The organism is Paenibacillus castaneae (assembly GCF_002884445.1).
GTDB classification, from domain to species: Bacteria; Bacillota; Bacilli; order Paenibacillales; family Paenibacillaceae; genus Pristimantibacillus; species Pristimantibacillus castaneae.
In genome coordinates this window covers 4882893-5113578 of record NZ_KZ614144.1, presented here as the reverse complement: position 1 = coordinate 5113578, position 230686 = coordinate 4882893, and the positions used below count along the sequence as shown (strand labels likewise).

The following is a 230686-nucleotide window of genomic DNA, read 5'->3' as shown; positions in this document are numbered from 1 at the left end:
AGCTGGTTCTTGGGGGCCGGAAGCAGCAGATCAGCTGCTTGCAGAGGATGGCTTCCATTGGTGGCCGGTTAACGGTCAAGAGGAAGACAAAGTTATTTGGGTAACGAACAACGGTAAATAACCGCTGCCGTTTATCCTGCTTAATGAAGGGAAGGCAAGCATGAGCCAATCGTTAAAGGAAGAAATTAAACAGGAAGTAGATAAGCGGCGTACTTTCGCCATTATCTCACATCCCGATGCTGGTAAAACGACCCTAACTGAGAAGCTCCTCCTATTCGGAGGAGCCATTCGTCTTGCAGGGTCAGTCAAGGCGCGCAAAGCGAGCCGTCACGCAACATCCGACTGGATGGAAATTGAGAAGCAGCGGGGAATCTCGGTCACGTCAAGCGTGATGCAATTCGATTATTTGGGACACCGCGTCAATATTCTGGATACGCCTGGTCACCAAGATTTCAGTGAGGATACTTATCGTACACTGACAGCAGCCGATAGCGCCGTCATGCTTATTGACGTTGCCAAAGGCGTGGAGGCACAGACGATTAAACTGTTCCAGGTTTGCCGCAAGCGCGGCATTCCGATCTTTACGTTTATTAACAAGCTTGACCGCGAGGGGCAAAGCCCGTTCGATTTGATGGAAGAACTGGAGCGGGTGCTGGGCATTCGCGCAGTGCCAATGAACTGGCCAATCGGTATGGGACGCGAGCTATGCGGCGTATACGATCGGTCGAAATCGCAGGTTGAGCTGTTTCAAGGAAATGACCATTCAACCATTGAGGTTCGTCCAGTTAGTGACTATAATGATCCGCTCATTCGTGAGATGGCAGGCGACTATTTGACAGATCAACTGATCGGAGATCTGGAGCTGCTTGATGTCGCAGGCGATCAGTTTGATTTCGAGAAGGTACGAGCTGGCGAGCTGACTCCTGTATTTTTCGGAAGCGCAGTGAACAACTTCGGCGTTCAAACCTTTCTGGAGAACTTCCTCCAGCTAGCTCCGAAGCCGACCTCACGCGTTAGCACGACTGGGATGGTAGAGCCTACGAGCGAGAAGTTCACAGGATACGTTTTTAAAATTCAAGCCAATATGAATCCGGCGCACCGTGATAGGATCGCATTCCTCCGTATTTGCTCAGGCAAATTCGAGCGGGGAATGAGCGTCCGTCATGTTCGCAACGGGAAAGATATTAAGCTGGCCCAGCCGCAGCAATTTCTAGCGCAGGATCGTGATATTGTCGATACTGCTTATCCAGGAGATATTATTGGACTGTTTGACCCAGGTATATTCCGGATTGGCGATTCGTTATCGCAAGGCGGAGAAGTTGTTTTCGATGAGCTGCCGACATTCTCGCCTGAAATATTCGCTAAGGTAACCGTCAAAAACGCATTGAAGCATAAGCAGTATCAGAAGGGGATTGACCAGTTGACGGAAGAAGGAACCATTCAAGTATTCCAATCAACCGGCAACTTCGATGAAACGATTCTTGGCGTAGTTGGACAACTGCAATTCGAGGTGTTCGAGCATCGAATGAAGGCGGAATACGGCGTAGATATTCAATTGTACCGTTTGACGTACCAATTCGCTCGCTGGATCGTCGATGACAACATAGATCCAAGCAAGTTCCGAATCAATACGACGCTCGTGAAGGACAAAAAAGACAATTTTGTTGTCTTATTCGAGAATGAATATGCGATGCGGACTGCGATGGACAAAAACCCTACTTCTAAGTTTTTGGAAACTGCGCCTTAAGAGCAACAATATAATGGCAATAAGCAAACATCCCCAGCCAAAAGCGAAGCTATTCTTGCGGCAGGGGATGTTTTTTTTGGAGTGCTAAATCATATTTTTAGCCGTATAATAAATGGATAAATGACGATAGGTGGCTAGGCAACCATGAAAAAAATAATGTTCACCGGGGGCGGCTCGGCCGGACACGTTACTGTTAATCTGGCCTTAATCCCACATTTTCTAAAAGAGGGCTGGTCGGTTCAATATATCGGGTCGGAGAACGGGATTGAAAGGCAGCTCATCTCCACGATCCCAGAGGTTAACTATTTTGCGATATCGACAGGAAAGCTAAGAAGGTATTTGGACATTCAGAATGTGAAAGACCCCTTCAAGGTAGTCAAAGGTCTTTATCAGGCTTATCGACTCATTAAGAAGCAAAAGCCTAATGTAATATTCTCAAAAGGTGGATTTGTTTCGGTGCCTGTTGTTATAGGCGCATGGTTGAATAGGGTTCCGCTTCTCATTCATGAGTCAGATTTAACACCGGGGCTTGCGAATCGGATTTCAATTCCTTTTGCGACAGGAGTATGCACGACATTTCCGGAAACAGGCAGTATGTTGAAGGAGAGCAAAGCTCGCCATGTAGGGGCAGTTATTCGTGAAGAAGTGAAGCAGGGAAATGCTGATCGCGGCAGAGCCTATTGCGGATTTACGAGAAGCAAGCCAGTTATTCTGATCATGGGAGGCAGCCTTGGGGCTCGCAGAATCAATCAGACGGTCAGAGAGGCATTGTCTAGATTGACTAAGCAGTTTCAAATTGTACATCTCTGCGGTAAAAATGGAGTGAATACATCCATTGTTGAACCGGGCTACAAACAATTTGAATATGTGAATGAGCAGCTGCCGGACCTATTGGCCATGACAGATATTGTCGTATCGCGAGCGGGATCAAATTCAATCTTCGAGTTTTTGGCGCTCAAAAAGCCGATGCTGCTTATTCCATTAACGAAGGAGCAGAGCAGGGGAGACCAAATATTGAATGCGCAATCGTTCGAGAAATCAGGCTATTGCGAGGTTCTCTACGAGGAGAAGCTGACTGCGGGTACTCTTATTAAAGGAATTGAGCAATTGTACGAAAACAAACAAGAATATGAGCAGCGAATGAGCCTTAGTGAAGATGCGAATGCTTTAGAGGCTGTAGTGGACTGGATAAATGAAATTGCCAAAAAGTAAGTCAGCGATTCATGCTTTTTAGACGATAAGGGCGAGCCCTTTCCATAGAGAAGTGAACAGTCGAACAGGATGAAGAAGCCTGCTCGACTGTTTTTTATGTACAGCTGTTTTGCTCCTGAGGATTAGCAGCAAGCGAATATTTGAGAAGCTGATAAATTTGTGGAATTATATATCGAGAAGTTTATTGACGATAAAACGTTTTCATGCCATAATGTACGCGTGTACATTATTATTTTCAACATAGAATATCGTTTTCAGGAGGCAAAAGATCATTAGCAGGAAAGAAGTAGCGAAGCTGGCCGGTGTTTCGGAGGCTACTGTATCGAGAGTATTGAACAACGTAGGCCCAATCAAGCAAGAGACTAGGGAACGCGTTCTGCGGGCATCTGCTGAGCTTGGGTATGTGCCGAGTGCGCTTGCGCAGCAATTCGCTCGACAGAAAAGCGGGAATATCGGTGTAATACTGCCATTTGTACCGAATGTTCATTTATTTTCAACGTATTATTTTTCGGAAATATTGAGCGGAATCGGAGAAACGGCGAAGCGCTGCGGCTATGACCTGCTGCTCATCTTCAGAGAACCGGATGGCGCAAGAAACTATGCCAAGCTTTTCCGGACACATAAGATTGACGCATGTATCGTGCTCGGCTCACAAGACGTGCCAGAGGAGCGTGCTGCGCTTGCGGAGCTGAAGGAAGAGGGCTATCCCTTTTGTCTGGTGAACCAACGTTTTGACGATGAGCGCTATACGGCTGTTGATGCTGATCATGTAGCGGGAAGCAGAGCCGCGGTTCAGCATTTGATTAGGCAGGGGAAGCGAAAGGTAGCATTCATTAACGGACCTGCACAATATTCCAATAGCGCAGATCGGCTGGAAGGCTACAAGAATGCGCTAAATGAAGCAGCCATCATCTACAAGGAGGATCTCATTTACATAGGCAACTATAGCCGTAAGAGCGGTAGTGAGCTTGCTGAGGTGATCGCAAACAAAATTACGGAAGGCAGCATCGACGCTGTTTTCACTGCCAACGATCGAATGGCTATCGGGCTTATGCATGGTTTGCGCCAGTTCTCTTTAGAGGCAGGCGTGCATTACGCACTGGTCGGCTATGATGATTCAGATGGCTCTCGCATTATGAGTCCGCAGCTTTCAACGGTAGCCGTACCTTTCTACGAGATGGGCAGACTGGCAGCGGCAAGGCTGCTTGACGCGGAGTATAAGGAACAAATAAACCAAACGGTGCAGGTTATGCTGCCTGTAAGCTTCGTTCAGAGGGAAACATCCTAATATAACGAGAGGTGGTTTTACAATGGATAAAGTAAGTGTGGGCATGGTTGGTTACAAATTTATGGGCAAGGCGCACAGCAACGCTTATCGGGCATTGCCGATGTTTTTCCCGGATTCAATCAAGCCAGAGATGAAGGCAATATGCGGACGTGACCCGGAAGGTCTAGAGAAGGCTCGGACACAATTTGGCTGGGAAAGCTCAGAAACGGATTGGAAGCAGCTTGTTGCTCGCGATGATATAGATCTTATCGATATTAATGCACCGAGTGATGCTCATAAGGCGATTGCGCTTGCAGCAGCTGCAGCAGGCAAGCATATATTCTGTGAGAAGCCGCTGGCGCTTACGCTGGAGGATTCAAGAGAAATGCTTGAAGCAGCCGAGAAGGCTGGCGTTAAGCATATGGTCGGCTTTAACTATCGTTTTGCCCCTGCCATTCAACTGGCGAAGAAGCTTGTCTCGGATGGCCGCATCGGTGAAATTTTTCATTTCCGCGCGGTATTTCTACAGGATTGGATCATTGATCCAAACTTCCCGCTTGTATGGCGCCTTCAGAAGGAAATTGCGGGATCTGGCTCCCACGGAGATTTAGGAGCGCATCTTATCGATATGGCGCGATTCCTAGTTGGCGAGTTTGAAGAGGTAATCGGCATGAGTGAGACATTCGTGAAGGAACGTCCGATCGCTTCCGCGATGACAGGCTTGAGTGCAAAAGGCAGCTCGGATGGCCCGCGGGGCAAGGTAACGGTTGATGATGCGACCTTATTCATGACCCGCTTTGCGGGCGGTGCGCTTGGAAGCTTCGAGGCTACGCGCTTCGCAGCAGGCCATCGCTGTACGAACGGCTTCGAAATTAACGGCAGCAAAGGCAGCATCAAGTTTGATTTCGAACGCATGAATGAGCTTGAGGTTTATTTCACGGATGATGCTGAGGATGTACAGGGCTTCCGCCGCGTGCTGGCAACTGATCCTGCTCATGCTTATATGGATGCTTGGTGGCCTGCTGGACACACGATTGGTTATGAGCATACGTTCACGCATGAGATGCACGAGCTTATGCAGGCATTTGCTGAGGATCGCCAGCCTGTACCTAACTTTGTTGACGGTGTGAAGTGCCAAGAGGTGCTTGAGGCCGTAGATCGTTCAATTGCCGAACGCCGCTGGGTTTCAATTAGCGAGTTGTCCTAATAGATAAATATAATAACGGTGTTGAGAGGCAGGGAAAGACAATGAAGAAGGCTTTGATTGTATGGGGTGGCTGGGATGGTCATCAGCCGAAGGAAGTGGCCGAGATTTTCCGCGAGCTGCTTGTCGGAGAAAACTTTGAAGTAGAGGTTTCGGATACGCTGGAAGCGTTCGCAGACGCGGAGAAGCTGATGGGACTCGATCTCATCGTTCCAGTATGGACGATGGCGCGCATTGACCAGCAGCTTGTTAACAATGTGTCAGCAGCGGTGCAAAGCGGCGTAGGATTGGCAGGTTGCCATGGCGGCATGTGTGATGCGTTCCGCGAAAACGTAGATTGGCAGTTTATGACTGGCGGGCAATGGGTTGCTCATCCAGGCAATGACGGTGTTGAATATACGGTGAATATTAATAATTCGTCAAGTCCGCTCACCGATGGCATCGAAGATTTCGTCGTAAGCTCAGAGCAGTACTATCTGCATGTTGATCCGGCCGTTGAAGTGCTCGCAACAACACGTTTTCCTGTAGTATCGGGCCCTCATTCACTTAATAAAGCTGTGGATATGCCTGTTGTATGGACAAAGCGCTGGGGAGTTGGAAGAGTATATTACAACTCGCTAGGCCATCAAGCCAATATTATCGAAATTGCAACGGTAAAGGAGCTTATGCGACGCGGCTTCCTATGGTGTGCCGAAGGCAAAGCACAAGCAGCTGGCACAGGAGCGGCTGTTTACAGCGGTATGGCAGATAATCAGCTTTAAATATAATCATTATATTTCAATAGCAGATGGGACGAGGGACGGACGAATATGGAGAAAATAAAAGCAGGCATTATCGGAACAGGTAATATTAGTGGAATTTATTTGGAGAATGGCAATCGGTTTGATGCGCTTCAGGTTGTGGCCTGTGCGGATTTAGATGTAGAGCGAGCTAAGGCAAGAGGCGAGGAATTTGGCATTCGCGGCTGTTCTGTAGAGGAACTGCTTGCTGATCCGGATATTCAAATGATTATTAATTTAACCATCCCTCAGGCGCATGCATCGGTATGCTTGCGGGCTCTGGAGGCTGGGAAGCATGTATATGTAGAGAAGCCTTTCGCAGTGACAAGAGAGGAAGCGCAGGAAGTATTAGCGCTAGCTGAGAAGAAGGGACTTCTTGTAGGCAGCGCGCCTGACACCTTCCTTGGAGGCGGTATCCAAACGAGCATTAAGCTGCTAGAGGACGGCTGGATCGGTACTCCAATCGGGGCAACCGCTTTCGTAGTAGGCGGCGGTCATGAATCATGGCATCCGGCGCCTGAATTTTATTATCAGACCGGCGGCGGACCAATGTTCGATATGGGCCCCTATTATTTGACTGCACTAGTTGCGCTTCTAGGTCCGATTGCACGCGTAACAGGCTCGGCACGAATAAGCTATCCGGAGAGAACGATTACGAGCAAGCCGAAATACGGTCAGAAGGTAAAAGTAGAAGTGCCAACGCATATTGCCGGTGTAATCGATTTCGCATCCGGACCAATTGGTACGCTGCTGGCGAGCTTCGACGTGAAGGGCGGATCGACGCTGCCGCGCATTGAAATATACGGCAGCGGGGGTACAATGATCGTCCCAGATCCTAACAATTTCGGCGGCAATGTTCGGATTTGCCGTGCAGGATCACATGAGTGGTCGGAGATACCGCTAGCTTATGGCTATACGGAGAATGCCCGCGGCGTAGGCGCTGCTGATATGGCTAAGGCGATTCAAACCGGCCGTAAGCATCGCGCTAACGGTGAGCTCGCCTATCATGTGCTGGAAGCTATGCACGGCTTCCATGACGCATCTGAGCAGGGCGTGCATTATGTAATGAAGAGCACTTGTGAGCGTCCGGCTTTGCTTCCGCTTGGATTGCAGCCGTATTGCTTGGACTAATGATATAATTTCTGTTAACAAAAGCTGTCCCATTGGTTTCTAGAAACCATGGGACAGCTTTTGTTTGGAGGAAGAGTCGAATTCCCCTGGCTCCTCAAACGAGATCACTCCCTCCCAGATTAAGTAACTGTATAAGCTACATCTATTCCTTCTGAAGTTTTCAGTTTTTTGCTTCTAACTGCAATTTCTCCATCTAATTCGGGTCATTCTTTGTAATTTGTAGATTTTGGTCTGGATTAACGTGAGGTTATACAGCTAAATGTTCTTTAATGACTCTGACGATAAATATTAGCTGCAGCTTTTCCAGTTAGCCATTTCTATTTCAGCGGACTTCCCATCACATTCTGCTTATCCAGGACTAGTGGAAGCAAAAAATAGCCCTCTACACTGAATATTTCCAGCATAGAGGGCTATTTGATGTTGTCATTGAAATCTCACTGAAGAGATCTCAATTCATATTCTTATTTCAACCATGCATCAACTTTATCTGCATTTTGCTCGACCCAAGCTTTGGCAGCATCTTCAGGCGACTTGCCTTCTTGAATTTCGATCATGACAGATGCCATATCATCTGACGACCAGTTGAACTTATCTAAGAAAGCGTAAGCTTTAGGATCATCAGTCTTAAGATCTTTTCGAGCTATTGTATGAATTTGCTCGTCACCGCCATATACGTTTTTTGGATCCTCCAAATATTTAAGATCCATCTTCGCGAACATCCAGTGCGGCGTCCAGCCTGTGACGATAATCGGTTCTTTGTTGGCATAAGCTTTCTCAAGCTGCTGCGTCATTGCTGCTGAGGAGCTCTCTAGCAATTTCCACTTATCACGCAAGCCGTATTCATCCAGAACCTTCTCTGTAGACATCATTAGCCCAGCGCCGGGCTCAATTCCAATAATCGTGTAGTCCACATCAGAGCCAATTGTTTTGTTGAGGTCATCAATACTGTTAATGTCCATATATTTCGGAACGACTAGACCAATTTTAGTACCTTCGAGGTTAGGTCCCAGGTCTTCGAATTTACCGTTGTATTTCGATATATAAGAGGCATGGGTTGTCGGCAGCCAAGCTGCTACCATAGCATCAGCGCTCCCATCAGAAATACCAGCCCACATTGGGCCTGCGTCAACCTGAAGCATTTCAACTTTGTATCCAAGCTTCTGCTCAAATACTTCTTTAACAACATTAGTGCTTGCAATTTCTGAGTCCCATGCTACATATGCGAGAGTTATCTTATTCTTGCTGTCGTTCTTCTTGCCGTCACCATTCGTAGAAGAACAGCCTGCTAATAATACGAAAACCAACATTGCTGTTACGAGTACATTCATTTTATTAAATTTCAAAAGATCACTCCTTAAAGTTTTTATGAAAACTTACATCGAAACCATGCGCTTAAGTTTTTAGAAAAAACTAGCTTCGGAAGCATAGTCTTAAAGTCTTTTTGAAAAACTTACATCGAAACCACGCGCTTAAGTTTCTAAAGGGTATCGAATTAATTTGCTTTTGTTCTGCGAATGACTTGTTGAGTTAAACGATCCAAAATAATAGCTAAAATAACGATGGCAAGCCCGGCTTCAAAGCCGACGCCTGTGTTGCCCTGTGTAACGGCCCTGTATACATACGCACCAACACCTTGCGCACCGATCATCGATGCAATGACAACCATCGATAGCGATAGCATGATCGTCTGATTGATGCCAGCCATCATAGTTGGCAATGCAATCGGAAGCTGCAGCTTGAACAGCTTCTGTGTAGGAGTAGAGCCGAATGCATCGGCTGCTTCAACCAGTTCTTCTGGAACCTGACGAATTCCTAGATTCGTTAATCGGATAGTTGGCGGAATCGCGAAAATGATTGAAGATATAACGCCGGGAACAACTCCGAGGGAGAAGAAGGTAACGGCAGGCAGCAAATATACAAATGCCGGCATCGTCTGCATAAAGTCTAGCAGAGGAGTTACTATTTTCTGAGTTTTGTTGCTGCGTGCGCATAATATTCCGACGGGAACACCAATTAATACAGATATAAAGGCTGAGGTTAGAACGAGTGCGAGCGTCTGCATCGTTTGGCTCCAGTAGCCGAGATTTTCAATAATCAGCAGACCTATTAGCGTGAAAACGCCCATTTTCCACTTGCCTATATACCAAGCTAAAGCACCAAAAATAACAATAAGTACAAGAGCAGGGAACCAGTTGAGCATGACATCTAATCCATTAACTGTTTTACCGACAACTAGTCGGATAAATTGAAATAGCGGATCTAGATGATTTTCCAGCCATGTTTCCAGCCATTCAATCCAATTGGCTAAAGGGATTTTAGGTAGATTCATCGTTCACCATCCTCCATTACCGAGTTTCCAGATAAAGCGGCAAGAACGGCGCCTTTAATGACGATGCCCTTCAATCTTCCGCTATCATCAATAATGGATACGGGAAATTTTGAATTACTCATTAATTCGAAAAGTTCATGGAGCAGTGTCTCTGAGACAGCAGTAGGTGCCTCGCGTTCCATCGCTTCTTCGAGACTTCGTCCGTTCTTAATTGCATTTACTGCTTCCTCGGCCGTAATTACACCGAGAAGATGCATTCTTTTGTCTACGACATATAATGAGGAAATACCACGGTCACGCATGAACTGCAGCGCTACACGAGGCCCTCTCTCCAGCGTAATAGTTTCAGCCTTTATCATGACATGTGATGCAGTCAATACTTTGGACAAATCGACGTCCTCGACGAACCGTTCCACATATTTGTTAGCCGGCTGCATTAAAATTTCTTCAGGCGAACCGATTTGGACGATGCTGCCATCTTTCATTAAGGCTATTTGATCGCCAATCCGCAGCGCTTCATTCAAATCGTGAGTAATGAATACAATTGTTTTTTTCATTTTGGCTTGAAGCTCAAGCAGTTCGTCCTGCATATCCTTTCGAATAAGCGGGTCGAGCGCGCTGAACGCTTCATCCATTAACAGCACATCAGGCTCATTGGCAAGCCCTCTTGCGAGTCCGACACGCTGCTGCATGCCGCCGCTAAGCTGATTGGGATAACTATGCTCCCAGCCTTTCAGCCCTACGAGTTCTAATGACTGCATGGCCATCTCTCTCCGTTTGTTCTTCTCAATCCCTTGTACCTCAAGGCCATATTCAATGTTTTGAATGACTGTGCGATGAGGAAATAGGGCAAACTTTTGAAAGACCATACCTACATTTTTCCGTCTAAATTGCCGCAGCTTCTCAGGCGTCATACGCAGGATGTCCGTGCCATTAAACAGCACTTCTCCTGAAGTAGGCTCAATCAATCGATTAAGCAGACGTACAAGCGTTGATTTTCCGCTCCCGGATAAGCCCATGATAACGAATATTTGTCCTTCTTCGATTGCGAAGCTTGCTTGATTTACACCAACCGTCAGCTTCGTTTCCGCTAAGATTTTTTCTTTTGACCATCCTTTATCCAGCAGCGGAATCGCTTTTTTCGGATCTGTTCCGAAGATTTTGGTCAGCCTCTTGGCTTCTATAATCGCCATATAATGCCCCCTTGATGATTGTTTCGCTCTTCCAAGTTTGATGGTTATCTTTGTAAAGGTCAAAAGGCGTGAGGCGTCGTATACTTTGTACAGTTATAACTTTACGTACTTTACATACTGTATTCTCTTGATAACTCCCTTTTTCGTATGAAAAGCTTTCTTTACATATGGACAGGCATTTGATTACAATAATTAATGAAGAACAGATAGGGGGAACGACACTCCTCAGGAGGAACGACATGGATGAACTTGCCACATTAACAGACGAACAGCTCACCAAATTGAATAACACACGCCGACGGGTCATTGAATCGATCGGAAAAAACATGGATTTGTACGGTATTACGTTATCTATTGGTCATTTGTATGGAAATATGTTTTTCAACCAGGAACCTGTGACCTTAGATGAGATGAGCGCAACGATGGGAATGAGCAAGACATCGATGAGTACAGGAATGCGTACGCTGCATGATTTGAAAATGATTAATAAAGTATGGGGCAAAGGCTCCCGCAAAGACCTGTATGAGGTTGTGACGGACTGGCACCAAAATTTTTCGGATTTCTTCTCGATTAAATGGAGAAAGGCCGTCGAGCAAAATATGAGCACGCTGACTCGTACGCTGAAAGAAATTGATTTGCTTAAAGAGCAGTATGAGCATGATCCTATATTCACACAAATTTTGAACAATGACGCTCAGAAAATTGAAGATGCATTAAAATACTATAATTGGCTCCATCGTCTAATTGATTCCTTCGAGACAGGAGATATCTATCGCTTCATACCGAAGGAGATTGAGGATTAAGGAATTGATTTAGAATAAATGGTTTGGAAGCGAAGCTGCGGGAATTATTCCTAGCGGCTTCTTTCTGCATCGTAGATGAATTATAGGAAGGAGATATGTTAAGCTAATATTAATAACTTTAAGGGGAGATCGGAGCGATGAATGAGCAAATGCATCCATTTAAATCGCCTATGCTTGTGACGAATGGAAAGGTTGTCTTGCCTAATGAGGTTGCGGGTATTACTGTTGCTGTAAAGAATGGTCGGATTGATGCCTTGCTGAGCGACGAGACAGCCATTCAGAAATGGCTTCAGCAGCATACCGATGCTGTGGTGCTCGATGCTGAGCAGCGGTATGTTTTGCCCGGTCTTATTGACATTCATTGTGATGCGATTGAGAAGGAAGTGCAGCCGAGACCTAATACTTTCTTTCCATTACAAATGGCTCTGCTCGAATTCGAAAGGAAGCTTCCGGTTCACGGTATTACAACGATGTATCACTCCTTGTCGCTTGGTGTTGGCTTGAGCCTTAGAGGCGATCATTACCTGACAGGAATGGTTGACCAAATTCATGAATATAGGAGCAAGCGATCGATGATTCGCAATCGCATTCATTTGCGGTTTGAAGTTTCCTATCTGGCAGGCATGCCTATCGTAGAACATTACTTACATAATAATAAAATTGATTACCTCTCTTTCATGGATCATTCGCCGGGGCAAGGACAATATCGCGAGCCAGGCTCTTTTGAACGATATGTTATGAAAAATCAAGGCGTTAACGTAGAGGAAGTTAAAGTGATCGTTAATGATTTGATTGAGCGCAGGCAGCAGGTAAGTACGGAACAGCTGTTGAAATTAAGTAAGCTTGCGTCAGAGCATGGGATAGCTATTGCCTCTCATGATGATGATTCAAGGGAGAAGGTAGATGAAGCAATCCTTTTTGGCGTATCTGTCTGCGAATTTCCGATTAACCTAGATACAGCCAAATATGCGAATGAACGGGGACTTCGTATATGCGTGGGCGCACCCAACGTCGTAAGAGGTGTGTCCCATGACAAAAACCTGCGAGCAGTCGATGCTATTAAAGTAGGGGGAGCAAATATATTATGCTCGGACTATCATCCGTCCTCTATGTTGGCTGCGGTATTTAAGCTGGCTGATGAAGGAACGGCAGCTTTGCCTGCGGCAGTGCGGATGGCGTCGCTGCATCCCGCGCAGGCATTAGGCGCAGACAGTGAGCTTGGTTCCATTGAGCAGGGCAAAGCTGCCGATCTTATTGTAGTGGATCATTACGATGGCCTGCCTTGGGTAACCAATACCATAGTCGGTGGCGATATCGTATATTCGGCGAACGTTCGTTACTGAGACGGATTAGCATGTTCGGTATGATGAAGATGCTTGTACAACGAATCGACCATCCGGCTTTGCTCCGGCTCAGACGATTGCTGCCAAATCATTTCGAACAAAACGCCAAGTCCAGGAAGAGCGCGCTCGTCAGCACCTACGGAATCCTCAATGACTTCCGACAGCTCGGATGCTGAATTATCTTGGACACGCATAACGATAGCTTGACGCAAATCAATCGTTTGCAACCTAAACAACCTCCTTGCACATTCTTAATTTACTTATTTACTATGTCCAGCAGGTGAGCCTTTCATCCGTAGGCATGGGTTATGTATGGTATAATAATGAGATGACGTACAGGAAGATGTTATAAATGGTTTACACTTAAATTGTTACATAAGGCAATCATCCTGCAAGGAGGATTTTTTCATTATGGCTAAGAAACAATATGCAATAATCGGCATGGGACGTTTTGGTTCCAGCGTTGCAAAAGCATTGACCGACATGGGCTTCGAGGTGCTTGCTATAGATTCGAACGAACACCGCATCCAGGAGGTAGTGAATACCGTTACTCATGCCGTATCTGCGGATTCTACCGATGAAGAAGCGCTGCGGGCGCTTGGTATACGAAACTTTGACGTTGTTGTCGTCGCAATTGGACAAGACATTCAATCCAGTATTCTGACAACGCTCATATTGAAGGATCTAGGCGTTAAGATGCTGATCGTCAAAGCGCAGAATGAGCTGCACGGCAAAGTTGTGCACAAAATCGGCGCTGATAAAGTGGTATTTCCGGAGCGGGATATGGGACTTCGTGTCGCGCATCATCTAGTGTCTCCGAATATTCTCGATTATATTGAAATATCAGATGATTATAGCATCATTGAAATTAAAGCCCCTGTGCAAATGATCGGCAAAAGCTTAAAGGATCTCGATATTAGAGCTAAATATAAGTGCAATGTCATGGCAATCAAAAAAGGAACAACCATGAATATCGCACCTTATGCCGATGATCTCATTAATCCTGACGAAGTTCTGGTTGTTGTAGGCAAAAATTCAGATTTAAAAAATTTAGAAATTGCATATTCGGAAGGTTAAACCAAATTATGAATGAAAACTTTGATCCATTAATTTCATCTGTCCAGAATGAAAAAGTGAAGCTGTGGGCATCTCTTCAAGACAAAAAAAATCGTGACCGCACCGGTCAGTTTCTAATAGAAGGCGTCCATCTGGTGCTGGAAGCGCTGCAGGGAAATGTTGAAATCGTAACGATCGTCTACGATACCGAGCGGGGTATTCCTGCTGAGCTTAAGCATGAGAGGGAAACAAATGATTCAGCGGCCACTTTCGGTTTGGAGTGGGTGCAGGCATCCCGCCCAGTAATGGCAAAATGCTCAGGAACGGATACACCTCCCCCTGTTTTTGCTATTTTGTCCAAGCTGTCTGGGGATGTGAATTCGCTCTATCGGAAAAATAGTCTAGTCGTTGTTCTAGATGGCGTACGTGATCCTGGCAACGCTGGAACTATTATTCGCAGCGCTGATGCGGTTGGAGCGGATGCTGTCATACTCGGCAAGGGATGCGTTGATCTGTACAATCCGAAGACGGTCCGTTCGACGATGGGCTCATTATTCCATTTGCCTATTATTGAAGGAAATCTACAAGAACTGCTCCCCAACGCGAAAGCGATGGGCGTAAAGCTGGTTGGAACAAGTCTGCAGGCGAAGCATACCTGCTACACCTATGATTGGAAGCAATCCACATGGCTGCTTATGGGCAACGAGTCTGAGGGCTTATCCCCTGAGGTTCGCGGACTTGTAGACGAATCCGTTATTATTCCCATGGTCGGACAAGCGGAGTCACTAAATGTTGCGATGGCAGCGACGGTTTTGCTGTATGAGAGTTTACGACAGAGGAAGTATTGATTGGAAATAAACCCATATCGTAGGTTATAACAACAATTGAGACTAGTTATATGATTTGCAAGAATCCCAAGCTTCCAGTAGATAATGGCTTTTAAGGGGAAGTATTTTAGAAATATTATTATAGATGTTAATTTTTCATCATCTTCAATAAGCTTATTTTGTTATATCAAATGTTAAGACATATCTCATCTGATGAATTGCAGTTCAGATTGGCTCAATTAGTTGAAATTAATTTTGGACAACGTTGTCAGTCCTGATATTCAAGAAACCCTTGATATATCGGGACTTTTTTTATTATATGGGTCATGGAGGCGATGAAATTCTTAAGTTAAACGGGCGGTTTATCGTAGTACACATGCACTTAAGTTGTGGCAAAATACTACCAAATACTGAGCGAACTATTTGCAGCCTGCAACAAGCACCATTCGAGCATGAACGTTAGTAAAGTGATAGAATATATTCAAAAATAGAGAATGTATGAACCATACTCTAGCTCAAGTTAAGTGTGATTGATCTTGTTAAATAGCTGAGAACGGAGAGTGAGCAGAATTGAAAATAAAGGTCATTATTGCCGATGACAATTCCTTTATCCGAGAAGGCATGAGGATCATACTGAGCACCTTTGATGAGTTCGAGGTATTGGCGACGGTTCAGGATGGTCAAGAAGCCGTAGATTTCTGCCGGCAGAATGAAGTAGATGTGGCTCTGCTCGATGTGCAGATGCCCAATATGAATGGCGTGGAAGCGACCAAGCTGATCTCCAAGCAGACAGGAACCAAAGCGCTGATCCTGACCACCTTCGATGACGAAGCGTTTATTCTCGATGCGATCCGCAACGGGGCAAAGGGATATTTGCTCAAGAATAACGATCCGGAGCGGATCCGGGATGCCATCATAACCGTATACAACGGACATAATGTGCTGCAGGATGCTGTACTGGATAAGCTGAAATCTAGTTTGCTAGCGGACAAGGATAAAGATAAGAAAGAAGATAGAGTCAGTAAGATCGACAGAAGCTTGTTCACCGATAGAGAGCATGACATTATGTCCCTCATTGCGAAGGGGCTTTCCAATCGTGAAATCTCGAAGAAACTGTTTATCTCAGAAGGCACTATTGCCAACCACATTACTTCTATCCTAAGCAAGACGGGTCTTACACACCGCACGCAAATCGCGATTTATTTTCTGACCGGGGAAGTGAATTAATGACGGAGAGGGAAACCCCTATAGAACTCTGGACAATGGGCATCAAAGCGATTCTCTTGAGCTATGTGGTCATTCAATCCTATTTGTCTGGTGCTGCGATTTCACCCTGGTATATGCTGTCCATCCTCCTCTACCTGTGTTTGAATATAACTATCCATATCGTTAAGAAGGTTAGTATCACGTCGATCGTGCTTCTGTTGTCCATGCTGGTTATCGCTGCGTCCTCATCCTACACACAACCTTTGTTTATACTTCTGCTCCCTCTGAACATATATGAACTCTTCACTATATACCTGCGTAAACGCGGTATTATTCTATTTCTCATGCTGGCTCCACTCTTGTTGCTGGCTCAAGGATCTCAAGTCATCTTGGTTACATACGGTCTCGTTGCAATGCTTAGCTTCCTCTACTGCCTCTTGTTTAACACTTACATAAGTAGAATTGCAGACCTCAAAGAGGACATAGAAAATAGGCATGAGCATATCCAGCAACTGACTAAGAGTTTGAATGAGAATAAAGAATATATAAGACAGTCCGAATACACGTTTAAGCTGGAGGAGCGTAATCGGCTGTCCCAAGAAATTCATGATAAGATCGGACATTCGATGACGGGGGCATTAATTCAGATGGAAGCCTCGAAGCGCTTGCTCACCTCCGATCCGAACAAGTCGGCGGAGCTGCTGCAGAATGCAATCCATATCTCCAAGGACGGGATTGAGAGTATCCGTCTTGTGCTCAAGAATATGAAGCCGCCGACCGAACAGCTTGGGATTAATCGAATGAAATTATTCGTTGATGAATTTTCCGCTAAGCATTCGGTTAGAACCTTTCTCACCCATAAAGGGAATGTAGATATTATTACTCCGATTCAGTGGAAGGTCATTCAGGAAAATACCCAGGAAGCGCTGACCAATGCCATGAAATATTCAAATGCGACCTACGTCTCCATCCACATCGAGGTGCTGAGAACCTTGATCAAGGTCGAAGTATCGGACAATGGCAAAGGAGTGCAGAAGGTGATTAAAGGCTTGGGGATCATCGGCATGGAAGAACGGGCAGCAAGTGTGAATGGAACGATTATTGTCGATGGCTCAAAAGGCTTCACAGTCACAACATTAATTCCTCATGGTCTATGATGAGAAATACAAAGCTTAAACAGGAAGATTCTCAGGGGTTAAGGATGAACTTGTGCACTGTCACAGGGGCATCCTTTTTTATTACAATTACCTTATCCTAAAGACGAAATGGGAGTGTGACGAATGAACGTCCTAGAAGTTAAGCAGCTAACGAAGAAATTCGGGGATTTTATAGCGGTCGACAATATCACGATGTCCGTGAAGGAAGGCGAGATCTTCGGATTTCTAGGTGCGAATGGAGCAGGTAAGAGCACGGCCATCAACATGATTGCCTCGCTGCTCCGGGTTACCAAGGGGGAGATCGAGGTTCTGGGCAAGAACATTGCTAAGCACGGTAAATTTGCTAAGATGAACATCGGGATTGTTCCGCAGGAAATGGCCATCTATGAAGACATGACCACCTACGAAAATGTTTATTTTTTCGCGGGATTGTACGGACTTCGGGGAGCGGAGCTAAAGGAGCGGGTAATTGAGGCATTAGCGTTCGTGGGACTTGGTGACAAGCACAAGAGCTATCCGAAAAATTTCTCGGGCGGTATGAAACGAAGATTGAACATTGCCTGTGCGATCGCCCATCGGCCTAAGCTGCTCATCATGGATGAGCCAACGGTAGGGATTGATCCGCAATCTCGCAATTATATTCTGGGCTCCGTGAAGAAGCTGAATGAGATGGGCTGTACGATCATTTACACCAGTCATTATATGGAGGAGGTCGAGGAGATTTGTACGAGAATCGCCATTATCGATCACGGTAAGATCATCGCAGAAGGGACCAAAGGTCAATTAAAAGCCATCATTACGAATCAGAAAAATATAGGTATCGAGGTCCGTTCGGCGGAAAATCTGGATAGAAGCAAGCTTGCGGGAATCGCTGGTGTAAACCAGGTTAAAGTGGAGGATCGCATCATTAAAATCACCTCCGATTCCGAAATTAATAACCTGAACAGGATCATCCAGCAGCTGATGGCGGACGATATTGAGATTCGTTCCGTGGAAGAGCATGAGCCTAGTCTGGAAACGGTGTTCCTGACACTGACCGGCAGAAGCCTGCGAGACTGATAGGAGGCAGAGGGAAAAAAGAAACAGGAGGCCAATGAATCATGAATATATTCAGAATAGCGCTCAAAGAAATAAGGGTCATTCGTGACCCAAAGATGCTCTTATTCTTGCTGGTATCGCCGCTGCTAATCATGCTCATTCTGGGGACGGCGACTACGAATGCTTTTAACGGCAGTTTAACGGTTGGAGAGATCAATGTTCTCTATAAGAATACCAGCACATCAAGTGAGCTCTCTAAGTACTGGGACGACTTCACAGGGCAGATGCGTCAGGCTGGCATTCATCTCGAGGGGGCGATTGATAACACGGATGGGAAGCTCAAGGTGAAGAACAACCTGTATACGGGTTACGTCGAGATTACGGATAGCGGACTAATGTATTATGCCAATAGTCAGAGTCTCATTGAAAGTGATATTGCTCAAAGTGTGTTTACAGCTTTCACGGATCGTTATCGGTTGGCGGCTGAAGTGAGTGAGACAGACTCGAAGCAAGCGGATGCAATCATGGCGGGCTACGGAGGAGCAGGTTATGTAGTGGAGGAGTCGCTGAATGCGGCAAGAAAACCTGGTGCTATGGACTATTTCGCTATAGCAATGACGACAATGTTTATTCTGTATAGCGCCATGACGGCAGCTGATTTAATAGACGGTGAACGCAAGAGGAAAACGGCTGTCCGACTGCTTGCAGCGCCGGTGACGAAGATGGAGATTTTCATAGGAAAAATAGCAGGGCTTGTCATGGTGAACGCTATACTCATCTTTGTTGTAGTGCTCACCAGTAAATACATGTTTAACGCCTATTGGGGAGAAAACTTGGGTTTAGTGTTTCTGGTGCTGATTACTGAAATTCTGTTCGCTGTAAGCTTGGGACTCGGTTTCAGCTATGTGTTAAAGGGAAATGCGGCGGGCACTGTTGTGATGATTATTATCCAATTGGCAGCATTTCTCGGCGGCTCTTACTACCCGGTCGAGGATGCTACAGGAATCTTGGCAACAATCGCTTCTCTCTCTCCGCTGCAATGGTCCAATGCTGCACTTCTTGAAATGATCTATGCAGACAGTTTTACTGCGGCGGCTAACGCTATGCTGTTAAATATCGGCTTCTCGGTTGTATTGCTTGGTATCGCAATAACGATGATGCGCAGAAGGGAGGGGTTGTAAGGATGAAAGACACGTTATGGCTGATCCGAAAGACATTCCTATCTACCTTTAAGAAGCCGATGAATCTCTTGTTATACTTCGTCTTTCCTGTACTGGGAATTCTGCTCGCGACCTTGATCCATAGTGGCTCCGGCGATACTGAATTGAGAATGGGCATCGTTAATCAGGATGGAGGCCGGCAGATTACCCAGGGCGTTATCGATGCAGTAGGCAGAATGGATTCCATGCTTGTAAGTGAGATTGAGGAGAATGAGGTAAAGGATCTAATCGCCTCAGGAGAGCTGGATGCAGCGATTATCCTTCCTGCCGGGTTCGCACAGAGCCTGATTGACGGTAATCCTTCTGATCTTAAGATCATATCCATTAAAGGGGCTCAGGTCACCGGACAATTGAAGGCTTACTTGGAGCAGCATATTAACAATCTGGCCTCGGTTGGCCGGGTAGCTCAAGGGAATGAAGTTAAGTTTAAAACCCTTTATGAGAATTATCAAAAGAACGGCTTCGAATTAGCAACAGAGAAAATAGACGACCAATCTATAAATCACAACAAGACAAATCAGACGATAGGCTATCTGCTCATCCTCATGCTGGTGTCCGCCTCGAGTTTATCGGGAATCCTTATTAAGGAAAGAGAGAACAGGACCTATTATCGCCTATTATCCTCGCCGGTAAATGCAAGAACCTATGTCCTATCTAATGTCATTGTTAATTTGACTATGATGATGTTGCAGATTGCAGTAACTCTGTGGATAATGATAACTATTTTCCATGTCGATCCGGGTATTCCATATTGGAGTATGTTCTTCATACTCGTGTTATTTGCTCTGGTGGCGATAAGTCTATCCCTGGCAATCGTGGCATTCTCCAGCAGCTCTTCCGCGGCCAGCGGAATGCAGAATTTGCTCCTTATTCCTACCAGCCTGCTCGCGGGGTGTATGTTCCCGCTTGCTTTAATGCCGGCAGCGATGCAGCAGATCGCGCACTTTCTTCCGCAGTATTGGCTGCTGGATACCTTTAGTCATCTGCAGCAAGGGGTATCAATGGGGGAATTATCCTTGAACCTGATCATTCTGATTGTTTTTGCCGTGGCCCTATCTTTAATCGCCATCTATAAGTTTGGCAGGAACAATGATACGAGAAGCTATATTTAAGAAAATAAGCTAATCCCATATTCTAATCATCCACTCCCCTATAGCTTGCTCACATAAAGCTAGAGAGGAGTGGAGAAATAATGACAATAAAGGGTATAAAGCTGTCAGCTATAAGCAGCCTGCAAGGGTGCTATACTGATAAAAGGTATGACAAATAACCGTCTCACAGATTTGGGGGAGGTTTTCCTCCATATCTAAATTGTATATTCAGACTAAGATGAATGTGTCTTTCTTGGTCAAAATCGCAAAAATTGAGGTTGGGAACTCACTTAAAAAACGTAGCGAAATACCCGAATACATAGCTCCAAAAGACACCTTTGTAAGCAGGAAAAACCTGATCTAGAACAGCTTGGAATTGCAGTTTAGTCGGTACACACATCTTTGAAAGAGACTCATATTGCCTTGTTAGATAGCGTAGATTGAGTAGCTGCACCCCCTTTTCTAAAAGGGTTCAAACTCTTCCTTGTAGTACAGCTCTCCCAAAAGATAAGCGTCAGCAGCATACGTCTTTACTTTGCGAAGTTGAGACTTCCTAAGCCGATTTGAGATGAGTGGATTAATGACAATGTAAAGATAGTGATATTCCTATAGCAACTGAGCAACAGGGCTTTGGTAATGTCCGGTTGCTTGAATGGTTTTCCGCGCTCTAAAAAGGCTTGTCCATGACTTTCTTCTTTAGAAATATCTAGCCCAATAACTGAATTCATTTCATCTCTCCCTGTAAATGTAGATTTACTGGCAGCCCCTGATCTCATAATACGATTACCAGTTAATTACTCGAACTGCATAGATCATGTTTTAACTTTACAAATGTTTAAGGATACATGCGATTAGATTTAACAAACCTCCGTTAAAGTGAACATACTTACATACTTTGTCGAGAGGGGATTTGTTTTGAATGAGTAGATTACGAAAAAAAATGTCAAGGTGGATGACGGCAATGTTGGTTTTGCTGGTAGCTGCCACCGGAACTGTAAAGCCTATGCCGGCTCAAGCAGCTCCGCCCGCGGCCATTCCGTCACAAATCACGTTGGCTATAGGCGGAGGCGCAGCCGATGGTAAAACGGCTATGGCTTTCAACTGGGTTGCGGATGCGACGGTTAACACATCAGAAATCGTTTACAGCACTTCTCCCGACCTGGCCGGCGGTACAACAAAAAGCGCCGCAGTTGCCACAGTCAATGCTTCAACTGTGACTGGCAGCGTTCCGGACAACAAGCTGGTTAACGTTAAAGAGGTACGTACATATCGTGTAGTTGTTCAGGATCTGACTCCAGAAGCCAAATACTATTACAAAGTAGGAAACACCATCAACGGCTATTCTACGATCTCCAGCTTTACCGCGCCAGCAGATCCTGCGGCCAGGAAGCCGTTTTCTTTTTTGATCACTCCTGATACGCAGGGAACATCTCCAAGTACTTATCAAAACACCGCCGACTTGTATGATTATGTCAAGGCGAACCATCCGGATGCCGCATTTCTGGTCCATAATGGTGACGTAGTAGAGGATGCAAGTTTTTCAGACCACTGGCAGTATTTCTTCGATGCCGCTCAAAACCTTTCAAGTACGATGCCGATCATGGCTACCCCAGGTAATCATGATAATTCGATCTATGACAAGGATTCCATTCAGTATACGAATAGGTTTAATTATACAACGCTGAAGAGACCAAGCGGTCTGTCTGAGGCTGCGGTTGGAACGGTGTATTCATTTGAATATGGAGACGCTTTGTTCATCTCTCTTAATTCGTTTGGTCTGAATTCCAGTGATGATGACGTACAATGGAAATTCTTGGCTGATGAAACGGCAGCATCGACCAAGAAGTGGAAGGTCGTAAATCTTCATGCTTCGCCTTATGACCCGGGTTCAAGTCATTATGATGTCAACAATGTGATTGGTAAAAAGTTTACCGATGCCGGCATCGATCTGGTTCTCGCCGGACACGAGCATGCCTATGCCAGAACCACATTAAAGACAATCTCATCTGCGGCAGGAACAGGAAGCATTCAAAAAGCGAAGTTTGGTGAAGCACCGACCTATGTCATAGGAGGATCGGTGTACAACTATGCGTACAGCTTGAACGCCACCAAAGACACTTCGTGGAACGACTTCTTCTATGACCTTCGTATCAATAAAACTAATTCAGGCGGCGGATCTATCTATTCGCCAGGCGTATACAGCAGAGCAGAGGTTACAAGCAATGCAATCATTTATAAAACGTATTATAAAGCGACAGGCTCTGACAAACCTTTCCGAGTCATCGATGAATTCACCATTACCAAATCGGGGAACGAGATCACCCAGCCAACAGGCGGGGGCAAAGTGCCTGCCTCGGTAACATTTATGTTCGACAGCTTCAATGAAGATACACGCAAGACGGAAAAAGACAAGTACATTGCCCGCTTTAACTGGGTAACTCCAGTAACAACGAAGTCGACGCAGCTCTTTTATGCGAAAAAATCCGATTTTGACAGCAACGGTGGCAAGTTCACGGATTTTGTGTTGGGAACCAATTTTACAGTAGATTTGAGGAGCAATATTGAGAATTTGAAGTATACGGGCGCAGGGACGCAATACTCAGTCGACCCGGTCCAAAGCCATAAGGCACAAACGGCTGTCCTCGAGCCGGGGACGGAATATGTGTATAGCGTAGGCGACGGCGTCCAAAATGTGACGAGCGTTACAGCGCCTGCCAGCTTCAAGACACCTGCCAGCAACATCAATACGTTTAACTTCAACTGGATATCCGATGCCCAAGCAAACGATACCAGAGGCTATGCAGCAACGCTTGATAGTTATAATCAAATGAGCAAAAAAGCGCTGACGCAAGCATTTACAGACTTTCCGGATGCTGCGTTTGTCCTGAGCTCGGGCGACCAGGTCAACTTTGGTTTCGACACATGGGAATGGGATGCATTTTTTGAGGCCAACCAGGATTTGTTCTCGAAAGTGCCGCTTTACATGGCGACGGGCAATCATGAGTTCGATGGAGCGGGCAACAGCTGGGCAAACAACAGTTGGGCTCCTGTGGACCCCACGCTGCAGAACTTTTTGGGCCGCCACAATCCGCCTAAAAATGGCGCATCCTTCTACGGCGGCGGCGAAGGCACGGAACGCATGGTTTCGGGTATGACGAAATTGCAGCTCGAATCCAGCAACTACTATTTTGTACATGGCGACACGCTGTTCTTGGTGATGGATTATCAGGATCAGAGCACCGCCGCGCAGATCAAAGCACAGCAAGACTGGATGAAAGCCGTCGTGAAACAAAATCCGACCAAATGGCGCGTTGGAATGTTCCACAAAACGCTGTTCGGATACCGGATGGCCACCCCTGTAGCCTCCTGGACGGACGCTTTTGATGAAGCGGGAATTGATGTGGTGCTGATGGGACATGACCATATTTATGCCCGCACCAAGCTTCTCGCGAGCGGCAAAGTCGTTGCAGAATACGGCGATGGAACAACCTATCTGACGAATTACTCTGCAAATAAGGACAACCGCGGACCGTTATACAAAGAAAATCCTGCCATTGCGTACATCGATATAAGAGAAGTCGGACGGGGATTTGCCAATATTTCGATTTCGCCTGATCAAATTAGAGTGACAAGCAAAGGTTTCGATAAAAACGATGTACTGCAAACCGGGGATATCGACGTGCTGGTTACCAATAAGCCGCGCACTTATGATTTGAATGCCTGGAATTATCCTGCGGTTCCGCAGGAAGTCGATGAATTTACGATCACGAATATTGCCGTCAACGGGCTTGCCAAAGAAGGGCAAACATTGAATGCCTCGATTACGCCAGCGAGCGCTACTGCATCCTTCAAATGGGAAAGCTCGAAGGACGGTACGTCGTGGACGACTATTGCAGGAGCAACAGCTGCTAATTATGCGATCAAAGCGGCGGACATAGGTACATATTTGCGAGCCGTTGCAACGGGAACAGGTTTTTATAACGGAGTCGTAACCAGCACTGCCATAGGCAAGGTCACTCCGCTTGCCGGCAGCGGCGGCTCAGCAAAAATAAAAATCAAAACAGCAAGCGATCTGGTTGCACTGTCGCAAAGTTTCGGCACGCCTGAATTCCCGTTTGACGGGAATTACGAGCTGTCGGCGGATATTGATATGACAGATGTTGCGTTTACATCGATCGGCAGAGACACGGTTCCAAAACAATTTATTGGAACATTTAACGGAAAAGGTTATATAATTCGCAATCTCAAAATTTCTTCCACCGATACCAGCACGGGCTTCTTCGCTTATATCGGAACTGGTGGCAGAGTAGTAAATCTGAATTTGGCAAATGTGGACATAACCGGTATGAATAGAACTGGAATCATTGCAGGGGTATCCAGCGGTACGATTGAAAACAGCTATGTGGACGGCAAAGTAACCGGCACCGGTTATACAGGCGGTATAGCAGGGCTGCTCTATGCGGGTACATTGCAAAACACGGTCATGAACGCAAATGTTAGCGGGACCACAGTAGGCGGCTTAATTGGAGGCACCAATTACAACGGTTCTGGTTGGTCGCTTATTCAACAAACAGTTGGAAATGTAATTTTGAATAACGATGTGAGAGGTACGGTTACAAGGATCGGTGAAACTCAATATTCCGGTGGTATCGTTGGTGATATGGGCGGCGGTTCGGGCAGCGTACTTCAGACCTTTAATGGCAATGCAATCTCATCTGAGATTATTGGAACTCCTACGAAGCTGCTCGCAGGCTATTGGTCAGGCAGCAGGCCGATCGTCGACTCCAATCAAGTGAACTACTATGACAGCGCCAAGTTAAACACAAGCGGCATACCTTCGGGAACCGTCCCTGTTTTTGTAGTGAAGTCGGCAGCTGATTTTGCACAGCAAGCAACTTACGTGGCTTTGGGATGGGACTTTACGGACATTTGGAAATGGGATGCAATGAATAACGTACCAGTGCCTCGAGTGCTTGATCTTGGCGGGGGCTCAGATAAAATAAAAATCAAAACACCAAGCGATTTGGTTGCATTGTCACAGAATTTCGGCACGCCTGAATATCCGTATGATGGAAATTACGAGCTGTCGGCGGATATCGATATGAAGGATGTGGAATTTGCCGCGATCGGCGGAAACGACACTTCAAAGCCATTTATAGGCACGTTCAACGGAAAAAGATATACGATAAGTAATCTCAAAATTTCGACCAACAACAGCAGTACAGGTTTCTTTGCCTACATTGGCAATGGAGGCAAAGTCGTAAATCTGAAATTGTCGAATGTCGATATTACCGGCGGCAATAGCACAGGTGCCATTGCAGGGACTTCCATGGGCACGATTGAAAACAGCTATGTGAATGGTAAAGTAACCGGTGGAAGCAATACTGGCGGTATTGTAGGTACGCTCCATGCAGCCACTTTGCTAAATTCCTTCGTATTTGCAGATGTGAGTGGAACAACAGTTGGAGGCTTGATTGGCGGTACAGGTTGGAACGGTGCAGGTTCGCCTATTCCCGTTCGATATGAGACTTCGCCAACCGTAATTCTGAATAACTATGTGGGTGGAACGTTTAATAAGCTTGGCACATATTCCGGTGCAATGGTTGGGGATATGGGCGGTTCTGCGGGCAATCTGCTCCAAACCTTAAATGGCAATGTGGTAGCCAATGCAGTTAATGGACCTGCTCCTGGTTCAATCGCAGGGTATTGGTCCAGCAGTAGGCCAATCGTCGACTCCAATAAAGTCAATTACTATGACGGCGCGCGTTTAAGCACTAGTGGATTGCCTTCAGTGATTATCCCAGCATTTGCATTAAAGTCGGCTGCTGATTTTGCGCAGCAAGCAACCTTCGAAGCCTTGGGATGGGACTTCACGAACGTATGGGATTGGGATGCAACGAACAACATTCCCGTGCCTCGAGTGCTTGATCTTGGTGAAGAAGAAGAAGAAGAAGAAGACAACTTCGTAACCATTATTGCATCTGCAGGAGCGGGCGGGACAATTTCTCCTACTGGCAATGTTTTGGTCGAGCGCGGACAGAGCCAGAAGTTTACGTTTACTCCAAATAACTATTATGAAGTCAACACGGTTACAATTGACGGAGTGGAGAACGCAGAGGCTGCGGCGGCAAGAGAGTATACCTTTAATAATGTTATCGCCGTACACACGATTGAAATCACCTTCAAGCTTTCAGAAGGCGTCTCTGGTAAAGCTCCAAGCGTAATTTCAACAAGCGCGTATTATAACAAAGCTGCGAAAAAGCATATTCATGTAGAGGTAGATTTCGGAAACGGAGCATTGGGAATTCCAATGCAAGACCAGCAAAATGCGGTAGAAAGCGTCAAATTCAAGAAGCTGGATGGCAAATTGGTTCTTGATGCCGCTGCAAGCTTCTGGTTCCCAGGTTCAGGCTATGGCTTAGCCGAAAATGTGCTTGAAATTTGTTATGACGACCTTGAGAATAAGACAGACGAATATGCTAATTTAGTTCCAGGGAATTATCTTCTGGAAATCATCTTTGCAGACATAAGCAACACTGTTGCCACTATACCTGTGTTAGTGGAAGACGGGGAAGGCGGTGGAGGAGAAGGAACAATCTCTGCTCTAACTGTTGCCGGCGGTACGGTTGAAGTAGACGGAGCTGCCGCAGGAAGTTCTGCACAGGTTGAGGAAGGCTCGACGGTTAAAGTAGCTGCGGCTGTTCCAAACGGACAACGCTTTGTAAAATGGACTGCGACAGGGCTTGCATATGAAAGCAATACCACAAATCCATTGACATTTACGATGCCGGCAAACCCGGTTTCATTGACGGCTGAATTCGAAAATGAACCGATGACGAACGCGGATTTGAGCGATCTTACGGTGGACGGTACGACAATAAGTGGATTTAACGCGAATACGCTGAGCTACACGCTGAATGTACCGAACGTAAAAACTTCAGTGACGGTAGCGGCAACCGGGTCCGACTCGAAGGCAACTGTCGCTGTCGCAGGCGGCAGCAACCTGGTTGTTGGAGACAACACCATAACGGTTACCGTTACGGCGGAAGACGGAGAAACAATGAAGGTCTATACGGTTATCGTAAAGCGCGGGGCAGCAGGGCTGTCTACCAATGCCGAACTGAGCGATCTTACGGTGGACGGTACGACAATAAGTGGATTTAACGCGAATACGCTGAGCTACACGCTGAATGTACCGAACGTAAAAACTTCAGTGACGGTAGCGGCAACCGGGTCCGACTCGAAGGCAACTGTCGCTGTCGCAGGCGGCAACAGTCTGGTTGTTGGAGACAACGCTGTAACGGTGACCGTAACGGCGGAAGACGGAACGACGACAAAAGTATACACGATTACCGTACAACGTGCCGCCGCCTCGACAGGCGGAGGAGGAACGACCGCACCTGCAACTGACAGCAAACAAACGCTGCCTGCCGGAACCGGGGGGACGGCCCAGTTCGAAAAAAATGCCGTCACCATTGCGGTTCCTGCCGGAGCATCGGAGAAGCAATTGACGATTACGGTGGAGAAGGTGCTCCAAACCTCGCAGCTCGTAACGAACAATGACATTCTTCTTAGCCCGGTATATGAGATTCTGAAAAACTTTACAGAAAACTTCTCGAAACCGATCACGATCACGTTAACGTTCGATCCGGCAACAGTCGGAGCGAATCAAATCGCTTCTCTCTTCTATTACGATGAGGTGAAGAAGGTTTGGGTGGAAATCGGAGGGACGGCGAGCGGCAACCGGATTACGGCGGAAGTCGATCACTTCACGAAGTTTGCGGTATTCGCCGTAGCGAAGAAAGAGCCTGAAGAAAACACAGGTGCAGGCGCAACGTTCAGCGACGTAACAGGCCACTGGGCGGAAGCAAGCATCAAGAAAGCGGCTGCGAAGGGCATCGTCGACGGTTATGCTGACGGCACATTCAAGCCGAACGGCGAGATAACCCGCGCCCAATTCGCGGTGATGTTGGCCCGTGCTCTGAAGCTGGAAGGCAACGGAGCAGAACTGGCGTTTACCGATAAGGAAAGCATCGGCGACTGGGCGAAGCAAGGCATCGCACAGGCCGTGAAAGCCGGTATCGTGAACGGGTACAGCAATGGCAGCTTCAGGCCGAACGCGAAGATCAGCCGCGCCGAGATGGTGACGATGATCGCGAATGCGCAGGGTCTGACCGCAAAAACCAATGTAGCAACCGCGTTTGCGGATCATGCCGACATCCCGGCGTGGGCGGAAGCGGCAGTATCGGCAACGGTCGAGAAAGGAATCGTTCAGGGCATCGGAGCCAACAAATTCGCGCCGAACCAAACGGCAACGAGAGCGGAGGCAGCAGTCATTCTGCTTAGAGCGCTCGAGCTTGCCGGCAAATAAAGCTTCATCCCTTCTTTAAATCCAAGCCCCCGGTACTTGAGCCGGGGGCTTGGATTTTATAACAGCACCGGACGGTTTCCGAGAGAGACAGTGACAAACTGAGAAAGCAGTTGTCGCAGCGTTTCCACTGGGATGGCTGCTTTTGATATTGTGGGCGGAGAGTAATCTTCGCAATAACGGGATTAATATAATGGCAGTTCACAATCACTGGCTGTTTGAGAACCAAACCTAAGGAATAGCTCCGGAAAGGGCTATAACATGACGGGGGTAGTGATGACTATCGTTACGGAAAACACTGATTTCTGCCACATCTTGTTACAACTTATGCCAAACTAACCTTACAAAATACTATTAAAAGGATTACTTTTTATGCCAAAATGAATTACAACACACATCTAAGACTGGAATATGATCGGATAACCGATCAAGTGCTAGTCTTTTTTCTATTCTTTATTTTAATCCTGTACGTAGAATGCAGGAATAAGTTGAATTATGCCGAATTATCAGTACCAATCAATAATACATTCAACTATGAAGGAGCAAGATGAGTATGGCTTTCTGGAAAACTCTAGGCAAGGTGACGTCAGCAATAGTTGAAATAGGAGCAAATTCTGTTGCGGAGTCACAAAGAAAGGTAGGCAATCGTATTCAGGAATACGAACGGAAATTGTCTAATGCTGAAAGCTCAGATAAGATGAATAACCCGGAATATGCGCGGAAAGTAAATGAAAACAGACAAAAGTTCGAAACTGCAAAACAAAAAGTATACACAAACCAATCATCAACAAATAAAAGTGTGAATAAAAACCATAATGGTGAAACAACAATCGGTAACAAGACAATAGCTGAATGGGATTCGAAGTGGCGTGGTCTTGGACTATTAGGGTCTCTTTCATTAAGCGATTTGAGTGCGTACAACCAAAGCATAGGTCTCTATAAAGCGGAAATGGGGGGCAAGATATACTATATTGGCAGAGCAATTGAATATAACAATGGCGGATTTAGAAAAAGATTGCGGGATTACGTTAGAGAGAGTGATAGTGCCCGTACGCACAAGTCTGGTGGTAAAATGAATGAAAATGCAGATAGGATTTACATATCTATTTTAGTTATGGGTCATTCACAAGAAGAAGTAGACGCTGTAAAAGCTTTAGAATCTGCATTAGTTGTGAAATATCTCCCAGAGTGGAATGTTCAATTTAAAAAGCTGTAATAAAAGATAATGTAAGGGCTCGCATCAATAATTGTTGCCCAATTCCAAATAAAGAACTCTGAGCAATCAGAGTTCTTTATTTGGATAAGTTAATTTTTGGGCAAATAATCATTCGCCGCAAGCAGAGATTGTTTAAAAACATCGACAGCCATTGCGGCTGATCTCTCCTTCTGAAGAATGATCGTAAATTCCCTTTCTAATTTGCTTTGCTTAATGCGAAGCTCTACAATCTCACCGCTTTCCAGTTCCTTTCGCACGATCCACCTTGAGAGCAATGCAATACCCAAGCCGGAAGCTACAGCTTCTTTGACGCCTTGGCTGCTGTTGAAAATATAAGAGCGTTTGACAGGAAGGTGATTCTCTTTAATAAAATGATCGCTAAAGGCCCGGGTTCCCGATCCATTTTCCCTCAGCACCCAAACCTGATTTTGTAGATTATCCGGCTCTATAACCCGGTATGAGGAGAGAGGATGATCAGCAGGAGCGATGATGATCATGTTATCCTTCATATAAGGGAAGACGTCTAGGTCGGCAGCATGTGTTTCTCCCTCGATGATGCCGATATCCAGTTTGCCTGATCTAACCCCTTCAATTATTTCCTCTGTATTGCCAATCGTAACCTGCATATCGACATGCGGATACTGGTGGGCAAATTCAGCTAATCTCTTCGGCAAAATATACTCTCCGATTGTAAAGCTGGCTCCAATCTGCAAGGCGCCTGTTACTTCATTCCGAAGCAAATGGATGGCTTGTTTGGCTTCTTCATAAAGCAGCAGCATCTGCTTGGCGCGTTTGTATAAAATTTCACCCGCTTCTGTTAACCTGACCTGCTTAGGTGAACGATGCAGGAGCTTGGCACCCATTTCATTCTCCAGATTTCGAATATGCAGACTAACGCCTGGCTGAGAGAGATTAAGCAGCTCAGCAGCTTTGGAGAAATGACTTTGTTCCGTAACGGTGATGAAGACGAGAAGCGCATCCTTAATCATAATTATCCCTCATGATAAGTCGTATTTTAACCTTTATTATGTCATTTTATCTTCAATAAATGCAATCATCAAGTTTAATCATAAGTAATTGTAATGATAGTAATAGCAGATCGGTATTTCACTTCCCACTACTCATGCACTATATTAAATGCTATAGAGCATCAAGATGATAGTTGACGGTATAAGGAGTGGTTGCAATGAGTCAGATTAAAATGGTGAAATTGACGCACAATAAGAACTTCGGATTTATGGCAGGGCTAGCCATTACTCTATTGCTTGCTATTGCAGCGAAATATTTGGCCATGCTGCCGTTTATGGCAATTATGGGTCAGCTTGTTATCGCCATACTGCTTGGCATAGGCTTCAAGGCTGCTATTGGGGTACCGGAGGCAGCGGCTGCTGGAATTTCCTTTTCAAGCAAGAAGCTTCTTCGATACGGTATTATATTGCTTGGCATGAGGCTTAATTTAATAGATATTGTTCACGCAGGTCCTAAAGTATTAGCAATAGCGGTCATAAATATAGTATTCACCATTTTTGTTGTATACGGTTTAACGAAATGGTTTAAGGTTGATGAAAAGCTGGGCCTATTGACAGCATGCGGTACCGCCATTTGTGGGGCGGCCGCAGTCGTGGCGATCTCGCCTCAAATCAAAGCAAGCGACGATGAAACGGCAGTCGCTGCGGCTACGGTTGCGATTCTCGGTACACTATTTACTTTGGTTTATACCGTTATGTATCCTGTTTTGGGTTTAAGTGCGGCAGGCTATGGCATTTTCTCAGGTGCTACGCTTCATGAGGTAGCACATGTAATTGCTGCCGCTGCGCCAGGCGGTCAAGAGGCAGTTGATCTTGCTGTAATCGTAAAGCTGACTCGTGTTGCCATGCTCGTTCCGATTGCTATTCTGATCCGTTTTTGGGCAGGGCGTAATCAGCATGGGAAGGCAAAAGGCAATTTAGGCAAGAAAAAATGGAGGGAGATTCCTATTCCGTGGTTTATTGTTGGATTCATCCTCATGAGCGGCGTGAATACGATAGGAATTATTCCGGCGGACATATCTGCACAGCTGGTCACAGCTGCTTATCTGCTTCTTGCAATGGCGATGGCAGGACTCGGTCTTGGCATCCAAATCAATACCTTCCGGCGTATGGGAATGAAATCATTTGCTGCAGGAGGAATAGGCTCGGTACTGCTTTCGATTGTTGGCTACTTGCTTGTACATGCTTTCGGGTTGGCATAAAACTGGGGGGGGTGAAAAAACTCTGAAATATCAATTACAGACACAATGTTGATAATCAGAGCCATTGTTGATGAGGGATGATCGCAGTAAGATTCTAGTATATCGACGCATCATTAAGCGTCGTCGATCACACTCACATAATGGGGAGGAGATTAATACTATGATTTCATTGCAAAGCGAGCTTTTGAAGCCATTATCTAGTAGTCAGCTTGAGCAGTACAAAAGGGATGGCTTTGTCATAATAAAAAACGGATGCAGCTCCGATTTAATCGATGCTTTTAACAGGCACATCTTCGAGCTCCGCTCGGCACCGCTTGAGGAAACGCCGGATTGGGCAAGAACGTCCGAAAAGTCACGTTATTCCATACGGCTGTTCAATCCCCATCAGCATGACAGTTTCTCTCGGCAAATGATGAAGCTGCCAATCGTGCGTGGGACGCTTGCGCAGCTTATGGGGAAGGAAGCGGTATGCGTGCAGAGCATGTATTTCTATAAAGAGCCGGGCTCACATGGTCAGGCTGCGCATCAGGATTATTATTATATTAAGAATGATCCTATGACAATGGTAGCGGCGTGGATAGCGATGGAAGAGAAGGTTGATGAAGAAAACGGCTGTCTCTGGGTTATTCCGGGCACACATAAGCTAGGTCTCCTTCCGCATGGTAAAGTCAAAAACCTGGATGAGCATGAAGAGTGGACAGACGAGACGGAAGGTATTGATTTAAATCAGCAGATTCCAGTCATTATGGAAAAGGGCGATATTCTGTTTTTCCATGAGCTGCTCATTCATTCCTCCAACCGAAACCGCAGCACGGATCGCTGGCGCCGCTCGTATGTGTGCCACTATATTCGCGAGGATTCCGCAGTTACGCTTCGAGAAGATTTGCGAGAGAAATATACGTTGATTTAATGGCTCTCGGCCCGAACGATCTCGTTCGGGCTTTTTTGTATATCTAATGAGCACGAGCCAATATTTCTGTTGCGATATATAATAGAGGAAACAAGCGGATAAAGGTGGTTGAAGTAATGGATAACTCGTCAAGCATGGTTTCATTTAGTCTTATCCAATCAGCTTGGGCGGGAACGATCATTTATCCAACAGGAGGACGTTATGGTCCACGCATTCAGGATGATATGCAGCTCGTGCTTCTTCATTCTGGAGAAATGGAGATCGAGATTGACGGTAAGGCGCATGTCATAACGCCTGGCTCTGTCGTTCTCTTAAAACCGGAGCATCACGAGCAATTTGCATTTTCTAAACGCGGCGAAACTTGGCATCGGTGGATTTCGATTCATATGAATCCGTTGTCCGAGATGGAAAGAGCTTACTATGAAGAATTACCACTCGTTCTGCCCATATCGGAGGAGTTGAATCGCTTAACGGATGTGATGCTTTCGCTGCAAAATGATCATTCTTCGGATAGTGAAGTGCTTCGCAGCTTAGGCATGTCTGCCATTTTGCTCTACATATCAGAGATAACACGCAAGCGTGAGCTTGAAGAGGTTCATTCATCCATTCTAATGGCGAAGAGTCTGATTCACAGCACTTATCATGAACAATTAACTTTAACGAAGCTAGCCGATTATGGAGGAGTATCGCCGGAGCATCTTGTTCGTTTGTTTCGCCTGCATGAGAATATAACCCCAATCAAATATTTGTGGCAGTATAGAGTCCTTAGGTCACTAGAACTGCTGACACATACCGGGCTAACCATAACAGAAATTTCGCTGCGCTGCGGCTTTAAATCAACGTTTCACTTTGCCAGAATGGTTAAGCAGCAGACAGGTAAGACACCTTCAGAGATTAGGGCCTTTTCTTGGAAAGGGCATTAAAGAGAAAGAAAATGGCATGAGAAAAGCTCCATCCATCGCTTCAGCAGTTGGATGGAGCTTTTTTCGTATAGCTAACCTTGCAAAACTTATTTCCTATTAAATATTTTACCAATCAATAGAAATGGTTTAAAAGGAAGCATAATAAATTTATCGACATATTCAGTCTTCAATCCTGAATATGTCGTTCTTTTAGTAGGGAATACCCGTAATTGTTTAGACTATAAGATAAAGTTATGATGCTATCTTTGCTAGCTAACCTTATATGTTAGGACAGCAAATGACCTATCACCAGAACCCAAACCTCGACAAATAAAAGAAGCAAACAGCCTAGAATGGAAGCAATTGACCGTGTTATGGTTCTCCAAGTCTTCACGCCACCAAGCCCCATTATACTGAAAACAAATACAAGGGCAGCCGCAGCCATGATGATATAATGCGGATTAACCATCTTAATGGATGTAATCGATACAATTAAGAAGGCTACCCAGCAGAGCAGCATGCACAAAAACGACCAAAGATTAATTAATTTTTTCATTAAGGCCTCCGAGTAAGAACTACTTAATCGTAACACCCCTCTTCGAATAATCAGATGGGCATACTTCTACTACTTTTGCTTTTATTATTACATATACAGATCGATTTTATCCTTTATTAAGCTAACTTTTTTATATATGTTAGAGATCACAATTTCGTATATTTATGGTAAACTAAGCCAATGGACCACTGAGAGTGAGGAGTGTAGCATTGGAACACTTAATCGGGAAGCAAATTAAGCATGATGTATTAAATGTATATGGTGTTACGATTGTACCTGCTAACTCTATTATTACTCGTGAAACGCTGCAACTTATGTCGAATCATCGAGTGGACTTTAATGCTTTAGTCCTATTAACTGAACAGAAAGATACGACTCGAACACGTTTGCAAACACATGAGCTTGTCGGACAAACAGTCGCCTTGTCCAAGGAACTATTTGAATCCATAGCCGTTTCTCGTAAAGTGCCTTTAATGGAGATTCGGAATGAAGTTTTGCCTGCTATTCTGGAGTTGTCCAAAAATCCAGATATTTTTGAATTGTTTGAAGCCGTGCGTGCTAAGGATGATTACGTCTACCAGCACAATGTAGGAGTCGGAGTTATCTCAACACTCATCGGAAGATGGATACAATTAGACGAAGCTGAGTTGCTAATCTTGTCTCTTGCCGCTACGCTGCATGATGTCGGGAAAGTAAAGCTTCCGCTTGAAGTACTGAATAAGCCGGGGAAACTAACCGAGGTCGAATTTCAGCTAATTAAGAAGCATACGATTTATGGCTACGAGCTGCTGAAAGGAACGACAGGATTAAGCCAAAGAATAGCCAGAGTTGCTTTGCAGCATCACGAGCGCGAGGACGGCAACGGCTACCCATTGGGATTGAAGAAGGATAATATAGATCTATTTAGCTCCATTGTGGCAGTTGCTGATATTTTCCATGCGATGTCATCGAATAGGCCGTATCATGAGCCGCTTACCTTTCATGAAATTATTAGTCAGATGAGCGAAGGGAAATTTGGTGCTTTAAACCCGCGGATTATCTCATTATTTATTGAAAATATGATGAAGCGACTGGTCGGAAAGCAAGTCCTCTTAACCGACGGACGCGAAGGCGAGGTTGTTTATATTAACCCGCATAATATCGAAACGCCCCTTATTAAGCTGGCTGATTACTTCCTGGATCTCAGCCTAGAGCGTAATATACAGATCAAAGCTATAATCGCATAACCTTACATATTCCGCAAAATGCTGCTGATCAACATCTGTTGATTAGCAGCATTTTTTATTCACTATGCATGAGGGATGTGCATTTCTGCTTGCTCTAACCTTCAAATTCCTCAGCGGCAGTTATATGCATGCTGTCTTCCTCATTGTCCCGAATCGTCTTCTGCAGGACAAGGCATGCCACGATAAGAAAAGCACCGGCGATAGCATAGTAGCCTTTTACATAGAGCGGCTCTTCCAGCGTGTAAATTCCAATATACTGAGCTAGGATAGCGATAACAAAACCAGCCCAAGCCATGAATGAAAAGGCGGATGTGTTGCGGCTTCTATAGCTTGGATTGTAATCCTTAAGATATTTATCTTCATCGTTGTCACGCGCTACCTTCTGGAGCAGGAATGAGGTGATGATTAAGAGAACGCCTGTTACAGCATAGTAGCCCTGTACGGACATAGGCTGTTTGAGTGTGTATATGCCAATAAATTCGAAGCCGCCTGCGATCAGAAATGCTGCCCACGCCATGAACGTATAAGTTGGAGTATTGCGCCGGCGATAAAAGTTGGCTGATTTGCGAACATGCAAATTTTCTGTTTTTTCCATTTTGGAAAGCCTCCCGAATTGTATTGTTGTTGATGACTTTAGTTTACAGGATATCCCTATAACCGAAAGTACCAACTTATTATGGTACCAGGTACTAGAACTTGCTAAACATAAAAAAGCCCAAAAAGCCCTCAAACGGAATCATTCCTGCTTGAAGAATGATTGATCAGGGAAGATGAGGAATATGCAGTCAGTAAAATCGCTTACAAATTTATGCAGCTTGAATACGGTATCATCCTGTCGCGCGAAAGCGACTAGGATGGTACCGGTTGCCACGGGCTTAACGTTTTCTTAGCTCGAAAAATTCGCATTTTTTTCTTTGGTGATAGGCGATATCACTTACACCTGCTTGGGTGACAACAATGCTATCATCGAATCGCACGACCAGCGAGCTTGAATCGACGATTTGATTGTCTTGAAAAACACGGATGCGAATTTGTTTTTCTAAGACCTCTTCGAAATCATGGTCCGTTTGCAGACGACGGTTTATGGCCATGCGCAGGCTCCTTCCATTATGAGAAATGATATATTTGTAGTCTATCGCAAGTATGCTGGATTGCAAAGTCCCCGATGTCTGCACGGCAGCTTGCAATTGCTGAATAACAATCACAGTCAAATGGGCGCATCATATAGGCAAAGCTGAGCGAAGAGAAGAGGAACTTGTTATGCTACGATTAGGTAAGCGTTATCAACTAATCCTAGATGAGGTGGAGTATGAAATTATCAGTATTCACTGTAATGCTGCCAGATTGTTCGGTTAATCAAACTTTGGAGCTGCTGCGCAATAATGGTTATGACGGCGTTGAGTGGCGGTTTACTCATAATGATCCTGCCAAACAGAGTGAAGCACCTTCGTTTTGGGGAAATAATTACTCGACGATTGAAGCTTCCTCTTCTGAAGATGAGCTGCTTGCTTTGAAGCGTCTTACTGATGATGCAGGCCTCGTCGTACCGAATTTGGCAGCATATATTGGATCAGGGGATCTGGCAGCGACTGAAACGGCTATGCGTGCGGCGAAGCTGCTTGGCGCACCTTCGGTACGTATAGGTGTACCTGGATATGATCGCAGCCGCCATTATGCGGATTTGCTCAAGGAAGCACGCAATTATTTGCATCAGACACAGGAATTGAGCCAAACCTATGGCGTTAAAGGTGCAATTGAGGTCCACCACGGCAATATCGCATCGAGTGCGACACTGGCGCGCCAGCTTGTTGACGGGCTGGATGCGGATCGAATCGGTGTTATTTATGATCCGGGCAATATGGTTCACGAAGGCTTCGAGCAGTACAAGCTGGGGCTTGAGGCGCTTGGTGAGTATTTGGCACATGTCCATGTCAAAAATGCGATATGGAAGCGTACTGCTGCATCGCTGCCCGATAAGGAAACGGCAAGCTCCGATGGCCAAAGTAAGCCCCATGCTCCATTGTGGCAAGCCGCATGGTCGCCGATTTCAGAGGGTATTGTGCATTGGCCGCAAGTTATTGCCGATCTTAAGGCTGTGGGCTATGATGGCTGGCTCAGCTTCGAGGATTTTAGTGCATCGGCACCTTCGGACACACTTCTACGCGAAAACATTGCATACATTCGCTCTTTACTGTAGAACCATTTTAGAGAGGGCTTATTATATCTAGGTTAAATAAGAAAGGCAGGAGAGTGCGGGCTGTATTCAGCCCGCACTCTTTTTATGAGTTTAAGCTTTGTTAAATCTAACCTCTGTCTTCCCTGGAGGGGCCGTCTTCTTTTTTGGCCGAGTTTGGCATAAGAATAGGAGTAGAGGAAGCGGGCAGGAGGGGATTGGTTTGGCAAAATGGGGCAGAAAGGGCTTGCGATTTCGTCCATTTGGCAGCGGGCGGATGAGACTTTTCTCGGGACGTTCATTCTCTAGAGTGAAGACGGTCAGCTGGGGCAGCCGCTCAGGCTCATCGACGACTCGCTCTACTCCGCCGAAGAAGTGGGGGACGGGAACAAGTGCCTCATCCATCAAATGGGGTGCTAGGCCTAGCTCCAGCTCCAGCGGCAAATGGGGAACGAGACGTTCTCTGCTCAGATTCGGCAGCCGCGCTGGAATCGGGAATAGCTCAAGTATGGGCAGCGCTTGGGGAGCGCGTCCTGTAAAGCCAAGATTTCGGCGCCGTACGGTCATTCTCATAACACTTATCATCATGATGCTGTTCTCGATTCAGTCTTTTGTTTATGTTGAAAAGAATTTACGCCCGCCGTTAATGAATGTCGCTAAAATTCGTGTTAAGCAGATGGCAACCCAAGCGATTAATAAAGCCATTACCGAGCAGGTAGCCAATCGAACCAATTCGTCTGATCTCATTGACTGGAAAATGAACAGTGAGGGCAAAATTTCCGGTTTCATGCTGAATTATGCCGAGCATATGAGTATCACCTCGCAAACGATCAATACGGTTCAATCAACTTTAAATGCAATGAAGAATATTCCTGAGCATATACCGATCGGTCATGCATTCAATAGTGCTATTATTTCCTCTTACGGCCCGCGTATACCGGTGAAATTCGAGCCAGTGGGAGTCGCGAAGGTGGATCTTAATACCAGACAAAGCGATGCGGGAATTAATATGATTTTAGTTGAGGTATATATACGCATTATTGCTGAGGTTACGATTATTATTCCATTTGATACCGAGCCTGAAGTCGTTGAAACCGATATACCTATTTCCTACCTTCTCGTCGTAGGCGATGTGCCTATGTACTATTATGATAATACTGGCAAGCCGGTTGGTGAATCGGCGGCGCAAGCGCCGAACATTTCTGTACCGCTTGGACAAGGAAAGGGGGGCGGCGGGGTTTCCTCCAGCACAGAAAACAGCAACGATGCTTCATCTCATGCGGGAACTCAGAATGGCCCAACGGCAGGGGCAACAACCGAGGAAGGGGCAAAATCGAATAATCACAACGGAGCAGAGAATAACACAGGCCATTCAGCGAATAATTGACACACCAAAAACGACTTTATCTCTCCTTGCAGCTGCATGCGGAGGATAAAGTCGTTTTATTCCATCAGTTTCGTGCTCCCAATCGTTTAAGCTCGGCCTGCTCCCATCGTTTGAGCATGGGATACGGATCAAATGACCACTCGAATAAACCGCGGTCGCTATATACGCCATAATGGAGATGAGGCGGAAATTTTCCTTGTGTTCCTGGTTTGCCATAACCTGAGCTGCCCACCCAACCAACGATCTGACCAGGCTTCACGATATCCCCTACATTTACGGTCTTGTCATAGCCGGACAGATGAGCGTAATAGTGGTAAAAGTTATTGAGATCGCGTATACCGATTCTCCATCCGCCGAAGGGATTCCACCCCTTTACCTCAACGACGCCGTAGCAGGTGCTTCGAACCGGCAAGCCATGATTGGCAAAAATGTCTGTCCCCTCATGGGTACGCCTGCCGCCCCAGCTCCGGCCGGTTCCCCATGTGCTTTTATAAGCGTAATTATTGCCGACCGGAACCGGAAAAGCATGCTCGAACAGATCAAGCTTTCCGAACTTGGCATAAATACGTGCAAACTGCTGAACACGCTGCACGGAGCGATTGTTTTGATAATACTGCCACAGCCCGATTGCGATATCATCGTCTGTCGCTCCGTATGCAGAAATTCGATTGACAAGCGAATAAAGCAGGTCTACATCACTTGTTCGCTCTGCTTGCCCATCCCCATCGGCATCACGGCCAATGCCGTCAAAGAAACGAATCGACAAAGGGGAGCTGTCCTGGGCATCGGGATTTAATATCCCTGCCCAACGTTCTTGGTCGATGAATACGCCTACGGTACTCCCAAGAGGGGGCCTGCTCTTTGGTTTTACTTTAGATATCGTTCGTTCATATTGATCAATTGCTGCTATCCAGTACCAAGGAATGTCGGTAAGTACATTTAATTTATTGTATAGTTCAATCCTTAATGCGTATGGGTTCGCTTCTGCTTCCGCTTGCGTTTCTACAGCTGCCGGCAGCTGCTCCGAGCGAATGGAGGCATGTGCCAAGCTGGCGGGCAGAGAAATGAACATGGAAGCAGCGGTTATAGCCGTAACAAGAGGAATTGTCAGTTTCATCGTCTCACCCTTCCGGAAAGCATGACGGTTATAACGTTATGTTTTGCAAACAATTGGTTTTTATACGCCTAGAAAAAGACGATAAAAAACGTTTGAGAATCTCAAAAAAGATCATTTTCGAAAACCGGTCATAAAAAATTACATTTAAATATGCGTAAAGGGGGAAAGTGATAGATAACGATTGTGGACGAATACGTAAGAAAGTGCTATTTTTATTTGAAATCTGTTATAATAATCATAAGTTTAGGACTTATAAATGAACGTGAAAGCAGGTAATGCCGCATGAAACAACAAGAAACACTTAAAAAGCCTGATTGGCTCCGCATAAAACTAGCGACGGACGGTAATTTTGCCGAAATTAAAAATATGATGCGTTCGAAGACACTGCATACGGTTTGTGAAGAAGCGCGTTGTCCCAATATTTATGAATGCTGGTCGAATCGCACCGCTACATTTATGATTTTGGGCGATATTTGCACGCGTGCTTGCCGTTTCTGCGCGGTTAAGACAGGCATGCCCACTGAGCTTGATTTGGATGAGCCGGAACGGGTGGCAGAGGCTGCTGAGCAAATGAACCTGCAGCACTGTGTTGTTACTTCTGTTGCGCGTGATGATCTCAATGATGGTGGCGCTTCGATATTTGCAGCAACTGTTCGAGCGGTTCGGAAACGGATGCCGTTTTGCCGCGTCGAGGTTCTTATTCCGGATTTTCTTGGCAACAAAGATGCCCTTCAAATCGTTATGGATGCTAATCCAGACATATTGAATCATAACGTTGAGACTGTAGAGCGGCTATCAGATCGCGTTCGTGCCAAAGCGAAATACAGCCGTACGATGGAACTGCTAAGACGTGCTAAGGAAATGAAACCAAAAATTCCAACCAAATCGAGTATTATGCTAGGTGTTGGTGAAGAATGGGATGAAATTTTACAAACGATGGATGATTTGCGCGCTAACGATGTTAACATATTGACATTGGGTCAATATTTGCAGCCTTCGCCAAAGCATTTGCCGATCGTACGTTATGTCCACCCGGACGAATTTGCGAAATTGAAAGAAGAAGGGCTGAAACGCGGATTCCGTCACGTAGAATCTGCACCGTTAGTACGCAGCTCTTATCATGCGCATGAGCAAACCGATTCGGCACACGCAGCAATTGCTGCAGATACCGTAGAAGCGGAATATGGCCGTGAGATTTCTTCCGGTGCATGCTCGAGCAGTATCTAGCTGACGCTCAAGATGAGGTGGGGACAATGGCTTTGATTCATATCGGAGGAAAATCATACGAGATTGTTCATGAAAACAGAAACGGCTGGAATCCGGAAGCATTTCGCGATCGATATAGCGAGGTTCTGGAACGTTATGATTATATAATCGGTGATTGGGGCTATAGTCAGCTGCGGCTGAAAGGTTTCTTTCGAGATAATCATCAGAAGGCGACAAAGGAAAGTACTTTTTCTGGTATGTCTGATTATATTAATGAATATTGTAATTTTGGCTGTGCTTATTTCATTCTTGAGAGGACTCAAAGCACGAAGAAGGAACCAGGAGATTATGACTTGGATGCCTATGAGCCTCCAAAACTAGAATCTAATGAGCTTCTTGACGAGGCAGAGGCTGAGAATGCTGAGGGAACTGAGCATGATGAAGAGGATGAGATAGCAAGCGCAGCAGAAGCTGCAGTTGCCCCGGCACAAGAGAGACATGTCCGCAATTACCGGGATAATCGCCATAGAAGCTCAAATCGCAGCAACAATGAGAGCCGTAAAAACGATGAGAGCAGCGACGGTTCAGAGGGTCGTAAGAATGGCGATAATCAGGCCGAGACTAGAACCAATGGTGAGCAGCGAGGCGGGAAGCGCGAGCAGCAGCAGCGGAAGAACTTCCGCGGCAATGATAATCGTGGCAAGAAGCCTTTCAAGCTTGCAGCAAGTGAAACAGCAGCGGCATCTGCCGATTCGGTTCGACCAACCAAAAAAGACACCGAGCGCCCTTAAGGGGACGTTCGGTGTTTTTTTTGCTAATGGACATCGTAGCCGAGAAACGCTTCACGCACTCGAGTCCAGAATGGAAACGGGCGATAACGAGCAAAGCTTACCTTACGGCTGGATACACAGCATTTGATAGAACGAATATCGCTGCGCATAATGCTGACGTGATCGATTGTGAGCTGAATCCGTTGTTCCTTCTTTGAAATAATATCGCAGTGATGATGCTGCGGCAGCAGGACGGATGAGCCTAACGTCCGATACACGCGATTATTGATAGATGCGATTTCGGCAATTTGCAAAGATTCAATGGACGGATGAACGATTGCGCCGCCTAAGCTTTTGTTATATGCGGTGCTACCCGACGGAGTGGAGATCACGATTCCGTCTCCGCGGAACATTTCAAATAGTTCGTCATTAATGTTAATTTGAGCGACCAGCGTACCATCTACACCTTTCAGCGTAAATTCATTCAACGACAAATAATGACGGGATTCGGTCGGCATTTCAAGCTCAATTTGTGCTAATGGGTATCTGACAATTCTAGGCGTTTCTGTTGCCATCATGGCTACGAGCTGCTCCAGCTCATCGGCCTGCCAATCAGCATAAAAGCCTAGATGACCTGTATGAATGCCGACAAATGCGACATTCGTAATTTGGTCGACATACGTATGGAAAGCCTGCAGGAGCGTACCGTCTCCTCCGATGGAAATGACAATTTCCGGAGTCTGGTCATTCCGATTGAAGCCGTGCTCTGCTGCTAAGGCATGGAATTTTTCCGCTAACGACTTGGATAACGAATCTCCTCGATCAATTACCGCATACTTCAAAGATAAATCTCCTTCCGATCTGCATAGTACTCTAAATGATAAAGGAAATTGTTAATTATATCAATGAGTTGAGCGTGCATTCGACAAGGAGAGGATGGATTAAGGCCCAAGCCAGCCCCAAAGAAGGTATACAAGCGCCATGGCAAAAAAGCTGTGCGTCAACCTGGCTAGTACAAATGGACGATATCGCAAATCTGTTCGGCTAAGCAAGCTGGCAATTTGAGCATGCACTGAAAGTCCTCCCCATGAAAGCACCCAGGCCGCTATCGCAGTTTGGTGCATAAGTCCCGTGCCTGCCGTACCTGCCGCTCTCGCTCCAAGCGTCACTTCGAATACCCCGAAAATACTCGCATCAGCAAGCTGCTTTGGCAATCCTATGATTTGAAATAAAAACCGCAGCACCTCAGCCAATGCTTCAACAATGCCCGCATGGCTCAGCATTTCCATAACGACAGAGAAAAAAACGACAAGCCCTCCCACGACGATCATAAGCTTGAGAGCAGATCTGACGGAGTCTTGAAGCAAGGCTCCTAGACCACGCCCGTCAAGCAGCCTTGCTTGGTGCATCGCTCTGAGGGCTTCGGCCATACGGGAGGGGCGATACTTATGTCTTCCTTCACTCTTCGTGATTCGGTTCTCACCAGCAGATGAAGGGGCATGGCGATCGTGGAAGCGCATCAGGAAACCGATCAGTAGACCGCCGCCGTAATGAGCAGCAGCAAGAATTGGAGCAAGCGCGACATTATGGAAAAACCCGACGGAAACAGCCCCAATTAGAAAAATGGGATCAGACGTCGTCGTAAACGCGACAAGCCGTTCGCCTTCTGCCCGATTGATGAGGCGCTGCTCCCATAGTTGCGCTGTAAGCTTCGCACCAACTGGATATCCTGAAATATAGCCCATTGCCACGACAAAGCCGCCGGTACCCGGAAGCCGAAACAAGGGCCGCATAAAGGGATCAAGAAGCCTCCCGAAAAAATGAACAATACCAAATCCAAGCAGCAATTCAGATATGACGAAAAAGGGGAATAATGCCGGGAATAAAACTTGCCACCAAATGGAGAGTCCGCGTAGTGACGAATGTAAGGCTTCCGTAGGATAGACGGTCATTAACAGCACAATGAATATTGCACCAAGCGCGGTTATCGATAATGGATGGACGAATGAGCGCAGCAGGACGGCCGCCTCCTTATTCTTTTATAGGAAATGCATATGGCAAACAGAACGGTCGTACAACCCCTCCTACACATATATGTCAGAAATGGGACATCCATCACTTGTATAAGGTAAAAAAACATTTTTTCACGAAAGAAAACGTTTACAAAACGCTGGATTCCTAGATTATTTATGGTACAATAGATTTACCTTTTAAATGGTTGGAGTGATGAACATGAGTATAATCGCTGGCATTCTTGTCTGCGCATTCGTCTATGTCATTCGAGAATCTCTTACGGCACCGGGTGAAGAGGATTATGAAGGTTAGTGGGAATTACGTTCTAATTGATGAGCCCGCAATGCAGATGCGGGCTTTTTTTTATCTATTTGCATTTTAATTTTATGATATAATACAAATGACCTACACATGGAGATGAATTTGATGACAAGTAGTAAAATTAGCCTTTATGAAGCTATCGGCGGACCTGAGACTTTAAGACTAATTGTGGAAGCTTTTTATCCAAAGGTACAAGCCCATCCGTTACTAGGGCCTTTATTTCCTGAAGATATTGACCCTGTTATAGACAAGCAATATATGTTTTTAACCCAGTTTTTTGGAGGACCGTCTCTTTACTCAGATGCATTTGGGCATCCGATGATGCGTGCACGGCATCTCCCTTTCCCTATAACGCCCGAGCGAGCGGAAGCATGGCTCGGATGTATGCGCAGAGCACTGCAAGACGTTGGTATCGAAGAGGATCTGCAAACCATCATAATTGATAGATTATCCGCACCCGCACATCACTTTGTGAACACATCTGAAGAGGAGACGTGATCATTATGGAACCACTTTACCAATCCAAAATGGAATGCATCTGCTGCGAAAATATTTTTATGACCTCGCGTGTTAGACCAAGCTTCAAAAGAGCTTCGAAGACGGATTCGGATTTTTGCGGCTATTATAAAGCAGAGGTCAATCCAGATTACTATGTTGTCCGTGTTTGTCCGGAATGCGGCTTTGCCTCAACGGAGAACGGATTATCGAAGCTAAGCGATCAACAAAAAAAGAATTACATGGATAGTATCGGGTCTCATTGGAAGAACCAGGACTATTGCGGTGAACGGAATGCTCAGCAAGCGATGGCTTGCTATAAGCTAGCCCTGCTGTCTGCTCAGGCGGTTGGGGATAAAGATCGGGTGATTGCAGGTATTCTCCATCATATTGCGTGGCTGAATCGCTATGAATCGAATGGAAATGAGGAAATACGTTTTCTGCGGTTCGCGCTGCAGGCCTACATACGCGTGTATGAAGCGGAGGGTGTTGCGCTTAACAATGCAAAGCTCATGTATCTGATCGGGGAGCTTTATCGCCGAATTGGAGAACCAAATGAAGCTGTACGTTGGTTCTCGCGCGTCGTCAATGATAAGAAAATTGTCGATGCATCCATGATCCGCGCCAGCCGAGAGCAGTGGCAGCTAATCCGGGAAGAGCAGAACGCCAGACCTTCAGACATGTCCAGCGACACTTCTCTAACCGGTGAAGCAGCGGAAACGAAACCGGCTGTTTCTACTATCGCTTAACGGATTTTTTTGCGAAGGATACGGTCAGTCAATAAATAGTCCCGGTCTGCATCGACGATTGTTACTTTATTATGGCAGCAAGGGAACACGCATAATCTCTTTGTGCCCTCTTGAATATCCTTCAGCTCAGATGGTCGAACGGGCAGCAATACATTGTCCGCCTCGCAGAAGGGACAGCTGGTTACATAGAGATCACCCATCAAAATGTCATAAGGCCATGCTTTTTCGAAAGGAATCATGATTTTTCTTCACTATCGGATGAGGCTGGACTGCTGGTTTTGGCAAGCTCTGCAAGCTTCTGAAGCAGGATGTGACGAGGCATATGCATCAAATGCTCGATTGGCACGCCAAGCTGCTCGGATAATTTAATAGCCGTGTCTGCAGATATTTGCAATGGTTGGGACATGGTGAAATTCCTCCAATCTGTTTATAATTAAGTTATACACCGCCGAGAAGGTTTGCGCAAATAAAAACGCGGCCTCATCTCGGCTTTTTTATATTGCAAAGAAGAAAGGATGGAAGCTGATGGAGAAGGGATATCCGCAAAGTTGGGACTTAGACGCTATTTATGAGGGAGGTTCAGGCTCAGCTGCCTTCGCAGAAGAGCTGAGAGGAATCGGAGAGGATATTGCGAAGCTGGACACTAATATAGCCTCTGGTACAGCTTTAGGGGCATCGGAGCTTGGAGAGCTAACGGAGCTGCTGCAAAGCCTGCTTCTGCGTCTGCGCCAATCTGAGTCATTTGTTTCCTGTTTACTAGCCGAGAATGTGAAGGATTCAACTGCCAGTGTGCTCAATGATCGAGTGAAAACGCTTGGAGCTAAGTTTATTGGCGTACTTACTCGTTATGACAATATGCTCCGCGGACTAGATGATGTTTCGTGGACAGAGCTGCTTAAGCATGAGAAGCTTGCTGAGGTTGCATTCAGCCTAAATGAACGCCGCGAGCTGGCTAAGAGAAAGATGGCTCCAGAGCTGGAGGCGCTTGCCGGCGATCTCGCAGTAGACGGGTACCATGGCTGGGGTGATTACTATAACATCATTGTGTCCCGCGCTAAATTTACCGATATCGATAAAGATGGCAAAGAAAAGAAGTTATCAGCTGGCCAGATGCATAATCGTCTATCTGACGGCGACCGCACTATTAGACAGGCTGCATTCAAGGAATGGGAGCGCGAATGGTCCGAGCAGGCCGAGTTATGCGCAGAGACGCTTAATCGGATTTCAGGCTTCCGCTTGAAGCTGTATGAGAAGCGTGGCTGGGCATCCGTACTACAGGAGCCGCTCCAAATGAACCGCATGAGTGAAGCTACGCTGCAAGCGATGTGGACAGCGATAGAAGAAAGCAAAGAGGTGCTCGTTCGCTACTTGGAGCGCAAAGCAAAGCTGCTCGGCGTTGCGAAGCTTGATTGGCATGACGTAGAAGCGCCTATAGGTTCCGCTACGAAGATTATTCCTTATGACGAAGCGGCTGCCTTTATCGTGGAGCAGTTCCGGTCGTTCAGCCCTGAGCTTGCTGAATTTTCTGAAATGGCCTTCCGTGATGGCTGGATCGAGGCGGAGGACCGTGCTGGCAAGCGACCTGGCGGCTTCTGTACCTCGTTTCCCAAGAGCGAGCAAACTCGAATCTTCATGACCTATTCCGGTACGGCTTCGAATATCTCGACGCTGGCTCATGAGCTGGGACATGCTTACCATCAGCACGTCATGAATGATTTGCCTGCTTTATCGCAAGAATATGCGATGAATGTGGCAGAAACAGCATCAACATTTGCAGAGCTCATCGTGTCGGATTGCGCCATGAAGGCTGCGGTTGACCCGGAAGAGAAGCTCGGGCTGCTTGAGGATAAAATTCAGCGTTCGGTTGCTTTTTTTATGAATATCCATGCGCGGTTTTTGTTTGAAACACGTTTCTATGCACGTCGCAAAGAAGGGCTTGTCTCAGTAGCTGAGCTGAATGAGCTTATGGAAGCGGCTCAGCGTGAAGCTTATTGCGATATGCTGGGCGAAGCGCATCCGCATTTCTGGGCTTCTAAGCTGCATTTCTATTTAACGGATGTACCGTTCTACAACTTCCCGTATACATTTGGTTATTTGTTCAGCGCGGGCATCTATGCAAAAGCATCAAAAGCAGGTGCCGACTTTAAACACCAATATGTCGCGCTGCTGCGTGACACAGGACGAATGAGCGTCGAGCAGCTGGCGAAGGAGCATCTAGGTGTAAATTTGGAGGAGACCGATTTCTGGCGAGAAGCGGTAGCTCTGACAGCAGTCGATGTAGAGCAGTTTATTGCGATGACCAATGAATAAGTGTTAGCTATGCCATCGTTTTGTACCGAAACATTTCGGATACGAAACGATGGTTTTTTTAACTCTAGAATGCATTCATCACTCGCATCAATTGTAGGATAAAAATAATTATGATATATTATTTATTGAATAGTGGTAATATATCGATTAATTATGACTCATATAAAAGGGGAGGGGAATAAGATTCAATTATCATCACGGCAATTGGAGCTTCTTGAGCTAGTTGAGAGGCATGCACCGATTACCGGTGAACAATTAGCAGAATTTCTGGGCGTCAGCAGGCCGACACTGCGCTCGGATTTATCGCTTCTCGTTATGCTTGGTTTGCTTGATGCGAAGCCTAAGGTCGGTTATTTTCTCGGTAATACGTATCGTTCCAGCAATGAACCCCTGCAGCAGTTCAACACTTTGAAGGTAAAAGAGGTACAAGGTGTTCCTGTTAATATTCCAGACTCGCTGTCGGTGCATGATGCTGTAATCACATTATTTACGGAAAATGCGGATACGCTGCTTATCGTCAATGATCAGAAGCGCTTTGTTGGTATTGTGACTCCGAAGGATTTGCTCAAAATAACGCTTGGAAACGCAGGGGCTGCGGCTATTCCTGTCAGCATGGTGATGACCCGTTATCCGAATATAGTGACACTTATGCCTGATGATTCTATCATGGATGCGATTCGTAAAATGTCGCTCCATCAGGTTGACTGTCTTCCTGTGATCGTCCCCCGCGAGGAGCATGGGGCAGACCCGGAAGTAGCAGGCTGGGTATCCAAGTCGAACATTATACGTCTGATGGCGGACATTGCAACAGTTGGGGAATTGGGGGAGCCACAGTTATGACACAGCAAACTATTTATGTATGCTCCGATGCCGTAGGTGAAACAGCGGAAGCGGTTGCAAAGGCAACCCTGCGGCAATTTCCATCTGAGCATGTGAAAATTAAACGGTATGGTCATTTGAAGTCCGAAGACGAAATATTGCGCATTGTAGCTGAAGCGGTAAGCACGGGCGGATTTATCAGCTACACGCTTGTCCAGCCAGAGCTTCGTGAGCTGATGAAGGAAGAGGCGCTTAGAGCGGGCGTGCGGGCAGTGGATGTAATGGGTCCTATGATGCAAGCCTATGTGGATACTTTTGGAAGCTTCCCGAAGCGAGAGCCTGGACTATTGCATCTGATGGATGATGCCTACCATCGAAGGATGGATGCGATCGAATTTGCGGTAAAATACGATGATGGCAAGGATGCGCGAGGCCTCATTCAAGCGCAAGTGGTGCTGATTGGTGTATCGCGAACTTCAAAAACGCCGCTTAGCATATTTTTGTCACACAAAGGAATTAAGACAGCTAATCTGCCGCTTATGCCGGAAGTAAAACCGCCTGAAGAATTAAAGTCTGCCCCTGGCAGACTGATTGTTGGTCTGACGATGCAGGCGGAGCATCTGCTTGAAATTCGTACAGAAAGACTAAAAACGCTTGGTCTGCCCGCATCAGCACAATATGCTTCATCAGAGCGTATTCAAGAGGAGCTTGATTACGCTGAAGCGTTCATGAAATCATTGGATTGTCCCGTTATCGATGTAACAAATCGTGCTATTGAAGAAACTGCTGGCATTATTACTGAATGGCTTAACAAATAAATGGCTATACCGATAGAGACAAAGGGGGATTTTACATGGAAAGAACGTTTGTAATGGTCAAGCCTGATGGTTATGCTCGAGGTTTAGTTGGACGTATTGTGACCCGTTTTGAAGAAAAGGGCTTCATACTCTCGGATGCAAGAGTAATTCAATTAACGAGAGAGCATGCGGAGCATCACTATGAGCATTTGCGTGCTAAAGCCTTCTTTGATGAATTGGTTGATTTTATTGTGTCAGGCCCCGTTTTCGCTATGATTTGGGAAGGCAAGGATGCGATCAAAAACGCAAGAGCGCTTATTGGCGCTACTAACCCATCAGAAGCGGCTGCAGGAACGATCCGAGGTGATTTTGCAATCGATGTAGCCAGCAATATCATACATGGAGCGGATTCAGAAGAGAGCGCCGAGCGAGAAATTAAATTATTTTTTAAATAGTTGACGGATCGAACAACCATATGGTAAATTTTATTAAAAGTTAATAATCAAACACGGAAGCACCGTATAAGGCCGCAGCTATCTGCGCCTTCTATGGTGCTTTTTTTGTGTTTTCATTGCGGAGAGGAGGGGATTGCAGTTGATGAAATATCAGCTGGCGCTCGTTGTGAAGGAACAGGAGTATTTAAAGAGGCTGGCTGATTATGTTCGCGATAGTCCGCTCGGGGAGCAGTGGCAGGTAACAGCCTTCACGCATTCAGAGGCGTATAAGCAATATGTCAAACAAGGCTACAAAATCGATTTGCTGGTCGCACAGCCGGAACTGTTAAGCGAGCTTAAGGATATGAATTTAAATATACCAATCGTCGCACTCGTCATGAAGCTGGGTGAAAGCAAGGAGGCATATGAGCTGCACCAATATCAGCCGCTTCCCCTGCTGCTGCAGCGTTTAGCAGAGATTCATGCAAGAGCTGCGGCTCTTCCAGCTCAAATGGCTGCATTATCGGCAACAGCTTCAGCAGTAAAAGTAATCTCCGTCTACTCCGCATCAGGCGGCACAGGAAAAACAGCCTTGGCTTTGCATTTGGTTCACGCAGCAAGCTCTCATCAATATCGAACCTTTTATCTGAACTTGGAGAGATGGAATACGGCTAATGCGTGGCTGGGAAGGCTCCAAAGCAGTGATGGTATAAACTCTACTGAAAGCACCTTAGGAACTGATGGTGAAGGGCTCTCTGAGCTGCTATATGGAATGAAAGCACAGCCTGAGCAATCCGTAAGATGGCTTATGGACAATCGCAAGCGGCATCCGCTGCTGAAGGGGGATTACATTGAGGCCTGCTCGAACTTGGAGGATCGGCTGACGCTAAGTGCGGAGGATGCGCTTGAATTAATAGACATTGTTGCACGTTCTGGTCAATACGATCTCATTGTCGTTGATTTGGATGATGGATTGGATGTGCTGCATACGGCTGTATTTGAGCAATCCGATCAAGTGCTCTGGGTAATAAATGACGATGCATCCGTACGAAACAAGCAAATGCTGGCAATACGATATGGCGAGCAGAAATGGAGTGAAAGGTTCAGCAGACTGAAGCGCAAATTTCTGTTTGTCCGAAATAGATCAGCTATTTCCTCAACAACTGGCGCAGCAGAATGGGATGGATTAGCGCATTCGCCGGTTGTTTTGCCGGAAGTTCCAGAGTGGCGAGGTATTTCCTCTGCGATGCTCCTATCCTCGCCTATATTCCGGGCAGCGGTGGACAAGCTCTTCAAATATATGATGAAGGAAGGAGGAGATAGAGCTGCTGAACGATGAGACGGTGCTTGAGCTCCGCAACAAGGTTCGTTCGAAGATCGATTTTAGCAGCTCCTTATCGGATGACAGCCTTATGCGAATAGCGGAGGGTATTGTATTCGAGTGGTGCGAGCGAAATCCGCTGACGGCGACAGAGAAGGTTAAGCTGGTGCGAAGGCTGTTTCATTCCTTTAGAGGATTGGATATTTTGCAGCCATTAATGGAGGATTCATCAATTAGCGAGATTATGATCAATCACCACGCTGAAATATTTGTCGAACGTAATGGACGAATGTCACTGCTGCCTGTTTCGTTTGAAAGCAGGGAGCGCTTGGAGGATTTGATTCAGACCGTCGTCGCCAGCGTAAATCGCGTCGTGAATGAATCTTCGCCCATTGTGGATGCGCGTCTGAAGGACGGCTCTCGGGTACATGTCGTTTTGCCGCCCGTTGCATTGAAGGGCCCGTGCATGACGATACGGAAATTTCCTGAGCAGCCGCTGGCAATGGAGCAGCTTGTATCGATCGGATCACTCACCTCGGAAGCGGCTGATTTCCTGAAAGAGCTGATTGGCGCTCAGTATAACATCTTTATAAGCGGAGGAACGGGAACGGGCAAAACAACATTTCTGAATGCACTATCTCAGTTTATACCGATAGATGAGCGAATCGTTACGATTGAGGATTCGGCAGAGCTTCAGATTCGCACGCTGCCTAATTTGGTCTCAATGGAAACTCGTAATGCGAATACGGAAGGCAAAGGCGAGATTACAATTCGCGATCTTATTCGAGCGTCGCTTCGGATGAGGCCTAATCGTATTATCGTCGGCGAGGTGCGCGGCGGGGAGGCGCTGGATATGCTTCAAGCACTCAATACAGGCCATTCTGGTTCTATGTCAACCGGCCATAGCAATGGAGCTAAGGACATGGTTGCCCGGCTTGAGACGATGGTGCTCAGCGCTGCCGACCTGCCTGTGCAGGTGATTCGCCAGCAAATTGCTTCGGCTATTGATATTATTATTCATTTATCGAGGTTCCGAGATCGTTCGCGTAAGGTTACAGATATCTCCGAAATCAAAGGAATGGAAGGCGGCGAGGTGCTGCTGAACCCGCTTTTTGTATTTGAGGAGGAGGGCGAAGCAGATGGGAATATAATTGGAGGCCTTAGAGCGACTGGCAACTCTCTAACCCGAACGGACAAGCTGGTTATGGCAGGTAAAGCAGCATGGTCTGGGGTGACGATCGGATGACAGGATCAAGCAAATTGAAGCTAAGGAAGCAATCGGAAATAGGCAAAGTACAGAGATTTCTGGAATGGTGCTGCTGGGAAAATAATGTGGTATTAGCCGATATTCGCGCAGGACGTCTCTTAATGGATTATGGGAAATACCATTTAAGCCGGAATCAGTTTCTTATAACGGCTATCATAGCTGCCACAATCATGTTTGCCGCTGTTTACTTGTTCTATCACTCTTTGATCATTTCATGCGCGGCAGCAATCAGCGGTGTTCTTGCTCCTAGGTTAAGGAGGGATGCACTGCTTCTGAAGCGCAAGGAGAGATTGAAGCTTCAATTTAAAGAAGCGTTATTTTCATTAACCTCATCATTAGCAGCAGGACGATCACTGGAAAATGCTTTTTTAGCTACGCTTGACGATTTGAAACTGCTTTATCCCGACTCCCGAACGGAACTGCTGTGGGAGTTCCAAATTGTGCGCTTTCGTCTTGAAAACGCCGAGCCGCTGGAATATGCGCTTCGCAACTTTGCTGATCGAGCGCATGTCGACGAGATTACACAGTTTGTTGATGCGCTGGCAGCGTGCAAGCGTACTGGCGGAGATTTGCTGGAGGTCATGAAGCGGACGTCGGTCATTATAGGTGAAAAACTAGAAATAGAACAGGAAATTGCCGTTATGATCGCTCAGAAAAGGTTCGAGGGACGAATCATGATGGCAGTACCATTCGTCTTTCTTGCTTTTCTAAGCCTCGCTGCCCCAGATTATATGGCTCCACTATACAAAGGTGCAGGTTATTTATTATTAACAGCAGCGCTGTTTCTGCTGCTTCTATGCTTCTGGATTATGACAAAAATGATGAGCATTCGAATGTAGCAGGGAAGGAGGAGGACAATGGCTGCAGCAATTGCTGCTATGATTTTAACGGCAATTTGGTTATACATTGCAGGAACGAAGGCTCTGCAAATAGCATGGGTTCAGATTTTGGGCAGAAATCGTCAAATGCATAAATCGGATCAGGGGCTGAAGCAGCTCTTCATGATTCAACCATTCAGACAAATGCTTGAAAAGCTGCATGTATTCGATTCACTGCAGCTTACCTTGAACAGCTATCATATGAAGCTTCTCGTATTGAAAGAGAGTGATTGGTCCATCGAGCGAACGAAAGCAGAGGCCGCGGCTTCTATTGGCAGCGGATATGCAGCGCTGACAGGCTGCGCTTGGCTCAGCTTGGTGGGGAAAGAGCCCTTGCTCCTTATAATGGGACTGCTGTTTGGCATATTGCTCGCTCTGCGGCCCATCATGGAAGCGGGACGCAAGGTCGAGGAGCGGAAGCAGCAAATGATTACGGAGCTGCCGAATATGCTAAGCAAGCTTATGCTGCTTGTTGGTGCGGGTGAGACCGTGCAGCTTGCATTGGCACGCTGCTTAGAAGGCAAGGAGCTGGAGCAGCATCCGCTTTATAAAGAATGGGGCGATGCAGTAGCTTCCATTCGCAACGGACATTCCTTCAGCTCCGCATTGGAGAGATTCAACCGACGCTGTGCCGTGCAGGAAGTGTCGATTTTCACGACTGTATTGCTGCTTAATTATCGCCGTGGAGGCGAGCATTTCGTGCTCGCATTGCGAGAGCTGTCTTATACGCTATGGGAGAAACGCAAAGCAATTGCAAGATCAAAGGGCGAGCAAGCATCATCTAAGCTTGTATTCCCTCTAGTAGGTATTTTGCTTGTGCTCATGATTTTAGTAGCATCGCCAGCTGTTTTGCTTATGTCTTAACTATTAATGGAGAGGAAGTTGGACAATGAAAAAACTAGGAAATGCGATACGGTCTTTTTGGAAGCAGGAGGAAGGGCTAGGAACACTGGAAATTATTCTAATTATTGCGGTTGTCATTATTATTGCCCTTTTGTTCAAGGATTGGATCATTGACTTAATTGAGAGATTGATGGGTAAAGCGGATGATGAGGCGGACAAAATTTTTGGCTAGCGGGTGAGAAAAGTGAGCAGGAATACATATAGACAACAGCTCTTGCGATGGCTAAAAAAGGAGCAGGGCAGCTTTACATTGGAGTCCACGCTTGTTTTTCCGCTATTGTTGGCTCTCATTCTGCTCTTTATCATTTTCGGGATGTATATGTATCAGAAGGTCATTCTTTATTATGCAGCATCAACAACGGCTGAGCGTGCTGCCTTTAGTTGGGATAACAGCTTTCGCGCACCGAAGAGCGGCATGCTCAGCGAATCGCAGCATGATGGCTTGTATTGGAGAATGACAGAAGACGAAATGCTAAGCAGCTTGTTTGGCTTGGGGGGCGAAAGTCAGGAACTAACAGTCTCTCTGCCCCTTGAGTCCAATAATGAAAATAATCAATTATCTCTTCGCAAAATGAAGCAGGCTGCCCAGTGGCTGACGCATGCCGGTCTTGTACATGAGGGTCAGATCAGCTATTCACGAGGTTTACTGAAAAGATCGATCGAAGTGAAGCTCAAGCAGCCCCTATCATTAGGAACACTGGAGCAAAGCTGGCTGAAGCGAGAACCTAAAACCGCAGCTGCTGCTTCTATTGTAGATCCTACAGAATTTATCCGCAGCATTGATCTTGTAAGGTATTATTCCTCTAAATTTGCCAAAAAAGAAGGCGGGGCAGCACAAGCCAAGTCTCAAGCAGGAAAGGCTCTTGCGCCTTATCAAGGCGATAATTCAGCTCATAAGCAATAAGCTAAGCTGCGAAACGGGCAGACTTGCAGATACTAGGAGGCGAAGCGATTATGGCCGCGGGAAATCATGACAAAGGAATAAGCATTCAGAGCCTTCGGAGATTATTGCTGCGTGATGATGGGGCAGTAACTGTATTTGCCGTTATTGTATTGTCGTCACTGCTGCTGTTCTTTTCTTTGCTCATTGATTATGCCCGAATTGCAGCTATGCATAAGCTTGCTGATGATGCTGTCCGCTCCAGCGTGCGTTCCGTCCTTTCTGCTTATGACACAGCATTATATGAGAAATATGGGTTGTTTGGCCGCGGGGGGACAGACGGTCAGACGATCTTCGCGGAAGCGATGAAAAGAAACACGGAATTGGAACAAGGTTTAAGGAAACAGACACAGAGAATGGTGCAATTGAAGGTAGAAGCACCTAAGCTTCAATCATCTGCATTTCTTGGCAATCATGATGTATTTGCCAGACAAGTGCTCGAAGAAATGAAGTACAAGGCTCCGATTGATTTTACGCTGGAGCTTGCTGCTAGGTTTGCACCGATGGCTGGAGCAATGAAGGAAGCGACGCTAACTGTCAACTTGCTTGAGAGCATGCGGAAACTGTACGAAAAGCGTGAAGCGCATCTTGCACGGGTGTTACAGCATCAGCAGAAGGCGGCTGCAATAGTAAGCGGAAGCGGTATAGAGGCCATGATTCCGATGAATCCAAATATGGTTCCTATAGGCGTACATTCGATTCTGCTAGTCGCTAATGAATACAAACTTTATGTAGAGCAGGTTACCTATGATCAATCGCTTCCTGGGGGAGGAAAACCGAAGTACACCCATGAGATTGCTACGTATGAGGATAAATCCAGATTGTTAGCTGCGGAGCTGAAGTGGATTAGCGATGAGACGCTGAAAGAGCAGATAAGGCTGCAAGCAGAGGCATTAAAGGAGCTGGAAGCAGCAAGGGTGCTCAATGAGGAAATGAGGCAGCTTGTTGACCAAGCAAGTCAATTAGAAGCGAATGCAGGCTACGATAAAGTGAGCAATAATCCATTGGAAGACTATGACCAGCATGATGTTCCGACAAACGCGGCGTCTGAGCTTGAACAAATCAAAGGGGCAGTTGATGAGCTTATATTGCCTGACAGCTGGTTTACCGTCTATGAAGAAGAACTGGTAGAGCAAGGAAATGTATTTGCGGCTCTCGATGGGGAGGCAGCCGTTTTTCATTCGAGAAGTTCATCTTCGTTGGACAGGCCGCTTAATGCAGCATATGCGGATTCATTGCTTCAAAGCGTTCAGGCTCTAAGAGCTGCTTATAGCCGTTATGAGGTGAATTATATACAACCAGCATCTGTGATCATGAAGCGAGTAGAAGAGCTGGAGAATACAGATGTGAAAAAAAAGCTCAAGCAGCAGGAGAATCAGGCTGGTTCTCTCTGGAAGCAAGCACGCAGCATGCTGCGTGGATTTTCTTCCGTTCCTCAATCGGAGGAGCATACTAAGCCATTCGACGAAGTTAAGAAGCATTTTGAAGCTAATCTGCTTTTTAATCAGCAGTCGAATGAGGCGAAGAAGATAACCGCTTCCGACCAAGCTAAAGATGCCCATGAGGAAGCTGAGCAGTCAACCGAGCTCATGAGCGGCTTGTTTGCAGGAATGGGGGATATGCTGGAGCGAACAAGAGATTCACTCTATTATGGCGAATATGTGGTTCACCATTATACAGCGTTTGCACCGCAAAATCTGCGATCTATGATGAAGGATGGAGAGCTGGAAGAACTATCGAACGCGATATCCTTTCATAATCAAGAAGTAGAATATATCATTTACGGATTTCATAATCCTATCGGAAATATAGCCGCAGCGTATGGCGAATTATTTGCTGTACGCCTTGCCGTTAGGACGATGGAAGGACTTATTGAAAGCAGATCGCTTGGTCATCCACTGCTTATTTTGTCCGCAGCACTTATTTATGGTTTAGAGAAAACAATGGAGGATATGTTGGCATTCACAAACAAAGGGACGGCACCTCTGTCCAAATATGTGAAGGTTGAGCTTTCCTACAATGATTACTTAAGGCTATTTATGCTGATGCATAGCGCGGATGAGAAAGAAAGGCTGGCTCGTATGATTGCGGTCATTGAACAGAACAGCGAAGCGACATTGTCTGCGGTACCGAGCGGGGTAACAGGAGAAGTGCAGGTGTCTGCTGAGCTTTGGTTTGTGCCCGGGCTAATGAAGGTATTAGGCCGATTTGGACTATTGGAAGGAAAGGTTGTCGGCAACCGTTATGAGACGACACAAACCATTGGCTTGTCCTATTGAACATAGACGACAAGCGAATGAACAAGGATCGATTGTAGTAGAGGCTGCTTTAGTTATGCCGTTGATTATTATGGTGCTCCTTGTATTTGTGATGCTGATTCGTCTATGCGCCGTGCAGATGGCCCTTCATTCAGCCGCCTCCCAAACGGTCAGACAAATAGCTGCTCATATTCATCCCGCAGATTTGGCATGGCAGCAGATGAAGTCGAGCAATACGCCGGAAGCGAAGCCGGAAGCTCCGTTATCTCCCTGGAGTGAGGTTGCAGCGGAAGCAGCCGAATGGCTGCCTTTCCCAGCGGGTACGTTAGTGTCTTCCGCGCTGCGGGGGGATTTTCGGCCTCTGCAAAATTTAGCTGCGACAGAATTAGGCAGGTCGGTTGTCGAGCCTTTGATTAGAGAATTTTCCGATGAAGCTATTCTTGATTCAGAACGGATAAGGCTGAAGTGGTTAACGCTCCCGGATTTATATAAGACAAACGAGCCTTATTTGAGCATTTCGGTCGAATATGAGTTTCCGCTAAAGCTTCCCTTTTACGGAAAACCAATTGTACTTATAGAACAGGCGGCAGAGCGAGTATGGATAAGCGATGCACTTCCTGCAAGATATGGGGATAACCATATTTCTGATGCCATTCCATTACAGGTAGTATCCATAGAGCCAACGCCGATTCGGCCAGGCAGGAAAGCTACCGTCATTGTTAAGACGGCGCCAGGCGCTGCAATTTCGCTTGCGGTTACATATAAAAGCGGTTCAAGTAAAGCAAAGCATCTTGGAGAAGCGGTTGCAGATGCAAATGGATATGTACAGTGGACATGGCATGTATCAGGTAATACAACACCTGGCATATGGGAATTTACGGCTTCGGAGTCTGCAAGACAGGATCATTATGTTTCGATGCATTTCGCAGTTGAGAAGATCGGGAGCAGTCCATAAAGAGCATTAGATGCAGTCAGGAAAGGAGATTAGGAATCGGGATGGATGTTATTCAAATAGGAGCAGCGGCCTTATTGCTAGTACTAGCCTTTATTACGGACGTGAAATCGCAAATTATTCCCAATCGTCTAACAGTGAACTTCTTCGCAGCCGCAATCATCTACCATATCATTATTGACGGAATGAGCGGCGCAGCTGCAGCAGCGGCTGGTACAGCCGCCGGGTTCATACCTCTGCTTCTGCTTCATCTTGCGAAGGGAATAGGAGCAGGTGACGTCAAGCTGTTTGGAGCGCTAGGGGCGTGGGTAGGCATGGGGGTCGTACTGGAGCTGATGCTCTATGCTATTTTGTACGCTGGATTAATCGGTGTCTGTCTCGTCATTGCTAATCGATCCTTTGGCAAAAGAGCAGCAGCTGGTTTTATAGCCATGCTTATTCCCGCAGCAAGCTGGAGAAGAAAGCAATGGCTGCAGTGGGCTGAGGCAGGAAAGAAGTTCCCCTTTATGCTGGCTGTTGCTCCTGCTGCTGTTACGGTATGGTCTATGATCAGCTAAAAAGCTAATTGGAAAGGAGAATAGTAAAATGCAAAATTATCGAATTGATTTTTCAATGAATCGGGAGCATGAAATGACAATAGGCAGAGAGCAAGGGATTTATAGAAACGAACTCGATGAAATAGAGCTTAATATGCTGCACAGCCAAACCATCCCTTATTTATTGCCTCTAGACTGGTTTGAACTGGATGGAGAAGTCACATTTCGTTATACGCTCACGGGAAAGAAAATGCTCTTGCATCGCCTGCAGCAGCAGCCTCTTGCGATGAAGCAATATTATATGCTCTTATTGGGGGTAACGGATGCCCTGAACGAGTGCAAGCATTATATGCTTCGCCCCGAAGGCTGCTTGCTTGATGAGAAATTCATATTTATTGGTGAACAGCTTCATGATATTCGGCTTGCGTACATTCCTATGAAAAAGGTTAGCGGAGAGTCCGCGCTGGGTGCTGAAGACCTTTTATCGCTTATCGTACGCTTTACTTCCTATATCGATCAAATTGACGGGGATGGCTTAAAGCGAGTTTTGCAGCATCTTACAGGAAAGAAATGGCCGTTGGTAGAGCTGCGGGAGACGCTTCTGGATTTGATAGGCGGGGATGAGCCGCTGCAATCACCACGATTGGAGGAGTCATTATTAGACCTCACACAAAAGCAGAATTTGGAACCCATGCCAAGAAGTACGTCGCGCATTCAGCCTTCGATTCAGAACTTCTCTCCTCCAGCCCCATCAGATGAAGTGATTGCCGTACACAGAACATTGGCAGACATTCCATTTGTAGACGAGCTGGATGAAGAAGAACGGGACGTTAAGCGCAATTGGATATTTACGGCGGTTCTTTTCGTTATGATTGCTTGTGTATGGCGTTTTATTTATTTGGCAGAGGCAGCTCGTCATACGCTTCTTATTAGTGCAGGCATAACGCTGCTGCTATTAGCGGCGCTTCTGTTTATATGGAGAAAAGGAACAGGGAAGCATACTGCTTCAGAAGAGGATTCAATAGAAAACGAACAAAAGCCGTTTCATTCCGAAACGTTCCCTAAGCAGCACTACAACATGTACGAAGAGATTGAATCTAATGAGGCAAATCAAATAAGTGATGGAAAGCTGAATGAGGATGAGTTTAGGCTGTCTTCCTTGTCTACCCTGCCTTCCATGCATGTCGCAGCAGCTAATTTTGTCATGCCAGCTGCGGAGCCAACCGTGCTGCTTGGGAGAAAACAGGAGCTGGAGGGAACGAGTAAGGGAACAGCTTGGCTGCAAAGATGCTGGGAGGGCCAAGAGACGAGAATCGAGCTTTTGGAACAGGATTGCTTCAAAATAGGCAGAACAGGTGAGCAGGTAAGCTATGCCGATCAGGCTAATGGTGTTTCGCGAATTCATTTGGAGATCGAACATTCCAATGGTGAGCATAAAGCGAAGGATTTGGGGTCAAGAAATGGGAGCCTGCTGAATGGAAAAACAATGATTCCATACAAGTCCTATAACCTTGCGATGGGTGACATTATCCATTTAGCAGGCGTAGATGGACCTAAATACGAGCTGAGGTCAAGCTGAGGCTAATCATTATTTGGGGCCTAAAAGCTCTTGCATGGCGCTGTCCACGGTTGGGTAAAGGAAAGTAAATCCGTTATCGAGCGCTTTGCGCGGAATCGCTCGCTGCCCATCAAGCAGCAGCGTTGACATCTCTCCGAATAATGTCCGCATAAGAAATGCCGGCACAGGAAACCAATGCGGCCTTCCCATAGCTTTGCCAATGGCTTTGCCAAACGTTTGATTCGTAACTGGCTCTGGAGAAGATGCGTTGACTGGACCGCTTATATGCTCATTGTCGATAATGAACAGGATTAACCGGACCATGTCTTGGAGATGAATCCAAGACAGCCATTGCTTTCCGCTGCCGATTCTGCCGCCGCCGAATAGGCGGTAGGGCATGGCCATTAACGGGAAAGCGCCGCCCTTATTGTCCAGTACGACACCGACTCTCAGCTTAACAAGCCGCTCAGCTTGAATCGCATCAGCAGCTTGCTCCCATTTTTGCACAACATCCGATAGAAAGTCAGTAACGGCAGTCGGGCTCGTTTCATCAAATAGGCCATTCTCCGAAATGCCATAAGCGGAAATGCCCGAAGCATTAATAACGAGCCTCGGTTTATTCTGAAGAGATTGAAGAAGCTCGGCGATATGGGCTGCTGCTGTCAGTCTTGAATTTAGCACACGCTGCTTCGCAGCGTTCGTCCATCGCTGGTTAATAGATTCTCCAGCGAGATTGACAATCACATCAATCCCATCCAGTAAAGATGGATTAACGGACAGCTCCACCCATGTAACTCGATGCAGACCGGCTTGCTCGGAACGCTCCTTGGGGCTGTGGCGAGAAATAATCCATACCTCATCATTTCTCGCAAGCAATGCCTTTGTCAGCGCACTCCCGATAAAGCCTGTTCCCCCAGTAATCGCAACCCGCATACGCCTCGCTCCTTCCTCTTACACATGTATTACAATTTTTCGATTTTCGTAAGCCAATTTTGCTTCAGATTAGTTTCGCCTTCTATAGCTTTTTCTGTATATTCGAATTTAACTTTCGCACCAGATTCGAAACTGTCCAATGTCGCTGCTTGTTCTTCTGTTATTTGAAGAGGAATAGTATCGGTCGCCGTTTCGATTTCGATAGAATGTGAGTCAGATAAGCCTATATAAGTGCCTTCTGCGACAATGGCTTTATCCGTCTCTGGTTTCTCAGAGCCAACATTATTGCTGGAATCAGGTGTAGGCTCAGGAGACGAGATATCAGGCTCTATCACGCCGCTTTCGTTAGGTAATTCATCAACAACGGGCCCTTCAGTAATTGTTCCTGGATTTTCAACGACGCCGTTTGTCGTGTTCGAGCTGCCGCAAGCTGATGCGGCTAGCATTACAGCTAGAAGAATTGCTCCTGCTGTCGCTGTTTTTTTGCTTCTTCTTTGCTTCGATGAGTTCATCAATAGAACCACCTCCTATAGGATATAACGAAATGGGAACGAGAATGGTTACAATTATATTTAACCGAAATGTGAAGCGCTGACGCAGCAGTGGCGCCAAGCGACAACAAAGTATAAATGAGTTTAAGCAGCGCTAGGCGGCTTAAACTCATTTATTAAGTAGATGCTTATAGGGACCGTAGTCTATTCCTTGACGATCAAGGAAGGTGACAAGGCTTCGGTAATCACGTTTTGGTGTAGCTCTTATGTAGCCTTCAATGCAGTGCTCACGCGTGACAGTCGAAGAGCCGTGTTCAATCGCCACTTGGCCGATCTTGGCTGCAATAGAATGTTTAGCTATATCGCGAAAAGCGCTTGGCACCGGCGAGACAAGCTTGTCTAGCAGCTCTTTGGATTCATCGCTCCACATGCTGCGGCTCCGATCTACCCAGTAGTTTTGCCAATCAAGCTTGGACTTGCCGTCCCGCATTGGAAGCACCTTGAGAAATTTTCGAAACATGAAAAAACCGCCAATTGACATCGCAATCACCATGACAATTGCCCAGAAAACGATAAAATACATGAACCAATCAGGCGTTGCCTTCATAAGTGTCTTTCACCTCAATAATGAATTATACCGTATTCCTAGATTTATTTCGACATTCCTTGTAAAATAAGGTTTGATCAACCGAAAGGGGCGAAATCTTTATGTTAAAAATAGGTTCCCACGTATCATTTTCGGACAAGGGGCTGCTTTCTGCCGCTACCGAAGCAGCTGCATACGGCTCAGGTACATTTATGATCTACACAGGCGCACCACAGAACACTAGAAGGAAACCGATAGATACGCTATATATTGAAGAAGGAAAAGCACTAATGGAGCAAATGGGCATGAATGAGATTGTCGTGCATGCTCCCTATATTGTGAATTTAGGCTCATACAAGGATTCTACATTCGAGCTGGCAGTATCTTTTCTTCAAGAAGAGATTCGCAGAACCGATTATATCGGTGTTCGTAATATTGTCTTACATCCTGGCGCCTATACGGACAAAGATGCAGAATATGGCATTGCACGTATCGCAGAGGGCTTAAATGAAGTTCTTGAAGGCACTAAGGAAACGAATGTCAACATTGCGCTGGAGACAATGGCTGGTAAAGGGACGGAAATCGGCCGCAGCTTCGAGGAGATCGCAGCCATTATTGACAAGGTACAAGCAAATGACCGGCTGACGGTATGTATGGACACCTGCCATATGCATGATGCAGGATATGATTTGATTAATGACTTGGACGGTGTGCTGGAGCAGTTCGATCGGATAGTTGGATTAGACCGTGTAGCCGTCGTTCACGTGAATGACAGTAAAAACGTACGCGGAGCGGGCAAGGACAGACACGCTCCAATAGGTGCTGGCTGTCTCGGACATGAGGCTATATCTTCTATCGTACACCATGATGCACTCAAAGGGCGTCCGTTCATTCTTGAGACGCCTTGGATTGGCAAGGATGCGAAGACAGAGCGTCCTATGTATGAAGCGGAGATCGCTTTGCTTAGCGGCAATGCGCGTAATCGCTTTGGTGAATCGTTCTTCGATGATGTGGAGCGCTTGCATCACTTTTTTGGAAAGCAAGAAATTGATCCAACCGTATTCGTGCTTTCCACATGGGAATTGCTTAAAAATGACGCGAAAGCGAAAAAAGCAGACCCTCGCGAGCCGATGGAACGTCTGTACGACCTCATTGTCGCAGGTGAACCTTTGCCAAGCACTCTGACAGAGGAGCAAATTAATCAACGTATTATTGCTTGGTTTGCGGGTAAACAACTGCTCTCGAACGTCTAGTATATAGTCAAAAGGAAGGAAGTTTGAAATTCATGTCATCACAATTTAACTCGCTAGCCAATACGCGAGCAAGCATAAACAGCGGCCGTGCGCGCATGCTGATTTCCTGCCCGGACCGTCCAGGCATTGTAGCGGCTGTATCCCATTTCTTGTACGAGCATGGAGCAAACATTGTCCAATCGGATCAATATACAATGGATCCGGAAGGAGGCATGTTTTTTATCCGTTTCGAGTTCGATTTGCAAGATATGGAAAAGGAGCTTCCCGTGCTGGTGGAGGATTTCGCCAGAGTGGCCGATCGCTTCGATATGAAGTGGCATACATTTCGTGCAAGCCGCAAGAAGCGCCTAGCTATTTTTGTATCCAAGGAAGACCATTGCCTGCTTGAGCTTCTATGGCAGTGGAAAGCTGGCGATCTGGATGCGGATATTTCGATGGTTATTAGCAATCATCCGGACATGCGCGAGCTTGTGGAGTCATTTGGCCTTGAATACCACCATATTCCGGTTACAGCAAGCACGAAGGAAGAAGCAGAACAGAAGCAGATGGAGGTTGTTGCAGATAAAGCGGACATTATTGTTTTAGCCCGCTACATGCAGATCATTTCGCCGAAGTTTATTGAGCATTTCCCGAATCGGATCATTAACATCCACCATTCCTTCCTTCCCGCATTCGTGGGAGGCAAGCCGTATGCGCAAGCTTATAACCGCGGTGTGAAGATCATCGGGGCTACCGCGCATTATGTGACAGAGGAGCTTGATGGCGGACCTATTATCGAGCAGGACGTTCAGCGCGTAAGCCATCGCGACAATGTGGATGATTTGAAGCGGATTGGACGTACAATAGAACGAGTTGTTTTGGCGCGCGCAGTAAAATGGCATATCGAGGATCGAGTGCTTGTGCACCAGAATAAGACAGTCGTATTCAACTAACTGCATCTTTATGCAAATACTTGCTTATTTAAGATGGCAAACAAGCATTCAGAATGATACAATATTCAAAGTTATTGCGTACTGGTAAGACGATATCGTTATAAATAAATCACATAACGAGACGAATGTGAAAGAGATTAGACTACAGGAGGAATTGGAATGACTGTTACACAGAAATCAATTGACCAGCTTTCGATTGATACCATCCGTACACTTGCAATTGATGCTATTGAGAAAGCCAAATCAGGTCACCCTGGTATGCCTATGGGCGCTGCTCCAATGGGCTATCAGCTGTTTGCGAAAAACATGACCCACAACCCATCCAATCCAACATGGATTAACCGTGACCGCTTCGTGCTATCTGCTGGCCACGGCTCGATGCTGCTTTACAGCTTGCTTCACCTATCTGGTTATGACCTGCCGCTTGAAGAGCTGAAAAGCTTCCGTCAATGGGGCTCCCTGACTCCTGGTCACCCGGAGTTCGGTCATACAGCTGGTGTTGACGCTACAACTGGTCCGCTTGGACAAGGTATTGCAATGGCAGTTGGTATGGCTATCGCAGAAGCACAACTTGCTGCGACTTATAATAAAGAAGGACATGACATCATTAACCACTTCACATACTCCATTTGCGGCGATGGCGACTTGATGGAAGGTATCTCTCACGAGGCTGCTTCCTTCGCAGGCCACTTGAAGCTTGGCAAGCTTGTCGTTCTTTATGATTCCAACGACATCTCGCTAGACGGAGCTTTGGATCTTTCTTATTCGGAAAGTGTTCAAAAACGTTTTGAAGGCTACGGCTGGCAAGTGCTTCGCGTTGAAGACGGAAACGATCTTGATGCACTAGCTAAAGCAGTTGCTGAAGCACAAGCAGATCTATCCAAACCGACATTGATCGAAGTGAAAACAGTTATCGGCTATGGCAGCCCGAACAAAGGCGGCAAGGGCGGTCACGCTGGACCTCACGGATCACCGCTTGGCGCTGAAGAAACAAAATTGACGAAGCAAGCTTACGGCTGGTCCGAGGATCTTCAGTTCCACGTGCCGGACGAGGTTCGTTCGCATTTCGCAGAAGTGAAAAGCAACGGCGAGAAAGCAAATGCGGCTTGGGATGCTTCCTTCGCAGCTTACAAAGCAGCTTTCCCTGAGCTTGCAGCTCAATTTGAGCGTGCCATTTCCGGGGCATTGCCTGAAGGCTGGGATGCAGACCTTCCTGTTTACACAACAGAAGACAAGCCTGTATCGACTCGCGTAGCTTCAGGCAACGCGCTTAACGGTCTAGCGAAAAACGTACCAACTATTTTCGGTGGCTCCGCTGACTTGGAAAGCTCAACAATGACGCATCTGAAAGGCTTGGAGCAATTTAAACCGGGCAGCTACGATGGTCGTAACCTGTACTATGGCGTTCGTGAATTCGGTATGGCAGCAGCAATGAACGGTATTGCCCTGCACAGCGGCTTGAAAGTATTCGGCGGCACATTCTTTGTATTCACAGACTACCTGCGACCTGCTGTTCGTCTTGCAGCACTGATGAAGCTTCCAGTTGTTTATGTGTTGACGCATGACAGTATTGCTGTCGGCGAAGACGGTCCTACCCATGAGCCGATCGAGCAGCTTGCTTCGATCCGCATCATTCCTGGTTTGACTGTTATCCGTCCTGCTGATGCCAACGAAACATCCGCTGCATGGGCATATGCTGTTAAGAACCAAAGCAATCCAGTAGCGCTTGTGTTGACTCGTCAGAACCTGCCGATTCTAGAAGGCGCATTGGAAGATACTCATGCTAAAGTTTCTCGCGGAGCATACGTTGTATCCGATGCGGCAAACGGTAAACCGCAAGCACAAATTCTAGCTACCGGCTCAGAAGTACAACTTGCAGTGGCAGCTCAGAAAGCATTGGCAGAAGAGGGCATTGCAGTTCGTGTCGTCAGCATGCCAAGCTTCGATCTATTCGAGAAGCAATCGAAGGAATACAAAAATTCCGTTATTCTTCCAGAAGTTAAAGCTCGCCTAGCTATTGAAATGGCTCATCCATTCGGTTGGGAACGTTACACAGGAGATCAAGGCGATATTCTTGCTATCGACGGCTTCGGCGCATCTGCACCTGGCGACCGCGTAATCCAAGAGTATGGCTTTACGGTTGAGAACGTTGTGAGCAAAGTGAAAGCATTGCTGTAATAACGGCTGTATTGGCCTCAGCATTCGATATATAAAGGGGATTCTTCAACCATGTCTCAATTCGAAAATGTAACGGTCATCAAGAAGGCTAACGTTTACTTTGAAGGTAAAGTAACGAGCCACGCTGTCGTATTCGCAGACGGCACGAAGAAAACACTTGGCATTATGCTGCCAGGCGATTATGAGTTTGGAACGGACTGCATCGAAATTATGGAGATTTTGGCTGGTGATTTGAAGGTGCTGCTGCCAGGCGAGACGGAGTGGCTGCACATTCAAGGCGAAGGCGAATTCAAAGTGGCGGCGAATACGAAGTTCAAGCTTCAGGTTTCTGAAGTAACAGACTACTGCTGCTCCTATATTTACGAGTAGGCTCCAAACGCTTATAAGGAAGACCGCACCTGCTTTAAGGGTGCGGTCTTCTTTTTTTTCATGCAAGTCTGATCGTCTTGAAATATTCGATATTTCGTGACAAAGTATAGCCATATCGAATTGTTTTGCCAGGTGGAATGAGATAAAGTTAAGGCAGATGATTGGCAAAGTGTTAAAGGGGGAACCAGCACGATGAAAGAAAAAAATTATACACCGCTTATATCAATTTTAACGGTTGTGCTTGTCGGCGTTATCGCGGTATTGTTTTTCTTGCCGGCCTATGACGGAGAAATCGGCTTTGATGTTACGATACTGCCGTTATTGAATGCGATATTCAATAGCTTCACATTTATTTCGCTATGTGTCGCGTTTGTGGCGATTTTGAAAAAAAATGTACGCATGCACCGTACCTTCATAGGGGCAGCGTTCGTATCGACGGCGTTATTTCTTGTATCATATGTTGCTTATCATTATTTAACAGAATCAACGCCCTACGGCGGTGAAGGCGCGCTTCGCTCCATTTATTTCTTCGTACTGCTTACGCACATATTGCTTGCAATCGTCATCGTGCCGCTGGCCTTAATATCAGCCGTGCGCGGATTGCAAATGAAAGTAGACAAGCATCGCAAAATCGCAAGATGGACGATGCCGATCTGGCTTTATGTCAGCTTTACCGGTGTTGTTGTTTACTTGATGATCTCGCCTTACTATTGAGTATTAACCGAAGCCGAAGCCGACTAGACATAAAAAAGGGGCTGTCCCAAAAGGTGATAAAACCCCAGGCTACCGCTCAAGGTTTATGACTTTTTGGACAGCCCTTTCTATACGACCTTCTTCGTACGAGCACATATCTGCCAGTTCTCTTGGAAATAGAGCTAATTTTTAGCTCTATATCTTCAAAAGTAAGCTAAGTTAGTGGAATAGAGCTAGTTTCTAGCTCTATTCCAAAATAGAAGTTTTACAAAGGGGGTATCTCTCAGGTCTTTGACTTTTTTTGGATGCCCCTTTCATATATAAGAAAGTAAGGTTTTCAAACGACGGCATTCGCCGTTGAAGACGGCGACGGCGGCGCATCCCATTGCGCTTTTATGAATTAGTGAGATTTTCCGTCACGACCGCTAAGCTTTCGACCAATCCACTGCTCGTAGGCTTGGCCAACGCTGCACATATCAAGCTCGCCAAGACCCATGGAATCACCCACTTGGAATAAGCTCTTAGCCGCTTCGAGAAGCGGTGTAGGAACTTTCAGGCTGTCTGATAATACGGAGGAGAGTTTCAGGTCCTTCAGCATCAGCTCAAGCGAAAATTGTACATCGTAATTGCCCTCTAGAAGCTTTGCTCCCTTCAGATCGGCTGCTTTACTTGCAGCACCGCCGGATTGAACAAGCTCGACGAACTTGCTGCCGTCAATTCCGCCGCTTGCGGCAATGGCCATTCCTTCAGTGAGCGCTGCAACATTGATGCCAACAATTGTATTATGTGCCAGCTTGGCAGTCGAGCCGCTACCGTTCGGACCCATCGGAATAACCTTGCGTCCCATAGCACGCAGCAGCGGCTCCACGCTTGCAAGCGCTGCTTCCGGACCGCCAACCATGAACACAAGCGTTCCGTCTTCTGCTGCAGGCTTGCTGCCTGTTACGGGCGCGTCTAGGAATGAAGCGCCTAGAGCTTCTGCTGCGGCTGCAAGCTCTTTGGCAAGCATAGGAGAAATGGTGCTGCTATCTATCAAAGTAACGCCTTCGCGCACTCCTTCGAATATACCGTTCTCGCCCCAATACACTTCACGAATTGCAGCATCGTTGCTAATCATAGTGATAACAATATCAACTGCCCTTGCAACGGCAACCGGCGATTCAAGCTCGGAGGCGCCGAGCTCCACCAAGGAAGCTGCTTTGCCTGGCGTGCGGTTATAAACGGCTACCTCGTAACCTTTCTTCAGCAGATTAGCTGCCATACCTAAGCCCATTACGCCTAAACCAATAAATCCAATCTTTTTCACAATCAATTCCTCCACTCTTAATAGTCTATTTCATTGATTATACAGATTCTTCACTAACTTTTCATTGTTTCAATGCTTGTTTTTGTTAGGTAAATCCGATATTGTAGATGCTAAGTTGAAAAGCCTTATCACTACTCTTATTTTAGCACATGCTTGAATAAGAAGGTTTTCACCAAATCCAAGCATATCCCTTCGAAGCTGCTTCTGCTTCGCAAAATCTTGAGGAGGTTCAAGTTTCTATGAGTAAAACCGTTCAATTTGACTACAGCAAAGCGCTGACTTTCGTCGGCAAGCATGAAATTGATTATTTGGCGGAGCCTGTTCGCCTCGCGCATGAGCAATTACATAACGGTACGGGAACGGGTTCGGATTATTTAGGCTGGATCGACCTTCCGACAAACTATGACAAAGAAGAGTTTGCCCGCATACAGAAGGCTGCTGACAAGATTAAATCGGATTCCGAAGTGCTTATCGTTATCGGCATCGGCGGCTCCTATCTTGGCGCTCGCGCAGCGATCGAAATGCTTTCACACTCTTTTTATAATATTTTACCTAAGGAACAACGCAAAACGCCTCAAGTGCTATTCGCTGGAAACAATATCAGCTCCACTTATGTAACACATTTATTGCAGCTGATTGAAGGCCGCGACTGGTCAATCAACGTTATTTCCAAATCCGGTACAACAACTGAGCCAGCTATCGCGTTCCGCGTATTCCGCGCAGCGCTTGAGAAGCAATATGGCAAAGAAGAAGCGCGCAAGCGTATTTACGCAACAACAGACAGCGAGAAAGGCGCGCTGAAGAAGCTTTCCTCAGAAGAAGGCTACGAATCATTTATTATTCCTGATGATGTAGGCGGACGCTACTCTGTACTTACCGCTGTAGGCTTACTGCCAATCGCAGCTGCTGGTATCAGCATTGATTCCATTATGCAGGGCGCGGCAGACGCATCCAAAGAATACAGCAATCCTAACCTTGCGGAGAATGAAGCATACCAATATGCGGCTGCCCGCAACGCGCTTTACCGCAAAGGCAAAGCGACTGAAATTCTAGTCAACTATGAGCCTTCCCTGCACTTTGTGTCAGAGTGGTGGAAGCAGCTGTTCGGCGAGAGCGAAGGCAAGGATTACAAAGGTATTTTCCCTGCTGCCGTAGATTTCTCGACAGATCTGCATTCCATGGGCCAGTTTATCCAAGAGGGCAATCGGAACATTTTCGAAACCGTAATTCAGGTGAAAGAAGTGGCTGAGCATATTACCATTGAGTCAGATGCGGCTGATTTGGACGGTCTTAACTTCCTTACAGGCAAAACAATGGACTTCGTCAACAAGAAAGCATTCGAAGGTACGCTTCTTGCTCATACCGATGGCCAAGTGCCTAACCTGATCGTGAATATTGCGGACATGACGCCATACACATTTGGATATCTAGTTTATTTCTTCGAGAAAGCATGCGGAATTAGCGGTTACCTGCTAGGCGTTAATCCGTTTGACCAGCCAGGCGTTGAAGCATATAAGAAAAATATGTTCGCGCTGCTCGGGAAGCCCGGCTTCGAGAAAGAGAAAGCCGAGCTGGAAGCAAGGCTGTAATTAACCGACACAATCGGTATACAGGAGTCATTGCTTATGCTTGAGAGGTACAAAACGGTCAGGCAGCAGGCAAGCGCTGAGATCGTCATTAAAAAGTCGCGTTTTATCGGCTATGCGAAGCCTGTGGAATCAGAAGAGGAAGCGATCGCTTTCATTAATGAGATCAAGCAATTGCATAAGCAGGCAACGCATAATTGCTCGGCTTATCTCATCGGCGAACGGGATCAGTTTCAGAAGGCGTCCGATGATGGAGAACCAAGCGGTACGGCGGGTAAGCCAATTCTTGAGGTCATTAAGCATAAGGATCTCAAAAATGTCGCCGTAGTTGTGACACGATATTTCGGAGGCATTATGCTTGGTGCGGGCGGACTTGTCCGGGCATACACGGACGGAGCGGTTGCCGGCATCGAAGCGGCTGATGAAATCGTTAAGGTGCTGCACCGTGAAGTGCTCGTTGACGTGGACTATACGTGGTACGGCAAGCTGGAGAATGAGCTGCATGGCAAGGGTACCCGAGTTGGCGGCACTGATTTCACGGATCGCGTCATCGTGCATTGCTTGCCGGAAGCAGCGGAGGCGGAAGCGTTTATAGCTTGGATAACCGATCTAACGCAAGGGCAAGCAGTCATTTCTGAAGGTGATATTAAATACTATATTGAAGGCGAATAGCATAAAAGAGGAGTATCAGTATTTTTCTGATACTCCTTTTTTTTTGCCTGGATAAGCCCTTTTCGGAGCGATATAAGAATAGGCTATAAAAGCGATAAATTTTTCTAAAATTTAGATTGACTTAATCCCACTTTGGGTGCTACATTATGAATACCAAGTATTGTAATGGGAATTATAATTTTCGCATATTTGCTACACCTGCGGCACGAGCCGATGGTCTGGGGGTCACGTTAAATTGAATACAATGTTTCGAGGAAAAGCGTGGAGCTTTGGGTTCAGAAGCACCATCATGCTTTACTTTATCCTCCTTATTGTTTTGCCGATTGTCGGCATTTACACGCAGTCCTTTTCGCTTGGATGGGGCCCTTTCTGGGAGAGCATCTCGGACCCCTTGGCTTGGAAGGCTGTCCTGCTGACGGTGAAATTAGCGGTCATCGCGACGTTCCTTAATATTTGTCTAGGAACGATGATTGGCTGGGTACTCATACGCTACCGGTTCCCCGGACGTAGACTGCTTAACAGCTTAGTCGATCTGCCATTTGCATTGCCTACGGCGGTCGGAGGCCTGATGATCTTGCTATTGCTTGGCCCTAATAGTTTAGTAGGGAGCTTGGCTGAGAAGATAGGAATAGAAATTGTGTTTCATGAACCAGCCATTGTCGTAGCGATGCTCTTCGTAACCTTTCCATTCGTCATTAGGGCCATTCAACCCCTGCTTGAGGAAATGGACAAATCAGAGGAGGAAGCAGCCTATACACTAGGTGCTAGTCGTGCGAAGACGTTCTTCAGCGTCATATTTCCTACGATGCTGCCAGGCATATTAAGCGGCGCAATGCTTGCTTTTTCACGCGGATTAGCTGAGTTTGGCGCAGTCGTGCTCGTAGCAGGCAATATTCCCGGCAAGACATTAATTGCTTCCGTCTACATTTTCGGAGAAATTGAGAGCAGTAATCCGCAAGGAGCAGCCGCGGTTTCTGTGCTGCTGTTGACATTGTCCTTCCTCATCCTTTGGACCGTTAACCTCATTCAAGGCAGGAGGAGCGGCCAATGATAAGAAGAATGTGGATTACATTAACTTATATGGTATTTGCGTTATTGCTAATAGCGCCTTTAATCAAAATTTTTACTGGCTCATGGGCGGATGGCTGGAGCGGCTTTATCGAAGGCATCTCACGTCCCCAATCCATTCATGCGCTTATGATGACAGGCATTATCGTTGTTGTTGTAACGGTTTTAAACACACTATTTGGTATTATGCTGGCGATGTATTTAGTTCGTGCAGAATGGATTGGACGGCGAGTAAAGCGTCTATTGAATAGTATGGTTGATTTGCCATTTGCCGTTTCGCCGGTTATCGGCGGTTTGATGATTGTACTTATATTGGGACCGAATACGGTAATTGGTGCATTTTTTGAGGATGCAGGGTTCAAAATCGTGTATGCAATGCCGGGGATGATTCTAGCAACGCTGTTCGTGACTTTCCCGCTTATGGTGCGCGAGGTAATGCCTGTTCTTCAGGAAATTGGAGCGCAGCAGGAGGAAGCTGCCTCCACGCTTGGCGCATATTCCTGGTACACCTTCTGGAAAGTGACCTGGCCTTCCATCAGATGGGGCGTTATTTATGGTGTTGTGCTGACCGTGGCGCGGTCGCTTGGCGAGTTCGGCGCAGTGCTAGTTGTTTCTGGAAATATTATGAATAAGACGCAAACCGCAACGACGCTTGTTTATCAGGATGTGGAAAATTTCAATGTAGTTGCCGCTAACGGCGTCGCTTTAGTGCTTGCGGCATTTTCTGTAGGATTGCTGCTGCTGATGGAATGGGCGAAAAAAAGAAAGGAAGTGCATTAAGCCATGCATATAGAAGTGAGGAATTTAAACAAAGCCTTTGGAGATTTCCATGCAGTGCAAAATGTTAGCTTTGAAATCGAGAAAGGTCATCTGATTGGCTTGCTCGGTCCGAGCGGCGGCGGCAAAACATCCATACTTCGTATGCTGGCAGGGCTTGAATCCCCCACTTCCGGCGATATCATTTTTCATGGGAAACGCGTCAATGACCTTCCTCCGCAGGAACGGGGAATTGGCTTTGTATTCCAAAATTATGCTTTATTCAAGCATATGACGGTTTATGACAATATTGCTTTTGGTCTCAAAGTGAAGAAGCAATCAAAGGAGCAAATTCGCGAGCGCGTCATGTATTTAGTGGAATTGACCGGTCTTAAAGGCTTCGAGCATCGCTATGCGCATCAGCTGTCTGGCGGACAACGTCAGCGCGTGGCTTTCGCAAGAGCGCTCGCGCCTGAGCCGCAATTGCTGCTGCTCGACGAGCCGTTTGCCGCTATCGATGCGAAGATCCGCACCGAGCTTAGAACTTGGCTTAAGGAAATGATTGAGCGCGTCGGCATTACCTCGATCTTCGTTACGCATGACCAAGAAGAGGCTATAGAAGTCGCCGACGAGATTATGATTATTAGCAAGGGCAAGCTGGAGCAGAAGGGCAGCCCGTGGGATATTTATAAAAATCCGGAAACGCCGTTTGTGGCAAGCTTTATCGGTGAATCAACCATTGTGGAAGATATTACGCAGCTTATCGGATTCGAGGATGGGGCTAATACTCCAGGAACAAAAGCACTTATTCGTCCGGAATATATCGAAATCGGCAGACCAGGTGAGATCAAGCTTGCTTCTGCTGCATTGTCTGGAAAGATAAAGCAGCTGCATTTCCGCGGCAGTGAATGGATGGTTGAGCTGCTCGTAGGCAATACGAAGCTGATCACTTACCGTTCGCTTGAGAAGGAAATTTTGCATCCGGGCGATCAGGTGAGTGTTCTTGTGCATCGCGCTTATCTATTCAATGATCATGAAAGCTGGATAGCAGAAAATACGCTAAAAGTAGATCCCATGCCTATTCATATTTAAAATCTAAGCTGCGGGGAAAGAGTTGTGTGCAAATATGAGAATAAATCGAGCAGCAAGCCAGCGCATGCTAGCGCTGCTTGCCGCGGTTATGCTGCTCATTGCAGCAGGCTGCAGCAAAGCATCGCAAACAAATGAGAATGCGGCTGAATCTACCGTACCAGACGGCGATGCTATGCTTGTCATCGGTGCCTATTCAGTAGTGAAGGATGCATTTACCGATATTTTGCCGGCATTCCAGTCGTATTGGCTGAAGGAGACGGGGCAGAAGGTAATATTCCAAGAATCGTATGAGGCATCAGGTACGCAGGCTCGTGCCATTGCAGGCGGTTTCGAAGCGGATGTGGCTGTTCTTGCGATGGAAGGCGATCTGAATAAAGTAGCCGATGCTGGTTTCATTACACATGATTGGAAGTCGCAGAGCAGTGGCGGGATGATAACCAACTCCATCGTCGTGCTAGGTACTCGTGCAGGCAATCCGCTTGGAATCAAGGATTGGGAAGATTTGACGCAGAAGGGTGTCAAAGTGCTTTATCCAAACCCGAAAACATCAGGCGGAGCGCAGTGGGATATTAATGCGATATACGGCGCGGGGTTGAAGCAATCGGAGGAGAAGAATGGCATAAAGGACCCTGAGTTTGCCAAAAGCTTCTTAAAGTCGATTCACACGAACGTGGAGTCGCTTGATAAAAGCGGCCGTGCTTCGATGGCTGCTTTCGAATATGGCGTCGGCGATGTTATTGTCACCTATGAGAACGAGCTGCTCGCCCGAATAAAAAAGGGCATCGCATACGATATCGTCGTACCGAAGAGCACCATATTGATCGAGAATCCCGCAGCAGTCGTTGATAAAAACACCGATAAGCATGGAACTCGCAAAATAGCGGAAGCTTTTGTCGCATACTTGCATACGGAAGAAGCGCAGCGCTTATTTGTCGAGCATGGCTTCCGGGCGGTCAATGAGAAGGTTGCAGCAGATACGAAGGATCGTTATATTGTGCCTGCAGAGCTGTTCGATATATCCTATCTTGGAGGCTGGTCAGAGGTCAAAGCGAGCCTTTATTCGAAGAAGGGGATTTGGTATCAGGTGCTTGCGGATTTATAAATATGGTGAATGACCACATAAAAGCTCTCTGGACATTGGTCCAGAGAGCTTTTGTGGTTATCCCTAGTTTAAAACATCGGAAATACATAACGGACGAGGAAATACAGAGCTCCAAAGAAGATGACGATATATGCGGCATACTTAATGAATGTCGCCGCCACCATGCTGGAATCCGATTTTTTCTCCACATGCCGTTCTTCAATCTCCACATTACGCTGTTGAGTTGTCATTTCAATCACTCCTTCTAGGCCTTTTTTGTTAAGGCTTAATACCCTAAAGGAAGCGGGATGAATCAAATGAAGCTTTAGCAGGCTTTTCTTATACGACTTGATTAATCTACTTCAGAATGGGTATTAGGTAAAGATGGCAAGCTTGGCTGGTTAGGTCGGCTGCTCTACTGTAAGCAGCTTTTAAAAAGGATTTTTGAAATAGCCGTTCTTAAATTGCTGCTCCTGAATATATTAATTAACGAAGCCCTATTATTGCAGTTCTGTCTTACGGTTCGCAAAACAATAGAATAGGCGCAGCAGGAGGATATTCGCTTGAACAATGCTAGGAAATCATTACGTACGAAGGATGACATTCGTTACACGGCCCATGTTCTACAAGAGATTGAAGAAACGATTGCAGAGCTGGAGGTTTATTTGGAAGCCAATCCAGAGGATGAAATTGCTGTAGCGCAGTATCGACAATTTAGGAACAAACGAAAAAATATTGTCTTTATGATGGAGGATTATAGCTATAAGCTTTCTAATTCCGAAATTCAAGCCTAGTCAAATAAAAGCTTTTGCAGTCAGAGATAGGATCTAAAATTGGGTTTATTAATAGTGAATATGGTCCAAGTAATGCTAGGGAGCACGCAGCTGCTCCCTGGCATTTTTTTTGCAAATTTGTCCAAGCATACATCACGTACTGAAAAAGGCTGTCTTTTACGAATAAATATAGAAAATAGAGATACATGATTATGGGGGACCCGCTATGCCAACTAAAAAAGGAATTAAAAATAAAAAAAAGAAACTGAAAATAGTGATGCTCGTTGCTGGTGTTCTTGTGATTGCTGTTGTCTTAGGGGGCTTTGGAACGTTCCGCATGCTGGTGAATGCGCAGGATGTTGATCAGCTCAATGATCCGTTGCCAGCTGCAACGATTCTGTATGACGGGAGCGGGCAAGAAGCAACTCGAATATCTTTCAATAAAATCGAAGGCATTGGATATGACGCTATTCCTAAGCATATGGTCGATGCTGTTGTTGCAGTAGAAGACAAACGCTATTTCGAGCATACCGGAATGGATATGCGGGCAATTGGACGCGCTTTTTTGACCAATTTCACAGAAGGTGGCACGGTGCAGGGCGGAAGCACGATTACGCAGCAGCTAGCGAAAAATGTATTTTTATCGCAAGAACGCACATGGTCGCGGAAATGGAATGAAGTGCTTCTGGCCAAAAAAATAGAAGAGTCCTACAGCAAGCAGGAGATTATGGAAATGTACCTTAATCAAATCTACTATGGTGAAGGGGCATGGGGAATCAAGAGAGCGGCGTACACCTATTTCGGTAAAGAGGTTGATCAGCTTACTATTGCGGAATCAGCCTTGCTGGCAGGCCTTGTTAAAGCCCCATCAGCGCTAACGCCCTATAAGCATCTGGATAAGGCAAAGGAAAGACGGGATATCGTACTGGGCTTAATGAGAGATCAAGGATTGATTAGCGAAGAGGCGTACAAGGAAAGCTTAAGTGAAGCCATTAAGTTGTTGGATGCAAAGCCTAATCGAGTAGATGATATCCGTTATCCCTATTATGTAGATCAGATTATCCGAGAGGCCATGACGCTTTATGGGTTATCTGAGAATGAAGTGCTGCAAGGAGGCCTGCGTATTTACACCGAATTAGATACGGGAATGCAGCAAGCAGCAGAGGAGGTATATACAAAGGAATCCTTGTTTCCAAGCAGCGCAAATGATCAGCAGATACAAAGCGGAGCGGTATTGGTTGATCCCCGAAATGGCGGCATTCGAGCGCTTGTCGGCGGCAGAGGCGAGCAGCCGTTTCGCGGCTTTAATCGAGCGACGCAGCTAAAACGTCAGCCGGGCTCAACGATGAAGCCGCTTGCGGTTTATACACCTGCGCTTGAGCAAGGCTACAAACCAGATGATAAATTAGTGGATGAGCCCATCAATATAAACGGTTATGAGCCGCATAATGCAGACGGAGCATTTCACGGCCAAGTAACCTTGTACGAGGCACTTATTCAATCGTATAACATACCAGCGGTGAAGCTGCTAAATGAAATCGGGATTGAGAAAGGAATGGATGCTTCCGCTCGTTTCGGCATTCCGTTAACCGATGCGGACCGAACGCTGGGATTAGCGCTTGGCGGACTTCATGAGGGGACGTCTCCGCTGCAGATGGCAGAAGCATATGGGGTGTTCGCTAATGACGGCATCCGAATGAAAGCTCATGCGATTACGCGGATCGAAACAATGGATGGTATCGTATTAGCGGAATTTCAGGGTAAAACGGGAGAGAAGGTAACAGAGCCCGAGACGGCACGCGTCATGACGGCGATGCTGGAAGGCGTTATTAAAGAGGGAACGGGCAAAGCCGCGGCACTTAATGGGCGCCCGCTGGCAGGTAAATCAGGCACCACGGAGATGCCGGGAACGACCGGCTACGGCGCCAAGGATAATTGGTTCGTCGGCTATACGCCACAGTTGGTCGGAGCGGTGTGGCTTGGGTATGACCAGAGCGATAGCAGTCATTATTTAAAAACGAGCTCTAAGGCTGCAGCTGTCGTATTTCAGGCTTTGCTGGAAGGCGCTATGATTAATGAGCCATTTATGCCATTCCCAGCGCCTCCCGTTAAGCTGCCGAAAGAGAACAAAATCGATAAGAAGGAAGAAACGAAGAAGAAGGATCAAGATCGTGAGCAGGATAAAGAAAATGGGAAAGAAAAGATGAAGCAAGAACGAAAGGATAGAAAGGAAAAGGAAAAGGAAGCACGTGAGACGAAGAAGAAGGCGGCGAAGGAAGCGAAGGAAAAGGAAAAGAAAGCACGAGATAAGAAAAAGAATCATGATGAGAAGTGATCTATAAAAGCTGCTGTACGCAGCTTCTTATTAATCAAGAAATAAAGATACTCCTATTGGCCACATGCCTATGGGAGTATCTTTTTTTATTGCTTTCTTCTCTGTGCGCTTCTGGATGAAAAAAAGGAAATTAACAACATTTCACCGAATAGGATAAAATGCCGATAAAGGAGATGAGCGGGATGCAGTCATTCGAAACATTCATAATCATATCTAAGCATCGAATGTGTGATCACTATTTGCCTAAGCTCCGCATTTGTTTAATGAGCTTAACGGAAGATCAGCTATGGCATGGCCATGATGCCCGTCAAAATAGTATTGGCGGAATCATTCTTCATATTATGGAGCATACGGATCGAAATTCGGAGCGAATTATGAATCCCGGCAAAATCTTTGGACAAGGGATAGAACGGTATTTTCCCACTCGGGATATGAAAATAGCAGAGCTCATTACGGAGCTCGAAGCTTCATTTCATCGTTTTGCAGCTGCTCTTGATGATAGCGGGGAAGCGGCAGATATGTACAATGTATATCATTTGGTGGAGCATACCGGCTATCATCTCGGGCAAATTGTGGATCGTTCGCAGGCTATGTCCAGCAAGAGGTTTGAGTTTGTTCAGAACGGAATTAACGAAAAAGCATTGCGTATTATTGTCGAGCGGAGTATTAAGCCGATTTGAGGATAGCAAAGCTGGATTCCTGACGAACGATGGAATTTTTCAGTTCGTTCCTATATGCTTTAGTAAAGGGGCTTTTTTGATGATTCTTGAGGTAGCAATTTTGCAGGTTAGATCGGGACAGACTGATAATTTCGAAGAGAGCTTCAAAGAGGCTTCCACTATTATTTCCAAGATGAAAGGCTATCTTAATCATGAATTGCAAAAATGCATGGAGGTAGCGGGAAAATATATTTTGCTCGTGCGGTGGGAGAAGCTGGAGGATCATACGATAGGTTTCAGAAAATCAGCTGAATATTTACAGTGGAAAAGTCTTCTGCATCATTATTATGATCCGTTTCCAACGGTTGAGCATTATACGAATATAGATCTCAGCTAGCCGGGCTTTATTATCTTCATTAGAAATTAGACTTAGAGGGTGAGCAACATTCAAGACTTTATAAAGCTGCATCTTTACTTTGACGGCACCGGCCAAGAGGTCGAGGTGTTAGATGTTTTATTTGTGGATGAAGATGTGTACGAAATCGCAGAAACTCCTGTTTTTACAGAGAAAGTGACCTTCGGTGACGTTATCAAGGTTAAGAAGGAACGAGATGTTTTCAAATATATCGATACGATAGAAAAATCTAAATTCAAAAGACATAACTGGCTGCTGAGCAAACAGGTTATTTATTCCTTAGAGCTGAAGATACTTAAAAATAAGATTAAGGAATGGAATGGCAAGGCTGAACAAGTATTTGGCGGCATTTTTATCGTTAATTTGCCTACTGATACCGAGATCGATATTAATAGCGAAGTACAGAAGGTTATTAGAATGGTGGAGAAATAGACATATTAAGTTGAAGGAGGAGAGAAGAATGGAGCTTGGGCTGAATGGAAAGGTTGCGATTATAACAGGGGGAAGCAAGGGAATAGGACTAGCTACTGCAGTATTGCTGGCCGCGGAAGGGGCTGAGGTAGCCATCGTTGCTCGCGAACAAGAATCGTTGAATCGTGCCGCGGAGCACATAAAAGAACAAACGGGCAAGGAGCCTTTGGTCATTAGCGCAGACGTATCTATACCGGAGGATGCCCAAAGGGCGGTAGCGGAAACGGTGGAACGCTTCGGCGGGGTGAACATTCTCGTTAATAATGCAGGCACGTCGGCGGCTAGGCCGTTCGAGGAGGTCGATGCGGATGCTTGGACAGCTGATCTGGATTTGAAGCTGCTGGGTGCAGTGCAGTTCTCGCGAGCTGTACTGCCGTATATGCGTCGAGCAGGGAGCGGAGCCATTGTCAATGTAACTGCGATCGGGGGCAAGACACCGTCTGCTTCATCGCTTCCAACGTCAGTCAGCCGTGCGGCAGGGCTTGCGTTAACGAAGGCGATGAGCAAGGATTTGGCACCTGAACGAATACGGGTGAATGCGGTATGCATCGGCCTCATTCGCAGCGCTCAAATCGAACGAATGTGGCAGGCTAAAGCTCCGGAGCTGTCGTGGGATGATTTCGCTGCTGATCCTAGACACGGCATTCCACTTGGGCGGATCGGACGCGCGCAGGAAGCAGCTAATGTCATTGGGTTTCTTGTATCTGAAGCGGCCTCATTCGTAACAGGAACTGCTGTTAATATTGACGGAGGCATTTCGGCGGTATTATAGCCTATAGCCAGCTATAAGCATAAGAAAAAGGAGCTCGTCGCCGTTGTCCTTGAAGCAGGGCAACGGCTCGAAACTCCTCAGGCTCTATGAAGCCTATTTCTTCTGTTGAACGCGTTGATTAAAGCGATCCACACGGCCGCCTCTTTCTGAAATACGTTGTTTGCCTGTATAGAAAGGATGCGAAGCAGAGCTTGTGTCTACACGTATAACAGGGTAACTGTTGCCGTCTTCCCATTCCATCTTTTCATTAGATGATTTTGTCGAACCGCTCAAAAATTTATATCCGCTAGTTACATCAAAAAACAGTACTTGATGGTAAACCGGGTGTATGCCTTCTCTCATTGAAATCACCTGACCCTTATGCGTAATATTTACGAACAATTCTATTTTAACATATATAAAAATCATTATCAATGTCAAGCAGCTGCTCGTCTTTTTTTACATGAAAATATGACATTTGCTTAATCGTCAAAAATATACTACCATTATATTATAATCATTCTAAAAGTAAGCCTTTACATATTTAGGATTTATATGCAGAAGGCTTTTTAATAAGAGGAGGTATCCAGCATGATGAACATCAAGGCTGAAATGGACAGAATTAATCGACACCTGATGGCGAATGGATACAAACTAACGACTCAGCGTGAAATCATCCTTAGGGTGCTGCTAGAAAATGAAGTGGACCATTTAAGCGCTGAGGGCGTATACATGCTAGTCAAACAACAGTTTTCTGAAATCGGACTGGCAACGGTATATCGTACGCTGGAGCTGCTAGCCGAGCTGCATATTGTTGAGAAAATGAATTTTGGAGATGGCGTAGCCCGCTACGATCTCCGTGATGAAGATCACGCGCATATGCATCATCATTTGATCTGCAGTGAATGCGGATCGCTTAAAGAAATTAAGGAAGATTGGTTATTTGAGCTTGAGCAGCGTCTAGAACGTGAATATGGCTTTAAGGTTACAGATCATCGACTGGATTTCACTGGAACATACAAGGACTGCTGCAGCGTCGATTGCAAGAAGGATCGTAAAGCCGTATCCTAACAAAGCTGCAGACATTATAGATAATGAGAGCCTTTCCGCTTAAGCGGAGGGCTCTTTTTTATTTTTAGTATAATTCAACAGATTATCAATGAAATATCAGCACATTATTGTATAATGAAACTGTGCTCTGGCAGATAGTCATTATATATAGAATAGAGGGGATAAACATGGAGCATATTCACGGATCATATGATAGCTTATTCGTTTTTTTCTCATATATTATAGCAGTAATGGCTTCATACACGGCACTTGATCTGGCAGGAAGGGTTAGCACCTCCACAGGGAGCACGCGGCTTGGATGGTTATTTTTTGGAGCAGCTTCTATGGGAATGGGCATATGGTCGATGCACTTTGTCGGCATGCTCGCACTCAAGCTGCCTATTACGATTAAATATGATTTAGTCATTGTGCTGTTGTCGGTAGTTGCGGCGATCGGAGCAGCCTTTATAGCGCTATACGTTGTCGGACGCGGCGAGTTAGGGAAAATACAGCTGCTTATCGGCGGATTATTGCTTGCTACCGGTATCTCAGTTATGCATTACATCGGAATGGCTGCAATGCTTATTCCTATTACCTATAATCCGTTTATTTTTCTGTTATCCATTTTAATCGCAGTAGTTGCGTCCATAGCTGCTTTATGGCTTTCGTTTTATTTCCGCAAGGGAGGACAGCGCGGAGAAATTTGGAAGAAGCTTGGAAGCGGAGCTATTATGGGTGCTGCAATCGTAGGCATGCATTATACGGGAATGATGGCGGCCAATTTCCACAACGGCAGCAAATCTGCGCTTTTTTATGGCGTGATTTTGGATCAGGAATGGCTTGCCTATTATATTGCTGGTGGAATATTTTTTACACTCAGTCTCTCTCTATTCGGCATTTATATCTCAAAGAGGCTTGCCCATAAGGATTCAGAAATCGAGCAAAGCGAGAAATGGTACAAGTCCTTGTATGAAAATAGCCAGGATGGCATTGTATCGGTTGATTTGCAAAATCTTAATATCAGCAGCCATAATTCAAATGCTCTGCAAATAACAGGCTACAGCAGCAAGCAGATTTTAAATCAACCGATTTCCAAACTAATAGGCATTATTGTGAGTGAAGATCAGGAACGCGTTAAGCAGATGTTTCAAAGAACGTTCAATGGTGAGACGACGAATGACGAAGCATCCATTATACATATAGACGGAAAGCGACTTGATTTGAGTGTTGCATACGTGCCCGTTATTGTTGAGGGAACGGTTGTCGGGAGCTATATTATATTTAAAGATATTACGGAAGAGAAGCAGGCGAAGCAGAAAATTAATCATTTGGCGTTCCATGATGAGCTTACGGGCTTGCCGAATCGGCGATTGTTCAACCAAAGCATTGCTCAATTAATCGAAGAAAATAGTGCTAGAAAAGCAGCCTTCGCCGTTATGGTACTGGATATTGACCGTTTTAAAATGATAAACGACTCGCTCGGGCATACGGTCGGCGATCAATTTCTACAGGAGGTCAGTAAGCGAATTAAACAAAACGTAGCAGGGCATGATGTCATGCTCGCGCGGATGGGCGGAGATGAGTTTACGCTTCTATGCCGTGATTATAAGTCGCAGAATGCCATTGAGCTGTTGGCAAAAGGGATTATTGACTGCATTCAAGCTCCTTATCGACTGAAAGAGAGTGACTTCTATGTATCGGCCAGCATTGGCATTGCCCAGTATCCTGAACATGGCAATGATGAGATCCAGCTATTGAAAAATGCGGATACGGCTATGTACGAGGTAAAGAAAAAAGGGAAAAATGGCTATCAGTTTTTCACTTCTGAGCTCGATCAGATTTTGCAGGAGAAAATTGAATTAGAAGGCGATTTGAGAAAGGCAATCGAGCACGGTGAGCTATTGCTGCATTACCAGCCGCAAATTCGAACAGAGGATCGTGCTATGATCGGCATAGAGGCGTTGGTACGGTGGCAGCATCCAACTAAAGGTCTCTTATCGCCAGGTCTCTTCATACCGATTGCGGAGGAGACAGGCCTCATTTATGAATTGGGGACATGGGTGCTGCGAGAGGCTTGTCAGCAAATGCGCAGATGGCATGACGAGGGCGGACCGCTCATACCCATTTCCGTAAACCTATCCTCACAGCAATTTCATCAGCCTAAGCTTGCGGAATATATTAAAGCTATTCTAGATGAAACAGGTCTTGAACCGCATTATTTAGAGTTAGAAATAACGGAGAGCATGATGATGGATGCCGTCGTATCCAGCAGCATTTTGAACCAATTGAATGAATACGGAATTCTGATCAGTCTGGATGACTTTGGTACTGGCTATAGCTCGCTTAGCTATTTGAAGATGTTCCCTATTCATAAGGTTAAAATTGATCGTTCCTTTATCCGGGAAATAACCGAGAACAACAATGATCGAGCGATAGTATCAACGATTATTGCAATGGCGCAGCATTTGAACATGGAGGTTATTGCAGAAGGCATCGAAACGAAGGAGCAGCTTGATATTTTAACGGATAATTCATGCAAAAAGATTCAAGGCTATTATTTCAGCAAGCCGCTGTCCGTTGTTGATGTGGAGAAGGCCTACTTTATTCCCGAGCGTGTATTGATCGGCTAATAGATTGATCGCAAACAGCCCCTTCGCTTCAATCAAAGGGGCTGTTTATTTGTGAATGCCTTAATGTTACTTAGAAGGTACTTGAAGCACGAACTTCTCGATAACATGTCTAACGCCATCCTCATTATTTGACAGAGTAACGTAGTCTGCAATGTCCTTCAGCGATTGGACGGCATTGCCCATCGCAACGCCAAGACCGGCCGCCATAATCATTTCGTTGTCATTCCAAGCATCGCCAATGGCGATTGTTTGGTCCATCGAGCAGCCGATATGCTCCGCCATAAAGCGCAGGGCATGTCCCTTGGTTCCTTCCTTATGCATAAACTCCAAATAATGAGCTTTCGATTTGGTAATATGAACGCGATCACCAATTAACAGCTTAAGCTCCTCTGCAACAACATCGAGGCGAGCAGGATCGTCGATAATGAGCATTTTGTTCATAGGATTATCAAGCAGTTTATTGAAATCAGGTTCAATTTTGTAAGGTATATTAGAGAGCTTGGAATAAGCTTTTATTTTGTCATTGTCTTCCGTGCCATAGAGCTCATCATCGACATAAAGCTGCAAGTGAAGGCTGTTCGCTTCAGCATAAGCATGAAGCTCCTTGGCTGCATCTATGGGCACATTTCGCTCATACAACACCTGTCCGTCCAGCAGTGTTTTGACGAGCGCTCCTTGATAAGTAATAATAGGAACATTAAGTTCAATTTGTTTGGCAATTTTTTGGGCAGAGGCAAACATGCGGCCTGTAGCGAGCGTAACCATGACGCCCTGAGCAATCGCAGCTTCCAGCGCACGCTTGGTGCCATCGGATACGGTTATGTCATCCGTTAACAAGGTGTCATCAACATCAATAGCGATTAGTTTATACATACTAACGGTAAAGCTCCTCTCCAGATCAATAAATTTATGTTTAGGTTGATTGTAGCTAAAATGTATGACACATACAAGACTAAGCGTTTGCTTATGAAGCAAGTACTGCTTCACAGAACAAGGATTATGCTTACGAAGTAAGTTTTACTTCGTAAAACTTTTAAGGATTATGCTTACGAAGCTAAGTTTTACTTCGTAAAACAAGGATTATGCTTACGAAGTAAGTTTTACTTCGTAAAACTTTTGAGGAGATGAAGGAATGAACTATTTTACATCAACGGCTGCTAAACAACGATTTCTGACTCTCTGCGCGCTGGGTGCGGTAGTAATTGCTGCTCTTGCATTCACATTGGGAATCGTATGGATGGGAATTCGCTATCCGATGCTGAAGGAGCCGACGTTTCAGCAATTCACTGTATCTTATAACAAAATTATGAATGATTATTTAAACGGGGCAGAGCCCAAAAAATTAATAAACGGCGCTGCAGCGGGTATGGTTGCGTCGCTAGAGGATCCTTATTCTCGTTATTTAGTAGAGGAGAAGGGCAATGCGTATACGCAATCATACGAAGGACAAATATACGGTATTGGCGCTGAGATAAGGGAAGAAGAAGGGCAATTTGTTATATCAGCTCTTACGAAGGGAGCACCTGCCGAACGAGGCGGCCTTCTCCCTGGCGATATTATTATGTCGGTAGATAATAAGAAACTGACCGGAAAGACGTTTGAGGAGCTGCTGGGCATTATTAGAGGCGAAGAGGGAACATCCCTGTCGCTCCAAATCCAGCGGCCGGGTCAAGCCGAGCTGATTACACTCGCATTAAAGCGTGAAGCTATTCCGATCCATACCGTTTCGTCCGAGCTGCTCGAGGGTGGAATTGGGCATGTGACAATAAGCCGCTTTGCAGAGAAAACAGCAGATGAATTCGCCGCTGCGCTTACAGAGCTGCAAGCGAAGGAGCCGCTAAAGGGCTTGCTTCTTGATATGCGCTCCAATCCTGGGGGGCTGCTGCAGCCTACCATTAAAATTGCAGATATCCTTATTCCGAAAAATAAAGTCATTCTAAATGTCGTATATAAAAATGAACGGCAAACGATCACATATAAATCCAAGCAAGAAAAGGAATGGACGATTCCAATTGCTGTTCTGGTGAACGGACAGTCTGCCAGCGCCAGTGAAGTGCTGACTGCCGCATTGAAGGAATCAGCCGGCGCTGTCGTTATTGGCGAGAAGACTTATGGCAAAGGTGTCGTACAAGCGTTTAATCAATATAAAGACGGCTCCGTATTAAGCTTAACGGAAGCTCAGTGGAAGACCCCGGGAGGCACTTGGATTAACAAAGAGGGTGTATCACCAGATTATGCCGTGGAGCTGCCCGCTTACACGCAGTTAAGTCCGCTAGCGATTGGATCTGGAATGAAGCTTGGCAGTTATGGAGAGAATGTGAAGACGCTTCAGCAAATGCTCAAGGAGCTGGGCTATGGACCAACTGGGCAAGAAGGCGTATTCGATAATCAAACAGTTGAAGCTTTAAGTAAATTCCAGTCGGCAGAGAAGCTGGAGGCAACCGGTATATTTAATGATAAGACAGGATACAAGCTGCTTGAAAGGCTTCGAGAGAAGCTTGGCAGAGAGGATAGCCAGCTGTTTAAAGGAATTGATGTGCTTAAAAATCGCAGTTGACAACGATTCTGATAATCATTATCATCTAGATGAAAGCAAATACTTCGTTGCGCTGCGGGGTGAGTCGGATGAAGAAGATTAAATATTGCAAGCATAATTTCAAAAATGGATTGAAGCCTATTTATAAGGCAATGAAGGATCGCTATCCCGATATTAAACAGAAGAAAAGCGATTGCCTAGGAAACTGCAAGACATGCAGACTGGAATGCTTCGTTGTCATTAAGTCTGAGGCGGTAAGCGCGCCGTCGGCAGAGAAGCTGTATGAGCGATTGAAAAAAATGATTGGCTGAGAAGAAGCATAAGCGAAGATTTATAAATTGTTATATTTAACAAGGACGGCATATGCCGTTCTTTATTTTTATGTTAGAATAACTATAAACTAGGAAAGCTGAGGTGCACTAGCCATGAATGATGTTTTAACAGAAGCTTTAAACGAACAGATGAATTTCGAGTTTTATTCTGCGCATGTGTATCTTGCCATGGCAGCATATTGTTCCGGTGAAAGTCTTGATGGATTTGCAAACTTCTTCATCGTGCAAGCAGAGGAAGAACGATTCCATGCTATGAAAATGTATAAATTTTTAAACGATCGTGGACGTCGTGCTACGCTTACTGCACTCGGAGAACCAAAAAACGAATACGAATCCATCCTGGATGCTTTCCAGCATGGCTACGCGCATGAGCAGCAAAACACGAAGCGCTTCTATCATTTGTCCGATTTAGCGATGAATGACCGTGAGCATGCAACAATTAATTTCTTGAAGTGGTTTATTGACGAGCAGGTTGAAGAAGAAGCACTGTTCGATAACATTATCCATAAGCTTAAGCGGATTGATAAGGACAGCAATGCTTTCTATATGCTTGATGCTGAGTTCGCAACGCGTTCGTTCACAGCACCAGCGCTTTAAGATCACATACCAAGCTGAAATGCCTAAATAAATAGACCTTTGTTGCAGGAGTCTCTCCATCAACAAAGGTCTATTTCGTTTTCATTGCTTGTCCGTTAATAAATGAGAATCATCGCTTATTAAGCCGATGAAGGAATCAACGAGCTCAGGATCAAAGTGCTGTCCGCTTTGTTCTCTTATATAGGCTGCAGCTCGCTCTGTTGTCCATTTCTCTTTGTAGGGGCGTGCACTGGTTAAGGCATCGAACACATCGACAACACTAACGATTCTGGCCTCAATAGGAATGGCTTCCTCTGCAAGCTGATGCGGATAACCAGTGCCGTTCCATTTCTCATGATGGTACAATATAATGTTTTTGCTCGTTTCCAGTTCACTCGTAATTAACTCATCATTAAATTCGCTATATATCTTATCGATGATATCAACGCCAATTTGGGTATGCATCTCAACGATTTGTCTTTCATAATAAGTAAGCGGGCCGGGCTTATACAGAATCCCTTCTGGAATTCCTGATTTCCCAATATCATGAAGAATGCTGGAGTGGGCTATTTGTTTTACTCTTTCTACTGACCAGCCTAATTGCATCCGTTCGTTGTGATAATGAGTCAATCTCTCGGTTAAGTCACGAACGCGTACCAGATGCTCTTCGATGCTGGGGTCACGAATTTCACAAGATATAGCAAGTACTTTCAGCATAGAGCTTTGAATATAGCTTATTCGTTCTTCCGGCAAGTAGAAGCCGCTCTTCAGCTTCTCCAGCTCGCGAAATATGCCGACATAATACAGTTCACCTTCTATTGTAAAGGGTGTTATCGTAATGGAGGAATGCCATAGACTGCTGTCTTTACGGCGGTTAATGAATACGCCCAGCCATGGAAATCCTTCACGCAATGCTTTTTTCATTTGCACATAGGTTTCCAAAGGCGTGTAGGATGTTCGCAAAATGCCAGCTTTTTTTCCTGCTATTTCATCTGATGAAAACCCGGTAATTTTCTCATAGGCTTGATTAACGGCTAAGATATGATGTTGTTCATCCGTTACAATAACTGCATCTGCAAGCTTAAGGAAGATTGTAAGCTGATGGTTGATGTGGTTCATGCTGAGCTGTCCCCTAGTTGCTTTTGACTTTTGGCAATATTTTTGTACCTTGCTCCATTGGTGATTTGCACAATGGGCATGAACGCTCAGCCGTTTGAGCATCCTCATACGTAATAATTCGCTGCCATACCTGACAGGAATCACTCGTACAGAGCCAAGCGAGCGCCATTTCGGTATTCGGATCCATTTGTTGCTCGATCAAAAAGGCTGATCGAATAAAGCGTGACAATTCAGCGGGCTTTCCTCTATATATGGCCGGCGAGCTTATATACAGCTCCTCTTGAGCCCTCGTTACAGCAACATAAGCAAGCCGTCTTTCCTCCTCAAGCGCCTCAGCTAATGCATCAGAGCCGGTTTGTATGGAGCTGCGGTCGCTATGCTTATCCGCAGCAAGAGCGGAGCTGTGCGGAAGAATTCCCTCGGAAGCTCCGATGACGAATACAACAGGAAATTCAAGACCCTTTGATTTGTGAATCGACATTAGCGAAATAGAGCTCCGATTATGCTCATGCTTCTGCTGCTGCTTCACGACAGCATGCTTGTCGGTTATATCATCAATATAGGACAGAAATGCCTCTATAGTATCAAATTCTCCTGCAGCGGCTTCGAACTCATCGAGCATTTCCTTTAAGCCCTCTTTATGCTCAGTCATCTCATGCCGCTTGCTTGTTTCAAGGTATTTATCATAAAAGTCCTGTCGAAGCTGAACAATAGCATTAGCGGGCTTGCATTCTGCTAGTGATTTAATAAGCTTGATTCGTTCCTTAATCTTATCCCTTTGGAAATCCTTCAGCTGAGGGTAATCAAGCAAATGGATTAGCGGATATTTCTTTGCGCGCTGCTTGTCCTGATTCCATATAAATGCCATAGCTTGTTCCCGATTGACATAAAGTGATGGGAGCAGGATTTCAATTGCATCAAAATTCCGTCGATCAAGCACTAGCTGCAAATGTGCAAGCAGCGGCTTAATGGCCCATTGATCATAAAAGAGCTGACCATCGCCATAATCAATGAAAGGAAGCTGTTTGGTCAGCAGCAGCTCGACGAGAGCTCTGCTGCTGCTCGCCGTTCGGAATAGAATGGCGAAATCGCCAAATGATCGTTTACCTTGCTCGGATTGTGCGATTATCGTATCTGTGATCAGCGTTGCTTCTTCCTGGGTAGATTTGAGCCGAGCATAGGAAGGGTTAAGCCCCTGCGGCTTAACCGCCAAAAGCGTTTTTTCCTTGCGCAGCTTGTTGTACTGAATGATGGAATTGCCGAGACCTACGATCGTGCTGGTCGAGCGGTAATTAACATCTAATATGATCGTGGCTGCGCCGGGATATTGATGCTCAAAGTTCAGAATATAATCATTTGTCGCGCCGTTAAAGGAATAAATGGTCTGATCATCATCACCAACGACCATAAGATTGCGATGCTTATCTGCCAGCATTTGTACGAGTACATATTGCACCTGATTCGTATCTTGAAATTCATCGATCATAATGTACTGGAAACGTCTTTGCAGGGTAGCGAGCAGCGCTTTGTCATTCCGAAGCAATCGATAAGCCTCCAGCAGAAGGTCATCGTAATCGAGCTTGTCCATTTCCTTCTTCCACTGCTCGTAACGAGTGAAGAGCAGCTTCAACTCTCTTTCCTCCGTCGTCTTTTCCGGCAAATCGTGGATATCGAGCATTTGGAGCTTTATGGCTGAGAGTCTGGCTAGCACGGTTTCGGGTTCATACTCGTTTTGCAGCATCAGCTCCCGCATTAGTCTTTTTAAAAAGACATGCTTCTGACCAGTTTCGCCTAGAATCGTTTGGCGATAGCCGCTGCCGCGAAGCAGCTGAAGACAAAAGGAATGAAAGGTGCGCGCTTCTACGCCGTTTGCCGTTCCTGCATTCAGAACAGGCAGCGAACGGATGCGGCTGCGCATTTCATCTGCTGCTTTTTTGGAGAAGGTCATTAACAATATATGTTGAGGCAGAACATGTCGAATAGCCAGCAAATAGGCGGTACGGCATATGAGCACGGATGTCTTGCCCGAGCCTGCGCCAGCAAGCGTAAGTGCAGCGCCGGTATGATGACGGACCGCAGCAATTTGGGGCCTGTTAAGAGAAATGCCGTATTGCTCCAATCCACGGAAAAATGCGGCATCCTCCTCATTTGATCCAACAAGCTGACGGCTTGTTTCCGTCTCGGCTTTGGATGCAACGGGAACCTTGCTGTTACAAATGCCTATAGGAAAGGTATAATACTTAGTAGTCAATTTATCACCTTCAAAAATAATATCCATTTATTATAACAGATGAAGCATAGAAAGAGGGATTCATAATGATTGGGCCAGCTGAGAAAGAAGATGTTCAACAGGTATTGCCGCTCCTGCTTTCAGCGATCGGTTCTATTGCTTATTCATTGGCAGGAACCGATGACCAAGAGGAAGCAGAACAAATATTGGCTGATTTCTATACAAGTGAGGATAACCGTATTAGCTATAAGCATGTTCTCGTTGACAGACGAGAGGGTGAAATCGCTGGTATGCTGGTCAGCTATTCCGGGGATCAAGCAGAGCTGCTTGATCTTCCATTTGTTATGAGGCCAGGTCGGGAATTGGGTACAAGGGCGAACGAGAAAATCGCGGTAGAAGCGTTGGCAGGCGAATTTTATTTGGATTCCTTAGCTGTAGACGAGCGTTATCAGGGTCAAGGAATCGCGAAGGCGCTTATTGCGGCATTCGAGCAAAGAGGTATAGAGGCAGGCAGCAGCAAGCTGTCATTGATTGTGGAGCCTAATAATGCGGGTGCTTATGCGCTATACAAAAAGATGAATTATATCGAGGAAGGGTCCATTGAGGTTAGTGGAAATCGATATTTACGTATGGTGAAGTATGTATAAGATGTAAGCAGGCTTCTGAATAATAAGTTAATTATGGAATAATAAGGTTTTGTGCGGTAAGATGAAAGTGCGGTATGCAATTAACTTTCATTTTGCCGGGAGCGTGTTAGGTATGAGTACTGCCAGCTTAAAAACCAAATTGGCTTACAGCTCAGGAAATCTATCGGTTAATTTAATTGCTCAAGCTTTTGCTTCATACATTATTTTTTACTATGTGGATGTTCTTGGCGTGAGACCGGGGTTAATAAGCGCTGCCATGGTCATTCACGGCATCGTGAATGCTGTTCTTAATCCGTTGTTTGGGCATTTATCCGATCGAACGAAATCTAGGTGGGGCAGACGTATTCCGTATATGATGTTCGGCATGGTACCGCTTGCGGCCTTATTCACGGCCATTTGGTTTCCGATTGGGACAGGCTCCGCCCTTTTTTGGTATTTTCTAACGATCGTGCTGCTTTATGATGTTTTGTTCGTGATGGTTGTATTAAATTATTCGGCGCTGTTTCCGGAAATGTTCACGACTATGAAGGAGCGGGCTTCCGTATCCTCATGGCGTCAAATGTTCGGGATAGTAGGGATGATTATTGGCGTCGCTCTTCCCCCGCTTGTATACGGAAAGCTTGGCTGGGGGCCGATGGGGGCTATTTTCGCTGGCATTGCTTTGATTTTTTTTATTATCATGATTACCTCCAGCAAAGAAAAAACGGTAGTTGCTAGAGAGCAGATCGGTTTCTTGCAATCTTTAAAATTCACCTTTTCTAATAAAGCGTTTGTAATGTTCGTGATCGGCAGCTTTTTTGTGCAGTTTACGTTTGCTGTATTGCCTGCAGCCATTCCTTTCTTTTCCAAATATGTGCTCTTAGCTGAGGAAGACAGTAATTCAATTCTGCTTGGTGCCATATTTATCGCTGCCATACCTTGCGTTTATTTGTGGGGCAGGCTTCTTCAGAAATGGGGTCCACGAAAAACAGTCATGGCAGCGGTTGCCGTGTATGCAGCCGCAATGCTTCCCTTTCTGTTTGTATCGAGCGTTGCGGCAGCAGCTATCGCGGCGGCAGCGATAGGTATTGGCTTGGCTGGCTTGCTCGTGCTGCTGGACGTGCTGCTCTCTGAAATAATAGATGAGGATGAGAAGCGGACGAATGTGCGCAGAGAAGGCATGTATTTCGGAATGAACGGATTTATTGTCAGATGGGGCGTTTCCCTTCAAGCGGTTGTGCTAGGTATTATTCTGGAGACGGTCGGCTATGTGAAGGATGCCGTTCAGTCAGAGGCTGCGGTTTGGGGTATTCGATCGATGCTGAGTATAATTCCTTTTACAGCGCTGCTTATTGCTCTACTATTCTTTTATCTCTATCCTATCCGGAAATTTAATCGATCACAAAATCAGGTGACAAAGCATAATGACAAAAGTATTTGAATGGTTGAAGCAGCATCGACTTATTTTCATACTATTGATAATCGGAGCTGCCGTTCGAACTCTTTATGCGGGTTCGATACCAGGCGGTCTTAATCAAGACGAAGCATCTATTGGCTATGATGCTTATTCTATACTTCATTATGGCATGGATCGCAACGGCATATCGCTGCCTGTTCATCACATCGCTTGGGGAAGCGGCCAGAATGCGCTTTATGCTTACTTATCCATGCCGTTTATTTATTTGTTCGGACTGAACGTATGGTCTGTTCGCGCTGTTAGCATTTCAATAGGACTAGTAAGCATGATTCTATTCTATTTAATAGCAGGACAACTATTTAAGAGAAACAATATGGCGGCTGCAGCAGCCTTCTTAATCGTGATCTGTCCGTGGCATATCATGGCGTCGCGATGGGCGCTGGAATCCAATCTTTTTCCTCCTCTTATGCTTCTAGCTGTATTTTTTTTATTTAAAGCGCTGCATCAACCAAAGTGGCTAATAGGATTTACGATAACGCTTGCTGCTTCTTTATATGCTTATGGAACGGCGTATTTTTTTGTGCCGGTATTTGGTTTTGGCGTTCTTATTCTACTTGGTGTTCAGAAGACGTTTACGCCTCTGAGGCTGCTTTGGAATGGCGCGCTCATGCTCATACTTTCTTTGCCTATTATTTTGTTCGTCCTTATCAATCGCTTTGATGGGTCGACAATTCACACGCCGTTCTTCTCTATACCCAAGCTGACAGTACCAAGGGTCGAGCAGGTATCAACTGCGTTTGAAGGCGATGCTATTTCCATGCTGGTACAGCACTTCAAGTCGTTTTTACATTTATTTATTACACAAAATGATGGACTGATTTGGAATGCCATCCCGCCCTATGGATATATGTATCCCATCGCAATGCCGCTTATTGCAATCGGCTTCTGCTATACAGGCTATCAAATAGTGAAGCAGCGTAGTATTGAAATGACGGTTATCGCAGGATGGTTTTTAACAGCCTTTCTTATGTCGCTAATTACTGATGTGAATATTAATCGGATCAACATCATATTTTACCCGACTCTATTTCTGACCTTGTCTGGATTACTATGGCTGCGTGACCGAATAAAATATTCGTTTATAGTTGTGATTACGGCATTTTCGATCTTTTTCGGTTCATTTTGCTTTCATTATTTCACGGAATATCCGCGGCAAATAAGCCCGGCTTTCTTCGAATCATTCGGGGAGGCTGTGCAGTATGCCTCAAGCAAAACGGAAGGCAGCATTTATGTCACGAACAAGGTAATGATGCCTTATATCTATGTGCTTTTTTATGAAAAAACGGACCCGCGGCTGTTTCAATCAACAGTCCGTTATATGAATCCGGGAGCTCCTTTTCAATTTGTAGCCTCCTTTGATCGGTATGTGTTCGAGAAGCCGCATCTTAGAGTGGGCGAGGCAGCTGCATACATATTTGCTAATAGTGAAGAAATCCCTTCAGTGGAATTAGGCTACACGATTAAACGATTTAAGCATTACACGGTAGTGAGCGGTGCTGGGAGTGCAGGAGTGCCAGCTGCGCAGGAAGGCTTTCGAAACGGCGGTTTTGAGGTGGGGGAGCAATCTTGGTCACTTTCTCCAGGGACAGGAATTGGAACAAATCGGCCATACAGTGGCGCCAATCTATTATATTTGGACCCAGGGGAGGCACGAATAGCTTCCCAAACGTTCATTAACAATGATGAGGGAATATTCAGCCTTTCTGCAATGGTAAGCACTAATGCTGCCGGAGGGAGAATAGGTGTCAGGATCAATGATGTGGTGGCTGCGGAGGCGTATATTGAGCCGCAAGAAGCCTATACACAACTTGAGCTTCCGGCTGTTCACGCTGGTGAGAAGGATATTATTACCGTATATATAATTGGAGGCGCTAATTGGATAAACGTTGATGATATGGAATGGAAAGCAAAAAAATAGAAGCATCCATTACCGAATGCCGGCTGTGAATGCTTCTTTGGTTTAGGATTGCTCAGGAGCCTGGAAGGGCTTCAGAAAAAGCTTCGGTATATCGGTTTCAAAGCGTACGAGCTTGCCTGTAATGGGATGAGTGAAAGCAAGCACACGAGCATGCAGTCCAAGTCGGCCAATGATGCGGGTGCGGGCTCCGTACTTTTTATCTCCCACTACCGGATGGCCGATGTCCTCCATATGGACGCGAATTTGGTTTTTTCGTCCTGTTTCAAGCTGAACCTCCAGCAGGGAAAAGCTTTTGCTAGTGCGCAGTACCTTATAATGCGTAACCGCGTGCAATCCGTCATTCGCATGGAAGCTGGAGTACATTTTGAGCGTTTTGCTTTCTTTCAGCCAGGAAGTGATTGTACCCTTTTCTTTCTTGACGGCACCTTCGACGAGAGCTACATAGATACGTTCTTGTACGGTATCCTGCCAACTGTTCTGAAGCTGTTGCTGAACCGCCTCACTCTTCGCAAACATCATAACCCCTGAGGTATCACGATCCAGCCGGTGTACGATAAATATTCTGTTTTTAGCATTTTCGAGGCGTACATGCGCCATCAGCTGGCGATAGGCTGTTACCTCATTCTCTTGTCCCGAATCGGAGGAAACGGATAATAATCCGGCTTCCTTCTTGACTACAATAATGTGCTCATCCTCAAACATAATCGAGAGCCCTTCCATAGGAGGCTTTTCCTGTGGACGTTCTTTGCTGACGGTAATGGTATCGCCAGGCTGCAATTGCATATTGTAAGCCGTTGTTGACTTTCCGTTGACACTTACTTGACCATGCGCCAATATCGATTTGATGACATTCCGACCAGCGCCTGAAATGCTTTTTATGAGAAAAGGCAGCAATTCTATCGATTCTGTAACCGGATAGGATTTGCTCTTGTCTGCTTGAGTTGCTTTAGCTGGTTGAGCTGATTGTACCTTTGAAACCGGGCGCTTTCTCCCCCTATTCATGCAAAAACCTCCTAGATTTATTGCTCCTACTATAACACGACATACGTCTGTAGTTCTAATCTTGTATTTTCATGCCATAAGCTTGGGGGCAGTAGGAAGCTTCTAGTGGCTTAAGCGAATGGGTGGACGGAGTGAATGGAAATCCTCCAGTTCATTTACTTGTTACGCTTAGTGTGAAGGGTATATCTGAAATATAGGCACCTAATTCAGCTCGTTTCTGTGTAAACAGGGGTAACCGAGAGATTAACAAAAGTATATCTATTAACGCTCCATAATGAGCGCTTGGGAGGGGTTAAGGAGCGTGGAGCAGCGGTCGAACGGCGAAAGTGATGCAGAAGTGCAGCACATGGAGCGCGGAGCGGCAGTCGAGCGGCGAATGTGATGCAGAAGTGCATCACATGGAGCGCGGAGCGGCGGCCGAGTGGCGAAAGTGATGCAGAAATGCATCACATGGAGCGCCGAGCGGCGGTCGTTCAATTCTATGAAAATCGTTTTCATAGACAAATATCAAGTAGGGATGTTACGATGACATAGAAGTGTTCTTATGGGTGAAAATGGAAGAGGTTAGGGGAGAATTGACGTGAGATTAAAACTAATTCAGTCTTTGTTATGCCCTGTGCTTGTTATGGGCCTGCTGCTTGCCCCGCTGCCTGGACACAGCAGCCAAGTTGCATCAGCTGCTAGTGTAACAGCCAAGGCAATCGCTGTTCAGCAAGTCCAAGTATTCGTAGACGGCAAGAAACTATCACTTAGTGCTCCGGCATATGCAGAGAATGGCATTACTTTTGTTCCAATGCGCGATATATTTACAGCGCTAGGTGCCGCAGTTACATGGGAGAATAATTCAGAGACCATTATCGGACGCAAGGGTAGCTTAAGCATTTCCTTAAAGGTCGGCAAGAAGGAAGCGGTCATTAATGGCAAGACGACGAAACTGGATGCTCCAGCCGTCGTGCGCAATGGCGTTACTTTTGTGCCGGTTCGCTTCATCTCAGAAGCTCTGCTTGCGACTGTGAAATGGGATAACGCGGCTAATGCGGTTCGTATTACTTCCCAAGCAGTTGCCGAACTGGAGGCTTACGATAAATATCTTGAAGCACAGAAGAATATACCAAAGCTTACACCAGCACAATTAGTAGACAAATATGATGAGAGTATCGTGCTTATTATGACGAATTATGCGCAGGGCAGCGGTATTGTCATTGGTGAAAATTTGGTTCTTACGAACTATCACGTTATGACAGGCGCATCCTCGGCTACCGCATTAACTCTTTATGGAGATGAACTGAAAATAGAAGGTGTCGTCAGCTATAATGCTAAAGCGGATTTGGCTATTATCAAAACAGCTAAAGCTATTGATGCTCCTGCTGTTGCACTCGGCTATGGTCTGAATTTGCATAAAGGCGACAAGGTAGTCGCGATTGGAAGCCCTCTTGGTTTGCAGAATACAGTTTCAGACGGACTCATTAGCAATATAACCTTGGAAGGCGGCGTACGTTATTTGCAGACAAACGTCCCTATTGATCATGGCAGCTCCGGCGGTGCCCTTTTCAGCGAATATGGAGATTTAGTCGGAATAACGACATTAGGTTATCCGGACACGAGTGCTCATTTAAACTTTGCAGTATCCGTTATGCATGCGGCGGCTCTGTTTAGTGAAGTCACAGGTGAAAAGGTGAAGGCTGCGAAGTTCTTGCCGCCATTATTGCCGAAAACACTCGTTGGTGCGCCTCTGGATGAAATACAGAAGCTGCTGAAGGATCAATATTCTTCCGTTTCGATAACGAAAGGGGAAGCTAAGTTTACCAAATGGGAAGCAAAGCGCGACTCAGCGGGCTGGCTAGTCTTGACAGCTGATATAGATCCTGCATTTTATCTGAATTACGGAACGTCAGCAGAAAGCGAGCTTCGTATTTGGACTTTGAATTTGGGCTACGATCTGCATAGCCTGCTGCCGGATGAAAAGATTCAGGTGCTCATTTCCTTCGAGCGTGACTATGGATTCGAGCCTCGCGGCCTTGCTGCCGGAGAGGTAACGCCTATTGGCGGCGACAAGTGGCGCGTTCGTTATCCGGTCATCAACATGCAGCTCAAGGACCAAACTTATATTACTACACGCTTCTAGAAATTAGAGAGGCAACCCTGCTGCGGTCTGCGGCAGCGGTTGCCTCTTCTTTTTTTCTGTTTTTTTCTGTACAATAGAAGGCATCTTGCTGCTAGCGCTAATTACCATGTAAGCAATACGCGCTTGAAAGCAAATGCTTAAGTTAGAGAGGTTATGCTATGAAAGTGGTACTGTCCACATTAAATGCTAAGTTTATACACACTTCACTCGCCCTGCGCTGCCTGAAGGCATTCAGCGGCGATCGTTTCGATATGGAAATCGCGGAGTATACTATCAAAGATCCGGTCATGAATATTGTATCGGATATTTTCTCGCGCAAGCCTGACGTAGTGGGCTTCTCCTGCTACATCTGGAATATCGAGGAAACGATTACCGTAATTAATATGCTTCGCAAAATAATGCCTGAAATCAAAATTATTCTCGGAGGCCCAGAAGTCAGCTATGATATGGACTACTGGATGGACCGCGTGCAAGAGGTTGATTTCATCGTTGTTGGCGAGGGAGAAGAAACTTTCGACCATTTGCTGACTGAAATAGAAGGTGACGGAAAATATCATATGGTGTTTGGGGTTACGTACCGGAAGCAGCGCGAGGACCGCGTCGAGGTCATTATCAATCCGCCCCGTCCGAAGCTGAATTTGAATGAGCTGCCATCGCCTCATCGTTTCAAGGAGGATATTCCTCACTTGGGAAGCCGGGTCGTTTATTTTGAGACAAGCAGAGGTTGTCCGTTCAGCTGTCAATTCTGTTTATCAAGCATTGAGGTCGGAGTCCGTTACTATGATATAGAACGTACAAAGGCTGATATTCTTTATTTAATTGAGTCAGGTGCGAAGCTGATCAAATTCGTAGATCGTACCTTTAATATTAAACGGGACTATGCTCTTGAGATTTTTGAATTTTTGATTGAAAATCATGGCGGCTGTGTGTTCCAGTTCGAAATTACAGCGGATATCATGCGGCCAGAGGTGCTTGATTATTTGGCTGAGCATGCGCCGCCGGGCATATTCCGCTTTGAAATTGGCGTTCAGTCAACGAATGATCCAACGAATGAAGCGGTTCAACGTCGACAAAACTGGATGAAGCTCGTGCGCACAGTGATGAAGGTTAAAAATTCACAAAAAATCGATCAGCATTTGGATTTGATTGCAGGCTTGCCTCTAGAAAACTATGACACCTTCCGCGGCACGTTCAATGATGTATTCGAGCTTCGGCCGGAAGAGCTGCAGCTCGGATTTCTCAAAATGCTGAGAGGAACGGGACTGCGCAGAGAGGCAGACAAATGGGGCTATATTTATATGGACAGGTCGCCCTATGAGATGCTGGGTAACGATTTGATGCCGTTTGGCGATATTGTACGGATCAAACGAGTGGAGGATGTGCTTGAGAAATATTGGAATGCGCACCGAATGGATCATACGCTGATTTATTTGGTAGATCGCGTGTTTCCATCTCCATTCGATTTCTTTCAATCATTCGGGGATTATTGGGAGCGCAGAGGCTGGCAGAAGATAGGGCATCAATTAGAGGATCTGTTCTCTAGACTATGGGCATTTCTGAATGCTTTGCCTCTTGCTGGCGAGCAGGCTGCCGACTTCCTGCCATCGTCAGAGGAAGATGCGTCATCATCATCAGCTGCTGTTACACATGACGAGGTGATCGCAATTGCTGGCACCCGGCTAGATAAGGATGTTGTTCTAGCGCTTATGAAATATGATTATTTCCTTAATCATAATTATAAGCCTCGAAAAAATTGGTGGGAGCATACGATGGACAAGGCGGTTTGGAGCGGTTGGATGAAACGTTTAGCTGACCGGCCCGAAGAGGTGTCCCCTGAATTCGCAGAGCTTCGCTTGAACGAGAAAGCTCTTCATAAGCACGCGGTCATTGAGAGGCTGCCATTTGATTTGGCGACTTTCCTATCAACGGGTGAAGTTATTCGAGAAAACCACACGCTGCTCGTAGTATTGTATGCACTAGAGGCAGGCAACAGCAAGCCGAAGCCTCGTCCGTTCATGCTGTCGTTCCAAGCGGAGAATAAAGCTTTATCTATGCAGGAATAAAGCTATATACAATTGGGTGCGCAGAAACCCAAATCAGAAAAGGAGCTGTTCCAAAAGGCCGCACGCGGCCCGGAGGAACAGCTCCTTTTTGATAGAATGAGGGAAGTTATTACTGCGCTGGAACGATACTGCGAAGAACAGTCATGCCGCCAGAAAGCTCATAATGGCCTAAATTGGCAGGCAGAAGGAAGCATTCTCCCGCTTTCACCTGCTGATTGCCGTCAGCCCATTTAATGGAGCCTTCACCCTCAGCTATTACAAGAATGACGAAGCTCTCTAGTGAAGTAGATAGCTTCCAATCAGCGGCTACTATACCTTTTTCGACTATGAAATAAGGAGAGGTAGCGATGGTAAGCCATTGACCAGCTTCAGCTTGGTCCGTTTTCATGCGCTGTGCGCCTGCGCCTTCATATGCGATAACGTTAAGTGAATCTTCAATATGAAGCTCACGAAGCTGACCATCTAGGCCCGGGCGGTCATAATCAAATAGACGGTATGTGGTATCTGAGTTTTGTTGAATTTCGGCTACAACAACGCCGGAACAAAGCGCATGAACCGTACCCGCCGGAATATAGAACGCATCGCCGGCTTCAACAGATACTTCCTGCAGCGTGTCCATAATGCGGCCTTCAGCAATAGCGGCTTCCATTGCCGCACGATCCACACCGTCTTTTAACCCGTAAATAATTTTTGCGCCGGGCTTTGCATCCAATATGTACCACATTTCTGTTTTTCCAAGCTCGCCTTGCGGCAGACCCTCGTAAGCATCGGTTGGATGCACTTGAATCGACAAGTCATCATTGCAATCCAGTAATTTAATAAGAAGCGGGAAGCGGCCGTTTTTCTCGGAGAATCCTTGCGTTCCGAACCATTCACGTCCATACGATTCACGAATTTGATCAAGGCCAACGCCGATTAGCTCGCCGTTCATGACTTTCGTTGTACCATTAGGATGATCGCCGATCATCCAGCCTTCACCAATAGAGCCCTCTGGAAGGTCAAGGCCGAAGCTTTCTAGCGCGCGTCCACCCCAAATTCGTTCTTTCATTTCCGGTTTAAATTGTAATGGATAAGGTTTTACCGTCATATTCATAACTCTCCTCTAATATTTAGTATGTAGGCTGAAACGATCATACGAGATATGTTGCGTTTTTTCAATTCGGCGGGCTCGGATTTTTGGGACTCGGCCTCTTCTCTAACGCGACAAGGTAAGGCGCAGCTGGACGCTGCGACTGTCGGTATAAGACAGCCTGTGCAGCCGTCTGAGGCAGCTGAGCAGCCCAAGCTTCAACCGCTGACGCTTCTTCTGCTCCCCCGGGATGCCCCGGATAGAGGACGCAAGTAATGATGCCTCCAGGACGAAGCAGGGTGAGAGCTGCATTAAGCGCAGCAATGGTTGATGCAGGCTCTGTAATGACAGTTAAATCATCGCTGCCCGGCAAATAGCCAAGATTAAACATAATGGCTGAAGCGTGGCCAATCAACGCAGGCTCAACGGCTTCAGCCATCCTGGCGTGGTTTTCGAGTAAAAGCGTCATCTTAGGCAGCTTGTTTGCAGCTGCGAGAGGCTCTAGTCGTTCACTCGTTCGATCAAGCGCTTCCTGTTGAATATCGAAGGCATAAACATAGCCATTTGGTCCGACAAGCTCTGCCAGCGCCAGCGTATCAACGCCGCCCCCAGCGGTAGCGTCGATCACGAGGTCCCCCGGTGCAGTCCGTTCGGCAATCCATTTATGCGCCATGCTCAGCACAGAAAGAAAGCCCATGCTACACCACCGCCTGCCAAAGCTTGCCCTGCCAAGTGTTGCGGCGGCGCAGCTCATCATCGAAGGCATTAAGCACTTCCCATTTCCTGAGGCTCCACATCGGCCCTATGAGCAGGTCGCGCGGCGCATCGCCGGTAAGGCGATGAACGATCATCTCCGGCGGCAAAAACTCCAATGTATCAACGATCAATTTCACATACTCGTCCAGCTCCAGAAATTGGAGTAAGCCAGCCTCGTATTGGCGAACCATCGGTGTTTTGCGCATAAGGTGGAGCAAATGAATTTTGATTCCTTGCACATCCATTTTGGCAACCGCTCGGCCGGTATCCAGCATCATTTCATGCGTCTCCTGCGGAAGCCCATAAATAATATGCGCACAAACACGAATGCCGCGTTTCCGAAGCTTGCTCACAGCATCGACATAGCAGGCGGTATCATGTGCCCGATTGATGAGCTCGGACGTTGATTCATGGACCGTTTGAAGTCCCATTTCCACCCAAAGGTACGTTCGTTCATTCAGCTCTGCTAAATAGTCCACAACATCATCAGGCAAGCAGTCCGGTCGAGTAGCAATGGATAAGCCGACGACGCCCGGCTGCTGAAGAATGACCTCATAGTACTCACGAAGTTCTTCAACTGGCGCGTACGTATTTGTATAAGCTTGGAAATAACCGATATATCGCGCATCTGGCCATTTCTGATGCTGGCGGTCACGAATGTTGTTGAATTGTGTCACGAGGTCATCCCGCCGGCTTCCTGCGAAATCGCCAGATCCACGGGCGCTGCAAAACGTACAGCCGCCCTTTGCAATAGAGCCATCACGATTCGGACAGGTAAAGCCTGCATCAAGCATAACCTTGAATACTTTGCCGCCGAACTGCTCACGCATCTCATAATTCCATGTATGAAATCGTTTATCGTTCCAAAGCAGCGGCTGCTGGCTGGGTGATGGAATTAATTCGATCATCGTTTTCCCCTTCTTTCAAGACTTTCACCCTTTATTTTAACGAAAAACATACGGAAAAGCCATGATTGACTAACCTCAGCATTAAGAACGTTCGGAAAACGCTTAAACTGGAAAAATATTTTGCGGAGGATTCGATTTAGGCTTGCATAACCTTACATGAGGTGTTATATTAAAAGTGCGACAAAACAACAAAAAAACCTGACATAGCCTAATCGAACTCGTATTGATGAAACGTCGAATAAATGGAAATACAGTTACAATAAATCGATGAGGTGATTAGAGATGGATAAATTAACAAAAATTCCGTATGGCGATGAGAAAATTACGGTTGAACTGACTGTTAAAGAATTGATGGCGCTTACAGGCGCTCGTTTTCACAATAATCATGATGTAGAAGTTTCTGCCAGGAAAAAAATTAATGAAGTACTTTTTGAAGCTTATGAGCGCGACCAGCAAGAGAATGGACCTATTCCATATCAGCTGCTTCTTTAAACATAAAACATACTAAAAAGCCGCAGTGCCAACAGGCCTCGGCTTTTTTTACATATTGAAGGCTGTTTTTAGTTAAATGTACTTATTTATGACCGTAGATTGGAAATTTTGCCGCTGGAAGGATTAGCCTAGATTTTATTACTGCCGGATTCCCCTTTACAACGCTTGCTTTCTTGGGCACAATAAGGACTAGTTAACGGTAGAAACGATACATTGGAGGAATTACTCAATATGCGTCTAAGAGGAAGAAAAGGTATTCTTGAAAGTCTAGAGGCACAACCTGAACTTGTTGTTCTCGACGGAGCTTCACACAAAGGGAAATGGAATGAGTTTTTTGGAAATGACCAGCCGATTTATGTTGAGCTTGGCATGGGAAAAGGACGTTTCATTAGCCAAATGAGCGCGCGCTACCCACATATTAACTTTATTGGCGTTGATATGTATGACGAGCTGCTTCGCCGCGCAAGCGACAAGGCTAGAATCGTATGGGAACAAAAGGGTGAATCTCATCCGCCAAATCTCGCGCTTCTGCGCGCGAACATTGAGGGAATTGAAACGATGTTTGCTCCAGGGGAAATCGAGCGCGTTCACTTGAATTTCAGTGACCCTTGGCCAAAGAGCAAGCATGCCCGCAGACGTCTGACACATCCAAGGCTAGTAGCGAAATATATCGAGCTGCTCAATGAGCGCGGTGAAATTCATTTTAAAACGGATTCGCAGTCCTTATTTGAGTTTTCACTCAACAGCTTTGCAGAGATGGAGCTTGTCATGCGCAATATTTCGCTCCATTTACACAAAGAAGGTCCCCGAGAGGACCTTGTGTTTACCGAATATGAAATGAAATTTATGGAAAAAGGGCAAAACATTTATCGTTGTGAAGTTGTAATAGGCTCAGAAGCGCTGCAAAAGCATCGTGATGCCAAACGCGAGAAGTCGCTTAAAGAAGAAGTGGAAGCAAACGAGTCTGCTTCCGATTCAAGCGAGTCGGATCTTGAAGATTAATGCAAGCCTGCTGCTGAACTAACCCAGGAATAGTTGACCGCTAGAGCGGTCACTGTTCCGAGTAGCGCACCGGCGGCAACATCCGAAGGATAATGCAATCCCAGATACATCCTCGACCATCCGACTGATACTCCGATAATCAAAGCAAACGGCACCAATAAGGTCAGCCATAGCCCACTCGTCAACAATATAGGTACGAGCCAAGCAAAGATTGCCGTTGTATGACCAGAAGGGAAAGAGGAGTCTACAAGCGGCTTTTGTCCAGTATTAACGTCAGGCAGCGCCTGGTATGGACGCAACCGCTTGAATTTCCTCTTTATAATAGCTACCGGTAAGTGGCTAATGATGACCGCGGTCAAGCATTGCCAGCCTGTTAAGCTCCATGGAGCGGGTGCAAGTAAAGCATATATGAGGGCGGTAGCAAGCGTAAAAGTGGCGCCGCCCATATGTGTGACTGTGCTCAACCATCTGTCAAGAAGTTTGTGTCTCTTCCCTCCTGATGATCTTCGATTTGCCCAAATCAGCATTCGTCGCTCGTTTATTTTCAGCCAGCCTAACATTCGTCCCATCGCTGTCATCCTCCTAACGGTGGCTTACTGATACTAATATTCTCAATTTTAACATGTTTTTGTTCGGCGAGCGTTAACTATTTCTTGTCCCATTCTTAAAATAACATGAATTTCAGATCCAATTTTGTCCTTTTCATAGCTGGAGCTTCACCAAATATTGCAAATTACGCTGCTCTATAAAAGAAAATGAGCTTATCCATATCCATTAAATAATATTGATTTAATTTTTTTGTTTAACAATGTGCTTCTGATGGTAAAACTGTAATGGACATATCTAAAAGCTACTGCAGGTGAGCGTTGTTCAGCTTTTATAATCATGTCGAAACCGCAAAATATGTCGACGAAAGCTAGCTCGTTCACTTTTTGGACATATAGTGGTACTTTGATTACAGAAACATTTCAGTACATTTTATCGTAAATAAGGACGTAAGTGCTAAAAACTTAGCAAATGGTTGAAAATAAGGTTAAGTCGCCGTAAAAGGAGGGATTGTTCACACTAAAGGGCTATGCAAGCGTTTTTCTGACGGGATTAAGCCCAATGAAGTCTAATTCAACTTTTGACAAAGAAGTTGTTTCTGTGGAGAATCAGTATTGGTCACGAAGCGTTAAAAAAAGACGCTCGTATAGAGAGAAAATATATAATAAAAAGCTTGTCGGGCATCCGCTGCGGATGTGTTGAAGCAAGCAAAAAATGGGGTCTCAAGGGGGCAATACCGAATGTTCAATACGATTATGCTTGTGATTCAAATTTTGTTTGCAACACTTGGCGTATACCAATTGTTTTTAACTTTTTTTGGATGGCGCCGGAAAAAGGAAGATCTCTCCCACTCACCTAAAAAATCTTTTGCCTTATTAGTGGCAGCTCACAACGAGGAGCAGGTCGTTGGAGCCTTAATTGAAAATTTACAAAAGATGAAATATCCTCGGGAGCTATACGATATTTTTGTTATTTGCGACAATTGCACCGACGGCACGGTAGATGTTGTGAACAGCTACGAAGGAGTATATGCCTGCGTTCGCGAGAATCCAAACCAGCGCGGTAAAGGGTTTGCGGTGGAGTGGATGCTTAAAGAGCTTTGGAAAATGCCTAAGAGCTACGACGGAGTTGCTATTTTTGACGCTGACAATCTTGTGGCTACCGATTTTCTGCAGTATATGAATAATGATTTGTGCAACGGCTCACGCGTTATTCAAGGTTATTTGGATACGAAAAATCCGAATGATTCATGGGTCAGCTCTGCGAATGCTATTAATTACTGGTTCTGTAATCGTCTATGGCAGCTGCCGCGCACCAATCTTGGTCTGGCCAACTTCCTTGGCGGAACCGGCATGTGCTTTGATTCCAGCTTGCTTAAGGAAATGGGCTGGGGCGCGACTAGCCTTGTAGAGGATTTGGAATTTACGATGCGCTGCATTAAGAAGGGGATTTATCCGAAGTTTAATTTCGAAGCGAAGGTGTTTGACGAGAAGCCGATCACATTCCAGGCTTCTGCACGTCAGCGGCTGCGCTGGATGCAGGGTCATTTCGATGTGACCCGCAAATATATGCTGCCGCTCCTATGGCAGGGCATCAAGGAACGCAGCATGACTAAGATTGACGCAGCTCTTTATGTTTTTAATGCTTATAATTATTTGGCTGGTTTCTTTATTGCAACGGTCGTCTGGGGCGATATTATATTGTCGGGCGGCGATAATGTAACCTCTGTGTACAATATGCTGCCGCTATGGTTCACCATTCCGTACATGGCCTATGTGTTCATTCAGATTCCTTTGTCTATGTATATGGCGAAGGTATCGTGGAAGCTGTATTTGCGAATTCCTACCTTTTTGCTGTTCACCTTATCTTGGTGGCCAATTACGGTGCATGCTTTCTTTACGCAAAACAACAAGAAGTGGAGCCATACACAGCATACGCGTGTCATTAGACTCGAAGAAGTGCAAAGCAAACAGCTTTAACCTGCAAAATAATTTAAGAGTTATGTTGACATGACTTCGAAGGCTATGGTATATTAACTCGGTAACATTTACAAATAACTTAATGACGCTCAAGCAGAAGCACCCGCTTCTCACCTTTCGGCTTAGGCTGGCTGGTTTGCGATAATCGATTAGTCATACCATTGTTTCAGATGAAACGGTGCACTGGCATATAGATACGATTATGAGATGCGGGTTCGAGAGAGCCCGCATCTTTTTATTGTGTAAAAAAAAGAAAACAACATTTTGGAGGTGGCACGTTATTAGCAGAGAACATCAAATCAATGATGAAATCCGGGCTAGAGAAGTACGCTTAGTAGGTGCTGACGGTGAGCAAATCGGAATCAAATCGATCCGCGATGCATTGCAGCTTGCAATTGAGCTTAACCTGGATTTAGTAAATGTCGCTCCGACCGCTAAACCGCCGGTATGTCGCATTATGGACTACGGTAAATTCCGCTACGAGCAACAGAAGAAAGAAAAAGAAGCACGCAAAAACCAAAAGGTCGTTGATCTTAAGGAAGTATGGTTCCGTGCTAACATTGATGAAAATGACTACCAAACGAAATATCGTAATGTAATCAAGTTTCTTAACGAAGGCGATAAAGTGAAAGCATCCGTACGATTCCGCGGTCGCGAAATTGCACATGCATCACTAGGACAAAAGATTTTGGACCGCCTCTCGAAAGAGGTTGCCGAATTATGCAGCGTTGAGCGCGCTCCTAAGCTGGAAGGCCGGAGCATGATTATGATTTTGGCACCCAAAACCACTAGTTAACAACTGGATGATAACCCTTAAGGAGGAAAACTGAAATGCCGAAGATGAAAACACACAGCAGTTTGAAAGACCGTTTCAAAATTACCGGTACAGGTAAAGTAAAACGTTATAAAGCTTACCGGAACCACTTGCTTTCCGGAAAATCCAACCGCCAAAAGCGTGTTCTTGCAACACAACCACTTATGGCAGCTGGCGATGTAAGACGCTTGAAGCAAGGCCTTTCCAACATTAAATAATTATTTATACAAAATAAGCAAAATCAATCTACTGGAGGTTTACACTCATGGCAAGAGTCAAAGGCGGCTTCGTCCGCACTCGTCGTCGCAAAAAAATTCTAAAGCTAGCTAAAGGTTATTTTGGTTCCAAGCACCGCCTGTTTAAAACAGCGAAGGAGCAAGTTGGTAAGTCCCTTATGTACGCTTACCGTGACCGTCGCAACAAAAAACGTGACATCCGCAGACTGTGGATCGTTCGTATTAACGCGGCTGCTCGCATTAACGGCCTTTCATACAACAAATTCATGCACGGCTTGAAGCTTGCGGGCGTAGAAGTAAACCGCAAAATGCTTGCTGACCTTGCAGTTAACGATATTACTTCGTTCAACTCGCTTGCAGGAATTGCTAAACAAAAAATTAACGCCTAGGCGTTTCTTAAATAAAAGCTGTCTATGTAGTCATTCTGATGATTGCATGGCAGCTTTTTTTTGTGCACACATTTCTAAGGCAAGTGGACAAACAAACAGGCGAAACCTTCTTTTCTTGAATATGTTGTAGAACAACGGGAAAGGAGGGAGTTTGCATGAATAATGTTTCCAAGGAAGAAGCAAGGAAACTGGTCGGCAAATCCATTTATGCACTGCGTCCAGACGGATCAGTTGTAACGGGAAAGCTTGTTCGGATCAGCCGTAATAAACTAACTATAGCCCCTCTCAAAAAAGATAAACAAAAGCTTGTTCAAACAAAAGCGATTATACCTCTCGTTTTATTTGATCTTCTGGCAATTGGCACGATAGGTGCGTTTGGCGGTGGATTTGGCGGAGGGTATGGTGGAGGATATGGCGGCGGCAACTACTGCAACAACAATTACAATCCATCCGGTTATGGCGGGTATGGCAACCAAGGATACAATGGATACGGAAACCAAGGATACAATGGGTATGGCAACCAAGGCTATAATGGATTTTAAAAGATTGCAGAGTTGCTAATAGTTACTCATTAATAGTTTCGGAGATTATAAGATCATTGCGGGGTCAACGGCTTAAGCAGCTCATAGCAGCGAAGTTCTGGATAATAGTTAACAGTAATGTAACCAAGCTTATGATAGAGATTATGGGCTTTGGTGTTCACTTGATCAACGAACATCCTGGCTATCCTGCATTGCTGCGATATGCCGTAGGCTTCGCTTTGTGCGATTAGCTTTCTGCCCCATTGACGATTGCGATGCTCTGGATGGGTGACCATCATATCTAAGTAAAGGACTTCACCCATTACTTCGAAATGCAAGAAGGAAACGGGAGGGCTTTTTTTCGATAAGGCTGCTACATAGGTGACTCCGCGCCTAAAGCGCTTAGGCAATTCGCGAATAGTTTGCGCATCATGCTGATGTACAGTTTGGGATAGCGGAATAAGCTCAGTACGAATAAGGCGAACAATCTCTGCTTCGTCAGTTCGCGGATTGAATATACGAATCATAATCACCATTCCAATCTGCGGCGCTAATGATGAGGTGCGCTGCATGAGTTAATCGTATAACGGATAAAATAGTATATGTACCATTGGAATGGAATGCGCCGAGCAAAAATTGGAAAAGAGTTATTTATGGTTCTTGACGAACCTTGTTCCACAGCATATAATAAGGAAAGTCTTATCTACCACGTACCGGTGAGAGCACCATGTGGTAAATACACAATCAGCAATGATGAGGACGAAGTGCTAAGGGCTCTTTTGAACAGAGAGCGGATGGATCAGCTGCAACCATCGCCAAAACCCCTTTTCTACGAGCTCACCTCGGAGCTGTTTCCTTGAAAAGCAACAACAGATGCTGTTGCCTAATAGGGGAAATCGCAGGGCAAGCGTTACAGTGCCAATGGTTTGAACGATATTTGTATGCGTTCTTACCTGTGGAGGTTATACATCGGGAGACGTATAACGAATTTGGGTGGTACCACGGAAGATATACCTTTCGTCCCTCGTTGCTTCTATTTGAAGCATGAGGAGCGAAAGGTTTTTTTGTTTTTTCTGAGAGGAGGATGACTGATGGCAATGCAAGATGCAACTTTGAAGTCAAAAGAGGAATTGAAGGAAAGGCTGACGAAGCCCGAAATCATATCTGGTTCGGAAATCCTGCTTCGTAGTTTATTGCTGGAAGGCGTAGATTGTGTATTTGGTTATCCGGGCGGAGCCGTACTTTACATTTATGATGCCATGCACGGAAATCCAGATTTCAATCATTTACTGACTCGCCACGAGCAAGGAGCCATCCACGCAGCAGACGGCTATGCGCGTGCCAGCGGTAAAGTTGGCGTATGTATCGCAACGTCGGGTCCTGGAGCAACAAATCTAGTAACGGGTATCGCAACAGCTTATATGGATTCCGTACCGCTGGTAGTCATCACAGGCAATGTCATCTCAAGCCTTATCGGGAGCGACGCTTTCCAGGAAGCCGATATTACAGGGATTACAATGCCAATCACGAAGCATAGCTATCTAGTACGTGATGTTGAAGATTTGCCACGTATTATTCATGAAGCTTTCCATATTGCCAATACCGGCCGTAAAGGACCTGTATTGATTGATATACCGAAAGATATCTCCGCAGCAAAAACATTATTCAAGCCGGTTACGAGCGTGAATATTCGCGGATATAATCCTACGGTATCTCCTAATAAGCAGCAGGTTGATAAACTCATTAAAGCAATTACGGAAGCAGAGCGTCCGCTCATTCTTGCGGGCGGCGGAGTTGTCTACTCCGGCGGACATGAGGAATTGTTCGAGTTTGTAACGAAGTCGCAAATTCCGATCACGACGACTTTGCTAGGTTTGGGTGCATTCCCGAGCGGCAATGATTTGTTCCTCGGAATGCCGGGCATGCACGGCACCTATACGGCAAATAAATCGATTCAATCCGCTGATTTGCTCATTAACATCGGCGCTCGCTTCGATGACCGTGTAACGGGCAAGCTTGACGGCTTTGCGCCGCATGCGAAAATCGTTCACATCGATATTGACCCGGCAGAAATCGGCAAAAACGTTCCGACTGATATTCCAATTGTTGGCGATGTCAAAACGGTTCTGCAGATTGTTAACCAAGGGGTTAAGCGTGCAGATAAAGCAGACGAATGGCGTGCCAAGCTCAAAGCTTCATGTGAGCAGTATCCGTTCAGCTATACCGACTCTGAGGTTGAGCTTAAGCCGCAGTGGGTTGTAGAGTTAATTCACGAAACAACAAATGGCGATGCGATCGTTACAACTGATGTAGGCCAGCACCAAATGTGGGCAGCTCAGTACTATAAATTCAATAAACCGCGTTCATGGGTAACATCAGGCGGACTTGGCACGATGGGCTTTGGTTTTCCATCTGCTATAGGTGCGCAAATGGCCAATCCGGATCGTGTAGTTGTATCCATTAACGGTGACGGAGGTATGCAAATGTGCGCACAGGAGCTTGCGATTTGTGCGATAAACAACATTCCAGTTAAAGTTGCCATTATTAACAATCAAGTGCTGGGCATGGTGCGTCAATGGCAGGAGCTTATTTACGATAACCGTTACAGCCATATTGACCTTGCTGGCAGTCCAGACTTTGTTAAGCTGTCCGAAGCATATGGCGTAAAGGCCTTCCGTGCAACTAACAAAGAGGAAGCGCGCGTTGCTTGGGCAGAAGCGCTTAGCCATCCAGGTCCTGCGGTCGTTGAATTCGTTGTACGCAAAGGGGAGAACGTGTACCCGATGGTAGCACAAGGAAGCACGATCGACGAAATGATCATGGGGGATGCAGAATGAAAAAGCACACGATCGCAGTAATTGTTAATGATCAGCCCGGCGTTCTGCAGCGCGTATCCGGCTTGTTCGGACGCCGCGGCTTTAATATTGAAAGCATTACAGTCGGCTCAAGCGAGGAAATCGGCTTGTCGCGTATGGTCATTGTCACTACGGGTGATGACCATACCCTTGAGCAGGTTACGAAGCAATTGTACAAATTGATCGATGTCATCAAAGTCATCGATCTCAGCTCCAATCCAATGGTTGGACGCGAGCTAGCGCTTATTAAAGTAAATGCTGAGCCGGGAACTCGTCCAGAGATTCTTGGTGTAGTAGAGACATTCCGCGCAGCGGTTGTTGATATTGGCACTCATTCGCTTATCGTACAAGTAGTAGGCGATACAGAGAAAATTGATGCGATGGTGGAGCTGCTTAAACCTTATGGTATACGTGAGCTTTCACGCACAGGAGTAACGGCATTAAATAGAGGCAATACGAAGTAGTTTTACTAATGCTTATTTCATTCATATCGCCCTTTGAGCGGGAGTTTAAGGGGAGAACCGCTGATCTTGCGTCATTCTCTGCTTAAACACCCGCTCAAAAGGGTTAAATTTAAAGGAGGCAATTATTAATATGGCAGTTACTATGTATTATGAAAAAGATGCTGATCAAGGTGTACTACAAGGTAAAACAATCGCAGTTATCGGATACGGAAGCCAAGGACATGCGCAAGCGCAAAACCTTCGCGACAGCGGCTTGAAAGTAGTTATCGGACTTCGTCCTGGTAAATCCGCAGACGTAGCTAAAAAAGACGGCTTTGAAGTACTTACTGTTGCAGAAGCAACTAAAGTGGCTGATGTTGTTCAAATTTTGCTTCCTGATGAAACACAAGCTCAAGTATACAATGAAGAAATCGCTCCAAACCTGAAAAAAGGCGCGGCGTTGATGTTCTCTCACGGTTTCAACATCCACTACGGCCAAATTAAGCCTAATGCAGATACAGACGTATTCCTAGTTGCTCCGAAATCCCCTGGTCACATGGTTCGCCGTACGTACCAAGAGGGCTTTGGCGTTCCAGGACTAATCGCAATCGAGCAAGATGCTTCAGGCAATGCTAAAGCAATTGGTCTTGCATATGCTAAAGGTATCGGCTGTACACGTGCAGGCGTTATCGAAACTTCTTTCAAAGAAGAAACAGAAACAGATTTGTTCGGTGAGCAAGCTGTTCTATGTGGTGGTGCTTCTGCACTAGTTAAAGCAGGCTTCGAAACACTTGTTGAAGCTGGCTATGCTCCAGAAATGGCTTACTTCGAGTGCTTGCACGAGCTTAAGCTGATCGTTGACATGATGTATGAAGGCGGAATCTCGTCGATGCGCGATTCAATTTCCAACACTGCAGAATACGGCGATTATGTAACAGGTCCTCGTATCGTTACGGAAGAAACGAAAAAAGAAATGAAACGTGTATTGGAAGATATTCAATCCGGTCGTTTCGCTCGCGACTTCATATTGGAGAACCAATCGAACCGTGCAATGCTTACAGCGACTCGCCGTAACGAAGCTGCTCACCCAATTGAGCAAACTGGCGCACAGCTTCGTGAATTGATGCACTGGATCAAGAAATAATAAGAGCTAGCTAGAACTAGTTTTCAGAAGAACAATCATATCCCGGTTCGCCGGATCGCGTGACGATAAGGTTAACGAATCGTCACGCGCCTCCAAGCGCGTACCGGGATCATTCTGTTCACGGAGGTGCATCGTACAAATGCGGAAAATTTATGTTTTCGATACAACGCTGCGTGACGGAGAGCAATCTCCGGGGGTAAACCTGAATACAAAGGAAAAGGTAGAGATCGCACTTCAGCTTGAGAAGCTGGGAGTGGACCGGATCGAAGCGGGCTTCCCTGCTGCTTCGCCTGGTGACCTTGCCTCTGTTAATGCGGTTGCTCGCGCTATAAAGAATGCTTCTATCATCGGTTTATCCCGCTCGCGTGAACAGGACATTGACGCGGTTCGCGAAGCGCTGCAAGGTGCTCAAGATCCATGTATTCATTTGTTCCTAGCTACAAGCCCAATCCACCGTAAGCATAAGCTGCGGATGGAGAAAGAACAGGTGCTGGAGACAGCGGAGCGCGCGATTCGTTATGCGAAGAAATATTTTGACAAAATCGAGTTTTCGCCTGAGGATGCTGGCCGTACGGAGCTAGATTTCCTTTGCGAGGTTACGGAAATGGCGATCAAAGCAGGTGCAACGGTCGTTAATATTCCAGACACAGTAGGATACTTAAATCCTTCTGAATTCGGCAATATCTTCAAAACATTGAAAGAAAACGTGCCTAATATCGAAACCATTCAGCTTAGCGCACACTGCCATGATGATTTGGGAATGGCGACGGCCAACGCGCTTTCGGCAATTCTGAACGGTGCTGACCAAGTAGAAGGTACGATAAATGGAATCGGAGAGCGTGCTGGCAACACCGCGATTGAAGAAATCGCAATGGCGCTTGCGACGCGTCCGGATTACTTCGGTGCCCAAACGACGCTGAACCTGAAAGAAATTGCAAAAACTAGCCGTTTGGTCAGCAAGCTGACAGGTATGGTTGTTCCGGGCAATAAAGCGATTGTTGGAGCCAATGCATTCGCACATGAGTCGGGCATTCATCAAGATGGCATGCTGAAGGAAAAGACGACTTACGAAATCATTTCACCGGATACGATCGGTTTGAAAGAATCGAAGCTCGTGCTTGGCAAGCATTCTGGCCGCCATGCGTTCCGTGAGAAGCTGGTGGATCTTGGCTTTGAGCTTGAAGAAGAAGCGGTTAATGCTGCTTTTGCTAAATTCAAGGATTTGGCTGACCGCAAAAAGACCGTTAGCGATGAAGATCTTCTAGCTATTCTAGAGGAGAAGCTTGTTGATACGCCTGAAGTGTTCACGCTAGAGACGATCCAAGTGAACTATGGCAATCAATCGACTCCAAATGCGACGGTTCGCATTCACAAAGCTGAGGCAGGAACTGCAGAAGAAACGGCAATCGGCAACGGTTCCGTTGATGCTATCTACAATGCGATTGACCAAGTCACGCAGGAAGTTGTGGAGCTTGAAGACTACTCAATCAAATCTGTGTCGCAAGGCAAGGATGCACTTGGCGAAGTACATGTTGTACTGAAACAAGATGAAGTATCCGCACAGGGCCGCGGATTAAGTACAGATATACTTGAAGCAAGCGCCCGCGCCTATATCGATGCGCTCAACCGACTGATTGAGAAGCGCAAGACTCCTGGCCGTCGTGACAAAATGAGCTTAATCTAATCCGATATGATGGGAAGCCCATTGCTCTTTTCAAAAGAGCGGTGGGTTTTTCTTTTTTTGATGGGCATTTGAAGATGTAAACTAGAAATGATAGCACCTTCATGCTGCTTTATAGTCATAGTCTATAGAGTAAATAGATTTTATATCTTTGTAATCATCCGATATTTGTGGTACAAATGATAATAGAGTGAGAATGAGTTCATGGGTTTGTTCAAACTAGCATGAGTACATTGCTGAAGTGCGGACAAGTTTAATTGAAAAAGAGGAGTGTTACATTCATTATGACAGAAGTGAAAAAAATTGCAGTTATTGCCGGCGACGGTATTGGTCCAGAGGTTGTAGGAGAAGCGCTAAAAGTTCTGAAAAAAACGGAAGAGCTTTACGGCTACAAATTTGAAACGGAGCACGGCTTATTCGGCGGTATTGCAATCGATGAAAAAGGCACACCGCTGCCGCAAGAAACGCTTGACCTATGCAAAGGCGCAGACGCTGTATTGCTTGGCGCAGTCGGCGGTCCTAAATGGGATAATAATTCAAAAGAGCTTCGTCCGGAAACAGGATTGCTTGGCATTCGCAAAGCGCTAGGCTTGTTCTCCAATATTCGCCCAGCTACCGTATTCGACTGCTTGAAGGAAGCTTCGACGCTTAAGCCTGAAGTGCTTGAAGGCACGGATCTTATCGTAGTTCGTGAGCTAACAGGCGGTATCTACTTCGGCGAGAAATTCCGTCGTGAAGGTGCAGGTGGCGAAGAAGCTGTTGATACTTGCGTATACAATGTGCAAGAAATTGAACGCATTGTTCGTCAAGCATTCGATATTGCAATGACTCGCGGCAAGCGTCTTGCTTCGGTTGATAAAGCGAATGTGCTGGAAACTTCCCGTCTATGGCGTGAAGTAGTTAACCGGATTGCTCCTGAATATCCTGAAGTTGAGCTTGAGCACGTGTTGGTTGATAACTGTGCGATGCAGTTGCTGCGCCGTCCTTCCAGCTTTGATGTTATCGTGACTGAAAACATGTTCGGCGATATTCTAAGCGATGAAGCTGCTATGCTGACAGGTTCAATTGGAATGCTCTCATCTGCGTCTCTTGGAGAAGGAAGCTTTGGATTGTACGAACCGGTACATGGCTCGGCTCCTGATATTGCAGGACAAGGCATTTCCAATCCAATTGCTACAATTCTGTCGGTTGCCCTTATGTTCCGCCTTACTTTCGGATACCATGAAGCAGCGGCAGCTATTGAGGCTGCAGTGAAAGAAGTACTCGATGCAGGTCACCGTACAGGCGACATCGCAGTGGATAAGAGCAAAGCTATCGGCACAACTGAAATGGGCGATTTGATCGTTGCAGCACTAAAAAAATAACTTTCAGATTATAATTATTATAAAAAAGTAATTGTTATAATATTGACTTCATTCTAGACTAGTGATATTATTTACTAGGTAAGTCACAGAGATGAAGTGACAGGAACAAATAATATATGAATACGTCAAGGAGGTTTTCTATTATGGCAGAACGTTTGGTAGGCCGCCAGGCTCCAGATTTTACAATGGAAACAGCTACAGGTAATGGTCAAGATTTCGGAACAGCATCACTAGCAGATTACAAAGGCAAATGGCTGGTATTGTTCTTCTATCCACTTGATTTCACATTTGTATGCCCAACTGAAATTACAGCTTTGAGTGTTGCAGCTGCTGAATTCAAAAAGCTTAATACGGATATTCTTGGTGTTAGTATCGACAGCAAGCATAGCCACAAAGCTTGGATCAACACACCAGTAAATGAGAACGGTCTTGGTCAGCTTGAGTTCCCACTGGCTTCTGACATTACGAAGAACGTTGCTCGCGACTACGGCGTATTGATCGAAGAAGAAGGCATTGCACTTCGCGGCCTATTCATTATCAACCCTGAAGGCGAAATTCAATATCAAGTTGTTAACCATAACAATGTTGGTCGCAGTGTTGATGAGACGCTTCGCGTATTGCAAGCTTTGCAATCCGGTGGTCTTTGCCCAATCAACTGGAAACCAGGCCAACAAACATTGGTAACGAAATAATATAAACTTCTCTGAATGACGAAACCCGCGCCAATTATTGGCGCGGGTTTTCTTTTGTTAATAATTGGGCAAGTAGTTTTTGCGGGAAAAAGCAGGAATTTCAAGCTCTTAGAGCGAATAAAGTATACTTAGCTGCAGCTCTTTGCCATAATGCCTTCAGAATAGGTTGGCTGTCGTTTACCTTAGTTGATGCTTAAGAAGGAGGTTTACTTCGTAAACCTTAGTTGATGCTTACGAAGGAGGTTTACTTCGTAAACCTTTTAGGAGGGGTCGTCAATGAGTCACTGCTGTGGAGCGAGTATGATTGGTACGAAAGGTACTTTAAAGCATTTCCGAACACATATACATAACGTGCCGATACTTTTTTGTCCGGTATGTCATGATGTTCATATTCATTATCTCGTGGAGAATGAGTATGAAATATTAGCCGAATATGCGCATGGCGATGGCGCTGCCGAAGTCGATTTTGGAGAATATGTAGAACATGAGGACAAGGCTCTGCTCGAAAATTGCGTTAATCATGAGAATGAAAATCCAATGGATGTTGTTCATAGTCAGATCGATATGGGACTCGATTTGCTCAGCTTCGCGAAGCGAATTGGGGATACAGAATGGCAAGTGGTGCTTAAGAAGCGTCTAGGCATGCTTAATAGCAGAAGAAATAAACTGCAGTTGCGCCGAACGTCCGTTTAATTCTATTATAACGAATGATGAGCCTCCTCTTCGGAGGCTTATTTTTATAAACTTAAATAAAAGTTGAAGTAATGTACCCCCTGAAACCGTACATACAGAAACGAATCATACTAGTAGTGAGGTGGAGCGGTTGTTACTTGTATTGTTCAAACGCTTTCTGAGGAAGAATGCTTCCAAAGATGCCGATGAGAGTGAGCAGAAGCTTGCTCCCGAACAATGTGTTGCTCAAATTCGTCAAGGTGACGAGCAGTTGCGCGAGCAGTTCATAGTAGACTATAAACCTTATATTTTAAAAGTGACAAGTCGATTTTGCAAACGGTACATAGATCCGAATAGAGATGATGAATTCAGCGTAGCACTGTTGGCCTTTAATGAGGCTATTAATCAGTTCTCCAGCAGCGCGGGAAAATCATTCATCGGATTTGCTGAAACCGTCATTCGCCGTCGGCTTATTGATCATGTCCGAAAAGAACAAAGGCATTCTCATGTTGTTCCCTATAGCATGTTCGAATCCGAGGATGAAGAGCAGCCTCATTATAATGCAGTTGAGTCCAAGCAAGCGATACATGCATATGAAGCGAAGCGGACCGAAGATGAGCGAAGACTAGAAATCGGTGAACTGAATCAGGAGCTTAATCGCTATGACATCACTTTCGCTGAGCTGGTCGAGAATTCGCCCAAGCATCGGGATTCCAGAGTACTGCTTATTGGAATTGCAAAAAAACTCGTTAAAGAATCTGAGCTGTTTGATTCATTAAAGCAATCCAAAAAGCTGCCGGTAAAGGAGCTAACGTTGAATTGCGGGGTTTCGCGCAAAACGATTGAGCGCAATCGGAAATATATTATCGCAATATCTCTTATTATTTCTGGTATTTATCCATTCATGCATGATTACTTAAATATAGCAGATGACCAAATTGAGATGAACGAGGAGGCTAGCAAATGAAACGTGGAGTCGTCATGAGTATTCATAAACAACACGCTGTTGTTATGACAGCAGACGGCCAATTTTTGCGAGCTCCTATTCTAAACGTGCCTCAAATTGGAGAAGAAATCGTTTTTGAAGAAGAGTTCAAGTCTGTTCGTACCTTTAAGCCAGCCTATTGGTACACAGGTGCTGCTGCTGTCGTACTGCTGCTGTTCCTACCGCTCCTTCTTTTTGTTCAACAGGCGGATTCGCCGGTTATTGCCTATCTGAGCATGGACATTAACCCTAGCATTGAAATCGGTGTTGATCATAATGAAAAGGTGCGCGAGCTGCACCCTTTAAATGATGACGGCAAGTTAATTTTAGAAAATTTAAATTTCCGGGGTATTAAGGTTGAGAAGGTAATCGCTTCTATTTTGGAGAGGGCTAACGGATCCCACTATTTGGATACGCCGAATAAAGATATTTTTGTAACGAGTGTAATGCTGGGGGACAATGCCGGGTTGCAACAGGATTTCGAATCTATTCTGGCAGGGAAAGTGGATCAAACGCTTCGAAGCTTGTTAGCCAGCTTCTCAGCAGATTCAGCTACCGCCCATGTAACGACCTTAGCCGTTCCCAATGAGCTGAGAGAGGAAGCGGCGGCAAACGGAATATCCGCTGGCAAGATGGCACTGTATTTAATGGCCAAGGATGAAGGCTATCAGCTTGAGCTGGAGAAGTTGAAGGAACAATCCATTAATAAGGTAACAGACCCAATAGGCGGCGTTAAGACAATTGTTGGAAATGCATCGGATACTAGCAAGGAAAAGCTGAAGCAATTAGTTATTAAGGAGCAGACTGAGAAGGCAAAGCAGCAGCAAAACGCTGGAAAGTCGAATCCTGTCAAGCCGAATGCGACCCCAACAACGAATAAGCCTGTAAAGCCGGGGAAGCCCGCAAGCAGCAGCCCGGCCAAAGCGGAGAAGCCAAATGGAAATAAACCTAAGCCGACGACAACTCCCAAAACAAATAATAAGCCTACTGTTCCTAATAAATCTAAGGATAATATAAAGAACGATAAGGGCAATAATCAAAAATGGGACGATGACGACAGTGACGATGACGAAGACAAAGATAATAAGTATTATCACATAAATCCTTATTATGGAGGCAAGTATGATCGTTTTAAGGACTGGAAAAACGATCATTCCAGCGGCAGTCACGGAAAGGGTAGATGGTCCGATAAGAAAAAGGAAGACAAAAGCAGCGACCCAAAGTATGAGAACGGAAAAGATAAGGAAAAACGAAAAAACAAGGAATAGTGGAAGAAATTGTATGGAGGCCATATTGGTCATCCATATTTAATCATTTATTGAACAGAGGCTAAAGCTCCTCCTGAGAACAGTCACTCTTTCTACCTAGGGAGAGGCAAAATTCGACAGTATTTCCCGTTGACAGAGATTGTAAACTCCCCCTATGATTAGTAGTAATGTTACCGTGTCCATACACGTTGCCGGGGGGAGGGTACAGGATGAAGGCCATTCGAAAGCGTTATTTCCCGGCGCTTGCCGAGTATATCCGCAGTGGTAAGGAAGTATCGTTATTTCATGCAAATGAGCTTGGCAAAGAGTTATATGGCATTAACCCCGAAGAAATAATTGCCGTACATGAGGAATGCATACAGACTTTAGCCGCGAATGTGGATTCGGAGGAAGCAGTTAGACTGTACAATCGTTCATTTGTTTTCTTGATGGAAATCATGGTCGCCTGCCGGTTCAGGCTTCAGCCCGAGCAATCGGCAGAGCAGAAATTTACCGAGATGCGTGAGATGCTTTTTCGCTCCAATCGTTCTTTTGAAATGGTCAAAAATAAATATGAAAATGTATTGCAGCATATGGATAGCGGAATAGCTTTGTTTGACAGCGATGGTATTTTATCTTTTATTAACGTCCAAATGGCTAAGCTTCTCGATATTCCCCGGAAAACGCTAATTGGATGCAATATAAAAGAAGTAATAAGACATCCTCAGCTTACTAGCAGCACTAAGAGAACTGTTCTTAGGCTTTATAAAGAAATGTTTCTCATGCACAGCCGATACTATGAATTTCAGCATAAGGACGGCAAGCATCTGCTTGTGACGGTTACATACGGTGATCAATTAGACGGTGATTTCTTAATTAGCGTGAAGGACGTTTCGGAGTACAAACAAATTGAGCAGACTGCCTTGCAGAATGACAAGCTTGCCATGCTCGGCAAAATCGCTGCCGCAATTGCTCATGAAATTCGCAATCCTTTGACGAGCATTCGCGGATTTATACAGCTTCTCCGTCCCTATTTGCTAGAGGTAGGCAAGGAAGAGTACGCACGAATTATTTTAACGGAAATCGACAGGGCAAACGACATCATTTATGAATTTCTCAATTCGTCCAAGCCGTCGGCACCGATGAAGCAATTAGTATCCATCGATCATTTGTTGAAGGAAGTTGTACTGCTGACCGAAAGCGAAGCTTTGATGCGTAATTGTGAAATTAGAGCAGAAAGCTATTGCTCGGATTATGTCGTTTCTATTGACGTCAAGCAAGTGAAGCAGGTTATATTAAACATGGTCAAAAATGCGTTGGACGCGATCGAAGAGGTACAAGGCGAACGCAGAGGTCTTATCGATATTATTACTCGGAGCGAAGGACCATTTGCTCAAATCACAATTAGAGACAATGGCAAAGGGATGGACAAAGCTACGATGAGTCGATTGTTTGATCCTTTTTTTACGACCAAGCAGGCAGGAACGGGACTTGGACTATCGGTAAGCTATCGAATTATTCGCAATCATAATGGGACGATCCGTGTAGAGAGCCAAGCGGATATCGGAACAGAATTCATTATTTGTTTGCCACTAGCTTAATAATAAAAAACAGCAGCAGAGACTCTTTAGCCGAACGGCTTGAGAGGTCTCTTTTTTTTATACAATCGAATATTTAAACAGAAGAGCATGATGAATATTTATATGATAAACATGGAAAAGAACAGGTGCGTTAGGTATAATGAGTGTGAAAACTTGATGATATTGATTCACCGCGATGAGTAGATATATAAGAGTTACTTCATGATGAAAGCGAGGGCTTACAAATGACTGTTCGATTTACATACGGAGTACGAAGTGAAGCTAATCAATCGTTGGATGCGATTATTCGATTCGTAAGCAGGGAAGAGCTTGAGCAAGGCGAGGCTGACCAGCCGATTGTACAGCCGCAAATAGATGAGGCCTTGAGATCCTTATTTGCCAAAGGATTATTTAAAGCAGACGCTGAGCAAGTGAAAGTTATTGCTACTTTAGGGCTTTATCCGGCAGCTCATATTATATTTGTGGGCTATGAGCAAGGCGTGACTGCTACTGGCTTACGCTTAGCAGCAGCAGCTGCTGCCAAATCATTGAAACAACTTCAAGCACAATCCGTACATTTGCTTTTGCCGGAATTGTTGATTAAGGATGCAGCTGCTGGTTTAGGCATTGAACATGCGGCGCAAGCACTTACTGAGGGCTTGCTGCTTGCCCTTCATGTTCGTCAGCCGCTTAAACGCGAGCAGAGTGAACGGTTTGAATTAAAGGATGTTGCTTTAGTTCCTCAAGGAGATGCGGCCGCAGCATCTGACGCTTCCGCGTGGGAACACGGTATCGCCAAAGGATTGCTATATGCCGAAGGTGTGAAATTGGCAAGGGATTTAACCAACTTACCGGGTAATGATCTCACGCCTGAACGTCTTGCCTATCATGCAGAGGAACTGGCGCGCGAGCATGATCTTGAGATTGAAGTTATTGACGAATGGAGTGCAGCGGATCAGCGAATGGGCGGCTTGTTAGCCGTAGGCCAGGGAAGCGTCAACCCTCCGCGTATGATTGTCATTCATTATAAAGGCGATCCTAATTCTAACGAAACATGGGGCTTAATCGGGAAAGGGATTACGTTCGATACGGGCGGAATTTCGCTCAAAAGAGCTGAAGGCATGCAGGAAATGATATCAGACATGGGCGGAGCGGCAGCAGTGCTTGGGGCGATTCGGGTCATCGCCGAATTAAAGCCTGCCGTAAACGTTATTGCGGTTATTCCAACTGCCGAAAACATGCCGTCAGATCGTGCGTTTAAGCCAGGTGATGTGCTGACCATGATGAGCGGACACACTGTTGAAGTCGTGAATACCGATGCAGAGGGCAGACTTGTTCTTGCTGATGGCTTGACGACAGCGATAACTCGCGGAGCAACTAAGCTGGTTGATGTTGCGACACTGACTGGAGCTGTTTTGGTTGCGCTTGGAAGCGAGGCCACCGGTGCAGTGACGAATAATGATGCGCTTTTCAAGCAGGTGCACGATGCATCGGAACGTGCTGGCGAGCGCATTTGGCAGCTGCCGGCGTACTCGGAATTTAAGAAGAAAATCAAAAGCGATGCGGCAGATTTAAAAAATAGCGGCGGCAGATATGGTGGCACTATAACCGGAGGTTTGTTCATCGGTCATTTTGCAGAGGGCTTGCCGTGGGTTCATCTTGATATTGCTGGAACCTCCTGGCTTGAATCGAGCAGAGGCTGGGAACCGAAAGGCGCAACTGGGGTAATGGTAAGGACATTAGTTGAATTGATTGTACACCAAGAGTAGTTGGGGCGGAGAGGGTCTATATGTTGAAGGGCATCTTGTTGCCTAGGCGGCGAATGTCCGAACAGCGGCGAGGTTTGCAAACCGCTGTCGTGGAAGGTATACCGGCAACAATTATCGGGAATTTACTAGGAGGGCCGCTGCTTACGGCGTACCTCCTATACATGGGCGCCAAATCCGATGCAATCGGCATTGCGCTGGCGATTCCAGCGTTTGCGAACTTGGTTCAGCTAGTTATCGCATTTTATATCCACCGATTTGAGAATAGGCGTTTGTTCGTCTTACTTTTCAGTCTTGGGCATCGTATACTATGGACGGCAACCGGATTAATTCCTTTCTGGGTGCCGCAGGCTTACTGGGTTCAAACGTATATTGTCATGTTCACGATTTCATTTATTTGCGCACAATCAGGAGGTGTACTCTGGACCTCCTTAGTTGCCGATATGGTGCCTGCGAAGGTACGCGGACGTTATTTTGGAATACGAAATACGATTCATTGGGCCGTTGCAAGCGTGTGCTTACTTATTGGCGGCCAAATACTGAATAGATTGCCGGAAGGCCAAGGTTTTATAGTCTTATATATCATATGTGCTGCAGCAACGGTATGGAATGGGATTGAGCTGTACCGCTATCCCAATCTTCCGCTTGAGCGTTCTAATGAATCGTCAAAGTTGAAAATGCTTCAAAAACCGCTGCGTGATCGGAATTATTTATTAGCAACGCTTTTTCTCGCTATGTTCATCCTTGTTCAGAATGTAGCTGTTCCATTGTTCTCTTATGTTATGCTTGATATAGTGAAGCTTAATTACTCATGGGTTACTGTTATTACAACCGTACAAATGATTGTTATGATGTTCAGCTATTATTACTGGGGAAGCTTGAACAGCAGATTTGCAACACGAACCTTGCTGAAATGGGCGCTTCCTATTATTGCGCTAGCCTGCTTGCTTTGGGCAGGAATGGAAGTGCTGCCGGTAATTTTGGTACTCATTGTCGTCCACATCGTGCTTGGTATAGGAGTTGGCGGTTACAATCTGCTCGCTTTTAATTTTATTATCGGGGATACGCCAAAGTCGGAACGACCCATGTATATTGCTGTATTCTCGGCGATAACAGGTATAACTGGGTTTATGGGACCGCTAATTGGCGGACGGATTTACAAGTACATGGCGGATAGTCCATACTGGGTGCAAAGCTACGGCATTTCATTATTTACTGGAGCACTGCTGCTTATTATGGCGCTAGTGATCGGTCCAATCGTCCTTAAGGAAAAGAAATAGATAGATTGCTAGAACGAAGGCTATTCCCATGTAGGACTGTTGCAGTCGTACAAGAATAGCCTTTTTTGACGGATTGTACAAAGAAAATGCAGCATAACAGCAGAAAATGATGAAAAGAAATAGAAAGCGTATACAAGAAATGGTGAACACTGTCGATGTAATGAATATATACATGAAAGGGGTATAATATAATGCATGCAATAGACCGACGAAAAAATGAATTAGAAGTATGCAATCCACCCGCAACGATAAGTGCGGATAGACTGGATCAATACTGGACGAGAATTTTGGAAAGCTATGACAATAAACCTCTTGATATAAGCAGTGAGAGAGAGGAATCCCCATTTCCAGCCGTTCGAGCAGAAAGAATAACATACAAGGGAAGTGACGAGACGCCGATTCATGGCTTATATCTCGTACCGGAGCTGCAAGAAGGCGGGAAACGGCTTCCTTGTATCGTTATTTATCAAGGTTATACGGGTGACAAAGGGTATGCGGAGCGGTATGCAGCGTGGCTGCTGCTTGGTTATGCCGTCCTGGCAGTTGATGTAAGGGGCCAAGGCGGAGAAACAGGCAGTATGTTAACAACGGCGTCTGGTTCAGCTAAGGGCTGGGTATCCCAAGGCATTATGGATAAAGAAAACAGTTATTATCATGCTGTTATTATGGATGCAATCAGAGCAGTAGATGTTGCGGTTATGCAGCGAGAAATTGATTCCTCACGAATCGCTGTCATGGGTGGAAGCCAAGGCGGAGGACTTGCTTTGCTATGTGCGGCTCTTAATCCTAAGGTTTGTGCTGTAGTTGCCGATATACCTAATATGTGTCATCTGGATTATGGCATTATGAATTCTACGGGCTCGTTGACAGAAATAGCCCAATATTTGAAACGGTATCCCGAGAAGCTGAGTGAGGTCCTCGATTCACTTGCTCATTTCGATCTTATTAATTTGGCAGAACGCATTAAGGCGCCTGTCCTGATGTCTGTGGGATGGAAGGACACAGTCTGTCTACCGGAGACGGTCTACGCCGTTTATAACCGAATTCGTTCGGATAAGCAAATCAATGATTATCCGTTCTCGGGACATGAGGTAAGCGAGTATCAAACGAGAGCAGCTATTGAATTTTTGAAAAAAATATTTAATCGTGATTAAAAAGCATCATTAGCAAGCAATCGATGCTTGAAATGGATGATATCGATGCTAATAAGGTTATGGAAGGCAAGCGTAGTATGTACTAAAATATAACTATGTAACACGGCTGCGTTTAATATGGCGTAGGCGTGCTGCTTCCCATGAGTTTGAAGCTTCACGGTATTAGCGCTTTTGAATGAATCGATAAGGTTGAATGACAAATTGAAAGTGCAAGACGACGGGCATGTATGGTGAGCTTCGTCTTAGAAAATAATAGGATGGCTATGAATAGAGAGGGTGGAATTTTCTGCAATGAGCATCCATGATGAGCGTAATCATTCGCCTTGGCAAAGCTACTACGGTCCCAATCTAGGATATGTGCAGGAGCAATATGAACGGTTTCTGACTGATCAAGCTTCTGTTGAAGTATCGCTTCGCGAGCTTTTTGTTCGCTTTGGAGCGCCGCCTTCCGTATCGCTGGGAGCAACTTCCGGCCCTGTGGCTAAACCGAGCGCGCAACAAGCTGCTGCCGCTGCGCCAGCAGTTGCAGTATCTGGAGAAATTGATGCAAATATGTTGAAGAAGGTTGTGGCTGCGCATCAGCTTATGCTGAACATACGCAGATACGGCCATTTAGCTGCGGATATTGATCCGCTTGGATTAAGCCCTGCGGCTGATACGAAGCTGCTGGAACCAGAAACCTTTGGCCTTACACAGGCGGATTTGACAGCCATTCCGGCATCGCTTATTTGGGATAATGCGCCGGCATCGATTGTAAACGGCTGGGACGCTATTACGCGTCTGAGAGAAATTTATTCCCGCTCAGCGGCTTATGAATTCACACATATTCATGACGAGAACGAACGCAATTGGCTTCACAAGCAAGCAGAATCAGGCTCATTCCCTGCTCCATTATCGCCAAGAGAGCGCTCCGCTCTGCTTGAACGTCTAATGGAGGTTGAATATTTCGAGAACTTCCTGCACCGTACATTCGTAGGCCAGAAGCGCTTCTCCATTGAGGGCGTTGACATGCTTGTACCGGTACTGGATGAAATCGTACGCGCTGTTGCACATGACGGAGCGCACAATATCCTTATGGGTATGGCGCATCGCGGACGTTTGAACGTATTGACGCATGTTCTTGGAAAGCCTTATGAGAAGATATTCTCTGAGTTCCACCATGCGCCTAACAAAGAACATATACCATCTGAAGGCTCAATGGGTATTAACCATGGCTGGACTGGTGACGTGAAATATCACCTTGGAGCGGATCGTGCATTTAAGGACGGCGAGACTGTTCGCGCTAGAATTACTTTGGCGAACAATCCGAGCCACCTTGAGTTTGTCAATCCGGTTGTTGAAGGCTTTACGCGTGCTGCTCAAGAGGATCGGAGCAAGCGCGGCATGCCGGAACAAGACGTGACGAAGGCAGTTACCATCTGTATTCACGGCGACGCAGCTTTCATTGGTGAAGGCATTGTGGCGGAAACGCTCAATTTCAATAAGCTGCAAGGTTATCGCAACGGTGGTACGCTTCATATTATTGCGAACAATCGCTTAGGCTTTACGACGAACAGCGTAGATTCTCGTTCGACGCATTATGCCAGTGATCTTGCCAAAGGCTTCGACATTCCGATCGTGCACGTTAATGCGGATGAGCCGGAAGCATGCTTGGCAGCAGTTCGCCTAGCTTGCGAATACCGACTCCGCTATAATAAAGGATTTGTTATTGATTTGATTGGCTACCGCCGTTTCGGTCATAATGAAATGGATGATCCGGAAGTAACGCAGCCGCTTATGTATGCTAAGGTTCGCAATCATCCAACTGTCAGCGTGCTTTACGGCCAGCAATTGCAGGATGCGAAAGCCATTTCCGAAGCTCAGGTAGAGGAGCTGCGCCAGCGTACGCTTGGCAAGCTTCAAGCCGCTTATGATGCAGTGAAAGCTAATGAAAATCAAGCGAAGTCGCATAATGAGCAGCATGAATCAATTCTTCCTGTAAATGAAGAGATTCGTACGGCTGTGCCAAGCGATATGCTTCGCGAGATTAACTTAGAGCTGCTTAATCGTCCTGAGGGCTTTACGGAATATACGAAGCTGCAGCGCATTCTGCAGCGCAGAGCTACGGCGCTGAATGATGGCGAGAAGGTCGATTGGGCACATGCCGAGGCTCTTGCATTCGCAACGATTCTTGCAGATGGCACGCCTATTCGCCTTAGCGGACAAGATTCGGAGCGCGGAACCTTCGCGCATCGTAATATTGTGCTTAATGATAATGTCAATGCGGCTAAGTTTTCACCGCTTCACATTTTGCCGCAAGCGAAAGCATCCTTTGCCGTTCATAACAGCCCATTGTCTGAAACGGCCGTGCTTGGCTTTGAATATGGCTATAACGTATTTGCACCAGATACATTCGTTATTTGGGAAGCGCAGTACGGGGATTTTGCTAACGTAGCTCAAGTTATTTTTGACCAATTTATTTCGGCTGGACGTGCGAAATGGTCGCAGAAGTCCGGTATAGTCGTGATGCTGCCGCATGGTTATGAAGGCCAAGGACCGGAGCATTCGAGCGCTAGACTTGAACGTTTCCTGCAGCTATCGGCAGACAACAACTGGACGGTTGCGAATCTTACAACGTCCGCACAATATTTCCACTTGCTTCGTAAACAAGCTGCGACGCTTGGCACAGAACAAGTGCGGCCGCTCGTCCTTATGGCGCCGAAGAGCTTGATTCGTAATCCGCGTGTTGCTTCACACGGCGTTGATTTCAGCGAAGGCACCTTCAAGCCTGTTATGCCGCAATTCAGCTTAACAGAATCGAAGGATAAGAAAGATAAAGTGAAACGCTTGCTCCTATGCACAGGCAAGGTTGCCATCGATATTGAAGAGGCGCTTGCTTCCTTGAATGCAGAAGATTTCGAATGGCTTCGCGTTGCAAGAGTTGAGCAGCTTTATCCATTCCCGCATGCGGAGATTGAGCGTATCGTGAAGCAATTCGACAAGCTGGAAGAAATCGTTTGGGTACAAGAAGAGCCGCAAAACATGGGCTCATGGAGCTTCATGGAGCCTCGTATTCGTGCATTGGCGCCTAAGAAGGCGGCTGTGCGCTATGTAGGCCGTCCGGACCGCTCCAGTACAGCAAGCGGACATCAAGAAGTACATGCAGCAGAGCAAAAGTGGATTATTTCAACAGCTTTAAACGGAAAGCCTGTTGAAACAAGTTTGATAAGGGGGTAGTGACTAATGGCTGAAATTATAGTACCAGAGTTAGGCGAGTCCATATCAGAAGGAACGATTACGAAATGGTTTGTGAAGGAAGGCGACTCCGTCAATCAAGGAGATGTCCTGCTGGAGCTAGAAACGGATAAAGTTAACATTGAAATTAGTGCGGACAATAGCGGAGTTGTTTCCCGTATTGCGAAACAAGATGGAGATGTTGTGCTTGTAGGCGAAGCAATTGGCTCGATCGGAGAAGCAGCAGGCGGCGCGTCCGCACCTGCTGCTCCAGCTGCTAAAGCAACTGCTGCTCCAGCAGCTCCAGCAGCAGCAGCACCATCTGCGCCAGTTAGTGAAGGGGTAATCAACGCCTCGCCAGCCGCTCGCAAACGTGCTCGCGAGCAAGGCATTGATTTAACACAGCCACAAGCCGGACAAGCGCCAGCAGTAGCTACGCCTGTATCTTCTGCGCCGCTTTCACAAGCTGCTCCAGCTGCCGTAAGCAAGGATGTAAAACCAACTGAGCGGAAACGGATGTCTCGCCGCCGGGTTACGATTGCAAATCGTCTTGTTGAAGCACAACGTACTGCAGCAATGCTGACTACGTTCAATGAAGTCGACATGACTGCGATTCTTGATTTGCGCAAACGCCGCAAGCAAGCTTTCTTCGAGAAAAACGATGTGAATCTAGGATTCATGTCCTTCTTCACGAAAGCAGTTGTTGGCGCGCTTAAAGCATTCCCGCTGCTTAATGCGGAAATTGATGGTGAAGAAATCGTCACCAAGAAATTCTATGATATCGGTATTGCCGTATCTGCGAAGGAAGGTCTTGTCGTTCCTGTCGTACGCGACGCGGATCGTATGAGCTTTGCTGAAATCGAGAAGAGCATTGTAGATCTAGCTGGCAAAGCAAGATCGAACACGTTGTCAATCGCTGATCTTCAAGGCGGCAGCTTCACGATTACAAACGGCGGTGTATTTGGCTCCTTGCTATCGACTCCTATCCTTAATGCACCTCAGGTCGGTATTCTCGGTATGCACAAAATTCAAATTCGCCCGGTAGCCATTGATGATGTTCGTATGGAGAACCGTCCGATGATGTACCTTGCCCTTTCCTACGATCACCGTATCGTAGACGGAAGCGAAGCGGTTCGTTTCCTTGTAACCGTCAAAACGTTATTGGAAGATCCGGAATCACTTCTTCTTGAAGGCTAATTCATAAATATAACCATTGGGACTGTTATTAAAGTAGACTATTCTACTTTAATGGCAGTCCTTTTTTTTATGCCCTTCTCAAGTAATTGAAAATTAATATCGAAAAATATTCAGTAAATCGATTACAATAAACGTAATATTGCACACGGCAGAATTCTCGTTTTCGGCTACAATTAACGCGTACGAACCAGACGCGAGCGAAAGGACATGTGGAATGAAAGCATTATTCACTAATTTGACCATTCTCCAGCGTTTCGTGGCGCTGTTTATTTTGCTAGTCGTTATTCCTGTTATTTTCATGGACTGGATTGTTTCGCGTAATGTCGCTGAAATTACCGAGCGGCAGGTTGGATCAGCTCTTGTGAAATGGGTGGAATCCAGCCATGTGACGATTGACCGGACGATTATGCATATGGAAGATACGATGAATCAAATTATGTTGACGACGGAAATTCAGCAAATGCTCGATATACCGACCAGCTCCTCGTATGAGAGGGTACGTCGTTTTACCAAATTAGATGACATGCTGCTTAAACAAGCATCGTCTAGAGTTGCATATTCATTCTTTATGCCAGATACCGAAAGTCTCTACTCGTTTGTGCCAACTCTAGACATACAGACAAAAGGCATTTATTATTCAACACATTTAGATGCTCTTCCCTGGTATAAGAACGCTTACAAAGCGCAGGGGCGAGGGGTGCTCAGCGTTATCCATCAATTCGGAGATAATCCCACAGATATTGAGACACTTGTTATGGTGAAGCAAATGAACAGTATATCCAACGGAAGGACACCGGCAGCCGGCTATTTAATTGCTTCTGGTCTGGAAAAGGTGCTGGCAAGCGATTTAGATCCAGTCAATGTGGCGAAGGACGGTGAGCTGCTCATATTAGATAGTAATAATATGGTTATTTCAACAACAAGCAGCTTTCGAATAGGGCATATTTTTGAGCTGCCAGACTATATCTCAAGCTCTGCCAAAGGCTTTTATTCGATAACTGCGGGTGGAGAAAGATGGCTGTATGCCATTCATCAAAGCAAGGAAAGTGGCACCAAGTTGTTATATAAGACACCAATGGAATCCATTCTTGGTGATCACGCTGTCATTCAACAGCTTGTATATTATTCCATGATGGGCTACTTTTTATTATTGCTTCTATTAGGAACCTACTTTATGCGCTCGATTATTCGTCCGATCTCTCGCCTTGCAAGACATACGCGTTCTTATGAGCCGGGCAAGCCGCTCGGGCTGGCGCATTATCCTCAGCGTACAAAGGATGAGCTTGAGATTTTAAACAATAATTTTATGGATATGACAGCAAGGCTGAACGATACTATTCGCGACAAATATGTACTTGAAATTAAACAAAAGGAAGCAGAGCTAGCCATTCTTCATTCACAAATCAATCCGCATTTGCTCTATAACACATTGGAATCTATCAATTGGCGAATGACTCAGGAGGGGAATGAGGAGTCGGCAGAGATGGTCAGAGATCTGTCGCTCATTATGCGGATCGGGCTTAGCCGTGGTAAAACACTCATAACTATTGATGAGGAGCTGATGCATGCGGAAGCGTATATCAGGCTGCAGCTTAAACGATATGAATATGATTTTAAGGTGAACTGGTTGATTCAAGAGGAAGCAAGAAAATGCTTTATACCGAAGGTTGTCCTGCAGCCGCTCATTGAGAATGCAATCGTTCACGGTGTTAAACGAATGGACAGCGACGGGGAACTGACCATTTCCGTGAAAATCGTTATAGACACGATCATCATAGCGGTTGAAGACAACGGTTATCGGATTAAAGATGTCAGACCCATTATGGACATCATGGAAGGTAAAAATAAAAATGCTGGATACGGCATACGTAACGTACATAAGCGATTACAGCTTCATTTCGGCGAGCAATACGGTCTTGCCTATAGCTTGCGAGAGGAAGGTGGCGTTCGCGCACAGCTAACAATACCGTTCACGCAATCGCTAGAAGACAACGGCGGGGGGAACGAGCATGTATAACATATTGATTGTTGACGATGAACCGATGATTTGCAAAGGGATTAGTTTGATCTTGAGACAATCGGGCATTGAGATTGGCGAGCTTTACACCGCGGAAAACGGCTTTGAGGCGCTTGATTATTTTCGGCTGGAGAAGGTTGATTTGGTTATTACTGATATTCAGATGGACAATATGAACGGAATTGAGCTGATGGAAACGATTTTTGTTGAGAATAGCACGATACCCGTCATCGTGCTTTCAGCACACGGCGAGTTTGAATATGCACAAAAGGCGATGAAATTTGGCGCAAAGGAATATATCGTAAAGCCAGTCGTTCCGCATCATCTCATCCAAATCGTAGGAGGCTTGCTGAAGCATAAGGAAAGCGAAATTCGGCTGGCATCAGAAGCAGCGTTTAACCGCAGGTTTTATTTGGAAGAAACAAATCCGAAGCAGCATATGCTGCTGAACGAGCTGGTTACCGAAGGGCTTGATGCCCTGGAGATAGAAGCGTTATTCCAATCCTTGGGCTTTCGGATGGAGGGGCCGTATTTCAGCTTGTTTACGATTCAACTGCATCTGAAGAAAGCGGGAAAAACAGATGGAGACATACAATCGCTGCGCGATCGCAATCTGCTTAAATATGCTTGTTACAATGTCGTCGAAGAGACGATCAGCAGCTGGGATAAGCTGTTGTTTTATTCGCCGAACGGTTCTCTTACCGTTGTGCTTCAGCTATCGGCGAAGGAGTTGGACAGCTCCATCAAGAGCAGCTCGCTCACGACCATAGGCCATCAGCTTCACACGCATTTGCTGGAATACTTGAATGTCCAAAGTACGATTGGCATTAGCACAATCAGAGAAGGGCTGTTCAGCTGGACCGATCTATATAAGGAAGCAGCTGCGGCTTTGAGGATGACAGAAATTCACCATGACCATCATGTATTTCTGGCAGAGGATGTTTCCGACAAGCAGACGACCGAAGATCATAACGCGGATATTCAAGAGGCGAGACATTATATAGACATGCATTTTAGCACAAAAGGGTTGAAGCTGCAGGATATCGCCGATGCTGTTCATCTCAGTCCTAATTATTTGAGTTATTTATTCAAGAAGGTGCTCCATATTACGATTTGGGATTACTTAACCAAGCAGCGGATGGAAGAGGGCAAACGTCTGCTGCTGACAACGGATAAGCGAAGATATGAAATTGCCGATGAGATCGGCTATGAGTCGCCGGAGCATTTCAGCAAAATGTTCAAAAAGTATTTCGGTTATAACTTATCAGAAATCAAAAAATAATCGTTCTGCTCGTGTCCCTACGCGAGCAGATTTTTCATTCCGACAATCATAACAGGACACATCGTAACCGTAATAAAGACCATCGTATACATAGGCACTGCTATCCTATAATGAGGGTGCAAGGGATAAATAACCAATTTGAGAGGGGAACCATCACGATGAGAATCAGGGGAATCGTAATCAGCATGCTCGTACTGATGATCGTACTGGCAGGCTGCAGCGGCAGTAAAAACGTAAACACAAATGCTGGAAAAGCAACGAATGCTCCCACAAACAAAGCAATAGATCAACCAGCAACAGAAAAACCAGCAGAGCCGGTAGAAATTACAGTTCAAGGACAACCGCCGGATAGAACGGAAGCGATTGAGCAGTTGAATTTGAAAATTGAGCGTTTCAAAAAGGCACATCCTAACGTTACAATTAAAACAGACGATTGGCAATACAATCCAAATGAAATTGGCATTAAAATGGCAGCAAATAACGCACCAACTGAGTTTAATGCTTATTTAACAGAAGGACGCGTACTAGCTGAGAAGGGCTGGGCGGCTGATGTTACGAGTTTAATTGAAAATTGGAAAAACAAAGATGACCTAAACCCAATTATGACAAGTCCGTTTTCTGTTGACGGCAAAATTTATGGCATACCAGTAGATGCATATGTCATGACGATCACACTGAATAAGAAAATTTTTGAAGAAAAGGGCGTTCCGCTCCCATCGCTTGACTGGACTTGGGATGAGCTGATTGAAACGGCGAAGCAAGTGAATGATCCAGCTAAAGGTATAGCTGGCTTTATCCCAATGGGCAAGGGCACAGAAGCAGGCTGGAACTGGACGAACTTCTTGTTTGCAGCTGGCGGTGATATCCAAACCGTTGAGAACGGCAAACTTAAAGCACAATTCAACAATGAAGCTGGCTTGAAAGCTTTGGAATTTTACAAACAGTTGAAAGATGCTGATGTACTTCCGAAAAACTGGGCTCTAGGTTATGGGGATGCTCTTAACCTGTTCAACCAAGGCCGGGGTGCGATGGTAATGTGCGGAAGCGGCAACGCAGCGGATGCAGCAATCAACACTGGCGGAATTAGCAAAGACGATGTTGTTATTTATCCTATTCCTTCGGTCACTAAAGGCGCCAAGCATACGGGCGTATTAGGCGGCAGCTTTAAAGTTATTAACCCTAAAGCAAATGAAGCTCAGCAACAAACAGCATTTGAATGGTTGACTTCAGAATATTTCACTGATGATTTCTTGAATGCAATCGATGGTGAAATCACAAGCCGCAAAGCAGAAAATAAAGTATACATTCCGCAAACCATCTTCTACTGGACACCTGAATCTGAATTCGGTCAGAAGTGGACTTCGATGCTTGCTAAGCATGATAATGTGTTCACATATGATCCTGAATTGATGGCTTTGCTTGATGGCAAGCCGGAGCCTCAATATGAAACACAAGCATTTTATGCGGAAATGGCTAATGTTATTCAGAAGGTGTTTACGACAAAAGATGTTGATTTGAAAAAAATACTGGATGAAGCGGCAGCTAAAGTCCAAACCGAGATTTACGACAAAATTACGGTTCAATAATAAGCCGCGATATGACGGGCCCATACCTGTATCCTCGGTATGGGCTTGTTTTTCATCCTATACCATGAGAACGCTTTGTAAACCTTGGAGGGGGAGAGACCATGGCATCACAGATGATGACATCATCGGCAGCTGTTAAGAAAAAACGCAATTGGAACCTCTATATGTGGGGTACTTTGTTTGTACTTCCTGAAATTATCGTTTCCATCCTTTTTCTTTGGATTCCTATCATTAAGGGAGTCCTGTTCAGCTTTCAAGAGGTGGATTTCGTTAAAGGGAATGTTTATGTTGGACTACGAAATTACATTGATATTACAAGTTCGAGTGATTTCTATATCGCGATAAAAAATACGTTGTATTATATGGGTTTGTGCGTTGTAATCGGCTTCTGGGTACCGGCGGCGGTTGCCATTGCTGTATCGGAGCTAAGGAGATTTCAAGGCTTGGCGCGAGTAGCGGGCTATATGCCGAGCATAATTCCTGCTATCGTATTATACGGGATGTGGGTTTGGTTTTATGATCCAATCGGACCAATTAATGCATTCCTTACAGGAATCGGGTTACCTGCAGCTGATTTTTTCACCAAAGGCATGTCCATGATCTCGATCGTGATTATGGAAACGTGGCAGAACTTTGGAGGTGCGGTGCTCATTTATTTGGCTTCCGTAGTTGGTATACCAAAGGATCTTTACGAAGCAGCAGAAATTGACGGCGCGAGCGTATGGCAGAGAATAAAGTTTATTACGCTGCCTCATATTCGTTCCTTGTTATTGCTAATGTTTCTTCTGCAAATTATTAATACCTCGCAAAGCTTTCAAGCGCAGCTGGCGATGACAGGCGGCGGCCCTGATAACGCAACTCTAACCTACATGCTGCTTATGAACAGGCATGCATTTACGTATTTGAATTTTGGCAGAGCGACTGCAATGGGTACGATGATGTTCGTCGTTATGATGGTGCTCTCCTTCTTCTATCTTAAGATGCAGAAAAGGAGTGAACTTTGATGAAAAATACAGAGCGTTCTATTCTGTCCTCATTCGATTTCAAACGCTGGCAAGTTAAACTTGGCTACAGTGTAATGGTGCTTATCATCACACTTATTATCGTATCCATGCTGTATCCGTTTCTGAATACATTTCTGAGCTCGCTTAAAACGACGGGAGAGTTTTTCGCATTCCCTGCTCCGTTTTTCCCAAAAGATTGGCTATGGCATAACTACATCGAAGCTTGGCATGTTATACCGATGCTGATGTTTCTCAAAAATACATTGATGATCTTTATTGGCACTGTTACTTTCGCGCTAGTTTTTATTGGAATGGCAGCATTCGCCTTATCGCATATGCGTGTTCCTTTCAAAAAGATGGTCGTGCTGTTCTTCTTGTCGACTCTTATGATTCCTTCTGCTACGTATCTGATTCCGAACTTTCTTAATTTGCAAAGCTTGGGACTGCTAAATAGCTATTGGGCATTTTGGCTTCCTGCTGGAGCGAATGCTTTTTATCTTTTGCTGATGAAAAACTTTTTTGACGGCCTTCATAAGGAGCTGTTTGAAGCAGCACGGATAGATGGGGCCGGCGAATTTCTTTGCTTCTTTCGAATTGCCATTCCATTATCGGTTCCGATTCTAATGACGCTCGTCATCTTCTATTTCTCCAGCACATGGAATGAGTTTTATTGGTCGTCACTTGTCATGCTGGAGAAAGACATGTATCCTCTGGCAACGGGAATATTCCGTTATGTCGTTTATTCTGGTTCGACTATTCAATGGAATGTGAAGTTTGCGGTTCTTTCGATGACGATGGTTCCGCCGCTTGTATTCTTTCTTATTTTCCAGCGGTACATTATCGGAGGACTAAATGTTGCCGGGGTTAAGGGTTAGGCATTTCTTAAAGTCAATATCTATGGATAACCTTCATTATCAGCGCTCAAGCATTTGTCGGTAGAAGATTACCGGCAAAAGCTTGAGCGTTGTTAGTTTAAGCATGTCCTTTCAGGGTAGATGACGAAATAGAATAACAAAAACGATACATATTATCTAAAGAATACAACCTATTTACTAACTCTGATTGCCGTTATAATTACTTTCATCACGTAATCCGGATATTCACTCATCGCAAGCTCATCCGGCTCGGCCCTCCTCTATCTATGAAATCTACAGATTAAGACCATAGCAATTACACATTTCCGTAATATCTCTTCGTGCAAATCACCTACAGCATGTTCCATACTCTCGATGTAATAGTGAAATTTTTAGCATCCTGTTTAACCACATAGAGATTTGGGAGGATTGAATAAAGGGAAAGGCGGTTCTTTCACGTTCAATTAATTTAAAAACAGCACCAGGGAATGAAAGTCATGACAATACCATTTATTGGAGGTCGTGTAATGAAAAAAAGAGGTTTGCCTGCAATTCTCGCTGTATCATTATTTGTAAGCCTTTTCATGGTTCCGCCTAACGTGACCAAAGCGTATGTAGCCAAAGATTATTCTTATATCACAGCATCGGCTAATTCGAAAATTGTAAAAGCCAGCGGTACTAGTGGGATTACAGCGGATAGTACAACCAACAGCACTACAGCAGCCGATGCTGAATCTTTTTTAATCGTTGATGGTAAAGATGCAAATGGGAATCTTGATGGCTCAATCAATATTAAGTCTAAGGCGAACAATATGTTTCTTACCACGGAAAATTACGTAGTAAACAGCGTTATTATTGAAACCGAAGCATTGAAACCAACAAAAGCTGCACCTGGAACGACAACGACTAGCTGGGAAAAATTTTATATTGAAAAATTAAAGGATGGGAGCGGGGTTGAGACTGGATATGTAGCGATAAAGGCGAACAAAAGTATTGGTGGTAAAAAGTTATATATTTCGGTCAATACAGCGAATTCTAATGGTCCCTATTTAACCGCTTCCAGCACTACGATAGGCGTCAATGAAACATTCAAGATCCGTACCTCACTTGGCGCGCCTGATGCACCAGCAGCACCATCAGTCGATGCGACGACAACGAATTCCGCTTCTCTGAGCTGGGCAATCGTAGCTCGTGCGGACAGCTATAACGTATACCGCTCGAAAACGAGTAACGGTACATTCGTTAAGGTAAATACGACTGCGGTTACCTCTACAAGCTTTGAAGATACGGGATTAACAGCTAACTCTGGATTTTATTACAAAATTACAGCAGTAAGCATAGACGGAGAATCGGCTATGTCAGTCGCAGTCATAGCAACTACGCTGGCTGATCAATTCGGAATAAGTACAACAACGACCAAAACGATAAGTATGGCTTGGACAACCGTGACAGGCGCATCAAGCTATAACGTCTACCGTTCCGCGAGCATCGATGGAACATTCAACAAAGTTAACACCGCAGCGGTAACGATACCCAACTACATAGATACGGGGTTGACACCTAATACAAGATATTACTACAAAGTTTCTTCCGTGAGTGGAGGGATAGAGTCAACATTATCAGCAGCAGTTGCAGCATTAACGCAGCCTGACTTTGGTAAGAATGTTTTTGTATTCGATCCAGCAATGCCTGCATCAGACATTCAGACGATAGCTACTAACGTGTTTACTAAACAAGAAACCAATCAATTTGGTTCGGAGAGATATGCACTGCTCTTTAAACCAGGCACATACAGCACAGCAGTTAGAGTAGGCTTCTACACACATGTAGCTGGTTTGGGGAAAATGCCCGACGATGTCTCCATCAATGGCGGGGTAACGGTTGATGCAAACTGGGCGGCGAATCACAATGCAACTCAAAACTTCTGGCGCTCCATTGAGAACCTCGCCGTAACACCCCAAGGCGGAGATATGAAATATGCGGTATCGCAAGCCGCGTCCATGCGACGTCTGCACGTTAAAGGAAATCTGTCGCTCCATGATGTAGGAGGATGGGCGAGCGGCGGTTTCCTATCCGATTCCAAGATCGATGGAAGAGTGGTTCCTGGATCGCAGCAGCAGTGGTTTTCCAGAAATAACAGTTGGGGTGAATGGGCTGGTTCGCTCTGGAATATGACGCTAGTTGGGAACACGAATAATCCTGTGGAGAACTATCCAACAAACGCATATACAATCGTCGATCAAACGCCGATTATTCGGGAGAAGCCTTTCCTCACCATAGACGCGTCCGATAGATACAGCGTTTTCGTTCCGAATGTTTCCCGTGCTTCGCAAGGAACCAGTTGGGCGAATGGTCCTGCGGATGGAACATCCATACCGATCGATCAGTTCTATATCGCAGACATTGATACTTTCAACGTAGATAATGTCAATGCTGCGCTTAGCCAAGGTAAGCACTTGCTGCTTACTCCAGGCGTATATCATGTAAGCAAACCAATCGTAGTAACGAATCCAAACACTGTAGTTCTGGGCTTAGGACTTGCTACTTTGCACTCGGACAACGGATCCGTAGCTCTGCAGGTTGCCGATGTTGATGGGGTTAAAATTGCCGGACTTCTGTTCGAAGCAGGATCAAAGAGCTCGCCTGTACTGTTGGAGGTTGGACCAAAAGGCAGTTCCGCAGATCATTCGGCTAATCCGATCTCACTTCATGACCTCTACTTTAGAGTAGGCGGGGACGCTCTTGCCTTAGCCAAAGTATGTATCGAAATCAACAGCAACCATGTTATAGGCGACCATTTCTGGGTATGGCGTGCCGACCACGGAACGGGTGCTGCATGGAATTCAAACTTAACGACCAATGGGATGATCGTAAATGGAAATGACGTAACGATATACGGCCTCTTTGTAGAGCATTTCCATGAGTATCAGACGCTCTGGAACGGCGAACGCGGTAAGATGTATTTCTATCAATGTGAAATTCCTTATGACGTTCCGGATCAAGATAGCTGGATGAGCAATTATGGGACTGTTAAGGGTTATGCAGGTTATAAAGTCGCTGACTCGGTGAATCAACATGAAGCTTACGGACTAGGGGTATATTCCTTCTTTAGGGATGCACCCGTGAAGCTTGAAAGCGCAATAGAGATTCCGGATAAGCCAGGCGTTAAAGTCCACCATGCAACGACTGTTTTCTTAAGCGGCATGGCCGGAAGCGAGATCACTCATATTGTTAACAACATGGGTGGTGCCGTAGTCGTAGGCGGACAAAATCAGAGACTGACAGATTATATTCCAAGAACGATTCTAAGCATTAAGGATGTAGAAATAGACATTATCGCTAAGAAAGCTCCCGTATTACCTGCGTTAGTCGCACAAGTGTACAACGATCTAAGTACGAGAATGATACCTGTTACGTGGGATAGCATAGACCCTTCCCAATATGCTGAGGCTGGAATCTTTACTGTAAGTGGCACGATTGCCGGCAGTACATTTAAGGCTAAAGCCGTTATTACAGTAGCAGCAGGTCCAAACGTACCTGTGACGGGAATTGTTGTAACCGGAGCGAACAATTCAGCGGCGATCACTACTAAAGGCGGCACGCTGCAAATGTCTGCTGCGGTAACGCCTATGAATGCGGAGAATACGAAAGTCACTTGGTCAGTCGTGGGCACGGACGGCAAGGCAACGAACAAGGCTACGATTGATTCTTTAGGATTGTTAACCGCTCACGATGACGGCACGGTGAAAGTCATCGCGACTGCCAAAGACGGTACCGAAGTGAAAGGCGAAGCAATCATCACCATTAGCAATCAATTCATGAAAGTCTCCGCCATCACCGTATCCGCTGCAGGCGGCGTATCAACGATAACAACGAAAAGCGGCATGCTGCAAATGTCTGCTTCAGTAGCGCCTGCGAATGCGGACGTTACAACGGTTACTTGGTCCGTCGTGAATACGGACGGTACATCCACGGATAAGGCGAGGATCAGTGCGGGAGGCATGTTAACTGCTCTTAAAGACGGAGCAGTCAAGGTTATCGCATTAGCTAACGACGATTCCGGCGTAAAAGGCGAGAAAACCATCACCATAAATGGTCAGACAGTCCTACTAGCAAGTGGTTGGTCATGGGTGAGGGAAAGCCAAGCAGATTGGGCGACCGTACCCAATAATGCTAACGGCATGAGATTAATGACGATCGAAGGAAGCTGGGGCGGATCTAAACCGAGTAATATCCTTCTTAGAGGTCCCGTCGCAGGCGATATCACGATCTCCACTAAGCTGAAGTTTGATGCGAAAAACGGTTTTGAATGGGCCGGATTGATTATCTATCAGGATGATGGAAACGCCATCACATTGGGGCGGCAAGCAAACGGCAGCCCTGGCGTCAATCAGCTCAGGTTCTCTCAGATCAAAGCAGGTGCGCAAACGGATAAAAACTACGATGACCTCGTGTATCCTGCTGATATTTATTTGAAAATTGAAAAAGTAGGTACAGTTTACAAAGGATATTATAGCAGCGACGGAACCACATGGACTCAAGTGACCGATACTTTCGACATTACATTAGGAAATCCCAAAGTCGGCATTTTCGTCAGGAAGTTGAATACGGCTATTGCTGCCAAAACTGCCGAATTTACGAATTTCGATTTGAACGGCACCATTATCCCGTATTGGAATCCCATTAGCAGCATTGCTGTTACGGGAGCAGGTGGAGCAACGGCTATCACTGATTTGAATGGCACATTGCAAATGTCCGAGGCGGTATTGCCTGCGAATGCGGATAACAAATCAGTTTCCTGGTCGGTCATTAATGCGGACGGAACACAAACGGATAAGGCGACGATCAGTGCTGGAGGATTGTTAACCGCGGTTAAGGAGGGAACGGTGAAAGTCATTGCGACAGCTAATGACGGCTCCGGTGTTACAGGAGAAACGATGATCACTATCAACGGACAACAGTCAAATGTAACCGCAGCAACCTTAATCGGTCCCGAGGCTGTCTATCAACAACAGCAGTTCGATTTGACCGTTGGCGTGAGCAGCGTGCTCTCAAGCTTCACTACGCTCAATGTCATCCTAAATTATGATCCGAATCTGCTGGAATTCGACACCGTAACGAGCAGCAACGGTTCTCTCTCCTTGGCGGACAGTGCGCTAAGCTCACTGAGAAATCATTTCAACGTGTTGGGAACGGCGATTAAAGCCGATAAAGGCCAGATTCTAATCATTATGGCCAGCGAAGGAAATGACAACGCGATTAGTACGATCGGAGATTTATTAACCGTACGCGCCAAAACCAAAGCGGGAGCTGCAGCGGGGGAAACAACGGTGTCGCTATCCGACTTCAACGTTTCTTACGCGGGTACGGGAACGCCAGTGGCCGGAGTATCTCTCAGCATTCAAATTAAAGATGTAGATAAAGCAGAATTGAATGCTGCGATTATTGCTGCTCAGAGCAAGCATGATGCAGCGACGGAAGGAAACAATATCGGCCAATATCCGAACGGTTCCAAAGCGATATTGCAGACCGCCATTAACAGCGCCAAAGCCGTTCACGATAACGCAGCATCAACGGAGTCGGAAGTCGCGGATGCGTTGAATGCTCTGAACGCAGCGGTGACTACGTTCAATAATTCAGTACTCACCGATCCTGGCATTGTAGACAAAGCGGCGCTGAGCAAAGCGATCGCAGCTGCGCAAAGCAAGCATGACGCAGTGACGGAAGGCAGCAAAATCGGTCAATACCCGGCGGCAGCGAGAGCAGCATTGCAGGCAGCAATTACGAGCGCTAAAGCAGTGTTAAGCAGCTCGGCAGCAACGCAGGGGCAAGTGAACACAGCGACAACAAACGTAAATACGGCATTGCAAACATTCCTGACGAAGATCGTTACTCTAGTTCCGGGTCAAACGAGTGTGACCATCAATGATCTATCCGTCATCTCTAAATACTATGGAACGAAGTCTACAGATGCCAACTGGAAGGAAATCGAAGCGGCCGATATGTTCAATAACGGAAAAATCGATATTCAAGTCCTTGCAGCAGTAGCAAGAATGATACTCGACAGCTGGCTTCTAGACAATTAATTTGATGATTGGGGAGGATGGCGCAGCTGCCGTCCTCCTTGATTCATCTGGAGAGGGTAAAGAAGCAATGGTCATTTATTATTTTTTCAACTAGGAGCTAGAAAGCCAATCAAGCTAATGCCACGACGCATGGAGACAAGTGAGGTAAATGGGTAATTTAATCGAACGGTGTCACATTTTGTGATAGCGCTTACATTACCATAAAAATGACGCATATTATCGCAAAAATGTAACGTATTATTGTATTTTGGTCCACCTTATACTAGTCCTGTGTTCTGCTGGATCGAAGTGAAATCATTTGTCTAGGAGGTATAGAAAGTGCTGAAACGAAGTGTAATGACTAAAAGGCTATTGTCGCTCTTTTCTGTGTTTGTTATTGCGATAGGTTCGATCTCAATTCAACCTGCCCATTCCCATGCAGCTGCGCCGCCGAGTATCAGCGAGGCCACGAACAGCATTTTTGGTCCCAATGTGTACGTCTTTGATCCTTCCATGCCGACTACCGATATTCAGGCAGCTGCCGATTTAGTATTCAATACGCAGGAAAGGGCAGAATTCGGAAATAATCGGTACGCGCTTTTGTTTAAACCAGGAACCTACGATAAGCTTAATGTCAACGTAGGCTTCTACACTCAAGTATCCGGATTGGGACAGAATCCAGATGATGTCACGATTAACGGCGGGGTCAACGCAGACGCCAAATGGGATAACGGCAATGCTACCAGAAATTTCTGGCGCTCGATTGAAAACTTGAGAATCAATCCTCTAGACCTTACCAAAAGCCCTCCTGTTAAGGGAGACGCGAAATTCGCAGTTTCGCAAGCGGCACCCATGCGCCGTGTGCACATAAACGGGAATCTCCTCCTATTTGATTTTGACCCATCGTGGAATGCAGGTTGGGCTAGTGGAGGCTATATTGCCGATTCGATAATTGACGGTCAAATTATTCCTGCGTCACAGCAGCAATTTTTCTCTCGAAATGATAAATATGCTTCGTGGTCAAATGGCGTGTGGAACATGATGTTCGTTGGCGATACGAATCCTCCTTCGGGGAAATTTCCGACTGAACCCTATACTGTTATTGATAAAACACCGGTAATGAAGGAGAAACCTTACCTTTATGTTGACAGCACCGGCGAATATAAAGTTTTTGTTCCGTCATTACAGAGGGATACGAAAGGGGTAAGCTGGGCGAACGGCTCAACACCGGGACAATCCATTTCAATTGATCAATTCTACATTGCGAAGCCAAATACCTCATCGGCATCAGATATTAACAATGCATTGAATCAAGGCAAGAATCTGATCTTTACCCCAGGCATTTACCATATGAGCGAAACGATTCAAATCACAAGACCGGACACTGTTATCATGGGTCTTGGATATGCATCCATTGTGCCGGATAACGGGCAAATTGCAATTAAGGTGGCCGATGTAGATGGTGTAAGCATTTCAGGGCTGCTATTCATAGCTGGACAGATGAAATCTTCAACTCTATTGGAGGTTGGAACTGCCGGAAGTATAAAGGATCACTCCACAAATCCGATTGTTCTATCCGATCTATTCTTCGGAATTGGCGGGATGTCAGCTGGAGCGGCGGATGTCGGCCTGCAAATCAACAGTAATGACGTCATCGGCGACCATTTCTGGATTTGGCGAGCGGACCATGGCGCTGGAGCAGGTTGGGATACCAATGTCAGTAAAAATGGTCTGGTTGTAAATGGAAACCGCGTCACGATCTACGGCTTGTTTAACGAGCACCACGAGGAGTATCAAACGCTATGGAATGGTGAGGACGGACGGTTGTATTTCTATCAGTCCGAAATACCTTACGATCCACAGAAACAGGAAGACTGGATGAGTCATAATGGAACAGTTAACGGATACGCTTCCTATAAGGTAGCAGACAGCGTACTGACCCACGAAGCTTGGGGTCTTGGTATTTATTCTTTCTTTAGAGATGCAGCGGTCAAGCTGGAGAACGCAATGGAAGTTCCTAAAGTGGAAGGTGTGAAGATTCACCATATCACAACGATCTGGCTGAACGGGGTGGCTGGAAGTGAAATCACGCATATGATCAACGGTACGGGCGGCAGGGTCTATGCCAACTCGCCAGCTAGCGCTATGCGGCAAACCCTTACACATTATGTCTCAGGGGATAATGAGCCGCCTAGCGTACCTTCAAACCTAAAGGCAACGGCAGTAACGAGCAAGCAAATCAATCTCACCTGGACCGAGTCAACAGACAACGTTGGCGTTGATGGCTACGATATTTACCGTAACGGAACGCTGGTCGGATCTTCGACTTCAGCCACGTACAGCGATTCTGGGCTGATGGCTAAGACGACTTACACCTACACGATTGTTGCGTGGGATTCTTCCGGTAATCGGTCAGCTCATAGCGATGGCTCTAGTGCAACTACGCAAAGAGAGTTGATTTCGTATAACCAGATCGGCTGGACAGCGGAAGCTCCATTGCGCAGCACGGATGCCTTTAAGTTGATTGACGGGAATACGAGCACAGTTTGGCAGACGGGTACCCCGATGAAACCTGACCCGAACCAGTATTTCATCATAGATATGAAGGAAGCCAAGACCATCTCCAGAGTCGTTATCAATTCGCCAAGCAACGATTATGCCCGAGGATATGAACTGTATGCTTCGAATGACGGAACGAACTGGGGAGATCCGATCGTATCAAGCGATACGAACAGTGCAGCAGTTCTCACCTTGGATTTCGATGAAGCCATAAAGACCCGGTACATTAAAGTCGTACAGACGGGAACTTCATCAAGCTGGTGGTCCGTCAACGAATTCAGTGTCTACACGGATACTGAAATATCGCTGGATCGGAACGGGTGGACAGCAATTACAAACCCGGTTAACGACAACCCTGCCAACTTGTTTGATGGCAATATGTCCACACGCTGGTCTTCAGGTGCAGCGATGGCCCCGGGTCAATCGATCATCATCGACATGAAGCATGGTCAAAACTTCAACAAGCTCGTGATGGATTCGGGTACCAGCTCCGACTATGCCCGAAGCTATGAAATCTACGTATCGAATGATGGGAATGATTGGGGGAACGCTATCGTCAGCCAAACGGCTACAGGACCCTTAGTCATCTCGGATTTCGTAGATCAAACCGCTCGATTTATAAAGATCGTCCAGAAGGGCACGAATTCAAGCTGGTGGTCAATCTTTGAAATTTATGTTTACAGAGACGGTACACATGCGGTACCGGTAACAAAAATCACCGTTTCCGGTACGAACGGCGTGAGTGCAATTACAGCCAAGGGCGGCGCATTGCAAATGACTGCAGATGTAATCCCTGCGAATGCTGTTGATAAAACAATCAGCTGGTCCGTTGTTAACGAGAACGGAACGGCAACGGATAAAGCGACGATCAGTGCTGGAGGATTGTTAACCGCGATTAAGGATGGAGTGGTGAAAGTCATTGCGACAGCTAATGACAGCTCCGGTGTCACAGGGGAAGCATTAATTACCATCAGCGGACAACATGCAAATGTAACCGCAGCAACATTAATCGGTCCTGAGGCTGTCTATCAACAACAGCAGTTCGACTTAACCGTTGGCGTAAGCAGCGTTCTCTCGAGCTTCACAACGCTCAACGTCATCCTGAATTATGATCCGAGCCTGCTGGAATTCGACACCGTAACGGGTAGCAACGGTTCTCTCTCCTTGGCGGACAGTGCGCTAAGCTCACTGAGAAACCATTTCAACGTGTTAGGGACGGCAATCAAGGCAGATAAAGGCCAGATTCTAATCATTATGGCCAGCGAAGGAAATGACAACGCAATTAGTACAATCGGAGATTTGTTAACCGTACGCGCCAAAACCAAAGCGGGAGCTGCAGCAGGGGAAACAACGGTGTCGCTATCCGACTTCAACGTTTCTTACGCGGGTACGGGAACGCCAGTGGCCGGAGTATCTCTCAGCATTCAAATTAAAGATGTAGATAAAGCAGAATTGAATGCTGCGATTATTGCTGCTCAGAGCAAGCATGATGCAGCGACGGAAGGAAACAATATCGGCCAATATCCGAACGGTTCCAAAGCGATATTGCAGACCGCCATTAACAGCGCCAAAGCCGTTCACGATAACGCAGCATCAACGGAGTCGGAAGTCGCGGATGCGTTGAATGCTCTGAATGCAGCGGTGACTACGTTCAAAAATTCAGTACTCACCGATCCTGGCATTGTAGACAAAGCGGCGCTGAGCAAAGCGATCGCAGCTGCGCAAAGCAAGCATGACGCAGTGACGGAAGGCAGCAAAATCGGTCAATACCCAGCGGCTGCGAGAGCAGCATTGCAGGCAGCAATTACAAGCGCTAAAGCAGTGTTAAGCAGCTCGGCAGCAACGCAGGGGCAAGTGAACACAGCGACAACAAACGTAAATACGGCATTGCAAACATTCCTGACGAAGATCGTTACTCTAGTTCCGGGTCAAACGAGTGTGACCATCAATGATCTATCCGTCATCTCCAAATACTATGGAACGAAGTCTACAGATGCCAACTGGAAGGAAATCGAAGCGGCCGATATGTTCAATAACGGAAAAATTGATATTCAAGTTCTTGCAGCAGTAGCAAGAATGATACTCGACAACTGGCTTCTAGACAATTAATTTGATGATTGAGGAGGATGGCTTGATGCCATCCTCCTTGATTCAATGGAAAGGGCGAAAATGGGAATGAAAAGAATAATGATAAGCAAATTGTTGCTGCTTGGATTGGCACTATTGTTATGCTTTGCTTGGTTGCTGCCGCAAACGATGCTGGCCGCAGGTGCTCCATCGTTTGCCCTAATTACGGGCAATAAAACGGATTTGGGTAAAGAGATTCAGGTTACTGTCAAGGGAACAAATCTCACCGATGTGTTCGCCTACGAATTCAATATCGTATTCGATTCCAAGCGATTGAAGTTTAAGGAAGCGAAAAGTGCCGGTACTGGATTTACAGTCAGTCCGATCGTCAACGGAGACCATCTTACATTTGCGCATACGAAAATAGGTGAAATACCCGGAGATAACGGTGATTTGACGTTTTTTTCGTTGGTTTTTCAATCGATCGGCACGGGGAATGCCGCAATCGAGATCAAAGATGTGAATCTTGTCAATTCCAAATTGGAGAAGACATCGCAGAACGTAGGAGTGCGAGTGTCCATAACGATCGGCAAACCGCAGTTGAATGATATTGCAGGGCACTGGGCAGAAGCATCCATTCTGCGAGCCGTTGAGCTTGGGATTGTCACAGGCTACAACGACGGCAAATTCCGTCCACAAGGACAGGTTACTCGTACCGAGTTTGTGACTATGCTGATGCGCTCGCTGCAATTGCCTTTAAGCGAGTTGAACGAGCTAACGTTCACTGATCTCGACAAAATACCAGCATGGGCGAGAGCATCTGTATCGACAGCCGTTAAAGCGAAAATCATTTACGGGTTTGAGGATAATACGTTTCGTGGTGATAAACCGATTACCCGTGCCGAAATGGTGACCATTCTCGTTCGTGCATTTGGTTTGAATGCGAATTCAGAAGCGAAGTTGACATTCAACGATGCCGGGAAGATTCCTGCTTATGCTCAGAAATCTGTTGCAGCGGCAGCAAATGCGGGGCTAGTGGGTGGTAAAGGCAACAATCTATTTGCTCCAAAAGATAACACTACCCGGGCGGAAGCCGTCGTTCTCATTCTTAGATTTTTAGATATGAAATAGTTGGGAGTGTTGAACGATGGTATTCAAAAAAACAATCATAGCTTTTCTAGTTTTTGTACTGTTTGCGTCGGTAGCGTCGTTATCACCGATTTATGCCGCAGATAGCAGCGTAGGTGCAACTAGTCTCGGAAATACGGATAACTCTCAATGGACGCTAGTGTGGAATGATGAGTTTAACAGTTCTATGTTAGATGAATCCAAATGGAACTACACTACAGGGGGCGGTGGTTATGGTAATCACGAGCTGCAGAATTATACGAATCGCCCCGAGAATGTCCGTATCGAGAATGGGAATTTAATTATCGAAGCACGCAAGGAAATTTATCAAGGAAACCAATATACTTCTGGCAAGCTGGAGACGAAAGCGAAAGGCGATTGGAAATACGGTCGATACGAAGTCCGGGCTAAATTACCTGAAGGCAAAGGAATGTGGCCTGCGATCTGGATGATGCCATCCAGCCAAAATGTTTACGGTGGATGGCCGGTTAGCGGTGAAATCGACATAATGGAGTTTCTCGGACATGATCCGAGCACGGTATACGGAACAATCCATTTTGGCAATCCGTGGACACATACGGGCGGCAATTATACCTTGCCCAATAACCAGAAATTCTCGGATGACTTCCATACGTTCAGCATGGAATGGTCCCCAGGAGAATTCAAATGGTATGTTGACGGCATTCTTTATTTAACAAAAAATGATTGGTTCAGCAAAGACAACAATAAACCATCGGATTACCCTTTCCCAGCTCCATTCGACCAGTTATTCTATCTTCAGTTAAATTTGGCAGTTGGCGGTGATTGGCCGGGAAATCCTGATGCGACGACGGATTGGACGAAGCCAAAACAAATGCTTGTTGATTATGTCAGAGTGTATAGCTTTGACGGGCAATATCCGGAACCAGGTCCGCGCCCAGGGAAAAACTTGAACGGCGGCTGGTCGTGGGTAAGAGAAGTCAGCAGTAATTGGTACGCAGAGAGCAGTCCAGACGCAATGAGATTAATGACGATCGAAGGAAGCTGGGGTGGATCAAAACCAAGTAATATTCTTCTGAGAAATCCTGATACGAGCGACTTCACGATCACCTCTAAGGTGAAGTTCGATGCAACTAACGGTTTTGAATGGGCCGGATTGATCATCTATCAGGATGACGGCAATGCAATAACATTAGGGAGGCAAGCAAACGGCGCCAACCCGGGTGCTGCCAAGCAGCTCAGGTTCTCCCAAATAAAAAATGGCGCGCAAACGGATAAAAACTACGATGACCAAGTGGCACCCGCAGATATTTATTTGAAAATCGAAAAAACCGGAACGACTTACAAGGGTTATTATAGCAGCGACGGTACAAAGTGGACTCAGGTTGCAGATACGTTCGATATTACTTTAACAAATCCCAAGGTCGGCATTTTTACAAGGAAATTCAATTCGGCTATTGCTGTCAAAACTGCTGAATTTACGAATTTCACTTTGAACGGCAGACTAATACCCTTTGCTTCTACCATTTTAGTTGCCACCATTAATGTAACCGGAGCGGATGGAAGTTTAGCGATCACGACAAAAGGCGGTACGCTGCAAATGTCTGCAAACGTATTGCCTGCGAATGCCGTTGATAAATCAATCAGCTGGTCCGTTGTTAACGAGAACGGAACGGCAACGGATAAAGCGACGATCAGTGCTGGAGGATTGTTAACCGCGATTAAGGATGGAGTGGTGAAAGTCATTGCGACAGCTAATGACAGCTCCGGTGTCACAGGAGAAGCATTGATTGCCATCAGCGGTCAACAAGCAAATGTAACCGCAGCAACATTAATCGGTCCTGAGGCCGTCTATCAACAACAGCAGTTCGACTTAACCATTGGCGTAAGCAGCCTTCTCTCAAGCTTCACTACGCTCAACGTCATCCTGAATTATGATCCGAGCCTGCTGGAACTCGACACCGTAACGGGCAGCAACGGTTCTCTCTCCTTGGCGGAAAGCGCCTTAAGCTCACTGAGAAATCATTTCAACGTGTTAGGGACGGCGATTAAAGCCGATAAAGGCCAGATTCTAATCATTATGGCCAGCGAAGGAAATGACAACGCAATTAGTACAATCGGAGATTTGTTAACCGTACGCGCCAAAACCAAAGCGGGAGCTGCAGCAGGGGAAACAACGGTGTCGCTATCGGACTTCAACGTTTCTTACGCGGGTACGGGAACGCCAGTGGCCGGAGTATCTCTCAGCATTCAAATTAAAGATGTAGATAAAGCAGAATTGAATGCTGCAATTATTGCTGCCCAGAGCAAGCATGATGCAGCGACGGAAGGAAACAATATCGGCCAATATCCGAACGGTTCCAAAGCGATATTGCAGACCGCCATTAACAGCGCCAAAGTCGTGCTCGATAACGCAGCATCAACGGAGTCGGAAGTCGCGGATGCGTTGAATGCTCTGAATGCAGCGGTGACTACGTTCAATAATTCAGTACTCACCGATCCTGGCATTGTAGACAAAGCGGCGCTGAGCAAAGCGATCGCAGCTGCGCAAAGCAAGCATGACGCAGTGACGGAAGGCAGCAAAATCGGTCAATACCCGGCGGCAGCGAGAGCAGCATTGCAGGCAGCAATTACGAGCGCTAAAGCAGTGTTAAGCAGCTCGGCAGCAACGCAAGGGCAAGTGAACACAGCGACAACAAACGTAAATACGGCATTGCAAACATTCCTGACGAAGATCGTTACTCTAGTTCCGGGTCAAACGAGTGTGACCATCAATGATCTATCCGTCATCTCCAAATACTATGGAACGAAGTCTACAGATGCCAACTGGAAGGAAATCGAAGCGGCCGATATGTTCAATAACGGAAAAATCGATATTCAAGTCCTTGCAGCAGTAGCAAGAATGATACTCGACAGCTGGCTTTCAGAAAACTAATTCTTAATTCAATTATTGTTCTGAAATTATTGGCGCACACGCCATTGACGATGGGAAGATTTCAGTCAATGGCGTGTGCTTTTTGTGCTATCAGCATAAAAAAAGATGAAGTGATAAAGCCTATTAGTCATTAGGAAGCTATATATGCGTTGTCCTCGGAGGCTGCCTTCGTTTTTTGGCGCTTATGGTGAAGGACAAAGTAAATGATGGAGGAAAAAGCGATGACGGCAGCGCAAAGTGTGTACATTGCACTATAGCCATAGCCAGAAGCTAATGCTCCAAGTGAATAGGAGCCAGTGCCGTAGCCAAGATCGAATAATAGATAAAAGGTTGCTGTTGCAAGTCCGCGGCGATGAGGCGGAGCGGCAAGCGCGGCCACCGTCTGGAAGCAGGGAAGCACGGCACCGTAGCCAAGACCGATAACAGCACCCGCTAGGAGCAGCATGGTTGGGGAGTTGGCTTGACTGAGCATAATAAACCCAATCGCAAATATGACTATGCTTGGATAGACGATTACATGCTCGCCTACGCGATCAAGTAATTTCCCTATAATTGGACGAGGCAGCACGATCATAATCCCAAAGCAAACGAAGAAATAGCTGGCATATTGATCAATAGCTTTATCATGTGCATATAAAGCCATAAAGGTGACCAAGCCGCTGTAAGCGAAGGCGACTACGAATCCGCTGAGTGCAATTGGAATAGCTTTCACTTCGATCAAATCGCGCCAATGCATCTTACGTTTGACGGGCAGCACAGCCTCTTCGGGCGCATCTACTGATTTAGGCTGGCGCTTAGTTGAAATGCCTAGTGCAAAGGCGATCAAGGAGCATACGGCACACATCGCGAACATAGCGGTAAATCCGCCATATGTCGTAATCGTTAACCCAACGAACGGTCCCATAACCATTGCAAGACTCATGAATAAGCTGAAATAGCTTATTCCCTCACCTTTACGCTTCTCAGGTATTATACGTAATGCAGTTGTGTTTGTAGATGTTGTTGCTATGGCAAATGTGCCGCCATGGAAAAAACGAACGAGCAAAAGCATTCCATAGCCGAAAACGCCTAAATAAGCGATAGACAGCAATAGAAATAGAAGTAAGGATATCATTACGATCTTCCGTTCGCCATATCGGCTAATGAAATGACCGGCGAATGGTCGCAGCAATACAGCAGCAATAATAAATACTGTCATAGACAAGCCAGTTTGTGTATTGGTACCGCCTAATCCATTTGTTACAAAATCAGAAAGTGCTGTTGCCATCGTATAGAAAGCAAAGAAAAGAAAAAAGCTGCTTAAACAGATTTTAATAAAGTCTGCACTCCATAATTTATTGGAATTCATTACATGTTCCCCTCTCGGATGACGGCCTTGCTAATTAGGAATGGTGACGTTCCGAATTTTGGTTTATTTTCAACAAAGTCCGTTTAAATGCTGTAATTTCTTCTTCGGTTAGATTACTAATAAGCTGCTCCACAAATGAAGCTTCAATAGGCGCGAGCGCTATCACGCTTGCTCTTCCACTTTCGGTTATATAAAGGAGTTGAGAGCGTCGGTCACTAGGATTAGCAACTCGGCTAACGAGCGATTTACGTTCCAATTGATCAACAAGGCGGGTAATATTAGCGGGGTCCTTCTCAATTCGAATGGCTAAGTCCTTGTGTGTAATACCGTCATGCTCATGCAAACAGGCGAGCAGCGACCATTGTTCCGGCGTAACATCGTAGTCTTGGAATAGCTGCTGAAGCTTATGGTTTAATTTACGGCCTGTATTGCTTATGAGATAGCCTACGGATTCTTTTATTTCCACTCATCGCACCTGCTTTTCATATTTAGTTGATATAACAATAATACGCTTATCAACTAAATGGGTCAACTATTTTCCATCATTAAGTTTAAACCTATCCGCGACGAGGAGATTGCAGCTGGTGCTGCTTTCGATATTGCTCGGGAGTGAATTTTACTTGAAGCTTAAAGGCGCGGCTAAAGTGAGAGGGGTGCTTGAAGCCAACCTCATAGCCTACGTCCGTTATAGGTCTAGAACCATTGATCAGTTCGACTTTGGCTTGATAAATTCTGCGCTGCATAAGAAATTGGAAAATGGTAATGCCCGTTACTTCCTTGAATGTTTTGGCCAAATAATATTTGCTAAGATGAAGCTCTTGCCCAATGCCCTCTAGTGTAATATCTTCATTAAAATGGCTCTCCAAATAGGAGATCACGGTCTGCACATGATGCTCCTTAGAGGAAGGAAATGTTTGCTTATCCTTAAGCGGCTGCTCGCATAATTGATTGATTAGAATGAGAAGATCAAGCAATAAAGCTTGAACACGCTGCTTTGAAAAGGAATCCTGCTGCAAATAGAGCTTCTCGAGCTTCAATAAGGAAGCTTCAATTTCTAATTTTTCAGACCCGCGCAGCTGTAGTCTAATATTTTGCAGCTTCTGGAAAGGCGCGAGCAGATCAGAAGCAAAAGGAGTCTGGATGAATTGTTGAAAATAAAAAGGATCGAAATGAAGGGTAGTGCGGTGATACGCGACGCTGGGATCGACATAAGCCCTATGCAGTGTCATGCCATGCATTAGGAGCAAATCGCCGGGCTGGAGTACATATATGCGATCATTAATAAGATAATTAACTTTGCCGCTGTGAAAATAATAGATTTCATAATGAAAATGGGTGTGGTAAGGGATTTGAGCATTAAAATCAGAGCATGAAAGAATGGTGAACGGTGCGATGATACTGTGCTGCGTGCTCATAACATAACCCCCCTAGTAAATATTCTCATTATACACCAACCAGAGTTAAATAAAAGACTAAACTCATTAACTCGAATGAAGTGTTATAACCGATGAAGTGCTACCATAATAGCAGGAATTTCAGGATTGCAGCCTATTTATCATATAAAGTGAAAACAAAGGGGAGAATGACGATGAAGAATGTTCGTTTAGGCGTTATCGGACTCGGCAATATGGGGAAAGGCCATCTTTCATACCTATTAAAGGGGGAAGTTAGCGGGGTAGTCGTATCGGCAGTTAGCGATACGGTGCCGGAAAGCTTGCAATGGGCTAAAGAGCGGCTTGGAGAAGAAGCGGGCTTGTTCACAGATCCTTATGAGCTTATGGACTCTGGTCTCGTTGATGCAATTCTCATTGCCACACCTCACTTTTCTCATCCTGAGCTCGCTATTGCTTGCTTCGAGCGCGGCTTGCATGTGCTGTGTGAAAAACCGGCCGGCGTTTATACTAAGCAGGTTCGTGAGATGAATGAGGCAGGAAGCAAGTCTAATGTCGTTTTCAGTATGATGTATAACCAACGGACAAATCCTATATATGTGAAGCTGAAGCAGCTAATCGACGATGGAGAGCTTGGCGAAGTAAAACGCACCAATTGGATTATAACCAATTGGTACCGTTCTCAAAGCTATTATGATTCAGGCACTTGGCGAGCTACTTGGGCTGGTGAAGGCGGCGGCGTGCTGCTTAATCAGGATCCGCATCAACTGGACTTGTGGCAATGGACGATTAGTATGATGCCAAAACGCGTACGTGCATTTTGTTATTTCGGCAAGCACCGCAATATCGAGGTTGAAGATGATGTAACAGCATTTGTCGAATATGAAAATGGCGCAACTGGTGTATTCGTAACGACAACAGGTGAAGCGCCAGGGACGAACAGGTTTGAAATCAGCGGTGAACGCGGTAAAATTGTAATCGAAAATAATACATTAACTTTCTGGCGGCTTCCTGTATCGGAGCCGGAGTTCAACAAAAATTTCAAAGGCGGCTTTGGTGAGCCTGAATGCTGGAAATGTGAAATTCCGATCAAAGGCAATAATCCGGATCATAAGGGAATTATGCAAAACTTCGTTAATGCAATCTTGTTCAATGAACCTCTTATTGCGCCGGGCGCAGAAGGCATAAAGGGACTCATGCTGTCCAATGCTATGCTGTTGTCTACTTGGACGGATGGCTGGGTTGATCTGCCGATTGATGAGGAGCTCTTCTATCAGCATTTGCAGGAGCGAATTGAGCGCTCGTCCTATCGCAAGGAGGAAGGGTCCAAATGAATAAAGCGGATGGCATGAAGTATGCGCCAAAGGGAAAACCAAATAAAGTGGTTGAAGCCGGACAGTTTGTGTTTGCGGCGGTAGGCCTTGATCATGGCCATGTGTATGGGATGTGCAATGGACTCATGGAAGCGGGAGCTACTTTGAAATGGGTTTACGATCCGGATCCAGAGAAAGTTGAAGCATTTGTAAGTGCATATCCAGAGGTGAAGGCGGCACAATCGGAAGCACAAGTTTTATCTGATCCAGAGGTTCAGTTTGTAGCAGCAGCGGCGGTTACGTCTGAACGCGGTCCGCTTGGCGTTCGAGTCATGCGCAGCGGCAAGCATTATTTCACTGATAAAGCACCTTTCACTTCGCTTGAACAGCTTGAAGATGCCCGTGCTGCTCATACGGAAACAGGTAAAAAATATGCTGTTTATTATAGTGAAAGATTACATGTGGAAAGTGCTGTATTCGCAGGCCAATTAATTGAGCAGGGAGCGATTGGCCGCGTTGTGCAGGTGATTGGACTTGGTCCGCATCGGCTTAACGCCCCTTCTCGTCCGGCATGGTTTTTCGAGAAAGAAAAGTACGGCGGCATATTATGCGATATCGGCTCGCATCAAGTAGAGCAATTTTTATATTTTACAGGCAATCATAATGCTAATGTCGTGAACAGCAAGGTTGCTAATTATGCGAACAAAGAATATCCGGAGCTTGAGGATTTTGGTGATATGACTGTCGTTGGAGATAATGGAGCAACGGGCTACTTTCGCGTTGATTGGCTGACACCGAGCGGACTTGGCACTTGGGGTGACGGTCGTACCCTTATATTAGGAACGGATGGTTATATCGAGCTGCGCAAATATATTGATATTGCAAAGGAAAAAGAAGGCGATCAGCTTTATTTAGTCAATAAAGACGGTGAGCAGCATATGCAGCTAGGAGGCAAAGTTGGTTTTCCATATTTCGGACAGCTTATACTGGACTGTTTGAACGGTACGGAAAATGCGATGACGCAGGAGCATACCTTTAAAGCGGCTGAGCTGTCTCTCTTGGCTCAGAAGCATGCGATCAGGGTGGAATAATTGTAGAAGAGGCTGTCCCATGTCGATCTGGGGCAGTCTTTTTTTGTAATGATTACGATCTTGACGGGAGAGAGTGGGGTTGTTATACTTATTTAAACGTAATAATTACGATTAACAACATTTGATACATAACCGTAATGATTACGTTCTAAATGTGGAGAAAATAGAGGTGATAGGCATGACAGCTAATAAAATTCCCGTAACGGTATTAAGCGGTTATTTAGGTGCCGGTAAAACAACGATTATGAACCATGTATTAAATAATCGTGATGGGCTAAAGGTAGCCGTTATCGTTAATGATTTGAGCGAGTTAAATATAGATGCCGGTTTGATTCAAGACGGAGGCGGATTGTCTCGTACAGATGAGAAGCTGGTTGAAATGTCAAACGGCTGCATCTGCTGCACACTGCGGGAGGATCTGCTTATGGAAGTCGAGAAGCTGGCGAAGGAAAACCGTTTTGATTATATTCTAATCGAATCGACTGGGGTTGGCGAGCCGGTTCCTGTTGCTCAGACATTTACCTATGTGGATACAGAGCAAGGTATTGACTTGACTCAATTTTGCAGACTGGATTGTATGGTAACCGTCGTCGATGCCTATCATTTCTGGCAGGATTATTCATCAGGCGAATCGCTATTGGAGCGCAGCCAAGCGGTAGATATAGGGGATACGCGTGAGGTGGTCGATTTGCTTATCGATCAAATTGAATTTTGTGATGTGCTTATTTTGAATAAATGCGACCTCGTTGGCGAAGAAGAGCTGACTGAGCTGGAGGGCGTACTTCGAACGCTGCAGCCGCGCGCTAAATTTATCCGCACCTCTAAGGGGAAAGTTGATCCAAAAGAGATTTTAAACACCTCTTTATTCGATTTCGACGAAGCAAGCCAATCGGCAGGCTGGATGAAAGAATTAAATGGAGCTGCACATACTCCGGAGACAGAAGAATACGGCATATCCTCATTCGTCTATGAACGAGTAAAGCCATTCCACCCCGAGCGACTTATGAAGTGGATGGGCGAATGGCCGGAAGAGGTCGTTCGGGCCAAAGGCATTATGTGGCTTGCTACGCGCAATGATTTCGCTCAGAGCATTAGTCAGGCGGGGCCTTCCATTCAATTCGGTCCAGCAGGCCAATGGGCAGCGGCTCTTCCGCCTGAAGAGTGTGAAATGATTTTGCAGGAAGAACCAGAAGTTGCAGCCGCATGGCATGCGGAGTATGGTGACCGTATCAATAAAGTTGTGTTTATCGGTATTGAACTGAACCGTGCCGGGCTGACGGACTCCCTCGATAAATGTCTGCTTAGCGACGAAGAGATGAAGCAGGACTGGGGAAGTCTTCAGGATCAATTCCCGAATGCAACAGATGAGCAGATGGAGTCGACGATTAGTTAAAAATCAATACTCATTCGATGGGCGTTTGGAAAAAGGACGCTGCTGTATTTGATAATAGGGAGATGAGTTCAGTGAGAGTAACCGTTACGCTTGCTTGTACAGAAACGGGCGACCGCAACTATACAACAACTAAGAATAAGAGAACGACGCCAGAGCGGCTGGAGCTGAAGAAGTACAGTCCACGGCTTAAAAGAGTTACAGTTCATAGAGAAACGAGATAGTTGCTCTTTTGTCTCAGGATAACCTACTTCTAATAAGGTATGCTAGTCCTGGTTCCAAAAATAAAATCCCGATAACAGCCTGGAACTTTCTAAGTTTCAGGCTGTTTGAATGTGATCGGCAAGGCCTGATTTTCTCATGTTTGTAAACAGTAAATACGAGTATCATTCGTATTCAGATGAAGGCTATATAATTGCTCATTTCCCCCTCCTGTAAATTTGAATTGACAGTTGTTCAGATCATTGGTACCATATGCCATAAACACGTGTTCACTATGTCTTCAAGAAGAAGATGTATTTAGTGGCAGCATCTCTGCCTTGTGTTGCCTTATTTATTGAAAGCGCTTCTTTGGACTGCTATTTTTAGCTGCGCTTATCGAGAGAGACAAGGAATAGATAGGGCTAGTAAGCTGATGGCCGAGGCAGGGGTATAAAACTGGGCCTCAACATAGTCAACAGCTATTTTTTTATGTGTAAACAGGTGTTTACGCAAGCCTTGGTATTTGTGCATATCAAGTACCGTTGCTTTCTATTAAGGGGGGATGCGGATGGTGGAAGCTGTATGACTTGCATGTAAACCATATATTAAAGGGCATTTTTGCTTTTGAAGCATATACGATGTTTAACCGCGATAAAAATAATGATTAGGGAGTGGATATACATGGAAAAAAATATTCTAGGAACAAAAACGATCACACAAATTGGACTTTTAGTCCATGATATTGATGAAACATCAGCTGCTTATGCTGAGTTTTTTGGCGTGGAGAAGCCGAACTGGTTCTGGACGGATACGGTAGAGAAAGCTCAAACCGAGTATAACGGCGAATCATCTGTGGCGCGCGCTAAGCTTGCTTTTTTTGATATGGGCTCCCTGCAGCTTGAGCTTATTGAACCGGATGAGCATCCCAGCACTTGGCGCGAGCATCTCGACAAGCATGGTGAGGGACCGCATCATATCGCTTTTGTCGTTGACGGAATGAAGGAAAAGGTTGCCTTGATGGAGAAAAACGGAATGGCGCTAGTGCAAAAGGGTGAGTACACCGGTGGACGCTATGCTTATATGGATACATTCAAACAATTGAAAATCATGCTGGAGCTGCTGGAAAACGATAAGAACTAGCCATTTATTAAATCAAGAGTGCAGCACATTACAGAAGAGACTTACAGGAGGAATTAACTACTATGAATATACTGATTACAGGAGCTAATCGTGGTTTAGGCTTGGCGCTTGCTGGTGAAGCATGTGAACGAGGACATCATGTGCTTGCCGGCGTTCGCGGCCCCGGCTCTTCTGCAGAAGGTTTGCAGGAGCTGGTTGAGAAATTTCCCGGACAGGTAACTATACTGCCGCTTGATGTTGCAGATGAGAACTCCGTTCGCTACGCTTATGAGCAAGCGGTGAGCCGATTCCAAAGTTTGGATGCAGTCATTAACAGTGCTGCGATCTTGCTGGGGCGGGATCAAAAGCTTGAAGGGCTGGACATGGAGCAGGTAGAGCAATCCTTCCAAACGAATTTGTTTGGGCCGATTATTGTGCTCAAGCATTTCTTGCCGTTGCTTCGTCAAGGAAAGCAGCAAAGCATTATTAATATTAGCTCGGAAGCGGGCAGCTTTGCCGGCGCTTATGGCGGCGATTATTCGTATGCGCTTTCCAAGTCGGCTTTGAATATGTTCTCCGCACAGCTTCGCCAAGAGCTGTCAACTCAAGGCATTATCGTTCATGCGGTTCATCCGGGCTGGATTAAAACGGATATGGGCGGTGATCAGGCGCCGGGCGATGCGAAAGCTTCTGCTGCCGGCATATTGAATATTATAGAGCGGAAAACGGCAGCAGACGCCCTGTTCATTGATCATCAGGGTGCTCAGATGCGCATATAAAGAGCGTTTGGAATGAGAGGTGGTAAGAAAATGAAGACGATAATTGCCTATGTTGGCGACTTCTATCACAAGGAGGAGCTCGCGCGCGAATCATTGCTTAAAGCGCTTGCTGATACAATAGCTTCTGGTGAGCTGCAGCTGCGATTTATTGCAGATGCGGCCAGCCTGGCAGCTGAACTGGAGAATGCGCCCGATGTCGTCATTCTGTTTGCGGAGAATCGGCTCTCTCCTGTGGAACAGCCCGAATTAACATGGATGACCGATGAGATATCGGATCAGATTGTGAGTTATGTCGAAAACGGTGGAAGCTGGTTGGCTTGGCATTCTGGGCTGGCATCGTATCCGCCAAGCGGCAGTTATACGGGAATGCTGCGAGGGTATTTCTTGTCCCATCCTGAGCAAAAAAGGGTCGTTTATACATCGGTTGGCGATGCGCAGCCAGACACATTCGAGTTTCTGGATGAGCATTATTTCGTTCATTGCGACGAGGATCATACGGAAGTTTTTCTTCGATCCGCGTCCGAGGATGGAGAGTCCGTGGCAGGCTGGCGGCATCCTTATGGAGCAGGTAGAATAAGCTGCCTGGCACCGGCACATCGTGCGGAGGGATTGCTAGATTCCCAGTTTCTTAGTTGGTTGAAGCATGAAATCGAATGGCTTGCCGATATGAACAAGAAATCAGAGGTTACAGCCAACTAGTCAGAGCAGCTAGTCAAAAGAATAAACTAGCGGCAAAAAAATAAAAATGTTGGAGGCTACTATGAACTATCGGAGACTTGGAAGAACAGGATTAAAGGTGAGTGAGATCAGTCTTGGAAGCTGGCTGACTTACGGTAATTCAGTAGATGACGGAACAGCAGCCAAAACCATTGCACAAGCTTATGATTTAGGCATCAATTTCTTCGATACGGCGAATGTGTATATGCGGGGCAAAGCCGAGGAGGTTGTAGGTGAAGCATTGCGCGGATATGCGCGTGAGTCCTATGTTATTGCGACGAAGGTATACGGTGATATGGGAGATGGCCCCAATGACAGAGGATTGTCGCGGAAGCATATTTTGGAGCAGGCGAATGCCAGCTTAAAGCGGCTCGGCTTGGATTACGTCGATATTTATTATTGCCATCGCTTTGATCCAAATACACCTGTCGATGAGACGCTGAGAACGATTGAGGATCTTGTTCGTTCAGGCAAGGTATTGTATGTAGGCGTAAGCGAGTGGACAGCTGCCCAAATTCAAGAAGCACTACAAGTAGCAGATAAATATTTGCTTGATCGAATCGTGGTCAATCAACCGCAATATCATATGTTCCACAGGGCGATAGAAAAAGAAATTATTCCACTAAGTGAACGGAATGGCATTAGCCAGGTTGTATTCTCCCCATTGGCTCAGGGCGTGCTTACCGGAAAATACAGCATCGGAGAAGCCGGTAAACCGCAGGGCAGCCGAGCGCTGGATGCAAGCTCCAATATGTACATAGGCGGTTACTTGAGCGAATGGCATTTATCCCGAGTAGAGCAGCTTAAAGGCTTGGCAGCAGAGCTTGGTTTCTCTGTTGCACAGCTTGCCATTGCATGGGTGCTCAGACAACCTAATGTTGCAAGTGCTTTAGTCGGCGCTAGCCGCCCAGAGCAAATTGTGGAGAATAGCAAAGCAAGCGAGCTGAAATTAACAGCTGACATCATCGAGCGTATAGACATTATTTTGGCTGACTAATGCTTCGACGACGCAAAGCTCTGCTAGTCGTCATTGCGGGATGTATGGTTTTGTTAGCAGCAGGATTGCTTGTTCTGTTCGTATCTGAATCAAAAGGCGGGAAAGATGTGATTATGAACGAGGGAAGCCCGACAACTCCGACTGATTCGATTGTACAACCAAGCGCAGCTCCAGCAGCACAGCCGGAGGTAGGCACAAAGGTGAAGGTTGATCAGGTTGGATATGGAACGAAGCACACAAAGCTTGCCATTGTGGAAGGGGAGTATCCAGCGGAGGCATCCTTTGCATTAATAGATGCCGTAAGTGGTGAGCAGGTATTTACAGGAATTCTAACAGATCCGATTCAGGATGAAGCTTCGCAGCAGGTAGTTAGGCATGCAGATTTCTCTGAGTTTCAGACGAGCGGCGTCTATCAGATTGCGGTAGAAGGTGCTGGAAACTCTTATCCGTTCGAGATAGGAGATAACCCTTATCAAGCTGCTCTCGCTACCATTATGCGATCCTATACCCTGCAGCGAGCAGGTGTAGATATTGATGACCCCATAACGGGCTTGAAGCAGAAGGCCGGACATACGCAGGATGCGAAGGCGGAGATTTTCTTCGACGATGGCGTCTCTCATAAGGGAGCTGTCATTGATGTGTCTGGCGGTTGGTATGACGCAGGGGACTATGGCAAGTATATCCCTCCTGCGGCTGTGACGGTCGCACAGATTATGCTGGCTTATGACCTTAATCCGGGCGCATTTCCTATGGGTCAGCTGAAGCTGCCTGAAGGGCTCCAGTCTTTAGAGAAGCAGCAATCGATGCCTGACGTCCTGGCAGAGGTGAAGGTTGAGCTTGAATGGATGCTCCGTATGCAGCGGGCTGACGGAGCTGTTTATCACAAAGTGAGCGGAGCGGAGTGGACCGGGTTTGTAACGCCGGATACCGATACGCAAACGCGATACGTATTTGGTCTTACTTCTTACGGGACAGCCCAGTTTGTTGGGGCTGCGGCACTTGGCGCACGTATTTATAAACCGTTCGATCATGAATTCTCGGAAATGTTGCTTGCTGCTGCTGAGAAAGCTCAAAGCTTCCTTACAGCTAATCCATCCGCCTTGTTCCGCCAAGATCCAGGACAGGACAACGGCTCTGGCGGCTATGGGAAAACAACGGATACAGAGGAGCGCCTCTGGGCATTAGCTGAGCTGTTCCGAACGACAGGCGATATCAAGTATAGCGATACACTAACGAAGCAATTTGATTTTCTGCTCAAACGCTCACCGCAAGCAGTCAACTGGGGAAATACGCAGCTGCTTGGCCAATGGGCCTATTATAACGCAGAAAAGACGGAAGATCAGTGGAAGGTTATGATTCGTAAGGCCATAACGAGCCGGGCAGATGAGCTTATTGTGCAAACGGAAGCTGACGGCTACTTGAACACGCTCAAATTGACCGAGTATACGTGGGCATCGGTCAAGACAGGAGCAGCTAACGGGTGTTTGCTGATGATTGCGAATGTGATGCAGCCTAATGAAACCTACGAAGCTGCAGCGCTTGAACAGCTTCATCATGTGTTTGGACGCAGCGCTACCGGTTACAGCTACGTAACGGGTATCGGCAGCCGCTTCCCGGTGGTGCCTCATCATCGTATTAATTCTTCAACAGGCGTATTGATTCCTGGTCTGGTTGTAGGAGGACCAAATCGCTATGGGGGGGATCCGGATCTAGATCGAGTCAAGGATAAGCTTGCCCCAGCCAAAGCCTATTTAGACGTCAGAGGCTCTTATTCGAGTAATGAGTACGCAATCGATTATAATGCGCCCGTCGTTTTGCTGGCATCGTTCTTCATAGAATAGTCATTCATAAAGAAAGAGCAGCCTTGCAGAGTCTTCTCAGACACACAAGGCTGCTCTTCTATTTGACTTATAGATATACGGCTTTGCCGGTTTTGGATGATTCGTAGATTGCTTCAAGAATTTGTGAAACGACGAATGCTTGCTCTGGCGTCACGACTGGATCGGTATCCTCATCAATCGCTTTCAGCCACATTCTCATTTCAAGATCGGAATCGCTTTCGGATTTGCCATCATAGAAAGCTACACCGCCAGCGTTCAAATCAACTTTGGTCGTATACAAACGGCTATGCTGCTCGCCATTGATACGAAGGCCATCCTTCATGTCTGCGCCGCCCTCAGTACCTGACAACGTGCATTTCGCTTCATCAACTTCAAGTGTATTAAGTGCCCAGCTGGATTCAAGAACGATTGTAGCGCCATTCTCCATTACGATCATTCCAAATGCGGAATCCTCAACGGTAAACTTGGCAGGATCCCATGGTCCCCAAGCATTTGCAGCATTCTCACGCTGTGAAAGCTTATGGTACGAAGAGCCGAGTACGACTTTTGGCTTATAGTTGTCGAGCATCCATAGCGTTAAATCAAGCGCGTGAGTACCGATATCGATAAGCGGTCCGCCGCCTTGCTTCTCTTCATCAAGGAACACGCCCCAAGTTGGAACAGCGCGGCGACGAATGGCATGCGCCTTCGCATAATAAATATCGCCAAGCTCTCCGGCTGCACACAGCTTCTTCAAATGCTGGCTATCCGCACGGAAGCGGTTGTTGTAGCCAACAGTAAGTTTTTTGCCTGTGCGGCGAGCAGCATCAACCATACGCTGAGCGTCATGTGCCGTTTTGGCCATAGGCTTCTCACTCATAACATGCTTGCCAGCTTCGAGTGCATCGATGGAGATGTCCGCATGTGAATCATTCGGTGTACATACATGAACGATATCAATGGAGGAGTCTTGCAGCAGCTCTTTGTAATCGGTGTAGACACTAGCGCCTTCAGCGCCGTATAATCCAGCTGCTTCTATAGCGCGGTGCTCGACAATATCACAAAAAGCAACAATTTCAACGTTTTTTAGTTTTTTGAGGCTTGGCAAATGTTTGCCGTTTGCGATCCCGCCACAGCCAATAATAGCTAGTTTGTATACCTTTGACATGATAAAATTCCTCCTAAGATTGAAATGAAATGTTATTGCAATATTTTTTTGCGCGAGCTCTTCCGGTATTGAGAAGGGGTAACGCCGAATTTCTTGCGAAAGACGGCGTGAAGATAGTTGCCGCCCGCGAAGCCAGCAAGCTTGGCGATCTTCTCTATGGATTGTTCGCTGTCCTGCAGCTCGCGGCAAACCACATTCAACCGTATGTCTTCTAGAATGCGACTGAAGCTATGTCCATGATGGAGTTCCTTGAAGAGCCGTTGAATATGTCTTGAGCTCAAGTTGAGCTTGTCTGCAACATCCTCAAGCGTAATGAACCCGTCATAGTTGGCGTGAATATACTCCATTGCCAATCGATAACGGTAAGCCTTCATATCGCGAGTAGGAAATTGCTTCTGCTCCTTCACTGTATCATAAGCTCTTACGGCGCGCAGCAAAATTTGTATCACGGTTTGTTTAATCGTCGTATAGCTCCCGACAAAATTTCCACTGCATGCCTCATAAGCTTCGAGGAAGCGAGGCATCGCTTGGTGAAGATCAGCTGTCGGAAATAGTGGAAGCGTTTTTAATTTCTCGATGCAGTCGCGAGCCTCCGAGGCTTCCCAATCATCATAAGTAGATGGATCATCGCAGTCGCCTTGAATGGAGTGCTCGATAATGTCAACATGAAGACAAAGCTCATCCATCGCTTCATGCTGATCGGCTTCCTGATAGTGCATGACGTCTGGTCCTGTTAAGTAGAACATGCCAGATCTGAGCGCATACTCCTGGTCGACAATGATGACCTTGCCTTTGCCTTGCGGAATGAAATGAAATTCATATTCCGCATGCTTATGAAATCCGATGATTCTGCCGGGCGGAAATTGCGTCAGATGGAAGCGCAGCACATGGATGTCGTACGCTCCCCATCTAATGCGAAGCTCCAAGCGCTCGAGCGAGTCCTGCCGCTCAAGCATCACCTCATAAGGAAAATTAGGCATGTCAATTCCTCCTGGGAGCATTCAATTACATACTGCTTAGTTTTCGCTTAGCTCGTCTAATGAAACAGCGCGATGCTCGCTGGCAGAGCGATTGGATGCTTCCATCAGCTTCGTTAAATCAACCGCTAGGCTAATATTTTCGTCAGCGGTCGTGTTATTTTGGATATGTCCGACCCACTGATTGAAGGCATTCTCTCTTGGCGCTGGAATCGGCTGTTCAGTCCATTTCTCCGAAAGCTCTGCGCCGGCAGCAGAGGTGCGAAGAAGCAGCTTCTCTTCAGGTGTGCCATAAAGCAGCGTTCCTTCTGTTCCATGTACTTCCAGTGTAAACGGAGAGTGACTGTTTACGAAGCCAGCTTCAACGATTCCTACTGCGCCTGATGAAGTGGATAAGATGGACACCGCATTATCTTCGACTTCCTTGCCAGTCACATAACCGAATTGAGCGGATACCTCCGTAGGCAGCTCATTCAGAAATAGTCGGGTCAAATACATCGGATGACAGCCCAAGTCGATTAAGGCACCGCCGCCGCATTGCTCAAGGATGTAGAAATGCTCAGGGAGCCAGCCGGCTATTGCGCCTCCATGCGATAGGCGAGCCCGTACGAGTGTAATCTTACCAAGCAGCCCTTGTGACAAAATGTCACGGATAGCGAGCGTATACCCATCATTTAGACGAGGCAGCGATACGGTTAATTTTACATTATTTTTCGTTACTTCATCTAGTATAACATTAACTTCTTTAAGTGTTGGTGCAACGACCTTCTCTGTGAAAATATGCTTGCCTGCTCTTGCGGCTGCAACCATGACCTCTTGGTGCATCGTGGTCGGCGCATCTACGATAACGGCATCAATATCGTCTCTCTTAAGCATTTCGTCTAGGCTTGCATGAAAAGGAACGCCTAGCTTATCAGCGGCTGCTTGGCCGCGCTCTTCGTTCTCATCCCAAACGGCAGCAATCTCTGTATCTGGATGCTCTAGAGCATAATTTGTATACTCCCATGCATGTACATGCCAATAGCTGATTTTACCAATTCGAATCATCGGTTCATCTCTCCCAGCCCAATTGTTATTGTATTCAATAAGCATATATAATTTTATGACAACAAATATAATCTATCACATTTATAATCTTAATTTTAGTGCAATTTTGTGACTATATTTATACGTTATTACGACAACAATTGATTTTACTATATATACTGCTTGCGATAATCACGAGGGGAGAGACGGGTTGTCTTTTTGAACATTTTGCCAAAGTGAGAAAAGTTATCGAAGCCGACTGAAGCGGCTATATCTGTAATGCTCAGCTTGGATTCGCGAAGCAGTCTCTGTGCCTCTTTAATTCGCGTTAAGACAACATAATCAGAGAAGGTGAAGCCCGTCATTTCCTTAAACATCCGGCTTAAGTAATAGGGGCTGATAAAAAATTGCTCGGCAAGCGTCCCAAGCCGCAGCTGCTCTTCGATATGAGCGTTTATATAGCGGATAACCTCGGATATCTTAGCATGTATGGGAGTATCGTGATGGAGGGGGGCAGGCTCATGCTGCTGCAGATATCTGGCCGCAGTTAATAGAAGCTCGGTTACGGCATGGCTGGGGAATAGCTCATAACCGGTCGACTTCTGCCCAATTTCCGTAAGCATTCTTCTTATGACCTGCTCGACTGCCACCTGTTCTTGCCTTGGCAATCGTATGATATGTCCTTGCTGCTGGAATGGCGTTAATAAAAATGCTGCATGCTCGGCAGCGTGCTGCTGAAGCATGGAGTCATCGAGATGAATAATAACGCGTTCATGTGATGCTTCCCCCGTTTGCATGGTCTTGTGAAGCTCGTTTTTATTAATAAACACCAGATCGCCCTGCTCAACCGAGTAGGTACGATCACGTATAAAGTAGATGCGCTTGCCCGAGAGCATATAATAGATTTCGTAATAATCATGATAATGCTCGTCCGCCATTGTAAAAGGTTCTGATCGCTTCATATATTCCACGTATAGCTCAGAGGTTGTGCCGAAGCTGAAATTTTCTGATTGAATAACCATAATAGATGGGCTCCCTTCTACATAAACGCAAGATATGCGGTGTTTATTAAAATATAAGCATAATATGACGAGAATTATATCATTCTTATGCGGTAATATGGAACTAAGTAAATCGGAGGAGGAATTATACAAATGACAAAGAAACGTTATGTATTGGTAGGCAGCGGCGGCAGGGCTGAATTTTTCTACGGTGCTCTTGCAACCGATTTCAAAGAAACGTCCGAGCTGCTTGCTTTCTGCGATATTAACCAAACGCGAATGGATTATGCGAACAGCATCCTCGTTGATAAATATAATTATAATGCGGTTAGAACATATAAATCTAATGAATTCGACCAGATGATTGAAGCGGAGAAGCCGGATGCTGTTATTGTAACTAGCATGGACCGCACCCATCATACGTATATTATTCGCGCTCTTGAGCTTGGCTGCGATGTAGTAACGGAGAAGCCGATGACGGTGGATGAGAAGAAATGCCAAGAAATATTGGATGCAGTCGAACGGACAGGGCGCAATGTCCGCGTAACCTTCAACTATCGATATGCGCCGCATCACACGAAAGCAAGAGAGCTGATTGCAAACGGTACGATCGGCAAGGTGACTTCCGTTCATTTCGAGTGGCTGCTCAATACGGAGCATGGGGCGGACTACTTCCGCAGATGGCACCGCAACAAATCGAACAGCGGCGGTTTGCTTGTGCATAAATCGACGCATCACTTCGACCTCGTTAACTTCTGGATTGGCTCACAGCCAGAGTCGGTATTTGCATTCGGAGATCTGCTGTTCTACGGCCGTGAGAATGCAGAAGGCCGCGGTGAAACGCAGTTTTATGAACGCGCAACGGGAAATCCGATTGCCGAGAACGATCCTTTTGCCCTGCACTTGGACAAAAATGACCATTTAAAAGCGATGTATTTGGACGCGGAGCATGAAGACGGCTATCGCCGCGATCAGAGCGTATTCGGAGACGGCATTAATATTGAAGATACGATGGGCGTGCTAGTCCGCTACAAAAACAATGCTATTCTAACCTATTCACTGAACGCTTACTTGCCATGGGAAGGATACCGCATTGCTTTCAACGGTACGAAAGGGCGCTTGGAAATGAACATCGTCGAGAAATCATACGTCAATTCTGGAGGCGAAAAGTCCCAAGAGGGCGCTTTAAAGGAAAAGACCATTAAAGTGTTCCCGATGTTTGCAGCTCCGTATGAGGTAGATGTTGAAGAAGGCGTTGGCGGCCATGGCGGAGGCGATCCAGTACTGCTGAATGATTTATTCGGAACGCCAGTGGAGGATCCGTTCAACCGGGCGGCGAATCATATAGATGGAGCTCGTTCGATTCTGACGGGGATTGCGGCCAACCGTTCCATTCAGACAGGAAAAGCGGTTCAGATCGACGACTTAGTGCACTTTTACAAATAAGTGGATGGGGGTATGCAGTTGTGAAGCCATTTATGGATGAACATTTTTTGCTTTCGAATGAAACGGCTATACGTTTGTACCATGATTATGCGAAAGAAATGCCTATTATTGACTATCACTGCCATTTAAGTCCGCAGCAAATTTTCGAGAATACTAGCTTTGCGAACCTTACGGAAGCATGGCTGTACGGCGATCACTACAAATGGCGGGCGCTGCGCGCGAACGGAGTAGAGGAACGTTATATAACCGGCGGCGAAGGGGTATCCGATTATGAACGCTTCGAGGCTTGGGCGAAGACAGTTCCACAAACGATTGGCAATCCGCTCTACCAGTGGTCACACTTGGAGCTGCGCCGTTACTTCGGCGTAGATGAGCTTATAAATGAGAAGAATGCGAAGTCGATATGGGATCAGGTTAACGCAAAGCTGACAAGCGGCAGCTTTAATGCGCGTGATTTGATCAAAATGTCTAATGTAGAAGTCATTTGTACAACGGATGATCCGGTTGACTCGCTGGAGTACCATATCGCAATTAAGGGACTAGCTGATTTTGACGTACAGGTGCTGCCTTCATTCCGTCCCGACAAGGCGCTTGAAATTAACAGACCAACCTTCCTTGAATGGCTTGGAAAGCTTGAAGCTGTGTCGAATCAGCCAATGAACAGCTATGATGCGCTGCTGGACGCGCTTGCGGCCAGAGTAGCATTCTTCTATGAAGTAGGCTGCAAGGTTTCCGACCATGCGCTAGATTATGTTGCTTACGCGGAGTCAACGAAGGATGAGGCGGCAGCTATTTTTGCCAAAGCGTTGAAAGGCGAGGAAGTTAGCCTAGAGGAAGAGAAGCAGTACAAAACGTATACGCTGCTCTACTTGGGCCGCTTGTATGCGGAGCACGGCTGGGCGATGCAATTCCACATTAACGCGGCTCGCAATAACAGCTCTCGCATGTTCAGCAAGCTTGGACCGGATACGGGCTTCGATTCCATTAACGACAGCTCCGTTGCTTACCCGCTGGCTAAGCTGTTAGATGCTCTGGATAAGGACGATTTACTGCCGAAGACCATTGTGTATTCGCTTAATGCGAAGGACAATGACGTGCTTGGTTCGATTATTGGGAGCTTCCAAGGCGGAGGCGTGCCTGGGAAAGTTCAGCTAGGCTCGGCTTGGTGGTTCAATGATACGAAGAATGGCATGCTAGATCAAATGAATGCGCTTGCTAACCTTGGGCTGTTAAGCCGCTTTGTCGGTATGCTGACCGATTCACGGAGTTTTCTTTCCTACACAAGACATGAATACTTCAGAAGATTGCTTTGCAATCTGCTTGGAGAATGGGTCGAAAATGGCGAAGCGCCGGAAGATTTGGAGCTGCTTGGAGACATGGTTCGAAATATATCCTATCGCAATGCGAAACAATACTTTGGCTTCTAAGATTTAAGGTTAAAAGGGGCGTTCTGCAATTCCGCTAGCTCAGCGGGAGCTGCAGAACGTTTTTTGATATTCGGTCGATATGAAGCCATCACATATTTTAGCATCTGTGGGCCTGCTATATTGGCGGCAATGCCAAATAGCTCAGAATGAGCTGTTATCCGGCAAAATAAATAAAATGCCGCACCGCCGATTAATTCAAAGGCGAGGAACTCCTTCCACTTCCAGGCGGGAAGTACGTATATAGTGAATTCTTTATTTTCCATACTTCGCATTCGCTTGCTCACAATGAAGGCCCTCCTGCTTGTAGGCGCATTACAATTGTAATTAAAATATGCAAAGCAGCTTTTCCAACATTCGCAATTATTTGTATAATGACGAGAAGGAGAGTGAGGTTGAAATGATGATTCGAACAGCATTCGTAACAGGAGCAGATCGTGGAGTTGGCCTTGCGCTTGCAGCACAATTGCTCAAGCAAGGCTGTCAGGTTTTTGCTGGACAGTATGCGGCTGAAGCTGCCGCCCTTCAGCAGCTGCAAGGAAGCTACGGTGAGCAGCTTCATGTACTGCGGCTTGATATTTCAAGCGATGAAAGCGTTGCAGAAGCGCTTCGTTACACGTCAGAACAAACAGAGCACCTTGATTTGCTTATTAATAACGGAGCTATATTAGGAAATATACAATCAACCATCCATGATGAGCTTAATTATGCCGAAATGATGGATGTATTTAATGTGAATACGTTAGGCAGCCTGCGTATGAGCCAATCGTTCATGCCGCTTCTTCTTAGAAGCCATTCGAAATTTCTCGTCAATATTTCGTCAGAGGCGGGAAGCATAGGCGATTGCTATCGTGACAGCTGGTATGCTTACTGCATGTCCAAGGCTGCGCTCAATATGCAATCCAAGCTTATCCATAACGGGATTAGGACGCAGGGAGGCCGTGTATTAGTCGTACATCCCGGCTGGGTACAAACCTATATGCAGGGTAAGCTTGATGCAGGAGCCGCGCTAACGCCTGAGCAGTCAGCAGCGGCGATTCTGGATTTGGTTGAAGGACGCTTAGGCTTAAATACGGTTAAAGCTGAGGATGCGGATTGCGAGTATGTTGATTATGCAGGCAATCCTATGAATTGGTAGGGCAGCTCTTGCCCGAGCTTATTGGGACTGATAGACCGCTGCAGCTGGTGCTGGATCGCAGACCCTTTATATAGAAGAAACTTTTATAAGTGTAAGCTGTTTGAAAGCGCGGCGCAGAATGCTAAGCATCTCATCGCAGTCCTTCTGGGTAACGATTAATGGTGGAACAAGCCGTATAGTCGAAGGTGTCGGGCTGTTAATGAGCAAGCCTTCTCGTAGGCATATAGCGGCAAGTTCTGGTGCTGCGCCTTCCGGAACGTCAAAGGCCAGCAGCAGTCCTTTGCCGCGAATTTCTGATATGGGGAACTCGCGGGACAGTTCTTGCAAACCACTGACGATATACTTCCCTTGCAGCTTGGCGTTGTTTGTCACGTTTTGCTCAAGCAGCTCGGTAAGCACGGCATAGCCTACAGCCATCGCAAGAGGTGATCCTGTATAGGTTCCCCCTTGCTCGCCAGGCTCGAACAAATCATATTTGCTTTTTGTCAGCATGGCCGATAGAGGGAAGCCGGCGCCAATGCCTTTGCCAAGTGTCATCACATCTGGCTGAATGCCGTAATGCTCATACGCGAAAAGCTTTCCGGTTCTTCCGAATCCCGTCTGAATTTCATCGAAAATAAGCAGCATGCCATACATATCGCATATTTTGCGAAGCCCAAATAAATAAGCCTCATCCACACAATGGACACCGCCCTCGCCCTGCACAAGCTCAACCATAATGGCACAGGTTTGATTGGTAACCGCAGCAAAGCATGCGTCCAAATCATTGATCGGGACATGCTTAAAGCCGTCGACCTTAGGCGCAAAAAGCTCCTTCCATTGTGCCTTTCCAGTAGCTGACATCGTGGCGAGCGAGCGGCCGTGGAAGCTATTTGTTAACGTAATGATCTCGTAGGCTCCGTCAAGATTGACCGTGCCATGCTTTCTTGCAAGTTTAATCGCGCTTTCGTTCGCTTCTGCACCGCTGCTAGCGAAAAACGCTTTATCCATTCCGCTGACGCTGGTCAGCAGCTCGGCAAACTCAATCATAGGGCGATTATAGTAACCTGGGCTGGCATGAACGAGAGTAGCAGACTGGTGTGTCAAGGCTTCCTGCAAGGCAGCGGGGGAATGTCCAAGGCTTGCAACGGCCCAGCCGCCAACGAAATCCAAATACCGATTCCCGTCGGTATCCCACATATACATTCCCTTGCCGCGTTCCATCACAATATTAGGACGTTTTGCTGTGAATAAAACGGATTTATCTGCTGTTTCCAATAATTGTTCTGTTTTCATTTTCTCCATCTGAATCATGACTAGCCTCCCGAATATTGATCTCGTTGTATAAATATACAACAGAACGACTTTTTATTCAATGAATAAATAGCGGAATTTCCTTTAATTCGTTAGCTTAAGCATTAGGAAATACAGGCGTTTCTAATGATTCAGAAAAAAGGCTTAATCATTTGGCATAGCAGACTATTAAACAATAGATAAGGTGGTTGAATGTACAATGTGGAATGGCGATTCTTTATTAAACAAGCTTTATAATGAAGCGGTTAGTCGGCATCAAGAACAATCAAGGAATGAGCTTCGAAATGTACGCAGAACAAAGCTTAGAGCTGCGCTGCGAGATGTAATCGGTCAATTCGAGCCTAATCCCGGTCATGCGCCCAAGCTGCTTGAGCGTGTTCAATGTGATGGATATGTACGTGAACGGGTCGAGCTGTCGGCTACTCCTGAGCTGGCTTTCGCCGCGTATATACTCATTCCTGATGAGGCAAAGGGAAAATTGCCAGGCGTGCTGGCGATTCACGGTCATGGGTATGGCAGCCGGGAAATTGTCGGCTTGCTTAAGGACGGCTTACCGGCTGAAGCAGAGCCAGGTATTCATCAGCATTTCGCCGTACAGCTAGTGAAGCGGGGCATGGTCGTAATTGCCCCTGACGTCATCGGCTTCGGCGAGCGCAGACTCCTTTCTGATCTTGAGCTAGATGACAATGCGCCAAACTCATGCCACAAGCTGTCCACGCAGCTGATGATGCTTGGAAAAACACTTACTGGTTTGCGAGTTGCGGAAGCTCTAGAAGCCTTTCGCTACTTGACTTCCAGACCAGAGGTTAATGTGGATCGCATGGGACTTATGGGCTTCTCAGGCGGTGGATTGATAGGATATATTGCTGCTGTGCTGGAGGATCGGGTCAACGCGACGGTACTGACAGGCTTCGCGAATACGGTTAAGGACAGTATATTTGCAGTCCGTCATTGCTTGGATAACTACACGCCAGGCTTGCTTCTTCACGCTGAGCTGCCGGAATTAATCGGACTGATTGCTCCGCGTCCGTTATTTCTCGAATCAGGGGAGCATGATCCGATCTTTCCAGTAGCAGGCTTTCGCAAAGCTGCAGCGGAAATTCAGGCAATCTATGAAGCAGAGGGAGCAGGAGACAAGCTCGAATCCGATGTATTTCCAGGCGCTCATGAAATAAGCGGACGGTTGGCGTACGATTGGCTGAGGCGTACATTATGTTCATAAATGGGAATGGGAGCTGCACGTTTGTACCATTTCTATCATACAAAGAGGGATGCCGGCTCAAGCCGGCATCCCTCTTTGTATGATGTGCATTATTTGGTCAGCTTGCGAAAGGCAGCGGGCGAGAGGTTCATCCAGCGCTTGAATTGCTTGCTGAATTGCGAGATATCGCGATAGCCGAGCTGATAGGCAATATCTTCAATCGTCAGTTCTGAATTAATGAGCAGCAGCTTCGCTTGGCGAACGATCAGTCCCGTTAAATATTGGCGAGGCGTCATGCCGTACACTCGCTGAAATACTCTGTTGCAATAGGATGGGCTGTAGCCGAGACGCGAAGCCAGCTTCTCTATACTAATTCTATCCTCGGAAGATCGGTTGGCCGCATATGCGCTGCGCAGTTCTCTTTCTATCGATGCAGCAAGCGAAACCTCGTTCTCTGAAGCATCAATGCCGTGAACCTCTCCTGAGCCTTCCTCAATGGTCCAATTCGTCAGAGCAGACAGCATGAGGAATGTATCACTAAGGAAAGCCAGCTTGTCTAGATGGAGACCGGTCTGAGCATATTGCAAACGCTGAAGCAGTCTCTCCAATGTGCTTCGAATGGCAGCTGTTGAAGGATTGCTTGCGGGCAGTAAGGTCGTATGCATACCCATCAAGCTTCTGCGAAGCGTCAGGTCGTCAATATCGAAATGGAGACAAAAATAAGTCATGGCCATTTGGCTAGTCGACCCGCTGCTGCTGTGCAGAACGCCAGGTGGAATAAACAAGATATCGCCTACTTGCTGTACAAATTTGGTGCTGTCTGCAATCATCGTTTGATCACCCTCCAGCACCATATTCAGCTCGAACATCGTATGGTGGTGTTCAGGATAGCTCCATTGCGCATTAACAGCGCGTTTATGCGCTGCAACTATTTGGAAAGCAAATTGTAAATCAGGCGTCATGAGCTCATTAATGCTGTTCTCTCGCCCGACAGGAAGATGGTTTCTCATTGCAAATTCCTCACTAAATAGGATGAATTCAGTATAACATACCCTTGTTGCAGGACGGGTTCTGTTTTGTACAAATAAAGGTCCGTTATAACCCTGTTGGCTAAAGGGAATCGATCGTAAGATAGTAAGGATCATACTTAAAAAAGGAGCTGAAACTGCCTTGACGAAAAACCAGTTTTTTAATGCCCATCATTCTCCAATCGGTGCGTTCTCCAGCTTTACATTAGGTTTTCCAGGACCTTCGGGAGGGTTTGATATTGAGCTAGCAAGACCTCCAAGGGAAAATATATATATCGGTATCGAGCGTTTGGACGGAACAGGCTATGATACATTGCCGTTCCACGATGCGAAAGAAGAAGATGAAAGCAAACGTTACGATATTGAGAATCCAGATCCGTTCCCGGACAAGCCAAAGCTGCTGCATCCTTTGCCGCAGGAAGCGATTCAGCGTGATTTTCAGCTGACGACAGATACATGGCAATCGGGAGATTTGAGCTTCCGCATTTATTCGCAGGTTCGTGCAGTTCCAGATCCGTCGATCGCATCTGAAGCTGAACTGAAGGACAGCTTGATACCAGCCGTATTCGCTGAGCTGACTGTGGACAACAGTCGATCGGATCGCAAGCGCAGAGCTTTCTTTGGTTTCCAAGGCAGTGATCCTTACAGCTCTATGCGCCGTATAGTCGATATGAACGGCAAGGAAGGAATTGGACAAGGAAGGCATCTTGCGATCGTATCGGATGATCCGGCTGTTGTTTCGGCGCAGCACTTCAGTATGGAGGATATTCTTACCGCCGCGCTGCAAGAGAACTGGACCTTCGGACTAGGACCAGTCGGTACGTTGATTATGGATACAGAGCCTGGCGAATGCAAAACATATCGCTTCGCTATCTGCTTCTATAGAGCAGGTTATGTCACAACAGGCATCGATGCATCCTATTACTATACACGTTATTTCCCTAACGTCGAATCGGTAGCGGATTATGCCTTGACGCATTTCGATCGGCTGACTGCCGAGGCGGTTGAAGCAGGCACGCTGACCGAGCAGGACAACTTATCCGACGATCAGAAATTCATGCTCAACCATTCCATTCGCAGCTATTATGGCTCCACGCAGCTGCTCGATTATGAAGACCAACCGTTCTGGATCGTCAATGAGGGCGAATACCGGATGATGAATACATTCGATTTGACGGTGGATCAGCTATTCTATGAGTTGAAAATGAATCCATGGACAGTCAAAAATGAGCTGGACATGTTCGTGAAGCGATTCAGCTATGAGGATACGGTCCGTAAACCGGGCGATGAAACTGAATATGCCGGTGGCATAAGCTTCACTCATGATATGGGCGTGGCCAATGCAATATCACGTTCCGGTTACTCCTCCTACGAGCTTTACGGTATAGACGGCTGTTTCTCCCATATGACTCATGAGCAGCTCGTAAACTGGGTGCTGTGCGCAGCAACTTATTACGAGAAAACAGGAGATCAGAAGTGGCTTGCAGAAAATTTAGAAATTTTCGAGAAATGTCTGGTCAGCATGCTGAACCGCGATGATTCTAATCCAGAAAATCGCAACGGCATTATGGGTCTCGACAGCTCGCGCACGATGGGCGGAGCCGAGATTACGACCTATGACAGCCTGGACGTCTCGCTTGGGCAAGCACGAAACAATATTTATTTGGCAGGCAAAAGCTGGGCGGCCTATGTTGTAATGGAACGTTTATTTCTTGAAAATGACCGTCCATCCCATGCAGAAACAGCTGGCAGCCAAGCAGATAAATGCGCGGCAACGATTGTTAGCCACGTAACGAGTGAAGGTTATATTCCTGCAGTTATCGGAGAGAATAATGATTCCAAAATCATTCCGGCTATCGAAGGACTTATATTCCCTTATGTAACAGGCAATCATGCCGCACTTGAGCAGAATGGTCGATTTGGTGCATTCATAGAGGCTTTGAGTACGCATTTGAACTATGTGCTGCGTCCAGGTATTTGCTTGTTCGAGGACGGAGGTTGGAAGCTATCCTCTACGAGCAATAACAGCTGGTTAAGCAAAATTTATTTATGTCAATTTGTGGCACGCGAGCTCCTCGGCCTTACTTGGGACGAGAGCGGACAACAAGCGGATGCAGCTCATGTGGAGTGGCTGACGCATCCCGAGCTTTCCATTTGGAGCTGGAGCGATCAGATCATTTCTGGGCGAATTACAGGAAGCAAATATTATCCACGGGGCGTTACTTCGATTCTATGGCTCGAAGAAGGCAAGAAAAGAGCATAGTCAGACAAAAGCCGGTCATCCATTAGGGTGGCTGGCTTTTTTGTGTTTATTGCATAGTTTATTACAGATGCATCGATTTCAAAGTTGAAACTCTTTTTGTGGATATTTAAGCGGTGAAGAATAATCGGGGTGAACCGTACCATAAATAGTGGTAAAAACGGAGAGTTGAGCTTGTAGTTAATCTGAAAGATTGGAACATCACGGCGTAACCTTAATACTGAGCGACATGTTCTGATTAGTTAACAAGAGTGACCGAACAAGCTTATTCTTGTTCGGTCACTCCCATTCTGGACTTTCACCGTAGAGATGACGCTCACGCTTCTTATTTCTTCCAATTTTCCACAAAATGATCTACCGCTGCCTGCTCAATTGCCAGCCCTTCCGTGTAACGCTCCATAAACAAGGCAAAGCCATTCACATCTGCGCTGTCAGGACAAACCTCTTGTCCTTCTGCATCATTGAAAACTTTAGTGGTAAGGTAATCAGCCAAGCCCTCGTGTTGCTCCTTATTAACCATGTAGGATGCCAAAATTGCCATCCCCCATGCGCCGCCCTCACCAGCCGTAGACATGACCGAAACAGGAACATTTAGTGCTGCGGCACACATTTTTTGACCGACTAGCGGCGTTTTGAACAATCCGCCATGCGCCAAAATACGGTCAATCGTTACATTCTCCTTCTGTGTCAAAATATCCATTCCGAGCCTTAGTGCAGCAAACGCGGCAAACAGATGTACTCTCATAAAGTTAGCCAGATTGAAGCGGCTTTCTGGGGAACGAACGAACAGCGGACGACCTTTTGCAAGCCCGGTAATGTTCTCGCCTGAATAGTAGCCGTAGCTCAGCAAGCCGCCGCCATCAGCATCTGCTTCCAGCGCTTTGTTGAACAGGACGCTGAATAACTGGTTCATATCGGGCTTCAGCCCCATTGCTTCATAAAATTCACGGAACAAGCTGAGCCATGCATTAATATCGCTGGAGCAGTTGTTAGCTAGAACCATGCCGACAGGGCTGCCATCAGGTGTAGTCACGATGTCAATCTCAGGGTACACCGTGGTTAAATCTTTCTCCAGTACAATCATGGCAAAAATCGACGTACCTACGGAAATGTTGCCGGTACGCTTTTTGACACTATTCGTAGCGACCATGCCTGTTCCGGCATCGCCTTCTGGAGGACATAGCGGAATACCTGCTTGCAGGCTGCCTGATGGATCTAATAGTTGGGCACCAGCTTCATTGAGATATCCAGCATGTTCACCTGCATTATAAACTTTAGGTAAAATATCTTTAAGATTCCACGGGTAGTCTTTATCGGCAATTAAATCGGAAAACTGCTTCACCATATCTTCATTATATTGCTGTGCAGATTTATCGATTGGGAACATACCGGAGGCATCCCCCATACCAAGAGCCTTGCTGCCAGTCAACAGCCAATGAATGTAACCCGACAAAGTCGTAATATAATCTATGTTAATGACATGCTCTTCATCGTTCAAAATCGCTTGATACAAATGTGCGATGCTCCAGCGCTCTGGAATTTTAAACTGGAATTTCTCGGTTAGCTCCGATGCAGCTGTACCCGTTGTGGCATTGCGCCATGTACGGAACGGAACCAATAGCTCCCCTGCTCGATCAAGTGCAATATAGCCCTGCATCATGGCAGAACATCCGATTGATCCGATTTTTTGCAATGTTACGCCATAATTATTCTCAATTTCTTGCTTTAATTGGTGATAGGTTTCTTGCAACCCATTAATCATTTCATTGAGATGGTAGGTCCAATAACCATCGATCAATTGATTTTCCCACTCATAGCTGCTGGAACCGATTGTTTCAAAATTGTGATCAATCAGTACAGCCTTGATTCGTGTGGATCCAAATTCGATGCCAAGCGAGGTTTCTCCCCTGACTATCGCTTGTTTAATATTTTGATCCATAATGGCATTGCCCCTCTCTGAATTTGAAGTTAAACCGAATATAGCATAAGGGCATGAAGGTGTATAGCCGAGCTGAACGTTCAGCCGATCTTACAGAATCCTCTAAAAAAACAAACAATGCAACCTTTAAGGTTGCATAATTCGCCCTACGATAATGCTTTGATTTAATTAACAAAATATACGGCGGTCTTCCCTTGGAGTCAAAAAAACTTTTTAGCTCTGATAATAATGTTATCCTTCTTATCGCGAAGTAAGCCAAAAGCGAAGAATCGTAGGGGCTGGGGAGGAGGTCACTCGCCCAAAAAACATTTTTATGTCCCCTAAAGAGGAGAATTTGATACCATCAAAGAAGTGATATTGAACGAAATGATTGAGGCTACCCTGTCGAATTTCTTGCAACATGAAAATATTAAGCACTCAAGAGGAGGAAAGTTTTTTGAGGCCCATAAATGTAAATCTTCGGCAGGAGCATACTGCTATTATTAATAAACTAATCGAATATATCAACGAACATATTGAGAAGTCATTAGAATTAAAAGATTTGTCGGAAAAGGCCTTGGTTTCCCCCTATCATCTTCATAGAGTCTTTAAGTCTATTACAGGAGAAACAATACACGCATATGTAACCCGTATACGACTTGAAAAAGCAGCTAGCAAGCTTAAATATTATGAGACGATTGATATCAGTGAGATATCAAGACAATGCGGGTTTTCCTCAGTATCCATTTTCTCTCGTTCCTTCCGAAATCATTTTGGCGTTTCTGCTACAGAGTACCGCAACACTTATTCAATTAATAGCAACTTACGCAAATTTAATAGCAAGAATAATCAACTAGAATCGAAATGGCTTACCTATAATGAGGGTGGCACCATTGAATTAGAACCTAGTATTAAGATAAAACGGATGAAGCCCTGCTACATCGCTTACATCCGTACGAATGGGAGGGTTCTGGAGAAAACATTCGAAGAGAACCGAAAACACCTTGAGACGATGGGATCGATTTTCGACTGGGCCTGTCAGCATTCGCTCTGGAACCCATCTCTGTCATCACTTGTAAGCATCGAGTATCAAGACCCGAATGTATCTGGTAAGAAGTATTTGAGGTTGGATTGCGGTGTGACCCTTTCGAAACCGATAGAATCAAATGGTGAAATCGGGTGTCGACTATTCCCTGAAGCCCAGTATGCAGTTCTGCGTATATTTGACACTACTATGCATGCTAGAGAGAAAATAAAACAATTATGGGAAGAATGGCTGCCAAACAGCGGCTATTATTATAACAGTCGGCCTGTTATCATTCTTCATCAAAATAATCCTTCATGGGAACCTACACATCGATACCTAATAGATTACGCAATTCCCGTTAGTCCAAAACAGTACCCGGGGAAGAACCATTCACATTATCGTGATGAAATTAGAAAACCGTTTCCCCGTCCCGATTTGCCCAGGTTAACCCAACTATTTGAGGAGGAATTTTCGTGAACCTATTTTTTAACGGTAAGGTTGTCATCTGGCTGCATGTCAGCCGTTTTGAAGAGGCAGTAGAATGGTATAAGGAATATCTTGGGCTACCGTTGGCGGATAACATGGGAGATCTCGCTTTTTTTCGTCTAAACGACGATCAAACGAAGCTGGCTCTTGTAAAATCCAATCTGGAGAATCCGAAAACTCACGCAGTCCTCGATCTGCAATCGGACAATATCAAAAAGACGTATCAGTTACTTAAGGGACGAGGTGTTAGGGTAGACGACTTGGTGAATCCTTACTGGATTTATCATGAATTTCACTTCTATGATCTGGAAGGAAATAAATTGAAAATTCATGGATTTTCGAATGACTATATTGAACATGCTTAGATAAAATGTATCTGAAGGCATTACTGGGCGAACCGATGAAATTTAGAATTGAGAACAAGGAAGCATTTCAAGTGATTGGGATAACCAATCGAGTTACACCAATTGAAATGGTGAACATCCTGGTGTCGAACAAGTATGGAGATCAACAGATGATGACACGTACGCTGAACTGAAATCACTTAATAACGTGGAACCATTCGGAATTCATCATAGATAAAGGCGATATGGCCTGTGAGCTGTCTACGCCGGTAACACGGACTCAGATTGACTTTCACAAGGCATGAAGTATCTGGTAGGATCGCTTGCAGTGATATACGGAATGATCGCTGCTGTCGGCTTCGGCATTGCGTCCGTTGCACAGCCGGGTGAACTGGATTACGCAATGTTTCTGACTATGGTTTTCGGCTCGTTCATGCTCCAACTGGCGATCGGCTCGATAGTGTTTCTTTCACGCTTATCCGTTGGACAATCAGAGTCAATGGTATCTATTACATCTGGCGACATAACGATCGTATTACGACATTACGGCGGCATATATGACCTATTATGATAACAGTTGAAATTCTCCGTTAGTCGTACTTTAATCTGCGGTATTATATGCTCATACTCCTGTTATTCATGAAATTTTATTATAAACGTAAATGACCCGAAGAGGACACTGCAGAGTGGTCATCTCGGGTCATTTACAATTACATAATTTATGGATAGATAAAGTGTGTCAACGCCTATTGCACTGCCAAATGGACCTCGCGATGAAGTATCCGTTCATATTGTCATATTGCTCTGTATGCCTCATAAAAGTTTTTTCGTTACAACATTGGACATTAAATGATCATCACAATTTCTGAATGCCAATCGACTAAAATTGTAGGCACCGTTATTCCAAACATTGAAATCATGAAAACCATCATTAATAAGAACTTGATAATAATGATCGAGATGATTCCCCGCTTGGTGTACAAGCCCATCTATCGAATTTATATAGCTGTCATTTGCGATTCCGTCTTCATTGCCGCAGGTGGTATATAGCAAGTGAAGCTTATAAAAGCATGAACCGAGACTGGCTCCAAGAGTCTTGCCGTCACTCGACGTGGGAGCGTTCGAGAAAGCCCCCACATAATCGAACAAATCTATCATACCTGGTGCGAGAACAGTCTTGTCCAGCCCGTTTTTCCAAGGACTCTTTGTTTCAGTGAATAGCGTCGAATCATATCTGTAACCTCCAAGAATAAGATTCAGAGCTTGCATCCCTCCCATCGAAAGCCCGGCGATCGCTCTTCTCGTGCGGTTATATGTTATTCCCTCAGGTGATGTGTCTGTAATATCTGCGTAGGTTTTGTAGGTTGATTCTATAAATGGAATCAGATCGTATCTCAGCTCATAATCGAAGTAATAGAATCCCAGCATATTGGTACCCTCGGAATTGAAAGAGCTGTCCGTCCAGTCATACGCGCTTCTTCCATTGGGAAATACGATAATCAGAGGATCGATATCCCCGTTTGCGATGAGATTATCAAATATATTGCAAATGATGAATCGTCCATTGGCCTTACCGTTGCTGCTTAACCATTCATATTGATCCCCACCTACTCCATGAAGCAAATACAATATATTGTATCTGACGGCTGTGTCGTTTGGGGTATAGCCTGCAGGCAAGTAGACATTGCATTTTTTCAATATGTCATCTCCCGTAACGGTTTCTCTTCCTGCTTCACTGATATCGATGTTCCGATCTGTTACAAGCTGCCGAGTAAGATTAATATAGTTGCTCACTTTATAGGAAACCTCTTGAACCGTACCTTGAAGCAATTCATTAACTGGCTCTAGATATTCGTCAGGCACTTGCGTTACATTAAAGTTTTTCATGGATTATTATCGTCCCTTCAGTTATTAATTTTTTTCTCAGCAAGTAAGGATTAAAAAATCGCATTTCAATAGATCAATACTATCACGTCGATTTAGGGTCACGAAACCTTACAAATTTTATATCTTTGCCTATGATGTTAACGTCCTTGCATACGTGCTTGCGGCAAACCGGAAGTTATCCAAACTCGGTTCGGTCAAGCAGGAAGTAATGCGATAAAGTGGCAGTCGAGCGGTGAATGTGATGCAGAAGTGCAGCACATAGAGCTCAGAGTGGCAGTCGAACGGCGAATGTAATGCACAAGTGCAGCACATGGAGGGCGCATATAAGCCACAATATACAAAAAAGTAATAGACAGATCAGTCGGATGGGCTATAATAGTTTTATCGGTCGAATGGAGGCCATTTATTTTTCTTTAATTATTTAATAACATTTAATAATTAAGTTATATAATTTAATTAAATAAAATTCGAAAGGTGGTTACACGTTGAAGTCTTTTCTACCAAATGACATCAAGGATGAGAACAGAAAGATCATTTATGATATTTTGCTGGAGCATCCTGAATTAGCCAAAGTGGAGATTAGTGAAAAGACAGCCATGAGCTTTGTGACGGTCAGTAAAATTGTTAGTTTCTTCGAGCAAATCGGATTACTATCAGCAACTGGCGAAAGTCGTGAAGGATCGGGTGGGCTAGGAAGGAAACGGACCGTTTACCGGTTTAACGGGAACAGTTATGTATCCATAGGTATTCAAACAATAGGTGAGAAAATGACGGCCTTGCTAGTAAACCTAAAGAGCGAAATCATTGATTCCTATTCGATTGACAAGTCGATTCCATTCTATAGCGAAGCGTTCGCAGAGCTGGTCGAAGATATTGTTGCACGTATGAAGAACAAGGCCATAGAAACCAATAGTACGATTGTGGGCTTAGGCATTGGTGTGGACGGAGCTATCAATACCCGCAACAAAACAATTCGGATGAGAACGCAGGGCAATCAGGAAGAAGACTATCATTACGAAGCAATCCTCGACAATATAAGGAGCAAGGTTGATTTACCGATTATACTTGAGAATGATGTAAACGCATCCATCCTGTCTGAGTTCCAGAAGCTGGAGAATGACGAGGAAGCACCTACCGATCTTATTCACATCGCGGTCGGTGAAGGCGTGGGTGCAGGAATCATGATCAATAAAAAGCTGCATCGGGGAGTTAGTGCCAGCGCGGGAGAATTGGAGTATATGTGTTTTGATCCGGACTTCCAAAAGACACCTTCCTCTGTTGGCTGGTTGGAAAGCAAGCTTGGTATTCACAGTTTATTAGATAGGTACGATCTTGGTAGGGAAGAAAATGTCGCTGAATGTGTTGAATATACCGCCAGACACCTAGCGTTGGTCATTACGAATATGATCAGTATTCTGGATATTAATAGGGTTGTGGTCAGCGGCAAAACGATAGATCTGTTTCCGGAGCGATTACTGAGCCGTATCAGACACTATGTCGAACAATATACCGAGTGGAAGCCAACCATTACATTTAGCGATTCCCGGCACTCGGCGGCGATCGGGGCAGCCATTCTGGTTCTGCAGCAAGAAATGAATACGGTGCTGTCTGCCTAACAACAAGGAGTGAACGATAGTGATTCGAATCTTTGACAGCGAAGAGGAATTAGCCAATGCGATTGCCGACAAAATGCTAGAGCATCTCCATAACGATGTCCAACCGGTCTTTTGTTTGGCTTCTGGAAGCACACCACAAATAAGCTACAGGAAGTTTGCCGATCGTGCCCGTGAGGAATCACGGCTCAAAGAGCTGCGGATCGTAAGTCTGGATGAGTGGATTGGTATAGACAGAAGCAGTGAAGGCAGCTGTTACCAGATGCTGAATCGGGATCTTTTCTCGCATATTCCGTTGAACAATGCCAGAATTGAATTTTTTGAAGGTACGAGTGCGGATCTGCAGCAGGAATGTGCAAGAATTGACAGCTTTATCGAGGATCATCCGATAACATTCAGTCTTATGGGAGTGGGGATGAATGGTCATATTGGCCTAAATGAGCCAGGATATCCTGTACTTTCCCGGAGTAGTTTAGTGGATCTCTCCGCCACTACAAGAGAAGTCGCACAAAAATATTTCCATAATTGTACGGTACTCGATAAAGGGATTACGCTGGGACTAGGCCAGGTGGCAGCTAGTGAACGGGTTATTGTGGCCATCACAGGAAGGCACAAGGCAGACATTGTCAAAGAGCTTTTGACCAACCCTGAAGCCAAGCTTCCAGCACAAGAGCTGCTCGGTCACGATCACATTGATTTCTACTTGAATTCGGAGGCTGCTGCTTATATAGAGATAGATCGGAAGTAAACATTGAGGAGTAAAAATCATGACTGACTGCGTTCAGGCCGGATACCGGAATGCTAGGAGCGGGCTATATCGCCCTAAAAAAACCAAAGGGGACTAATAACCATGAGAAAATTGAAGATCGCATTAATCGGAGCGGGCAGCGTTTCTTTTGCCTTGGGCGCGCTACAGGATATGGTATTGTCACCGCGCTTTAAGAATGAGGTAGAGCTTGAAATCGCTCTAATGGATATCGATCAGGACAATGTCAACCGGACATATCGGTATGCGTCTGAAATGTTCAAAGCCTTTAACCACAACGCCAACCTTTGGCAAACAACGAATCTGGAAGATGCGCTGACGAAGTCAGACTTTGCCATTGTCGCTATTGAAGTAGATCGCTATTTTTACTGGTCACAAGATTTCCATATTCCTCGCCGTTTTGGAAGCAAACAGATTTATGGAGAAAATGGCGGTCCCGGATCGATGTTCCACACGCTTAGAAACTTGGGACCTATGCTGGAAATTGCCCGTATGATGGAAAAAGTGTGTCCGGATGCCTGGTTTATCAATTATACGAACCCGGAAGCTAAATTGGTTGAGGCAGTGTCAAAGCTGACTTCGATTAAAATCGTAGGCTTATGTCATGGATTAGACATGGGAATTGACCAGATCGCCGAGTTCTTGGAAAGAAAGCCGGAAGAGATCGGGGTTGAAGGCGGGGGCTTAAATCATTTCGGATTTTTTACGAAAATTTGGGATAAGGCGACAGGTGAGGATTTGTATCCGCTGTTCCATGAGAAGGAAAAGCAGGCAAACCGCTTGGCGCAGTTCGATCATATGGCACTGTCCAGGACAATGTACCATACCTATGGTTACTACCCATATCCGGGTACTAACCACTGCGGCGAATATGTTTCCTACGCAGAGGATTTCTATGCAGGTCTGTCGCTACAATACCGTTATAATCCCATCAAGGAAAAGCTATGGGATAAGGACTCGCGAACACCTGAATTTGTTTATAGTGCGAGTGGTAATACGTTGGATAAAGGCCTGTTTGCCAACATCCATACACAGGAATCATGGGTAGAACAAGCTTACACGTTTAACCGGGAAACAGTTCAGGGCAGCAATGAATACGCCATTCCGATTATAGAAGCTATTTTCTTCGATGATGAAGTTCAGATCAATTCTGTAAACCTGCCGAATAAAGGGGCAATTAAAGGGCTTCCCGACGATATGGTAGTAGAGACACAGGCGATAGTGAATGGAAGAGGCATTACCCTGAAGCCTATGACCGTGGAGCTGCCGACTGCGATTATTGGAACTATTCATATTCAGGGAACGATCCATAAGCTGCTGCTGGAAGCCTTCGAAGAGAATTCGAAGACTAAGCTGCTGCAGGCTGTTCTCCTGGACCCGCAAGCACCGACTTACTATCAGGCTTGTGCCATGATCGATGAAATGTGCGTGCTGCAGAAAGACATTCTGCCGAAGTTGGAATGGAAATAGAGTAGATAAAAAGTCACATTGGATTCATTTCTAATGTGGCTTTTTGTGTATAAAATAGTTCTAATTGTTTGTTACCTATAATCAAGTTATTCCTGTTGTTATAATTACGTTCATCATCATTGTTTTAATGGATTTGGCTTAAATACGTAAACGAGGAGGAAATACGATGAAACCTAAACAAAGCTATACGATTTGGTTTTCGCAACGCACGGGCAGCACTCTATTAAACTATGCGCTTTCATCCACCGGAGTAGCTGGGGATCCTTGTGAATGGATCACTTTTAGAGACCCAAAAACAATTAGTAAAGTGGAGGTTGAAGCCATATGGAAAGATGGTACAACTTCAAATGGGGTATTTGGGATGAAAACATGTCTGTCCCCGGATTGGATTCATGGATTTAGACAGCTTTATGAATTGCCTGAAACAGCCACTCAAGCAGAAGTATGGCGTACAGCTTTTCCAAATTGCAATAAACATATATGGATGACCCGAAGAAACAAAGTACGATTGGCTGTTTCTTGGTGGCGCGCAATCGTATCTGGGGAATGGCATAGAAAATTTGGTGAAAAGCCGCAGGAGCATGATATTGCCGATAAGTATAATTTTGACGCGATTAATCATTTGTTAACAGAATGCTCGATTCGTGAAGCTGCCATGGAACAATTTTTCTCAGAGGAGGGTATCGTACCGCTAACGATTGTTTATGAGGATTTTATACTGGATTACGAGGGAACGGTCATGAATGTGTTAGCGTACTTAAATATTCCTTCTGACAACGTTAATATATCCCCGCCATCATTTGACCGAATAGCAGATGATATTGCTGAGCAATGGGTGCAAAGGTTTCGGGTAGAACGCCAGAAGGGATGGGAGAATATCGGTTGGTGACGAGTCGATGCCTATTTCTGGGTATGATTTAATGATGCATCTATGCTTGCTTATCCGTCTTTGCTATTTTTGATGGTTTATTTTAGTAAATGTGGTGTATTCTTATCTTTAGTGAGACTTTAGGATATAACGGATCCTACCAATCATGTTATTTACGTAGCAGAATTGGATACTGAACTGATTGGTTGGATTCACGCTCAGGTTCGTTTTTTGATCGAATCACCTCCATTTATTGAGATCGGTGGTCTTGTTTCGGCAATGCCAATAAACATATGCTATACTGATAATAAATAAAAATCAGAGGTAGGAATTCTTTTGAATTTACGATATTAATCTATTACGTGATGATAACTTTTAAGGTAGCGTCAACAATTTTGTGTAAATGAAAAAAACTTCTCTTGTAGAAGACTGCGTTAGTCCATGGTGGTGAACATGGCTTGGAGTTCAGCAAGTGCTTGATCAAAGCCAATATGACAGCGTGTAGCGAAGTTGTGTGGTAACTCAATTCTACAAGAAAGGGTCTTCCTTTATCTATTTACACAAAATATTTCATGCTCTCACTTCTAACACAGATATTATATGATGAAAAGGAAGAGATTCAGTGGGAAGAAAACAATCTTTTACTGAGACAGAGCTGCTGGATACGACAAAAAAATTAGTGCTTGAGCATGGCTACGACGGTTTTCATCTCAAGCTGCTCTCACAGCATCTATCCGGAGCCCGGAGCACTATTTATCAATATTACTCTAATAAAGAAGAGATAGTTGCTGCTTGTATGAAGCGCGTAATAGCAACGGTATTAGAAAATTCATCAGCAATTGATGAGACTGATCCTATGGATGCTCTCGAGCAGTTACTTCTCATTTACGTAGAAGAATCTACGCTCCATCAACTTCTAGGAGATGCAAGTAAAATTAATACTACTAATTCTTCTGCAGCAGCGAGAGATCTTGAATTTATTGAGGAAGCACATATGACCCTTAAAATTCAATTATCACGCTTGTTTGAACGCGCACAACAGGATAAAGACCTGCGGCAAGATATCCCATTGCCTGTACTTATTGGTGTTTTTTTTAACTTAATTAATACGCCTAATATGCTGAATATCCCTACGCCTGATTGGGGAAAGCTGTTGTTTCAAATGTGGATCGGGGGAGCTAGGAGATAGCCTCAGTCTTGGAATTAATTTGACACAAGTGTCATTTATGTTATTTAATTAATGAGACAAGTGTGAAAGTGTTATGAAATTGACACTAGTGTCAATAAAATAAGGAGTTGAAAAGAAAATGTTTTTAGCTATGAAGGAATTGTTGCATAGTAAAATGAGATTTTTAATGATCGTCATTATTTTTGTACTAATAGCTTGGTTGGTATTCATCTTATCAGGTTTGGGGAATGGATTATCTACGCTAGCTGCGTCAACATTCAAGACAATGAAGGCTGATTATGTCGTCTTTGAAGAAGGGTCACAGTCATCAATGAGCAAGTCGTTACTGTCTGATCAATTGATGACGGAAGTGGAGCTGCTACCAAATGTGAGTGCTGCCGCACCCATGGGAACAACGATGGCAACGGCGCTGAAGGAGCAAAGCACCAAGAATGAAGATAAGGTGGACATAGCGATTATAGGAATTAACCCAGGAAGCTTCTTGGAACCGGCTATCGTAGAAGGGGAAAGCCTATCTTCCGGGAACCCTACAGGTGTCGTGGTGAATTCAACCATGAAGGATGAGGGCTATAACATTGGTGACACTTTTCAGTTAGATGGAACGACGGAATCATTGACGATTATCGGATATGTCGAGAATCAGACCTATAACCACGTTGCATCAGTATTTACTCCAATGGCTGAATGGCGGAAGATTACCTTCGCGGCTCCGGGTTCGGATAAAGGAGTTGCAGGGCCTGTTAATGCGATTATGTTACAAGGCAAGGATATCGATCCAGATTTAATTAATAGTAAGCTATCAAATACGGATACGGTTACCCGAGCGGCAGCCGTTCAAGGAATGCCAGGGTACAAAGAAGAGAACGGTACTATTTTAATGATGCTTGCATTTCTGCTCGCTATTTCCGCATTCGTGCTTGGGGTTTTCTTTTATGTAATTACGATGCAGAAGACCAACCAGTTCGGCATTATGAAAGCTATTGGTGCTAGTAACAGATTTTTGGGCAAAGCTATTGTATCACAAGTGTTTGTGCTTTCGCTGACTAGTATTGTAGTTGGAATCTTACTGACTTATGGAACAGCTGCCATTATGCCGAAGGGTATGCCATTCAAGCTGGAAACTAGTCTTGTCGTCACGTATTCTGTTATCTTGCTAATTATCGCTATGTTAAGTTCGATCGTATCTGTTCGCAAGATTACAAAGATTGATCCGCTCAAAGCGCTCGGGAGGGTTGAATAATGACTAAGGGATTGCAAATGAGTGAAGTCACAAAGTATTATGCCGAAGGAAGCAATCGGATTGCGGCACTCGATCATGTGTCAATATCAGTGGAGCCGGGTGAGTTTGTTGCTGTAGTTGGACCGTCCGGGTCTGGTAAAAGTACGTTCTTATCCATTGCTGGAGCGCTGCTTAAGGCCTCCGAAGGAGATGTTAAGCTGAATGGGTATAATATCTCTACGCTTACTGCGAAGGAACTATCTAATATAAGGTTACGAGAAATCGGATTTATTATGCAATCATCGAATTTGGTTCCCTATTTAAATGTTATTGATCAATTGCTAATAGTCAAAAGGATGTCGGGAAAGGCTAAAAGGGAGGATAAGGAATTCGCTATTAAGTTGCTGGAAGAGCTGGGTCTGGGCTCGAAGTTAAAAAGCCTTCCGGAAGAGCTATCAGGTGGTGAGAAGCAACGGACAGCGATTGCTCGTGCTTTAATTAATAATCCCAACATCATCTTGGCGGATGAGCCGACAGCAAGTTTGGATACCAAGCGCGCCCATGAAGTGGTCAGTTTAATTGCGCATGAGGTGAAGTCACGCCAGAAAGCGGCGATTATGGTTACCCATGATGAGCGTATGCTTGAATATTGCGACAAGGTATACCGGATGGAAGATGGGAAATTGTCGTTGGCTGAATCGTCAAGATCAGGGGTAGCCCATGTTTGAGTTCTTTCTTTTCCTTCATCTTACAGCACTTTCCTTCTGGATTGGTTAAGTGTTACCGATTGCTGCTAATGAGAAAACAGATTTAATACTCCTCATCCGGACGGTGGATGGCAAGTTAGGGGAAAGGGCAATGACCCATAGAGCCCCAAACAATAACATTCAGTCAGACTAGATTAAAGGCACCCGATTTCGGGTGCCTTTTGATGTCGCCCTACAGATGGTACAGACAAACATATCACAAGTTGGGAGAAATATTGCTAGGGGGTATACCCAAATTTCGCTCTTTAGATGTTACGGTGAACCGTATCATAAGTGAGGCGAATTCTCAGATGAAGGTTGAATTCTATGATCGTGAGCGAATTGCAGGATGGGTTCGTACTCATCCGGCCAGCCGGTCTTTCAACCTTCAACAGATGAGAGAACCCGAGGATGTAGCGGATTTGCCGCCTTTCTAGCTTCGTCGGACAGCCGTTGGGTTACCAGAGAGTTACTTGATGCTAGCGCCCCTGCTAATTACTAAAACATCGGGTCTCCTGATGTTTTTTTGTTATTCACTTCTCCGCTGTTATTTAATTTTCACAGTTTCTTTATTAGTGTCACATTATGCATCCCTTTCCCGTCATACTGGTACAAAATTGAAAGGAATGATTCCGATGTTGAAATATGAAGTAGCAGTTGTGGGTGGAGGAGTAGCGGGGTTAACAGCAGCAATCTATGCAGCAAAAGCGGGAAAACAAACGATTGTGATTGAAAAACAGGATCGCTTGGGAGGTCGGGCCGTTTCCAATAAGATAAAAGGGGCTTACTTCAACTTAGGCGGTCATGCCTTGTATCATGGAGATGCGCTTGCAACGTTCCGTGAATTAGGTCTGCGCCTCCAAGGTAATCAACCTTCGATCGATGGGTATGGGATATGGAAGGGGAAATTGCTTACGATGCCGATGGGCTTTAAATCTCTGCTCACCACCTCTCTCTTATCATGGAAAGGAAAGGTTGAGCTGGCTTCTTGGCTCGCGAAATTCGGAAAATTGGATACCCATCGCTATGATCAAATCAGTCTTCGTGATTGGATTGAAGGCAATTTGCATGATCCCATGGTACGGAATTTATTCTACGCGTTGCTGCGAACGGCAAGCTATGTGGCAGCTCCAGACATGCAGGCTGCGGGACCGGTGTTGCAGCAACTCCAACATTCGCTTCAAGGCGTGTTGTACCTGGATCGAGGGTGGGGGGCCATAATCGATGAACTCAGAGAAATTGCAGCTAAACATGGGGTAAGGATGTTGACGAGCAGCAAAGTCGTTGCAATCGAGCACCGAGATGGAGCCGTACAGCATGTTAGATGCGAAGATGGTACGCTAGTCGAGGCGAAACATATCATCCTCACCGCTCCTCCTGCCGTCGCCCATCAATTGGTGCTGAACGCGGAAGCAACCGCGCTTCATGCTTGGAGAGAACAGGCCATCGAGATCACTGCCGCTTGTTTGGATGTTGCTTTGCGACGTCTTTCGAAACCGAAACAGCAATTCGTTTACGGGATCGATCAAACGATCTTTCTCAGCAATCAATCCCGCGCGGCCTACCTGAGTGATGATGGCGCTCAAGTCATATCCGTGATCAAGTATCAAGGAGAGGAGAAAAATCCAGATAAGGATTTACATGATTTAGAACAAACCCTAGATTTAGTACAGCCGGGTTGGCGGGACGAATTGGTTGCGAAGCAATATCTACCTCATATTACGGTTTGCCATGATTTCTTGCATATGAGACGTCAGCATCAGCCGGGGCCCGCTGTTCCGGAGATATCCGGATTATATGTGGCAGGAGAATGGGCATCGCACGGCGAACTTCTGGTCGATGCTGCGACGGCTAGCGCCAAAAGAGCGATACAGTGCATACTCGCTCGCGAGTATACGGAGAGGAAGCCCGAAAATGCAAATCGAAATATTGTATAAAACGTATCGAACTCCGCTTTTTTCGTTAGCTTATCGAATGCTGGGGAGTGTCATGGATGCGGAAGACATCGTACAGGAAGCGTTCCTTGCTTATGATCAACTGCCGGACACGGCAGCAATTCAAAATAAAAGGGCCTTTTTATATAAGATCGTGACGAATCGTTGTTTGGACCTTTTACGCTCATCCGCACATAAACGGGAACTATACATTGGACCTTGGCTTCCGGAGCCTTTGATTGGTCATGGGACACTGGACACAGATCCTTCCCAAGCTTACTTGCAACGCGAATCAATCTCAACGGCTTATCTGTTGCTTCTGCAACAACTGAACGCCGTGGAGAGAGCCGTATTTCTTCTCCGGGAGATTTTTCACTATTCTTATGACGAAATCGCCGAAATGATAGGAAAAAGCAGCGTGAATTGCCGTCAAATCTTCCATCGCGTCCAAAAGAGCATCCATTTCGATCTGGATCCAACCCCTTCTATTTCGGTGGCCGAAGAGAAAGTCAAAGATTTCGTCAACTCTCTCATGCAAGGGAATACAACGAGGCTTCTTGAATTAGTAAGCGAAAACGTCGTGTTTTATTCTGATGGCGGAGGCAAAGTCAGGGCGGCACGGCTTCCGGTTGCCGGCATAGATCAAGTCATCAAGCTGCTTCAGAACCTACTGAAAATGTACGAAGGAAAATATAGTTACGTTTACCTTACCGTGAATGGACTGCCGGGGATTCGAATTATTATAAGCGAAGATCTTCAATATATCTATTCGTTTGCTTTTAATAATAATCAAATCAAAACCATTTATTCCGTAGCAAATCCTGAGAAACTCAGACATCTATAGAACGATACGGTTAAACGGATCAATGAGAAGGGTACCTGATCGGGTACCCTTTCGCTTTCTCTCTATAATTGTTACGGTGAACCTTACCATAAGTAGGGCGAAATTCTAAGTGGAGTCGCTTAGGAGATTGCACGATGAACCCCATCAGGGTAATGAAGGTAATTGCTTAGCTATTTATCGCTTTTCATCTGCATCCCTGGTTCCGGCTGACTTGTCTTTTTATAATCTCTCGAAACCTCGCCTCGTTAATTTCCTACATACTTTACCGAGTACATATGTGTTTTGGTTAAATCAATTACCTCTTGGATAAACTCTTCTTTAGGTTCCCTGAAATCGATTTTGATCCAATTCAGAATAAGCCCGTAGAAGCCATAGGCGGTATAAAGCTTAAAGTAATCCATATTTACGGGGATGTTATTGATCGTTTCGAAAACAAATTGCTCCATGTAGATCTTTAGAATGGTTTGCGGGAAAGCCGTATGCAGCCTTGGTAAAGTATCATCGTATTGGATAAGCTCGAAAAAATCATGGTGTTCATAAATGTAGGTAACGATATTGAAGGACAGGACGTTTAGTTTTGACGTATATACTTTTTGTCCGGGAACGTAGGGTTTGCCTACGGCATCCTCCAATCCCTGAAGCATTGAAGTGAGTAGTTGTTCAGCCAGTTCAAATTTATCTTGGTAATGGACATAAAAGGTGCTGCGATTATAAGCTGCATCATCTACAATGTCTTTTACAGAAATGGAATGATAACCCTTTTCTTTAATGAGATTGATAAGGGCAGTTTTCAAATGTTCTTGGGTTCTGCTTCGACGCTGAGATGTCACCATTTGTTCGTTATTCATGAAAAGTCTCCTTCACAAAAAAAGACATTATTACGCTATGTGTCTACTAAATCGACATTTCAGTCTATCTTGATGATTGGTTAACTGTGAGGAGAAGAGTACAATTAAGTTGTGAACAAAATAGCACAATTATTCACGTGATACGTGATAAATGAGCGCTATTAATAATATTGTACTGGAGGAATCAACGATGGGCAAATTGCAAAACAAAGTAGCCGTGATTACTGGGGGAGCATCGGGAATCGGTGCAGCAACAGCGCGTTTATTTGTTTCAGAAGGAGCAAAAGTGGTTCTTGTTGATTTAAATGAAGAAAAAGGTAAGGCGTTCGAGAGCGAACTAAAGGCGCAGAATGCGGAAGCGCTATTCGTCAAAGCAAACATTACGAGCGAAGAAGAAGTAGCGAATATTTTCAAACAAACGGTAGAAGCTTTCGGCAAAGTTGACGTCGTATTCAACAATGCAGGGATCGGGCGCGTTCATCCTTCGCATGATTTGGAATACTCGGAGTGGCGCAACACGGTAAACGTTGACTTGGATGGCGTATTCTTAGTAGCAAGAGAAGCGATCCGCGAGATGTTGAAAACCGGCGGAGGCGCGATCGTCAATACAGCATCCATGTACGGATGGGTGGGTTCACCTGGTTCAGCAGCCTACAATGCAGCTAAAGGCGGCGTCATAAACTTAACGCGTTCGCTCGGACTTGAATATGCAGAACACAATATCCGCGTTAATGCATTGTGTCCAGGTTTCATTGATACTCCGATTATTCCGGAAGAGAGCAAGCAGGCTTTATCTGCGCTAACTCCGATGAAGCGCCTCGGCAAAGCGGAAGAAATGGCAAAAGCGGTACTGTTCTTGGCTAGCGATGATTCCTCTTTCATGACGGGCAACAGTCTGATTGTAGATGGCGGCTATACAGCTCAATAATAAAGTCTATGGCATCGAGACAAGATACACTTACACTCACGGGAGGGAATACTCATGAGAAAATTTGAAGGCAAAGTCATCGTTATTACCGGAGCAGCAGGCGGGATTGGGAAAGCAACAGCCAAAAAACTTGCAGAGCAAGGAGCAAAACTTACCTTGGTGGATTTGAACTTGAACGCAGTACAACAGGTTATTTCTGATCTTGGCCTTGATGATTCAAGTGTCGTCGCTCTTCAAGCTAATGTTGCCAAGGAGGAAGAGGTTAAGGCCTACGTCGATGCAACTGTTGAAAAGTTCGGCAAAATCGACGGTTTCTTCAACAATGCAGGAGTCGAAGGTACGACCGCAAATGTAGAGGATTATCCTACGGAAACGTTCGAGCTCGTTTTTAATGTCAATGTCAAAGGCGCATTTCTAGGTCTAAAATATGTGGTACCTGTCATGAAGAAGCAAGGATTCGGAAGTATCGTGAATACAGCCTCGGGGGCAGGGCTAATCGGTTCTCCTGGGTTTGTAGGCTATAACAGCTCGAAACATGCAGTTATCGGAATGACGAAGGTGGTTGCATTAGAGGCGGCTCCGTTCGGCGTTCGTGTGAACGCTGTGGCTCCTGGCGTAATTAATACGAAAATGATGCGCAATATTGAAAAAAATACAGTTCCCGAGGATACCGAAGGAGCAAGAAAAGCATTTGGCGCTGCAGTACCTTTGGGAAGATACGGCGAAGCGGAAGAAGTAGCCAATGTAGCACTTTTTCTGCTGTCCGACGACGCCTCTTACGTGTCCCAATCCATTTACACGGTAGATGGCGGCCAAATAAGCCAATAAACCCCCCAAGCCACTAATATTCTGATAAAGGACCATCCACTTGGATGGTCCTTCTTTTTAATTTGACTCTTGCGAATTGACATTTTGTGCTTATATATACTCAGTTACAACTAAAAAAAGTCAACAGCTTCTGCACACAAAGTACACACGATGTACACAGGACTACTCTATACTGAGTCTTGAAAGTACAAACGGAGGTGTTGTGTGCATAATAGTATAAGAGTATTCATGTCCATACTAATATAAAGAAAGACTGCGGGCGGATATGGGGTGTGTGGCAATGAAACGAAGGATACTGTTAGTCGAGGATGATATGCTTATGCGTGAGTTTATAACGGATTATTTCAAAAGGGAACAGTGGGAAGTGGTTGAAGCGGAGAACGGAAGACTCGCGCTTGAGATTTTCGGACAGACCACAGTTGATCTGATTGTTCTGGACATTATGATGCCGGAAATGGATGGATGGTCGGTATGCAGGCGCATTCGCGAGAAATCGGACGTACCCATTATTATCATCACGGCAAGGGCGGAAGACGATGACCAATTGATGGGTTTCGAGCTAGGTGCAGATGAATATGTGACGAAGCCCCTAAGCCCAAGGGTATTGGTGGCTCGAGCTACCGCTTTGATGAAAAGAACGGAAGGGACGATAGGTAGTGAAGGAGATCTGCTTGTCTATGGTAATTTATTGGTGAACAGAATGGCACATACCGTTTCCGTGGCGGGAGAACCGATCAATCTATCACCGAAAGAGTACGATTTGCTTCTTTTTCTCACCAAACACTATGGCAAGGTCCTGTCTTGTGAGTATATTCTGGACGCGGTCTGGGGGTACGACTATTTGGGGGATTTGCGTACAGTGGACACCATATCAAAAAATTAAGAGCCAAGCTCACAGATGAGGGCAGATATATATGCACCGTCATTCGCTCAGGCTATAAATTTGAAATGGAAGCATGAGAAGGCATGGTGTAATTCTTAAGCTTTTCGTCGTCACGTCTGTTCTCATTTTGATTGTTTTTACCTTGGTGATGCTTGCAGAAGGCTTGTTCTTCGAGCGGTATTATCGGATGTCCAAGATCCATGCACTAGAACGGAATATGAATCAATTCGCGGAACAATTCATACAGGCACAATCCAACGAACAACAGGTTTCAAGGCTGCTCGGCGCATTCATGAATCATAATGATACGAGTACCTCCATCTTGAATAATCGTTTTGAGCGAATAAACATCAATCCTTATTTTCTACAGTTGCAAGCAGACAGCAAGACCATTACCATTCCCATTCCGACGAATGGAATGACCATGGATAAAATCCCGCATGGCATTCAGATCGGCGATATGCTGGTGGTAGATGGGATCTACATGGATGAGGAAGATACGATTATGCATCCTGTAGTCATACAGCAAACAAGCTTAACTCCCGAACAGGGATTGGTACGAGTAAAAGGGAAGATAACGGATTTAATGCTCCCTGAGCAGCGATCGTACAACCCTCTTTATCAGGACGCCCTTATGGATGACGCGCTTAGGTACTGGATTTCGACAGAGGAACAATATCAGGCTCGCTTGCAGGACGGTTCGCCTGTTCAGTTGGAATGGTCAGACCCATGGAGCGGTGTCCAGTATTCTGTTCTCATTCGATCACTATCAGTGGGTAAAGATGATCGTTATCGTTATTTATTCGTCATGACCTCTCTGCAGCCTGTCGGGGAAGCCGTCGATATACTCAAGCAGTATTTTATTTATATCGCGCCGATCATTGTTTTGCTAGCGATCATTCTGTCCTTGATATATTCCAGAATGATTTCCCGTCCGTTAGTGAAGTTAAGCCGCTCGGCAGCGCGTCTGGCCAAGCTAGACTTTACTGTACAGCCTGAAATCCATTCGAAGGATGAATTCGGGGAGCTGTCACGCAGTATGATCGCTTTATCTCGGAATTTAGATACAACCTTAAAGGAACTTACCCATGCGAATGTGAAGCTGCATGAGGATGTGGAAGAAAAGAAGCTCTCCGAGCAGCTTCGCAAAGAACTGACCGCGAACATCTCCCATGAGTTGAAAACCCCTCTAGGCATCGTGAAAGGCTTCGCGGAAGGGCTGCAGGACGGGGTGGCAGGCGATAAAAGAGATCGTTATCTTGCCCTCATTATCAACGAAACGGATCGGATGAACGCCTTAATTATGGATATGCTGGAGCTTTCCAAATTCGAAGCCAAGGCCATCCTATTACAGCCCAGAAGCTTATCCATAACAAACCTTATTCAGAAGGTGATCGAAACGTTTGCTCAGCAGTTGGAGAGCAAACACCTTCAAATCATGGTGGAAAATGAAGAAGAGGAAGAGGAAGAACTATTCGTAGAGGCGGACCCTAGACGGATTGAACAAGTAGTTCTGAATTTATTAAGCAATGCTATTCGGTATGCAGTGGAGAACAGCATCATTACAATTGGCATCAGGCGTACTTCTGCCGGAAAGGTAACCACAGTAATCGAAAACGCTGGATCGCCCATTGCTGAGGAGGATCTGACCCGCATATGGGACCAATTCTACCGGGTAGAGCGTTCCCGTGATCGTAAATCTGGAGGGACCGGACTGGGGCTTGCGATCGTCAAGCATATTTTGGAGCTTCATGAAAGCAAGTTTGGTGTAGTGAATACGAATCAAGGCGTGGCATTTTATTTTAACTTGAATGAAAGCAGGGAAGAACCTAATGAACAATAAAAAAATCTTCTTTCTCACACTAGCGCTATTCGCGCTGCTTCTGACCAGCGCGTGCGGCACAATGGCTAACAACGGATCAGCAACGGACACTGTAAACACGCAGCCAACTGAAACCAATCAAGAGAATACCTTCGCTAATGGGAATGATTCAACAAACTCCGACGAGCAAATCTTAATTATTATCGATCAGACTGCCAAACCAATTGAGGGAAATAGCTTCGATTTTGCAGTGAATAAGGTCCCAGAAGGATACGCGTTAGCTGAAATGCAATGGATTTCCAAGAAGAACGTCGTTATTAATTCGGTTCAAGAAGCCATCCAGCATGGAGCAAACGGCGAAGATGGTTTTTACATTAGCGGCAACGGACAATTCTCCGGCTTCTTCTATTCGGATGCGATGAAAGGCGAGGAAGGTCAGGTTGTGTTTCTGTTCAAGAATGAACAGGGCGATGAGTTAAATTGGAAAAAGAAAATTACTTTGAATTAATGGTCTCTGGTAAGTGAGCATGATGGCAAAGGTATTGATGAATGGTTAATATAATCACCTAATGGAACAATTAATGTAAATTCTATCAAAGTAACCTCAATAGATGATTACTTAACATCAATTGTTTCTAATGTCGGAATTATAGTAGTTCCGAAAAGAGAAGATGCGGGTCGTCACGCTAAAACCATATCATATGATATATAACAAAGGCACACAAGCGAGTGCCTTTAAATCTTGCGGTTAGAGTGATACGGTGAACCATATCACAAAGCGAAGCAGGCGGTTCGAGTTCACTATGTTATTCAGGCTGTGCTAAACTCAGCATTGCATTATATTATAGTAATCCTCGCCCAATCACATTCGCAGAGATCGGCTCATAGCCGAGTTCCCTAGCCCAAATCGACAGCTGACCCATATGATGAATTTCATGAGCAATAAGATGCCGTAGGATTTCACCTTTTGTATAGCGTTCATGCGACCATGAGACGGTCACATATTCGTTATCCCAATCGCTAGACCATCCATGAAGGAATTGCTTGATTTCATTACGCCACGCGTCAGAAAGCTCTTTCACTCGCTGCAGCGTCATCCGGTCGTCAAATGGAATTTGAATATCACTCTTATCCTGTATGCCGCGTATCCAGCTATATTCCACATCTATAATGTGAAACAGGGTATAAAGGATGCTTCCCACCCCTCCAATACGGCTGCTAACCAAATATTCAGCAGGCATTTTTTTGCATAATTCCAACCATTCATCTCTAACCAACCAGTTATAGCGAAACAGAGCAATCAATCCATACCACTCCTTCTAATACCGATTTATTTCGTAAACTGCTTTCGGAAGCTCGTCGGGGAAAGTCCGATTTTGTTTGTAAAGCAATTAGAGAAATAAGGGACATTCTCAAAGCCTACGTACTGTGCGATTTCGGCAATCGGCCATTCGGTCTTAAGCAGCAGCAGCTTTGCCTGCTCGAGCCGATACTTGGACAAGTAATCGATTGGGGTCATGCCATACACCTGCTTCATGCACCGGGTAATATAATTGTAGTGAAAATTGAGTGTTTCGGATATCGTTTTACTAGTAATTTCAGTACGATAATTTTTTTTAATATAAGCCTCCGCTTTCTCGGCTAATGTGACAGCGGGACTTGTATAGTTATCGTTCTGACGTAAATCCATCATGCGCAGCAGCTCCTCGAATGCTTGCTGCTGCGTCCAGAAGGCGCTTGATTCGCGTTCTTCACCTGCTTTGTTTAATGTTCTCATGAGGTGGTAGGCTTGCTCGGGATAGGGGAGCAGCCAATGCTTCTGCAATTGAAGGGAATAAGGAGAGGTTAAGAACCGGTTGTAATGCGCTTCCTGATTTAAGCTGGAATGGTCTAGGCCGGACTGCTGCCACTCTCCGACAGCATGGAAATGCACCCAGTAGAAGCGGGTCGCTTCCTCAATTGGCTTTACCGAATAGTGATAACGGTCGGGAAGCAGGAGCAGTGTCTGATTCGCGGTCAGATGCCAGCTTTGATCATCTTCGCCGATAGAGAGACAGCCCGATTCCACAATGATCAAATCGAAGATGCCAAGCTGCTTTCGATTGGGATGCTGATCGCCTGGCTCGTAGTGCGTCATGCCGCATTCCAGAAAATAAGGCAGTGGAGGTGCTGCGAAATAAACTTGCTCGGATGCTTCAATCATTCTATTGCTTCCTTCCCTCATGCTTGTGTGAAATTTTATAAGAAACAGGTTCGTTCCGTTTATAGTTATGTTTAATTGTAACGCATACAATAGAAATGAAAAGAAGGAAATTTGAATGATGCTCGGGAGGCGTGACTAACAATGGGACAAGCAATTGGCATAAATAAAGCAAAGCCGGTTTCGCTCAAACAGGTTGAAATAAGGGATAACTTCTGGAAATATTATATCGATTTAGTAAGAGACGTAGTAGTGCCTTACCAGTGGGAAGCAATTAACGACCGGGTAGAGGGCGCTGAACGAAGCGGAGCGGTAAGCAATTTCAAAATTGCTGCTGGAATGGAAAAAGGCGATTTTTACGGCTTTGTGTTTCAGGATACCGACGTAGCAAAGTGGCTTGAGGCAGTAGCTTATTTGCTCATTTCAAAGCGGGATGCCGCGCTTGAGCAGGTTGCAGATGAAATGATCGACATTATCGGTGAAGCTCAGGAGCCAAGCGGTTACTTAAACACTTACTTTACCATCAAGGCGCCTGAGCAGAAATGGACCAATTTGACGGAATGCCATGAGCTGTATTCAGCGGGTCATATGATTGAAGCAGGGGTTGCATACTTCCAGGCTACAGGCAAAAGAAAGCTGCTCGATATTGTATGCCGTGTAGCGGATGATATTGCCGTTGTATTCGGAGATGGACCGGGACAAATAGCCGGATATGATGGTCATCAAGAAATTGAGCTTGCGCTTGTGAAGCTTTATGATGTGACAGGAGACCGCAAATATTTAGAGCTTAGCCGTTATTTTATTGATAAACGGGGAGCCAAGCCGAGCTTCTTCATCGAAGAAGCTGAGCGCAGAGGCTGGACGTCCCATTGGAGCAAGAACAAAATCCATATTGATCATGAATATTTTCAAGCTCATTTACCGGTACGCGAGCAGGATACGGCAGCTGGCCATGCTGTTAGGGTTGTATATATGCTCGCAGGCATGGCGGACGTTGCACGCGAGACCGGGGACCAGTCTCTCGTGGATGCATGCCGCAGACTATGGGACAACATTGTGTCTAAGCAAATGTATATTACAGGCGGCATCGGATCGATGGCTGCGGGCGAAGCGTTCTCATTTGATTATGATCTGCCGAATGATACCGTTTATGCGGAGACTTGCGCTTCAATAGGCCTGATCTTCTTCGCCCATCGCATGCTGCAGCTTGAGCCGAACAGCCGCTATGCGGATGTGCTGGAACGGGCTTTGTACAATACGGTCATTGCAGGCATGTCGAGAGACGGCAGACACTTCTTCTATGTCAATCCGCTGGAGGTTGCGCCTGACACCTGTGAGGGGAAAAATAAAAACTTTAATCATGTAAAGCCTGTACGCCAAGAATGGTTTGGCTGTGCGTGCTGCCCACCTAATATTGCACGTTTGCTGGCATCGCTGGGTGAATATATGTATTCGGTAAGCGGGCATACGATATATTCCCATCTGTATATTGGTGGTGAAGTCGTGCTTGCAATCGATGATGCCCAAATACAACTTAACCAGCATTCCAATCTGCCATGGGAAGGAACTGTACGCTACGAAGTAACGGTTGACCGTCCTATAGCATTCGAGCTTGCGCTTCGTGTTCCGGACTGGTCTTCGAAAGCCGTTGTGCAAGTGAATGGAGAAGCCTATGCAATAGGTGACCAGCTGGTTGACGGATATATAAAAATAAATCGCGAGTGGGTATCAGGCGATGTCGTAGAGCTTGTGCTGGAGATGCCGATTATGCGCGTCAGAAGCCATCCTCTAGTGAGGCGAAATGCAGGCAAAGTTGCCCTGCAGCGCGGTCCGCTTGTCTATTGCATCGAGGAAGCAGACAATGGCTCGCAGTTGCAGCAATTGTTATTGCCACAGGACTCCAAGCTTGAGGCTACCTTTGACAATAAGCTAGTTGGAGGCGTTCAGGTCATCAGAGCAGAAGCGCTGAGGCTGCAATTCGAGCAATGGGGGGCGGAGTTGTACCGTTCTAATGCAGATGCTGCGTTGGAGCAAGAGAATGTTACCTTTATACCGTACTATGCATGGGCAAATCGCGGCAAAGGCGAGATGACAGTTTGGGTTAAGGAACGTATTTAGGAAATGGGTATAATTCGTTTTTCATCGTTCAATTAATAGGTTCAGCTGCATATGGAGCTGTCTCAGCAGGCATAAGCCTTGTTGGGACAGCTTTTTTTATTTCGAATTCACAATTAACGGTGAGGGAATATGTTGAAATATGCCGGATTCTTTTACTTCATTTTAAGAAGTATATAGTTTTCTGGCATGGCACTATAATTTTTGCATTGTGAAAAAGTTGGTTTGAAATTACAATTTATACAAATGAACAAAGTATGTTTTAATGGAGACTACTAATCACCGATCTTCCATTTATGAAATAATAGGGAGGCAAGTAAATTGAATGAAATGACAATTATCCATCGCGTCAACATATCGAGCAAAGCGATAGCCATCACCTTCGATGATGGTCCTAATCCGAAATATACACCGGAGTTGCTTGCTCTGTTTGCTGAAGAAAACGGCAAGGCTACGTTCTTTATGATTGGCGAACAAATAAAAGCTAATCCTGAGCTGGCTGCTGCCGTTCATGAGCAGGGACATGAGATTGGGAATCATACGTATACACACCCGTATTTGACTCAAATAGACCCAGCTCAATGTCTGGACGAGCTTCAAAGAACGGACCAATTAATCCAAGAAATAACCGGCAAGAAACCACAAACCTTTCGTCCGCCGTTTTTTGATTATAACGACAAAGTAAATAATATCGTAAAGAGCTTTAATTATAGTATGATCGGAGCAACGAATATGGAAACTCGGGACTGGGAATTGCCGGGCGTCGAGCATATCATAAATAAAACGATAGACAATATTGGAAATGGAAGCGTTCTTTTGTTTCATGATGGTTATGGAGACCGTTCGCAAACGATTGAAGCGATAAGCATTCTTTTGCCCAAACTGGCTGCAGAGGGCTATCAATTCGTTACGGTGAGTGAATTACTTCAATTAACATAGGGCAGATGCTTATTCAATAACAAATAGATGGACTGCCTGCCATTATCGCAGATCTAAGAGGAGGAATGAATGATGCAGCTGCATAAAGCGATCCTAGTAGATGATGAAGTGTATACGCGCAAGGGGCTAATCAAGTTGATAGATTGGGAAGCTTGCGGATTTCAAATCATGGGTGAAGCCGATAATGGAGAGGACGCTCTCGAATTAATAAAAAGTGTCAGCCCTGCACTGGTAATTACAGATATACGCATGCCTGTCATAGATGGATTAGAGCTGATTCGCTTGGTCACGGTAAATAATATCGCTAATCCGACCTTTATTATTATGAGCGGCTATAACGATTTTAAATATGCCCAACAGGCGATGCGTTATGGCGTCCATGAATTTGTTGTAAAGCCGATAGATGAAATTGAATTTACCAGTATTTTGGTGAAATTGAATGCTAAGCTCGGACTTGAACAAGCAGAGCAAGCCAAAAAAGAGCGATTGATAGGCAGTGAAATGATCAAATCTCTTATCCTAGGTGAGGCAAGCGATGCAACCCTTACAGAATGGACCCATCTCTTGTATTTGGAAGCAGCTGATCATTTATACTATTTGTTCGCGGAGCTGAATGATAATCAGAGTTGGCAGCCGGATAGTGTTCAAATTTCTAACGCCCTATTTAAAGAAATTGTCCAACAGGAACTCGTTCGGGTAACGGCTGCCAATCAGCCGATCTGTTTGCATGAGCATCATAATCGCATTGGCATTCTACTGCCCAGCTATATGCTAGATTCAAGCGATGGGGAGCTTGAGCGGTTTTTGCTTATATTTCGAAGAAAGCTGGAGACCCATGTAGGAGAACGAGTATTTCTTTATGCCGGCTGCCCTGTCCATAGCTTGTCAGAAATACGTGAATCCTATAAGGCAGCTAAGGAAGCGACCTTGTATAAATATGGACATGAGGATAAACGCATTGTGATTTATGATCAAATAAAATCAGAGCCGATAAATTACATCGGGCTTGATTCGGCTGAATTTACTCATTTCATGGAGCAAATGGAAGAGCTGCAGCTTGAAGCAGTGAAAGGGACTGTTGATCAATGGTTTCATGAGTTTCGTGAGAAATGTTATGCTCCGGAAGCAGTGAAGTTGAACATCCACCAAAGCTTGATGGGAATCATGAAGACGATTCGTTCCATGGATGGTGATGAGCAATCAATCTCAACGTTGAAGCCAATGCTTAACTGGCAGGACACGAACCTGTCGTTAGGGGAATTAAAGAAGCTGTTTATGTCCTTTATTGAAGAAAGCATGCAAAGTATCGCTTTGCTTAGGAAGGAACAGACAAAGGGAGACATACACAAAATTAAAAGCTATATAGAAGCGAATTATTCGAAAAATATAAGCTTGAAAAGTATTGCTGCGCTCTTTTACGTAAATCCCGTCTATTTAGGTCAATTATTTAAGAAAACGCATGGCACCTATTTTAATGAGTTTCTACTGCAGCTTAGGGTGAGTGAGGCCAAAAAGCTATTGCGGCAGTCGAGCACGATGCGAATCTATGAAATCGCTGAGAAGGTGGGATTCAGCACTGCTGATTATTTTGTAACGCAATTCGAGAAGCTTGAGCACATGACACCAACAGAATACCGCAATAAACTCATGTAAGCATACTTTTTAAACTAGCCGACTGCAGAGGAAAAGGGGATTATCCGTGTGAAGCTGCGCCTGGGTCTCAATAATGTTCGCCTAAGGAATAAGATGTTCATCCTATATATATTTTGCGTATTTCTTCCCATCGTATTAACGAACGTTATTTTCTATAATGTGACAACAGAAAATGTCAAAAATCAACGGATGAAGGATATTTCGCGAGCGGTGGAACAGATCTATAATCAATTTCAGTCCGAGGTAGAGGATGCCGTTACTATCTCGTCTGTTTTTAATTTGGATTATAATATAAATCAAATACTAGAAACGGAGTATGTAGAGCCTGCCGCCTATGTTGAAGCTTATGATTCTTATTTCCGCCGAATATTGAATAACTACACGCCCTTATACGCATCCGTTCAAAATATTAAAATCTTTGTTGAGAATCCTACTATGCTGCATTCGGGCGGCATTGGTTTTATATCGAACGAAATGAAAGAAACAGATTGGTATCAACAGCTGACGGAAAGGAGCGATGCGCACATTATTTTCATTCGGACACAGCAGGAGGACCAATATCTGAGCGACCAGAGGGGCATTCGAGATACCTTCAGCGTCATTAGTGAAATGAATAATTATGAATCAAAAATGCATTGGAAGAAGTTTGTGAAAATTGACTTGAAGACGAGATCTATTGAACAGATTTTTAAAAATCTAAATTTACAAGGCAATATTTATTTAGTCAATGATAAAGGAAAAGTGGAGTATACAACTGACCCTGCTGTAGACTGGAGAAAAGAATCCGTTGATTATGAATCATTAACGTTCCCTGCTGATTCAATCGCAATTCAATCTGAACCATCGCATGTGAGTTATCTAGAGAACTGGCGCATTATAGGTACGATTTCAGAGGAAGAGGTTTTAAGGGTTGTACGCCAATCCCGGGAATTTGTTATTGCTTTGGCCTGCTTGAACATGATTTTGCCGACATTGATTATTTTATGGATTACAGGTTCGTTGAATAAACGGCTTGTTCAAATTTTAAGGCATATGAAGAAAGTAAAAAACCAAAATTTCGACACCATAAAGGGAGTTGAGTATTTGGATGAAATTGGACAATTAACGAGCGAATTCAATCGTATGACCATCCAAGTGAAAAGCTTGATTGATGATGTATATATTGCGGATATCCAGACGAAATCATTAGAGCTGGAACGCAGGAAAGCACAGCTCAATGCGCTTCAAAGCCAGATTAACCCTCACTTCTTATTTAATGCTCTAGAAACGATAAGAATGCGCAGCTTAATTAAGGATGAGATGGAGACAGCCAAAATCATCCACAATATGGCCAAAATATTTAGAACCTCGCTAACCTGGGGCAAGGACCGCGTAATGGTAAGCGAAGAAATGGAATTTATTATTTGCTTTCTTGAAATTCAGAAGTATCGATTCGAGGATCGCATGGAATATGAAATTAGCATTGATCCAACCGCTAAATCCTGTAAAGTGCCAAAAATGATGTTTTTGCCTTTTGTAGAAAATGCCAGCATTCACGGAATAGAGCCTCTGAGGCATGGAGGAAGCATTAAGATTCAAGTGGAACGCGAGGGTGATGAGTTAATATTTATGATTAGAGATAACGGTATTGGTATGGATGAGTCCAAAGTGAGACAGCTATATGGTTATTTAGAAAGTGAAGAAGAGATTGGAGAGCGTATCGGCGTACAAAACGTTATTTATCGAATGAAGCTGATTTATGGCGACCGTTTTCATATATTGTTTGATAGCGAGCCGGGAAAAGGTACGTTTATTCAAGTCCGAGTCCCCGTTGAATAATGAAGCTTTTCGTAAAGAGGGTCAAAAGTATATATGCTTTTTTAAACACGAACTATAGTTTACAGGGTAAACAAATAAACTAGTTTTTTTTATAATGAAAGTGCTTACAAAAATGTTGAGGCTGAAAGGGGTTAGAAAAAAAGTGAGAAAAAAACTATTGCTCGTTTGTTTGGCCGCCTTCATGATTTTTACTGCCGCATGCTCAAAAAATAGCAATGATGGGGGAACAAAACCGTCAGACGCTACAAACAAACCTAAGGAAACCACGGAAGCCAAAACAGAAACACCGAAGCCGCTTGATAAAGTAACGTTTAGTTACTTTAACGGCGTTGCAGCAGCAAAGGATATTAATACCAATGAGACAACCATTGGTAAAATTCTTGAGGATCAAACGGGTGTTAACTTTAAAATTGAACACTTGGTTGGTGATTTGAATACGAAGGTCGGAACAATGATTGCTTCAAACGCTTATCCGGATGTCATGATTCCGGATGCCGCAATCGACAAAATTCTTGATGCAGGCGCCTTCATTGCGCTTGACGATCTTATTGAACAATATGGCCCGAATATTAAACGTGTCTATGGTCAATATTTCAATCAAATGAGAGCTGAGGACGGAAAAATTTACTTCCTGCCATTCTCAAACACGGTTGGTGAATATATTCCGGATCCAAATATTAACCAAGGTGCTTTCTGGGTTCAACGCCGCGTCTTGAAAGAAGCGGGATATCCGAAGATCACCACACTTGACGCTTATACAGATTTAATTAAAAACTTTGTAGAGAAGCATAAAGATGAAGAATTGACAGGTATGGTCTCACTTACGCATGACTGGAGATTCTTTGCAACTTCTAACCCTCCGAACCATTTGGCTGGTTATCCGAATGACGGGAATGTTATCGTCGATATGACGACTTTCGAAGCGAAAACATATGCAGCCGATGACAATACAAAGCGTTGGCTGAAGAAACTAAACGAATTGAATGCTGAAGGATTATTCGATAAATCATCCTTCGTAGACAATTACGATCAATATTTAGCGAAATTGACTTCTCACAAAGTAGTTGGCTTCTTCGACTACGGTTGGCAATTTGGCAATGCGCAGAATGCGTTGAAGGATGCTGCCAAGCAAGACCCGACGCAGGACGATTTTGTTTACTTCCCGCTGCCTGTTACATTCGATGGACAGAAGGATCAATATCTAGATCCTCCAGGCTTTGTTAAAAACCGTGGACTGGGTATTACCGTTAGTGCGAAGGACGCTGCTCGCATCGTTCAATACTTGGATAATCTATTAACAGATGAGAACCAAATTCTTCAAAAATGGGGCATTAAAGGTGATACATTTGAAGTAGATGATAAGGGCCGGATGTACCGTACGGCTGAACAAATTGCTAAAATTGATGAACCATTTAATGAAAAATTTGGTTTTAAATATTACTCTTGGAATTGGCCTCTATACGCTGGCGGATCGTTCCCGGATGGAAACTCCATTTCTCCTGGATCTCAGCCTGAAGTGTTCCAATTAAGCTTGACAGAAAAAGATAAAGAAATTTTAGATAAATATGGCGTTAAGACCTATTCGGAAATGTTTGCTGCACCAGACGATCGTCCTTGGTACCCGGCATGGGGAATTCCGAAGGAGCAAGGCTCTCCACAACAAATATGGGAAACCAAAAAAGATGAAATTACGAAAAAATATTTCCCTAAACTTGTCCTTGCTAAACAAGCTGATTTCGATAAAGTGTGGGAAGAGTATCTAGCTGCATTCAGCAAGCTTGATACAGCTGCTTACGAGAAATGGACGACTGAACAAATTAAAATACTGATCGATGCAGCAAAATAATCGTTAAGTAACGGTGAAAGGCCGGACTTAGTAAGCATAAGCCGGCCTTTCCTTATATTTAGCCCGATTCAGTCCGGAAGGAGAGATAAACAATGGAGAGTAAACCAACAATGACAACGTCAAACCTGGTGTTGCCTAAGAAGCCGACAGGACTGAAGCGATTTGGTATTAAGCTATTGGAGCAGCGTGTGCTTGTTCTCATGTCAGTACCATTTCTCGTATGGTTGTTTATATTTAAATATATGCCGCTTTGGGGGTGGACAATTGCCTTCCAGAAATATAAGCCGGCCAAAAGCTTTAGTGAACAGAAATGGGTAGGTTTCGACCACTTTAATTTTTTGTTTCAGGATGAACGGTTTATCCGCGTCCTGAGAAATACGATTGCAATGAGCGGAATTAATTTGGTTCTTGGTTTTGTTACCGCGATTACACTGGCTTTGCTGCTAAATGAGGTGCGCAAGGTTGCCTTTAAACGAATTGTTCAAACGGTAAGCTACTTGCCTCATTTCATTTCTTGGGTAGTAGCGGCAAGCATTATTCAAACGACGTTATCAACAGACGGCATTATTAATGAATTATTGCTTTGGTTTGGTTTTATAGAAAAGGGCAATGAAATTCTATTTCTTGGAATTCCGGAATATTTCTGGGGGATATTCGGAGCAGGCTCCGTATGGAAGGACGTAGGCTGGAATACAATCGTCTATCTTGCGGCAATGACGATGATTGATCCCGCACAATATGAAGCGGCGGAAATGGATGGAGCAGGACGTATTAAACGAATGTGGTACGTTACGCTGCCTGGAATTAAGCCGGTTATTATCGTTTTGCTTATTATGAATATCGGGTATTTGCTGGAATCAGGTTTCGAGCCGCAGTATTTGCTGGGTAACGGCATGAACATCGACTATTCCGAAAACCTTGACATATTTGTTCTGAAATACGGAATTGCGCAAGGCAATTATTCGCTCTCGATTGCGGCGGGCATGTTTAAAACGATCATTAGCTTTATCTTATTATTTGGAGCAAATAATATTGCGAAGCGTTTGGGCGAGTCCAGACTGTTTTAGAAGGAGGATGCATCATGAATAATTCGGCTGCAGAAGCTGTTTCAAGAAAGAAAAGCCGTATTCGCTCATCGCGCGGCGATCAAATATTTGATATTTGCAACATCACCTTTCTCACGCTGTTGATGATTGTCACTTTATATCCTTTTCTGAATACGGCTGCAGTTTCGCTCAATAACGCGACGGATTCAATAAAGGGCGGCATTTATTTGCTCCCAAGGATATGGACGTTAGACAACTATAGTTATGTGCTTAAGGAAGCAACGATTTTTCACGCAACACTAATCTCGATTCTACGTACTGTTATCGGTACAATAGTTACGGTGTTTTGTTCCGCTATGGTGGCGTATACCATTACAAGACAGGATTTTGTGCTTCGCAAATTCGTTACGATAGCCTTCATTTTGACGATGTATTTCAACGGCGGTCTTATTCCTAACTTTCTATTAATCCGTGATTTGGGTTTACTCAACAATTTTTGGGTGTATATTTTCCCAGGATTGATCGGCGTATTTAACTTGATTATTATTCGTTCCTTTATCGAAGGTTTGCCCGAAAGCATTCTGGAATCGGCAAGAATTGACGGAGCCGGTGATTTCAAAATGTTCTACAGCATCGTTCTGCCGCTATGTGTTCCAGTACTTGCCACAGTGGCGCTGTTCTCGGCTGTATACCAATGGAACCAATGGTTTGACGTATTCCTGTACAATTCATCCAATATCGATCTCAGTACATTGCAGTATGAGCTTCAAAAAATTCTTCAGAACTCGAATGCTTCCTTGACGCCAAAATCAGCAGGTGATGCTTTTGCCAATGCTAACAATCCAGGCGGGAATACGGTAACACCGTTCGCGATTCGAGCAACGATGACGATTGTTGCATCCTTGCCTATTATTATGGTCTATCCGTTTCTGCAGAAATACTTTGTAAAAGGTATGACTGTTGGTGGGGTGAAAGGCTAATATCGTTAGGAGAGATAGAGTGGAAAACAAGACAAACAGCAGTGTACCTAAGCTGTATGAAGCATTTAAACAATCATTCGATATCGGAGCAGCGGTTAATCCGCACACCATCATTCAAGCGGGTGAGCTGATTGCGAAACATTACAACAGCATCACCGCTGAGAATGAAATGAAATTCGCTAGTGTGCATCCTACTGAAGATACGTACACGTTTGAACAGGCTGATCAAATTGTTGCTTTTGCTAAATCAAATGGTATGAAAATGAGAGGACATACACTTGTTTGGCATAATCAGACGACGGAATGGCTTTTTCAGGAAGCAGATGGTAGCCCGGTAAGCCGTGAGCGATTATATGAACGTTTGAAATCACATATTGATACGGTTGTGAAGCGCTATAAAGGCGATATCTATGCATGGGATGTCGTTAACGAGGTGATTACGGACGAAGGCGCTGATCCGCTGCGTCCATCCAAGTGGCTGGATATCGCTGGACCAGGCTTTATCGCCAAAGCTTTTGAATTTGCACATGAAGCAGATCCTAAAGCGCAGCTTTTCTACAATGATTATAATGAGTCCAATCCAATGAAGCGCGATAAAATATATAATTTGGTTAAGTCGCTGCTTGAGCAGGGCGTACCGGTGCATGGCATAGGCCTGCAAGCGCACTGGAGCTTGTATAGTCCAGGTTTAGATGATATCCGTGCTGCCATAGAGAAGTACGCGTCACTCGGTCTAAGATTGCAATTGACAGAGCTTGATGTATCGATGTTCCGACATGATGATCTCCGTACGGATTTAGTTCATCCTACTGAGGAGATGTTGGAGCTGCAGGAGAAGCGGTATGAACAATTGTTTAATCTGCTAAGAGAGTATGACAAGCATATTGATGCTGTTACATTCTGGGGAGCTGCGGATGATTACACATGGCTGAACGACTTTCCAATACGGGGACGGAAAAACTGGCCAATGCTGTTCAATGAAAGTCACGAGCCCAAAGGTTCGTTCTGGCGTGTGGTTAAGTAAACTTCACAATTCGAAATAAGCTAATACGATGATTTGAATAGATGTAATCGGCCCTTTACGCTGCGACGTAATGGGCTTTTTTTCATTTGTTCTCATGCAACATTTTCCAATTATGGAGCGTTTGTAAGCACGAGCCGATGGCAGAGGGTGAGCAGAAGAAAAACTGTCTTAGCTTGCTGTAGATCTCAAAGGAGTGAGGCTGTGCATTTTAACAGAAGAAAGGTTAGGCTAACAAATGTAATCAAGCTTAGTATGATTTCGGTTGTTTTGATTTTCTTAAGTGCTTGCAGTACTGCTGAAAAATATGAGCACATTGAGGCTTTTATTATAGAAACTCTTGATCCAAATGAAGAGGGTATTCATGGAAAGACAGGCTTCAAGAAGGTAAACGCAATTACTATTACGGTAGAAGGCAAAGATTATATAAAGTCTGATGTGAAGACGATAGAAGATTACTATGATTTAGTAGGAAACTTTATTAAATCAGAAATCAAACATTCTACTTACAGCAAATCTTATATAACGATGCAGGAAGATGGAGGCACTAGGGAAAAAGAGCTTCAAGAGCCTTTAACCATACTCATACCTGATGATAATGTAGAATCCGTTCGCTCTTTCACATTAACTGAGGAGGAAAAACGACAAGTGAAGGAACATGTGAAACGCCTTGTGGACAAACTATAGGCAATAACGATACTGGAGGTGATAGAAGCTGCTTATTTGTGTAGCCATCGCCTTTAACGGACACCATAGACCTTATTCGTCGTTGTAATTGACCTGATTGAGGGATGCTTACGGACATCAGATCCGTTATGGATAAGAAAATGAACGAATATGTCTCGTTCCAAGGGGAATAGCGGCTTTCATGTCCGTTAGCCTCACTATTAGCTATAAATATCACAAATAGCGGAACCTGTGTCCGTAAGCTTTGTTCTAATTGCTAAGACGCCGAATGGTTTTGACATTCAAGCGTCTTTTTCTTGATTATTTTGTGTTATCTGTTATAGTAGTTGTATAACAGACATCAAAGAAAGCGGTGACCGCGATGATGATTAAAATCAATTTGCAATCGGATGTTCCGTTGTACACCCAATTGACAAACCAAATTATTGAAGGAATCGCCAGCGGCGCGCTTGCTCGAGGAGAAGCATTGCCCTCCGTACGCTCTCTGTCTTCTGATCTGGGTATAAATATGCATACGGTTAACAAAGCTTACTCAGCATTAAAGCAGGAAGGTTACGTAGAGATCCATCGTCAGAAGGGAGTCGTTGTACAGAACAGTCTACCTGAGGCGGATGATGCCTACTATCGTCAATTGGAGGAGAAGGTAAGGCCGATTATTAGTGAGTCGATATGCCATAATGTAAGCGAGGATGCTCTGCTTGAATTATGCCGCTCGATTTTCAAACAAATTCGTTCATCGGGCAAAGCGACTTAACCATACGCTGCTGCCTACAAATAACTGTATGTGAAAGGATGGTCAAACACGATGGAAAATTGGGGCTTCTGGCTGATGCTAGTCATTATTTTTGTTCCCATAAGCTTTATTTTTATTGCGACACCCTATCTCACAAGACGAACAGAAAGCTTTGGCATATCGGTGACAGAGGAGGTTTACTGGCATCCGGATATACGGGGGATGAGGAGAAATTATGCTATTGTTCTAGCTATCTTCCATATTCTCTTGCTTATTGCTGCTGCAAGCTTTATGAATCTATCCGATGAGAAACAAATGTCATTGGCTATAGGCGGCTATACGTTTGCTGTGATCGGAGTATCCTTCGCCGTATATCTTTTCTTTCATTTTAAAATGAAAAAAATGAAGCGCGAGCAAGGGTGGATGAGTCCTGTTATCCAGTCCGCGATCGTCGATACTTCATTCAGACGTCGTAAACTAAGCGTGTCATCTTACTGGTTTATACCTCATATCCTGCTATCCCTTGGGACACTGGCTGCCGTACTTCTATTCTATGATCAATTTCCAGACCAATTGGTTATGCAGTATGATTTTGCCGGAAACGCGACTAGAGTAGTCGATAAATCATATTCCTCATTATTATGGCCGGTTGGGACGCAATTCATCATGATCGCTGTTTTCCTTCTTATTAATTATAGTATTGTCATCAGTAAACAGCAGATCGATGCCGCAGATCCAGAAGCATCCGTCCAGCGAAATATGAAATTTCGGCATAGCTGGTCCGTTTTTCTAGTTGCTACCGGCTTTTTGACTACAGTGCTATTCTCCTTTATAACGATCCTTCCGATTCTGGATTTGCCGCAATCAAGCCTCATCATTGTATCTACTGCGGTACCTGTAATCATTGTAATAGGATCTATTTGGTTGTCGGTCCGTTTAGGCCAAGGAGGGAGCCGTATTCGGATGCCGGGTGGTACCGCAAGCGGCATTGGAACAGGGCCAACGGATGATGATCGCTACTGGAAGCTAGGAGGAATCTACTACAACCCGTCAGATCCAGCTCTTTTTCTTGAGAAGCGATTTGGCATAGGCTGGACGATAAATTTCGGTCATCCTCTGGCATGGTTAATCTGTATTATTCTTGTGGCTGTTATTGTTATCTCTATATTGCTGGGTAAATGAGGAAAACGTATCTGAAACAAACGAATTTAAGGAGGAATTCATTCATGAAAAAATGGTTTTCATCCGCATTAGCACTTTTTTTGTTCATGACCGTTCAGCCCGTTATCGCTTCAGCCGCTGATATTAATGTACTTGTGAACGGTCAGAAGGTCGTATTCACAAACGGAAAGCCTTACATGAAGGGCAGCGAGGTCATGCTGCCGGTTCGCGATATTGCCAGCGGCCTGGGTATGAAGGTTTCGTTTGAGAAAGCTAAAAACGAGGTGCGCCTTACTTCGAATGAATTAACAGCTGTTCTCAAAGTGGGAGAGAGCAAGGTTTCTATTAACGGTAAAATCCACGCTTTCAGCACGGCTTCTGCGATCAATCAGTACTGTACGTATGTACCATTATCATTTTTCTCAAAAGAACTTGGAATTGATGCGTCTTATGAAGAAAAAACAAAGAAAGTATCTCTCTCCAGAACAGAGCTGAATACGGATGCATTGGCTCGCCAAGTGATTGAATTAATGAATAAAGGCGGCTACCAGCAGCTTTGGGACGATTATTTCGACGAGCAGCTTCAAAAGGCGGTATCGCAGTCTGTACTTGGCACAACGTGGAAAGAGCTCGTAAGGCAGGCCGGTGAATACAAAAACACCCTCTCGCTTTCGTCAGACAACATAAATGATGGAGGCTCGGTAGTTGTCGCGATTCTCGCTTTCGAGCATATGAATATGAAGCTGAAGCTCACGATTAATCATACAGGCAAGTTATCCGGCATGCTCATACAGCCCGCAGCGCTTGAGGCCGACGCTCCTGCTGGAGTAACAGAGGAGACGGTGGTCATCGGTGAGACATCGCGCTTTCCGCTGGAAGGAACATTAACGCTCCCGAAGAATGCGACTGGAACTGTTCCAGCGGTTGTGCTTGTTCAAGGGTCAGGTCCAAGTGATCGCAATGAGACAGCAGGAGCATACACACCGTTCCGAGACCTTGCTTGGGGTCTGGCAGAACAAGGGGTAGCTGTACTTCGTTATGACAAGCGAACCTATGCGCACGCAAATGCACTAGCGGCAGAAGCAGCAAGCATAACTGTGAAGGAAGAGACAGTTGATGACGCTATTGCTGCAGCTGCGCTGCTTAAGAAGGATTCCCGAATTAATTCGGCACAGGTATATGTCATCGGACATAGTCTCGGAGGTATGCTAGCGCCGCGAATCGATGCAGAGGGCGGCGATTTTGCCGGACTTGTACTGCTGGCGGGTTCTCCGAGAAGCCTATGGGAAATTAGCTATGACCAGAATGCCAGCTTTATCGCAGCCATGAAGGATGGAGAAACGAAAACAGTAAATAAGATTTGGCTGGAGTCCGAGCTCAAGCGTGCAAAGACTATTGTCAATATGACGCCCGATGAAGCGAAGGCAGCGACTGTTTTCGGTATACCTGCAAACTATTTTAAGGAAATGGATGCTCATAAGGCCAGTGATTATGCAGTTAAGCTGACTAAGCCGGTTTTGATTTTGCAAGGCGATAACGACTTCCAGGTTTATCCTGATAAAGATTTTCTAGAATGGAAGAAGCTTTTGAATGGGAAAGAAAATGTTAGTTTCAAGCTATATCCGGGTCTGAACCACTTCTTTGTTAAATACGAAGGAGCGGGCAAGGGGACGTTGGAGGAATATAACTACCCCGGCCATGTGTCACAAGATGTGATCGATGATGTAGCATCTTGGATACTGAAGAAATAAGTAGTAAAGCTGAAAGCCCGTATCTTCTTCCCTGTATGGGAATGAGAGATGGGCTTTCTATTATTTAAGGGGACGATGCCGAAGCGATAGGAGCATTCGAGAAAATAGTCTATTTATGTTCGTAAATGTGTGTTATACTTGTAAACGAACAAAAACAAACCATATAGGAGGTTTTACCCCCATGGAAGTACGTCATACAACAAATCCAACTGATGTAAAGCAATATACGACAGATCGTCTTCGCAGCGAGTTTTTAATTGAAAGCTTATTCGAGCAGGATCAAATCAAGATGACCTACACTCACTATGACCGCATGATCGTCGGCGGTGCTTTCCCTGTGAAGGAAGCGATTGAGTTAGAAGCTGCAGCTACTTTGAAAACAGAATATTTCTTGGAGCGCCGTGAAATCGGCTTTTTAAATATTGGTGGACCCGCATTAATATCCGTTGACGGCGAATCGTATGAGCTCGACAAGCTCGATGTTCTCTACGTAGGGAAAGGCAAACGCAAGGTTGTGTTATCCAGCGTAGACAAAGCAAACCCGGCTAAGCTGTATTTCTGTTCAGCGCTTGCGCATAAGGAAATCGCTACTCGCAAAATGACAAGGGAAGAAGCCAACCCGAATCATCTCGGCTCACAAGAAACATCCAATGAGCGCATTTTGTATAAATACATTCATAACGATGGCATTCAAAGCTGCCAGCTTATGCTTGGCGTTACGAGCTTGCAGACAGGCAGCGTTTGGAACACAATGCCATCTCATGTCCATGATCGCCGTATGGAAGCATATCTGTATTTCGACATGAACGATGATGCGCGCGTTTTTCATATGATGGGTGAACCGTCGGAGACAAGACATCTTGTTGTGGCGAATGAGCAAGCTATTATTTCTCCACCGTGGTCGATCCACTCCGGTGTTGGTACAAGCAACTACACGTTCTGCTGGTCGATGGCAGGCGAGAACTATACGTTTACAGACATGGACGCAGTGCCTGCGAGCGAGCTAAAATAGAAATAATCGCTACAGGAGGTGCTCCATGCTTGCTGCTGAAAGGCATCGTAAAATTATTGAAAAATTAGAACAGCTTGGCGCGGTCAGAGTATCCGAGCTAAGCGAACAGTTTCAGGTAACGGAAAAAACCGTTCGTGAGGATTTAGAGAAGCTTGAGGAGAAGGGACTTCTGAAGCGCACGCACGGAGGTGCAGTAACAGAGCAGAACGGGGAGGACAGCCTGTTCCCGCTGCAGTTCCCGAATAGCAAGCATGGTCAGGAGAAGTCTGCTATAGCTTCCCTTGCTCTGACCTGCATTGAACCGAATGATATTATCGCGCTTGATGCCGGGAGTACGACGCTGGAGATGGCGAAGCGTCTGCCCAATATGCCGATAACGGTGCTCACGAATGATTTGCTCATTATTCGCGAGCTAACTGCGAAGGATCAGGTCAGACTTGTTATCCCTGGAGGATATCGACACAATAATCTGCTCATTGGCGCAGAATCGCAGGAGTGGATTAGGCGTCTGAACGTCCACAAGCTGTTTCTGTCCACGACAGGCATACATTTGGAGTACGGCTTAACTATTTTTACTGAAGAATTGGCGAAGCTCAAGAGGCTCTATATTGAGAATGCGAAAACAATCTATTGTCTCGCTGATCACAACAAATTCAATAAAGGCGCATTGATTACATTTGCCGGTCTGGAAGAGATTGATTATATCATTACCGATGATGGCATCGATCCTGAAGTGGCGGCAAAGTATGAGGCCCTTCCTATTCAAATGCTGAAGGCTGAGCTGCCAAATGCCGCGAAGCGCAATAAAGGAAAGGTGTGAAATCATGAGTTTGTTTGATTTGACAGGAAAAACAGCTGTCGTAACGGGTGCAGGCCGTGGCCTCGGAGAAGCTATTGCTATTGGTCTAGCACAAGCTGGCGCTGATGTAGCGCTTGTGACAAACAGTACGCCTGCTGACAAAACGGCAGCGGCTGTTCGTGCTTTAGGTCGTAAAGCGATTACGATTCAAGCGGACGTGTCGGATCGCTCGAACCTTGCTGGCATTATTGAGCGCACGGTTAGTGAACTGGGACGCATTGATATTCTAGTAAATAATGCTGGCATTATTCGTCGTACGCCTGCTGCTGAGCATAGCTATGAGGATTGGCAGGATGTATTGGATGTTAACTTGAATTCGGTATTCGTCCTTTGTCAGCTTGCAGGCAAACATATGATTGAGCAGGGCTCAGGAAAAATTATTAACGTGGCATCCATGCTTTCATTCCAAGGTGGAATGAACGTTCCTGGCTATACCTCAAGCAAGCATGCGGTTGCTGGTTTGACGAAGGCGCTTGCGAGCGAATGGGCTAGCAAGGGACTCCAAGTAAACGCGATAGCGCCAGGCTATATGAGCACAGATAATACAGAAGCACTGCGTGAGGATCCAGTTCGGAGCGCGCAAATTTTGCAGCGGATTCCAGCTGGACGCTGGGGGACGTCGGAGGATTTAATCGGACCAGCCGTATTTCTAGCCTCAGCGGCTTCCGATTATATGAATGGTCATATTATGGCGGTTGACGGCGGTTGGCTAGTTAAATAATTATTACTTCAAATAAAACCGCTCTGGCTCACTCAGGTTCAAGGGAACCAAAGGAACCAGAGCGGCTTTTTTCGTGTAATTCGCAAGCGCTACTTAAAATAATGAAACATAATGAATGGAGCGTTGTCTTAATACGAGTTCCTCAGCATCAAGCTCAGCGGGGTTCAATTGTTCATTTCTTGTCGTTACTTGATTGATAGCAGCGGCAAATAGCTCGAAGATGCGACCGTCTTTATCGGACTTGTCATACTGGCAATCTTGAAGAGGCGGGAGAGAAATGATTCCGATAAAAGAGACAAGTAGATCACTGCAGCGTTCCAGATCAATCATATCTTCGGTATCAGCCACAAATAGCTCACTCCATCCATAGCCTTGACTGGATGTTAAACGAAGACATACGCGAAAGCCTGCGGAATCGACTGCAACAGCGGGGATGACGAACAACTCAATGCGCGAAACAGATAATGACGGGGACTGATCCATGAGAAAAGGTACATGGCTTGCAGATTGACAAATCATAAATAAACCTCTCCTTTGTTCGCTTACGAGGTTAGCTGTCGGATTCGGGCTAGAGAGTATGCCCTACCAGGGTTACAAATCCCTGGATTCACCCCCTGCGAGTCGTAATAATTACGGTCGCGTTTGGTTCCCCCGCTTTTTCATAAGAAAAATTAAGCGTGAATGTGGTTTGCACTATATTTTAAACCTATTATGCTCATTTGTAAACCTTCCCAACTCACTTGTTACAAAATAAGGAAACCGAAAAAGGGTCGTAAATCATAAAATATCTGAATATTTGGAATTCGTGATTTCAAATTTATGGAACTTCTTTTTTTGAAAACAAGAGATAAACAGAGAAATAATAAGCTATGTAGAGCTCTTATTAAATGTAAGCGGTATCATCGGTCTTGAACCAGCTGTAGCAACCTAATTTCGACTCGGGAATCGCTTTACAGCGACTATGGAGGAGAGTAACATTCGATACAGGATTTACAAATCATTTTTCATTGACTGATCGCTGAGTATCCGTGCAAGCGGATAGCGGGGGAACCAAATTGTTACGCGCGGCATGCGTTCGATGTGAGAGTCGAACAATTGCATCGCAGGGGTGAATCTTTGAACGGCACCATGGATGCCGAACAAAGTAGGGCGACTCTCACCGCCCGAATCCGACAGCTAACCTCGTAAGCGTAGTTCTGAGAGAGGCAACAACCAACGCGCTCCCTGCGGCTTGTTAAGCTGCGGGTCAAGAAGCCGCGGGAGGAGGTCCTCTTTTCCTGCAGGCTTCTTTTTTGTTGCCATTTTTGAAAAATCCGAAAAAAATTGCTCATTTATAACGCGCTTCCTATACATCTGATTGATTGGCATTGCTGTGAAATTCATTGTTTTTTGAGGAGGATCTATTTTGGATATTTTACAGCTAGTCATTGTTATTGCCGTTCTTATCCTGCTGGTTAAACCGCTTGGAACGTATGTGTATCAAGTATTTGCGAACGAACCTAGCCGGCTTGACCGATTATACGGAGGTACGGAGCGGCTTATATTTCGAATGATTGGTTTGAAGCAGCGTGCTGGCATGAGCTGGAAGGTTTATGCACTTAGCTTTGTTGCAACCAATATTATTCTAGTTGTCCTATCTTATATCATACTTTCCTTACAATTCGCGCTTCCGCTAAACCCGAATGCGATTGGAGGCATGGAGCCGACTCTTACGTTTAATACCGTAATCAGCTTTATGACGAATACCAATTTGCAGCATTACAGTGGAGAAAGTTCATTATCGTATTTATCCCAAATGGCCGTCATTATGATGATGATGTTCACATCGGCCGCTACCGGCTTCTCCGTTGCTATCGCATTTATCCGCGGAGTAACAGGCAAAGGAAAATCAGTTGGCAACTTTTTTGAGGATTTTGTTAAAGCGAACACTCGAATATTTCTGCCAGTATCTTTTGTTATTATGCTGGTTCTTGTCGCTTTGCAAGTACCGCAAACATTAGATCCAACCTTGACGGTAAAAACGCTAGAAGGTGCCGTCCAGCAGATCGCGATCGGTCCTGTTGCTTCGCTTGAGGCGATTAAGCATTTAGGAACGAACGGCGGCGGCTTCTTTGGAGCTAACTCAGCACATCCATTTGAGAATCCAAGTCCGCTGACTAACGTAATTGAGATTTTGTCGATGTGGGCTCTTCCGGCAGCATTGCCCTACACATTCGGTTTGTTCGCCAAAAACAAAAAGCAAGGCTGGGTTATTTTCTCAGCTATGATGTGCTTATTTCTCGTATTTCTAACTGTCGCATTTGCTTCCGAGAAAGTGGGAAATCCGGCAATGAACGCGCTAGGCATTGATGCAGCGCAGGGCAGTATGGAAGGCAAGGAAGTCAGGTTCGGTATTGCGCAGTCTGCACTATTCACGACGGTTACGGCCGCCGCAACTACTGGCTCTGTCAATAATATGCATGATACGCTTACGCCGCTCGGCGGCATGGTGCCGCTCGCTGAAATGATGCTCAATGTTGTGTTTGGCGGCAAGGGTGTCGGGATCATCAATATGCTTATGTATGCTATTTTGGCCGTTTTTATTTGCGGATTAATGGTTGGCAGGACACCAGAGTTTCTACAGCGCAAGATTGAGCCGCGTGAGATGAAGCTAATTGCAATAGCTATTTTAACTCATCCCATTATTATATTAATTCCGACGGCAATCGCCTTTATGACGGATGCAGGTCAAGGAGCAATCTCGAACGCAGGCTACCACGGCATCAGCCAAGTGCTGTATGAATTTACGTCCTCCGCTGCTAATAACGGTTCCGGTTTCGAAGGGTTGAGTGACAATACGCCATTTTGGAATATAAGCACAGGGTTGGTCATGCTGCTCGGACGCTATGTATCCATGATCGTCATGTTAGCCGTTGCAGGCTCCCTGATGGAGAAACAGCCCGTTCCGGAGACTTTAGGCACTTTCCGCACTGACAACAAGCTGTTTACTGTGTTGCTGATAGGAACCGTTTTGTTGATTGGCGCTTTAACTTTCCTGCCGACTGTCGTGCTTGGACCGGTTGCAGAATATTTGACACTCCGCTAATGGATGAGGTGAACGGTAATGGTTAATAAAGAAAAGAAAAAAGGGCTGTCAGCTGCTGCTGTGAGGTCCGCTGCTATCGAAAGCTTCATTAAATTGAATCCTGCAGCGATGATCAAAAATCCGGTCATGTTTGTCGTTGAGCTTAGCACGATTATCGTTTTGTTAATGGTTGTCTTTCCTCATTATTTCTCGTCTCAGGATGCAATCGGATTTAATATAACGGTATTTATTATATTAATGTTCACGCTTTTATTCGCTAATTTCGCTGAAGCGATAGCAGAAGGAAGAGGCAAAGCGCAAGCAAATTCGCTCAAAAGGTCCAAGCAGGAAATGTTTGCAAACAAGCTTATCGGGGGCAAGGTAGTGGTCATTCCATCTACTGAGCTTCGCAAAGGAGATATCTTTATCGTCTCGCAGGGCGAGATGATTCCCGGAGACGGTGAAATTATAGAGGGACTTGCCTCGGTAGACGAATCAGCCATTACGGGGGAATCTGCAGCGGTCATTAAAGAGGCAGGCGGTGATTTCAGCTCGGTTACAGGCGGAACGAGAGTCGTCAGCGATTGGATTAAGGTAAGGCTGACGAGCGATCCCGGACAATCCTTTATAGACAGAATGATTGCCTTGGTAGAAGGCGCTAAGCGGCAGAAGTCTCCAAACGAAATTGCGCTGGATACACTGCTGACCAGCTTAACCGTCATCTTCTTAATCGTCGTTGTCACTTTAGCGCCTATCGCGAATTATGTAGGTGTCCATCTTGAAATTCCGGTATTAATTGCCCTGCTCGTATGTCTTATTCCGACGACGATCGGAGGGCTGCTATCGGCAATCGGTATTGCCGGAATGGATCGAGTGACGCAATTCAATGTGCTCGCGATGTCAGGTAAAGCAGTCGAGGCTGCAGGCGACATCAATACAATGATATTAGATAAGACAGGTACGATCACTTACGGCAATCGGATGGCGAGCGACATTATACCTGTTGGCGGTAACGAGCTCGTAACGTTGGCAGCGTGGGCGGCAATCAGCTCGGCCCAGGATGAGACGCCTGAAGGCAGATCCGTGCTGGAGTGGATGAAGAAGCAAAGCATGAGCTATGATGCTTCGCTTGCCCAAGGAGGCGAATTTATCCCGTTCAAAGCAGAGACGCGCATGAGCGGAATGGATTTGTCGGACGGCCGAAAAGTACGCAAGGGATCGGTCGATACCGTAAGGAAATGGGTGCTTGCGGGCGGTGGCCTTGTGCCTCCCGATTTAGAAAAGGTTTCGAATCACGTTGCCGCTTTGGGGGGGACGCCTCTTGCAGTCGCAGTCGACAACGAATTGCTGGGCGTCATTTATTTGAAAGATACCGTGAAGCCGGGAATGAAGGAAAGATTTCAACAGCTGCGGGAAATGGGCATCAAAACGATTATGTGCACGGGTGATAATCCCCTTACTGCAGCTACCATTGCCAAGGAAGCAGGCGTGGATGATTTTATTGCAGAAAGTACGCCGGAAGATAAAATTACGGTCATTCGCCGCGAGCAAGCCGAGGGCAAGATGGTTGCGATGACCGGAGATGGAACCAATGATGCGCCTGCACTTGCGCAAGCGGATGTCGGTCTTGCGATGAACAGCGGGACGATAGCGGCGAAGGAAGCTGCGAATATGATTGATTTGGACTCCGATCCATCCAAAATTATCGAAGTGGTTGCTATAGGCAAGCAGCTTCTGATGACGAGGGGGGCGCTGACCACCTTCAGTATCGCGAACGATATTGCCAAGTATTTTGCCATCATTCCTGCGATGTTCATGCTGGCTATCCCGGAGATGGGCGTGCTTAATATTATGAAGCTGGGCTCCCCATTATCGGCTATCTTATCCGCGCTCATCTTTAACGCCATCATTATTCCGCTTCTTATTCCGCTGGCGATCAAGGGCGTTACGTATAAACCAATGAGCGGGTCGCGGCTGCTAAGCAGAAATCTTCTTATCTATGGCCTGGGAGGCGTCATTGTTCCTTTCGCCGGAATTAAGCTTTTGGATTATGTAGTCCGTTTATGGGTATAGCATAGGCTAATAAGGAAAGAAGGCATGCAAGATGGACGATTTGTCAAAAACAAGCTCGCCGAAAGACTCATCACTCTTATCCGTTTCGATACGCATCAGTATTTTATTTATGATCATTTGCGGCATTATTTATCCGCTTGCCAGTACAGGGGCAGCGCAGCTGCTGTTCCCGAGCCACGCAAACGGCAGCTTGCTTAAAGACAGCAGCGGTCAAATTGTCGGCTCAGAGCTCATCGGCCAAAGCTTTGAAGATCCGAGTTTATTTCAAGGACGCGTATCGAGCATTGCTTATAATGCCGCTGCATCGGGCTCCAACAATTATGGGCCGTCAAACCCGGCTCTAATGGAGAGAACAGAAGCATCTATTAAAGAATGGAAGGCCAATAATCCAGACGTATCTATTGATAGGCTGCCTATAGATCTGGTTACAAATTCGGGTTCCGGTCTTGATCCGCATATCACCGTACAGGCTGCGAATATTCAAATTCCACGGATAAGCAAGCTTACCGGATTATCGTCAGCCGTGCTTCAGGATCTGGTGAAGGAGCATACAGAAGGCCGTGATTTAGCAATCTTCGGTGAAGAGCGAGTCAATGTGCTGATGCTGAATACCGCACTGGCAGCGCTGCATAAATAATAGGTCAATGCGGATGTCAGGCTGACAGCAATCGAGGAGATGAGGCAATTGGTTCCATTTCAAAGAAAATCGCCTGAGGAGCTGCTTCTGTCGATTGCGAAGCTGCACCGCGGCAGATTGAAAATTATTATTGGCGCGGTAAGCGGCTCAGGGAAAACCTATCATATGCTGCAGGAAGGAACGGGGCTGAAGCGGGATGGAATCGATGTGGTCATCTGCGCGGTTACTACTTTGCAAAGGCCCGAAACCGTCATGCAGCTGGGTGAGCTGGAGCGTATATCCAGCATTCACTGGTGGAGAGATGGCATCGAGCAAAAGGATCTGGATCTGGATGCTCTGGTCAGTCGCAATCCCGAGGTCGTGCTGGTAGATGGGCTGGCGCATCATAATCGTGCAGAGGCGCGTTTTCCAACCCGTCTGGAAGATGTTTTATTTCTGCTGGACAAAGGCATTAGCGTCATTACAACGATCAACGTATATGAGCTCGAAGGTGCAGATGAAGCAGCTTTGAAATGGACTGGCATACGGGCCCCGTTCACGGTGCCTGCCAACACGCTTGAGCTTGCAGATGAGGTCCGATTAATCGATGCTTCGCCCGAGACGATATTGAAGCGGCTTGAGGAAGGCGTGCTTGGCAGACAGACTAATCCAGCGATTGCGCGAAGAGATAATTTAGCTGTACTGAGAGAGCTGTCGCTAAGAATTGTTGCGGAAGGCGTCAACGGTTCTCTTGAGAAGCATCGTGAAGAACTTAGGCTCACAGGGCCGTCCGGAGCATCGGAGCGGATACTTGTAACAGCGCAATATCATTGGAACGGCTCAATCTATATACGAAGAGGGCAGCAGATCGCAAAGAGGCTGAACGGAGATATATTGGTAGTTTCCTTTGTACGTCCTGGGCGGAAGCTGACCAAAGAAGAACAAACGTTCAAAAATTCGATTATGAAGCTGACGAAAAAAGTAGATGGGAAATTTCAGGAGCTTCCGTTAAGAAATCGGCGCATGCTGTCGGCTGAGCTCGTTCGTTATGCTGATGAACAGCTCGTAACCCGAATTGTCATGGGTCATTCCAAGCAGAATCGCTGGCAGCAATTTTGGCAAGGATCGGTTGTAGATGATTTGCTTCGCAAAAGGAAACAAGTTGATCTGTTTCTAATGGCTGATCGAGCGGAGCATGAGGGCGAGCGGATTATGCCAGTCAGACAAACCGGTCATTCGAGGCGTGAGCTGTATCGCCGTTTCAGCGTGGAGGAAAAAGAACGGCAAATGGAAAAAATCCGCAGAGGAACGTTTCATGTGTACGTTGGGGCAGCGCCAGGTGTCGGCAAAACCTATACGATGCTCGTAGAAGCGAATGTGCTGCTTCGTAGAGGGGTAGATATTGTTGTTGGGCTTGTGGAGACGCATGGGCGAGCGGATACGTTAAAACAAATAGGCGACCTACCATTGATTGAACAACAAACGATAGCTTATAAAGGAACATTGCTGAAAGAGATGGATGTTGAAGCTATCATCCGTCGTAATCCTGAGGTCGTTCTCGTCGACGAGCTGGCTCATACTAACGTTCCGGGCAGCTTGCGCAAGAAGCGTTATGAGGATGTTCTGCATTTGCTAAACCAAGGCATTTCGGTTGTATCTACAATGAATATACAGCATATCGAAAGCTTGAATGATGCCATAGAGCAAATAACGGGTATCCGCGTTAAAGAAACAGTTCCCGATGCTATATTGCAGCTCGCGAATCAGGTCGAGCTGATAGACGTGACACCCCAAATGCTGAAGCAGCGCATGAAAGAGGGCAAAATATATGCGATGGATAAGGTGCAGCAGGCGCTTGGAGCCTTCTTTACAACGGGAAATATTATTGCTCTGCGCGAGCTTGCCCTGCGTGAAATCGCTGATGACGTAGACGAACGTCTAGAGGCGTGGGACTTTAATCGATCGCTTCGAGGGCCGCTGCGCCGACGTGAAGTGATATTTGTCTGTGTTGATATTTGCTCGAATGCAGAACGGCTCATCCGCCGCGGTTTCAGACTGGCCTACAGATTGAAATCCGAGTGGCATGTCCATTACGTACAGGAAAGCTCAAACTGGACAGGGGACATGGAAGGTAAACGGGATGCCGTCTTGAAGCTGACGGAAAGGCTTGGCGGCATATTCGAGATGTCGAAGGCGGAGAACGGAAACCAGATTGCGGCAGCGCTTCTAGCGGCTGCTGATCGTGCGAAGGCAACGCAGCTCGTTATTGGCCAATCCAATCGCCCTTTGCTTAATCGGTTATGGAAAGGCAATGTTGTCAGTCAACTGCTCAGGGGAGGCCGTCATATGGATATGCTCATTGTAGCAAATCGAGTGATGGAGAAATAAGGGGATTGGACAAGGCGACAGATCCCAACAAAAAAATACAGCCCTAACCGGAATCGGTTGGGGCTGTTTCACATGACCGCACTATTGCTCATTCTGTGGAGCGTGATCAATCCATTCCTGCGACCATACTTGTATTTCCCGAATAATCGGCTCTAGCGCGCGACCCTTTGCTGTTAAAGAGTATTCTATGCGTACAGGTATTTCCGGATAGACCTGCCGGTCAACAATACCTTCCATTTCGAGATCCTTGAAACGCTCAGACAATAATCTGCCGCTGATTGGCAATGCGGACTGAACGGCACAGAAGCGCTGCGGTCCGGACAATAGCTGATATATGATTAGGCCGGTCCAACGTTTGCTAATGATATCCATTCCTTTTTGGAAACGGGGACAAAGGGCTGGCTGATCCATGCTTATCACCTCTCTTGACTTACCTATAAGTATAACGCCAATAACTTATTTATACAAGCAAACATGGATAATGTTAATTACTTGACTAACATTAGTAATGAAACTATAATTAGTTACAAATAGTAAGTAAACAGGAGGTAGTTAATATGAAACCATTATTTCTTGCCCACGGATCACCAATGCTCGCAATCGAGCAGAATGCATATAGCCAGTTTCTACAAGCAACCGGAGCCAACCTAAAACCAGATGCAATTGTTATTTTTACAGCACATTGGGAAACAGAGGCAATAACAATATCATCCAAGGATGATGAATATGAAACGATTTATGATTTCTATGGTTTCCCAGACGAGCTGTATCAAGTGAAGTATCCGGCCAAAGGCTCGACGAAGATTGCGGAATTAGTTGGTCAGATGCTTACAGCGAAAGGCATTCAAATCGCATATAATGAGAATCGAGGACTTGACCATGGCTCATGGACGCTGCTGAAGCATATGTTCCCTAAAGCCGACGTGCCAGTCGTGCAGGTTTCTGTCAATCCTAACCGTTCCCCGGAAGAACAGTATGCGATCGGTGAGGCGCTTCAAGGCTTGAGCGCGCAAAATATTTTAATTATCGGAAGCGGCGTAACCGTTCATAATCTGCGGGCGGTGAACTGGGGGCAGAAGGAGCCGGAGGCATGGGCGGTCGAATTCGATGAATGGCTTATTCAGAAAATGAACAACAAGGATACTCACTCCTTATTTCAGTATGAACAGCTCGCGCCTCATGCCAGATTGGCGGTACCGCGTGCAGAGCATTTTGTTCCATTATATATAGCGCTAGGCAGCGGCGGTAAAGAAGCTTTGGCGAAAGTTATTTATCGCAGCTATGAATTCGGCACATTGAGCTATTTATCGATGCAATTTTGATCGTATATATACAGTAGAGAAGGTGAACTTTTATGATTAAGCCTAATATTGCGGCTATCATTAAAAATAAATTAAAACGGACACAAAACGGGAACGATGATATTTATGTCATTGGTCCGGTCAAGCTGCCGGTCGAGCTCGATGGCGAAACAAAAATATTTCATTGGTATAGC

At 45.6% G+C, this 230686-nt stretch carries 198 protein-coding genes, 3 pseudogenes and 2 riboswitches (2 of these 203 only partly in view); of the genes and pseudogenes, 154 read left to right on the top strand and 47 right to left on the bottom strand.

Translation table 11 applies throughout. The annotated features are described in order from the left end of the window. From zwf to CEF13_RS22890, 7 genes are all read left to right on the top strand, one after another. On the top strand, window positions 1–121 hold the 3' end of the coding sequence (gene zwf, locus CEF13_RS22920; RefSeq protein WP_102714349.1) for a glucose-6-phosphate dehydrogenase. 1436 nt of this gene lie to the left of the window's left edge; 121 of the gene's 1557 nt are visible here — the last part of the coding sequence; its start codon lies off the left edge, out of view; its stop codon occupies window positions 119–121. Between the two features lie 39 nt (window positions 122–160). Then, the gene (locus tag CEF13_RS22915; RefSeq protein WP_102714347.1) at window positions 161–1747 is read left to right on the top strand and encodes a peptide chain release factor 3; all 1587 of its coding nucleotides are present in this window, start codon (window positions 161–163) and stop codon (window positions 1745–1747) included. A gap of 144 nt (window positions 1748–1891) precedes the next feature. Continuing rightward, on the top strand, window positions 1892–2959 hold the full coding sequence (locus CEF13_RS22910; RefSeq protein WP_102714345.1) for an undecaprenyldiphospho-muramoylpentapeptide beta-N-acetylglucosaminyltransferase: 1068 nt from the start codon (window positions 1892–1894) through the stop codon (window positions 2957–2959). 247 nt (window positions 2960–3206) lie between these two features. After that, on the top strand, window positions 3207–4247 hold the full coding sequence (locus CEF13_RS22905; RefSeq protein ID WP_341806264.1) for a LacI family DNA-binding transcriptional regulator: 1041 nt from the start codon (window positions 3207–3209) through the stop codon (window positions 4245–4247). Window positions 4248–4269: 22 nt separating this feature from the next. Next, window positions 4270–5433, top strand: a complete 1164-nt coding sequence (locus CEF13_RS22900; RefSeq protein ID WP_102714341.1) for a Gfo/Idh/MocA family protein — start codon at window positions 4270–4272, stop codon at window positions 5431–5433. A 41-nt stretch (window positions 5434–5474) separates the two neighbouring features. Beyond that, the gene (locus CEF13_RS22895) at window positions 5475–6191 is read left to right on the top strand and encodes a ThuA domain-containing protein (protein ID WP_102714339.1); all 717 of its coding nucleotides are present in this window, start codon (window positions 5475–5477) and stop codon (window positions 6189–6191) included. A 48-nt stretch (window positions 6192–6239) separates the two neighbouring features. Beyond that, entirely contained in the window at window positions 6240–7340 is a 1101-nt protein-coding gene (locus CEF13_RS22890; protein WP_102714337.1) for a Gfo/Idh/MocA family protein, read from the top strand. A gap of 461 nt (window positions 7341–7801) precedes the next feature. Here CEF13_RS22890 and CEF13_RS22885 read toward each other — a convergent pair whose 3' ends face one another. The 3 genes from CEF13_RS22885 to CEF13_RS22875 form a co-directional block, all read right to left on the bottom strand. Further along, a complete protein-coding gene (locus CEF13_RS22885) occupies window positions 7802–8683 on the bottom strand; it encodes a glycine betaine ABC transporter substrate-binding protein (RefSeq protein WP_243864394.1) in 882 nt (293 codons plus the stop codon). Between the two features lie 149 nt (window positions 8684–8832). Beyond that, on the bottom strand, window positions 8833–9669 hold the full coding sequence (locus CEF13_RS22880) for an ABC transporter permease (protein ID WP_102714335.1): 837 nt from the start codon (window positions 9667–9669) through the stop codon (window positions 8833–8835). Beyond that, a complete protein-coding gene (locus tag CEF13_RS22875) occupies window positions 9666–10862 on the bottom strand; it encodes a quaternary amine ABC transporter ATP-binding protein (RefSeq protein WP_102714333.1) in 1197 nt (398 codons plus the stop codon). Before CEF13_RS22875 ends, CEF13_RS22880 begins: the two co-directional genes overlap by 4 nt. A gap of 239 nt (window positions 10863–11101) precedes the next feature. Here CEF13_RS22875 and CEF13_RS22870 point away from each other — a divergent pair, with 239 nt between their 5' ends. Both CEF13_RS22870 and CEF13_RS22865 read left to right on the top strand, forming a co-directional pair. Next, window positions 11102–11665, top strand: coding sequence for a GbsR/MarR family transcriptional regulator (locus CEF13_RS22870; protein ID WP_102714331.1), 564 nt, complete (start codon window positions 11102–11104; stop codon window positions 11663–11665). Between the two features lie 137 nt (window positions 11666–11802). Continuing rightward, window positions 11803–13008, top strand: a complete 1206-nt coding sequence (locus CEF13_RS22865) for an alpha-D-ribose 1-methylphosphonate 5-triphosphate diphosphatase (RefSeq protein WP_243864393.1) — start codon at window positions 11803–11805, stop codon at window positions 13006–13008. Here the strand turns inward: CEF13_RS22865 and sspI are convergent. Continuing rightward, the gene (gene sspI, locus CEF13_RS22860; RefSeq protein ID WP_102714329.1) at window positions 13002–13235 is read right to left on the bottom strand and encodes a small acid-soluble spore protein SspI; all 234 of its coding nucleotides are present in this window, start codon (window positions 13233–13235) and stop codon (window positions 13002–13004) included. The genes CEF13_RS22865 and sspI overlap by 7 nt on opposite strands. A 184-nt stretch (window positions 13236–13419) precedes the next feature. Here sspI and CEF13_RS22855 point away from each other — a divergent pair, with 184 nt between their 5' ends. The 7 genes from CEF13_RS22855 (at window position 13420) to CEF13_RS22825 (ending at window position 20624) form a co-directional block, all read left to right on the top strand. Next, window positions 13420–14085: a potassium channel family protein gene (locus CEF13_RS22855; protein ID WP_102714327.1), complete on the top strand. Its 666-nt coding sequence runs from the start codon at window positions 13420–13422 to the stop codon at window positions 14083–14085. 8 nt (window positions 14086–14093) lie between these two features. Next, a complete protein-coding gene (locus CEF13_RS22850) occupies window positions 14094–14912 on the top strand; it encodes a TrmH family RNA methyltransferase (RefSeq protein ID WP_102714326.1) in 819 nt (272 codons plus the stop codon). Window positions 14913–15461: 549 nt separating this feature from the next. Then, window positions 15462–16118 carry a response regulator transcription factor gene (locus CEF13_RS22845; protein ID WP_102714324.1) on the top strand — a complete coding sequence of 219 codons (657 nt, stop codon included), beginning with the start codon at window positions 15462–15464 and terminating at the stop codon, window positions 16116–16118. 20 nt (window positions 16119–16138) lie between these two features. Then, complete coding sequence (locus CEF13_RS22840; RefSeq protein WP_211297066.1) at window positions 16139–17254, top strand: sensor histidine kinase; 1116 nt, start codon at window positions 16139–16141, stop codon at window positions 17252–17254. Between the two features lie 123 nt (window positions 17255–17377). Then, complete coding sequence (locus tag CEF13_RS22835; RefSeq protein ID WP_102714320.1) at window positions 17378–18313, top strand: ABC transporter ATP-binding protein; 936 nt, start codon at window positions 17378–17380, stop codon at window positions 18311–18313. Between the two features lie 41 nt (window positions 18314–18354). After that, complete coding sequence (locus CEF13_RS22830) at window positions 18355–19473, top strand: ABC transporter permease (RefSeq protein ID WP_102714318.1); 1119 nt, start codon at window positions 18355–18357, stop codon at window positions 19471–19473. A 2-nt stretch (window positions 19474–19475) separates the two neighbouring features. Continuing rightward, on the top strand, window positions 19476–20624 hold the full coding sequence (locus tag CEF13_RS22825) for an ABC transporter permease (protein ID WP_102714316.1): 1149 nt from the start codon (window positions 19476–19478) through the stop codon (window positions 20622–20624). A 225-nt stretch (window positions 20625–20849) separates the two neighbouring features. Here CEF13_RS22825 and CEF13_RS22820 read toward each other — a convergent pair. Next, window positions 20850–21331 (bottom strand): annotated as a pseudogene (locus CEF13_RS22820) (IS110 family transposase); the annotation flags it as partial. A 233-nt stretch (window positions 21332–21564) separates the two neighbouring features. Here CEF13_RS22820 and CEF13_RS22815 point away from each other — a divergent pair. Together CEF13_RS22815 and CEF13_RS22810 are read left to right on the top strand one after the other, a co-directional pair. Further along, window positions 21565–28974, top strand: coding sequence for an S-layer homology domain-containing protein (locus CEF13_RS22815; RefSeq protein WP_166742763.1), 7410 nt, complete (start codon window positions 21565–21567; stop codon window positions 28972–28974). Window positions 28975–29524: 550 nt separating this feature from the next. Then, on the top strand, window positions 29525–30187 hold the full coding sequence (locus CEF13_RS22810) for a hypothetical protein (RefSeq protein WP_102714312.1): 663 nt from the start codon (window positions 29525–29527) through the stop codon (window positions 30185–30187). Window positions 30188–30276: 89 nt separating this feature from the next. On the opposite strand, the gene CEF13_RS22805 is transcribed toward CEF13_RS22810, so the two are convergent. After that, window positions 30277–31176 carry a LysR family transcriptional regulator gene (locus CEF13_RS22805; protein WP_102714310.1) on the bottom strand — a complete coding sequence of 300 codons (900 nt, stop codon included), beginning with the start codon at window positions 31174–31176 and terminating at the stop codon, window positions 30277–30279. A 212-nt stretch (window positions 31177–31388) separates the two neighbouring features. Here CEF13_RS22805 and CEF13_RS22800 point away from each other — a divergent pair, with 212 nt between their 5' ends. The 3 genes from CEF13_RS22800 (at window position 31389) to CEF13_RS22790 (ending at window position 34250) form a co-directional block, all read left to right on the top strand. Further along, window positions 31389–32417, top strand: coding sequence for a YeiH family protein (locus tag CEF13_RS22800; RefSeq protein WP_243864421.1), 1029 nt, complete (start codon window positions 31389–31391; stop codon window positions 32415–32417). A gap of 160 nt (window positions 32418–32577) precedes the next feature. Further along, window positions 32578–33327, top strand: coding sequence for a phytanoyl-CoA dioxygenase family protein (locus CEF13_RS22795; protein WP_102714306.1), 750 nt, complete (start codon window positions 32578–32580; stop codon window positions 33325–33327). 116 nt (window positions 33328–33443) lie between these two features. Further along, window positions 33444–34250, top strand: a complete 807-nt coding sequence (locus CEF13_RS22790) for a helix-turn-helix transcriptional regulator (protein WP_102714304.1) — start codon at window positions 33444–33446, stop codon at window positions 34248–34250. Window positions 34251–34515: 265 nt separating this feature from the next. On the opposite strand, the gene CEF13_RS22785 is transcribed toward CEF13_RS22790, so the two are convergent. Continuing rightward, window positions 34516–34785 (bottom strand): hypothetical protein, encoded by a 270-nt coding sequence (locus tag CEF13_RS22785; protein ID WP_102714302.1) that lies wholly within the window; start codon window positions 34783–34785, stop codon window positions 34516–34518. A 209-nt stretch (window positions 34786–34994) separates the two neighbouring features. On the opposite strand from CEF13_RS22785, the gene CEF13_RS22780 reads away from it, so the two are divergent. Beyond that, window positions 34995–36011, top strand: a complete 1017-nt coding sequence (locus tag CEF13_RS22780) for an HD-GYP domain-containing protein (protein ID WP_102714299.1) — start codon at window positions 34995–34997, stop codon at window positions 36009–36011. A gap of 94 nt (window positions 36012–36105) precedes the next feature. Here CEF13_RS22780 and CEF13_RS29360 read toward each other — a convergent pair whose 3' ends face one another. The 3 genes and pseudogenes from CEF13_RS29360 to CEF13_RS22770 form a co-directional block, all read right to left on the bottom strand. Next, window positions 36106–36306, bottom strand: coding sequence for a YiaA/YiaB family inner membrane protein (locus tag CEF13_RS29360; RefSeq protein WP_243864417.1), 201 nt, complete (start codon window positions 36304–36306; stop codon window positions 36106–36108). A gap of 60 nt (window positions 36307–36366) precedes the next feature. Next, window positions 36367–36606, bottom strand: a pseudogene (locus CEF13_RS29595) (YiaA/YiaB family inner membrane protein); the annotation flags it as partial. Window positions 36607–36886: 280 nt separating this feature from the next. After that, a complete protein-coding gene (locus CEF13_RS22770) occupies window positions 36887–37102 on the bottom strand; it encodes a hypothetical protein (protein WP_102714297.1) in 216 nt (71 codons plus the stop codon). A gap of 218 nt (window positions 37103–37320) precedes the next feature. Between CEF13_RS22770 and CEF13_RS22765 the strand changes: the two genes are divergently transcribed. Beyond that, window positions 37321–38208, top strand: coding sequence for a sugar phosphate isomerase/epimerase family protein (locus CEF13_RS22765; RefSeq protein ID WP_102714295.1), 888 nt, complete (start codon window positions 37321–37323; stop codon window positions 38206–38208). A 199-nt stretch (window positions 38209–38407) separates the two neighbouring features. Further along, the gene (yunB, locus tag CEF13_RS22760) at window positions 38408–39571 is read left to right on the top strand and encodes a sporulation protein YunB (RefSeq protein ID WP_243864392.1); all 1164 of its coding nucleotides are present in this window, start codon (window positions 38408–38410) and stop codon (window positions 39569–39571) included. A 64-nt stretch (window positions 39572–39635) separates the two neighbouring features. On the opposite strand, the gene CEF13_RS22755 is transcribed toward yunB, so the two are convergent. Continuing rightward, window positions 39636–40688, bottom strand: coding sequence for a M23 family metallopeptidase (locus CEF13_RS22755; RefSeq protein ID WP_102714293.1), 1053 nt, complete (start codon window positions 40686–40688; stop codon window positions 39636–39638). Window positions 40689–40970: 282 nt separating this feature from the next. Here CEF13_RS22755 and lipA point away from each other — a divergent pair, with 282 nt between their 5' ends. Both lipA and CEF13_RS22745 read left to right on the top strand, forming a co-directional pair. Then, entirely contained in the window at window positions 40971–41915 is a 945-nt protein-coding gene (gene lipA / locus CEF13_RS22750) for a lipoyl synthase (protein ID WP_102714291.1), read from the top strand. 26 nt (window positions 41916–41941) lie between these two features. Next, entirely contained in the window at window positions 41942–42685 is a 744-nt protein-coding gene (locus CEF13_RS22745; RefSeq protein WP_243864391.1) for a YutD family protein, read from the top strand. A gap of 23 nt (window positions 42686–42708) precedes the next feature. On the opposite strand, the gene CEF13_RS22740 is transcribed toward CEF13_RS22745, so the two are convergent. Together CEF13_RS22740 and ylbJ are read right to left on the bottom strand one after the other, a co-directional pair. Then, complete coding sequence (locus tag CEF13_RS22740; RefSeq protein ID WP_102714289.1) at window positions 42709–43506, bottom strand: NAD kinase; 798 nt, start codon at window positions 43504–43506, stop codon at window positions 42709–42711. A 99-nt stretch (window positions 43507–43605) separates the two neighbouring features. After that, entirely contained in the window at window positions 43606–44682 is a 1077-nt protein-coding gene (gene ylbJ, locus CEF13_RS22735; RefSeq protein ID WP_102714287.1) for a sporulation integral membrane protein YlbJ, read from the bottom strand. 421 nt (window positions 44683–45103) lie between these two features. On the opposite strand from ylbJ, the gene CEF13_RS22730 reads away from it, so the two are divergent. Together CEF13_RS22730 and CEF13_RS22725 are read left to right on the top strand one after the other, a co-directional pair. Further along, complete coding sequence (locus CEF13_RS22730) at window positions 45104–45496, top strand: globin domain-containing protein (protein WP_102714285.1); 393 nt, start codon at window positions 45104–45106, stop codon at window positions 45494–45496. 5 nt (window positions 45497–45501) lie between these two features. Next, window positions 45502–46242, top strand: a complete 741-nt coding sequence (locus tag CEF13_RS22725; RefSeq protein ID WP_102714283.1) for a DUF2225 domain-containing protein — start codon at window positions 45502–45504, stop codon at window positions 46240–46242. Here CEF13_RS22725 and CEF13_RS22720 read toward each other — a convergent pair. Then, window positions 46239–46481, bottom strand: a complete 243-nt coding sequence (locus CEF13_RS22720; RefSeq protein ID WP_102714281.1) for a hypothetical protein — start codon at window positions 46479–46481, stop codon at window positions 46239–46241. The genes CEF13_RS22725 and CEF13_RS22720 overlap by 4 nt on opposite strands. Continuing rightward, entirely contained in the window at window positions 46478–46648 is a 171-nt protein-coding gene (locus tag CEF13_RS22715; RefSeq protein WP_102714279.1) for a YycC family protein, read from the bottom strand. Before CEF13_RS22715 ends, CEF13_RS22720 begins: the two co-directional genes overlap by 4 nt. Window positions 46649–46767: 119 nt before the next feature. Here CEF13_RS22715 and CEF13_RS22710 point away from each other — a divergent pair, with 119 nt between their 5' ends. The 14 genes from CEF13_RS22710 to CEF13_RS22645 all read left to right on the top strand — a co-directional run bounded on the left by CEF13_RS22710 (window position 46768) and on the right by CEF13_RS22645 (window position 61236). Further along, a complete protein-coding gene (locus CEF13_RS22710; protein ID WP_102714277.1) occupies window positions 46768–48552 on the top strand; it encodes a M3 family oligoendopeptidase in 1785 nt (594 codons plus the stop codon). A gap of 153 nt (window positions 48553–48705) precedes the next feature. After that, entirely contained in the window at window positions 48706–49392 is a 687-nt protein-coding gene (locus CEF13_RS22705; protein WP_102716512.1) for a CBS domain-containing protein, read from the top strand. Further along, window positions 49389–50189, top strand: a complete 801-nt coding sequence (locus CEF13_RS22700; RefSeq protein ID WP_102714275.1) for a pyruvate, water dikinase regulatory protein — start codon at window positions 49389–49391, stop codon at window positions 50187–50189. Before CEF13_RS22705 ends, CEF13_RS22700 begins: the two co-directional genes overlap by 4 nt. A 35-nt stretch (window positions 50190–50224) precedes the next feature. Next, window positions 50225–50623, top strand: coding sequence for a nucleoside-diphosphate kinase (gene ndk, locus CEF13_RS22695; protein ID WP_102714273.1), 399 nt, complete (start codon window positions 50225–50227; stop codon window positions 50621–50623). 139 nt (window positions 50624–50762) lie between these two features. Continuing rightward, a complete protein-coding gene (locus CEF13_RS22690) occupies window positions 50763–51941 on the top strand; it encodes a P-loop NTPase family protein (protein ID WP_146022752.1) in 1179 nt (392 codons plus the stop codon). Next, window positions 51931–53169, top strand: a complete 1239-nt coding sequence (locus tag CEF13_RS22685; protein WP_243864415.1) for a TadA family conjugal transfer-associated ATPase — start codon at window positions 51931–51933, stop codon at window positions 53167–53169. The genes CEF13_RS22690 and CEF13_RS22685 overlap by 11 nt, the downstream gene beginning before the upstream one ends. Then, window positions 53166–54029 carry a type II secretion system F family protein gene (locus CEF13_RS22680; RefSeq protein WP_102714269.1) on the top strand — a complete coding sequence of 288 codons (864 nt, stop codon included), beginning with the start codon at window positions 53166–53168 and terminating at the stop codon, window positions 54027–54029. Before CEF13_RS22685 ends, CEF13_RS22680 begins: the two co-directional genes overlap by 4 nt. Window positions 54030–54047: 18 nt before the next feature. After that, window positions 54048–54932: a type II secretion system F family protein gene (locus CEF13_RS22675; RefSeq protein ID WP_102714267.1), complete on the top strand. Its 885-nt coding sequence runs from the start codon at window positions 54048–54050 to the stop codon at window positions 54930–54932. 25 nt (window positions 54933–54957) lie between these two features. Next, window positions 54958–55143: a Flp1 family type IVb pilin gene (locus CEF13_RS22670; RefSeq protein ID WP_102714265.1), complete on the top strand. Its 186-nt coding sequence runs from the start codon at window positions 54958–54960 to the stop codon at window positions 55141–55143. 12 nt (window positions 55144–55155) lie between these two features. After that, entirely contained in the window at window positions 55156–55875 is a 720-nt protein-coding gene (locus CEF13_RS22665; protein WP_166742762.1) for a TadE/TadG family type IV pilus assembly protein, read from the top strand. Window positions 55876–55925: 50 nt separating this feature from the next. Further along, window positions 55926–58190, top strand: coding sequence for a hypothetical protein (locus CEF13_RS22660; protein WP_102714261.1), 2265 nt, complete (start codon window positions 55926–55928; stop codon window positions 58188–58190). Then, window positions 58156–59124 (top strand): TadE/TadG family type IV pilus assembly protein, encoded by a 969-nt coding sequence (locus tag CEF13_RS22655; protein WP_146022751.1) that lies wholly within the window; start codon window positions 58156–58158, stop codon window positions 59122–59124. Before CEF13_RS22660 ends, CEF13_RS22655 begins: the two co-directional genes overlap by 35 nt. Window positions 59125–59165: 41 nt before the next feature. Beyond that, window positions 59166–59678, top strand: coding sequence for a prepilin peptidase (locus tag CEF13_RS22650; RefSeq protein ID WP_102714257.1), 513 nt, complete (start codon window positions 59166–59168; stop codon window positions 59676–59678). Between the two features lie 28 nt (window positions 59679–59706). Beyond that, window positions 59707–61236, top strand: coding sequence for a DUF6382 and FHA domain-containing protein (locus CEF13_RS22645; RefSeq protein WP_102714255.1), 1530 nt, complete (start codon window positions 59707–59709; stop codon window positions 61234–61236). A 9-nt stretch (window positions 61237–61245) separates the two neighbouring features. On the opposite strand, the gene CEF13_RS22640 is transcribed toward CEF13_RS22645, so the two are convergent. The 3 genes from CEF13_RS22640 to CEF13_RS22630 form a co-directional block, all read right to left on the bottom strand. After that, window positions 61246–62148: a TIGR01777 family oxidoreductase gene (locus CEF13_RS22640; RefSeq protein ID WP_102714253.1), complete on the bottom strand. Its 903-nt coding sequence runs from the start codon at window positions 62146–62148 to the stop codon at window positions 61246–61248. Between the two features lie 29 nt (window positions 62149–62177). Further along, window positions 62178–62660, bottom strand: a complete 483-nt coding sequence (locus CEF13_RS22635) for a hypothetical protein (protein WP_102714251.1) — start codon at window positions 62658–62660, stop codon at window positions 62178–62180. Between the two features lie 148 nt (window positions 62661–62808). Continuing rightward, a complete protein-coding gene (locus CEF13_RS22630; RefSeq protein ID WP_102714249.1) occupies window positions 62809–63246 on the bottom strand; it encodes a DUF2621 domain-containing protein in 438 nt (145 codons plus the stop codon). A gap of 101 nt (window positions 63247–63347) precedes the next feature. Here CEF13_RS22630 and CEF13_RS22625 point away from each other — a divergent pair, with 101 nt between their 5' ends. From CEF13_RS22625 to CEF13_RS22605, 5 genes are all read left to right on the top strand, one after another. Beyond that, the gene (locus CEF13_RS22625) at window positions 63348–64478 is read left to right on the top strand and encodes a deoxyribonuclease IV (protein ID WP_102714247.1); all 1131 of its coding nucleotides are present in this window, start codon (window positions 63348–63350) and stop codon (window positions 64476–64478) included. 32 nt (window positions 64479–64510) lie between these two features. Beyond that, a complete protein-coding gene (purU, locus tag CEF13_RS22620; protein WP_102714245.1) occupies window positions 64511–65410 on the top strand; it encodes a formyltetrahydrofolate deformylase in 900 nt (299 codons plus the stop codon). Window positions 65411–65569: 159 nt separating this feature from the next. Further along, entirely contained in the window at window positions 65570–67588 is a 2019-nt protein-coding gene (gene tkt / locus CEF13_RS22615) for a transketolase (protein ID WP_102714243.1), read from the top strand. A gap of 51 nt (window positions 67589–67639) precedes the next feature. Beyond that, window positions 67640–67957, top strand: a complete 318-nt coding sequence (gene ppnP, locus CEF13_RS22610; RefSeq protein ID WP_102714241.1) for a pyrimidine/purine nucleoside phosphorylase — start codon at window positions 67640–67642, stop codon at window positions 67955–67957. A 192-nt stretch (window positions 67958–68149) separates the two neighbouring features. After that, the gene (locus tag CEF13_RS22605) at window positions 68150–68671 is read left to right on the top strand and encodes a DUF420 domain-containing protein (RefSeq protein ID WP_102714239.1); all 522 of its coding nucleotides are present in this window, start codon (window positions 68150–68152) and stop codon (window positions 68669–68671) included. 379 nt (window positions 68672–69050) lie between these two features. Here the strand turns inward: CEF13_RS22605 and CEF13_RS22600 are convergent, their stop codons facing one another. Beyond that, the gene (locus CEF13_RS22600; protein WP_102714237.1) at window positions 69051–69956 is read right to left on the bottom strand and encodes an NAD(P)-dependent oxidoreductase; all 906 of its coding nucleotides are present in this window, start codon (window positions 69954–69956) and stop codon (window positions 69051–69053) included. A gap of 239 nt (window positions 69957–70195) precedes the next feature. Between CEF13_RS22600 and CEF13_RS22595 the strand changes: the two genes are divergently transcribed. The 6 genes from CEF13_RS22595 (at window position 70196) to CEF13_RS22570 (ending at window position 76232) form a co-directional block, all read left to right on the top strand. Then, the gene (locus tag CEF13_RS22595) at window positions 70196–71545 is read left to right on the top strand and encodes a glucose-6-phosphate isomerase (protein WP_102714235.1); all 1350 of its coding nucleotides are present in this window, start codon (window positions 70196–70198) and stop codon (window positions 71543–71545) included. Between the two features lie 36 nt (window positions 71546–71581). Next, complete coding sequence (locus CEF13_RS22590) at window positions 71582–72214, top strand: YigZ family protein (protein WP_102714233.1); 633 nt, start codon at window positions 71582–71584, stop codon at window positions 72212–72214. Between the two features lie 244 nt (window positions 72215–72458). Continuing rightward, window positions 72459–73265 carry a sulfate ABC transporter permease subunit CysT gene (gene cysT / locus CEF13_RS22585; RefSeq protein WP_424991954.1) on the top strand — a complete coding sequence of 269 codons (807 nt, stop codon included), beginning with the start codon at window positions 72459–72461 and terminating at the stop codon, window positions 73263–73265. Beyond that, the gene (locus tag CEF13_RS22580) at window positions 73265–74062 is read left to right on the top strand and encodes a sulfate ABC transporter permease subunit (RefSeq protein WP_102716510.1); all 798 of its coding nucleotides are present in this window, start codon (window positions 73265–73267) and stop codon (window positions 74060–74062) included. Before cysT ends, CEF13_RS22580 begins: the two co-directional genes overlap by 1 nt. A 3-nt stretch (window positions 74063–74065) precedes the next feature. Next, window positions 74066–75130: a sulfate/molybdate ABC transporter ATP-binding protein gene (locus CEF13_RS22575; protein ID WP_102714229.1), complete on the top strand. Its 1065-nt coding sequence runs from the start codon at window positions 74066–74068 to the stop codon at window positions 75128–75130. 34 nt (window positions 75131–75164) lie between these two features. Then, the gene (locus CEF13_RS22570; protein ID WP_102714227.1) at window positions 75165–76232 is read left to right on the top strand and encodes a sulfate ABC transporter substrate-binding protein; all 1068 of its coding nucleotides are present in this window, start codon (window positions 75165–75167) and stop codon (window positions 76230–76232) included. 68 nt (window positions 76233–76300) lie between these two features. On the opposite strand, the gene CEF13_RS28935 is transcribed toward CEF13_RS22570, so the two are convergent. Beyond that, window positions 76301–76462 carry a hypothetical protein gene (locus CEF13_RS28935; RefSeq protein ID WP_166742761.1) on the bottom strand — a complete coding sequence of 54 codons (162 nt, stop codon included), beginning with the start codon at window positions 76460–76462 and terminating at the stop codon, window positions 76301–76303. Window positions 76463–76774: 312 nt separating this feature from the next. Between CEF13_RS28935 and CEF13_RS22565 the strand changes: the two genes are divergently transcribed. The 6 genes from CEF13_RS22565 to CEF13_RS22540 all read left to right on the top strand — a co-directional run bounded on the left by CEF13_RS22565 (window position 76775) and on the right by CEF13_RS22540 (window position 81636). Then, the gene (locus tag CEF13_RS22565; RefSeq protein ID WP_102714225.1) at window positions 76775–77005 is read left to right on the top strand and encodes a hypothetical protein; all 231 of its coding nucleotides are present in this window, start codon (window positions 76775–76777) and stop codon (window positions 77003–77005) included. 205 nt (window positions 77006–77210) lie between these two features. Continuing rightward, window positions 77211–79319, top strand: coding sequence for a transglycosylase domain-containing protein (locus tag CEF13_RS22560; RefSeq protein ID WP_102714223.1), 2109 nt, complete (start codon window positions 77211–77213; stop codon window positions 79317–79319). 182 nt (window positions 79320–79501) lie between these two features. After that, window positions 79502–79999 (top strand): DinB family protein, encoded by a 498-nt coding sequence (locus tag CEF13_RS22555; RefSeq protein ID WP_102714221.1) that lies wholly within the window; start codon window positions 79502–79504, stop codon window positions 79997–79999. Window positions 80000–80078: 79 nt separating this feature from the next. After that, a complete protein-coding gene (locus CEF13_RS22550) occupies window positions 80079–80375 on the top strand; it encodes an antibiotic biosynthesis monooxygenase family protein (protein ID WP_102714219.1) in 297 nt (98 codons plus the stop codon). A 39-nt stretch (window positions 80376–80414) separates the two neighbouring features. Next, the gene (locus CEF13_RS22545) at window positions 80415–80825 is read left to right on the top strand and encodes a hypothetical protein (RefSeq protein WP_102714217.1); all 411 of its coding nucleotides are present in this window, start codon (window positions 80415–80417) and stop codon (window positions 80823–80825) included. 28 nt (window positions 80826–80853) lie between these two features. After that, complete coding sequence (locus CEF13_RS22540; RefSeq protein ID WP_102714215.1) at window positions 80854–81636, top strand: SDR family NAD(P)-dependent oxidoreductase; 783 nt, start codon at window positions 80854–80856, stop codon at window positions 81634–81636. Between the two features lie 93 nt (window positions 81637–81729). On the opposite strand, the gene CEF13_RS22535 is transcribed toward CEF13_RS22540, so the two are convergent. Next, window positions 81730–81978: a type B 50S ribosomal protein L31 gene (locus CEF13_RS22535; protein ID WP_102714213.1), complete on the bottom strand. Its 249-nt coding sequence runs from the start codon at window positions 81976–81978 to the stop codon at window positions 81730–81732. Window positions 81979–82206: 228 nt separating this feature from the next. Between CEF13_RS22535 and fur the strand changes: the two genes are divergently transcribed. Both fur and CEF13_RS22525 read left to right on the top strand, forming a co-directional pair. Continuing rightward, a complete protein-coding gene (gene fur / locus CEF13_RS22530) occupies window positions 82207–82686 on the top strand; it encodes a ferric iron uptake transcriptional regulator (RefSeq protein WP_102714211.1) in 480 nt (159 codons plus the stop codon). A 167-nt stretch (window positions 82687–82853) separates the two neighbouring features. After that, complete coding sequence (locus CEF13_RS22525) at window positions 82854–85295, top strand: EAL domain-containing protein (RefSeq protein ID WP_102714209.1); 2442 nt, start codon at window positions 82854–82856, stop codon at window positions 85293–85295. 66 nt (window positions 85296–85361) lie between these two features. On the opposite strand, the gene CEF13_RS22520 is transcribed toward CEF13_RS22525, so the two are convergent. Further along, window positions 85362–86168: a Cof-type HAD-IIB family hydrolase gene (locus CEF13_RS22520; RefSeq protein WP_102714207.1), complete on the bottom strand. Its 807-nt coding sequence runs from the start codon at window positions 86166–86168 to the stop codon at window positions 85362–85364. Window positions 86169–86427: 259 nt separating this feature from the next. On the opposite strand from CEF13_RS22520, the gene CEF13_RS22515 reads away from it, so the two are divergent. From CEF13_RS22515 to CEF13_RS22505, 3 genes are all read left to right on the top strand, one after another. Then, window positions 86428–87852 (top strand): S41 family peptidase, encoded by a 1425-nt coding sequence (locus tag CEF13_RS22515; RefSeq protein ID WP_102714205.1) that lies wholly within the window; start codon window positions 86428–86430, stop codon window positions 87850–87852. A 68-nt stretch (window positions 87853–87920) separates the two neighbouring features. Beyond that, window positions 87921–88142, top strand: a complete 222-nt coding sequence (locus CEF13_RS22510; protein WP_102714203.1) for a DUF1450 domain-containing protein — start codon at window positions 87921–87923, stop codon at window positions 88140–88142. A gap of 114 nt (window positions 88143–88256) precedes the next feature. Next, window positions 88257–88760 carry a ferritin gene (locus CEF13_RS22505; protein ID WP_102714201.1) on the top strand — a complete coding sequence of 168 codons (504 nt, stop codon included), beginning with the start codon at window positions 88257–88259 and terminating at the stop codon, window positions 88758–88760. An 81-nt stretch (window positions 88761–88841) separates the two neighbouring features. Here CEF13_RS22505 and CEF13_RS22500 read toward each other — a convergent pair whose 3' ends face one another. Together CEF13_RS22500 and CEF13_RS22495 are read right to left on the bottom strand one after the other, a co-directional pair. After that, window positions 88842–89858, bottom strand: coding sequence for an HD domain-containing phosphohydrolase (locus tag CEF13_RS22500; RefSeq protein WP_208414403.1), 1017 nt, complete (start codon window positions 89856–89858; stop codon window positions 88842–88844). A gap of 13 nt (window positions 89859–89871) precedes the next feature. Then, the gene (locus tag CEF13_RS22495; protein WP_243864388.1) at window positions 89872–92109 is read right to left on the bottom strand and encodes a UvrD-helicase domain-containing protein; all 2238 of its coding nucleotides are present in this window, start codon (window positions 92107–92109) and stop codon (window positions 89872–89874) included. A 65-nt stretch (window positions 92110–92174) separates the two neighbouring features. On the opposite strand from CEF13_RS22495, the gene CEF13_RS22490 reads away from it, so the two are divergent. The 3 genes from CEF13_RS22490 (at window position 92175) to CEF13_RS22480 (ending at window position 96109) form a co-directional block, all read left to right on the top strand. Further along, complete coding sequence (locus tag CEF13_RS22490; RefSeq protein WP_102714197.1) at window positions 92175–92735, top strand: GNAT family N-acetyltransferase; 561 nt, start codon at window positions 92175–92177, stop codon at window positions 92733–92735. A 112-nt stretch (window positions 92736–92847) separates the two neighbouring features. Beyond that, window positions 92848–94155: an MFS transporter gene (locus CEF13_RS22485; RefSeq protein WP_102714195.1), complete on the top strand. Its 1308-nt coding sequence runs from the start codon at window positions 92848–92850 to the stop codon at window positions 94153–94155. Further along, window positions 94139–96109 carry an ArnT family glycosyltransferase gene (locus tag CEF13_RS22480; protein WP_102714193.1) on the top strand — a complete coding sequence of 657 codons (1971 nt, stop codon included), beginning with the start codon at window positions 94139–94141 and terminating at the stop codon, window positions 96107–96109. The genes CEF13_RS22485 and CEF13_RS22480 overlap by 17 nt, the downstream gene beginning before the upstream one ends. Window positions 96110–96151: 42 nt before the next feature. On the opposite strand, the gene CEF13_RS22475 is transcribed toward CEF13_RS22480, so the two are convergent. Next, the gene (locus tag CEF13_RS22475; RefSeq protein ID WP_102714191.1) at window positions 96152–97111 is read right to left on the bottom strand and encodes an RluA family pseudouridine synthase; all 960 of its coding nucleotides are present in this window, start codon (window positions 97109–97111) and stop codon (window positions 96152–96154) included. A gap of 580 nt (window positions 97112–97691) precedes the next feature. On the opposite strand from CEF13_RS22475, the gene CEF13_RS22470 reads away from it, so the two are divergent. Next, window positions 97692–99236 (top strand): stalk domain-containing protein, encoded by a 1545-nt coding sequence (locus tag CEF13_RS22470; protein WP_102714189.1) that lies wholly within the window; start codon window positions 97692–97694, stop codon window positions 99234–99236. A 158-nt stretch (window positions 99237–99394) separates the two neighbouring features. Continuing rightward, on the top strand, window positions 99395–101299 hold the full coding sequence (locus CEF13_RS22465) for a B12-binding domain-containing radical SAM protein (protein ID WP_102714187.1): 1905 nt from the start codon (window positions 99395–99397) through the stop codon (window positions 101297–101299). A 109-nt stretch (window positions 101300–101408) separates the two neighbouring features. Here CEF13_RS22465 and CEF13_RS22460 read toward each other — a convergent pair whose 3' ends face one another. The 3 genes from CEF13_RS22460 to mnmL form a co-directional block, all read right to left on the bottom strand. Next, entirely contained in the window at window positions 101409–102386 is a 978-nt protein-coding gene (locus CEF13_RS22460; RefSeq protein WP_102714185.1) for a type I phosphomannose isomerase catalytic subunit, read from the bottom strand. A gap of 67 nt (window positions 102387–102453) precedes the next feature. Beyond that, entirely contained in the window at window positions 102454–103065 is a 612-nt protein-coding gene (mnmM, locus tag CEF13_RS22455; RefSeq protein WP_102714183.1) for a tRNA 5-(aminomethyl)-2-thiouridylate-methyltransferase MnmM, read from the bottom strand. Window position 103066: 1 nt separating this feature from the next. Further along, the gene (gene mnmL, locus CEF13_RS22450; protein WP_102714181.1) at window positions 103067–104032 is read right to left on the bottom strand and encodes a tRNA modification radical SAM protein MnmL/YtqA; all 966 of its coding nucleotides are present in this window, start codon (window positions 104030–104032) and stop codon (window positions 103067–103069) included. A gap of 282 nt (window positions 104033–104314) precedes the next feature. Between mnmL and CEF13_RS22445 the strand changes: the two genes are divergently transcribed. Further along, the gene (locus CEF13_RS22445; protein WP_102714179.1) at window positions 104315–104524 is read left to right on the top strand and encodes a hypothetical protein; all 210 of its coding nucleotides are present in this window, start codon (window positions 104315–104317) and stop codon (window positions 104522–104524) included. Between the two features lie 231 nt (window positions 104525–104755). Beyond that, on the top strand, window positions 104756–105526 hold the full coding sequence (gene trmB / locus CEF13_RS22440) for a tRNA (guanosine(46)-N7)-methyltransferase TrmB (protein ID WP_102714177.1): 771 nt from the start codon (window positions 104756–104758) through the stop codon (window positions 105524–105526). On the opposite strand, the gene CEF13_RS22435 is transcribed toward trmB, so the two are convergent. Beyond that, the gene (locus CEF13_RS22435) at window positions 105523–106095 is read right to left on the bottom strand and encodes a phosphatase PAP2 family protein (RefSeq protein ID WP_102714175.1); all 573 of its coding nucleotides are present in this window, start codon (window positions 106093–106095) and stop codon (window positions 105523–105525) included. The two genes, trmB and CEF13_RS22435, sit on opposite strands and share 4 nt — an antisense overlap. Window positions 106096–106812: 717 nt before the next feature. On the opposite strand from CEF13_RS22435, the gene CEF13_RS22430 reads away from it, so the two are divergent. From CEF13_RS22430 to CEF13_RS22410, 5 genes are all read left to right on the top strand, one after another. Then, window positions 106813–108051, top strand: a complete 1239-nt coding sequence (locus tag CEF13_RS22430) for a glycosyltransferase family 2 protein (RefSeq protein WP_102714173.1) — start codon at window positions 106813–106815, stop codon at window positions 108049–108051. Window positions 108052–108253: 202 nt separating this feature from the next. Then, window positions 108254–108847 carry a translation initiation factor IF-3 gene (infC, locus tag CEF13_RS22425; protein WP_424991952.1) on the top strand — a complete coding sequence of 198 codons (594 nt, stop codon included), beginning with the start codon at window positions 108254–108256 and terminating at the stop codon, window positions 108845–108847. 35 nt (window positions 108848–108882) lie between these two features. Beyond that, window positions 108883–109083: a 50S ribosomal protein L35 gene (gene rpmI / locus CEF13_RS22420; RefSeq protein ID WP_102714171.1), complete on the top strand. Its 201-nt coding sequence runs from the start codon at window positions 108883–108885 to the stop codon at window positions 109081–109083. A 47-nt stretch (window positions 109084–109130) separates the two neighbouring features. Beyond that, window positions 109131–109490, top strand: a complete 360-nt coding sequence (gene rplT / locus CEF13_RS22415; RefSeq protein ID WP_102714169.1) for a 50S ribosomal protein L20 — start codon at window positions 109131–109133, stop codon at window positions 109488–109490. 155 nt (window positions 109491–109645) lie between these two features. Next, entirely contained in the window at window positions 109646–110032 is a 387-nt protein-coding gene (locus tag CEF13_RS22410) for a hypothetical protein (protein ID WP_102714167.1), read from the top strand. Window positions 110033–110085: 53 nt separating this feature from the next. On the opposite strand, the gene CEF13_RS22405 is transcribed toward CEF13_RS22410, so the two are convergent. Next, complete coding sequence (locus CEF13_RS22405; protein ID WP_166742760.1) at window positions 110086–110538, bottom strand: GNAT family N-acetyltransferase; 453 nt, start codon at window positions 110536–110538, stop codon at window positions 110086–110088. A gap of 564 nt (window positions 110539–111102) precedes the next feature. Between CEF13_RS22405 and ilvB the strand changes: the two genes are divergently transcribed. The 24 genes from ilvB (at window position 111103) to CEF13_RS29060 (ending at window position 152760) form a co-directional block, all read left to right on the top strand. Next, a complete protein-coding gene (ilvB, locus tag CEF13_RS22395; protein ID WP_102714161.1) occupies window positions 111103–112848 on the top strand; it encodes a biosynthetic-type acetolactate synthase large subunit in 1746 nt (581 codons plus the stop codon). Next, window positions 112845–113330 (top strand): acetolactate synthase small subunit, encoded by a 486-nt coding sequence (gene ilvN / locus CEF13_RS22390; protein WP_102714159.1) that lies wholly within the window; start codon window positions 112845–112847, stop codon window positions 113328–113330. Before ilvB ends, ilvN begins: the two co-directional genes overlap by 4 nt. A 130-nt stretch (window positions 113331–113460) precedes the next feature. After that, entirely contained in the window at window positions 113461–114453 is a 993-nt protein-coding gene (ilvC, locus tag CEF13_RS22385) for a ketol-acid reductoisomerase (RefSeq protein WP_102714157.1), read from the top strand. A 139-nt stretch (window positions 114454–114592) separates the two neighbouring features. Further along, on the top strand, window positions 114593–116137 hold the full coding sequence (locus CEF13_RS22380; protein ID WP_102714155.1) for a 2-isopropylmalate synthase: 1545 nt from the start codon (window positions 114593–114595) through the stop codon (window positions 116135–116137). Window positions 116138–116418: 281 nt separating this feature from the next. Continuing rightward, entirely contained in the window at window positions 116419–117498 is a 1080-nt protein-coding gene (leuB, locus tag CEF13_RS22375) for a 3-isopropylmalate dehydrogenase (protein ID WP_102714153.1), read from the top strand. A gap of 143 nt (window positions 117499–117641) precedes the next feature. Beyond that, window positions 117642–118190 (top strand): peroxiredoxin, encoded by a 549-nt coding sequence (locus CEF13_RS22370; protein ID WP_102714151.1) that lies wholly within the window; start codon window positions 117642–117644, stop codon window positions 118188–118190. A gap of 276 nt (window positions 118191–118466) precedes the next feature. Continuing rightward, window positions 118467–118883, top strand: coding sequence for a hypothetical protein (locus CEF13_RS22365; RefSeq protein ID WP_102714149.1), 417 nt, complete (start codon window positions 118467–118469; stop codon window positions 118881–118883). Window positions 118884–119013: 130 nt separating this feature from the next. Further along, complete coding sequence (gene sigI, locus CEF13_RS22360) at window positions 119014–119829, top strand: RNA polymerase sigma factor SigI (protein WP_102714147.1); 816 nt, start codon at window positions 119014–119016, stop codon at window positions 119827–119829. Then, window positions 119826–121115, top strand: a complete 1290-nt coding sequence (locus tag CEF13_RS22355; protein WP_102714145.1) for an anti-sigma factor domain-containing protein — start codon at window positions 119826–119828, stop codon at window positions 121113–121115. The genes sigI and CEF13_RS22355 overlap by 4 nt, the downstream gene beginning before the upstream one ends. A 209-nt stretch (window positions 121116–121324) precedes the next feature. Next, window positions 121325–122695, top strand: coding sequence for an ATP-binding protein (locus CEF13_RS22350; protein WP_102714143.1), 1371 nt, complete (start codon window positions 121325–121327; stop codon window positions 122693–122695). Between the two features lie 224 nt (window positions 122696–122919). Beyond that, entirely contained in the window at window positions 122920–124443 is a 1524-nt protein-coding gene (locus tag CEF13_RS22345) for a leucyl aminopeptidase (RefSeq protein WP_102714141.1), read from the top strand. Between the two features lie 20 nt (window positions 124444–124463). Next, the gene (locus tag CEF13_RS22340; protein WP_102714139.1) at window positions 124464–125720 is read left to right on the top strand and encodes an MFS transporter; all 1257 of its coding nucleotides are present in this window, start codon (window positions 124464–124466) and stop codon (window positions 125718–125720) included. 191 nt (window positions 125721–125911) lie between these two features. After that, window positions 125912–126874 (top strand): acetylxylan esterase, encoded by a 963-nt coding sequence (locus tag CEF13_RS22335; protein WP_102714137.1) that lies wholly within the window; start codon window positions 125912–125914, stop codon window positions 126872–126874. Between the two features lie 291 nt (window positions 126875–127165). Next, window positions 127166–130090, top strand: a complete 2925-nt coding sequence (locus CEF13_RS22330; RefSeq protein WP_102714135.1) for a 2-oxoglutarate dehydrogenase E1 component — start codon at window positions 127166–127168, stop codon at window positions 130088–130090. Between the two features lie 6 nt (window positions 130091–130096). After that, window positions 130097–131284: a 2-oxoglutarate dehydrogenase complex dihydrolipoyllysine-residue succinyltransferase gene (gene odhB / locus CEF13_RS22325; RefSeq protein WP_102714133.1), complete on the top strand. Its 1188-nt coding sequence runs from the start codon at window positions 130097–130099 to the stop codon at window positions 131282–131284. A 214-nt stretch (window positions 131285–131498) separates the two neighbouring features. Beyond that, window positions 131499–133301 carry a cache domain-containing sensor histidine kinase gene (locus CEF13_RS22320; protein WP_102714131.1) on the top strand — a complete coding sequence of 601 codons (1803 nt, stop codon included), beginning with the start codon at window positions 131499–131501 and terminating at the stop codon, window positions 133299–133301. Next, window positions 133294–134583: a response regulator gene (locus tag CEF13_RS22315; protein WP_102714129.1), complete on the top strand. Its 1290-nt coding sequence runs from the start codon at window positions 133294–133296 to the stop codon at window positions 134581–134583. The genes CEF13_RS22320 and CEF13_RS22315 overlap by 8 nt, the downstream gene beginning before the upstream one ends. A gap of 158 nt (window positions 134584–134741) precedes the next feature. After that, window positions 134742–136169, top strand: coding sequence for an ABC transporter substrate-binding protein (locus tag CEF13_RS22310; protein WP_102714127.1), 1428 nt, complete (start codon window positions 134742–134744; stop codon window positions 136167–136169). A 101-nt stretch (window positions 136170–136270) separates the two neighbouring features. Continuing rightward, a complete protein-coding gene (locus CEF13_RS22305; RefSeq protein ID WP_102714125.1) occupies window positions 136271–137173 on the top strand; it encodes a carbohydrate ABC transporter permease in 903 nt (300 codons plus the stop codon). Next, complete coding sequence (locus tag CEF13_RS22300; protein WP_102714123.1) at window positions 137173–138048, top strand: carbohydrate ABC transporter permease; 876 nt, start codon at window positions 137173–137175, stop codon at window positions 138046–138048. Before CEF13_RS22305 ends, CEF13_RS22300 begins: the two co-directional genes overlap by 1 nt. 506 nt (window positions 138049–138554) lie before the next feature. After that, on the top strand, window positions 138555–144113 hold the full coding sequence (locus CEF13_RS22295; protein WP_102714121.1) for an Ig-like domain-containing protein: 5559 nt from the start codon (window positions 138555–138557) through the stop codon (window positions 144111–144113). Window positions 144114–144431: 318 nt separating this feature from the next. Beyond that, entirely contained in the window at window positions 144432–148760 is a 4329-nt protein-coding gene (locus CEF13_RS22290) for a discoidin domain-containing protein (RefSeq protein WP_102714119.1), read from the top strand. A gap of 66 nt (window positions 148761–148826) precedes the next feature. Next, window positions 148827–149849, top strand: a complete 1023-nt coding sequence (locus tag CEF13_RS22285) for an S-layer homology domain-containing protein (protein WP_166742759.1) — start codon at window positions 148827–148829, stop codon at window positions 149847–149849. Between the two features lie 16 nt (window positions 149850–149865). Beyond that, entirely contained in the window at window positions 149866–152760 is a 2895-nt protein-coding gene (locus CEF13_RS29060; protein WP_102714115.1) for a family 16 glycosylhydrolase, read from the top strand. Between the two features lie 130 nt (window positions 152761–152890). Here the strand turns inward: CEF13_RS29060 and CEF13_RS22275 are convergent, their stop codons facing one another. The 3 genes from CEF13_RS22275 to CEF13_RS22265 form a co-directional block, all read right to left on the bottom strand. Next, the gene (locus tag CEF13_RS22275; protein WP_102714113.1) at window positions 152891–154108 is read right to left on the bottom strand and encodes an MFS transporter; all 1218 of its coding nucleotides are present in this window, start codon (window positions 154106–154108) and stop codon (window positions 152891–152893) included. 34 nt (window positions 154109–154142) lie between these two features. Then, on the bottom strand, window positions 154143–154574 hold the full coding sequence (locus tag CEF13_RS22270; protein ID WP_102714111.1) for a MarR family winged helix-turn-helix transcriptional regulator: 432 nt from the start codon (window positions 154572–154574) through the stop codon (window positions 154143–154145). A 91-nt stretch (window positions 154575–154665) separates the two neighbouring features. After that, window positions 154666–155523: a helix-turn-helix transcriptional regulator gene (locus CEF13_RS22265; protein ID WP_102714109.1), complete on the bottom strand. Its 858-nt coding sequence runs from the start codon at window positions 155521–155523 to the stop codon at window positions 154666–154668. Window positions 155524–155696: 173 nt separating this feature from the next. Between CEF13_RS22265 and CEF13_RS22260 the strand changes: the two genes are divergently transcribed. The 9 genes from CEF13_RS22260 (at window position 155697) to CEF13_RS22220 (ending at window position 164947) form a co-directional block, all read left to right on the top strand. Further along, window positions 155697–156833 carry a Gfo/Idh/MocA family protein gene (locus tag CEF13_RS22260; RefSeq protein WP_102714107.1) on the top strand — a complete coding sequence of 379 codons (1137 nt, stop codon included), beginning with the start codon at window positions 155697–155699 and terminating at the stop codon, window positions 156831–156833. Continuing rightward, entirely contained in the window at window positions 156830–157903 is a 1074-nt protein-coding gene (locus CEF13_RS22255) for a Gfo/Idh/MocA family protein (protein WP_102714105.1), read from the top strand. Before CEF13_RS22260 ends, CEF13_RS22255 begins: the two co-directional genes overlap by 4 nt. Window positions 157904–158081: 178 nt before the next feature. Further along, the gene (locus tag CEF13_RS22250) at window positions 158082–159296 is read left to right on the top strand and encodes a GTP-binding protein (protein WP_102716507.1); all 1215 of its coding nucleotides are present in this window, start codon (window positions 158082–158084) and stop codon (window positions 159294–159296) included. A gap of 71 nt (window positions 159297–159367) precedes the next feature. Next, the gene (gene rpmG / locus CEF13_RS22245; protein WP_102716506.1) at window positions 159368–159517 is read left to right on the top strand and encodes a 50S ribosomal protein L33; all 150 of its coding nucleotides are present in this window, start codon (window positions 159368–159370) and stop codon (window positions 159515–159517) included. Window positions 159518–160175: 658 nt separating this feature from the next. Further along, entirely contained in the window at window positions 160176–160634 is a 459-nt protein-coding gene (locus tag CEF13_RS22240) for a VOC family protein (RefSeq protein WP_102714103.1), read from the top strand. A 62-nt stretch (window positions 160635–160696) separates the two neighbouring features. Beyond that, window positions 160697–161392: an SDR family oxidoreductase gene (locus CEF13_RS22235; protein ID WP_102714101.1), complete on the top strand. Its 696-nt coding sequence runs from the start codon at window positions 160697–160699 to the stop codon at window positions 161390–161392. A 30-nt stretch (window positions 161393–161422) separates the two neighbouring features. Continuing rightward, the gene (locus CEF13_RS22230; protein ID WP_102714099.1) at window positions 161423–162091 is read left to right on the top strand and encodes a ThuA domain-containing protein; all 669 of its coding nucleotides are present in this window, start codon (window positions 161423–161425) and stop codon (window positions 162089–162091) included. Window positions 162092–162152: 61 nt separating this feature from the next. Further along, the gene (locus CEF13_RS22225; RefSeq protein ID WP_102714097.1) at window positions 162153–163106 is read left to right on the top strand and encodes an aldo/keto reductase family protein; all 954 of its coding nucleotides are present in this window, start codon (window positions 162153–162155) and stop codon (window positions 163104–163106) included. Window positions 163107–163156: 50 nt separating this feature from the next. Then, the gene (locus tag CEF13_RS22220; RefSeq protein WP_166742758.1) at window positions 163157–164947 is read left to right on the top strand and encodes a glycoside hydrolase family 9 protein; all 1791 of its coding nucleotides are present in this window, start codon (window positions 163157–163159) and stop codon (window positions 164945–164947) included. A gap of 67 nt (window positions 164948–165014) precedes the next feature. On the opposite strand, the gene CEF13_RS22215 is transcribed toward CEF13_RS22220, so the two are convergent. From CEF13_RS22215 to CEF13_RS22200, 4 genes are all read right to left on the bottom strand, one after another. Next, complete coding sequence (locus CEF13_RS22215) at window positions 165015–166094, bottom strand: Gfo/Idh/MocA family protein (RefSeq protein WP_102714093.1); 1080 nt, start codon at window positions 166092–166094, stop codon at window positions 165015–165017. A 32-nt stretch (window positions 166095–166126) separates the two neighbouring features. Beyond that, entirely contained in the window at window positions 166127–167074 is a 948-nt protein-coding gene (locus CEF13_RS22210; protein ID WP_102714091.1) for an AraC family transcriptional regulator, read from the bottom strand. Between the two features lie 36 nt (window positions 167075–167110). Then, the gene (locus CEF13_RS22205; RefSeq protein WP_102714089.1) at window positions 167111–168118 is read right to left on the bottom strand and encodes a Gfo/Idh/MocA family protein; all 1008 of its coding nucleotides are present in this window, start codon (window positions 168116–168118) and stop codon (window positions 167111–167113) included. Window positions 168119–168267: 149 nt separating this feature from the next. Next, complete coding sequence (locus CEF13_RS22200; protein WP_102714087.1) at window positions 168268–169119, bottom strand: AraC family transcriptional regulator; 852 nt, start codon at window positions 169117–169119, stop codon at window positions 168268–168270. A gap of 132 nt (window positions 169120–169251) precedes the next feature. Between CEF13_RS22200 and CEF13_RS22195 the strand changes: the two genes are divergently transcribed. Further along, the gene (locus CEF13_RS22195) at window positions 169252–170544 is read left to right on the top strand and encodes a Gfo/Idh/MocA family protein (RefSeq protein ID WP_102714085.1); all 1293 of its coding nucleotides are present in this window, start codon (window positions 169252–169254) and stop codon (window positions 170542–170544) included. Window positions 170545–170564: 20 nt separating this feature from the next. Continuing rightward, window positions 170565–171971 carry a glucuronate isomerase gene (gene uxaC / locus CEF13_RS22190; RefSeq protein WP_102714083.1) on the top strand — a complete coding sequence of 469 codons (1407 nt, stop codon included), beginning with the start codon at window positions 170565–170567 and terminating at the stop codon, window positions 171969–171971. Here the strand turns inward: uxaC and CEF13_RS22185 are convergent. Beyond that, window positions 171968–172255 (bottom strand): hypothetical protein, encoded by a 288-nt coding sequence (locus CEF13_RS22185; RefSeq protein WP_102714081.1) that lies wholly within the window; start codon window positions 172253–172255, stop codon window positions 171968–171970. The genes uxaC and CEF13_RS22185 overlap by 4 nt on opposite strands. A 113-nt stretch (window positions 172256–172368) precedes the next feature. Between CEF13_RS22185 and CEF13_RS22180 the strand changes: the two genes are divergently transcribed. Continuing rightward, window positions 172369–173106, top strand: a complete 738-nt coding sequence (locus CEF13_RS22180) for an SDR family oxidoreductase (RefSeq protein WP_244917113.1) — start codon at window positions 172369–172371, stop codon at window positions 173104–173106. 66 nt (window positions 173107–173172) lie between these two features. Here the strand turns inward: CEF13_RS22180 and CEF13_RS22175 are convergent, their stop codons facing one another. After that, window positions 173173–174399 (bottom strand): aspartate aminotransferase family protein, encoded by a 1227-nt coding sequence (locus CEF13_RS22175; RefSeq protein ID WP_243864386.1) that lies wholly within the window; start codon window positions 174397–174399, stop codon window positions 173173–173175. Window positions 174400–174598: 199 nt separating this feature from the next. On the opposite strand from CEF13_RS22175, the gene CEF13_RS22170 reads away from it, so the two are divergent. Then, a complete protein-coding gene (locus CEF13_RS22170; RefSeq protein WP_102714079.1) occupies window positions 174599–175621 on the top strand; it encodes a dienelactone hydrolase family protein in 1023 nt (340 codons plus the stop codon). A gap of 89 nt (window positions 175622–175710) precedes the next feature. Here CEF13_RS22170 and CEF13_RS22165 read toward each other — a convergent pair whose 3' ends face one another. Next, on the bottom strand, window positions 175711–176610 hold the full coding sequence (locus CEF13_RS22165) for an AraC family transcriptional regulator (protein WP_166742757.1): 900 nt from the start codon (window positions 176608–176610) through the stop codon (window positions 175711–175713). Between the two features lie 160 nt (window positions 176611–176770). On the opposite strand from CEF13_RS22165, the gene CEF13_RS22160 reads away from it, so the two are divergent. After that, the gene (locus tag CEF13_RS22160) at window positions 176771–178891 is read left to right on the top strand and encodes a glycoside hydrolase family 52 protein (RefSeq protein WP_102714075.1); all 2121 of its coding nucleotides are present in this window, start codon (window positions 176771–176773) and stop codon (window positions 178889–178891) included. 322 nt (window positions 178892–179213) lie between these two features. Here the strand turns inward: CEF13_RS22160 and CEF13_RS22155 are convergent, their stop codons facing one another. Beyond that, window positions 179214–180827 carry a xylulokinase gene (locus CEF13_RS22155; protein WP_102714073.1) on the bottom strand — a complete coding sequence of 538 codons (1614 nt, stop codon included), beginning with the start codon at window positions 180825–180827 and terminating at the stop codon, window positions 179214–179216. 436 nt (window positions 180828–181263) lie between these two features. Here CEF13_RS22155 and CEF13_RS22150 point away from each other — a divergent pair, with 436 nt between their 5' ends. The 4 genes from CEF13_RS22150 (at window position 181264) to CEF13_RS22135 (ending at window position 183234) form a co-directional block, all read left to right on the top strand. After that, complete coding sequence (locus CEF13_RS22150; protein ID WP_166742756.1) at window positions 181264–182310, top strand: AraC family transcriptional regulator; 1047 nt, start codon at window positions 181264–181266, stop codon at window positions 182308–182310. Continuing rightward, on the top strand, window positions 182307–182684 hold the full coding sequence (locus CEF13_RS22145) for a VOC family protein (protein ID WP_166742755.1): 378 nt from the start codon (window positions 182307–182309) through the stop codon (window positions 182682–182684). The genes CEF13_RS22150 and CEF13_RS22145 overlap by 4 nt, the downstream gene beginning before the upstream one ends. A gap of 35 nt (window positions 182685–182719) precedes the next feature. Next, window positions 182720–182857 (top strand): hypothetical protein, encoded by a 138-nt coding sequence (locus tag CEF13_RS22140; protein WP_243864385.1) that lies wholly within the window; start codon window positions 182720–182722, stop codon window positions 182855–182857. Window positions 182858–182991: 134 nt separating this feature from the next. Next, the gene (locus CEF13_RS22135) at window positions 182992–183234 is read left to right on the top strand and encodes a hypothetical protein (RefSeq protein ID WP_102714067.1); all 243 of its coding nucleotides are present in this window, start codon (window positions 182992–182994) and stop codon (window positions 183232–183234) included. A 242-nt stretch (window positions 183235–183476) separates the two neighbouring features. On the opposite strand, the gene CEF13_RS22130 is transcribed toward CEF13_RS22135, so the two are convergent. Beyond that, window positions 183477–184550, bottom strand: coding sequence for an alpha/beta hydrolase (locus tag CEF13_RS22130; protein ID WP_102714065.1), 1074 nt, complete (start codon window positions 184548–184550; stop codon window positions 183477–183479). A 485-nt stretch (window positions 184551–185035) separates the two neighbouring features. Between CEF13_RS22130 and CEF13_RS22125 the strand changes: the two genes are divergently transcribed. From CEF13_RS22125 to sigJ, 10 genes are all read left to right on the top strand, one after another. After that, complete coding sequence (locus CEF13_RS22125) at window positions 185036–186166, top strand: ROK family protein (protein WP_102714063.1); 1131 nt, start codon at window positions 185036–185038, stop codon at window positions 186164–186166. 19 nt (window positions 186167–186185) lie between these two features. Continuing rightward, window positions 186186–186911, top strand: coding sequence for a 6-phosphogluconolactonase (locus tag CEF13_RS22120; protein WP_102714061.1), 726 nt, complete (start codon window positions 186186–186188; stop codon window positions 186909–186911). A 102-nt stretch (window positions 186912–187013) separates the two neighbouring features. Beyond that, entirely contained in the window at window positions 187014–188399 is a 1386-nt protein-coding gene (locus tag CEF13_RS22115) for a family 4 glycosyl hydrolase (protein WP_102714059.1), read from the top strand. Between the two features lie 166 nt (window positions 188400–188565). Continuing rightward, a complete protein-coding gene (locus tag CEF13_RS22110; protein ID WP_102714057.1) occupies window positions 188566–189288 on the top strand; it encodes a Stf0 family sulfotransferase in 723 nt (240 codons plus the stop codon). 601 nt (window positions 189289–189889) lie between these two features. Then, window positions 189890–190456 (top strand): TetR/AcrR family transcriptional regulator, encoded by a 567-nt coding sequence (locus CEF13_RS22105; protein WP_102714055.1) that lies wholly within the window; start codon window positions 189890–189892, stop codon window positions 190454–190456. 118 nt (window positions 190457–190574) lie between these two features. Then, window positions 190575–191696: an ABC transporter permease gene (locus CEF13_RS22100; RefSeq protein WP_102714053.1), complete on the top strand. Its 1122-nt coding sequence runs from the start codon at window positions 190575–190577 to the stop codon at window positions 191694–191696. Continuing rightward, on the top strand, window positions 191696–192403 hold the full coding sequence (locus CEF13_RS22095; RefSeq protein WP_102714051.1) for an ABC transporter ATP-binding protein: 708 nt from the start codon (window positions 191696–191698) through the stop codon (window positions 192401–192403). Before CEF13_RS22100 ends, CEF13_RS22095 begins: the two co-directional genes overlap by 1 nt. Window positions 192404–192732: 329 nt before the next feature. After that, window positions 192733–192858 carry a hypothetical protein gene (locus tag CEF13_RS29520; RefSeq protein WP_279588849.1) on the top strand — a complete coding sequence of 42 codons (126 nt, stop codon included), beginning with the start codon at window positions 192733–192735 and terminating at the stop codon, window positions 192856–192858. A 198-nt stretch (window positions 192859–193056) separates the two neighbouring features. Continuing rightward, window positions 193057–194358 (top strand): phytoene desaturase family protein, encoded by a 1302-nt coding sequence (locus CEF13_RS22090; RefSeq protein WP_102714049.1) that lies wholly within the window; start codon window positions 193057–193059, stop codon window positions 194356–194358. After that, window positions 194336–195199 (top strand): RNA polymerase sigma factor SigJ, encoded by an 864-nt coding sequence (gene sigJ / locus CEF13_RS22085; protein WP_102714047.1) that lies wholly within the window; start codon window positions 194336–194338, stop codon window positions 195197–195199. Before CEF13_RS22090 ends, sigJ begins: the two co-directional genes overlap by 23 nt. A 245-nt stretch (window positions 195200–195444) precedes the next feature. Here the strand turns inward: sigJ and CEF13_RS22080 are convergent, their stop codons facing one another. After that, complete coding sequence (locus CEF13_RS22080; RefSeq protein ID WP_208414396.1) at window positions 195445–196047, bottom strand: TetR/AcrR family transcriptional regulator; 603 nt, start codon at window positions 196045–196047, stop codon at window positions 195445–195447. 190 nt (window positions 196048–196237) lie between these two features. On the opposite strand from CEF13_RS22080, the gene CEF13_RS22075 reads away from it, so the two are divergent. The 5 genes and pseudogenes from CEF13_RS22075 (at window position 196238) to CEF13_RS22055 (ending at window position 201016) form a co-directional block, all read left to right on the top strand. Next, window positions 196238–196975, top strand: coding sequence for an SDR family NAD(P)-dependent oxidoreductase (locus tag CEF13_RS22075; protein ID WP_102714045.1), 738 nt, complete (start codon window positions 196238–196240; stop codon window positions 196973–196975). A gap of 54 nt (window positions 196976–197029) precedes the next feature. Continuing rightward, on the top strand, window positions 197030–197803 hold the full coding sequence (locus CEF13_RS22070; RefSeq protein ID WP_102714043.1) for an SDR family NAD(P)-dependent oxidoreductase: 774 nt from the start codon (window positions 197030–197032) through the stop codon (window positions 197801–197803). Between the two features lie 280 nt (window positions 197804–198083). Further along, window positions 198084–198763, top strand: a pseudogene (locus CEF13_RS22065) (response regulator transcription factor). Next, the gene (locus CEF13_RS22060) at window positions 198760–200529 is read left to right on the top strand and encodes a sensor histidine kinase (RefSeq protein WP_102714041.1); all 1770 of its coding nucleotides are present in this window, start codon (window positions 198760–198762) and stop codon (window positions 200527–200529) included. The pseudogene CEF13_RS22065 and the gene CEF13_RS22060 overlap by 4 nt, the downstream one beginning before the upstream one ends. After that, complete coding sequence (locus CEF13_RS22055; RefSeq protein ID WP_102714039.1) at window positions 200519–201016, top strand: hypothetical protein; 498 nt, start codon at window positions 200519–200521, stop codon at window positions 201014–201016. Before CEF13_RS22060 ends, CEF13_RS22055 begins: the two co-directional genes overlap by 11 nt. Window positions 201017–201350: 334 nt before the next feature. Here the strand turns inward: CEF13_RS22055 and CEF13_RS22050 are convergent, their stop codons facing one another. Beyond that, window positions 201351–201812 carry a DinB family protein gene (locus CEF13_RS22050; RefSeq protein ID WP_102714037.1) on the bottom strand — a complete coding sequence of 154 codons (462 nt, stop codon included), beginning with the start codon at window positions 201810–201812 and terminating at the stop codon, window positions 201351–201353. 26 nt (window positions 201813–201838) lie between these two features. Further along, window positions 201839–202711, bottom strand: a complete 873-nt coding sequence (locus CEF13_RS22045; RefSeq protein ID WP_102714035.1) for a helix-turn-helix domain-containing protein — start codon at window positions 202709–202711, stop codon at window positions 201839–201841. A 141-nt stretch (window positions 202712–202852) separates the two neighbouring features. Here CEF13_RS22045 and CEF13_RS22040 point away from each other — a divergent pair, with 141 nt between their 5' ends. From CEF13_RS22040 to kduD, 15 genes are all read left to right on the top strand, one after another. Further along, window positions 202853–204826 carry a glycoside hydrolase family 127 protein gene (locus tag CEF13_RS22040; RefSeq protein ID WP_102714033.1) on the top strand — a complete coding sequence of 658 codons (1974 nt, stop codon included), beginning with the start codon at window positions 202853–202855 and terminating at the stop codon, window positions 204824–204826. A 327-nt stretch (window positions 204827–205153) separates the two neighbouring features. Further along, window positions 205154–205762 carry a polysaccharide deacetylase family protein gene (locus CEF13_RS22035; RefSeq protein ID WP_102716502.1) on the top strand — a complete coding sequence of 203 codons (609 nt, stop codon included), beginning with the start codon at window positions 205154–205156 and terminating at the stop codon, window positions 205760–205762. Window positions 205763–205831: 69 nt separating this feature from the next. Beyond that, window positions 205832–207415, top strand: a complete 1584-nt coding sequence (locus tag CEF13_RS22030) for a response regulator (protein WP_342352590.1) — start codon at window positions 205832–205834, stop codon at window positions 207413–207415. Between the two features lie 48 nt (window positions 207416–207463). Continuing rightward, window positions 207464–209233, top strand: coding sequence for a sensor histidine kinase (locus tag CEF13_RS22025; RefSeq protein ID WP_341806258.1), 1770 nt, complete (start codon window positions 207464–207466; stop codon window positions 209231–209233). 112 nt (window positions 209234–209345) lie between these two features. Continuing rightward, complete coding sequence (locus CEF13_RS22020; RefSeq protein ID WP_243864383.1) at window positions 209346–211079, top strand: type 2 periplasmic-binding domain-containing protein; 1734 nt, start codon at window positions 209346–209348, stop codon at window positions 211077–211079. A gap of 92 nt (window positions 211080–211171) precedes the next feature. Further along, window positions 211172–212146 (top strand): ABC transporter permease, encoded by a 975-nt coding sequence (locus CEF13_RS22015; protein WP_102714027.1) that lies wholly within the window; start codon window positions 211172–211174, stop codon window positions 212144–212146. Window positions 212147–212160: 14 nt separating this feature from the next. Beyond that, a complete protein-coding gene (locus tag CEF13_RS22010) occupies window positions 212161–213105 on the top strand; it encodes a carbohydrate ABC transporter permease (RefSeq protein WP_102714025.1) in 945 nt (314 codons plus the stop codon). Between the two features lie 19 nt (window positions 213106–213124). Beyond that, entirely contained in the window at window positions 213125–214129 is a 1005-nt protein-coding gene (locus tag CEF13_RS22005; RefSeq protein ID WP_102714023.1) for an endo-1,4-beta-xylanase, read from the top strand. Between the two features lie 201 nt (window positions 214130–214330). Then, window positions 214331–214813: a hypothetical protein gene (locus CEF13_RS22000; RefSeq protein WP_244917112.1), complete on the top strand. Its 483-nt coding sequence runs from the start codon at window positions 214331–214333 to the stop codon at window positions 214811–214813. A 361-nt stretch (window positions 214814–215174) separates the two neighbouring features. Next, window positions 215175–215567 (top strand): GntR family transcriptional regulator, encoded by a 393-nt coding sequence (locus CEF13_RS21995; protein ID WP_102714021.1) that lies wholly within the window; start codon window positions 215175–215177, stop codon window positions 215565–215567. Window positions 215568–215618: 51 nt separating this feature from the next. Beyond that, window positions 215619–216728 carry a DUF1648 domain-containing protein gene (locus CEF13_RS21990; protein ID WP_102714019.1) on the top strand — a complete coding sequence of 370 codons (1110 nt, stop codon included), beginning with the start codon at window positions 215619–215621 and terminating at the stop codon, window positions 216726–216728. 44 nt (window positions 216729–216772) lie between these two features. Then, on the top strand, window positions 216773–218458 hold the full coding sequence (locus CEF13_RS21985) for an alpha/beta fold hydrolase (RefSeq protein WP_166742753.1): 1686 nt from the start codon (window positions 216773–216775) through the stop codon (window positions 218456–218458). Window positions 218459–218639: 181 nt separating this feature from the next. Next, on the top strand, window positions 218640–219470 hold the full coding sequence (kduI, locus tag CEF13_RS21980; RefSeq protein WP_102714015.1) for a 5-dehydro-4-deoxy-D-glucuronate isomerase: 831 nt from the start codon (window positions 218640–218642) through the stop codon (window positions 219468–219470). Between the two features lie 25 nt (window positions 219471–219495). After that, window positions 219496–220290 (top strand): DeoR/GlpR family DNA-binding transcription regulator, encoded by a 795-nt coding sequence (locus CEF13_RS21975; RefSeq protein ID WP_102714013.1) that lies wholly within the window; start codon window positions 219496–219498, stop codon window positions 220288–220290. 4 nt (window positions 220291–220294) lie between these two features. Beyond that, window positions 220295–221050, top strand: coding sequence for a 2-dehydro-3-deoxy-D-gluconate 5-dehydrogenase KduD (kduD, locus tag CEF13_RS21970; RefSeq protein WP_102714011.1), 756 nt, complete (start codon window positions 220295–220297; stop codon window positions 221048–221050). Between the two features lie 93 nt (window positions 221051–221143). Here the strand turns inward: kduD and CEF13_RS21965 are convergent, their stop codons facing one another. Then, window positions 221144–221569, bottom strand: a complete 426-nt coding sequence (locus tag CEF13_RS21965; RefSeq protein WP_102714009.1) for a hypothetical protein — start codon at window positions 221567–221569, stop codon at window positions 221144–221146. Between the two features lie 5 nt (window positions 221570–221574). Next, window positions 221575–221738, bottom strand: a riboswitch (cyclic di-AMP (ydaO/yuaA leader). 318 nt (window positions 221739–222056) lie between these two features. Beyond that, window positions 222057–222256, top strand: a riboswitch (cyclic di-AMP (ydaO/yuaA leader). Window positions 222257–222455: 199 nt separating this feature from the next. Here CEF13_RS21965 and kdpA point away from each other — a divergent pair. From kdpA to CEF13_RS21940, 4 genes are read left to right on the top strand one after another with little or no spacing between them, the layout of a single operon-like run. After that, window positions 222456–224135, top strand: a complete 1680-nt coding sequence (kdpA, locus tag CEF13_RS21955) for a potassium-transporting ATPase subunit KdpA (protein ID WP_102714005.1) — start codon at window positions 222456–222458, stop codon at window positions 224133–224135. An 18-nt stretch (window positions 224136–224153) separates the two neighbouring features. Then, window positions 224154–226187, top strand: a complete 2034-nt coding sequence (gene kdpB, locus CEF13_RS21950) for a potassium-transporting ATPase subunit KdpB (protein WP_102714003.1) — start codon at window positions 224154–224156, stop codon at window positions 226185–226187. Window positions 226188–226218: 31 nt separating this feature from the next. Further along, window positions 226219–226824: a potassium-transporting ATPase subunit KdpC gene (gene kdpC / locus CEF13_RS21945; protein WP_102714001.1), complete on the top strand. Its 606-nt coding sequence runs from the start codon at window positions 226219–226221 to the stop codon at window positions 226822–226824. Window positions 226825–226872: 48 nt separating this feature from the next. Continuing rightward, a complete protein-coding gene (locus CEF13_RS21940) occupies window positions 226873–229191 on the top strand; it encodes a universal stress protein (RefSeq protein WP_102713999.1) in 2319 nt (772 codons plus the stop codon). An 81-nt stretch (window positions 229192–229272) separates the two neighbouring features. On the opposite strand, the gene CEF13_RS21935 is transcribed toward CEF13_RS21940, so the two are convergent. After that, on the bottom strand, window positions 229273–229602 hold the full coding sequence (locus CEF13_RS21935; protein WP_102713997.1) for a winged helix-turn-helix transcriptional regulator: 330 nt from the start codon (window positions 229600–229602) through the stop codon (window positions 229273–229275). A gap of 146 nt (window positions 229603–229748) precedes the next feature. Between CEF13_RS21935 and CEF13_RS21930 the strand changes: the two genes are divergently transcribed. Both CEF13_RS21930 and CEF13_RS21925 read left to right on the top strand, forming a co-directional pair. Continuing rightward, on the top strand, window positions 229749–230513 hold the full coding sequence (locus CEF13_RS21930; RefSeq protein ID WP_102713995.1) for a DODA-type extradiol aromatic ring-opening family dioxygenase: 765 nt from the start codon (window positions 229749–229751) through the stop codon (window positions 230511–230513). Between the two features lie 32 nt (window positions 230514–230545). Next, window positions 230546–230686: the 5' portion of a GTP cyclohydrolase II gene (locus CEF13_RS21925; RefSeq protein WP_102713993.1), read on the top strand. It continues 612 nt past the right edge of the window; the window shows 141 of its 753 coding nt (coding positions 1–141); its start codon is at window positions 230546–230548; the stop codon falls past the right edge of the window.

Bases quoted from the DNA above. Each gene is read 5' to 3' on its own strand.
- CEF13_RS22850 (WP_102714326.1), top strand. From the start codon at position 14,094: ATGAATGAAAACTTTGATCCATTAATTTCATCTGTCCAGAATGAAAAA.
- kdpB (WP_102714003.1), top strand. From the start codon at position 224,154: ATGGTTAATAAAGAAAAGAAAAAAGGGCTGTCAGCTGCTGCTGTGAGG.
- CEF13_RS22765 (WP_102714295.1), top strand. From the start codon at position 37,321: ATGAAATTATCAGTATTCACTGTAATGCTGCCAGATTGTTCGGTTAAT.
- CEF13_RS21965 (WP_102714009.1), bottom strand. From the start codon at position 221,569: ATGATTTGTCAATCTGCAAGCCATGTACCTTTTCTCATGGATCAGTCC.
- CEF13_RS22460 (WP_102714185.1), bottom strand. From the start codon at position 102,386: ATGACGGTAAAACCTTATCCATTACAATTTAAACCGGAAATGAAAGAA.
- purU (WP_102714245.1), top strand. From the start codon at position 64,511: ATGTCATCACAATTTAACTCGCTAGCCAATACGCGAGCAAGCATAAAC.
- kdpC (WP_102714001.1), top strand. From the start codon at position 226,219: ATGGACGATTTGTCAAAAACAAGCTCGCCGAAAGACTCATCACTCTTA.
- CEF13_RS22870 (WP_102714331.1), top strand. From the start codon at position 11,102: ATGGATGAACTTGCCACATTAACAGACGAACAGCTCACCAAATTGAAT.
- CEF13_RS22725 (WP_102714283.1), top strand. From the start codon at position 45,502: ATGGAACCACTTTACCAATCCAAAATGGAATGCATCTGCTGCGAAAAT.
- ppnP (WP_102714241.1), top strand. From the start codon at position 67,640: ATGTCTCAATTCGAAAATGTAACGGTCATCAAGAAGGCTAACGTTTAC.
- CEF13_RS22215 (WP_102714093.1), bottom strand. From the start codon at position 166,094: ATGTCAAAGGTATACAAACTAGCTATTATTGGCTGTGGCGGGATCGCA.
- CEF13_RS22235 (WP_102714101.1), top strand. From the start codon at position 160,697: ATGAATATACTGATTACAGGAGCTAATCGTGGTTTAGGCTTGGCGCTT.
- CEF13_RS22110 (WP_102714057.1), top strand. From the start codon at position 188,566: ATGAAACCTAAACAAAGCTATACGATTTGGTTTTCGCAACGCACGGGC.
- CEF13_RS22260 (WP_102714107.1), top strand. From the start codon at position 155,697: ATGAAGAATGTTCGTTTAGGCGTTATCGGACTCGGCAATATGGGGAAA.
- CEF13_RS22380 (WP_102714155.1), top strand. From the start codon at position 114,593: ATGCGGAAAATTTATGTTTTCGATACAACGCTGCGTGACGGAGAGCAA.
- CEF13_RS22170 (WP_102714079.1), top strand. From the start codon at position 174,599: ATGTGGAATGGCGATTCTTTATTAAACAAGCTTTATAATGAAGCGGTT.
- CEF13_RS22250 (WP_102716507.1), top strand. From the start codon at position 158,082: ATGACAGCTAATAAAATTCCCGTAACGGTATTAAGCGGTTATTTAGGT.
- CEF13_RS22155 (WP_102714073.1), bottom strand. From the start codon at position 180,827: ATGGATCAAAATATTAAACAAGCGATAGTCAGGGGAGAAACCTCGCTT.
- CEF13_RS22805 (WP_102714310.1), bottom strand. From the start codon at position 31,176: ATGATTAAGGATGCGCTTCTCGTCTTCATCACCGTTACGGAACAAAGT.
- CEF13_RS22510 (WP_102714203.1), top strand. From the start codon at position 87,921: ATGAAGAAGATTAAATATTGCAAGCATAATTTCAAAAATGGATTGAAG.
- leuB (WP_102714153.1), top strand. From the start codon at position 116,419: ATGACAGAAGTGAAAAAAATTGCAGTTATTGCCGGCGACGGTATTGGT.
- CEF13_RS22680 (WP_102714269.1), top strand. From the start codon at position 53,166: ATGACAGGATCAAGCAAATTGAAGCTAAGGAAGCAATCGGAAATAGGC.
- CEF13_RS22505 (WP_102714201.1), top strand. From the start codon at position 88,257: ATGAATGATGTTTTAACAGAAGCTTTAAACGAACAGATGAATTTCGAG.
- CEF13_RS22540 (WP_102714215.1), top strand. From the start codon at position 80,854: ATGGAGCTTGGGCTGAATGGAAAGGTTGCGATTATAACAGGGGGAAGC.
- kduD (WP_102714011.1), top strand. From the start codon at position 220,295: ATGAGTTTGTTTGATTTGACAGGAAAAACAGCTGTCGTAACGGGTGCA.
- rplT (WP_102714169.1), top strand. From the start codon at position 109,131: ATGGCAAGAGTCAAAGGCGGCTTCGTCCGCACTCGTCGTCGCAAAAAA.
- CEF13_RS22430 (WP_102714173.1), top strand. From the start codon at position 106,813: ATGTTCAATACGATTATGCTTGTGATTCAAATTTTGTTTGCAACACTT.
- CEF13_RS22010 (WP_102714025.1), top strand. From the start codon at position 212,161: ATGAATAATTCGGCTGCAGAAGCTGTTTCAAGAAAGAAAAGCCGTATT.
- CEF13_RS22295 (WP_102714121.1), top strand. From the start codon at position 138,555: ATGAAAAAAAGAGGTTTGCCTGCAATTCTCGCTGTATCATTATTTGTA.
- CEF13_RS22875 (WP_102714333.1), bottom strand. From the start codon at position 10,862: ATGGCGATTATAGAAGCCAAGAGGCTGACCAAAATCTTCGGAACAGAT.
- CEF13_RS22675 (WP_102714267.1), top strand. From the start codon at position 54,048: ATGGCTGCAGCAATTGCTGCTATGATTTTAACGGCAATTTGGTTATAC.
- CEF13_RS22210 (WP_102714091.1), bottom strand. From the start codon at position 167,074: ATGCCTAATTTTCCTTATGAGGTGATGCTTGAGCGGCAGGACTCGCTC.
- CEF13_RS22830 (WP_102714318.1), top strand. From the start codon at position 18,355: ATGAATATATTCAGAATAGCGCTCAAAGAAATAAGGGTCATTCGTGAC.
- CEF13_RS22090 (WP_102714049.1), top strand. From the start codon at position 193,057: ATGTTGAAATATGAAGTAGCAGTTGTGGGTGGAGGAGTAGCGGGGTTA.
- sigJ (WP_102714047.1), top strand. From the start codon at position 194,336: ATGCAAATCGAAATATTGTATAAAACGTATCGAACTCCGCTTTTTTCG.
- CEF13_RS21985 (WP_166742753.1), top strand. From the start codon at position 216,773: ATGAAAAAATGGTTTTCATCCGCATTAGCACTTTTTTTGTTCATGACC.
- CEF13_RS22180 (WP_244917113.1), top strand. From the start codon at position 172,369: ATGATGATTCGAACAGCATTCGTAACAGGAGCAGATCGTGGAGTTGGC.
- CEF13_RS22890 (WP_102714337.1), top strand. From the start codon at position 6,240: ATGGAGAAAATAAAAGCAGGCATTATCGGAACAGGTAATATTAGTGGA.
- ilvB (WP_102714161.1), top strand. From the start codon at position 111,103: ATGGCAATGCAAGATGCAACTTTGAAGTCAAAAGAGGAATTGAAGGAA.
- rpmI (WP_102714171.1), top strand. From the start codon at position 108,883: ATGCCGAAGATGAAAACACACAGCAGTTTGAAAGACCGTTTCAAAATT.
- CEF13_RS22330 (WP_102714135.1), top strand. From the start codon at position 127,166: ATGAGCATCCATGATGAGCGTAATCATTCGCCTTGGCAAAGCTACTAC.
- CEF13_RS22200 (WP_102714087.1), bottom strand. From the start codon at position 169,119: ATGGTTATTCAATCAGAAAATTTCAGCTTCGGCACAACCTCTGAGCTA.
- CEF13_RS22605 (WP_102714239.1), top strand. From the start codon at position 68,150: ATGAAAGAAAAAAATTATACACCGCTTATATCAATTTTAACGGTTGTG.
- infC (WP_424991952.1), top strand. From the start codon at position 108,254: ATGAGATGCGGGTTCGAGAGAGCCCGCATCTTTTTATTGTGTAAAAAA.
- CEF13_RS22075 (WP_102714045.1), top strand. From the start codon at position 196,238: ATGGGCAAATTGCAAAACAAAGTAGCCGTGATTACTGGGGGAGCATCG.
- CEF13_RS22790 (WP_102714304.1), top strand. From the start codon at position 33,444: ATGGATAACTCGTCAAGCATGGTTTCATTTAGTCTTATCCAATCAGCT.
- CEF13_RS22365 (WP_102714149.1), top strand. From the start codon at position 118,467: ATGAGTCACTGCTGTGGAGCGAGTATGATTGGTACGAAAGGTACTTTA.
- CEF13_RS22305 (WP_102714125.1), top strand. From the start codon at position 136,271: ATGGCATCACAGATGATGACATCATCGGCAGCTGTTAAGAAAAAACGC.
- CEF13_RS22140 (WP_243864385.1), top strand. From the start codon at position 182,720: ATGAAATTTAGAATTGAGAACAAGGAAGCATTTCAAGTGATTGGGATA.
- trmB (WP_102714177.1), top strand. From the start codon at position 104,756: ATGCGTCTAAGAGGAAGAAAAGGTATTCTTGAAAGTCTAGAGGCACAA.
- CEF13_RS22700 (WP_102714275.1), top strand. From the start codon at position 49,389: ATGACACAGCAAACTATTTATGTATGCTCCGATGCCGTAGGTGAAACA.
- odhB (WP_102714133.1), top strand. From the start codon at position 130,097: ATGGCTGAAATTATAGTACCAGAGTTAGGCGAGTCCATATCAGAAGGA.
- CEF13_RS22465 (WP_102714187.1), top strand. From the start codon at position 99,395: ATGAAAGTGGTACTGTCCACATTAAATGCTAAGTTTATACACACTTCA.
- CEF13_RS22570 (WP_102714227.1), top strand. From the start codon at position 75,165: ATGAGAATAAATCGAGCAGCAAGCCAGCGCATGCTAGCGCTGCTTGCC.
- CEF13_RS22445 (WP_102714179.1), top strand. From the start codon at position 104,315: ATGGATAAATTAACAAAAATTCCGTATGGCGATGAGAAAATTACGGTT.
- CEF13_RS22285 (WP_166742759.1), top strand. From the start codon at position 148,827: ATGAAAAGAATAATGATAAGCAAATTGTTGCTGCTTGGATTGGCACTA.
- CEF13_RS22660 (WP_102714261.1), top strand. From the start codon at position 55,926: ATGGCCGCGGGAAATCATGACAAAGGAATAAGCATTCAGAGCCTTCGG.
- CEF13_RS22745 (WP_243864391.1), top strand. From the start codon at position 41,942: ATGGCTTTGATTCATATCGGAGGAAAATCATACGAGATTGTTCATGAA.
- CEF13_RS21995 (WP_102714021.1), top strand. From the start codon at position 215,175: ATGATGATTAAAATCAATTTGCAATCGGATGTTCCGTTGTACACCCAA.
- ilvN (WP_102714159.1), top strand. From the start codon at position 112,845: ATGAAAAAGCACACGATCGCAGTAATTGTTAATGATCAGCCCGGCGTT.
- CEF13_RS22100 (WP_102714053.1), top strand. From the start codon at position 190,575: ATGTTTTTAGCTATGAAGGAATTGTTGCATAGTAAAATGAGATTTTTA.
- CEF13_RS22350 (WP_102714143.1), top strand. From the start codon at position 121,325: ATGAAGGCCATTCGAAAGCGTTATTTCCCGGCGCTTGCCGAGTATATC.
- CEF13_RS22405 (WP_166742760.1), bottom strand. From the start codon at position 110,538: ATGATTCGTATATTCAATCCGCGAACTGACGAAGCAGAGATTGTTCGC.
- CEF13_RS22815 (WP_166742763.1), top strand. From the start codon at position 21,565: ATGTTGGTTTTGCTGGTAGCTGCCACCGGAACTGTAAAGCCTATGCCG.
- CEF13_RS22370 (WP_102714151.1), top strand. From the start codon at position 117,642: ATGGCAGAACGTTTGGTAGGCCGCCAGGCTCCAGATTTTACAATGGAA.
- CEF13_RS22195 (WP_102714085.1), top strand. From the start codon at position 169,252: ATGACAAAGAAACGTTATGTATTGGTAGGCAGCGGCGGCAGGGCTGAA.
- CEF13_RS29360 (WP_243864417.1), bottom strand. From the start codon at position 36,306: ATGGCTTGGGCTGGTTTTGTTATCGCTATCCTAGCTCAGTATATTGGA.
- ilvC (WP_102714157.1), top strand. From the start codon at position 113,461: ATGGCAGTTACTATGTATTATGAAAAAGATGCTGATCAAGGTGTACTA.
- CEF13_RS22130 (WP_102714065.1), bottom strand. From the start codon at position 184,550: ATGAAAAACTTTAATGTAACGCAAGTGCCTGACGAATATCTAGAGCCA.
- CEF13_RS22640 (WP_102714253.1), bottom strand. From the start codon at position 62,148: ATGCGGGTTGCGATTACTGGGGGAACAGGCTTTATCGGGAGTGCGCTG.
- CEF13_RS22670 (WP_102714265.1), top strand. From the start codon at position 54,958: ATGAAAAAACTAGGAAATGCGATACGGTCTTTTTGGAAGCAGGAGGAA.
- CEF13_RS22165 (WP_166742757.1), bottom strand. From the start codon at position 176,610: ATGAGAAACCATCTTCCTGTCGGGCGAGAGAACAGCATTAATGAGCTC.
- CEF13_RS22340 (WP_102714139.1), top strand. From the start codon at position 124,464: ATGTTGAAGGGCATCTTGTTGCCTAGGCGGCGAATGTCCGAACAGCGG.
- CEF13_RS22435 (WP_102714175.1), bottom strand. From the start codon at position 106,095: ATGGGACGAATGTTAGGCTGGCTGAAAATAAACGAGCGACGAATGCTG.
- ndk (WP_102714273.1), top strand. From the start codon at position 50,225: ATGGAAAGAACGTTTGTAATGGTCAAGCCTGATGGTTATGCTCGAGGT.
- CEF13_RS22205 (WP_102714089.1), bottom strand. From the start codon at position 168,118: ATGATTCGAATTGGTAAAATCAGCTATTGGCATGTACATGCATGGGAG.
- CEF13_RS22055 (WP_102714039.1), top strand. From the start codon at position 200,519: ATGAACAATAAAAAAATCTTCTTTCTCACACTAGCGCTATTCGCGCTG.
- CEF13_RS22715 (WP_102714279.1), bottom strand. From the start codon at position 46,648: ATGTCCCAACCATTGCAAATATCTGCAGACACGGCTATTAAATTATCC.
- CEF13_RS22575 (WP_102714229.1), top strand. From the start codon at position 74,066: ATGCATATAGAAGTGAGGAATTTAAACAAAGCCTTTGGAGATTTCCAT.
- CEF13_RS22720 (WP_102714281.1), bottom strand. From the start codon at position 46,481: ATGATTCCTTTCGAAAAAGCATGGCCTTATGACATTTTGATGGGTGAT.
- CEF13_RS22515 (WP_102714205.1), top strand. From the start codon at position 86,428: ATGAACTATTTTACATCAACGGCTGCTAAACAACGATTTCTGACTCTC.
- CEF13_RS22810 (WP_102714312.1), top strand. From the start codon at position 29,525: ATGGCTTTCTGGAAAACTCTAGGCAAGGTGACGTCAGCAATAGTTGAA.
- CEF13_RS22650 (WP_102714257.1), top strand. From the start codon at position 59,166: ATGGATGTTATTCAAATAGGAGCAGCGGCCTTATTGCTAGTACTAGCC.
- CEF13_RS29520 (WP_279588849.1), top strand. From the start codon at position 192,733: ATGAAGGTTGAATTCTATGATCGTGAGCGAATTGCAGGATGGGTTCGT.
- CEF13_RS22035 (WP_102716502.1), top strand. From the start codon at position 205,154: ATGACAATTATCCATCGCGTCAACATATCGAGCAAAGCGATAGCCATC.
- CEF13_RS22555 (WP_102714221.1), top strand. From the start codon at position 79,502: ATGCAGTCATTCGAAACATTCATAATCATATCTAAGCATCGAATGTGT.
- CEF13_RS22490 (WP_102714197.1), top strand. From the start codon at position 92,175: ATGATTGGGCCAGCTGAGAAAGAAGATGTTCAACAGGTATTGCCGCTC.
- CEF13_RS22275 (WP_102714113.1), bottom strand. From the start codon at position 154,108: ATGAATTCCAATAAATTATGGAGTGCAGACTTTATTAAAATCTGTTTA.
- CEF13_RS22030 (WP_342352590.1), top strand. From the start codon at position 205,832: ATGATGCAGCTGCATAAAGCGATCCTAGTAGATGATGAAGTGTATACG.
- CEF13_RS22345 (WP_102714141.1), top strand. From the start codon at position 122,920: ATGACTGTTCGATTTACATACGGAGTACGAAGTGAAGCTAATCAATCG.
- CEF13_RS21975 (WP_102714013.1), top strand. From the start codon at position 219,496: ATGCTTGCTGCTGAAAGGCATCGTAAAATTATTGAAAAATTAGAACAG.
- CEF13_RS22880 (WP_102714335.1), bottom strand. From the start codon at position 9,669: ATGAATCTACCTAAAATCCCTTTAGCCAATTGGATTGAATGGCTGGAA.
- CEF13_RS22115 (WP_102714059.1), top strand. From the start codon at position 187,014: ATGAGAAAATTGAAGATCGCATTAATCGGAGCGGGCAGCGTTTCTTTT.
- CEF13_RS22915 (WP_102714347.1), top strand. From the start codon at position 161: ATGAGCCAATCGTTAAAGGAAGAAATTAAACAGGAAGTAGATAAGCGG.
- mnmL (WP_102714181.1), bottom strand. From the start codon at position 104,032: ATGATCGAATTAATTCCATCACCCAGCCAGCAGCCGCTGCTTTGGAAC.
- cysT (WP_424991954.1), top strand. From the start codon at position 72,459: ATGTTTCGAGGAAAAGCGTGGAGCTTTGGGTTCAGAAGCACCATCATG.
- CEF13_RS22625 (WP_102714247.1), top strand. From the start codon at position 63,348: ATGTTAAAAATAGGTTCCCACGTATCATTTTCGGACAAGGGGCTGCTT.
- CEF13_RS22265 (WP_102714109.1), bottom strand. From the start codon at position 155,523: ATGAGCACGCAGCACAGTATCATCGCACCGTTCACCATTCTTTCATGC.
- CEF13_RS22480 (WP_102714193.1), top strand. From the start codon at position 94,139: ATGACAAAAGTATTTGAATGGTTGAAGCAGCATCGACTTATTTTCATA.
- CEF13_RS22315 (WP_102714129.1), top strand. From the start codon at position 133,294: ATGTATAACATATTGATTGTTGACGATGAACCGATGATTTGCAAAGGG.
- CEF13_RS22080 (WP_208414396.1), bottom strand. From the start codon at position 196,047: ATGAATAACGAACAAATGGTGACATCTCAGCGTCGAAGCAGAACCCAA.
- CEF13_RS22710 (WP_102714277.1), top strand. From the start codon at position 46,768: ATGGAGAAGGGATATCCGCAAAGTTGGGACTTAGACGCTATTTATGAG.
- CEF13_RS29060 (WP_102714115.1), top strand. From the start codon at position 149,866: ATGGTATTCAAAAAAACAATCATAGCTTTTCTAGTTTTTGTACTGTTT.
- CEF13_RS22560 (WP_102714223.1), top strand. From the start codon at position 77,211: ATGCCAACTAAAAAAGGAATTAAAAATAAAAAAAAGAAACTGAAAATA.
- CEF13_RS22240 (WP_102714103.1), top strand. From the start codon at position 160,176: ATGGAAAAAAATATTCTAGGAACAAAAACGATCACACAAATTGGACTT.
- CEF13_RS22835 (WP_102714320.1), top strand. From the start codon at position 17,378: ATGAACGTCCTAGAAGTTAAGCAGCTAACGAAGAAATTCGGGGATTTT.
- CEF13_RS22825 (WP_102714316.1), top strand. From the start codon at position 19,476: ATGAAAGACACGTTATGGCTGATCCGAAAGACATTCCTATCTACCTTT.
- CEF13_RS22535 (WP_102714213.1), bottom strand. From the start codon at position 81,978: ATGAGAGAAGGCATACACCCGGTTTACCATCAAGTACTGTTTTTTGAT.
- CEF13_RS22520 (WP_102714207.1), bottom strand. From the start codon at position 86,168: ATGTATAAACTAATCGCTATTGATGTTGATGACACCTTGTTAACGGAT.
- CEF13_RS22060 (WP_102714041.1), top strand. From the start codon at position 198,760: ATGAGAAGGCATGGTGTAATTCTTAAGCTTTTCGTCGTCACGTCTGTT.
- CEF13_RS22785 (WP_102714302.1), bottom strand. From the start codon at position 34,785: ATGAAAAAATTAATTAATCTTTGGTCGTTTTTGTGCATGCTGCTCTGC.
- CEF13_RS22755 (WP_102714293.1), bottom strand. From the start codon at position 40,688: ATGAAACTGACAATTCCTCTTGTTACGGCTATAACCGCTGCTTCCATG.
- CEF13_RS22910 (WP_102714345.1), top strand. From the start codon at position 1,892: ATGAAAAAAATAATGTTCACCGGGGGCGGCTCGGCCGGACACGTTACT.
- CEF13_RS22225 (WP_102714097.1), top strand. From the start codon at position 162,153: ATGAACTATCGGAGACTTGGAAGAACAGGATTAAAGGTGAGTGAGATC.
- CEF13_RS22175 (WP_243864386.1), bottom strand. From the start codon at position 174,399: ATGATTCAGATGGAGAAAATGAAAACAGAACAATTATTGGAAACAGCA.
- CEF13_RS22655 (WP_146022751.1), top strand. From the start codon at position 58,156: ATGAGACGACACAAACCATTGGCTTGTCCTATTGAACATAGACGACAA.
- CEF13_RS22645 (WP_102714255.1), top strand. From the start codon at position 59,707: ATGCAAAATTATCGAATTGATTTTTCAATGAATCGGGAGCATGAAATG.
- CEF13_RS22485 (WP_102714195.1), top strand. From the start codon at position 92,848: ATGAGTACTGCCAGCTTAAAAACCAAATTGGCTTACAGCTCAGGAAAT.
- fur (WP_102714211.1), top strand. From the start codon at position 82,207: ATGATGAACATCAAGGCTGAAATGGACAGAATTAATCGACACCTGATG.
- CEF13_RS22795 (WP_102714306.1), top strand. From the start codon at position 32,578: ATGATTTCATTGCAAAGCGAGCTTTTGAAGCCATTATCTAGTAGTCAG.
- CEF13_RS22015 (WP_102714027.1), top strand. From the start codon at position 211,172: ATGGAGAGTAAACCAACAATGACAACGTCAAACCTGGTGTTGCCTAAG.
- tkt (WP_102714243.1), top strand. From the start codon at position 65,570: ATGACTGTTACACAGAAATCAATTGACCAGCTTTCGATTGATACCATC.
- CEF13_RS22705 (WP_102716512.1), top strand. From the start codon at position 48,706: ATGACTCATATAAAAGGGGAGGGGAATAAGATTCAATTATCATCACGG.
- CEF13_RS22500 (WP_208414403.1), bottom strand. From the start codon at position 89,858: ATGAACCACATCAACCATCAGCTTACAATCTTCCTTAAGCTTGCAGAT.
- CEF13_RS22095 (WP_102714051.1), top strand. From the start codon at position 191,696: ATGACTAAGGGATTGCAAATGAGTGAAGTCACAAAGTATTATGCCGAA.
- CEF13_RS22630 (WP_102714249.1), bottom strand. From the start codon at position 63,246: ATGAAGGCAACGCCTGATTGGTTCATGTATTTTATCGTTTTCTGGGCA.
- CEF13_RS28935 (WP_166742761.1), bottom strand. From the start codon at position 76,462: ATGACAACTCAACAGCGTAATGTGGAGATTGAAGAACGGCATGTGGAG.
- mnmM (WP_102714183.1), bottom strand. From the start codon at position 103,065: ATGGGCTTTCTTTCTGTGCTGAGCATGGCGCATAAATGGATTGCCGAA.
- CEF13_RS22550 (WP_102714219.1), top strand. From the start codon at position 80,079: ATGATTCTTGAGGTAGCAATTTTGCAGGTTAGATCGGGACAGACTGAT.
- CEF13_RS22865 (WP_243864393.1), top strand. From the start codon at position 11,803: ATGAATGAGCAAATGCATCCATTTAAATCGCCTATGCTTGTGACGAAT.
- lipA (WP_102714291.1), top strand. From the start codon at position 40,971: ATGAAACAACAAGAAACACTTAAAAAGCCTGATTGGCTCCGCATAAAA.
- CEF13_RS22070 (WP_102714043.1), top strand. From the start codon at position 197,030: ATGAGAAAATTTGAAGGCAAAGTCATCGTTATTACCGGAGCAGCAGGC.
- CEF13_RS22525 (WP_102714209.1), top strand. From the start codon at position 82,854: ATGGAGCATATTCACGGATCATATGATAGCTTATTCGTTTTTTTCTCA.
- CEF13_RS22335 (WP_102714137.1), top strand. From the start codon at position 125,912: ATGCATGCAATAGACCGACGAAAAAATGAATTAGAAGTATGCAATCCA.
- CEF13_RS22320 (WP_102714131.1), top strand. From the start codon at position 131,499: ATGAAAGCATTATTCACTAATTTGACCATTCTCCAGCGTTTCGTGGCG.
- CEF13_RS22590 (WP_102714233.1), top strand. From the start codon at position 71,582: ATGCTTGAGAGGTACAAAACGGTCAGGCAGCAGGCAAGCGCTGAGATC.
- CEF13_RS22855 (WP_102714327.1), top strand. From the start codon at position 13,420: ATGGCTAAGAAACAATATGCAATAATCGGCATGGGACGTTTTGGTTCC.
- CEF13_RS22475 (WP_102714191.1), bottom strand. From the start codon at position 97,111: ATGAATAGGGGGAGAAAGCGCCCGGTTTCAAAGGTACAATCAGCTCAA.
- CEF13_RS22045 (WP_102714035.1), bottom strand. From the start codon at position 202,711: ATGATTGAAGCATCCGAGCAAGTTTATTTCGCAGCACCTCCACTGCCT.
- kduI (WP_102714015.1), top strand. From the start codon at position 218,640: ATGGAAGTACGTCATACAACAAATCCAACTGATGTAAAGCAATATACG.
- CEF13_RS22230 (WP_102714099.1), top strand. From the start codon at position 161,423: ATGAAGACGATAATTGCCTATGTTGGCGACTTCTATCACAAGGAGGAG.
- CEF13_RS21935 (WP_102713997.1), bottom strand. From the start codon at position 229,602: ATGGATCAGCCAGCCCTTTGTCCCCGTTTCCAAAAAGGAATGGATATC.
- CEF13_RS22900 (WP_102714341.1), top strand. From the start codon at position 4,270: ATGGATAAAGTAAGTGTGGGCATGGTTGGTTACAAATTTATGGGCAAG.
- CEF13_RS22800 (WP_243864421.1), top strand. From the start codon at position 31,389: ATGGTGAAATTGACGCACAATAAGAACTTCGGATTTATGGCAGGGCTA.
- CEF13_RS22255 (WP_102714105.1), top strand. From the start codon at position 156,830: ATGAATAAAGCGGATGGCATGAAGTATGCGCCAAAGGGAAAACCAAAT.
- CEF13_RS22595 (WP_102714235.1), top strand. From the start codon at position 70,196: ATGAGTAAAACCGTTCAATTTGACTACAGCAAAGCGCTGACTTTCGTC.
- CEF13_RS22895 (WP_102714339.1), top strand. From the start codon at position 5,475: ATGAAGAAGGCTTTGATTGTATGGGGTGGCTGGGATGGTCATCAGCCG.
- CEF13_RS22635 (WP_102714251.1), bottom strand. From the start codon at position 62,660: ATGAACTCATCGAAGCAAAGAAGAAGCAAAAAAACAGCGACAGCAGGA.
- CEF13_RS22020 (WP_243864383.1), top strand. From the start codon at position 209,346: ATGTTGAGGCTGAAAGGGGTTAGAAAAAAAGTGAGAAAAAAACTATTG.
- CEF13_RS22410 (WP_102714167.1), top strand. From the start codon at position 109,646: ATGAATAATGTTTCCAAGGAAGAAGCAAGGAAACTGGTCGGCAAATCC.
- CEF13_RS22730 (WP_102714285.1), top strand. From the start codon at position 45,104: ATGACAAGTAGTAAAATTAGCCTTTATGAAGCTATCGGCGGACCTGAG.
- CEF13_RS21990 (WP_102714019.1), top strand. From the start codon at position 215,619: ATGGAAAATTGGGGCTTCTGGCTGATGCTAGTCATTATTTTTGTTCCC.
- CEF13_RS21930 (WP_102713995.1), top strand. From the start codon at position 229,749: ATGAAACCATTATTTCTTGCCCACGGATCACCAATGCTCGCAATCGAG.
- CEF13_RS22310 (WP_102714127.1), top strand. From the start codon at position 134,742: ATGAGAATCAGGGGAATCGTAATCAGCATGCTCGTACTGATGATCGTA.
- CEF13_RS22300 (WP_102714123.1), top strand. From the start codon at position 137,173: ATGAAAAATACAGAGCGTTCTATTCTGTCCTCATTCGATTTCAAACGC.
- CEF13_RS22770 (WP_102714297.1), bottom strand. From the start codon at position 37,102: ATGGCCATAAACCGTCGTCTGCAAACGGACCATGATTTCGAAGAGGTC.
- CEF13_RS22355 (WP_102714145.1), top strand. From the start codon at position 119,826: ATGAAACGTGGAGTCGTCATGAGTATTCATAAACAACACGCTGTTGTT.
- CEF13_RS22040 (WP_102714033.1), top strand. From the start codon at position 202,853: ATGGGACAAGCAATTGGCATAAATAAAGCAAAGCCGGTTTCGCTCAAA.